This window comes from Plantibacter flavus (assembly GCF_900177615.1).
GTDB classification, from domain to species: domain Bacteria; phylum Actinomycetota; class Actinomycetes; order Actinomycetales; family Microbacteriaceae; genus Plantibacter; species Plantibacter flavus.
The window spans coordinates 1-217,912 of sequence record NZ_FXAP01000002.1 but is presented as its reverse complement, the minus strand read 5'-3'; the positions used below and the strand labels follow the sequence as shown (position 1 = coordinate 217,912).

The 217,912-nt window shown below is 69.0% G+C and carries 232 protein-coding genes and 1 pseudogene (1 of these 233 cut by a window edge); 113 read left to right on the top strand and 120 right to left on the bottom strand.

The genetic code is table 11. The features are described from left to right. From B9Y95_RS07465 to B9Y95_RS07435, 7 genes are all read right to left on the bottom strand, one after another. Nucleotides 1-219, bottom strand: the start of a protein-coding gene (locus B9Y95_RS07465; protein WP_085511289.1) for a cyclase family protein. Its footprint begins 762 nt before the window's first position; the window shows 219 of its 981 coding nt (coding positions 1-219); the start codon lies at nt 217-219; the stop codon falls past the left edge of the window. Continuing rightward, entirely contained in the window at nt 200-991 is a 792-nt protein-coding gene (locus tag B9Y95_RS07460) for an IclR family transcriptional regulator (protein WP_159453341.1), read from the bottom strand. Before B9Y95_RS07460 ends, B9Y95_RS07465 begins: the two co-directional genes overlap by 20 nt. Nucleotides 992-1,056: 65 nt before the next feature. Beyond that, the gene (locus tag B9Y95_RS07455; RefSeq protein WP_085511287.1) at nt 1,057-2,187 is read right to left on the bottom strand and encodes an extracellular solute-binding protein; all 1,131 of its coding nucleotides are present in this window, start codon (nt 2,185-2,187) and stop codon (nt 1,057-1,059) included. 99 nt (nt 2,188-2,286) lie between these two features. After that, nucleotides 2,287-3,423: an ABC transporter ATP-binding protein gene (locus B9Y95_RS07450; protein WP_200811367.1), complete on the bottom strand. Its 1,137-nt coding sequence runs from the start codon at nt 3,421-3,423 to the stop codon at nt 2,287-2,289. Nucleotides 3,424-3,431: 8 nt separating this feature from the next. Then, a complete protein-coding gene (locus tag B9Y95_RS07445; RefSeq protein ID WP_085511286.1) occupies nt 3,432-4,322 on the bottom strand; it encodes an ABC transporter permease in 891 nt (296 codons plus the stop codon). Next, nucleotides 4,319-5,197: an ABC transporter permease gene (locus tag B9Y95_RS07440; protein ID WP_085511285.1), complete on the bottom strand. Its 879-nt coding sequence runs from the start codon at nt 5,195-5,197 to the stop codon at nt 4,319-4,321. The genes B9Y95_RS07445 and B9Y95_RS07440 overlap by 4 nt, the downstream gene beginning before the upstream one ends. A 4-nt stretch (nt 5,198-5,201) precedes the next feature. Next, nucleotides 5,202-5,969, bottom strand: a complete 768-nt coding sequence (locus B9Y95_RS07435) for an IclR family transcriptional regulator (protein ID WP_085511284.1) — start codon at nt 5,967-5,969, stop codon at nt 5,202-5,204. A 205-nt stretch (nt 5,970-6,174) separates the two neighbouring features. Here B9Y95_RS07435 and B9Y95_RS07430 point away from each other — a divergent pair, with 205 nt between their 5' ends. The 8 genes from B9Y95_RS07430 (at nt 6,175) to B9Y95_RS07395 (ending at nt 14,748) form a co-directional block, all read left to right on the top strand. Beyond that, complete coding sequence (locus B9Y95_RS07430; RefSeq protein ID WP_085511283.1) at nt 6,175-7,095, top strand: DUF6282 family protein; 921 nt, start codon at nt 6,175-6,177, stop codon at nt 7,093-7,095. Next, complete coding sequence (locus B9Y95_RS07425) at nt 7,095-8,027, top strand: 3,5-dioxohexanoate:acetyl-CoA acetone transferase (RefSeq protein WP_085511282.1); 933 nt, start codon at nt 7,095-7,097, stop codon at nt 8,025-8,027. Before B9Y95_RS07430 ends, B9Y95_RS07425 begins: the two co-directional genes overlap by 1 nt. A gap of 48 nt (nt 8,028-8,075) precedes the next feature. Continuing rightward, nucleotides 8,076-8,993, top strand: a complete 918-nt coding sequence (locus B9Y95_RS07420) for a cupin domain-containing protein (protein ID WP_085511281.1) — start codon at nt 8,076-8,078, stop codon at nt 8,991-8,993. 2 nt (nt 8,994-8,995) lie between these two features. Beyond that, nucleotides 8,996-9,784, top strand: coding sequence for an HpcH/HpaI aldolase family protein (locus B9Y95_RS07415; RefSeq protein WP_085511280.1), 789 nt, complete (start codon nt 8,996-8,998; stop codon nt 9,782-9,784). A gap of 92 nt (nt 9,785-9,876) precedes the next feature. Further along, on the top strand, nt 9,877-10,659 hold the full coding sequence (locus tag B9Y95_RS07410) for an SDR family NAD(P)-dependent oxidoreductase (RefSeq protein WP_085511712.1): 783 nt from the start codon (nt 9,877-9,879) through the stop codon (nt 10,657-10,659). Nucleotides 10,660-10,716: 57 nt separating this feature from the next. After that, nucleotides 10,717-11,949 carry an iron-containing alcohol dehydrogenase gene (locus B9Y95_RS07405; protein ID WP_085511279.1) on the top strand — a complete coding sequence of 411 codons (1,233 nt, stop codon included), beginning with the start codon at nt 10,717-10,719 and terminating at the stop codon, nt 11,947-11,949. Continuing rightward, nucleotides 11,946-13,415 carry an NAD-dependent succinate-semialdehyde dehydrogenase gene (locus tag B9Y95_RS07400; protein ID WP_085511278.1) on the top strand — a complete coding sequence of 490 codons (1,470 nt, stop codon included), beginning with the start codon at nt 11,946-11,948 and terminating at the stop codon, nt 13,413-13,415. The genes B9Y95_RS07405 and B9Y95_RS07400 overlap by 4 nt, the downstream gene beginning before the upstream one ends. Before the next feature lie 145 nt (nt 13,416-13,560). Next, entirely contained in the window at nt 13,561-14,748 is a 1,188-nt protein-coding gene (locus B9Y95_RS07395; protein ID WP_085511277.1) for a uroporphyrinogen decarboxylase/cobalamine-independent methonine synthase family protein, read from the top strand. Nucleotides 14,749-14,769: 21 nt separating this feature from the next. Here the strand turns inward: B9Y95_RS07395 and B9Y95_RS07390 are convergent, their stop codons facing one another. Next, complete coding sequence (locus B9Y95_RS07390; protein ID WP_085511276.1) at nt 14,770-15,678, bottom strand: cation diffusion facilitator family transporter; 909 nt, start codon at nt 15,676-15,678, stop codon at nt 14,770-14,772. 76 nt (nt 15,679-15,754) lie between these two features. Beyond that, a complete protein-coding gene (locus tag B9Y95_RS07385; RefSeq protein ID WP_085511275.1) occupies nt 15,755-15,967 on the bottom strand; it encodes a hypervirulence associated TUDOR domain-containing protein in 213 nt (70 codons plus the stop codon). Nucleotides 15,968-16,112: 145 nt separating this feature from the next. On the opposite strand from B9Y95_RS07385, the gene B9Y95_RS07380 reads away from it, so the two are divergent. Together B9Y95_RS07380 and B9Y95_RS07375 are read left to right on the top strand one after the other, a co-directional pair. Continuing rightward, nucleotides 16,113-16,319 carry a hypothetical protein gene (locus B9Y95_RS07380; RefSeq protein ID WP_085511274.1) on the top strand — a complete coding sequence of 69 codons (207 nt, stop codon included), beginning with the start codon at nt 16,113-16,115 and terminating at the stop codon, nt 16,317-16,319. Between the two features lie 49 nt (nt 16,320-16,368). Then, on the top strand, nt 16,369-17,643 hold the full coding sequence (locus tag B9Y95_RS07375; RefSeq protein WP_085511273.1) for a threonine/serine exporter family protein: 1,275 nt from the start codon (nt 16,369-16,371) through the stop codon (nt 17,641-17,643). Between the two features lie 51 nt (nt 17,644-17,694). Here the strand turns inward: B9Y95_RS07375 and B9Y95_RS21140 are convergent, their stop codons facing one another. Then, entirely contained in the window at nt 17,695-18,774 is a 1,080-nt protein-coding gene (locus tag B9Y95_RS21140; RefSeq protein ID WP_085511272.1) for a GrpB family protein, read from the bottom strand. A 59-nt stretch (nt 18,775-18,833) separates the two neighbouring features. On the opposite strand from B9Y95_RS21140, the gene B9Y95_RS07365 reads away from it, so the two are divergent. Beyond that, on the top strand, nt 18,834-19,427 hold the full coding sequence (locus B9Y95_RS07365; RefSeq protein WP_085511271.1) for an NADPH-dependent FMN reductase: 594 nt from the start codon (nt 18,834-18,836) through the stop codon (nt 19,425-19,427). 25 nt (nt 19,428-19,452) lie between these two features. On the opposite strand, the gene B9Y95_RS07360 is transcribed toward B9Y95_RS07365, so the two are convergent. After that, nucleotides 19,453-20,622, bottom strand: coding sequence for a zinc-binding alcohol dehydrogenase family protein (locus B9Y95_RS07360; RefSeq protein WP_327083089.1), 1,170 nt, complete (start codon nt 20,620-20,622; stop codon nt 19,453-19,455). A 46-nt stretch (nt 20,623-20,668) separates the two neighbouring features. Between B9Y95_RS07360 and B9Y95_RS07355 the strand changes: the two genes are divergently transcribed. Continuing rightward, complete coding sequence (locus tag B9Y95_RS07355; RefSeq protein WP_159453340.1) at nt 20,669-21,235, top strand: TetR family transcriptional regulator; 567 nt, start codon at nt 20,669-20,671, stop codon at nt 21,233-21,235. 83 nt (nt 21,236-21,318) lie between these two features. Beyond that, on the top strand, nt 21,319-21,717 hold the full coding sequence (locus B9Y95_RS07350; RefSeq protein ID WP_085511268.1) for a VOC family protein: 399 nt from the start codon (nt 21,319-21,321) through the stop codon (nt 21,715-21,717). Here B9Y95_RS07350 and B9Y95_RS07345 read toward each other — a convergent pair. After that, nucleotides 21,693-22,376, bottom strand: coding sequence for a helix-turn-helix transcriptional regulator (locus B9Y95_RS07345; RefSeq protein WP_085511267.1), 684 nt, complete (start codon nt 22,374-22,376; stop codon nt 21,693-21,695). The genes B9Y95_RS07350 and B9Y95_RS07345 overlap by 25 nt on opposite strands. A gap of 199 nt (nt 22,377-22,575) precedes the next feature. Between B9Y95_RS07345 and B9Y95_RS07340 the strand changes: the two genes are divergently transcribed. Beyond that, nucleotides 22,576-22,965: a hypothetical protein gene (locus B9Y95_RS07340; protein ID WP_085511266.1), complete on the top strand. Its 390-nt coding sequence runs from the start codon at nt 22,576-22,578 to the stop codon at nt 22,963-22,965. A 17-nt stretch (nt 22,966-22,982) separates the two neighbouring features. Here B9Y95_RS07340 and B9Y95_RS07335 read toward each other — a convergent pair whose 3' ends face one another. Together B9Y95_RS07335 and B9Y95_RS07330 are read right to left on the bottom strand one after the other, a co-directional pair. Next, nucleotides 22,983-23,252 carry a hypothetical protein gene (locus tag B9Y95_RS07335; RefSeq protein ID WP_085511265.1) on the bottom strand — a complete coding sequence of 90 codons (270 nt, stop codon included), beginning with the start codon at nt 23,250-23,252 and terminating at the stop codon, nt 22,983-22,985. Nucleotides 23,253-23,322: 70 nt separating this feature from the next. Further along, nucleotides 23,323-24,369 carry a LacI family DNA-binding transcriptional regulator gene (locus B9Y95_RS07330; RefSeq protein WP_085511264.1) on the bottom strand — a complete coding sequence of 349 codons (1,047 nt, stop codon included), beginning with the start codon at nt 24,367-24,369 and terminating at the stop codon, nt 23,323-23,325. A 159-nt stretch (nt 24,370-24,528) separates the two neighbouring features. On the opposite strand from B9Y95_RS07330, the gene B9Y95_RS07325 reads away from it, so the two are divergent. The 5 genes from B9Y95_RS07325 to B9Y95_RS07305 all read left to right on the top strand — a co-directional run bounded on the left by B9Y95_RS07325 (nt 24,529) and on the right by B9Y95_RS07305 (nt 30,495). Beyond that, nucleotides 24,529-25,824, top strand: a complete 1,296-nt coding sequence (locus tag B9Y95_RS07325) for an ABC transporter substrate-binding protein (protein ID WP_085511263.1) — start codon at nt 24,529-24,531, stop codon at nt 25,822-25,824. Between the two features lie 76 nt (nt 25,825-25,900). Beyond that, nucleotides 25,901-26,818 (top strand): carbohydrate ABC transporter permease, encoded by a 918-nt coding sequence (locus B9Y95_RS07320; protein ID WP_085511262.1) that lies wholly within the window; start codon nt 25,901-25,903, stop codon nt 26,816-26,818. Nucleotides 26,819-26,820: 2 nt separating this feature from the next. Continuing rightward, complete coding sequence (locus B9Y95_RS07315) at nt 26,821-27,744, top strand: carbohydrate ABC transporter permease (protein ID WP_327083088.1); 924 nt, start codon at nt 26,821-26,823, stop codon at nt 27,742-27,744. Between the two features lie 2 nt (nt 27,745-27,746). Continuing rightward, nucleotides 27,747-29,720 carry a glycoside hydrolase family 127 protein gene (locus B9Y95_RS07310; RefSeq protein WP_085511261.1) on the top strand — a complete coding sequence of 658 codons (1,974 nt, stop codon included), beginning with the start codon at nt 27,747-27,749 and terminating at the stop codon, nt 29,718-29,720. 52 nt (nt 29,721-29,772) lie between these two features. Next, on the top strand, nt 29,773-30,495 hold the full coding sequence (locus B9Y95_RS07305) for a DUF805 domain-containing protein (RefSeq protein WP_085511260.1): 723 nt from the start codon (nt 29,773-29,775) through the stop codon (nt 30,493-30,495). Between the two features lie 8 nt (nt 30,496-30,503). Here B9Y95_RS07305 and B9Y95_RS07300 read toward each other — a convergent pair whose 3' ends face one another. Then, on the bottom strand, nt 30,504-31,778 hold the full coding sequence (locus B9Y95_RS07300) for an RNA polymerase sigma factor (RefSeq protein ID WP_085511259.1): 1,275 nt from the start codon (nt 31,776-31,778) through the stop codon (nt 30,504-30,506). A gap of 22 nt (nt 31,779-31,800) precedes the next feature. Further along, entirely contained in the window at nt 31,801-32,244 is a 444-nt protein-coding gene (locus B9Y95_RS07295; RefSeq protein ID WP_085511258.1) for a YciI family protein, read from the bottom strand. Between the two features lie 214 nt (nt 32,245-32,458). Between B9Y95_RS07295 and B9Y95_RS07290 the strand changes: the two genes are divergently transcribed. Next, a complete protein-coding gene (locus B9Y95_RS07290) occupies nt 32,459-32,662 on the top strand; it encodes a three-helix bundle dimerization domain-containing protein (RefSeq protein ID WP_085511257.1) in 204 nt (67 codons plus the stop codon). Between the two features lie 20 nt (nt 32,663-32,682). On the opposite strand, the gene B9Y95_RS07285 is transcribed toward B9Y95_RS07290, so the two are convergent. Further along, nucleotides 32,683-32,871, bottom strand: coding sequence for a hypothetical protein (locus B9Y95_RS07285; RefSeq protein ID WP_085511256.1), 189 nt, complete (start codon nt 32,869-32,871; stop codon nt 32,683-32,685). A 188-nt stretch (nt 32,872-33,059) separates the two neighbouring features. On the opposite strand from B9Y95_RS07285, the gene B9Y95_RS07280 reads away from it, so the two are divergent. Beyond that, nucleotides 33,060-33,860 carry a sugar phosphate isomerase/epimerase family protein gene (locus B9Y95_RS07280; RefSeq protein ID WP_079704551.1) on the top strand — a complete coding sequence of 267 codons (801 nt, stop codon included), beginning with the start codon at nt 33,060-33,062 and terminating at the stop codon, nt 33,858-33,860. A 1,106-nt stretch (nt 33,861-34,966) separates the two neighbouring features. Here B9Y95_RS07280 and B9Y95_RS07270 read toward each other — a convergent pair. Both B9Y95_RS07270 and B9Y95_RS07265 read right to left on the bottom strand, forming a co-directional pair. After that, nucleotides 34,967-36,256: an HNH endonuclease signature motif containing protein gene (locus B9Y95_RS07270; RefSeq protein ID WP_085511255.1), complete on the bottom strand. Its 1,290-nt coding sequence runs from the start codon at nt 36,254-36,256 to the stop codon at nt 34,967-34,969. A 313-nt stretch (nt 36,257-36,569) separates the two neighbouring features. After that, a complete protein-coding gene (locus tag B9Y95_RS07265) occupies nt 36,570-38,606 on the bottom strand; it encodes a beta-galactosidase (protein ID WP_085511254.1) in 2,037 nt (678 codons plus the stop codon). 228 nt (nt 38,607-38,834) lie between these two features. On the opposite strand from B9Y95_RS07265, the gene B9Y95_RS07260 reads away from it, so the two are divergent. The 5 genes from B9Y95_RS07260 to B9Y95_RS07240 all read left to right on the top strand — a co-directional run bounded on the left by B9Y95_RS07260 (nt 38,835) and on the right by B9Y95_RS07240 (nt 44,718). Next, nucleotides 38,835-40,136: an ABC transporter substrate-binding protein gene (locus tag B9Y95_RS07260; RefSeq protein ID WP_085511253.1), complete on the top strand. Its 1,302-nt coding sequence runs from the start codon at nt 38,835-38,837 to the stop codon at nt 40,134-40,136. Nucleotides 40,137-40,201: 65 nt separating this feature from the next. Then, nucleotides 40,202-41,188 carry a carbohydrate ABC transporter permease gene (locus tag B9Y95_RS07255; protein ID WP_085511252.1) on the top strand — a complete coding sequence of 329 codons (987 nt, stop codon included), beginning with the start codon at nt 40,202-40,204 and terminating at the stop codon, nt 41,186-41,188. Between the two features lie 4 nt (nt 41,189-41,192). Then, nucleotides 41,193-42,095, top strand: coding sequence for a carbohydrate ABC transporter permease (locus B9Y95_RS07250; protein WP_079000706.1), 903 nt, complete (start codon nt 41,193-41,195; stop codon nt 42,093-42,095). A 73-nt stretch (nt 42,096-42,168) separates the two neighbouring features. After that, complete coding sequence (locus tag B9Y95_RS07245) at nt 42,169-43,182, top strand: LacI family DNA-binding transcriptional regulator (protein ID WP_085511251.1); 1,014 nt, start codon at nt 42,169-42,171, stop codon at nt 43,180-43,182. Between the two features lie 99 nt (nt 43,183-43,281). After that, on the top strand, nt 43,282-44,718 hold the full coding sequence (locus B9Y95_RS07240) for a glucose-6-phosphate dehydrogenase (RefSeq protein WP_085511250.1): 1,437 nt from the start codon (nt 43,282-43,284) through the stop codon (nt 44,716-44,718). Nucleotides 44,719-44,873: 155 nt separating this feature from the next. Here B9Y95_RS07240 and B9Y95_RS07235 read toward each other — a convergent pair whose 3' ends face one another. Together B9Y95_RS07235 and B9Y95_RS07230 are read right to left on the bottom strand one after the other, a co-directional pair. Continuing rightward, a complete protein-coding gene (locus B9Y95_RS07235; protein WP_085511249.1) occupies nt 44,874-46,055 on the bottom strand; it encodes an alcohol dehydrogenase catalytic domain-containing protein in 1,182 nt (393 codons plus the stop codon). A gap of 90 nt (nt 46,056-46,145) precedes the next feature. Further along, nucleotides 46,146-47,069: a LysR family transcriptional regulator gene (locus B9Y95_RS07230; protein ID WP_085511248.1), complete on the bottom strand. Its 924-nt coding sequence runs from the start codon at nt 47,067-47,069 to the stop codon at nt 46,146-46,148. A 72-nt stretch (nt 47,070-47,141) separates the two neighbouring features. Here B9Y95_RS07230 and B9Y95_RS07225 point away from each other — a divergent pair, with 72 nt between their 5' ends. Next, nucleotides 47,142-48,080 carry a DMT family transporter gene (locus B9Y95_RS07225; RefSeq protein ID WP_085511247.1) on the top strand — a complete coding sequence of 313 codons (939 nt, stop codon included), beginning with the start codon at nt 47,142-47,144 and terminating at the stop codon, nt 48,078-48,080. 21 nt (nt 48,081-48,101) lie between these two features. On the opposite strand, the gene B9Y95_RS07220 is transcribed toward B9Y95_RS07225, so the two are convergent. From B9Y95_RS07220 to B9Y95_RS07205, 4 genes are read right to left on the bottom strand one after another with little or no spacing between them, the layout of a single operon-like run. Then, nucleotides 48,102-48,458 carry a hypothetical protein gene (locus B9Y95_RS07220; protein ID WP_085511246.1) on the bottom strand — a complete coding sequence of 119 codons (357 nt, stop codon included), beginning with the start codon at nt 48,456-48,458 and terminating at the stop codon, nt 48,102-48,104. Continuing rightward, nucleotides 48,458-49,075, bottom strand: a complete 618-nt coding sequence (locus B9Y95_RS07215; RefSeq protein WP_143736361.1) for an Asp23/Gls24 family envelope stress response protein — start codon at nt 49,073-49,075, stop codon at nt 48,458-48,460. The genes B9Y95_RS07220 and B9Y95_RS07215 overlap by 1 nt, the downstream gene beginning before the upstream one ends. Then, a complete protein-coding gene (locus B9Y95_RS07210; RefSeq protein WP_085511244.1) occupies nt 49,072-49,623 on the bottom strand; it encodes an RNA polymerase sigma factor in 552 nt (183 codons plus the stop codon). Before B9Y95_RS07210 ends, B9Y95_RS07215 begins: the two co-directional genes overlap by 4 nt. A 7-nt stretch (nt 49,624-49,630) precedes the next feature. Continuing rightward, entirely contained in the window at nt 49,631-49,933 is a 303-nt protein-coding gene (locus B9Y95_RS07205) for a hypothetical protein (protein ID WP_085511243.1), read from the bottom strand. Between the two features lie 131 nt (nt 49,934-50,064). Here B9Y95_RS07205 and B9Y95_RS07200 point away from each other — a divergent pair, with 131 nt between their 5' ends. After that, complete coding sequence (locus tag B9Y95_RS07200; RefSeq protein WP_085511242.1) at nt 50,065-50,586, top strand: MarR family winged helix-turn-helix transcriptional regulator; 522 nt, start codon at nt 50,065-50,067, stop codon at nt 50,584-50,586. A gap of 236 nt (nt 50,587-50,822) precedes the next feature. On the opposite strand, the gene B9Y95_RS07195 is transcribed toward B9Y95_RS07200, so the two are convergent. Both B9Y95_RS07195 and B9Y95_RS07190 read right to left on the bottom strand, forming a co-directional pair. Continuing rightward, nucleotides 50,823-51,140, bottom strand: coding sequence for a DUF7882 family protein (locus B9Y95_RS07195; RefSeq protein ID WP_085511241.1), 318 nt, complete (start codon nt 51,138-51,140; stop codon nt 50,823-50,825). A 101-nt stretch (nt 51,141-51,241) separates the two neighbouring features. Beyond that, nucleotides 51,242-51,556, bottom strand: a complete 315-nt coding sequence (locus tag B9Y95_RS07190; protein WP_064295809.1) for an ArsR/SmtB family transcription factor — start codon at nt 51,554-51,556, stop codon at nt 51,242-51,244. Nucleotides 51,557-51,639: 83 nt separating this feature from the next. Between B9Y95_RS07190 and B9Y95_RS07185 the strand changes: the two genes are divergently transcribed. Beyond that, nucleotides 51,640-52,875, top strand: coding sequence for an MFS transporter (locus B9Y95_RS07185; RefSeq protein ID WP_200811365.1), 1,236 nt, complete (start codon nt 51,640-51,642; stop codon nt 52,873-52,875). Between the two features lie 5 nt (nt 52,876-52,880). Here B9Y95_RS07185 and B9Y95_RS07180 read toward each other — a convergent pair whose 3' ends face one another. Beyond that, nucleotides 52,881-53,372, bottom strand: coding sequence for an Lrp/AsnC family transcriptional regulator (locus B9Y95_RS07180; RefSeq protein WP_085511240.1), 492 nt, complete (start codon nt 53,370-53,372; stop codon nt 52,881-52,883). Nucleotides 53,373-53,463: 91 nt separating this feature from the next. Here B9Y95_RS07180 and B9Y95_RS07175 point away from each other — a divergent pair, with 91 nt between their 5' ends. Continuing rightward, the gene (locus B9Y95_RS07175; protein ID WP_085511239.1) at nt 53,464-54,132 is read left to right on the top strand and encodes a YitT family protein; all 669 of its coding nucleotides are present in this window, start codon (nt 53,464-53,466) and stop codon (nt 54,130-54,132) included. Between the two features lie 93 nt (nt 54,133-54,225). Here B9Y95_RS07175 and B9Y95_RS07170 read toward each other — a convergent pair whose 3' ends face one another. Further along, nucleotides 54,226-55,452, bottom strand: coding sequence for a pyridoxal phosphate-dependent aminotransferase (locus B9Y95_RS07170; protein WP_085511238.1), 1,227 nt, complete (start codon nt 55,450-55,452; stop codon nt 54,226-54,228). A gap of 82 nt (nt 55,453-55,534) precedes the next feature. Beyond that, nucleotides 55,535-56,152 (bottom strand): Abi family protein, encoded by a 618-nt coding sequence (locus B9Y95_RS07165; RefSeq protein WP_170169567.1) that lies wholly within the window; start codon nt 56,150-56,152, stop codon nt 55,535-55,537. Nucleotides 56,153-56,513: 361 nt separating this feature from the next. On the opposite strand from B9Y95_RS07165, the gene B9Y95_RS07160 reads away from it, so the two are divergent. From B9Y95_RS07160 to B9Y95_RS07140, 5 genes are all read left to right on the top strand, one after another. Then, a complete protein-coding gene (locus B9Y95_RS07160) occupies nt 56,514-57,500 on the top strand; it encodes a 3-oxoacyl-ACP synthase III (protein WP_234994020.1) in 987 nt (328 codons plus the stop codon). Next, on the top strand, nt 57,494-60,172 hold the full coding sequence (locus B9Y95_RS07155) for an alpha/beta fold hydrolase (RefSeq protein ID WP_327083087.1): 2,679 nt from the start codon (nt 57,494-57,496) through the stop codon (nt 60,170-60,172). The genes B9Y95_RS07160 and B9Y95_RS07155 overlap by 7 nt, the downstream gene beginning before the upstream one ends. Beyond that, on the top strand, nt 60,169-61,137 hold the full coding sequence (locus B9Y95_RS07150; protein WP_085511235.1) for an NAD-dependent epimerase/dehydratase family protein: 969 nt from the start codon (nt 60,169-60,171) through the stop codon (nt 61,135-61,137). The genes B9Y95_RS07155 and B9Y95_RS07150 overlap by 4 nt, the downstream gene beginning before the upstream one ends. A 398-nt stretch (nt 61,138-61,535) precedes the next feature. Then, complete coding sequence (locus B9Y95_RS07145) at nt 61,536-62,813, top strand: alpha/beta fold hydrolase (RefSeq protein WP_085511234.1); 1,278 nt, start codon at nt 61,536-61,538, stop codon at nt 62,811-62,813. Nucleotides 62,814-62,870: 57 nt separating this feature from the next. After that, nucleotides 62,871-64,001: an epoxide hydrolase gene (locus B9Y95_RS07140; protein ID WP_085511233.1), complete on the top strand. Its 1,131-nt coding sequence runs from the start codon at nt 62,871-62,873 to the stop codon at nt 63,999-64,001. A gap of 8 nt (nt 64,002-64,009) precedes the next feature. On the opposite strand, the gene B9Y95_RS07135 is transcribed toward B9Y95_RS07140, so the two are convergent. Then, a complete protein-coding gene (locus B9Y95_RS07135; protein ID WP_085511232.1) occupies nt 64,010-64,456 on the bottom strand; it encodes a MarR family winged helix-turn-helix transcriptional regulator in 447 nt (148 codons plus the stop codon). Nucleotides 64,457-64,519: 63 nt separating this feature from the next. Between B9Y95_RS07135 and B9Y95_RS07130 the strand changes: the two genes are divergently transcribed. The 8 genes from B9Y95_RS07130 (at nt 64,520) to B9Y95_RS07095 (ending at nt 71,265) form a co-directional block, all read left to right on the top strand. Next, the gene (locus B9Y95_RS07130; protein ID WP_071261520.1) at nt 64,520-64,888 is read left to right on the top strand and encodes a VOC family protein; all 369 of its coding nucleotides are present in this window, start codon (nt 64,520-64,522) and stop codon (nt 64,886-64,888) included. A gap of 33 nt (nt 64,889-64,921) precedes the next feature. Then, complete coding sequence (locus B9Y95_RS07125) at nt 64,922-65,455, top strand: P-loop NTPase family protein (protein ID WP_085511231.1); 534 nt, start codon at nt 64,922-64,924, stop codon at nt 65,453-65,455. A 141-nt stretch (nt 65,456-65,596) separates the two neighbouring features. Further along, nucleotides 65,597-66,643 (top strand): NAD(P)-dependent alcohol dehydrogenase, encoded by a 1,047-nt coding sequence (locus B9Y95_RS07120; protein ID WP_085511230.1) that lies wholly within the window; start codon nt 65,597-65,599, stop codon nt 66,641-66,643. A gap of 191 nt (nt 66,644-66,834) precedes the next feature. Beyond that, nucleotides 66,835-68,196 (top strand): type III glutamate--ammonia ligase, encoded by a 1,362-nt coding sequence (glnT, locus tag B9Y95_RS07115; protein ID WP_085511229.1) that lies wholly within the window; start codon nt 66,835-66,837, stop codon nt 68,194-68,196. Nucleotides 68,197-68,201: 5 nt separating this feature from the next. Further along, entirely contained in the window at nt 68,202-69,200 is a 999-nt protein-coding gene (locus B9Y95_RS07110) for an alpha/beta fold hydrolase (protein ID WP_085511228.1), read from the top strand. 102 nt (nt 69,201-69,302) lie between these two features. Beyond that, the gene (locus B9Y95_RS07105) at nt 69,303-69,692 is read left to right on the top strand and encodes a hypothetical protein (protein WP_085511227.1); all 390 of its coding nucleotides are present in this window, start codon (nt 69,303-69,305) and stop codon (nt 69,690-69,692) included. Continuing rightward, entirely contained in the window at nt 69,692-70,423 is a 732-nt protein-coding gene (locus B9Y95_RS07100) for an RES domain-containing protein (protein ID WP_159453339.1), read from the top strand. The genes B9Y95_RS07105 and B9Y95_RS07100 overlap by 1 nt, the downstream gene beginning before the upstream one ends. 104 nt (nt 70,424-70,527) lie before the next feature. Beyond that, nucleotides 70,528-71,265 (top strand): TetR/AcrR family transcriptional regulator, encoded by a 738-nt coding sequence (locus B9Y95_RS07095; protein WP_085511225.1) that lies wholly within the window; start codon nt 70,528-70,530, stop codon nt 71,263-71,265. Here B9Y95_RS07095 and B9Y95_RS07090 read toward each other — a convergent pair. Then, nucleotides 71,262-71,498, bottom strand: a complete 237-nt coding sequence (locus B9Y95_RS07090) for a hypothetical protein (RefSeq protein WP_085511224.1) — start codon at nt 71,496-71,498, stop codon at nt 71,262-71,264. The genes B9Y95_RS07095 and B9Y95_RS07090 overlap by 4 nt on opposite strands. Continuing rightward, nucleotides 71,495-71,743, bottom strand: coding sequence for a hypothetical protein (locus B9Y95_RS07085; RefSeq protein ID WP_085511223.1), 249 nt, complete (start codon nt 71,741-71,743; stop codon nt 71,495-71,497). The genes B9Y95_RS07090 and B9Y95_RS07085 overlap by 4 nt, the downstream gene beginning before the upstream one ends. A gap of 211 nt (nt 71,744-71,954) precedes the next feature. On the opposite strand from B9Y95_RS07085, the gene B9Y95_RS07080 reads away from it, so the two are divergent. From B9Y95_RS07080 to B9Y95_RS07070, 3 genes are all read left to right on the top strand, one after another. Further along, nucleotides 71,955-73,274, top strand: coding sequence for an ammonium transporter (locus B9Y95_RS07080; RefSeq protein ID WP_085511222.1), 1,320 nt, complete (start codon nt 71,955-71,957; stop codon nt 73,272-73,274). A 97-nt stretch (nt 73,275-73,371) separates the two neighbouring features. Further along, on the top strand, nt 73,372-74,049 hold the full coding sequence (locus tag B9Y95_RS07075) for a DedA family protein (RefSeq protein ID WP_085511221.1): 678 nt from the start codon (nt 73,372-73,374) through the stop codon (nt 74,047-74,049). A 77-nt stretch (nt 74,050-74,126) separates the two neighbouring features. Next, entirely contained in the window at nt 74,127-74,351 is a 225-nt protein-coding gene (locus B9Y95_RS07070) for a hypothetical protein (RefSeq protein WP_143736359.1), read from the top strand. Nucleotides 74,352-74,367: 16 nt separating this feature from the next. Here the strand turns inward: B9Y95_RS07070 and B9Y95_RS07065 are convergent, their stop codons facing one another. Next, a complete protein-coding gene (locus B9Y95_RS07065) occupies nt 74,368-74,940 on the bottom strand; it encodes a TetR/AcrR family transcriptional regulator (RefSeq protein WP_085511219.1) in 573 nt (190 codons plus the stop codon). A gap of 46 nt (nt 74,941-74,986) precedes the next feature. Between B9Y95_RS07065 and B9Y95_RS07060 the strand changes: the two genes are divergently transcribed. Continuing rightward, nucleotides 74,987-76,057: an NAD(P)-dependent alcohol dehydrogenase gene (locus tag B9Y95_RS07060; protein WP_085511218.1), complete on the top strand. Its 1,071-nt coding sequence runs from the start codon at nt 74,987-74,989 to the stop codon at nt 76,055-76,057. Nucleotides 76,058-76,151: 94 nt separating this feature from the next. Here B9Y95_RS07060 and B9Y95_RS07055 read toward each other — a convergent pair whose 3' ends face one another. The 5 genes from B9Y95_RS07055 to B9Y95_RS07035 form a co-directional block, all read right to left on the bottom strand. Then, complete coding sequence (locus tag B9Y95_RS07055) at nt 76,152-76,709, bottom strand: PIN domain-containing protein (RefSeq protein WP_085511217.1); 558 nt, start codon at nt 76,707-76,709, stop codon at nt 76,152-76,154. Further along, nucleotides 76,706-77,818: a helix-turn-helix domain-containing protein gene (locus B9Y95_RS07050; protein ID WP_085511216.1), complete on the bottom strand. Its 1,113-nt coding sequence runs from the start codon at nt 77,816-77,818 to the stop codon at nt 76,706-76,708. Before B9Y95_RS07050 ends, B9Y95_RS07055 begins: the two co-directional genes overlap by 4 nt. Nucleotides 77,819-77,881: 63 nt before the next feature. After that, nucleotides 77,882-79,771 carry an FAD-binding monooxygenase gene (locus B9Y95_RS07045; RefSeq protein WP_085511215.1) on the bottom strand — a complete coding sequence of 630 codons (1,890 nt, stop codon included), beginning with the start codon at nt 79,769-79,771 and terminating at the stop codon, nt 77,882-77,884. A gap of 133 nt (nt 79,772-79,904) precedes the next feature. Next, nucleotides 79,905-80,438, bottom strand: coding sequence for a hypothetical protein (locus B9Y95_RS07040; RefSeq protein WP_085511214.1), 534 nt, complete (start codon nt 80,436-80,438; stop codon nt 79,905-79,907). A 34-nt stretch (nt 80,439-80,472) separates the two neighbouring features. Continuing rightward, complete coding sequence (locus B9Y95_RS07035) at nt 80,473-81,372, bottom strand: pentapeptide repeat-containing protein (RefSeq protein WP_085511213.1); 900 nt, start codon at nt 81,370-81,372, stop codon at nt 80,473-80,475. Between the two features lie 296 nt (nt 81,373-81,668). Here B9Y95_RS07035 and B9Y95_RS07030 point away from each other — a divergent pair, with 296 nt between their 5' ends. Further along, nucleotides 81,669-82,172 (top strand): nucleoside/nucleotide kinase family protein, encoded by a 504-nt coding sequence (locus B9Y95_RS07030; protein WP_085511212.1) that lies wholly within the window; start codon nt 81,669-81,671, stop codon nt 82,170-82,172. Between the two features lie 13 nt (nt 82,173-82,185). On the opposite strand, the gene B9Y95_RS07025 is transcribed toward B9Y95_RS07030, so the two are convergent. Both B9Y95_RS07025 and B9Y95_RS07020 read right to left on the bottom strand, forming a co-directional pair. Next, complete coding sequence (locus B9Y95_RS07025) at nt 82,186-82,998, bottom strand: isocitrate lyase/PEP mutase family protein (RefSeq protein WP_085511211.1); 813 nt, start codon at nt 82,996-82,998, stop codon at nt 82,186-82,188. A gap of 62 nt (nt 82,999-83,060) precedes the next feature. Then, nucleotides 83,061-83,630 (bottom strand): hypothetical protein, encoded by a 570-nt coding sequence (locus B9Y95_RS07020; RefSeq protein WP_085511210.1) that lies wholly within the window; start codon nt 83,628-83,630, stop codon nt 83,061-83,063. Between the two features lie 88 nt (nt 83,631-83,718). Here B9Y95_RS07020 and B9Y95_RS07015 point away from each other — a divergent pair, with 88 nt between their 5' ends. Further along, nucleotides 83,719-84,111 (top strand): hypothetical protein, encoded by a 393-nt coding sequence (locus B9Y95_RS07015; protein WP_085511209.1) that lies wholly within the window; start codon nt 83,719-83,721, stop codon nt 84,109-84,111. A 43-nt stretch (nt 84,112-84,154) separates the two neighbouring features. Further along, complete coding sequence (locus tag B9Y95_RS07010) at nt 84,155-84,571, top strand: hypothetical protein (RefSeq protein ID WP_085511208.1); 417 nt, start codon at nt 84,155-84,157, stop codon at nt 84,569-84,571. Nucleotides 84,572-84,592: 21 nt separating this feature from the next. On the opposite strand, the gene B9Y95_RS07005 is transcribed toward B9Y95_RS07010, so the two are convergent. Continuing rightward, nucleotides 84,593-85,438, bottom strand: coding sequence for a helix-turn-helix transcriptional regulator (locus B9Y95_RS07005; RefSeq protein ID WP_085511207.1), 846 nt, complete (start codon nt 85,436-85,438; stop codon nt 84,593-84,595). Nucleotides 85,439-85,538: 100 nt separating this feature from the next. Between B9Y95_RS07005 and B9Y95_RS07000 the strand changes: the two genes are divergently transcribed. Beyond that, entirely contained in the window at nt 85,539-86,294 is a 756-nt protein-coding gene (locus B9Y95_RS07000; RefSeq protein ID WP_085511206.1) for an SDR family oxidoreductase, read from the top strand. A 60-nt stretch (nt 86,295-86,354) separates the two neighbouring features. On the opposite strand, the gene B9Y95_RS06995 is transcribed toward B9Y95_RS07000, so the two are convergent. Continuing rightward, nucleotides 86,355-88,793 carry a glycoside hydrolase family 2 TIM barrel-domain containing protein gene (locus tag B9Y95_RS06995; RefSeq protein ID WP_085511205.1) on the bottom strand — a complete coding sequence of 813 codons (2,439 nt, stop codon included), beginning with the start codon at nt 88,791-88,793 and terminating at the stop codon, nt 86,355-86,357. A 167-nt stretch (nt 88,794-88,960) separates the two neighbouring features. On the opposite strand from B9Y95_RS06995, the gene B9Y95_RS06990 reads away from it, so the two are divergent. Then, nucleotides 88,961-90,028, top strand: coding sequence for a LacI family DNA-binding transcriptional regulator (locus B9Y95_RS06990; RefSeq protein WP_085511204.1), 1,068 nt, complete (start codon nt 88,961-88,963; stop codon nt 90,026-90,028). Nucleotides 90,029-90,079: 51 nt separating this feature from the next. On the opposite strand, the gene B9Y95_RS06985 is transcribed toward B9Y95_RS06990, so the two are convergent. Further along, nucleotides 90,080-90,979 carry an NAD-dependent epimerase/dehydratase family protein gene (locus B9Y95_RS06985; protein WP_085511203.1) on the bottom strand — a complete coding sequence of 300 codons (900 nt, stop codon included), beginning with the start codon at nt 90,977-90,979 and terminating at the stop codon, nt 90,080-90,082. A gap of 65 nt (nt 90,980-91,044) precedes the next feature. On the opposite strand from B9Y95_RS06985, the gene B9Y95_RS06980 reads away from it, so the two are divergent. Next, the gene (locus tag B9Y95_RS06980; protein WP_085511202.1) at nt 91,045-91,359 is read left to right on the top strand and encodes a metalloregulator ArsR/SmtB family transcription factor; all 315 of its coding nucleotides are present in this window, start codon (nt 91,045-91,047) and stop codon (nt 91,357-91,359) included. 51 nt (nt 91,360-91,410) lie between these two features. Here the strand turns inward: B9Y95_RS06980 and B9Y95_RS06975 are convergent, their stop codons facing one another. Next, complete coding sequence (locus tag B9Y95_RS06975; RefSeq protein ID WP_123539764.1) at nt 91,411-92,307, bottom strand: alpha/beta hydrolase fold domain-containing protein; 897 nt, start codon at nt 92,305-92,307, stop codon at nt 91,411-91,413. Between the two features lie 104 nt (nt 92,308-92,411). Between B9Y95_RS06975 and B9Y95_RS06970 the strand changes: the two genes are divergently transcribed. Both B9Y95_RS06970 and B9Y95_RS06965 read left to right on the top strand, forming a co-directional pair. After that, nucleotides 92,412-92,744, top strand: a complete 333-nt coding sequence (locus B9Y95_RS06970; RefSeq protein ID WP_085511201.1) for a DUF4333 domain-containing protein — start codon at nt 92,412-92,414, stop codon at nt 92,742-92,744. 120 nt (nt 92,745-92,864) lie between these two features. Continuing rightward, on the top strand, nt 92,865-93,341 hold the full coding sequence (locus tag B9Y95_RS06965) for a GNAT family N-acetyltransferase (RefSeq protein ID WP_085511200.1): 477 nt from the start codon (nt 92,865-92,867) through the stop codon (nt 93,339-93,341). A 43-nt stretch (nt 93,342-93,384) separates the two neighbouring features. Here B9Y95_RS06965 and B9Y95_RS06960 read toward each other — a convergent pair whose 3' ends face one another. Continuing rightward, complete coding sequence (locus B9Y95_RS06960; RefSeq protein WP_085511199.1) at nt 93,385-94,278, bottom strand: DUF808 domain-containing protein; 894 nt, start codon at nt 94,276-94,278, stop codon at nt 93,385-93,387. Nucleotides 94,279-94,410: 132 nt separating this feature from the next. Here B9Y95_RS06960 and B9Y95_RS06955 point away from each other — a divergent pair, with 132 nt between their 5' ends. The 4 genes from B9Y95_RS06955 to B9Y95_RS06940 all read left to right on the top strand — a co-directional run bounded on the left by B9Y95_RS06955 (nt 94,411) and on the right by B9Y95_RS06940 (nt 97,649). Further along, entirely contained in the window at nt 94,411-94,812 is a 402-nt protein-coding gene (locus B9Y95_RS06955; RefSeq protein ID WP_085511198.1) for a (R)-mandelonitrile lyase, read from the top strand. 132 nt (nt 94,813-94,944) lie between these two features. Beyond that, nucleotides 94,945-96,144 carry a hypothetical protein gene (locus B9Y95_RS06950; RefSeq protein ID WP_085511197.1) on the top strand — a complete coding sequence of 400 codons (1,200 nt, stop codon included), beginning with the start codon at nt 94,945-94,947 and terminating at the stop codon, nt 96,142-96,144. A 209-nt stretch (nt 96,145-96,353) separates the two neighbouring features. Next, nucleotides 96,354-97,298 carry an alpha/beta fold hydrolase gene (locus tag B9Y95_RS06945; RefSeq protein WP_085511707.1) on the top strand — a complete coding sequence of 315 codons (945 nt, stop codon included), beginning with the start codon at nt 96,354-96,356 and terminating at the stop codon, nt 97,296-97,298. Nucleotides 97,299-97,388: 90 nt separating this feature from the next. Then, nucleotides 97,389-97,649 (top strand): hypothetical protein, encoded by a 261-nt coding sequence (locus tag B9Y95_RS06940; RefSeq protein ID WP_064295852.1) that lies wholly within the window; start codon nt 97,389-97,391, stop codon nt 97,647-97,649. Between the two features lie 40 nt (nt 97,650-97,689). Here B9Y95_RS06940 and B9Y95_RS06935 read toward each other — a convergent pair whose 3' ends face one another. Further along, on the bottom strand, nt 97,690-99,981 hold the full coding sequence (locus B9Y95_RS06935) for an FdhF/YdeP family oxidoreductase (protein ID WP_085511196.1): 2,292 nt from the start codon (nt 99,979-99,981) through the stop codon (nt 97,690-97,692). Then, the gene (gene fdhD / locus B9Y95_RS06930; RefSeq protein ID WP_085511195.1) at nt 99,978-100,886 is read right to left on the bottom strand and encodes a formate dehydrogenase accessory sulfurtransferase FdhD; all 909 of its coding nucleotides are present in this window, start codon (nt 100,884-100,886) and stop codon (nt 99,978-99,980) included. Before fdhD ends, B9Y95_RS06935 begins: the two co-directional genes overlap by 4 nt. 93 nt (nt 100,887-100,979) lie before the next feature. On the opposite strand from fdhD, the gene mobA reads away from it, so the two are divergent. Genes mobA through B9Y95_RS06915 form a run of 3 tightly spaced genes read left to right on the top strand, consistent with a single transcriptional unit; the run spans nt 100,980 to nt 103,185 of the window. Continuing rightward, complete coding sequence (gene mobA / locus B9Y95_RS06925; protein ID WP_085511194.1) at nt 100,980-101,681, top strand: molybdenum cofactor guanylyltransferase; 702 nt, start codon at nt 100,980-100,982, stop codon at nt 101,679-101,681. Continuing rightward, on the top strand, nt 101,678-101,950 hold the full coding sequence (locus B9Y95_RS06920; RefSeq protein WP_085511193.1) for a DUF6457 domain-containing protein: 273 nt from the start codon (nt 101,678-101,680) through the stop codon (nt 101,948-101,950). The genes mobA and B9Y95_RS06920 overlap by 4 nt, the downstream gene beginning before the upstream one ends. Then, on the top strand, nt 101,947-103,185 hold the full coding sequence (locus tag B9Y95_RS06915) for a molybdopterin molybdotransferase MoeA (RefSeq protein ID WP_085511192.1): 1,239 nt from the start codon (nt 101,947-101,949) through the stop codon (nt 103,183-103,185). Before B9Y95_RS06920 ends, B9Y95_RS06915 begins: the two co-directional genes overlap by 4 nt. Before the next feature lie 12 nt (nt 103,186-103,197). On the opposite strand, the gene B9Y95_RS06910 is transcribed toward B9Y95_RS06915, so the two are convergent. The 11 genes from B9Y95_RS06910 to B9Y95_RS06860 form a co-directional block, all read right to left on the bottom strand. Continuing rightward, nucleotides 103,198-104,010 carry an HAD family hydrolase gene (locus B9Y95_RS06910; protein ID WP_200811364.1) on the bottom strand — a complete coding sequence of 271 codons (813 nt, stop codon included), beginning with the start codon at nt 104,008-104,010 and terminating at the stop codon, nt 103,198-103,200. Next, complete coding sequence (locus B9Y95_RS06905; protein WP_159453338.1) at nt 104,007-105,161, bottom strand: cysteine protease StiP family protein; 1,155 nt, start codon at nt 105,159-105,161, stop codon at nt 104,007-104,009. The genes B9Y95_RS06910 and B9Y95_RS06905 overlap by 4 nt, the downstream gene beginning before the upstream one ends. After that, nucleotides 105,158-106,528, bottom strand: a complete 1,371-nt coding sequence (locus tag B9Y95_RS06900; protein ID WP_159453337.1) for a phosphoribosyltransferase domain-containing protein — start codon at nt 106,526-106,528, stop codon at nt 105,158-105,160. Before B9Y95_RS06900 ends, B9Y95_RS06905 begins: the two co-directional genes overlap by 4 nt. A gap of 109 nt (nt 106,529-106,637) precedes the next feature. Beyond that, the gene (locus B9Y95_RS06895; protein WP_085511189.1) at nt 106,638-107,846 is read right to left on the bottom strand and encodes an HpcH/HpaI aldolase/citrate lyase family protein; all 1,209 of its coding nucleotides are present in this window, start codon (nt 107,844-107,846) and stop codon (nt 106,638-106,640) included. Between the two features lie 2 nt (nt 107,847-107,848). Further along, nucleotides 107,849-108,691 (bottom strand): hypothetical protein, encoded by an 843-nt coding sequence (locus B9Y95_RS06890; RefSeq protein ID WP_085511188.1) that lies wholly within the window; start codon nt 108,689-108,691, stop codon nt 107,849-107,851. Between the two features lie 3 nt (nt 108,692-108,694). After that, nucleotides 108,695-109,246, bottom strand: a complete 552-nt coding sequence (locus tag B9Y95_RS06885) for a TerD family protein (protein WP_085511187.1) — start codon at nt 109,244-109,246, stop codon at nt 108,695-108,697. Then, nucleotides 109,246-109,761, bottom strand: coding sequence for a hypothetical protein (locus tag B9Y95_RS06880; protein ID WP_085511186.1), 516 nt, complete (start codon nt 109,759-109,761; stop codon nt 109,246-109,248). The genes B9Y95_RS06885 and B9Y95_RS06880 overlap by 1 nt, the downstream gene beginning before the upstream one ends. Nucleotides 109,762-109,815: 54 nt before the next feature. Continuing rightward, a complete protein-coding gene (locus tag B9Y95_RS06875) occupies nt 109,816-111,027 on the bottom strand; it encodes a toxic anion resistance protein (protein ID WP_079704610.1) in 1,212 nt (403 codons plus the stop codon). A 52-nt stretch (nt 111,028-111,079) separates the two neighbouring features. Further along, nucleotides 111,080-111,658 (bottom strand): TerD family protein, encoded by a 579-nt coding sequence (locus B9Y95_RS06870; protein WP_085511185.1) that lies wholly within the window; start codon nt 111,656-111,658, stop codon nt 111,080-111,082. Between the two features lie 76 nt (nt 111,659-111,734). After that, nucleotides 111,735-112,325: a TerD family protein gene (locus B9Y95_RS06865; protein WP_085511184.1), complete on the bottom strand. Its 591-nt coding sequence runs from the start codon at nt 112,323-112,325 to the stop codon at nt 111,735-111,737. A gap of 129 nt (nt 112,326-112,454) precedes the next feature. Then, nucleotides 112,455-113,681, bottom strand: coding sequence for a TerC family protein (locus B9Y95_RS06860; RefSeq protein WP_085511183.1), 1,227 nt, complete (start codon nt 113,679-113,681; stop codon nt 112,455-112,457). Nucleotides 113,682-113,803: 122 nt separating this feature from the next. Here B9Y95_RS06860 and B9Y95_RS21090 point away from each other — a divergent pair, with 122 nt between their 5' ends. Then, entirely contained in the window at nt 113,804-114,295 is a 492-nt protein-coding gene (locus B9Y95_RS21090) for a MarR family winged helix-turn-helix transcriptional regulator (protein ID WP_085511182.1), read from the top strand. Nucleotides 114,296-114,305: 10 nt separating this feature from the next. Here the strand turns inward: B9Y95_RS21090 and B9Y95_RS06850 are convergent, their stop codons facing one another. Both B9Y95_RS06850 and B9Y95_RS06845 read right to left on the bottom strand, forming a co-directional pair. Then, the gene (locus tag B9Y95_RS06850) at nt 114,306-114,803 is read right to left on the bottom strand and encodes a GtrA family protein (RefSeq protein WP_234994018.1); all 498 of its coding nucleotides are present in this window, start codon (nt 114,801-114,803) and stop codon (nt 114,306-114,308) included. A gap of 4 nt (nt 114,804-114,807) precedes the next feature. After that, nucleotides 114,808-116,328, bottom strand: a complete 1,521-nt coding sequence (locus tag B9Y95_RS06845; RefSeq protein ID WP_085511181.1) for a glycosyltransferase family 39 protein — start codon at nt 116,326-116,328, stop codon at nt 114,808-114,810. A gap of 207 nt (nt 116,329-116,535) precedes the next feature. Here B9Y95_RS06845 and B9Y95_RS06840 point away from each other — a divergent pair, with 207 nt between their 5' ends. Then, complete coding sequence (locus B9Y95_RS06840; protein ID WP_064295872.1) at nt 116,536-117,189, top strand: hypothetical protein; 654 nt, start codon at nt 116,536-116,538, stop codon at nt 117,187-117,189. A gap of 811 nt (nt 117,190-118,000) precedes the next feature. Here the strand turns inward: B9Y95_RS06840 and B9Y95_RS06835 are convergent. The 8 genes from B9Y95_RS06835 to B9Y95_RS06800 form a co-directional block, all read right to left on the bottom strand. Continuing rightward, a complete protein-coding gene (locus tag B9Y95_RS06835) occupies nt 118,001-119,272 on the bottom strand; it encodes an HNH endonuclease signature motif containing protein (RefSeq protein WP_085511180.1) in 1,272 nt (423 codons plus the stop codon). Nucleotides 119,273-119,719: 447 nt separating this feature from the next. Next, complete coding sequence (locus tag B9Y95_RS06830; protein ID WP_079704619.1) at nt 119,720-119,893, bottom strand: CsbD family protein; 174 nt, start codon at nt 119,891-119,893, stop codon at nt 119,720-119,722. Continuing rightward, entirely contained in the window at nt 119,890-120,810 is a 921-nt protein-coding gene (locus B9Y95_RS06825; RefSeq protein WP_234994017.1) for an FAD:protein FMN transferase, read from the bottom strand. The genes B9Y95_RS06830 and B9Y95_RS06825 overlap by 4 nt, the downstream gene beginning before the upstream one ends. Beyond that, the gene (locus B9Y95_RS06820; protein WP_085511179.1) at nt 120,810-121,322 is read right to left on the bottom strand and encodes an FMN-binding protein; all 513 of its coding nucleotides are present in this window, start codon (nt 121,320-121,322) and stop codon (nt 120,810-120,812) included. The genes B9Y95_RS06825 and B9Y95_RS06820 overlap by 1 nt, the downstream gene beginning before the upstream one ends. After that, the gene (locus B9Y95_RS06815; protein ID WP_085511178.1) at nt 121,319-122,734 is read right to left on the bottom strand and encodes a ferredoxin reductase family protein; all 1,416 of its coding nucleotides are present in this window, start codon (nt 122,732-122,734) and stop codon (nt 121,319-121,321) included. The genes B9Y95_RS06820 and B9Y95_RS06815 overlap by 4 nt, the downstream gene beginning before the upstream one ends. A 110-nt stretch (nt 122,735-122,844) precedes the next feature. Continuing rightward, nucleotides 122,845-124,287, bottom strand: coding sequence for a sensor histidine kinase (locus B9Y95_RS06810; RefSeq protein WP_085511177.1), 1,443 nt, complete (start codon nt 124,285-124,287; stop codon nt 122,845-122,847). Continuing rightward, on the bottom strand, nt 124,284-124,982 hold the full coding sequence (locus tag B9Y95_RS06805; protein WP_085511176.1) for a response regulator transcription factor: 699 nt from the start codon (nt 124,980-124,982) through the stop codon (nt 124,284-124,286). The genes B9Y95_RS06810 and B9Y95_RS06805 overlap by 4 nt, the downstream gene beginning before the upstream one ends. Nucleotides 124,983-125,082: 100 nt before the next feature. Continuing rightward, nucleotides 125,083-125,811: a VIT1/CCC1 transporter family protein gene (locus tag B9Y95_RS06800; RefSeq protein WP_085511175.1), complete on the bottom strand. Its 729-nt coding sequence runs from the start codon at nt 125,809-125,811 to the stop codon at nt 125,083-125,085. Between the two features lie 160 nt (nt 125,812-125,971). Here B9Y95_RS06800 and nhaA point away from each other — a divergent pair, with 160 nt between their 5' ends. Then, on the top strand, nt 125,972-127,288 hold the full coding sequence (gene nhaA, locus B9Y95_RS06795) for a Na+/H+ antiporter NhaA (protein ID WP_085511703.1): 1,317 nt from the start codon (nt 125,972-125,974) through the stop codon (nt 127,286-127,288). Here the strand turns inward: nhaA and B9Y95_RS06790 are convergent. Genes B9Y95_RS06790 through B9Y95_RS06765 form a run of 6 tightly spaced genes read right to left on the bottom strand, consistent with a single transcriptional unit; the run spans nt 127,242 to nt 131,803 of the window. After that, nucleotides 127,242-127,571: a CHY zinc finger protein gene (locus tag B9Y95_RS06790; protein ID WP_085511174.1), complete on the bottom strand. Its 330-nt coding sequence runs from the start codon at nt 127,569-127,571 to the stop codon at nt 127,242-127,244. The genes nhaA and B9Y95_RS06790 overlap by 47 nt on opposite strands. Next, nucleotides 127,568-128,164 carry an energy-coupling factor transporter transmembrane component T family protein gene (locus B9Y95_RS06785; protein ID WP_085511173.1) on the bottom strand — a complete coding sequence of 199 codons (597 nt, stop codon included), beginning with the start codon at nt 128,162-128,164 and terminating at the stop codon, nt 127,568-127,570. The genes B9Y95_RS06790 and B9Y95_RS06785 overlap by 4 nt, the downstream gene beginning before the upstream one ends. Nucleotides 128,165-128,168: 4 nt before the next feature. After that, entirely contained in the window at nt 128,169-128,879 is a 711-nt protein-coding gene (locus B9Y95_RS06780) for an energy-coupling factor ABC transporter ATP-binding protein (protein WP_085511172.1), read from the bottom strand. Next, nucleotides 128,876-130,051 carry a thiolase family protein gene (locus tag B9Y95_RS06775; protein ID WP_085511171.1) on the bottom strand — a complete coding sequence of 392 codons (1,176 nt, stop codon included), beginning with the start codon at nt 130,049-130,051 and terminating at the stop codon, nt 128,876-128,878. Before B9Y95_RS06775 ends, B9Y95_RS06780 begins: the two co-directional genes overlap by 4 nt. Continuing rightward, nucleotides 130,044-131,201 (bottom strand): class I adenylate-forming enzyme family protein, encoded by a 1,158-nt coding sequence (locus B9Y95_RS06770; RefSeq protein ID WP_085511170.1) that lies wholly within the window; start codon nt 131,199-131,201, stop codon nt 130,044-130,046. Before B9Y95_RS06770 ends, B9Y95_RS06775 begins: the two co-directional genes overlap by 8 nt. Continuing rightward, nucleotides 131,198-131,803: a biotin transporter BioY gene (locus B9Y95_RS06765; RefSeq protein ID WP_085511169.1), complete on the bottom strand. Its 606-nt coding sequence runs from the start codon at nt 131,801-131,803 to the stop codon at nt 131,198-131,200. Before B9Y95_RS06765 ends, B9Y95_RS06770 begins: the two co-directional genes overlap by 4 nt. 94 nt (nt 131,804-131,897) lie before the next feature. Between B9Y95_RS06765 and B9Y95_RS06760 the strand changes: the two genes are divergently transcribed. Beyond that, nucleotides 131,898-132,509, top strand: coding sequence for a TetR/AcrR family transcriptional regulator C-terminal domain-containing protein (locus B9Y95_RS06760; protein WP_085511702.1), 612 nt, complete (start codon nt 131,898-131,900; stop codon nt 132,507-132,509). A gap of 125 nt (nt 132,510-132,634) precedes the next feature. After that, complete coding sequence (locus B9Y95_RS06755; RefSeq protein ID WP_064295883.1) at nt 132,635-133,135, top strand: MarR family winged helix-turn-helix transcriptional regulator; 501 nt, start codon at nt 132,635-132,637, stop codon at nt 133,133-133,135. A gap of 120 nt (nt 133,136-133,255) precedes the next feature. On the opposite strand, the gene B9Y95_RS06750 is transcribed toward B9Y95_RS06755, so the two are convergent. Next, a complete protein-coding gene (locus B9Y95_RS06750; RefSeq protein WP_085511701.1) occupies nt 133,256-134,104 on the bottom strand; it encodes a DNA/RNA non-specific endonuclease in 849 nt (282 codons plus the stop codon). 124 nt (nt 134,105-134,228) lie between these two features. Between B9Y95_RS06750 and B9Y95_RS06745 the strand changes: the two genes are divergently transcribed. Further along, entirely contained in the window at nt 134,229-134,471 is a 243-nt protein-coding gene (locus B9Y95_RS06745; protein ID WP_085511168.1) for a hypothetical protein, read from the top strand. Between the two features lie 39 nt (nt 134,472-134,510). Here B9Y95_RS06745 and B9Y95_RS06740 read toward each other — a convergent pair whose 3' ends face one another. From B9Y95_RS06740 to B9Y95_RS06730, 3 genes are all read right to left on the bottom strand, one after another. Further along, a complete protein-coding gene (locus B9Y95_RS06740; RefSeq protein WP_085511167.1) occupies nt 134,511-135,515 on the bottom strand; it encodes a zinc-dependent alcohol dehydrogenase in 1,005 nt (334 codons plus the stop codon). A 493-nt stretch (nt 135,516-136,008) separates the two neighbouring features. Next, entirely contained in the window at nt 136,009-137,481 is a 1,473-nt protein-coding gene (locus B9Y95_RS06735; protein ID WP_085511166.1) for a serine hydrolase domain-containing protein, read from the bottom strand. A gap of 43 nt (nt 137,482-137,524) precedes the next feature. Beyond that, complete coding sequence (locus B9Y95_RS06730) at nt 137,525-137,809, bottom strand: MerR family transcriptional regulator (protein WP_079704638.1); 285 nt, start codon at nt 137,807-137,809, stop codon at nt 137,525-137,527. A gap of 160 nt (nt 137,810-137,969) precedes the next feature. Between B9Y95_RS06730 and B9Y95_RS06725 the strand changes: the two genes are divergently transcribed. Together B9Y95_RS06725 and B9Y95_RS06720 are read left to right on the top strand one after the other, a co-directional pair. Next, on the top strand, nt 137,970-138,395 hold the full coding sequence (locus tag B9Y95_RS06725) for an Hsp20/alpha crystallin family protein (protein ID WP_071261327.1): 426 nt from the start codon (nt 137,970-137,972) through the stop codon (nt 138,393-138,395). A 121-nt stretch (nt 138,396-138,516) separates the two neighbouring features. Next, on the top strand, nt 138,517-138,843 hold the full coding sequence (locus B9Y95_RS06720; RefSeq protein WP_085511165.1) for a hypothetical protein: 327 nt from the start codon (nt 138,517-138,519) through the stop codon (nt 138,841-138,843). 15 nt (nt 138,844-138,858) lie between these two features. On the opposite strand, the gene B9Y95_RS06715 is transcribed toward B9Y95_RS06720, so the two are convergent. From B9Y95_RS06715 to B9Y95_RS06700, 4 genes are read right to left on the bottom strand one after another with little or no spacing between them, the layout of a single operon-like run. Continuing rightward, nucleotides 138,859-139,821 carry a DUF3558 domain-containing protein gene (locus tag B9Y95_RS06715; RefSeq protein ID WP_085511164.1) on the bottom strand — a complete coding sequence of 321 codons (963 nt, stop codon included), beginning with the start codon at nt 139,819-139,821 and terminating at the stop codon, nt 138,859-138,861. A gap of 20 nt (nt 139,822-139,841) precedes the next feature. Next, nucleotides 139,842-140,597, bottom strand: coding sequence for an enhanced serine sensitivity protein SseB C-terminal domain-containing protein (locus B9Y95_RS06710; protein WP_085511163.1), 756 nt, complete (start codon nt 140,595-140,597; stop codon nt 139,842-139,844). Nucleotides 140,598-140,637: 40 nt separating this feature from the next. Further along, nucleotides 140,638-141,330: a cation diffusion facilitator family transporter gene (locus B9Y95_RS06705; protein WP_085511162.1), complete on the bottom strand. Its 693-nt coding sequence runs from the start codon at nt 141,328-141,330 to the stop codon at nt 140,638-140,640. Continuing rightward, nucleotides 141,327-141,674 (bottom strand): ArsR/SmtB family transcription factor, encoded by a 348-nt coding sequence (locus tag B9Y95_RS06700; protein WP_234994015.1) that lies wholly within the window; start codon nt 141,672-141,674, stop codon nt 141,327-141,329. The genes B9Y95_RS06705 and B9Y95_RS06700 overlap by 4 nt, the downstream gene beginning before the upstream one ends. A 200-nt stretch (nt 141,675-141,874) precedes the next feature. Here B9Y95_RS06700 and B9Y95_RS06695 point away from each other — a divergent pair, with 200 nt between their 5' ends. After that, nucleotides 141,875-142,438: a manganese efflux pump MntP gene (locus B9Y95_RS06695; protein ID WP_085511161.1), complete on the top strand. Its 564-nt coding sequence runs from the start codon at nt 141,875-141,877 to the stop codon at nt 142,436-142,438. 7 nt (nt 142,439-142,445) lie between these two features. On the opposite strand, the gene B9Y95_RS06690 is transcribed toward B9Y95_RS06695, so the two are convergent. The 3 genes from B9Y95_RS06690 to B9Y95_RS06680 all read right to left on the bottom strand — a co-directional run bounded on the left by B9Y95_RS06690 (nt 142,446) and on the right by B9Y95_RS06680 (nt 145,856). Further along, nucleotides 142,446-143,888 (bottom strand): sugar porter family MFS transporter, encoded by a 1,443-nt coding sequence (locus B9Y95_RS06690; protein WP_085511160.1) that lies wholly within the window; start codon nt 143,886-143,888, stop codon nt 142,446-142,448. A 64-nt stretch (nt 143,889-143,952) separates the two neighbouring features. Continuing rightward, nucleotides 143,953-144,630 (bottom strand): response regulator, encoded by a 678-nt coding sequence (locus B9Y95_RS06685; RefSeq protein WP_085511159.1) that lies wholly within the window; start codon nt 144,628-144,630, stop codon nt 143,953-143,955. After that, nucleotides 144,627-145,856 carry a sensor histidine kinase gene (locus B9Y95_RS06680; RefSeq protein WP_085511158.1) on the bottom strand — a complete coding sequence of 410 codons (1,230 nt, stop codon included), beginning with the start codon at nt 145,854-145,856 and terminating at the stop codon, nt 144,627-144,629. The genes B9Y95_RS06685 and B9Y95_RS06680 overlap by 4 nt, the downstream gene beginning before the upstream one ends. 166 nt (nt 145,857-146,022) lie before the next feature. Between B9Y95_RS06680 and B9Y95_RS06675 the strand changes: the two genes are divergently transcribed. After that, on the top strand, nt 146,023-146,730 hold the full coding sequence (locus B9Y95_RS06675; protein ID WP_085511157.1) for an ABC transporter ATP-binding protein: 708 nt from the start codon (nt 146,023-146,025) through the stop codon (nt 146,728-146,730). Continuing rightward, a complete protein-coding gene (locus tag B9Y95_RS06670) occupies nt 146,727-148,037 on the top strand; it encodes an ABC transporter permease (protein ID WP_085511156.1) in 1,311 nt (436 codons plus the stop codon). The genes B9Y95_RS06675 and B9Y95_RS06670 overlap by 4 nt, the downstream gene beginning before the upstream one ends. A 183-nt stretch (nt 148,038-148,220) precedes the next feature. Here B9Y95_RS06670 and B9Y95_RS06665 read toward each other — a convergent pair whose 3' ends face one another. Next, the gene (locus B9Y95_RS06665; RefSeq protein ID WP_085511155.1) at nt 148,221-149,537 is read right to left on the bottom strand and encodes an FAD-dependent oxidoreductase; all 1,317 of its coding nucleotides are present in this window, start codon (nt 149,535-149,537) and stop codon (nt 148,221-148,223) included. Between the two features lie 669 nt (nt 149,538-150,206). On the opposite strand from B9Y95_RS06665, the gene B9Y95_RS06655 reads away from it, so the two are divergent. Then, nucleotides 150,207-151,478: an HNH endonuclease signature motif containing protein gene (locus B9Y95_RS06655; RefSeq protein ID WP_085511153.1), complete on the top strand. Its 1,272-nt coding sequence runs from the start codon at nt 150,207-150,209 to the stop codon at nt 151,476-151,478. Between the two features lie 600 nt (nt 151,479-152,078). Beyond that, the gene (locus B9Y95_RS06650) at nt 152,079-152,522 is read left to right on the top strand and encodes a BLUF domain-containing protein (RefSeq protein ID WP_234994013.1); all 444 of its coding nucleotides are present in this window, start codon (nt 152,079-152,081) and stop codon (nt 152,520-152,522) included. Nucleotides 152,523-152,565: 43 nt separating this feature from the next. On the opposite strand, the gene B9Y95_RS06645 is transcribed toward B9Y95_RS06650, so the two are convergent. After that, nucleotides 152,566-153,279 (bottom strand): HAD family hydrolase, encoded by a 714-nt coding sequence (locus B9Y95_RS06645; RefSeq protein ID WP_085511151.1) that lies wholly within the window; start codon nt 153,277-153,279, stop codon nt 152,566-152,568. 89 nt (nt 153,280-153,368) lie between these two features. Continuing rightward, nucleotides 153,369-153,923, bottom strand: a complete 555-nt coding sequence (locus tag B9Y95_RS06640; RefSeq protein WP_234994011.1) for a hypothetical protein — start codon at nt 153,921-153,923, stop codon at nt 153,369-153,371. Between the two features lie 99 nt (nt 153,924-154,022). On the opposite strand from B9Y95_RS06640, the gene B9Y95_RS06635 reads away from it, so the two are divergent. The 10 genes from B9Y95_RS06635 (at nt 154,023) to B9Y95_RS06585 (ending at nt 161,944) form a co-directional block, all read left to right on the top strand. Continuing rightward, nucleotides 154,023-154,769, top strand: coding sequence for an ABC transporter ATP-binding protein (locus tag B9Y95_RS06635; protein ID WP_085511150.1), 747 nt, complete (start codon nt 154,023-154,025; stop codon nt 154,767-154,769). Further along, complete coding sequence (locus B9Y95_RS06630; protein WP_085511149.1) at nt 154,769-155,593, top strand: hypothetical protein; 825 nt, start codon at nt 154,769-154,771, stop codon at nt 155,591-155,593. The genes B9Y95_RS06635 and B9Y95_RS06630 overlap by 1 nt, the downstream gene beginning before the upstream one ends. A gap of 14 nt (nt 155,594-155,607) precedes the next feature. Beyond that, nucleotides 155,608-156,834, top strand: coding sequence for a serine hydrolase domain-containing protein (locus B9Y95_RS06625; protein ID WP_085511148.1), 1,227 nt, complete (start codon nt 155,608-155,610; stop codon nt 156,832-156,834). A gap of 68 nt (nt 156,835-156,902) precedes the next feature. Beyond that, nucleotides 156,903-158,189 (top strand): sensor histidine kinase, encoded by a 1,287-nt coding sequence (locus B9Y95_RS06615; RefSeq protein WP_123539761.1) that lies wholly within the window; start codon nt 156,903-156,905, stop codon nt 158,187-158,189. Then, nucleotides 158,186-158,845: a response regulator gene (locus tag B9Y95_RS06610; RefSeq protein WP_085511145.1), complete on the top strand. Its 660-nt coding sequence runs from the start codon at nt 158,186-158,188 to the stop codon at nt 158,843-158,845. Before B9Y95_RS06615 ends, B9Y95_RS06610 begins: the two co-directional genes overlap by 4 nt. 134 nt (nt 158,846-158,979) lie before the next feature. Beyond that, on the top strand, nt 158,980-159,387 hold the full coding sequence (locus tag B9Y95_RS06605) for a hypothetical protein (RefSeq protein ID WP_085511144.1): 408 nt from the start codon (nt 158,980-158,982) through the stop codon (nt 159,385-159,387). A 355-nt stretch (nt 159,388-159,742) separates the two neighbouring features. Next, nucleotides 159,743-160,015 (top strand): hypothetical protein, encoded by a 273-nt coding sequence (locus tag B9Y95_RS06600; protein WP_085511143.1) that lies wholly within the window; start codon nt 159,743-159,745, stop codon nt 160,013-160,015. Nucleotides 160,016-160,131: 116 nt separating this feature from the next. Then, nucleotides 160,132-160,431: a histone-like nucleoid-structuring protein Lsr2 gene (locus B9Y95_RS06595; protein WP_085511142.1), complete on the top strand. Its 300-nt coding sequence runs from the start codon at nt 160,132-160,134 to the stop codon at nt 160,429-160,431. Then, a complete protein-coding gene (locus B9Y95_RS06590; RefSeq protein WP_085511141.1) occupies nt 160,412-160,951 on the top strand; it encodes a hypothetical protein in 540 nt (179 codons plus the stop codon). Before B9Y95_RS06595 ends, B9Y95_RS06590 begins: the two co-directional genes overlap by 20 nt. Before the next feature lie 294 nt (nt 160,952-161,245). Continuing rightward, nucleotides 161,246-161,944 carry a hypothetical protein gene (locus B9Y95_RS06585; RefSeq protein WP_143736357.1) on the top strand — a complete coding sequence of 233 codons (699 nt, stop codon included), beginning with the start codon at nt 161,246-161,248 and terminating at the stop codon, nt 161,942-161,944. 38 nt (nt 161,945-161,982) lie between these two features. Here B9Y95_RS06585 and B9Y95_RS06580 read toward each other — a convergent pair whose 3' ends face one another. Both B9Y95_RS06580 and B9Y95_RS06575 read right to left on the bottom strand, forming a co-directional pair. Beyond that, a complete protein-coding gene (locus B9Y95_RS06580; protein ID WP_143736355.1) occupies nt 161,983-162,924 on the bottom strand; it encodes a hypothetical protein in 942 nt (313 codons plus the stop codon). A 261-nt stretch (nt 162,925-163,185) separates the two neighbouring features. Further along, complete coding sequence (locus B9Y95_RS06575) at nt 163,186-163,968, bottom strand: hypothetical protein (protein ID WP_143736353.1); 783 nt, start codon at nt 163,966-163,968, stop codon at nt 163,186-163,188. A gap of 356 nt (nt 163,969-164,324) precedes the next feature. On the opposite strand from B9Y95_RS06575, the gene B9Y95_RS06570 reads away from it, so the two are divergent. Further along, nucleotides 164,325-165,839, top strand: a complete 1,515-nt coding sequence (locus B9Y95_RS06570; protein WP_085511137.1) for a hypothetical protein — start codon at nt 164,325-164,327, stop codon at nt 165,837-165,839. Between the two features lie 46 nt (nt 165,840-165,885). Here B9Y95_RS06570 and B9Y95_RS06565 read toward each other — a convergent pair whose 3' ends face one another. The 3 genes from B9Y95_RS06565 to B9Y95_RS06560 form a co-directional block, all read right to left on the bottom strand. After that, nucleotides 165,886-166,479 (bottom strand): recombinase family protein, encoded by a 594-nt coding sequence (locus B9Y95_RS06565; protein WP_085511136.1) that lies wholly within the window; start codon nt 166,477-166,479, stop codon nt 165,886-165,888. A gap of 123 nt (nt 166,480-166,602) precedes the next feature. Beyond that, nucleotides 166,603-167,199 carry a hypothetical protein gene (locus tag B9Y95_RS20300; protein ID WP_143736351.1) on the bottom strand — a complete coding sequence of 199 codons (597 nt, stop codon included), beginning with the start codon at nt 167,197-167,199 and terminating at the stop codon, nt 166,603-166,605. Further along, nucleotides 167,165-167,416, bottom strand: coding sequence for a hypothetical protein (locus B9Y95_RS06560; RefSeq protein ID WP_085511135.1), 252 nt, complete (start codon nt 167,414-167,416; stop codon nt 167,165-167,167). The genes B9Y95_RS20300 and B9Y95_RS06560 overlap by 35 nt, the downstream gene beginning before the upstream one ends. Nucleotides 167,417-167,595: 179 nt before the next feature. Here B9Y95_RS06560 and B9Y95_RS06555 point away from each other — a divergent pair, with 179 nt between their 5' ends. From B9Y95_RS06555 to B9Y95_RS06545, 3 genes are read left to right on the top strand one after another with little or no spacing between them, the layout of a single operon-like run. Further along, on the top strand, nt 167,596-168,639 hold the full coding sequence (locus B9Y95_RS06555) for an ABC transporter substrate-binding protein (protein WP_085511134.1): 1,044 nt from the start codon (nt 167,596-167,598) through the stop codon (nt 168,637-168,639). Nucleotides 168,640-168,686: 47 nt separating this feature from the next. Further along, nucleotides 168,687-169,763 carry a FecCD family ABC transporter permease gene (locus B9Y95_RS06550; protein WP_085511698.1) on the top strand — a complete coding sequence of 359 codons (1,077 nt, stop codon included), beginning with the start codon at nt 168,687-168,689 and terminating at the stop codon, nt 169,761-169,763. A gap of 55 nt (nt 169,764-169,818) precedes the next feature. Continuing rightward, the gene (locus B9Y95_RS06545; protein WP_085511133.1) at nt 169,819-170,580 is read left to right on the top strand and encodes an ABC transporter ATP-binding protein; all 762 of its coding nucleotides are present in this window, start codon (nt 169,819-169,821) and stop codon (nt 170,578-170,580) included. Between the two features lie 45 nt (nt 170,581-170,625). Here the strand turns inward: B9Y95_RS06545 and B9Y95_RS06540 are convergent, their stop codons facing one another. Continuing rightward, a complete protein-coding gene (locus B9Y95_RS06540; protein ID WP_085511697.1) occupies nt 170,626-171,069 on the bottom strand; it encodes an META domain-containing protein in 444 nt (147 codons plus the stop codon). Nucleotides 171,070-171,116: 47 nt separating this feature from the next. Further along, complete coding sequence (locus B9Y95_RS06535) at nt 171,117-172,046, bottom strand: PhzF family phenazine biosynthesis protein (protein WP_085511132.1); 930 nt, start codon at nt 172,044-172,046, stop codon at nt 171,117-171,119. 64 nt (nt 172,047-172,110) lie between these two features. Here B9Y95_RS06535 and B9Y95_RS06530 point away from each other — a divergent pair, with 64 nt between their 5' ends. Further along, nucleotides 172,111-172,455, top strand: coding sequence for a cupin domain-containing protein (locus B9Y95_RS06530; protein WP_085511696.1), 345 nt, complete (start codon nt 172,111-172,113; stop codon nt 172,453-172,455). Between the two features lie 62 nt (nt 172,456-172,517). Here B9Y95_RS06530 and B9Y95_RS06525 read toward each other — a convergent pair whose 3' ends face one another. Both B9Y95_RS06525 and B9Y95_RS06520 read right to left on the bottom strand, forming a co-directional pair. Then, nucleotides 172,518-175,385, bottom strand: coding sequence for a hypothetical protein (locus tag B9Y95_RS06525; protein WP_085511131.1), 2,868 nt, complete (start codon nt 175,383-175,385; stop codon nt 172,518-172,520). A gap of 169 nt (nt 175,386-175,554) precedes the next feature. Further along, on the bottom strand, nt 175,555-177,048 hold the full coding sequence (locus B9Y95_RS06520) for a purine-cytosine permease family protein (protein WP_085511130.1): 1,494 nt from the start codon (nt 177,046-177,048) through the stop codon (nt 175,555-175,557). Between the two features lie 186 nt (nt 177,049-177,234). Between B9Y95_RS06520 and B9Y95_RS06515 the strand changes: the two genes are divergently transcribed. The 3 genes from B9Y95_RS06515 to hisD all read left to right on the top strand — a co-directional run bounded on the left by B9Y95_RS06515 (nt 177,235) and on the right by hisD (nt 180,461). Continuing rightward, nucleotides 177,235-178,113 (top strand): nitrilase-related carbon-nitrogen hydrolase, encoded by an 879-nt coding sequence (locus B9Y95_RS06515; protein ID WP_085511129.1) that lies wholly within the window; start codon nt 177,235-177,237, stop codon nt 178,111-178,113. A gap of 4 nt (nt 178,114-178,117) precedes the next feature. Beyond that, nucleotides 178,118-179,050: a LysR family transcriptional regulator gene (locus B9Y95_RS06510; RefSeq protein WP_085511128.1), complete on the top strand. Its 933-nt coding sequence runs from the start codon at nt 178,118-178,120 to the stop codon at nt 179,048-179,050. 94 nt (nt 179,051-179,144) lie between these two features. Continuing rightward, entirely contained in the window at nt 179,145-180,461 is a 1,317-nt protein-coding gene (gene hisD, locus B9Y95_RS06505; protein ID WP_085511127.1) for a histidinol dehydrogenase, read from the top strand. A gap of 39 nt (nt 180,462-180,500) precedes the next feature. Here the strand turns inward: hisD and B9Y95_RS06500 are convergent, their stop codons facing one another. After that, nucleotides 180,501-181,160 (bottom strand): HEAT repeat domain-containing protein, encoded by a 660-nt coding sequence (locus B9Y95_RS06500; protein WP_085511695.1) that lies wholly within the window; start codon nt 181,158-181,160, stop codon nt 180,501-180,503. Nucleotides 181,161-181,266: 106 nt separating this feature from the next. Between B9Y95_RS06500 and B9Y95_RS06495 the strand changes: the two genes are divergently transcribed. Next, complete coding sequence (locus B9Y95_RS06495; protein WP_085511126.1) at nt 181,267-181,593, top strand: NIPSNAP family protein; 327 nt, start codon at nt 181,267-181,269, stop codon at nt 181,591-181,593. Between the two features lie 35 nt (nt 181,594-181,628). On the opposite strand, the gene B9Y95_RS06490 is transcribed toward B9Y95_RS06495, so the two are convergent. Then, nucleotides 181,629-182,711, bottom strand: coding sequence for a sensor histidine kinase (locus tag B9Y95_RS06490; RefSeq protein ID WP_085511125.1), 1,083 nt, complete (start codon nt 182,709-182,711; stop codon nt 181,629-181,631). Beyond that, nucleotides 182,708-183,364, bottom strand: a complete 657-nt coding sequence (locus tag B9Y95_RS06485) for a response regulator (RefSeq protein WP_085511124.1) — start codon at nt 183,362-183,364, stop codon at nt 182,708-182,710. Before B9Y95_RS06485 ends, B9Y95_RS06490 begins: the two co-directional genes overlap by 4 nt. A 225-nt stretch (nt 183,365-183,589) precedes the next feature. Between B9Y95_RS06485 and B9Y95_RS20625 the strand changes: the two genes are divergently transcribed. After that, a complete protein-coding gene (locus B9Y95_RS20625; RefSeq protein WP_159453336.1) occupies nt 183,590-183,742 on the top strand; it encodes a hypothetical protein in 153 nt (50 codons plus the stop codon). A 101-nt stretch (nt 183,743-183,843) separates the two neighbouring features. Here the strand turns inward: B9Y95_RS20625 and B9Y95_RS06480 are convergent, their stop codons facing one another. Both B9Y95_RS06480 and B9Y95_RS06475 read right to left on the bottom strand, forming a co-directional pair. Next, the gene (locus tag B9Y95_RS06480) at nt 183,844-184,350 is read right to left on the bottom strand and encodes a hypothetical protein (protein ID WP_085511123.1); all 507 of its coding nucleotides are present in this window, start codon (nt 184,348-184,350) and stop codon (nt 183,844-183,846) included. 250 nt (nt 184,351-184,600) lie between these two features. Continuing rightward, nucleotides 184,601-184,897, bottom strand: a complete 297-nt coding sequence (locus tag B9Y95_RS06475) for a hypothetical protein (RefSeq protein ID WP_079704698.1) — start codon at nt 184,895-184,897, stop codon at nt 184,601-184,603. A 321-nt stretch (nt 184,898-185,218) separates the two neighbouring features. Here B9Y95_RS06475 and B9Y95_RS06470 point away from each other — a divergent pair, with 321 nt between their 5' ends. Continuing rightward, nucleotides 185,219-186,490, top strand: a complete 1,272-nt coding sequence (locus B9Y95_RS06470; protein ID WP_085511122.1) for an HNH endonuclease signature motif containing protein — start codon at nt 185,219-185,221, stop codon at nt 186,488-186,490. Nucleotides 186,491-186,714: 224 nt separating this feature from the next. After that, a complete protein-coding gene (locus B9Y95_RS06465) occupies nt 186,715-187,314 on the top strand; it encodes a hypothetical protein (RefSeq protein WP_085511121.1) in 600 nt (199 codons plus the stop codon). On the opposite strand, the gene B9Y95_RS06460 is transcribed toward B9Y95_RS06465, so the two are convergent. Genes B9Y95_RS06460 through B9Y95_RS06450 form a run of 3 tightly spaced genes read right to left on the bottom strand, consistent with a single transcriptional unit; the run spans nt 187,302 to nt 190,317 of the window. Beyond that, entirely contained in the window at nt 187,302-187,838 is a 537-nt protein-coding gene (locus B9Y95_RS06460) for a hypothetical protein (RefSeq protein WP_085511120.1), read from the bottom strand. The genes B9Y95_RS06465 and B9Y95_RS06460 overlap by 13 nt on opposite strands. Further along, nucleotides 187,835-189,133, bottom strand: a complete 1,299-nt coding sequence (locus tag B9Y95_RS06455; protein WP_085511119.1) for a tetratricopeptide repeat protein — start codon at nt 189,131-189,133, stop codon at nt 187,835-187,837. The genes B9Y95_RS06460 and B9Y95_RS06455 overlap by 4 nt, the downstream gene beginning before the upstream one ends. Continuing rightward, entirely contained in the window at nt 189,130-190,317 is a 1,188-nt protein-coding gene (locus B9Y95_RS06450; RefSeq protein WP_085511118.1) for an ATP-binding protein, read from the bottom strand. The genes B9Y95_RS06455 and B9Y95_RS06450 overlap by 4 nt, the downstream gene beginning before the upstream one ends. 198 nt (nt 190,318-190,515) lie before the next feature. Here B9Y95_RS06450 and soxR point away from each other — a divergent pair, with 198 nt between their 5' ends. Continuing rightward, entirely contained in the window at nt 190,516-190,959 is a 444-nt protein-coding gene (gene soxR / locus B9Y95_RS06445; protein WP_255377972.1) for a redox-sensitive transcriptional activator SoxR, read from the top strand. Between the two features lie 20 nt (nt 190,960-190,979). Here the strand turns inward: soxR and B9Y95_RS06440 are convergent, their stop codons facing one another. The 4 genes from B9Y95_RS06440 to B9Y95_RS06425 form a co-directional block, all read right to left on the bottom strand. Continuing rightward, on the bottom strand, nt 190,980-191,369 hold the full coding sequence (locus B9Y95_RS06440) for an MmcQ/YjbR family DNA-binding protein (protein WP_085511117.1): 390 nt from the start codon (nt 191,367-191,369) through the stop codon (nt 190,980-190,982). 23 nt (nt 191,370-191,392) lie between these two features. Beyond that, on the bottom strand, nt 191,393-191,914 hold the full coding sequence (locus tag B9Y95_RS06435) for a hypothetical protein (protein ID WP_200811363.1): 522 nt from the start codon (nt 191,912-191,914) through the stop codon (nt 191,393-191,395). A gap of 80 nt (nt 191,915-191,994) precedes the next feature. After that, the gene (locus tag B9Y95_RS06430; RefSeq protein WP_085511116.1) at nt 191,995-192,795 is read right to left on the bottom strand and encodes an MBL fold metallo-hydrolase; all 801 of its coding nucleotides are present in this window, start codon (nt 192,793-192,795) and stop codon (nt 191,995-191,997) included. 58 nt (nt 192,796-192,853) lie between these two features. Then, entirely contained in the window at nt 192,854-193,504 is a 651-nt protein-coding gene (locus B9Y95_RS06425) for a TetR/AcrR family transcriptional regulator (protein WP_085511115.1), read from the bottom strand. 201 nt (nt 193,505-193,705) lie between these two features. On the opposite strand from B9Y95_RS06425, the gene B9Y95_RS06420 reads away from it, so the two are divergent. Further along, nucleotides 193,706-194,074: an antitoxin HicB gene (locus B9Y95_RS06420; RefSeq protein ID WP_085511693.1), complete on the top strand. Its 369-nt coding sequence runs from the start codon at nt 193,706-193,708 to the stop codon at nt 194,072-194,074. Between the two features lie 100 nt (nt 194,075-194,174). Continuing rightward, nucleotides 194,175-194,954, top strand: a complete 780-nt coding sequence (locus tag B9Y95_RS06415) for a CPBP family intramembrane glutamic endopeptidase (protein ID WP_234994010.1) — start codon at nt 194,175-194,177, stop codon at nt 194,952-194,954. 3 nt (nt 194,955-194,957) lie between these two features. On the opposite strand, the gene B9Y95_RS21085 is transcribed toward B9Y95_RS06415, so the two are convergent. Continuing rightward, nucleotides 194,958-195,359 carry an SOS response-associated peptidase family protein gene (locus B9Y95_RS21085; RefSeq protein WP_268808543.1) on the bottom strand — a complete coding sequence of 134 codons (402 nt, stop codon included), beginning with the start codon at nt 195,357-195,359 and terminating at the stop codon, nt 194,958-194,960. Nucleotides 195,360-195,531: 172 nt separating this feature from the next. Between B9Y95_RS21085 and B9Y95_RS20285 the strand changes: the two genes are divergently transcribed. Together B9Y95_RS20285 and B9Y95_RS06405 are read left to right on the top strand one after the other, a co-directional pair. Then, nucleotides 195,532-196,242 (top strand): hypothetical protein, encoded by a 711-nt coding sequence (locus B9Y95_RS20285; RefSeq protein ID WP_143736349.1) that lies wholly within the window; start codon nt 195,532-195,534, stop codon nt 196,240-196,242. 71 nt (nt 196,243-196,313) lie between these two features. Next, entirely contained in the window at nt 196,314-197,381 is a 1,068-nt protein-coding gene (locus B9Y95_RS06405) for a reverse transcriptase family protein (RefSeq protein WP_085511113.1), read from the top strand. Between the two features lie 528 nt (nt 197,382-197,909). Here B9Y95_RS06405 and B9Y95_RS06400 read toward each other — a convergent pair. Next, nucleotides 197,910-198,296: pseudogene (locus B9Y95_RS06400) on the bottom strand (SOS response-associated peptidase family protein); the annotation flags it as partial. Nucleotides 198,297-198,445: 149 nt separating this feature from the next. Here B9Y95_RS06400 and B9Y95_RS06395 point away from each other — a divergent pair. The 3 genes from B9Y95_RS06395 to B9Y95_RS20280 are packed head-to-tail and all read left to right on the top strand — an operon-like array spanning nt 198,446 to nt 202,212. Beyond that, complete coding sequence (locus tag B9Y95_RS06395; protein ID WP_200811362.1) at nt 198,446-199,660, top strand: tyrosine-type recombinase/integrase; 1,215 nt, start codon at nt 198,446-198,448, stop codon at nt 199,658-199,660. After that, nucleotides 199,596-201,794 (top strand): tyrosine-type recombinase/integrase, encoded by a 2,199-nt coding sequence (locus B9Y95_RS06390; protein ID WP_085511110.1) that lies wholly within the window; start codon nt 199,596-199,598, stop codon nt 201,792-201,794. The genes B9Y95_RS06395 and B9Y95_RS06390 overlap by 65 nt, the downstream gene beginning before the upstream one ends. Then, a complete protein-coding gene (locus B9Y95_RS20280; RefSeq protein WP_143736346.1) occupies nt 201,754-202,212 on the top strand; it encodes a DUF6262 family protein in 459 nt (152 codons plus the stop codon). The genes B9Y95_RS06390 and B9Y95_RS20280 overlap by 41 nt, the downstream gene beginning before the upstream one ends. A 169-nt stretch (nt 202,213-202,381) precedes the next feature. Here B9Y95_RS20280 and B9Y95_RS06385 read toward each other — a convergent pair whose 3' ends face one another. Beyond that, on the bottom strand, nt 202,382-202,645 hold the full coding sequence (locus tag B9Y95_RS06385) for a helix-turn-helix domain-containing protein (RefSeq protein ID WP_123539824.1): 264 nt from the start codon (nt 202,643-202,645) through the stop codon (nt 202,382-202,384). Nucleotides 202,646-202,815: 170 nt separating this feature from the next. Between B9Y95_RS06385 and B9Y95_RS20275 the strand changes: the two genes are divergently transcribed. The 4 genes from B9Y95_RS20275 (at nt 202,816) to B9Y95_RS06365 (ending at nt 207,333) form a co-directional block, all read left to right on the top strand. After that, nucleotides 202,816-203,805: a hypothetical protein gene (locus B9Y95_RS20275; RefSeq protein ID WP_143736344.1), complete on the top strand. Its 990-nt coding sequence runs from the start codon at nt 202,816-202,818 to the stop codon at nt 203,803-203,805. 1,061 nt (nt 203,806-204,866) lie between these two features. Next, complete coding sequence (locus B9Y95_RS06375) at nt 204,867-206,027, top strand: hypothetical protein (protein WP_143736342.1); 1,161 nt, start codon at nt 204,867-204,869, stop codon at nt 206,025-206,027. Beyond that, complete coding sequence (locus B9Y95_RS06370) at nt 206,024-206,494, top strand: hypothetical protein (protein WP_085511106.1); 471 nt, start codon at nt 206,024-206,026, stop codon at nt 206,492-206,494. The genes B9Y95_RS06375 and B9Y95_RS06370 overlap by 4 nt, the downstream gene beginning before the upstream one ends. Nucleotides 206,495-206,640: 146 nt before the next feature. Then, nucleotides 206,641-207,333 (top strand): TIGR02391 family protein, encoded by a 693-nt coding sequence (locus B9Y95_RS06365; protein ID WP_085511105.1) that lies wholly within the window; start codon nt 206,641-206,643, stop codon nt 207,331-207,333. Between the two features lie 65 nt (nt 207,334-207,398). Here the strand turns inward: B9Y95_RS06365 and B9Y95_RS06360 are convergent, their stop codons facing one another. Both B9Y95_RS06360 and B9Y95_RS06355 read right to left on the bottom strand, forming a co-directional pair. Further along, on the bottom strand, nt 207,399-207,917 hold the full coding sequence (locus B9Y95_RS06360) for a GNAT family N-acetyltransferase (RefSeq protein ID WP_085511104.1): 519 nt from the start codon (nt 207,915-207,917) through the stop codon (nt 207,399-207,401). Then, nucleotides 207,914-208,261 (bottom strand): ArsR/SmtB family transcription factor, encoded by a 348-nt coding sequence (locus tag B9Y95_RS06355; RefSeq protein ID WP_200811361.1) that lies wholly within the window; start codon nt 208,259-208,261, stop codon nt 207,914-207,916. Before B9Y95_RS06355 ends, B9Y95_RS06360 begins: the two co-directional genes overlap by 4 nt. 84 nt (nt 208,262-208,345) lie before the next feature. Here B9Y95_RS06355 and B9Y95_RS06350 point away from each other — a divergent pair, with 84 nt between their 5' ends. Beyond that, entirely contained in the window at nt 208,346-209,668 is a 1,323-nt protein-coding gene (locus B9Y95_RS06350) for an NAD(P)-binding domain-containing protein (RefSeq protein WP_085511103.1), read from the top strand. Nucleotides 209,669-209,684: 16 nt separating this feature from the next. Here the strand turns inward: B9Y95_RS06350 and B9Y95_RS06345 are convergent, their stop codons facing one another. Both B9Y95_RS06345 and B9Y95_RS06340 read right to left on the bottom strand, forming a co-directional pair. Beyond that, entirely contained in the window at nt 209,685-210,083 is a 399-nt protein-coding gene (locus B9Y95_RS06345; RefSeq protein ID WP_085511102.1) for an arsenate-mycothiol transferase ArsC, read from the bottom strand. Between the two features lie 22 nt (nt 210,084-210,105). Continuing rightward, nucleotides 210,106-210,780, bottom strand: a complete 675-nt coding sequence (locus B9Y95_RS06340; protein ID WP_085511101.1) for an arsenate reductase/protein-tyrosine-phosphatase family protein — start codon at nt 210,778-210,780, stop codon at nt 210,106-210,108. A gap of 48 nt (nt 210,781-210,828) precedes the next feature. On the opposite strand from B9Y95_RS06340, the gene B9Y95_RS06335 reads away from it, so the two are divergent. Together B9Y95_RS06335 and B9Y95_RS06330 are read left to right on the top strand one after the other, a co-directional pair. After that, complete coding sequence (locus tag B9Y95_RS06335) at nt 210,829-211,584, top strand: aquaporin (RefSeq protein WP_412458819.1); 756 nt, start codon at nt 210,829-210,831, stop codon at nt 211,582-211,584. Nucleotides 211,585-211,595: 11 nt separating this feature from the next. Next, nucleotides 211,596-212,975, top strand: a complete 1,380-nt coding sequence (locus B9Y95_RS06330; RefSeq protein ID WP_085511099.1) for an FAD-dependent oxidoreductase — start codon at nt 211,596-211,598, stop codon at nt 212,973-212,975. Here B9Y95_RS06330 and B9Y95_RS06325 read toward each other — a convergent pair. After that, nucleotides 212,972-213,394: a MerR family transcriptional regulator gene (locus B9Y95_RS06325; RefSeq protein ID WP_085511098.1), complete on the bottom strand. Its 423-nt coding sequence runs from the start codon at nt 213,392-213,394 to the stop codon at nt 212,972-212,974. The two genes, B9Y95_RS06330 and B9Y95_RS06325, sit on opposite strands and share 4 nt — an antisense overlap. Nucleotides 213,395-213,485: 91 nt before the next feature. On the opposite strand from B9Y95_RS06325, the gene B9Y95_RS06320 reads away from it, so the two are divergent. Next, nucleotides 213,486-214,469 carry an arsenic resistance protein gene (locus B9Y95_RS06320; RefSeq protein WP_085511097.1) on the top strand — a complete coding sequence of 328 codons (984 nt, stop codon included), beginning with the start codon at nt 213,486-213,488 and terminating at the stop codon, nt 214,467-214,469. A 302-nt stretch (nt 214,470-214,771) separates the two neighbouring features. On the opposite strand, the gene B9Y95_RS06315 is transcribed toward B9Y95_RS06320, so the two are convergent. Continuing rightward, nucleotides 214,772-215,536: a hypothetical protein gene (locus B9Y95_RS06315; RefSeq protein ID WP_143736340.1), complete on the bottom strand. Its 765-nt coding sequence runs from the start codon at nt 215,534-215,536 to the stop codon at nt 214,772-214,774. 38 nt (nt 215,537-215,574) lie between these two features. Further along, nucleotides 215,575-217,557 carry an AAA family ATPase gene (locus B9Y95_RS06310; RefSeq protein ID WP_085511095.1) on the bottom strand — a complete coding sequence of 661 codons (1,983 nt, stop codon included), beginning with the start codon at nt 217,555-217,557 and terminating at the stop codon, nt 215,575-215,577. Between the last annotated feature and the right edge of the window lie 355 nt (nt 217,558-217,912).

Genomic DNA, 217,912 nt, shown 5'->3' with positions numbered 1-217,912 from the left:
CTCGAGCGCGCGCCTGGTGCCGGTCGGGTACGGCTCGAACGCGGTGACCGGATGGTCGAGCCCGAATCGCCGACCGGTCCTGATGAGGCCTGCGGCGTGCGCGACGCGTTCGGGCGTCAGGAAGTTGACGGTTCCGAGCTCGTCGTCCGGTCCGAAGGCCGACCAGCTCGATCCGGGTGGGGTGGCTCTGGTGAGCTCGTCATAGTTCGGAATGGTCATCGGTGGATCCGTCCGGTCTGCCGCGGAGCTCGTTGCTCAACGCGGTCGTCGTGCGCAGGAGCGCGGTGATGATGGGGGAGTCGGCACTGAGGTCGGCGTCGGGGTCGGCGCCGAGCAGCCCGACCGTCGCGGCGATGCCGTACTCGTCGAACACCGGTGCTGCAGCGGTGAACACGCCGCCCGACTGGGAGGCGATGCAGTAACCGGAGCGACGCGCGGTGTAGACCGCCGCCTCCAGCTCGGCTCGCTGCGCCGAGGTCGACCCCTCGGTCATCCAGCCGAACGCGCGCTCGTCCGTCAGATGCGCCAGGAACACTCTGGTCTGGGCGGCGGTCGCATCGAGGCCGGTGCCGGCCCGGACCGTCACGACGGCGGAGCGGGTGCGGTCCTCCTCGACGAGCGTGACGACCGGCCCGCGTGCGCCCCAGAGGCTGAGCACCGCCGTCATGCGGACGGCGGCGCTCAGCTCGGCGAGGTGCGGTGGTGCGACCTCGGTGACCCGGCGGCGGCTCAGCGCGTGGATGCCGAGCTGGAGCATGAGCCCGCCGAGGACGAAGGTGCTCCGCCGTGGGCCGCGGTCGAGGATGCCGGCGGTCACCATCGATGCGCAGTAGCGGTAGGCGGTGGTGCGATTGAGTCCCAACCGCTCGGCCACTTCCGCCGCCGTCAGCTCCGTGGTGTGTGGGCCGAACAGTGAGCAGATCTGTCCGACCCGGTCCACCGCCTGGATGTCCGACCCGGATGCTTCGCCCGTTCCGTCGTTGTTCGCCATGACTGAAGCGTAGTTCAGCTGGAGAACACGCCCGGGTGGTCGGAGCATCGGTCCGGGTCACGGGATCACCCGGCGAGCCAGGTGGTCAGCTTGGTCGTCGTGTCGTTGAAGTTGTCCGTGTACCAGTCGATGTCCTGCAGGACGGTCTCGCCCGTGTTGGTCGGACCGTACACCTCGACCTGCTCGGTGAACTCGTCGAGCTTCGGCTTCGCCGCCGTGTTGACGGGTGCGACGCCGAGCAGCTCCGAGATCTTGGCGACCTGCTCGGGTTCGACGACGCTCGAGATGAAGTCGACGGCGGCCTGCTTGTTCGGCGCGCCCTTCGGGATGGCGAAGGCGTTCAGCGAGGCGACGGTCACGTCCCACACGATCGTCATGTCGAAACCGTTCTGGAGCAGCGGGACCAGTCGCGAGTCGGGCAGGAGGAACATGTCCACCTGGTTCGCCTCCACCGCCTGCTGCAGGGCGCCGACGTTCGGTGCGAACGTGGTGACGTCGCGGATCTCGTCGAGCTTGTCGAGGGCGCGGTCGACGTCGAGCGGGTAGAGGTCGTCGGGCTTGACCCCGTCGGCGAGGAGTGGGTACTCGAGGATGCCGTTCTGCAGGTTGGTGACGATGCCGCGCTGGCCCGGGAACTGCTCGGTGTCGAAGAAGTCCGCTACGGACTCCGGGCCCTTGCCCTTCGGGAAGGCGTCGGTGCGGTACGCGATCGGGGTGGCGTTGATCCAGTTCCCGAGGTAGCACTCACCGACGGTGCCCTCGACGAGGTCGGTCTGGTCGACGTCGCTGAGGTCGAGCTTCTCGAAGAGCGTGCCGCAGTTCTGCTGCGCCGCGTAGGGTGCCGTCGCCATGACGTCCCACTGCACGGAGCCGCTCTCGACCTGCGCCTTCACCTGCGCGACGTCCGGCGGGGAGGTGTTGACGAAGGTGACGTTCGGGTGCGCCGTCGTGTACGGCTCCTGCCAGGCTTCGACCTGGGCGTCCTGCCCGCCGCCCCCGTAACCGACGAAGGTGATCGTGGCGGCCGCGTCGTCGCCGGCCGCAGCCGAGCCGCTCGGGGCGGCGTCTCCGCCGCTCGCGCAGCCGGACAGCAGCGCCGTGATCGCGACGGTGCTCACCCCGATGGCGAAACGGGTGCGTCGGGTGCGAGCGTTGTTGTTCGTGATGGTGGATCTGGAGGTGGAGCTGGGCGCCATTGTCGTCTCCTCTGGATGGGCGCTCCGACGGGCGTCGGGCGCAGGGTTGGTGTTCGGGTGTTCGGGTGTTCGGGTGTTCGGGTGTTCGGGTGCTTCGGCTCAGGCGGCGACGATGCGCTGCCGCTCCGGCTTCCACCAGGCGGTGACGGTGTCGCCGATCGCGTGGGCGGCGTCGAGCGCGTCGATCCGGGCTCGGCCGAGCTGGCCCGATCGACCGAGGTCGAGCATCGCCGTGCGGTAGGAACCCATGTACTCGAGGTCACGGACGACCGCCTGAACGGTGTTGCTGCCAGCGGGGACGGCGGTCGCATCGTGGGTGATGCGCACGTCCTCAGGTCGCACGACGACCGCCCCGTGGACGCCGACACCGGGGTGGTCGGCGACGGTGGTCGGATCGATGGACCAGGTGTTGCCCTCCCAGCCGGCCTGCGGGCCGAACGCCGAACCGCCGAGGTCGAAGACGTTCGAATCGCCCAGGAACGTCGCGGTGAAGAGGGTGTCCGGCTCGTGGTAGAGCTCCTCAGGGGAGCCGACCTGCTCGATGCGTCCGCTGTTGAAGAGGGCGATGCGGTCGGAGAGGTTCATCGCCTCCTCCTGGTCGTGGGTGACGAAGACGAACGTGGAGCCGACCTCCCGGTGGATGCGCCGGATCTCCATCTGCAGTGCGCCGCGGAGGTTGCGGTCGAGGGCTCCGAGGGGTTCGTCGAGCAACAGGGCCGCCGGGTTGAAGACGATCGCCCGTGCGAGGGCGACGCGCTGCTGCTGTCCGCCGGAGAGCTGGGACGGGTAGTTGCCGTCACGGCCGGGCAGCTGCACGAGCTCGAGCACCTCGGCGACGCGACGGGTGATCTCCGCCTTCGGCAGCTTCCGTTCCCGGAGGGGGTAGCCCACGTTCTGCGCGACCGTCATGTGCGGGAAGAGCGCGTAGTTCTGGAAGAGCATGCCGAGGTTGCGCTTGTGCGGCGGCAGGGAACCGACGTCGGTCCCGTTCAGGTCGATGGTTCCAGCGGTGAGCGTCTCGAACCCCGCGATGAGGTTGAGCGTCGTGGTCTTCCCCGATCCGCTCGGGCCGAGCAGGGTCATGAACTCGCCCGGCTGGATCGTGAGCGAGATGTCGTCCACGGCCGGGATGGCGAGGCCGTAGTCCTTCGTCACGCCCGAGAGGCGGATCTGGGTGCCCTGCCGGGCAGCGGTCTCTTGCGAGGGGGCGGTGGTGTCTGATCGCGAGATGGTCACGACGGCTCCTAACGGTTCTTGGTGCGGCTGCCGATGAGCATGGGCACCAGGAAGATGATGGTGACCGCGACGACGACGAGGCTCGACGACGCGGAGATGGTGGGGTCGAGCTCGAAGGTGACGCTGTTGTACATCTGCACGGGCAGCGTCTGGAAGGTGGGCGAGCGGAGGAAGAGGGCGATGACGACCTCGTCGAAGGAGGTGACGAAGGCGAAGATCGCTCCGGTCAGGACGCCGCGACTGATGAGCGGCATCGTCACGGTGATGAAGGAACGCAGCGGGGAGGCGCCGAGCGATGCGGAGGCCCGGAGCAGCTTCGGGTCGAACCCGCCGAGCGCCGTGGTGACGGACACGAGCACGAACGGGACTCCGAGAGCCGCGTGGGCCAGGACGTAGCCCAGCAGGCTGCCCGTCAGGTGCCACTGGAGGAACGACACGTAGACGGCCACGGCCACGACGATGGCCGGGGTGACCATCGAGATCATGAGCAGCGTGCGGAGGAAGCCGGCGAGCCGACCCGTCAGACGGTTCAGCCCGACCGCTGCGGCGGTGCCGACGAGGGTCGCGATGACCGCCGCCAGGATCGCCACGAGGAAGGAGTTGCCGAGCGAGGAGAGCCATTTCGGGTCGGTGAAGAAGTTCTCGTACCAGCGCAGGGAGAACTCCGTGGGCGGGAACTGGAACGCCGATGCGGCACTGAAGCTCAACGGGATCACGATGAGCGTCGGCAGGATGAAGTACAGCGCCACGAGCGTCCCGATGACCGTGAGCCACCACGGCACCGGGTCGATGCCCCGGTCCTTGCGCCGTACCCGGCGCGCGTCGGGGGAGGCGGACGGCCCGCGTGCGGTGAGGACGCTGCGGGTGTCGAGGTCGTCGACGTCGCTCAGCGCGGTCATGACTGCTCCTTGCTTCGGGCGGTGCTGGTGACGCCGATGGCCGAGATGGTCCCGCCGAAGCGGTTGGCCCAGGCGACCAGCGTCAGGGTGATGACGAGGACGAGGATGCCGAGCGCCCCGGCTCCGGCGAAGTCGAGCAGCTGCGTGGTCCGCTGAGCGAGCAGCTGGGCGATGAGCGACTGCTGGGGAGAGCCGAGGAGGGCCGGTGTGACGTAGAAACCGAGGCTCAGTGTGAAGACGAGGATGAGGCCGGACACGACGCCTCCCCGTGAGAGCGGCCAGTAGACCTTCCAGAACGCCACGAGCGGTGAGGACCCGAGGCCTCGGGCGGCGAGAAGGAGTTTCCGGTCGATGCCGCCGAGCGAGCTGTAGAGCGGGAGCACCATGAAGGGGAGGAGCACCTGACTCATCGCGATCGTGACGCCGACGACACTCCCCTGGAAGGTGACGTTGCCGAATCCGAAGAACTCGAAGACGCTCTGGACGGGTCCGCCACGCTGCAGCAGCACGATCCACGCGTAGTTGCGGGCCATGACGGACGTCCAGAACGGGACGAGCACGATGACCAGCAGAATCCCCCGCAGCCGCGGGCCGACCCGCGTCATCAGGTACGCGTAGGGGTAGCCGAGCAGGAATGCGACGACGGTGACGATGATCGCGGTCGACGCGGTCCGGCCGAGCACCGTGAGGGTGACCCCGTCGGTGAACAGGGAGGCGTAGTGGTCGAGCGTCACGTCCGGGGCGCCGAGACTGCGCACGAGGCTCTGTCCGAGCGGCGCCAGCAGGACCACGGCGAGCAGACCGAGCGCGGGCACCAGCATGAGCCAGGCCGGGCGCGGGAGCCGCCTGGTGGAGGGAGGGGAGGTGGTCGTCATGTGGTCATCCGTTCAGCATGGCGCTCAGCTGCTCGGCAGCCTCGCGCAGCATCGTCACGCGCTCCTCGGATTCCGTCGAGGAAGGGAGCATGGTCGTGGTACCCAGGACGGCCATGGCCGCCTGGACGTCGTCGGCGCCGAACACGGGTGCGGCCACCGAGGCCAGCCCGACCCGGCCGAGGTCCGCCCAGGCGATGCGATCGCGTCGGGCGAGGGCGAGTTCCGCGTGCTCGCGTTGCGCCTCCGCCGGCGCGAGACCGGCGTGCAGGCGCGACACGACCGCGGGGTCGGACTGGAAGGCGAGGAGTACGCGCGACTGCGCGGCCTTGATCTCCAACACCGTCCCGACCCGCACGGTGAGCACGATGGTGCCCTCGTTCGCCTCCTCCACGTGGCCGACGACGGCGCCGGAGCGGCCGAGGAAGCTCACGACGGCGGTGAGGCCGGTCCGGTCGGAGAGTTGACGGAGGAGCGACGGGGCGAGCGTCATGATCTGCTGACGCGTCGAGACGAGCCCCGAGAGCTGGTCGACGAGTGGGCCGGGGCCGTAGGAGGCACTCAGGAAGCCGGACGCCTGCATCGAGAGCAGGTATCGGTGTGCCGTCGTGCGGTTCAGGCCGAGTCGCTCCGAGACGAGTGCCGGTGAGAGGGTGCGGGTGTGCTGGTCGAACAGCGCCAGGACCATCGCCGCCCGTTCGATCGACTGGATGGAGCCGCGGTCGGTCTCGGGCAGCGGAATCGGTCGGGCGATGCCGGCGGTCGCGTCACTCATGTCACTCACCTCCTCGTCGAGGGTCGAAGCTGCTGATGTCGATCAGTACAGCAGGACTTTGTTCATAATGCAATCTATATTTCCGCATCATGAACAAGCGACCTGGCTTTTGTGGTGCTGATTTGCCTGATTTCGCTGGACAGTCAGGATCAGTGTGCGTAATCTGAACCAAAAGTACGCAATCCGAACACAAGGAGGTTCTCGGATGCTCGCCACCGAAGACGCACCGATCCCATCGCCCGCGCTGTTGAAGGTCCTGGACGGAGCCGTCGATCTGCACGTGCACTCCGGCCCCAGCCCGTTCCCGCGACGGCTCAACCACGTGGAGGCGTCCTACGACGCCGCCCGCATCAACCTGCGGGCGATCCTCATCAAGTCGCACCACCACAACACCGTCATGGACCTCCTCGCCATGCAGGACCTCCTGAAGGACGCCCCCACGCCGGCCTACGGCGGTGTCGCGCTCAACTCCGAGGTCGGCGGGGTCAACCCCTCCGCCGTAGCCGTCGCGATCCAGATGGGTGGCCGCGCCGTGTGGGGCCCGACGGTCTCCGCCGGTCAGCACATCCGTGCGCACAGCCACGACGACGGCTTCCCCACCGCCGGCTCCAACCTCGAGGAACGTGAGGAGTCCATCTGGGCGGCGGACGGCAACGTCTCGGCCGAGACCGTCCGCGTCACCCAGCTCGTCGGTGAGGCCGGCATCATGCTCTCCGGTGGCCACCTCGACGCCGAGTCGATGAAGGCGCTGTTCTCCACCGCGAAGGACAACGGCGTCACCCGACTCCTCCTGCACCACCCCGACTTCATCATCAACGCCTCCGACGGCGACGTGGAGGAGATGCTGGGGTACGGCGCCTTCGTCGAGCACGAGATGTCGATGTACCACCCGGACGTCCCCGCGCCCGGCTTCCCGATCAGCCGACTCGTCGACTGGATCGAGAAGGTCGGTCCTGAACGGACCGTCATCGACTCCGACCTCGGGCAGCTCACGAACCCCCTCCCGGTGGACGGCTACATCTACGTCATCCAGCAGTTGCTCGATCACGGGGTCGCGGAACGCGACATCCGCCAGATGATCTGCCGGAACACGGCCTTCCTCCTCGGCCTCGAGGAGACCATCTGATGCGCGCCGCCGAGCAGGTCATCATCAGTACCGCCGTCACGGGCTCGGTCAACGTCCCGTCTCAGAGCGACCACCTGCCGCTGAGCGCCGACCAGGTCGTCGCGTCGGCGCTCGAGGCGGTGGCGGCGGGCTCGGCGATCATCCACCTGCACGCCCGCCACCCCGACGGCCGCCCCGCCTGGGAAGCCGAGATCTACGAGGAGATCGTCCCACGCATCCTCGACGAGACCGACGTCGTCATCAACATCACGACGGGTGGCTCGTCGGCCATGACGATGGAGCAGCGGTTGGCCGGGGCGATGCGCTTCGCCCCGGAGCTGGCCTCGCTGAACATGGGGTCGATGAACTTCGTCTACTCGGGGATCGCCGACAAGGTCACGGAGTGGAAGCACGACTGGGAGCGCGAGTACGTGCTGAACACCTACTCGCAGCCCTTCATCAACTCGTTCGACCGCATCGAGCACACGCTGCGGGAGCTGGGCGACGGCCTCGGTACCCGTTTCGAGTACGAGTGCTACGACATCGGGCACCTGTACTCGCTCGCCCACTTCGCCGACCGGGGGCTCGCGAAGGCGCCGTTCCTCATCCAGGGGGTCTTCGGCATCCTCGGCGGGATCGGGGCCGACCACGAGAACCTCACACACATGGTCGCGATCGCGGACAAGCTTTTCGGAGACGACTACTCCTTCTCCGCCTTCGCGGCCGGCCGAGGCCAGATGCAGTTCGGCACGCACAGCGCCTGGCTCGGCGGACACGTCCGTGTCGGTCTCGAGGACAGCCTCTGGATCGGTAAGGGCGAACTCGCGACGAGCAACGCCCAGCAGGTCCGGAAGATCCGCGCCGTCGTCGAAGACCTGGGCAAGACGATCGCCACGCCCGCCGACGCCCGCCGCATGCTCCACCTCAAGGGTCTCGACCGCGTCACCCGCTGACCCGGTCCTCGCACCCACGACGTCCTCCCTCTCACGCAAGGAACCCCTATGACGATGTATGCCAAAGACGACATCCGCTCACGACTGGCCACGACGACACCCCCGTCCGCGTCGGCGGTCGATCCGGGCACACCGGTGAAACCGTCGCAGTGGATCGCGTTCCACGACGTCGAACCCACGGAGACCAGTCCGGCCGGCGGCCGCACCTGGATCGCCAGAGCGGCCAACCTCGTGATCGCCTACTCCGACGCTCGCGCCGGGGATCGGTTCGCCCGCACCGGGCAGCCCGACGAGTACGCCGTCCTCCTGTACTCGGACAGTGCCGCGCTCCGGATCACGGCGGGCGGGGAGGAGGCCTCGGTCGACGAGGAGGCGTTCGTCGTCGTCCCGCCCGGCGACAGCGAGATCGAGGTCCTGACCGACGGCCCGGTCATCCGCCTGTTCTCCACCCGCGCGGAGGACCTCCTGCAGCAGGCCTCGAACGCCGACGCGTACGCCGAACCGGACCGACGGGCCGCACCACTCGTCCCGTGGCCAGACCCGGTCGGCGGCTTCGCGCTCCGGGTGTACCGTCTGGCCGACACCCCGATCGCCGAGGGACGGTTCGGCCGCATCTTCCGGACGACGAACCTGATGGTCAACTTCCTCGCCGAGGAACCCGCGCCGCGCGACGCCCACAAGCTCTCGCCCCACTTCCACGACGACTTCGAGCAGATCTCCTTCGGGGTGAAGGGGCGCTTCCGGCACCACATCCGCTATCCCTGGGGACCCGACTCGGCCACCTGGCGCGAGGACGAGCACGCGGAGATCGGCACGCCGTCGATCTGCATCATCCCGCCGCCCACGGTCCACACGACGCAGGGGATCGGCGAGCACCAGCAGTTGCTCGACATCTTCGCCCCGCCACGGGTCGACTTCTCGGCCTCCGGCTGGGTGTTGAACGCCGACGACTACCCGTCCGCGTGACCATGGCGACCAAGCGCACGAGCCGGTTCCGCGCCGCGCTCACCGACCCCTCCGGGCCGGCCCTCGGCACCTGGGTGAAGCTCCCCGCCATGGAGAGCATGGAACTCGTGGCGCTCGCCGGCTTCGACTTCGCGGTCATCGACCTCGAACACTCGCCGATGAGTCTCGAGACGGCTGCACAGCACATCGGGGTGGCGTTGCTCGCCGGCGTCTCACCGATCGTGCGCATCCCGGCGCTCGACGGCGGGATCGTCCAGCGGGTGCTCGACGCCGGCGCGGAGGGGATCATGCTCCCGCACGTGGACTCGGTCGAGCAGGCCGAGGCCGCAGCAGCCGCCGTCCGCTTCGCGCCGCTCGGCACGAGGGGCGTCGGCAGCACGAGTCGAGCCGGGGCCTGGGGTGCGACCTCTCGGGAGGAGTACCTGCGCTTCGGCCAGGAGGAGGTCGTCCTGATCGCTCAGATCGAGAGCGCCGCCGCCGCGCGGGCAGCCGGTGCGATCGCCGCGGTCGCGGGCGTCGACGCGCTCCTGATCGGCGCGGCCGACCTCTCGACGAGCGAGGGTCGTAGCGAGTCCGACCCGGTCGTCACCGCGCTCATCGCCGACGCCGTCCGCGACACCGTCGCGGCCGGGAAGCCCATCGGCAACGCCGGGGGCGCCACCGCGGCCTCCGTCCAGACCTCGGTCGACGTCGGCTACCGCTTCACGCTGATGAGCAACGATGCCAGTCTGCTCGGAGGGGCTGCGGCCGCGGCCGTGCAGGCGGGACGTTCGGTGCGGTACGGCCGATGACCGCCGGACACCTCGACCCCCGATCCGCCCGACCCCCGATCCGCCCGACCCACCGAGCACCGCTCGCAACCGACCCGCTGGAAGGACCCCTCATGACCACAGCAGCCAACACGCCCCCGCAGCAGCCCCTCCTCGCGGGCAAGGTCGTCCTCGTGATCGGTGCGAGCGCCGGGATCGGTGCCGACGCGGCGCGCGTCTTCGCCGAGCACGGTGCCGCCGTCATGCTCGTGGCGCGCACCGAAGGACCGCTCCGGGCGGTGACCGACGAGCTGGTCGCGAACGGCTTCGACGCCGCGTCGACCACCGGGGACATCAGCGTCGGTGCCGACGTCGCGCGGATCGTCGACGCCACGGTCGAACGCTTCGGCAGGCTCGACGGCGCGTTCAACAACGCGGCCCTCACCCAGGCCGGACGCCTGGACGAGGTGACCGAGGACGACTTCGACCGCATCCTCGCCGTCAACGTGAAAGGTGTGTGGCTCTGCATGCGTGAGGAGCTCCGGATCATGCGTGCGGCCGGAGCCGGGTCGATCGTCAACGTCAGCAGCATCGGCGGTCTCCGCGGGAGCTCGGGCATGGGCGCGTACCAGGCCACGAAGCACGCGGTGATCGGCCTCACCCGCACGGCCGCACACGACAACGGCCCGCTCGGCATCCGCGTGAACGCCCTGGCCCCCGGACCGACCGAGACACCGATGCTCGACCAGACGCGAGCCGCCATCCCCGGCGGGGTGGAGGCGCGGATCGCCGCGACTCCGCTCCGCAAGGCCGGGACGGGCGCCGAAGTCGGCGAAGCGGCCGCCTGGCTCCTCAGCGACCTCGCGAGCCACACGAGCGGCGTCGTCCTCCCGGTGGACGGTGGTTTCAGTGCCTGACGCCGAGCGCCGACCGACCATCACCCCCGCACCCTTCGACAGGACAGGAACCCCAGCATGACCGAGACCGGAACCCTCCGGCTGCCACCCCGCATCCACGTGGGCTTCGGCGTCCGCCACCAGCTCCCCGTGATCGTCGGCGAGCACGGGACGCGGGTGTTCGCCGTCGTCGACCCCTTCCTTGCCCGATCACCCGACTTCGTGACCATCGTCGACGCGTTGCGCGCCGGCGGGTCCGAGGTCGCCGTGTACACCGACGTCCTCCCGGAGCTGCCGGTCGACTCGCTCACCGAGGCCGGAGGCGTCGCCACCGCCTTCGCGCCTGACGTCGTCCTGGCCTACGGCGGCGGCAGCGCTCTCGATGCGGCGAAACTCATCGCCGTGCTCGTCGCGCACGGAGGAGTGCTCTCCGACTATTACGGCGAGAACAACGTGCCGGGGCCGATCCTGCCCATCGTGGCCGTGCCGACGACCGCCGGGACGGGGTCCGAGGTGACGCCGGTCGCGGTGATCTCAGACCCGGACCGGGAGATGAAGATCGGCGTGTCCAGCCATCACCTCATCCCGGTCGCGGCCGTCGTCGACCCGGAGCTGACGATCGGGGCTCCGCCGTCGGTCACCGCCTACGCCGGTGTCGACGCCCTCGTGCACGCCCTCGAGTCCTTCACCGCAGCGGATCTGCCGCTGGACTGGGAGACGCAGCTGCCCGTCTTCACCGGACAGAACCTCTTCGTGCAGCACCTGGCGCTCGAGGCGATCCGAAGGATCGCACCGAACCTGCCGAGGGCCGTCGCCGACGGGACGGACCGCGAGGCCCGTGCCGAGGTCGCCTACGGCAGCCTGCTCGCAGGGATGTGCTTCGGCCCCTCCGGGACGCACCTCTCGCACGCGGTGCAGTACCCGGTCGGTGCGATCACGAAGACGCCGCACGGGCTCGGCACCGGACTCATGATCCCCTACGTCCTCCAGGCGTGCGTACCCCTCATACCTGAGCGGCTGGCGGCTATCGGTGCCGCCCTCGGCGGTACGGAGACGGACATCCGCAGTGCAGCCCAGGACGCCGTGGACCGGGTCGCCGAGCTCTGCCGCACCATCGGCATCCCGACGAGCCTCGCCGAGATCGGCGTCCGAGCCGACCAGCTGCCGCGTATCGCGGAGCTGACGCTCCAGTCGAAGCGACTCGTCGACATCTCACCGATCGGCTCCGACCCGGAGCTCATCGACACCATCCTCCAGGCCGCCCACGCCGGCGACCGATCCGCCCTCCGAGCAGACACGGACGCACGATGACCACCACCACACCAGCCACGACCCTCAGCACCACGCGCACCGAGCCGATCGCGCAACTCTTCATCGACGGTGCCTGGCGGGCCGGTTCCGACGGAGGGACCTTCCCCGTCGTCGATCCCGCCGACGGCAGCACCATCGCCGACTTCGCCATTGCGAGTCGCGAGGACTGCCTCGCGGCCGTCGAGTCCGCCGCGCTCGCCCAGACCTCGTGGGCGGCGACCTCCCCGCGGGAGCGCAGCGAGCTCCTCCGGGCGGCCTACGAGGTCCTCACCGAGGAGGTGGAGACGCTCGCCGAGATCATGATCCGGGAGAACGGCAAGTCGTACCGCGACGCGATCGGTGAGGCGAACTACGCCAAGGAGTTCTTCCGGTGGTTCGCCGAGGAGGCCGTGCGGATCCCCGGCGAGTACCGCCTGTCCCCGAGCGGCGACAAGCGGATCGTCGTCGACCGGCAGCCCATCGGCGTCTCCCTCCTCATCACCCCGTGGAACTTCCCCGCCGCGATGGCCACCCGCAAGCTCGCACCGGCGCTCGCCGCCGGGTGCACGGTGATCCTCAAGCCCGCCCGGGAGACGCCGCTGGCCGCCGCGTTCGTCGTCGACGTGCTCCGCCGGGTCGGCTTCCCACCCGGCGTCGTCAGCCTCGTCACGCCTGTGCCGACCGGCCCCATCGTCGCCGAGATGCTCTCGCATCCTGCGGTGCGCAAGTTGTCGTTCACCGGCTCGACCGAGGTGGGGCGGGAGCTCCTGCACGCCTGCGCCGATACGGTCGTGAGCGCGTCCATGGAGCTCGGCGGCAACGCCCCGGTCGTCGTCCTCCCAGGGGCGGATCTGGAGCTCACGGTTCGCGAGTCGCTGCTCGCCAAGATGCGGAACGGCGGCTCGGCCTGCACGGCGGCGAACCGGTTCTACGTGCACTCGAGCATCCATGACGCCTTCGTGGCGCGCATGGCTGAGGAACTCGCGGCCGTCCGAGTCGGCTCCGGGCTCGACCACGACAACGACCTCGGCGCACTCGTCTCGGTGCGCGAACGCGACAAAGTGGCGGGACTCGTCGACGGTGCGGTGCGTGACGGTGCGACCGTCGTGCACGGCGGGCGCAGCTGGGAGGACGGCGCGTTCTACGACGCGACGCTCGTGACCGGTGTCCGCCACGGATCGGCGATCACGACCACCGAGATCTTCGGACCGGTCACCGCCGTGGTCCGCTACGACGACGTCGATGAGGCGGTCCGCATGGCGAACGACACCGTGTTCGGGCTCATGGCCTACGTGTTCGGTGAGGAGCGCGAGGCCGTCGCGGTCGCACGCCGGCTCGAGGCGGGCATGGTCGCGATCAACCGCGGTGTCGTGAGCGACCCGGCTGCACCCTTCGGCGGGGTCAAGCAGAGCGGTCTGGGACGCGAAGGGTCGAGCGAGGGGATCCTCGAGTTCCTGGAGGAGCAGTACATCGCCCTGACGTCGTGAGCGGGGTGAGCGGAACTGCGGCGGACTCGGCCCGACCGGCCGATGAGCTGGCAGGTCGGGGAGCGATACGGCATCGTGGGACCGTGGGCAGGGTCGCGCCGCCGCCGCTGTCCTCCACCCGCACCACGCACCGAGGAGCTCACGCATGACCGACCGCATCCTGACCACGCACGCCGGCAGCCTGCCGCGGACGCCCGAGCTGACCCGGTTGCTCGTAGCCCGCGACCAGCGGCGGGCGTTCGACGTCGCCGAGCTGGAGGAGGTCACGGCGGACGCGGTGGCCGCGACGGTCGCCGCACAGCTCGCCACCGGTCTCGATCTCATCAACGACGGCGAGGTCCCGCGCGTCGGGTTCTCCACCTATGTGCTGGAACGCATCGAGGGGTTCGGTGGAGCCGGACACCGCAAGCCGACGCTCGACTCCGTGCGATTCCCGGACTATGCGGCCTTCCAGGCGAAGCAGATCGTCGAGGGTGCGGACGTCGCACGGGTGTGGGATCCGCCGATGGCCCAGGGGCAGCTCCTGTACGACCCCACGCTGTCCGGCATCACCGCCGATCTCGACGGCTTCGAACGGGAACTCGCCGTGCAGGCGGGCCATGCGCGCACGCCCGCCGGCACCTTCTTCTCCGCGGCGACGCCCGGGATCGTGTCGACGACGCTGCTGCTCGACGCCGCGAACCCGTTCTACGGCGACGACCGCGCCTATGTGTTCGCGCTCGCCGAGCAGCTGCGGATCGAATACGAGGCCATCGTCGCCCGGGGTCACGTCCTGCAGCTCGACGCCCCGGACCTCGCCATGGAGCGGGTCATCCACTTCGGTGACGCGACGCTCGAGGAGTTCCTGGCGGCTGTGGACCTGCACGTCGACGCGCTCAACCACGCCATCCGGAACATCCCCCGTGAGCAGGTCCGGCTGCACGTCTGCTGGGGCAACTGGCAGGGGCCGCACCAGGACGACGTCCCGGTCGACGTGCTCCTCCCGCACCTCTACCGGGCGCGGGTCGGTGCGTTCAGCATCCCGCTCGGCAACCCGCGGCACCAGCACGAGGCGCCGGCGTTCCGCGAGCACCCGCTCCCCGAGGGCGCGCTCCTCATCCCGGGGGTCGTCGACGTGACCACCAACTACCTGGAGCACCCGCAGGTCATCGCGAACCGCATCGTCGAGGTCGCCGAGGCGGTCGGCGATCCGACCCGCGTCATCGCCGGCACCGACTGCGGGCTCTCGACCTTCGCGAGTTACGAGTTCGTCGCGACCGACGTCGCGTGGGCGAAGCTCGGTGCGCTCGTCGAGGGCGCTGCGATCGCGTCGAAGCGGCTGTTCGGGTCCTGAAGCTCCGGCTCGACGCCGCGCTCAGGCGGTGATCGACGGCTCGTCGCTCACCGAGAGCGTGAGCACGGCCTTGCCGATGAGGTCGTCCTGCTCGAGGTCGCCCTCGAGTCGGCGGAGTTGACGCGCGACGTCGTTCTCGCGGTCGTCGCCGACGAGGTCGACCGACGCGACGAGGAAGAGGCGTTCCGGTCCGCTGAACTCGAGGTACAGCGCCGTGACCCGCTCGATCTCCGGGTGGGACAGGAGCGCGGTGATGGTCTGAGCGCGGTACGCGGGGCTCGGCGAGGCTCCGAGGAGGTAGCGCCGGTTGCGGTTGATGAGCAGCAGCGCGACGCCGCCGAGCAGGACGCCGATCGCGATCGAGCCGATCGCATCCCAGACCGGGTCGCCGGTCACCTGGTGGAGGCCGATGCCGGCACCCGCGATGATGAGGCCGAGCAGTGCTGCGGAGTCCTCGAAGAACACCGAGCGGAGCGTCGTGTTGGAGCCGTTCACGATGTAGTCGAAGAAGCCACGGCCGTACTTCTTCGCCGTGCGCCGCCCCTCGAGGATCGACTGGGTGAAGGAGAAGCCCTCCAGGAGGAAGGCGACGCCGAGCACGAGGTAGCTGAGGGCGTAGTCCTCCATCGCCTCCGGTGCGGTGAGGCTCTGGATGCCGTGCTGGATTGAGACGACCGCACCGACGGTGAAGATCCCGAAGGCGGCGAACAGCGAGAAGATGTACGCGTCACGGCCGTAGCCGAGCGGATGTGCGGCATCGCGCTGCTTGTCGGCCCGTTTGTCGGCGATGAGGAGGAAGATCTCGTTCCCCGCGTCGGCCCACGAGTGCGCGGCCTCGGCCAGCATCGACGCCGACCCGGTGAGCGCGGCGACGATGGACTTGGCGATGGCGACGACGATGTTGGCCAGGAAGGCGATCACGACGGTCATGCGCCAACGCTACGCCCAGCCGGGGTCCGTCGTGGACGTCCGGGCGTCGGTGCAACGCGCCACCAGGGGGAGAGCGTCAGGACTTCAGGACACGCAGCGCCGAGCCCTTGTGTGCGGCCCTCGCGCCGGTCTTCTCCGACTCCACGATGAACGCGGGCTCGTCCGTCGAGGCCGTGAAGTGCTGGCCGTCGAACTGGAAGTCCGCGGTCTTCCGCTCGACGACCTTCCCCTGCGTCCGTCCCTGCGAGGTGCCCCAGGACACGCGGTCGCCCACTCGTACGTCTGCCATGCTGCCTCCTCGGCGCTCGACGCCGCGCGCGAGCGGCGTGTGAGCGACGATGCCAGCGTGTCGTCGGCCGGACAAGCGCTTGCGCCACGTGAGCGCAGGGGATATCCCCCGAGGTCCGCGGGCTCCTCGGCGTTAGCGTGTCCCCATGGCCTCGTTCACTCCGGGAAGACCCCGACTCGCGCTCGGCATCGGCATCGTGGCCGTCGTGCTCGGGGTGGCGCTCATCCCCGTCGCCATCGCGAACGCCCACGGCGAGTACGGCTTCCATTTCTGGTGGATCGTCATCGTCCCGATCCTCGCCGGCCTGTACTTTGGTGTGGCCGGAGCCGTCGGGCTCCGCAACCGCCGCTGAGGCCTGCAGCGGCCGCAGGCGTCCCTGGATCTCGCGTACCGTTGGCGGGATGAGTGACGACGCGGCTACCGAGGAGCACCGCAGGACCGCTGCGCACGCCTACAGTGCGCTCGGCTGCCTGCTCCTCGACGCCGGCACCTCCGTCACCGACGTCCGCGACTCCCTGGAGCGCGCCACGGTCGCATCAGGCGACGAGGGCCTCGCCTTCTCGGTGCTGCCGCAGCTCATCATCGTGAACGACGTGCGCACCGGCGCCGTGCTCGCGGCCGGCAACACGCATGGCGAGCTGTCGTTCCGCGGCGCGGCCCGGGCGAACCGGCTCATGCGCGAACTCGAGCTCGGACACTGGCCGGTCGGTGACCTGCCGGCCCGCATCCAGTCGATCCGGGAGACGCCGCGTCCGCACGCGTCGATGCACTGGGTGGTCGGGAACCTGCTGCTCGCGGGTGGGCTCGCGCTGCTGTTCCGCTGCCCATGGTGGGCGATCCTCGCATCCATGCTCGTCGGTGCCTTCGTCGGCCTCGTCATCACCCTGCTGGCGCGGTGGCGGGGAGCGGTCGCGATCGCCCCGTTCGTGACGGCGTTCGTGTCGACGACGCTCGTCGGGACGCTCGCATCGGCGATGGACCTCGGCCCCGTGCCGCTGTTCGCCGTCTGTGCGCCGATCGCGATCCTCGTGCCCGGCGCGCTCATCACCAACGCCCTGCTGGAGCTGACGGCGACCGACATCGTGACGGGCTCGGCACGCCTGATGTACGGGCTCATCGTGCTCGCCTTCATGGCGGCCGGGATCTCGGCCGGGGCGCTGCTCACCGGCCTGTCGATCGACCCCGACTCGACGGCGCTCGTCGGTCAGGTGGGGCGCGGAAGTTCGGACCTCGTCGGGTGGGAGTCGGTCCCGCCGCTGTGGTTCACGTGGATCGGCGTCGTGATGCTTGCGGCGGGGATCGGGATCGCGTTCGGCTCGGGCCGCTCCCTGACGCTGCTGACGATCTGCGTGATGGCGCTGACCTATGCGGGCATCGTCCTGTTCGCCCCGCTCGTGGGGAACGCGGTCGCGACGGGGCTCACCGCCGGGCTCGTGTTCGTCGTCGCTCGCATCGTCGAGCGATACTCGGCGGCGGTGCCGTCCAATGTCACGTTCCAGCCGGCCCTGCTCATGCTCGTGCCGGGCACCGTGGGCCTGGTCTCCCTCGCGACGCTCGAGGGCTCAGCGGTCACGGCAGCGCTGACGGTCTTCATCAGCCTCTGTGTCGGCGTCAAGACGGCTGCGGTCCTCACCGGTGTCGTCATCCCGCCGGTGCGTGCGACCGCCCGTCCCTGAGTCGCCCGGAATCGTCCGAAACCGAGCCGAATTCGTGCAGATTCGGGCGACTCAGCGGCTCAGGGCAGCCCGCGCCCGCGCCTTGATCGCGAGGATGACCTCGGTCTTCGCGTCGGCGTAGTCGTTCATGTCGTCCCAGGGCCTCCCGAGCAGCTCCCGCTTGGTGCGCTCGTACAGCGCGCGGTCGTCGGTGTCGGAACGCAGATGGTCGCGGAGGAGGAGGTACTCGCCGATCTCCGGGGCGCCCTGCTCGTAGAGGTGCACGTGGACGTCGCGCTCCGGCGTCCGGACCATACGGTGACGAGGTTCACGGACGCGCAGCACGTAGCCGGCGGCCAGCAGTGGGTCGAGGTAGTCCTCCTCCGCCGTGATGTCCGCGACGGCGACCACGATGTCGACGATCGGCTTCGCCGCGAGTCCGGGCACCGAGGTCGAGCCGATGTGCTCGATCGCGATGGTGCTGGATCCGCCCGCGCTCGTTCCGAGGGCCTCGATGATCCGCTGCCGGTGGTCGAGATACCGTTCGGGCCACCGGGGATCGGCATCGTGCAATTCGACCCGGACCGGCTCGGGGCCGCCGACCAGCTCGAGCGCAGTGACCTCCGGGCGGCGTCGCAGCCCGTCCTGCAAGGCGCGGATGTTGGCTCCGAGCACACCCGAGGCCAGCAGCCCGGAACCGAGCGGCCCCGACAGATCGGTGCCGAGTGCCGGCAGGAGGCGCAGTGCCGTGCGGGCCGGGTCGCTCAGCTGCTCGAGCTGCCAGGCGATCTCGGCTGCGCCGGCTCCGGCCTGATGCAGCTCGGCGGCCTTCGCCGCGTAGGCGGCGGAGCCGAGCGCGTGGGCGCCCATGTGCGCGACACCCGCTGCCTGTCCGGCCGACCACGCGGCGGCCTTGGCGGCGGGTGAGGACACCACCTGGGAGGCCCGATTGGCGACGAAGCGTCGTCGGATCTCACCGGCGGTGTCGAGCTCGCCACTCGCGTACGCCCGGGCGCGGGCGATCGCGTCGCGCGGACGGTCGTCATCCGGCGCCTCCGCTTCGAACAGCGGCAGCACCCGCTCGGCGCAATCGGCGGCCCACGAGGCGACGAGACGGCGGTCGGCTTCACTGAGGGACTGCGGCGAGGGCATGTTCCACCCTCGCACACCCGCCGGGGTCGAAGCATAGGCAGGAGGGTTAGCGTAGAGGGATGGCCGCCTTGAACCTGCCCGTGATCTCCTGCAGCCTCGATCCGGCGAGTCGGAGCCGGACCCTTGCTTCGGCGAGCAGCGGGTTGCTGCGCGAGCAGGGCCATGACTCGTCCGTCATCGATCTGGCCGAGATGGAACTGCCGCCGTTCGACAACGACCGGGTCTTCGCGAGCCCCGCGTTCCGTCGCCTGCACGAGCTGATCACGGCTGCCGACGGCGTCGTCCTCGCCTTCCCGGTCTACAACTGGGCACCGGCCGCGACGGTGAAGTCGCTCATCGAGGCGACCGGCGCGACCGGCGCGACCGGTGAGGACGGCAGGGTCGCCGCCTGGTTCGACAAGGTGGTGACCTTCGTCTGCGCAGCGGGCCTGCCGCACAGCTACATGGCGACGGCCACGCTCGGGCAGTCGCTCATGCTGGACTTCAAGTGCGTCATCAACCCGTACACGGCCTACCTGTCGGAGCGGGACTGGGAGCGCCCCGAGGTGCTGAAGACGGACCGCGCCGAGCGGCTCGCCAAGACGATGAGCGTGCATGCGGAGCTGTCGGCGCTCCTCGCCGAGCGGAGCTACCGCTCGACCTGGGAGGTCTGAGGGCGGAGCGTCACGGCCCCGAGCCTCACAACCGCACGACGAGCTTGCGGGCTGAGACGCCGCTGTGGAGTCGGTCGAGGGCCGGCTGGATCGCCTCGAGGCCGTCGCCGACCACCTCGGGGGCTGGCGCGCAGACGTGTCGTCCGTCGGCGAGCGCGCCCGGCAGGTAGCCCTCCCACAGCATCGGCCCGACCTCGTTGGTCATGAGCGAGCTGCCCCACACGTACCGCGCCGAGATCCCCGCCCGACGGGCACGGACCTGGAGCGCGACGTTGGCCGCCACGAGTCGGGTCATGGTGCGGACGAACGTCAGACTCGGCCCGGCCCGACGCGGCAGCGACCCGAACGACACCGACGGGCTCGCGAGTGCGACGCGGCGCGCCCCGGTGGCGGCGGCGACGGCGACGGCTGGTTCTGCGGAGCCGGTCCCGACGGCGAGGACGCCGACGACCGAGGAGCCGCGGAGGGCGCTGACCAGATCCGCCACGACGGTCGGGCTGCGGTAGTCGAACACGAGGTCGGCACCGAGCTCGCGCATCCGGTCGTGGTTGTGCGGCGAGGCGGTGGTCGCGACCCGGTGGCCGGAGGCGACCGCGAGCTGGATGGCGTTGCTGCCGACGCTCGTGGCGCCGCCCCAGACGACGACGGTCGTCCCGGTGGGGATGGGGTGCTCCGAGGGGTGGGGGAGCGCGAGGTGGTCGCGTTGGAAGAGGGCGGTCGCGGCCGTGGAGATCCCGAGCGGCAGGACGACCGCGTCCTCGTCTCGCAGGCCCTCCGGGATCGGGGCAGCGAGGTCCGCCCGCACGACGGTGAACTGCTGGAACCCGCCCTCGGCGATATGGCGCCGATCGCGCTCCATGCCGACCGCGTACGCCACGACGCGGTCGCCGACGGCGAAGCGACGGACACCCGACCCGACGGCCACGACCTCGCCCGCGACGTCCTCACCGAGCACGGCGGGCGAGGGCAGCCACCGGTACATGAGGTTCCCGGTCCGCTGCTTGACGTCGTCGAGTGGGTTCACCGCGACCGCACGGTTCCGGAGGAGGAGTTCACCCGGGCCGGGTTCGTGCATCGCGGCCGGACCGACGACGAGGTCCGCGCGGGGTGCTGGCAGCCAGGCTGCGGTGTTCGTCGGCATGAGGTCTCCAAGGGTGTTGCGGATTGGTGTGGCGATGATGACACGGTGTGCCATCACTGTACACCTGACGACACGACGTGTCATCGACTATCCTGATCGCATGGCACGCTGGGCACCCGACGCCGCTCTCCGACTCGAGAGCGCTGCGATGGCGCTCTTCGCCGAGCGGGGCTTCACGGCGACGACGGTCCCGGAGATCGCCGAAGCCGCCGGGCTCACCACCCGAACGTTCTTCCGTCACTTCGCCGACAAGCGTGACGTGCTCTTCCTCCGCGAGCGCGAGCTCCCGACCGTGGTCGGGCGGCTGGTCTCTGCTGCGCCACCAGGACTCGACCCGCTCGCGCTGGTGATGTCCGGCCTCGAGACCGTGGCCGCCGGTGAGCTGCAGCGCTGGCGGGACGACATCGCAGCCCGCCGCGCAGTCATCCGGTCCGAACCGCAGCTGCGCGAGCGGGAACGGCTGAAGTCGGCGGTCCTCACCGACGCGATGCGCGATGGCCTCATGGAGAGTGGTGTCACATCAGCCGACGCGGCGCTCGCCGCGTCCATCGGTTCGGCACTCTTCGACGCCTCCCTCGAGCAGTGGCTCGCCGGACCGGACGACGTGCTCCTCGTCGACGTGCTTCGCGCGATGCGCGCCCGACTCGGCGACCTGGCGGGTCGCTGACCGAGCAGACCGGGAACCGGTCGCGCGCGCAGCGTGGCCGTTCTGTTCACGACCCCGTCGGCGCCCGGTCGTACGGTGAGACCATGACACTGAGACTCGGCTTCATCGGCATCGTGACGAACGACATGGCGGCCTCACTCGCCTTCTACCGGGCCCTGGGCGTGCCCATCGAGCCCGGTCAGGACGACGCTCCCCACGTGGATGCACTCCTGGACGGAGGGGTGGCGCTCGCATGGGACACGGTCGAGACGATCCGCGGTTTCGACCCGACCTTCGTTCCGGCGTCCGGCGGCCACCGGATCGCCCTCGCCTTCGACCAGGGGAGTCCGGCTGCCGTCGACGCCACCTTCGCCACGCTCGTCGATGCCGGATACGCCGGGCACGTCGAGCCCTGGGATGCCGTGTGGGGACAGCGGTACGCGACCCTCCTCGACCCGGACGGGAACTCGGTCGACCTCTACGCCGCGCTCGCCGCGAACTGAGCGGGGCTCGAGCCGACGAGACGCCTGAACTCGCGGGAGAGGTGGGGTTGGTCGGCATAGCCCGCCGATGCGGCGACGTCGGCGATCGATGAGCCCGAGCGGAGTGATGATCGAGCACGGTGCGCGCGATCGAGGCGCACGAGCGTGGCGTAGCCGTATCCGAAGGTGGCGAGCATCCGCCGCCGGAAGGACCGTTCGGAGCCGCTCAGCGTCGCGGCGACGTCACGCGCCGACGTCGCCTCGGACGCCGATCGGCGGACGGCGTCCGACCAGGGACTCGCTTCGGCCAGCTGGGCCGAGAACGCCGCGAGCGTGCCGATCGGGGCGGGTCCGGCTTCGAGCGGGGTCATCGCCTCGCGCAGCCGTGCCGCGGTCCGCCGATCGGCGACGTCGTCGAGCGGTACGAGCTGGTCCGCGATCGCTGCGAGATCGAGGCCGAGCAGGAGACCGGCCCGCCCCGGCTGCATCCTGAATCCGAACGACCCGGCGGCCCCGTCGGGACCGGTGGCGAGCCACCGTGTCGACGGTCCGGCAACCTCGACCCGGCCGTCGCGGAGGATCAGGTCGACACAGCCGTCGGCCGGGACGACCGCCCCGCCCACGCTGCCTTCCGAGCGCCACAGGGCCTCGCCGGAGAGGAGGACGCGCTCGGAGTACACCTGCCCAGTGTCTCAATCGGCGCGTGATGGTGTCGACACGTCAGCTGCTCCGAGAAGGGGGCTTGGGAGAACGTGGTGCAACGGCCAGACTGCTCCTGGGAGGAATCATGATGACCAGGCAACAGTCGGATCGGCGGCGCCGGATCGGCGGCGCCGGATCGGTCGGCGACAGGTGACCCCGCGGGTGGCCGGATGGTGCGTGATCGTCGCCGCCGTCGCGGTCGCCGTGTTCGGCGGGGTACTCATCGCCTCCCCGCCGTGGAGCATCCTTGGAGCGCTGGTCCTTGTGGCCGCGTCCATCGTCTTCGCAACCGGCGTCGTCGCGACGTATCGTCGATCCTGGGCGGAGACGTGGCCTCCTGATGCCACACCGACCCGGCGGCAACAGCTCCGTCGCCTTGCCGTGGGTCGGGTGCTCGGCAGCGTCCTGGTCGTCGGCACGATCGGGCTCGCGGCGTTCGCGATCCTGCGTCAGGACTGGACTGGGCTGGTCTTCGCCGTCATCCTCTGTGCCAGCGGTGTCGGCAACCTCGTCCTCAATCGCCGAGTGCTCCAGCAGCTGCGGGAGGGTGAGCGCGCCGAGACGTGACGCAGGGCGTCGGGCGCTCAGTCGCCGCCGCCCCCGCCGCCCCCGTCTCCTCCGCCGCCGGAGTCGCCGCTGCTGCCACCGTCCCAACCGCCGGAGTCGCTTCCGCCGGAGTCGCTTCCGCCGTGGTGGCTGTCGCCATCGACGATGAACGGCATTCCGGAGTCCGAAGTCGTACCCCCGCGATGCTTCGACCCGCCGGCACGTCGTCTGGCCTGCACGGTGATCGTGAAGACGATGACCACGACGGCGGCGAGGACCACGATCATGATGACGGTTGAGCTGTCCATGGCTCGACCGTAGCGATGTCCGACGGCTGTCGCATCACCCGCGCGGTGAGTATCGGCGTCCGACCGGACCTCAGCGCCTCGGGATCGTGGAACCGCGGAGGACGAGGCGGCCCGGCAGGTACTCGACGCCCGGTGCGACGTCCGTGCCCTCGATCGCCTCGAAGATGCGGGTGGCGGCGAGTCGCCCGAGCTGTTGCAGGTTGGCGTCGATGGACGACAGTTCAGGGCGCGAGTTGGTGGCCAGGATCTCCCAGTTGTCGAAGCTGACGACCGCGACGTCGCTCGGGACGTCGCGCCCGAGGTCGCGGACGGTGTCGAGCACGCCGCGGGCGATCTGGTCGGAGCCGGCGACGATGCCGTCGATCTCCGGGTGTTGTGCGAGCAGCATCGCCGCCGCATCGCGACCCCAGTGCTCAGTCCACTCCGAGAACATCGGCGTGCCGACGAGGTCCAGACCCGCCGCGGCGAGGGCGTTCTGCACCCCCGTCACGCGGTCCCTGGCCGCCGCGTACTGCGGTTCACCCGTGATCATCGCGATGCGGGAACGCCCGCACGCGATCAGGTGCTCGACGGCGAGGCGCCCGCCGTCGCGGTTGTCGGGGGTGATCGACACGTCGGTCGGGTCGTCGGACGGCGCGTAGGCGTAGACGACCGGGACGGGCAGTTTGTGGCCGAGCGAGGGGCGCGGGTCCGTCGTGCGGCCCACGACGATGATGCCGTCGACGCGCCGGGTGAGGAGCGCGTTGAGATGGTGCTGTTCACGGATCGCGTCCCCGCGGGCGTCGCAGAGGAACACGTTGACCTGCCCGGCGCCGAACGCGTCCTCGGCGCCCATGAGGATGGGGATGACGAAGCGGCCCTCGAGGTCGCTCGTCAGGAGACCGACGGTGCCGGTGCGCCCGTTGATGAGGCTCCGGGCGAGTTCGTTGGGCGTGAAGGCGACCTCCTTCGCGGCGTCGAGCACCCGCTGCCGGGTCTTCGGGGCGACCTCGCTCCGTCCGTTGATGGCTTTCGAGGCGGTGGCCATCGAGACGCCTGCGATCCGGGCGACGTCGCCCAGGGTGGCCGCTCGGCCGGGGGTACCGGTCACCGAAGCACCGACATCACTGTCTGGCATTGCTCCCCCTCTTCGTTTCCGAAACGTTACCGGACTTCGCTCTTGACGCTACACCGATCCCAGGCTAGCTTTACCGAAAGGCGTTTCGATAGTTTCGAAAACCTCCCATGCACCGCCGGACCCGACCGGTCCGCTCAACGATGAGTCAGAGGAGTCACCATGCGCAGCACGCACACCAGACGGATGCAGCGGGTCGGAGGGGTGTTGGCCGCCAGCGCCCTCCTCGTCGGCCTCGCCGCCTGTTCCTCCGGGGGCGGTGGCAGTTCCCCACTCGCCAGTGCCGGGCCCGAGGGCGTCGACGACGGCTCCGAGCTCACGCTCTGGACCCGCGCCCCACTCGAGAAGCAGGCGAAGCTCCTCGTGGAGGCCTACAACGCCTCGCACGAGAACCAGGTGAAGCTCACCGTGGTCCCGAACGACGACTACGTCGCGAAGGTCGGTGCGGCAGCCGGCTCCGACAGCCTCCCCGACCTGTTCGCCGCCGACATCGTGTACGTCCCGAACTGGGTCGAACAGGGCCTCTTCCAGGACCTCACCGCGAACATCGACGGACTCGACTTCAAGGACGAGATCAACCAGGGGCACCTCGCCGCCGGCACCTCCGACGGCAAGGAGCACGTCCTCCCGTTCGTCCTCGACCTCTCGATGCTGTTCTGGAACAAGGAGCTCTACAAGGAAGCCGGGCTCGACCCCGAGCAGGGCCCGACCACGCTGGCCGAGTTCGCCGAGGACGCGAAAGCCGTCCAGGCCCTGAACAAGCCCGACACCTACGGCACCGCGACCGGCCTCAACTGCGGCGGTTGCCTCGTCTTCACCTGGTTCCCCAGCGTGTGGGCCGACGGCGAGCAGGTCATGAACACGGAGGGCACCGAGTCGCTCCTCGCCGAGGACGGCGCCAAGGAGGTCTACAGCACGTGGGCCGACCTGTGGAAGTCGGGCGCCGTGCTCCCGTCCTCGAAGGACGAGGCCGGACCCACCTGGACCGCCGGCTTCACCGAAGGCAAGGTCGGCGTCATGCCGTACCCGGCGACGCTGCTCTCCTCCACCCCCTTCGACGTTGGTGTGTCCGGCATCCCCGGCCCGAAGGGCGGCGACTCGACCTTCGTCGGTGGCGACGGGATCGGCGTCTCGAAGGACAGCAAGAAGGCCGCGCAGTCGTGGAACTTCCTCAGCTGGCTGATGTCCGAGGACGCACAGGTCGGTGTCCTCGCGAAGGACAACGACGTCGTCTCCCGCTCCGACCTCGCCGAGAACGAGTACTCGAGCAAGGACCCGCGCCTCGTCACGATCAACGAGGTCGCCTCGAAGGGCGACACCCCGTACTCGCTGAACTTCCAGGAGGCCTTCAACTCGCCGACCAGCCCGTGGCTGACCCTCGTGCGGAACGCGGTCCTCGAGGGTACCGACACGGTCGACGCCGACAGCGACGCGATCACGGACGTGCTCTCGCAGTAGCCAGATCCGCCGGTGCGCCGCCGCATCCCTCACTGCGACGGCGCACCGGCATCCACCCGCTTCGAAAGGTCCACCCATGAGTACCACCCTCGCCAGACGAGGCCCGACGGACTCGGTCGGTGCCAGGAAGCGTCGCGCCGTGCACGCCCGCACCGGCTGGCTGTTCGCGCTCCCCACCGCAGTGTTCGTCATCCTCCTGTTCCTTGTCCCGCTGGGGCTCGTGTTCCAGATGGCGGCCTCCGACTGGCCGCTCCTCGGTGGCAACCAGGGTGTGAACTTCCCCGAGAACTTCCCGAAGGCCATCGACAACCGCTTCTTCCTCGACTCGGTGGTCTTCACGCTCAAGTACACGGCCATCGCGACCGTCCTGCTCATCGGCCTGGGGCTCGGCCTCGCACTCCTCGTGCAGGAGTCCAGTCGGTGGAAGGGCTTCCTCCGTACCGCGTTCCTCATCCCGAGCGCCCTCGGCCTCGCCTCGGCGTCGCTCCTCTTCTACGTGCTGTACTCGCCGATCGCGGGTCCGTTCGCCGACCTCACGAAGGCCATGGGCTTCACCTTCCTCGGAACCCCGGACGCGGCGCTCTGGTCGACGGTGTTCCTCATCGTCTGGCGCTTCGCCGGCTTCTACATGCTGCTCATGCTGGTGGGCCTCCAGGGCATCCCGGAAGAGGTCTACGAGGCGGCGCGCATCGACGGTGCATCACGCTGGCAGACCTTCCGCGACATCACCGTCCCGCTGCTCAAGCCGACGCTCGCGCTCACGACGGTGATGTGCGTCACCGGTTCGCTGCTCGCGTTCGAGCAGTTCTACATCCTCACCAAGGGCGGCCCGGACAACAGCACGATCACCATCGTCCAGCTCATCTACAACGTGGCGTTCCAGGGCCCCAACAACCTCGGCGTCGCCGGGGCGCTGTCGGTCATCGTGCTCGCCGCGCTCATCGTCATCAACATCGTGCAGATCCGCGCGTTCAGCAAGAAGGTCGAGGACTGAGCATGACCATCACCCGAAAGGAACCGGCCACCGTCACCTCGACGATGCCCGACGTCCGTGGTCACGGACGCAATCGCGGCCGCGGACGCGACGGGAAGCCGACGAACTTCTTCGGTATCGCCATCCGGATGCCGTTCTGGATCTTCACGGCGGCGCTCGCCGTGATCTTCCTCTATCCGCTCGTCTGGACCGCCGTCCGCTCGGTGTCGCCGCTCGCCGGTACGAACCAGACCGAGGGGTGGGGGCTCGGCAACTACATCACCCTCGCCGGGTATCAGGACGGCATCCTGCAGTACATCGGCAACTCGGTGTTCGTCTCGCTGCTGACCGTGATCCTCACGCTCGTCATCTCGCTGTTCGGCGGCTACGCGTTCGCGAGGTTCCAGTTCCGCGGCAAGAACGCCCTGTTCCTCGCCACCATCGCGATCCTCATGGTCCCGTACGCGACGCTGCTCATCCCGCTGTACGTGCTCCTCAACCTGGTCGGGCTGTCGAACTCGCTCGTCGGGGTGGCGCTCGTGCTCACCATGTTCCAGTTGCCGTTCTCGACCTTCATGATGCGCATCGCGTTCGAGTCGATCCCGAAGGAGCTCGACGAGGCCGCGATGGTCGACGGCTGCACGTCCTGGAGCGTGCTGTGGAAGGTCCTCGTGCCGGCCGTGAAGCCGGGGCTGATCACGGTCGGCCTGTTCGCCTTCCTCGCGGCGTGGAACGACTTCATGGCGCCACTCATCCTCATCAACGACTCGGCGAAGATGACCCTGCCCCTCGCGGTCTCCAACCTGCGCGGCCAGGTCCAGGGCGTCGTCGACTACGGCGCGACCGAAGCCGGCGTCGTGGTCCTGGCGCTGCCGTGCATCCTCCTCTTCCTCATCCTCCAACGTCACTACGTGCGCGGCTTCATGTCCGGCGCCTTCAAGGGGTAACCATGAGCACCACCACCAGCACCAGCACCACGCCCACCACGTCGGCGACCGTCGCAGCCCCGGTCGTCCCCACCACCGGCGCGCTCACACCGCTCGGCCTCGACGAGGTGCGCATCACCGACGGCTTCTGGGCCGACCGTCAGCGGGTCAACGGCACGGCGACGCTGCCGCACGTCGAGCACTGGCTCGAGCGGGAGGGCTGGCTCCGCAACTTCGACCTCGCCGCCGCCGGCACGCTTCCCGAGGGCCGCCGTGGACGCGAGTTCGCCGACTCCGAGGTCTACAAGTACCTCGAGGCCGTCGCGTGGGAGCTCGGACGGCTCGGCGGTGACGACGCGCTCGAGTCGCGGTTCCGCGCGATCGTCGACCGGGTCGCCGCCGCGCAGGAGGCCGACGGCTACCTGAACACCCGCTTCGGTCGCCCGGGGCAGGGTGAGCGCTGGTCGGATCTCGAGTGGGGGCACGAGCTGTACTGCCTCGGCCACCTCTTCCAGGCGGCCGTCGCCCGGGAGCGGACCAGCCCGGGGTCCGACGACGGGCTCCTCGGGATCGCGACGCGGGCCGCGGACCGCATCTGCGAGGTCTTCGGCACCGACGGCATCCAGTCCGTGTGCGGGCATGCCGAGGTCGAGGTGGGGCTCGCGGAGCTGTCACGGGTGACCGGCGAGCCACGCTATCTCGAACTCGCGTCGCTGTTCGTCGAGCGTCGCGGCACCGGCGTGCTCCAGGACATCGAGTGGGGCCGCGCGTACTTCCAGGACGACGTGCCGATCCGCGAGGCGGAGGCGTTGCGGGGCCACGCGGTCCGCGCGAACTACCTCGCGGCCGGCGCCACCGACATCGCGGTCGAGCACGGCGACGACGGCCTGCTCGACGCGCTCCGCGGCCAGTGGGACCGGACGATCGCCCGCCGCACCTACCTGACCGGCGGTCAAGGCTCGCACCACCAGGACGAGGCGTTCGGCGAAGACTTCGAGCTGCCGTCCGACCGCGCCTACTCCGAGACCTGTGCCGGCATCGCGTCGATCATGTTCAGCTGGCGGCTGCTGCTCGAAGACCGCGACGTCCGGTACGCCGACCACATCGAGCGCATCCTCTACAACGTCGTCGCGACCTCGCCGTCGGCCGCCGGCACCGCGTTCTTCTACGCCAACACCCTGCACCAGCGTACGCCGGGGGAGTCGAGCCCAGACGACGAGGTGTCACCGCGCGCGTCGTCCTCCGAGCGTGCGCCCTGGTTCGACGTGTCGTGCTGTCCACCGAACGTGGCCCGGACACTCGCGAGCCTGGCGGCGTTCGTCGCCACGAGCGACGACCACGGCGTGCAGATCCATCAGTTCGCATCGGCGACGATCGACACGGTCATCGGCGGCGAGCAGGGCGGGCGGTTCCGGGCCGAGCTCGTGACCGACTACCCGCGGTCCGGCGTCGTCACCGTGCGCATCGTGGAGGCGCCGAGCGGACCGGTGGCCGTCTCGCTCCGGGTGCCGTCGTGGGCTGATGACGCGGTGGTGGCCGTCCGGCCCGTGGACGGTGCATCCGTGGATCGTGCCGTCGCCCCCGGTTACGCCGACGTCGAGCGGTCCTTCGTCCCCGGTGACGTCGTGGAGCTCAGGTTCAGCGTCCGTCCGCGGGTCACCCTGCCGGATCCCCGCGTGGACGCCATCCGTGGCAGCGTCGCGATCGAGCGCGGACCCGAGGTCTACTGCGTCGAGTCGGTGGACCTCCCGGGCGGTGACGAGGCGATCGCGCGCATCGAGGTGGCGGAGGGTGTCGTCCCCGTCGAGGACGCGGACGGTCGGCTGTCGATCGAGCTGCGTGCGCGGAGTCTCGTCGACAGCACTTGGCCGTATGGTGACACCTTCGTCGCGGCGGCTGCCGACGAGACGTTCACCGCGAGCATCGCGCCGTACCATTCCTGGGCCGAGCGCGGGCCGTCCACGATGCGTGTCTGGATCCCGATCACCCGGGCGTGAGGGTCGGGCGCGTCATACTGGTGTCCCGTCGACCAGCGATCCGGAAGCAGCCATGACGTATCCTCCGAACCCTCAGGGCCCCTCCGGCCAGCCGCAGGGCGGTCAGCCGCAGTACGGCCAGGCACCCTACGGTCAGCCGCAGTACGGCCAGGCACCCTACGGCCAGCCGCAGTACGGCCAGGCACCCTACGGCCAGCCGCAGTACGGCCAGGCACCGTACGGTCAGCCGCAGTACGTCGCGCCCCCGCCCCGGGGTGCCAGCTCGCCGGACGACCTGACCCTGCCGCTCTACGGGGCGACGTTCCGCCAGGCCACCAAGCGGTTCTTCAAGCAGTACGCGAACTTCTCCGGGCGCGCGTCGCTCAGCGAGTACTGGTGGAGTTCGCTGCTCACGACGATCCTGATCCTCATCCCGACGCTGCTCGTCATGGTCGGTGCCATCATGACCGGTGTCGCCGCGGCGACGGCTGCCCAGGAGCAGGACCTCTCTGGTGGCAGCTACGACTTCGCGGAGCCTGGACCGATGGAGTTCGGCATGCGCGCGCTTCTCATCCTCGGGGTGATCCTGCTGCTCGTCGTGTGGTTCGCCATCCTCGTGCCGAGCCTGGCGATCACCTGGCGGCGCCTGCACGACGCGAACTTCCCCGGCCCGTACTACTTCTTCACGCTCGTCCCCTCGATCGGGAGCGTCATCATCCTGGTCCTCGTGCTGCTTCCGTCGAAGCCCGAAGGGCAGCGCTTCGATCGTCCCGCGCAGGTGTCGTCCGGGCGCTGACGCGCTGTTCACTGCGGAAGGTCGGCGACCTTCCGCAGCAGGACCTCGCGCTCGCGGTCGTTCGCGGCGAGGTGCGCGGCGGTCCGGAGTTCCGAGCGCGCCTCCTCGACGCGACCCAGTCGTGCAAGCAGTTCGCCGCGGACGCTCGGGATGAGGTGCGACCCCCGGAGCGACGCATCGTCGGTGAGACCGTCGACGATGCGGAGCGCCGTCGCCGGGCCGGTCGCCATCGACACCGCGATCGCGCGGTTGAGTTCGACGACCGGATTGGGCGCGATCCGTCCGAGTGCCTCGTAGAGGATCACGATCTGCTCCCAGTCCGTCGCCGCCACGCTCGGAGCGACCGAGTGGCACTGCGCGATGGCCGCCTGCAGCGCGTAGGCGCCGCGACCCCGGCCGAGGGCGTCGGCGCGGCTGAGCGCCGCCGTCCCACGGACGATCTGCGCCCGGTCCCAGCGCTCGCGGTGTTGGTCGGCGAGCAGGATCGCGGAGCCGTCGGGTGCGACGCGGGCGGCGAAGCGTGAGGCCTGGAACTCCATGAGGGCGACGAGCGCGTGCGCCTCCGGCTCGCGGGGGACGAGCGCGACGAGGCGTCGGCCCAGCCGCAGGGCCTCGTTCGCGAGGTCGGCGCGGATCCAGTTCGGTCCGCTCGTCGCCGCGTACCCCTCGGTGAAGAGCAGGTAGACGACGCCGAGGACGGCCGACAGGCGCCGGGGCCACTCGGCCGGGTCCGGCGCCTCGAAGTGCACATTCGCCGCGGCGAGCGTCTTCTTGGCACGGGTGATCCTCGCCTGCACCGTCGGCACCGGGACGAGGAGCATCCGGGCGATCTCCGGGGTGGTGAGGCCGCTGACGACCCGCAGGGTCAGTGCCACCTGCGACTCCCGCGACAGCACCGGGTGGCAGGCGGTGAAGACGAGCCGCAGGACGTCGTCCCCGATCGGCTCCCAGTCGAGGTCGCTCGCCTGCTCCAGGTCACGGGCGAGCGAGCGGTACCGCTCGTCGAGTGCCGCTCGGCGTCGCCAGCCGTCGATCGCGCGACGCTTCGCCACCATCGTCAGCCACGCACCCGGGTTGCGCGGCACGCCGTCGCGAGGCCACTGCTCGAGGGCCTCCAGCAGTGCCTCCTGAGCGAGGTCCTCCGCCAGGCCGAGGTCGCCGGTCAGTTTCGTGAGGGTGGCGACGATCTGCGCGCTCTCGATCCGCCAGACGCTGTCGACCACGCGGCGGGCGGCCGCGTCGCCGTCCGCCGCGCCGGTGCCGGTCAGGTCGGCGTCGGTCATGTCCGTCTCGCGTCGGTCGTGCTCAGGCCGGGTCGGCCGCCGGCTTCGCCGCGCCCTCCTGCGCCCGCCACTCCTGCTCCTTCTGGAGGTACTCGTTGTCGGCGTGGTCGGCGAAGTCCGTCTCGTCGGTCATGCGACGCACCTCGATCTTGTTGCCGGGGCCGAGTGGGGCACGGCCGGCCCATTCGATTGCTTCCTCGCGCGTCGCGACCTCGATGGTCCAGAACCCGTTGAAGAGTTCGTGGAGTTCGCCGTAGGGGCCGTCGGTGACGATCGGGGCCTCGGTCGTGAACTCGACGACGGCTCCCTGCGCGGCGTCGGTGAGGCCGTCGCCGCCCACCATCACGCCGGCGTTGATCATCGACTCGTTGTAGGCGCCCATCGCGTTGATGACCGCTTCGAAGTCCATGTCCTCGAGCTTCTCGACGGACCCGCTGTTGCGCATGATGAGCATGTATTTCGACATCGTCTTCTCCTGTCGTCAGGGGCGCTGATCGCCCGCCTCACTCTGACGTCGAACGGCGAACACGGAAATCGACATCGCGGTCAGAATATCCTCGGCGGGTGCCCGATGGGGAGGGTGAACGGCTCGCGGCGGCCAGGTGTCCGGCGGGAGAACAGCGGCGGACGGAAGTTGTGGTTCACAGCCCAGGCAACAACTGTGGGTTGATACTGGGTCCATGGCAACTGAGATCGACCACGAAGAGATCATCCGTCAGCTCACCGAGAAGCTGAGCGACAAGTACTCGGGAGTCGATTCGGCTCGGATCGGCGCGCTCGTGCGCGAAGAGGTCAGCGCCCTCGCCGAGCGTCCCGTCCAGGATTACGTGACCGTCCTCGCCGAGCGTGCGGTCAAGAAGTCGCTGAAGCGCTCCGAGAAGTAACGGTCCCGCCACCGGCCGGACTACGGCCGGTCGGGTCTGCTCGTCAGCGCCTCGATCGAGACCACGATGACGATGCAGATGACGAGCAGGGTGAACACGTTCGGGTTCAGGGTCAGTCCGTAGACGACCACGGCGATCAGGATCAGGACGCCGATGATGACGATCGCGCGCAGCGGTGGTCTCCGCTTCGTCCGGTTCGGGTCTGACATGGTGCCCCCTCGCTGGTGGTCGGTCGAATCTCCAGACTATGAGTGCCCGGCCACCCGCGCGTCCAGGCTCAGTCGGTAGACTCACCCCGGGTACTTTTGTCGAGGAGTCGACAGAAGCGGTTCCGTGCCGTGTGAGACACGCGGGGAAGCGCCCGTCGGTGCCCGCCCGAAGCTACGAAGGAGTACCCATGAGCGCACCGTCCGTGCAGCTGTACACCGTCCGCGACGCCATCGCCGAGGACCTGCAGGGCGCCGTCGCCCGCATCGCCGAGATCGGTTTCACCAAGGTCGAGCCGTACGCGTTCGTCGAGCGCGCGGCCGAGTTCGAGACCGCCTTCGCTGCTGCTGGTGTCACGGCACCGTCCGGTCACGCGCCCGTCATCGACGCCGCCGACCCGGCGGTCGCGTTCGACGCGGCGTCGCGGCTCGGCATCGGGACGGTCATCGACCCGTTCATCCCCACCGATCGCTGGCAGACCGCCGACGACGCGGCGCGTCTCGCCGAGCGCGTCAACGAGCTCGCCGTCCAGGCGGCGGCGTCCGGCCTGAAGTTCGGGTACCACAACCACAACTGGGAGTTCTCGACCCACGTCGACGGGCGCCCGATCTTCGAGCTCTTCGTCGAGCAGCTGTCGCCCGAGGTCGTCCTCGAGATCGACACCTTCTGGTCGACGGTCGGCGGAGCTGACACCCCGGCGTTCCTCCGTTCGCTCGGTGACCGCGTGCAGTTCCTGCACATCAAGGACGGGATCATCTCCGGCGACATCGCCACCGCACTGCCGAGCAGCGAGAGCGCGCTCGTCGTGCCCGACGCGCTCGCCCAGGCGTTCGCGAACCAGCAGCCCGCGGGTCAGGGTCAGGTCGACATCCCGGCGATCCTCGCTGCCGCACCGCATGCGACCCGCGTCGTGGAGTTCGACGGCTACAGCAAGGAGATCTTCGGCGGCGTCGCCGAGTCTTACGCCTGGCTCGCCGAGAACGACAAGTAGGCGCGCACCTCGACAGGGTCGGTGACCGGGGTGGCTCGGTGACCGGGACGCCCGTTCCCTGAGCTGCGCGGCACTGAGCCTGTCGAAGTGTCGAAGGCCTCCCCGTGAACACCTGTTCTGGCCGTGGACGTGTGCTCGGGGCACTTCGACAAGCTCAGTGACCGGGGTTGGCTCGGTGACCGGGGTTGGTTCGGTGAGCGGGAGGCCCGTTCCCTGAGCCTGTCGAAGGGCCCGCGGGGAGTCGTTCTGTGGCTTTGGGCGTGTGCTCGGGGCACTTCGACAAGCTCAGTGACCGGGGTTGGTTCGGTGAGCGGGAGGCCCGTTCCCTGAGCCTGTCGAAGGGATCGCGGGGAGTCGTTCTGTGGCTTTGGGCGTGTGCTCGGGGCACTTCGACAAGCTCAGTGACCGGGGTTGGCTCGGTGACCGGGGTCGGCTCGGTGACCGGGGTCGGCTCGGTGACCGGGGCGCCCGTTCCCTGAGCCTGTCGAAGGGCCCGCGGGGAGTCGTTCTGTGGCCGTGGGCGTGTGCTCGGGGCACTTCGACAAGCTCAGTGACCGGGGCTGGCTCGGTGACCGGGGTCGGCTCAGTGACCGAGGTTGGCTCAGTAACCGAGGTTGGCTCAGTAACCGAGGTTGGTTCGGTGACCGAGGTTGGCTCGGTGACCGGGGCGCCCGTTCCCTGAGTCTGTCGAAGGGCCCGCGGGGAGTCGTTCTGTGGCCGTGGGCGTGTGCTCGGGGCACTTCGACAAGCTCAGTGACCGGGGTTGGCTCGGTGACCGGGGTCGGCTCGGTGACCGGGGCGCCCGTTCCCTGAGCCTGTCGAAGGGCCCGCGGGGAGTCGTGCTGTGGCCGTGGGCGTGTGCTCGGGGCGCTTCGACAAGCTCAGTGACCGAGGTCGGCTCGGTGAGCGGGAGGCCCGTTCCCTGAGCCTGTCGAAGGGCCCGCGGGGAGTCGTGCTGTGGCCGTGGGCGTGTGCTCTGGGCACTTCGACAAGCTCAGTGACCGAGGTTGGCTCAGTGAGCGGGGTTGGCTCGGTGAGCGAGGTTGGCTCGGTGAGCGGATTCCGCGCGGCTCGGGATCGACCATGATCGACGGATGCGCACGCACTCAGAACGGCGGGACCGCGTCCGGTTCCGTACGGTGTCGCTTGCCGTCGGGTGTGGTCCAGTCGAGGACGCCATCGGGTCGATGGTCGAGTGACCACCCGGGCAGATGCTTCAGCCGGTGGTGATGTCGGCAGACGCACGCCAGATTACCGACACTCGTCGTGCCGCCGTCGGCCCAGGCGACGGAATGGTCGAGATCGCAGGCCCGAGCCCGTCTCCCGCAACCCGGTGCGCGACACGTGACGTCGCGGAGGCGGACCGCTCGCTGCAGATCCGCCGGCACGCGGTACTGCTGCCTCCCGACCGAGACGACCGCACTCGTCTCCGGGTGGGTGAGCACCCTCGTCATCGAGGGCGCGTTGACCGCGAGCCGCGCCGCGGTCTCGGGGTCGATCGGGCCGTAGCCGTCGAGGATCGCCGGTGCCTCGCTGACTCCCAGGAGGCTGAGCACGGGCACGGTGAGGTTCACCGTGGGATGGATGTCGTCGAGTACCTCCACCGGCCGGGCGATCGGCGACCGCCGGCCCTGGTGGTCGGTCTGGTCGGCCGTGGTGACGCCGCTGATGCAGAGCGAGCCGAGTGCATCAGCGCGCAGCTGCTGACAGGTGCGGTCGTCGTCCGTCAGGTGGGCTGCACCGACGAGTGCGTCGAGTCGTTCTCCGATCGCGACGGCGACGGGTGCCGTGGTGAACAGGTGCACCCAGGCCATGCCGTCCGCCGCGGGTTCGATCTCCAAGCGTCGGTCGGCCTCCGACCGCGCCGCCCGCACGGTGATGGACTCCGGGTGCAGGCGCTCGCGGAGGGTGCGGGCCTGGTGCTGCAGCCGTGCGACGGTCGACTGTTCCGCGATGGGGAGGACCGTCTCGAGGAACACGGCCTGCCCCTGCACCGGGATGTCTTGGAGCTGATCGGTGATGGTCCGTGCGTGCCGGCTCGAGATGCGGCCGTCCTCCAGCGCGCGGAGGACATCCGGGGCATCGGCGACGAGCCGTTCGGCATCGCCGGTGGCTCGTTGCACGGTCAGCTCGGAGGCACGCGTCGCCATGGCGAGCGTGGCGCACGTGGAACGACGGATGAGCGCCTTCCGCTGAGCGGGCGTCTCGTCGTGCGACACGAGGCTGTCCGCCATGGCGTCGGCCAGGGTTGCTGACCTGGCGAGGAGACGAGCCTCCCGGGCGTCGAGCGCGGCACGCTCGCGCGCGATGGCAGTGAACTCGTCCGACAGTTCCGCGAGACGCGCTTCGAAGACGTCCACCGCGCGCAGCGGGAGCGTGGTGGAGGTCTCGGTCATGACTTCAGTCCACCACGGACCACTGACATTCGAGATGCTCAGTCGCTGCGCATGGACAGGCTCGGCGACCGAGAGGCGTGTGGAGCGGGGTCGCACTTCGACAAGCTCAGTGACCGGGTGTGTGGCTCAGTGACCGGGAACCTGGTCCCTGAGCTTGTCGAAGGGCGCGACTGGTGAGCGGAACCTGGTCCCTGAGCTTGTCGAAGGGCGCGATTGGCGAGCGGGCCCTGGTCCCTGAGCTTGTCGAAGGGTGCGACTGGTGAGCGGGCCCTGGTCCCTGAGTCTGTCGAAGGGCGCCCGAGCTCGGCCCCGCTCAGCCGCCGAGCGGGGTCCGGATCACGCGGAACGCACCCGCCGGGATGTCCACCGCACCCGAGACCACCGGCTCGCCCGTGAGCAACTCGACCGCACCGGTCGTCGTGAGTTGCGCATCCGCGTCGCCGTGGTTGATCGCGATCGTGAACGACGCCTCCTCACCCCAGCGGGTGACGACCTCCAGCCCGAGCGGCGGTACCGGCGGCGCGTCGACGCCTGCCTGCTCCAAAGCTCCGGACAGCAGCTCCGACAGCCCGGCCTCGTCGAGCTTCGTGGAGACGTACCAGGCGGTCCCGGCGCCGAACCGGTTGCGGGTCACCGCGGGCTGACCGGCGGCGGGGCCGGTGACGTAGCTCGACACGGCCTCGGCGCCCTCGAGCACGATGTCGTCGCTCCAGCTCGAACCGGTCCGTCCGTCGTCCAGCTGGACGGTCTCGCCCTCGTGCAAGGGCAGGAACTCGGGGACCGAGAGGCCCAGCACGCGACGGAACGCTCCCGGTGCGCCACCCTCCCAGACGGCGTCGTGCTCGTCGACGACGCCCGAGAAGTACGACACGACGAACGCACCGCCGCCCTCGACGTAGGCGGTGACGTTCTCGGAGGTCTCGCGATCCGCCAGGTAGAGCGACGGGGCGAGGACGAGGCGGTAGCCGCTCAGGTCGTCGTGCGGGTGCACGAAGTCGACGGTGACGCCAGCGCGCCAGAGGGCGGCGTAGTAGGCCTCGACACGCTCGCGATGGTCGAGCTCGACCGACGGGCGCCATTCGAGGTCCTGGGCCCAGAACGACTGCACGTCCCAGAGGATCGCGACCTCACTCCGCACCCGCGAGCCCACCAGTTCGTCCAATTTGCCGAGGTCGTGACCGAGCGCCGTGACCTCACGCCAGATGCGGCTCTCCGTGCCGGCGTGGGGGAGCATCGCCGAGTGGAACTTCTCCGCGCCGTACCGCGAGGCGCGGAACTGGAAGTAGAGGATCGCGTCGGCCCCGCGCGCCAGGTGGCTGGCACTGTTGCGGGCGAGCTCGCCGGCGCGCTTCGCGATGTTGCGCGGCTGCCAGTTCACCGCCGAGGTGGAGTGCTCCATGAGGATCCACGGGTCGCCGCCGGCGAGCGAGCGGGTGAGGTCCGAGTCGAGCGCGAGCAGGATGTGGTTGTCCTCCCGCTCGGCGACGAGGTAGTAGTCGTTCGCGACGATGTCGACCTCGCGGCTCCAAGCCCAGTAGTCGATCGATCGGCAGTTGGTGGCCATGAAGTTCGTCGTCACCGGGGTCTCCGGTGCGTACCGCTTGATGATGTCGCGCTCGGCGACGTAGCACTCGAGCAGGGTGTCCGAGGTGTAGTGGGCGAAGTCGAGTCGCTGCGTCTGGTTGACGACGGAGGCCGAGACGCGCGGTGCGTCGATCTCGTCCCACTCGCCGTAGTCCTGGCCCCAGAATCGGGTGCCCCAGGCGGCGTTGAGCGCTTCGATCGAGCCGTAGCGCCGCTGCAACCACGCCCGGAAGGCGAGCACCGAGCCGTCGGAGTAGTCCTCGCTGATCGGTGCGCCGTACTCGTTGTGCACGTGCCAGAGGACGACGGCCGGGTGCGATGCGTAACGGGCGGCGAGCTGCTCGGTGATCGCGGCTGCAGCGCGACGGTAGGCGGGGGAGCTGGGGCTCGCGATGCCGCGTGAGCCGTGGCCGAGTCGTAGTCCCTCGCGGGTGACCGGGTGGGCCTCGGGGTGGCGCTTCCAGAACCAGGCCGGTGGCACCGTCGTCGGCGTCGCGAGGTCGACCGAGATGCCGGCCTCGTGCAGGAGCCCGATGATGTCGTCGAGGAAGCTGAAGTCGTACTCGCCCTCCCGCGGTTCGAGGACCGCCCAGGAGAAGATCCCGACGCTCACGAGGTCGACGCCGGCCGACTGCATGAGGGCGATGTCCTCGAGCCAGGTCTCCCGCGGCCACTGCTCGGGGTTGTAGTCGCCGCCGTAGCGGAGGCCGGTGGTGCCAGGGATCCAGGTGGCCCGTGCGGTGAGCGGGTTGAGCTCGATGGTCATGCTGCGTCTCCTGTGACTCAGTGGGCCGAGAGCGGATCCATACGATCGCCTGGCTGTGTGCGCTCCCAGTTCTATCACAGACCCGAGAGACATGTTTCGCTCGATTTTCGATGTTGACAACGCGAATCGGTTGTGAATAACTGTAACCGCTCACAGGTACAACGACGTTCTCCATCGAAGCGTCGCTGCCCCGCACCAGAGCGCCCCAGCTTTCGACAAGGAGGACGAATGCGCAGCACGCTTCGCCACATCGGCATCGCCACGGTCGCCACGACGGCCCTACTGCTCTCCGGATGCTCGGCATCCTCGGGCGGCACGGAGTCCGGCCCCGTCAAACTCACCTACTGGGCCTGGGCGCCCAACCTCGAGCAGGTCGTCGAGCTGTGGAACGAGGACCACCCCGACATCCAGGTGGTCGTGCAGAAGCAGGACGGTGGCGACCCCGCCATCACCAAGCTGCTCACGGCGATCAAGGCCGGCAGCGGCGCTCCCGACCTCATCCAGGCCGAGTACCAGAAGATCCCGACGCTCGTCGCGTCCGATGCGCTCGCCGACATCTCGAAGCAGGGCGCCGCCGATCTCAAGGACGACTTCTCCGACGGCGTGTGGAACTCGGTCACGCTCGGTGGCGACGCGGTCTACGCCGTCCCGCAGGACTCCGGCCCGATGATGGCCTACTACCGCACCGACATCCTCGACAGCCTCGGCCTCAGTGTGCCGACGACGTGGGACGAGTACGCCGAGGTCGCCCGCGCCGTGCACCAGGCCGACCCGACGAAGTACCTCGGCACCTTCTCCGCGAACGACGCCGGCTGGTTCGCCGGACTCGCGCAGCAGGCGGGTGCATCGTGGTGGTCGATCGACGGCGACAGCTGGGGGGTCGACATCGACGCCGGCCCGACCGAGCAGGTCGCTTCCTACTGGGGCCAGCTCGTCGAGGAGGGCGCGATCGACAACAAGCCGATGTACACGCCCGAGTGGAACGCCGGCCTGAACGACGGTTCGCAGGTCGGTTGGATCTCCTCCGTCTGGGCGCCCGGCGTCCTCGGCGGGAACGCCCCCGACACGGCCGGCAAGTGGACCGCGGCCGAGCTGCCGCAGTGGGACGCATCCAAGCCCTCCAACGGCAACTGGGGTGGGTCGTCCACCGCGGTGACCACGCAGTCGAAGCACGCCGAGGCCGCCGTCGAGTTCGCCACCTGGTTGAACACCGACCCGAAGGCCGTCGCCGCGCTCGCCGACGTGTCCGGGGTCTACCCGGCTGCGACGAAGGTCGCCGCCGACGCCCTCACCACGTCGCCCGAGTTCTTCAGCCAGCAGAGCGACTTCTACGACATCGCGTCGAAGGCCTCCGAGACCGTCGCGCCGTTCACCTACGGCCCGAACGTCAACGTCGCCTTCAGCGCCTACAACGACGAGTTCGCGAAGGCGGCCGAGGCTAAGACCGCGCAGGCGTTCTCCGACGCCGTCGCCGCGATGCAGTCCATCACCATCGACGACCTGAAGAAGAGCGGCTTCTCGGTCGAGTAGTCCCACGGGGCCGGCTCGCCGAGCCGGCCCCGACCGCGTTCCCGCCCTCGACCCAAGGAATCGGCATGGCTGCACCATCCGCGCTGGACACGATCCGGCCCACCCAGGATCCGCCGACAGGCTCGCGCCCGCCGGCCCGACCGCGCAAGAACCTGAAGAGTCGGGTGCTCATCCCGTACGCGATGCTCGCCCCCGGCATCATCCTGTTCCTCGTGTTCATGGCGGCGCCCATCGTCTACACGCTGTTCCTGAGCTTCCAGAAGAAGCAGGTCTCCGGTCTCGGCCTCGGCTCCGGGGCGCGCACGACCGCCTTCGCCGGCCTCGAGAACTACCTCGGTGCCTTCAACGACCCCGAGTTCGCGGCGAGTGTCGGACGAGTGCTGCTCTACGGCCTCATCCTCATCCCGTGCATGCTCGGACTGGCCCTGCTCTTCGCGCTGCTGCTCGACTCCCGTCGCACCCGGGCGGTCTCGTTCTCGCGCATCTCGATCTTCCTGCCCTACGCGGTGCCCGCGGTGATCAGCTCACTGCTCTGGGGCTTCCTCTACCTCCCGGCCGTGAGCCCTTTCTACGCGATCTTCGACAGCCTCGGCTGGGACGCCCCGGAGATCCTGTCCTCGGGGACCATCATCTTCGGCATCGCGAACATCGCCCTCTGGGGTGGCGTCGGCTTCAACATGATCGTCATCTACACCTCGCTCAAGGCCGTGCCGAGTGAGATCTACGAGGCCGCCCGCATCGACGGCGCGAGCGAGATCCAGATCGCACTGCGGATCAAGATCCCGATCGTCGCCCCCGCACTCGTCATGACGGCTCTGTTCTCGATGGTCGCCACCCTGCAGGTGTTCGCCGAGCCGACGACGTTGCGGCCGCTCACGAACAGTCTCTCCACGAGCTGGTCACCGCTCATGCTCGTCTACCGCGACGCGTTCACCCGCGACGACATCTACTCGGCCGCCGCGACCTCGATCATCATCGCCGTCGCCACCTTCATCGTCTCCTTCCTCTTCCTCCGGGTCGTGCAGAAGCGAGCCTTCGGTCAGGAGGACTGACACCATGACCACGCTTCGACTCGACCGACCCGCCGGTGCGCGACGCCGCGAACGCGCCGGCAGCACGACCATGCGCTCCGACCGGCCCAGCGGTATCTCGACGGGCATCCTCATCCTCGGCGCGATCTACTGCCTCTTCCCCGTCTTCTGGGTGCTCATGGCGTCCACGAAGAGCAGCGGCGAACTGTTCTCCACCTTCACCCTCGTGCCGAGCACCCATCTGTTCGACAACATCGTCGAGCTCACCCAGTACCGCGACGGACTCTTCTGGCGATGGATGGTCAACACGGCGCTCTACGCGGGCATCGGCGCGATCGCCTCCACCTGGGTCTCCGCGATCTCGGGCTACGTGCTCGCCAAGTTCGACTTTCCGGGTAAGCGCACCGTCTTCAGCATCCTGCTGATGGGCGTGCTCGTGCCGGGGGTCATCCTCGCGATCCCGCAGTACTTCCTGCTCGCGAACGTCGGGCTGACGAACACCTTCTGGGGTGTGCTCCTGCCGCAGATCATCAGCCCCTACGGCATCTACCTCGCCCGCATCTACGCGGCCGCAGCGGTGCCGACCGACGTCATCGAGGCGGCCCGGACAGAGGGCGCGGGCGAGTTCCGCATCTTCGGACGCATCGCGATGCCGATGATGCTGCCCGGACTCGTGACGATCTTCCTGTTCCAGTTCGTCGCCATCTGGAACAACTTCATGCTGCCGTACATCATGCTCGGCGACGACTCGCTGTTCCCGATCACCGTCGGCCTCAACGGACTGCTCAACCAGGGTGCCTCCGCGCCCGCGTTGTACACCCTCGTGATCACGGGTGCCCTGCTCGCCATCGTGCCGCTCATCCTGATCTTCCTCATCCTGCAGCGCTTCTGGCGGGTGGACCTCGCGGCCGGTGCCGTGAAGGCATGACCCGCTGTGGCCCGCGCGGCGGCAGCAGGAGCCGCCGCCGTCGCGTGCGAAGCCTCAGCACTAGGCTGACGGGATGACCACCGTCCCGTCCCGTCGGCGCCCGACGATCGACGACGTCGCGGAGGCCGCCGGTGTCTCCCGCGGCACGGTCTCACGGGTGCTGAACGGCGGGCGTTGGGTCAGCCAGGACGCGAAGGCGGCCGTCGACGCGGCCATCCGGAAGACCGGGTACCGCGTCAACCCGCACGCGCGGAGCCTGGCGACGAACCGCACCGGATCGGTCGCGTTCCTCCTCACCGAGGACCACCAGCTGCTCTTCGAGGACCCGAACTTCTCGATGCTGCTGACGGGTGCCGCGCAGGCGCTCGCCGAACGGCAGCTGTCGCTCGTGCTCATCATGGCGGGCAGTGCTGCCGAGCAGGAGCGCGCCCTCGCCTACATCGAGGCGGGTCACGTCGACGGCGTGCTGCTCGTCTCGGCGCACAGCGGGCAGCGGTTGATCAGCGACATCGTGGACTCGAAGGTCCCGGCCATCGCGTGCGGCATCCCGCTCGGGTTCCAGAAGCGCCTCGGGTATGTGGCCGCCGACGACCTCGAGGGCGCCCGGGAGATGGTGGCGCACCTGCGCGGCCTCGGTCGGGAGCGGATCGCGACGATCGCCGGACCCGAGGACACCCCGGGCGGTGTCACCCGGCTCGAGGGCTACCGGCTCGAACTCGGCGAGGCGTTCGACGAGCGGCTCGTCCGGCACGGCGACTACGGCCGCGCGAGCGGTGAGGCGGCGATGCGCGAGCTGCTCGAGGCCGACCCGACGATCGACGCCGTCTTCGTGGCCAACGACCGCATGGCCGCCGGCGCCATCGACGCTCTGCGAACCGCCGGCCGGCGCGTGCCGGAGGACGTCGCCGTCGGCGGCTTCGACGACTCGAGCATCGCGGTCGGCACCGATCCCGCCCTCACGACGATGCGCCAGCCGTTCGAGCGGATCAGCGCCGAGATGGTGCGCCTCCTCCTGCAGGTCATCGAGGGCGAGCGTCCCGCGGCGATCACGCTCCCGACGGAACTCGTGGTCCGCGACTCGGCGTAGGGCGGGCTTGTCCGGGACCTCCCCATTCCGGTCCCTGAGCCTGTCGAAGGGCGTGCGCAACCCCACGACGATCGGCGGTCGCTCGGTCAGGATGGAACCATGAGTGACCAGTCCGACACCACCACCCAGCCCGATCCCGACACCGTACCCGGCATCCCGGACGCGGAGTCGCTGGAACCGACGAAGCGCACCATCGCCATCCTCGGCGCCAACGGCGACCTGGCCAAGCGGCTCCTGATCCCCGGCCTCGGCGAGGTCGTCGACGCCGCCCGCGACATCTCGCTGCAGATCATCGGTGCCGCCCGCACGCCGCAGCCGAACGAGGAGTGGCGTGCGACCGTCCGCGCCAGCCTCGAGGGCGCCGGCATCGGCGCCCGGACCGTGGACGCGCTGGTGTCGACGACGGAGTTCATCCCGACCGACGCCTCCGACCCCGACGAACTGCGTGCACTGCTCGACGCCTGCACCGGCTCGCCGATCCTCTACATCGCGCTCCCACCGTCCGCCGGGCGCAAGGTCGCCGAGGCGCTCGCGCAGATCGACCTGCCGGACGACCTCCTCATCGCCATCGAGAAGCCCTTCGGCGACGACCTCGCCGACGCCCAGGCGCTCAACGCGGCGCTCGCCGACGTCGTGCCGGAGGAGCGTCTGTGGCGCATCGACCACTTCCTCGGCAACGCGACCGTCCTCGGGATGCTCGGCCTCCGCTTCGGCAACCGACTCCTCGAGGCGGGCTGGAACGCGGAACAGATCGAGAAGGTGGAGATCCTCTACGACGAGGAGCTGGGGCTCGAGGGGCGTGCAGCGTTCTACGACCAGACCGGCGCGCTCCGCGACATGCTGCAGAGCCACTTGCTCATGGTCCTCGCCCTCACCGCGATGGAGCGGCCGGACGCGGTGACGCCGACCGACGTCCACGACCGCATGGCCGAGGTCCTCGGCTCGGTGCGCCTGTGGAAGGACGATCCGTCGACCGCCCGTCGCGCCCGCTACACCGAGGGCCGGGTCGGCGACCGGCTCTTCCCCTCCTACGTGGACGAGCCCGACGTCGACGCCTCCCGCGAGACGGAGACGCTCGCACAGCTCCTGCTCCAGGTCGACACCCCGCGCTGGCAGGGGGTGCCGTTCGTCCTGCGCTCCGGCAAGGGCATCGGCGACCCGCGCCGCGAGGTCGCCGTGCACTTCCGCCGCTCGGCGGCGCCGACCGGACTGGACGCTCCCGACGGACACGCCGACACCGTCCTCCGGATGTCACTCAAGGGCGGCGCGGTGCACCTCGACCTCATCGTGACCGGTGCCGACGACGTCGACGGCCTGCGCCGGGTCGAGCTCGAAGCGGACCCCGGAGCCGCGACCCTGAGCGCCTACGCGCAGGTGCTCGCCGGGCTCCTCCAGGAGAACACGCTGCTGTCGGTGCGCGGCGACATCGCCGAGCAGTGCTGGCGCATCGTCACCCCGGTCGTCACCGCGTGGGCCGCTGGCGAGACGCCCCTCGAGGAGTACGAGGCGGGGAGCGCTGGTCCGACGGACTGGTGACCGGGTCCTGACGCACTGCTGACCGCCTGACACGAGACGACCCGCGCCGAATGATCGGCGCGGGTCGTTTCGTACCGTGGGCGGTTACGCCGACGGCTTCAGGACGACCTTGATGCAGCCGTCCCGGTGCCGTCAGGTCACGCCGAGAAATGCAGCTACGCCGACGGCTTCAGGACGACCTTGATGCAGCCGTCCTCCTTCTTCTGGAACGTCTCGTACATCGCCGGAGCTTCGGCGAGCGGCACCCGGTGGGTCGCGAGGTCGAGCACGCCGAGCGGGTCGGTGCTGTCCTCGACGAGGGGGAGCAGCGTCGGGATCCAGCGGGCGACGTTGCACTGACCCATCCGGAGTGACACCTGCTTGTCGAACATCGACTTCATCGGCATGATGTCCGCCTCACCGGCGTAGACGCCGCTCAGGGACACGACGCCGCCACGGCGGACGAGCTCGAGTGCGGTGTGCAGGGCGGCGAGCCGGTCGATGCCGGCGTGCTCCATGGCCGGTCGCGCGATCGCGTCGGGCAGCACGCCGACGGCCGTCTGCGCCGCAGCCGCGATCGGTGAGCCGTGGGCCTCCATGCCGACGGCGTCGACGACCCCGTCCGGGCCGCGCCCGCCGGTGGCGTCGCGGAGCTCAGCGACCACGTCGTCGGAGAGGTCGAGTGCACGGATGCCGTGGCGCTCGGCGAGGGCGCGGCGCTCCGGCACCGGGTCCACGGCGAAGACCTCGAGACCGCGGTGCTTGGCGATGCGAGCCGCGAGCTGGCCGACCGGGCCCAGGCCGAGCACGGTGATCGAGCCGCCGTCCGGCACCTCGGCGTACTCGACGCCCTGCCAGGCGGTCGGGAGGATGTCGCTCAGGTAGAGGTAGGACTCGTCGGGCAGGTCGCGACCGACGACGATGCAGTTCGCGTCGGCGAGCCGCACCTGCAGGAACTCGGCCTGTCCGCCCGGGACCTGACCGTAGAGTTTCGTGTAGCCGTACAGGGAGGCGCCGCTGCCGTGCTCCTTCACCTGTGTCGTCTCGCACTGCGACTGCAGCCCGTTGCGACACATGAAGCACTCGCCGCACGCGATGGTGAACGGGATGACGACCCGGTCGCCGACCGCGACGCGGGTGACCTCGGAGCCGACGGCTTCGACGACGCCCATCGTCTCGTGGCCGAGCACGTCGCCGCGGTCGAGGAACGGGCCGAACAGTTCGTAGAGGTGGAGGTCGGAGCCGCAGATGGCTGCCGAGGTGACACGGATGATCGCATCGGTGGGGGCGGTGATCGCGGGGTCCGGGACGGTCTCGACCGACACCGACCGGCGACCCTGGTACGTGAGTGCGCGCATGGATGCTCCTTCGTCGTTGTCCTTCCACCCTGCGCCTCCCGGGCGTCGAACGGTCGGGGGTGGACCTTCCGGCGGAGGGCTGGTACGCGCTCAGTGTGCCGCGTCGGTGGCCACGCGCTGGAGGCTGGTGAGCACCGACCGGACCGCGGACCGTGCCATCGCCTCCGGTCTCGCCAGGACGTCGACGTGTCGGACGAGGACCGCGCCGGCGACCGGTCGGAGGACCATGCCGTCGACGGCCAACGGGGCCGCCGTGGTGCGCGGCATGACGGCGATCGCAGCCCCCGTGCGGACGACCTGGGCGGCGACCGAGAACTCGTTGATGCGGTGGTCGATCCGCGGTGCCCGGCCGCTCAATGCGCCCAGATGATGGAGGACGCCGGCGAGCGGGAAGCCCTCGTGCGTGGAGATCCAGCGTTCGTCGCGCAGATCCTCCGGTCGCAGCTCCGACCGCGCCGCGAGCGGATGCGCCTCGTGCATCGCGATGTCGAGGGGTTCGACGAGCAGCGGCGTCACGACGAGGCGGTCGAGCGGCCAGGCCGGCTCGTGCGGGAGCCGGTGGGCGATGACGAGGTCGTAGTCCGCCGTGAGACCGGCGAACCGGTCCTGCGCGACGTCGGCGTCGGCGAGGATGAGCCGCGGAACCGGACCGGTCGCATCGACTCCGGGGATCGGGCCGCTCGCGAGCAGCGGTCCGAAGAACGCCAGCCCCGCGCTGTGGAACGCGGAGACGCTCACGGGGCGCTGCTCGTGTTGGAGGAAGGAGTCCACGGCGTCCCTGGCCTCGGCGAGAGCCTCCTCGACGCGCGCGGCGGCGACCGCGAGGGCTTCGCCGGCCTCCGTGAGGACGAGGCGACGCCCGTGCTTCTCGGTGAGCGGCACCGGCATGGTGGCCTGCAGTGCGGCGAGCTGCTGCGACACGGCTGAGGCACTGACATGCATGGCTGCAGCGACCGCGGCGACGCTGCCACGGTCACCGAGTTCGCGGAGGAGGCGGAGGCGCGCGGGTTCCATAAGCGTTTCCTTCATCGTCGATCCAGACACTGGCTGTTGTTCTATCGTGTCCGTCTCCTGGAGAGTAGCGGCATGGCCCGCCGCGCACCCTCCGAACTCATCGTCGACGTGCTGCTCGTCGGGGTCGCAGCGGTGTGGGGCGCCAGCTTCCTCGCGGCGAAGGACCTCGCGGCCGTCACCGGTGTGCCGGCCGCGGTCGCCCTGCGCTTCCTGGTGGCGGTGATCGCCATCGGGCTCATCTGCCTCGTGCGACGGGAGCGGCTCCCGCGCGGACGGGGCCTGCTGATCGCGGCGGCGCTCGGCTGCTCGCAGGCCGCGATCATCGGCCTCGAGACGTGGGGCGTGCACCTGACCTCGGCGACGAACGCCGGTTTGCTCATCAGCCTCGCGCTCGTCATGACACCGGTGCTCGACGGTGTTGCATCGCGGTCCTGGCTCCCGCGGTCCTACTTCGTCGCCGCGGTCGCAGCCGTGGTCGGTGTCGCGCTGCTCGTGTCGGACGGCGGTCTCCGCGCCCCCACGGCGGGCGACGCGCTCGTGATCGCCGCCGCAGTCGTCCGCGCGGTGCACGTGACGTCGAGTGCGCACCTGACGAGAGGTCGCAGCGACAGCACGCTCGGCGTGGTGTTCGTCCAGATGCTCGTGTGCGCCGGGGCGTTCAGCCTCATCGCCGGTGACGGGCTCGCGGCAGCTGTCACGCTGCTCGATCTGCGTGGCTGGTTGGACGTGCTGTTCCTCGGTCTGCTGTGTTCCGTGTTCGCGTTCGTCGTCCAGCTGTGGGCGGTGCGGCGGACCTCGGCCTCGCGCGCCAGCATCCTCATGGGGACGGAACCCGTCTGGGCGCTCCTCGTCGGCGTGCTCATCGCGGGGGAGGTGATCGGACCGCTGGGTGCGCTCGGTGCGGCGCTGATCATCGTGGCGAGCTATGTCGGCCAGGCGATCGAACGCCGCCACCGCGCGCGGACGACCGGGAACGCGCCGACCGTGCAGCAGGAGCCGGCGCCCGTCTGACGCCTCGCCGCTGGAACCCGGTCACCGTGTGGCTGCGGCGCCCTCTTCGATCCGGCACACGCGGACGTCGATCTCGTGGATCGCCGTCCCCTCCATCGACGTCGCGAGCACTCCGCGGATCGCATCGCCGACGAGACGGAGGGTCGCCGGGACCGGAGCCCCATCGGTCACGCCGATCGTCGCGCCGATCGTCAGCGCGCCGTCGGCTCCACGACCGACGGCCACCTTCGTCGGCTCCTCGTCGTCACGACCGACCGCATCGGCGACGGACCTCAGGACCGCACGGATCGGCGACCCGGACGCGTAGACCGTCGTGACCCCCGGTGTCGCGGCGACGACGGCGGTGAGCTGCTGCGAGAGTGCGGCATCGGTGTCCATCAGGAGTCCTCCGGCCGGGCGACGCGCTGCGTGTGGATGTCGATGATCGTGACGTCGACGGCGACCACGTTGAGCTCGGTGTGCGTGGCCAGTTCCGCGACGACGCGATCCCGGATGAGCTGCGACAGCCGTTCGAGGTTGTTGCCGAACGCGGCCGAGGCGGTGATCGCCACCGTGACGGGCGCGTCCAGGGTCGTCACATCGCCGTCGAGGCGGACCCGACCGACGATGACCCCGCCGACGCTGTCGCCCACCCCGCGGATCAGGGTGCGGACGGAGCCCTCCGTGATGCGCAGGTGCACCTCGGGGTCCGGATGCCTGAGCGGGATGTCCCGACCGGCGTGCGCCTCGAGCGAGATGTTCTGGAGGACCGCGTGCATCCAGGAGCGGTCCTGCTCGGAGTGCGTCGCCGCCTCCGACTTGAGCAGCGCCCAAGTCTGGGTGCGCAGCCGGAGCAGGGCGTCGAGCGCGAGTTGGCAGCCTGGGGAGGCTTCGATGTCGGGGTCGAGGGGCTCGCGGCCGCTGTCGAGGTAGTCGGAGAGCTCGTCGATGGTGTGCCCGTCGAGGTCGGCACCGGCCAGGCCGTCGAGCATGGACTCGTGGTCGTCGTCGCTCATCGCCACACCTCCATCTCCCGCAGCACGGTCTGTCTGGCTCGCGCGAGTTGGCCGCGCACCGTCGACGCCGGGACTCCGAGCGACTCGGCGATCTCGACGTAGGACAGCCCGCCCGTCTCCTTGAGCATCCAGCACTCGCGCTGCATGGCGGGCAGTCGGTCGAGGACCGATGCGAGTGCGCTCATCTGCATGCGCACCTCGACGACCCGTTCCGGGGACTGATGGGACGGGGCGGGGGCATTCCAATCCTCGATCTCGCTGTGTTCGCGGCGGCGTCTGATGCGGTCGATCGCCCGGTTCGAGACCATGCGCATCAGCCAGGACTTCACCGCGTTCGGGTCGTTCAGTCGGTCCAGCTGGCCCCACGCCTGGATGAGGACGTCCTGCACGACGTCCTCCGCCTCCGACTGGTTGCCCAGCACGCGGACGGCGTAGGCGCGCATGAGGGAACCGTGCCGGAAGACGAGGACCTCGAAGGCGGTGGCGTCTCCGTCGGCTGCACGCTCGGCGAGGATGCCGTCCGGGAGGACCTCGAGCGAGCGCTTCACGGTGTGGTTAGAGGACGGCGAACGCGGTGAAGGCGACGGCGGTCGCGGACACGATCGCGGACGCGGCGACCGCGGCGACGTACGGAAACTGGAGCGTCTTCGCCGGGCCGTTCTCCACCGCCTCCTTGGCGCGGAGCAGGGAGACGAAGACCCCGAGGTCCTTACCGGTGCTCGAGGCGGCGACGAAGCGGCCGTCCCGGAACTCGACCATGCCGGCGTACTCGCCGTCGACCGAGGCGACCCAGAGGGTCGCGTCCGGCTCAGCCCAGGCGACCGTGGTCGTCGTGCCTCGCTCCAACACCGTGCTCATGACTGCTCCTTGCTCAACGTTCGTGTTGTTAGAGAATCTAGTTATTCATGCGTCTGCATGTACCCCACTTGACATCGGGATCCGGACTCCGCTAGACAACCTCGTTACGAGAACGACTACTGTTGGATTTCATGACCGCCCAAGCCGTTGACGCCCAGCACTACTGGTACGAACAGGACGAGCATGAGCGAGGCCGCCGCATGCTCGAGGCCATGCGTCTCTACCGTGCCGCTGAGGCAGCCATGCGTCGTCGGACGCGCGACGAGATGCACATGGGGGAGAACGACCTCCTCGCGCTGCGGTTCATGCTGCGCGCCAAGCAGGAGCACCGCCTGGTCAGCCCCACGGATCTCGGTGCCTACCTCGGCATCAAGACCTCATCGGTCACGGTCATGCTCGACCGCCTGGAGGCGGCGGGTCACGTCGTCCGTCGGCCGAGCGAGACCGACCGTCGCCGCGTCACCGTCTCGACCACCGACTTCGCCGACTCGGAGGTCCGCAAGACGCTCAGTCACATGCACCACCGCATGATGGGGGCGACCACCGGGATCGAACCGGAGGTCGCTGCGGGCATCGTCGACTTCCTCGACCGCATGCGCGAGGCTGTCGACTCGATCGACCGCACCGAGCCCGAGGGGCAGCCGCAGCACTGAGCCGTGGCTCGAGGTGGAACAGCGAGGCGGGCCGCACGGTCTGATCCGTGTGACCCGCCTCCGAATGTCTTCGACGATTTCGACCGCGCGCTGCGGGCCCTCCAGGCACCGCTCGAGCCGACTCTCAGAAGTCCCCGACCTTCGATGATCCGATGGTAATCGAGCACGTGTCGGACGGCCGATGCTTGAACGGTCGGATCGCTTGTGCTACTCGGGATCGTGCCGGTTGCCGTGCCTCAGTTGTCGGCGGCCAGCTCCGGGTGGTCGGTCTCCGGCATGAGCTCGAGCCCCGCCGGCGTGTAGGTGCGGTCGAGCATGGCCTGCAACCAGGCGCGGTTGAGCGCGACCGGGCGGGAGCCGGTGAACCGGAAGACGATGGGGACACCGGTCTCGATCCAGATCGCGTAGCGGCCCGAGCCGTGCGCGGGGTCGATCGTCCACGAGAGGAGGAACGCCTCACCCTTGCGGAGTTTGGAGACGACGACCATCTGCACATGGGCGAGGGTCCGGTCCTCGAGTTCGAGTGCTTCGTTCCCGTACCGCAGCGTTCCCATGTTCCCCAGCCCCCTGTCGTCGTGTGAGCGGTGGATCACCGCGCTGACGATTCTGGCAGTTCCCGTCCGTGAGCTGCGAACCCGAGGGGTGGGAGCGCCGGTCAGTCGGCGTCGAGGACGGCGTCGAGGAGGCCCGGGAACCGGGTGTCGAGGTCGTCACGCCGCAGGGTGAGCGTGCGGTGGCGACCGTTCGGCTCGTTCCGGATGACGCCGGCCTCGCGGAGCACCTTCATGAGGTGGGACTTCGTCGACTTCGGGATCGTGGGGTCGAGGGCGGTGCAGTTCGCGGCGTCCATCGGGCCGTCCCGGAGTTGCCGAACCATCTCGAGTCGGTCGGGATCGCTGAGCGCGAAGAGCACGGCCGGCAGCTCGATCGCCTCGCGGTCGGGGTGCGTGAGATCGGCTGGTGCAGGCATGGTTCGATAATAGTTGAACAATCAGCGGAAAGCGCGTATCGTCCAATCGTTCGACATTTTTGGAACCAAAGGATGCCCGCCCCGTGCAGACGACGACCCCGTCACCCCAGACCCGACCCGTGCCCACCGCGGCCGCCGGCGCGCCCGTGCTGCCGCGTCGTCGCTTCGGCTTCGTCCTCGCGGGGCTCGGCAGCACGCTCATGCTCGCCGGCGCCAGCGCTCCGTCACCGTTCTACCCGGAGCTCCAGGAGCGGCTCGGCATCGGCCCGATCGGTGTCACCATCGCCTTCTCGGCCTACGCGCTCGCCCTGCTCGTCGCGCTCCTCACGATCGGCTCGGTCTCGGACCACCTCGGACGCCGCCCGGTGATCACCGCAGGGTTCGTCGTGCTCGCCGCGAGCATGCTGCTCCTCTGGCACGTCGACTCCGGAGCACTGCTGTACCTCGCCCGCGTGCTCCAAGGTCTCGCCAGTGGGGCACTGCTCTCCACACTGTCGGCGACCATCATCGATCTGGCCCCGCCCGAGCGCCCACGTGCGGCGACCCTGCTGAACGCCATCGCACCGATGATCGGTCTCGCCTCCGGCACGATCCTCGCGGGCGTCCTGCTGCAGACGGTCGCCGACCCGTCGAGCTGGACGTTCCTGCCGCTGGCGATCTCCTACCTGCTCATCGCGGCGTCCATCTGGATCGTGCCGGAGACCTCCGCCCGCGCTCCCGGATGGGCCCGCGCCATCCGACCTCGCGCAGCCGTCCCCGTCGACGCCCGACGGTTGTTCGTCGTGAGCATCCCGATCGTCCTCGGTGGGTGGGCGACCGGCGGGCTGTTCCTCTCCCTCGGGCCGAGCATCATGCACACGGAGCTCGGCGTGGACGGCCAGCTCGGAGGGGCGCTCCTCATCGGGCTGCTGCCGGCCGCGGGAGCCGTCGCCGCCGCGGTGCTCCACCGTCGCCGACCCGTCGTCGCGGCCGTCTACGGGGCGTCCGCACTGTCCGCCGGGACCGTCCTCCTGCTCGTCGCGCTGATCCTCGGGTCGCTCCCGATCGCGGTGGTCGCCGTCGTGATCGCCGGCACCGGCTTCGGCACGGCGTTCATGGGCACGATCGCCTCGCTCGTCCCGCTCGCGCCGGCCGACGAACGCGCTGAGCTCTTCGCCGCGCTGTACATCGTCGCCTACCTGTCCTTCGGGGTCCCGGCCGTCATCGCGGGTCTCCTCGCCTCGGCCATCGGGCTCCACGCCACGGTCCTCGGCTACGGCACGGTCGTCGCGATCGCCGCGGGCACGGCCGCCGTGGTGCGCGCCCGATCAGCGCGCTGACGGCTTCAGCGCGCTGACGGCCCCTCGGCGAGGCGATCGAGGAGGGTCGACGCGCGGTAGGGGATGACCTCGATGAGTGAGACCTTCGTGTTCGTCCGGACCACGCCCGGAGCCGCGAGCAGCACGCCGGCGATGCGGTGCAGGTCCTCCGTGTCGTGCGCGACGACCTTCGCGAAGAGGTCGGCGTCTCCGGTGGTCGCGTGCACCTCGACGATCTCCGGGATCGACTCGAGGGCCGCATAGGCCTCCATCGCGAGGTCCTGGCGGATGGAGATCTCGATGAACGCGGTGAGCGGGTAGCCCAGCGCCGACAGTCGCACCCGGCGACTCGGGGCGGCCAGTGCACCGCTCGTCTCGAGTCGGCGCAGACGGGCGTGGACGGTGTTCCTTGCGACGCCGAGGGTGCGTGCAAGGGCGAGCGCCGTCATGGACGGGTCGTCGTCGAGCGCGGTCAGGATGCGCGCGTCGAGGTGGTCGATGGTCGCAGGATGAGGCATGTTGCTCACTCTCGGGCTGGGAATCGAGCACGATGACCACTGCACTCTACTCGTGTTGCGCAAGACGATGAGCTGACGCATCGTTGGCGGAATGAGCACCCAGCAGCCGAGCACCGCGCCGTCGAGCGCGCAGCAGGCTCCCTCCACACCTGCCCCGGCGCCGTCTCCGGTTCGACACGGGGTGGTCGAGGACATCCTCGGGCTGCTCGTCGGCGTCACCGTGGTGTCGTTCGGGCTGTTCATCCTGAAGGCGGGATCGGCGGTGACCGGTGGGACGGCCGGCCTGTCGCTCCTCGTCAGCTACCTCGCACCGGTGCCGTTCCCGGTGCTCTTCATCGCGATCAACCTGCCGTTCTTCCTGCTCGCGATCCGCGGCAAGGGCTGGTTGTTCACGCTGCGGAGCGGTGGCGCGATCGTGCTCGTGTCCGTCCTGTCCGGGGTGCACCCGCTGTTCCTGCCGGTCGGGCACATCGACCCGTTCTACGCGGCCGTCGTCGGCAACGTGCTCTGCGGCGTCGGCATCCTCATCCTGTTCCGACACCGAGCCAGTCTCGGTGGGTTCAACATCGTCGCGCTGATCCTCCAGGACCGGTTCGGCATCCGCGCGGGTTACGTCCTCATGGCCGTCGACACCGTGGTCGTCCTCGTGTCGCTCGTGGCCGTGCCGCCGCTCAACGTGCTCGTCTCGGCGCTCGGTGCGGTCCTGCTGAACCTCATCCTCGCGCTGAACCACCGGCCGGGTCGCTACCTCGGGGTGTAGCGCAGGAGATCCGCCCGGCAGCAGGACGCGCTGCTCGCGAACGTCCTGCTACCGCGCTGATGTCCTGCTGCCGCGCCTCCTGCTTGTCGACGCCTACTGCTTGTAGGAGGACAGGAAGTTGCCGAGCCGCTCGATCGCGTCGGTGAGGACGCGCTCCTCCGGCAGGGTGACGACCCGCAGGTGGTCAGGGTCCGGCCAGTTGAAGCCCGTGCCCTGGACCAGCAGGATGTGCTCCGCCACGAGCAGATCGTGGACGAGCAGCTCGTCGTCGTGGATCTCGTGGACCTCCGGGTCGAGGCGCGGGAAGGCGTAGAGCGCACCCATCGGCTTGGTGCACGAGACACCGGGGATCGAGTTGAGGCCGGCCCAGGTGGCGTCGCGCTGTTCGAGGAGGCGGCCGCTCGGTGCGATGAGGGCGTCGATCGACTGCACGCCGGAGAGCGCCGCCTGCACGGCGTGCTGCGCCGGCACGTTGGGGCACAGACGCGTGGACGCCAGGAGGTTGATGCCCTCGAGGAAGCCGCGCGCGTGGTCACGTGGTCCCGTGATCACGAGCCAGCCGGACCGGTAGCCGGCGACCCGGTAGGTCTTCGACAGGCCGTTGAACGTGAGGCAGAGGAGATCGGGGGCGACGGTCGCCATCGGGATGTGGACGGCGTCGTCGTACAGGATGCGGTCGTAGATCTCGTCGGCGAGCAGCAGCAGCCCGTGCTCGCGTGCGACCCCCGCGATCTGCTCCAGCACCTCGCGGGAGTACACAGCACCCGTGGGGTTGTTCGGGTTGATGATGACGATCGCCTTGGTGTTCGGCGTGATCTTGGAGCGGATGTCCTCGATGTCGGGCGCCCAGTCCGCCTCCTCGTCGCAGCGGTAGTGCACCGGCGTGCCACCCGCGAGGCTCGTCATCGCCGTCCACAGCGGGTAGTCGGGTGCGGGGATGAGCACCTCGTCGCCGTCGTCGAGGAGGGCCTGCATCGTCATCGTGATCAGCTCGGAGACGCCGTTGCCGAGGAACACCCACTCCGGGTCGACCCGGGGGAACCCCTCCATCTCCTCGTAGCGGTAGGAGACGGCCTGGCGCGCGGAGAGGATGCCACGGCTGTCGCTGTACCCGTGGGAGTGGGGGAGCGCGGCGATCATGTCGCGCACGATCTGGTGCGGAGCCTCGAAGTCGAAGATGGCGGGGTTGCCGGTGTTGAGCTTGAGGATGCGATGCCCGTCGGCCTCGAGACGCACGGCCTCGACGAGGGCCTTCCCCCGGATCTCATAGAGGACGCTTTTCAGCTTGGAGGACTGGTCGAGGGTGCGGCGGGTGGTCATCCCCACAGGCTACTGCGGCGACCTGCGCGCGTGGCAGTGCCACTGCTAACCGCATGGCTCGTGAGGCATTCGCGCGGGATGGTCACGCGTCGCTGGGATCCGAGACCCCCTGCCAGTACAAGGAGTTGCTCGTCACCAAGCGGTGAACCGCGTCCGCGAACGTGGTGTCGTTGCGGACCTGCATGACCATGTGCCCGAGGACGGAGATGACGCCCCACGGTGCGCCGACGAAGTCGCGAGGCCCGACTCCAGGCGGAAACGCTCCGGAGAACAATCGTGGCTGATCCTGTTGGACAGGCCGGTTCCAGATGCGGCTGTGGTGCGCGCACACGTCGCGAATGTCTGAGAGCAGTTTCGCTCGGTGGCTTCTCCCGCTGGCATCGACTCTGTCCGAGTAGGTCGTCTCCTGGAGATACTCGGTCCCCAGGCCGCCCGGTGTGCACAGATTTGCGATCAACGACGCACGGAGCGCCACTTCGACCTCGGAGATGCCTTCGAGCAGGAGGTTCCGAAGCTCAGCGTCGAGGCGGTAGATGTCGAGGACCTCCAAGAACTCCGTGCCATGAAGGAATGCGTTCCTCCCTGCACTCGGATCGATCTGGAAATACCGCCAGTACCCAGAGAGCCGGAAGTAGCCGTGTGTCATGCGAGCGCGGGGGAGATGGCCCGCCTCGTCGACGAGTCCCCGGGCTTCGAGCAACCCGACTTGCTCAGAGATCGAAAGTGAGCGTTTGCCCCCGCCCGCCGCGTGCGTCGACAATGGCCCCCCGACCGATACAAAAAGGCCCCCCGACCGATCCCGGCATCCGCTGAAGGACACTGCAGGATCCCCGGGGGGAACTGTTAGGACAATCGTAACAGGCCCATCCCGTGGCGAACATGCTTGTGGACAGTTCGCGGTCGCGCTGTCCGGCTGGGCGCCCGCTGTCAACAACGGGGACACGATTCGTCCACGTTCAGGGTGGAGGAGTACCGTCAGACGCTGGCGGTCAAGACTGCCTGGTCAGAGGCACGGAGGAATCGTGACCGGAAACGCAACTACCCGATTCGACAATGTGGCCATGTTGTCGGTGGCGAGCACGCTGCCGTCCGCAGTGGTGACCTCGGTCGAGATCGAAGAGGGCCTCGCGGCCGCGATGAAACGCGCCCGCCTCCCGAAGGGCATCCTGCGACGCGTCGCCGGTGTGGTCGAGCGACGACACTGGGGACCGGGCGAGAATTCGGACGACGCCACGGTGTCGGCCGGTCGCCGCGCGCTCGCCGAGGCCGGTATCTCGCCCTCACAGATCGGGCTCATGATCAACACCTCGGTCACGAGGCAGCACCTGGAGCCCTCCGTCGCCGTCCGTATCCACGACGGCCTCGGCCTCCCGAGCTCGGCCATCAACTTCGACATCGCCAACGCCTGCCTCGGGTTCGTGACCGGCATGACGATGGCGGCCGCGATGATCCAGTCCGGCCAGATCGAGTACGCGCTCATCGTCAACGGCGAGGACGCGAGCGAGGTGCACGCCAACACCATCGAGCGCCTCAGCGGCAGCACCATCGACCGCGACGACTTCATGAGCGAGTTCGCCTCCCTCACCCTCGGCTCCGGGGCCGCCGCCGCCGTCATCGGGCCGGCCGACCGCCACCCCGAGGGGCACCGCATCCTCGGCGGCGTGACCCGCGCCGCGACGGAGTTCAACCACCTCTGCGTCGGCAGCGTCGACGGCATGTTCACCGATGCCCGAGCACTCCTCAAGGGCGGGCTCGACCTCGTCGTCTCCGCCTGGAAGGAAGCCGCCGGCGACTCATGGCGGTGGTCGAAGATGGACCGCTACATCACCCACCAGGTGTCGTCCATCCATACGGACTCCATGGTGAAGGCCGCATCCCTCGACCGCAGTCGCGTGCCCGTCACCTACCCCTATCTCGGCAACGTCGGACCGGCCTCCATCCCGATCACCCTCGCCGACCAGCAGTCGACCCTGAACAAGGGCGACCGCGTCCTCCTCATGGGCGTCGGCTCGGGGTTGAACACCGGCCTCATGGAACTCGCGTGGTAGCGGGCACGGTCGCCGCGAACGTCGGACTGCGGACGATGGGCGTGCGCGCCGCCGGTCTGCCCGGCCTGCCCGCGCGGTACTCGCGACGCATCGAAGTCCCCGGTCGCCTGGCGGACGACGGCGTGACGAGGAACTGGCACTACCTCGACACCGCCGACGCGCTCAGCGAAGCCGGTGTCGAACCGGTCGGCACCGTCCTCGCCGTCCACGGTAACCCGACCTGGTCGTACCTCTGGCGCTCGCTCGTCACCCGGTCCGTCGAGCAGGCCCAGGCCGGCGGGACCGCCTGGCGCGTCGTCGCCGTCGACCAGCTCGAGATGGGCTGGTCCGAGCGCACCGAGGTCACCCGCACGCTCGAACAGCGGATCGCCGACCTCGCAGCCTTCTCCGAAGCGCTCGGACTCATCGGTCCCGTCGTCACCCTCGGTCACGACTGGGGCGGCGTCATCTCACTCGGCTGGGCCACCGAGCACCCTGAGCTCCTCGTCGGGTCGATGCTGCTCAACACGGCCGTGCACCACCCGGAGGGCACCCCGATCCCCGCACCCCTGCGGCTCGCAGGTGCTCGCGGCATGCTCGGTGCCGGTTCGGTGCAGACCACCGCCTTCCTCGACACGACGCTGTCGCTCGCGTCCCCGCCGCTCGACCGCGACGTCCGCGACGCGTACCGCAGCCCGTACTCCGCGCCCGCGCGCCGTCGCGGCATCGGCGCGTTCGTCGCCGACATCCCGGCGGCCCCGGAGCATGTCAGCTTCCCGCGTCTCGAGCGCCTCGCCGACGACGTCGCCCAGCTCCGCGTCCCGGCGCTCATGCTGTGGGGTCCGCGCGACCCGATCTTCAGCGACCGCTACCTCGACGACCTCGCCGACCGCCTCCCGCACGCCGAGGTGCACCGGTTCGCCGGTGCCGGGCACCTCGTCATCGAGGACGCCCCGGTAGCCGAGTCGCTGCTCACGTGGCTCGACGACCGGCTGCCGGAGGGTGCGCCGGTCGCAGCGGCGCCGGTGGACTCCGCCGCCGGTGCGGCCGAGCAGCCCGACTTCGAACCACTCTGGCGACGACTGGACGAGCGACGCACCGACGACAGCGATGCGATCGTCGAACAGCGGGGTTCGGGTGCGGCACGTCGCGTCAGCTGGCGGCAGCTCGACGACCGCGTGGCACGCCTGGCCGCCGGCCTGCACCGCATCGGTGTCCGGCGCGGCGACCGCGTCTCGCTGCTCGTCACGCCCGGTGCCACGCTCACCGCCGTGATCTACGCCTGCCTGCGCATCGGCGCGGTCGTGGTCGTCGCCGACGCCGGTCTCGGCGTCAAGGGCCTCCACCGTGCGGTCCGAGGCGCGTGGCCCGCGTACGTCATCGGCGAGACCAAGGGGCTCGCCGCCGCGCGTGCGCTCGGTTGGCCGGGTGTGAAGATCTCCGCGGCCCGCCTCCCCGGCGCGACCGCAACGGCCCTCGGCGTCTCGCACAGCCTCAAGGACCTGCTCGACACCCGCACGACGCCTGAGCTGCCCAGCGAACCCGGCCCGACCGACCTCGCGGCGATCCTCTACACCTCCGGGTCGACCGGCCCGGCGAAGGGCGTGACGTACACCCACGCCCAGCTGTCGTCGTTGCGCGACGTCCTCTCGGAGCACTTCGCGATCACCGCGGAGTCGGGTCTCGTCACCGGATTCGCGCCGTTCGCGCTGCTCGGCCCGGCGCTCGGAGCCCGTTCCTCGACGCCGGAGATGGACATCTCGGCACCCCGGACGCTCACCGCTCGAGCGGTCGCCGCCGCCGTGGCGGAGACGGACGCCGACATCGTCTTCCTCTCGCCCGCCGCCATCCTGAACGTGGTCGCGACCGCCGACGCGCTCGACAGTACGGACCGACAGGCGCTCCAGGGCGTCAGGACCGTGCTTTCGACGGGCGCACCCGTCAGTCGCCAGCTCCTCACGGCACTCGTGGGTGTCCTGCCCAATGCGTCCGCGCACGCGGTGTACGGCATGACCGAGTGCCTGCTCGTCTCGGACATCACCCTCGACACGCTGCCCGACGAGGACACCGGGCACACGGGTGTGTGCGTCGGGACTCCCATCGGCGGCGTCGACGTGCGCATCAGCCCGCTCGACGAGGCCGGACGTGCGACGGGTGCGCCGACGCAGGACGCGGACCGCCTGGGCGAGGTCATCATCTCGGCGGAGCACCTCAAGTCGCAGTACGACCGGCTCTGGCTGACCGACCGGGCCGCCGTCCGCGACGTCGCCGATGACGGACGCTGGCACCGCACCGGCGATGTCGGGCGTCTCGATGACGATGGTCGCCTCTGGATCGAGGGCCGTCTGCCGCACGTGATCTCCACCCAGGACGGACCGATCGCTCCGGTCGGACCGGAGCAGGCGATCGAGACGGTGCCGCTCGTCCGCCGCGCCGCCGTCGTGGGCGTCGGTCCCGAGGGCCTCCGCCAGTGCGTCGCGATCGTCGAGACGAACCCGGGAACGAAGCGGGTCCAGCTCGCCGAGGCCCAGCTCGCAGCACAGGTGCGGGACGCCTCACCGCAGCCGCTCGTCGCCGTCTTCGTGGTCCCCGAGCTGCCGACCGACATCCGCCACAACTCCAAGATCGATCGCACCCGCTTGTCGGTGTGGGCGGAAGGCATCCTGGCCGGTGAACGGCTGAGCGCCCCGTGACCGTCCTCGTCACCGGCGCGAGCGGCATGCTCGGCCGCGAGGTCGCCCTCGAGCTGCTCCGCGGCGGACATCGGGTCCGGGTGTTGCAGCGTGGACCGTCGGCACTCACCGACGTCGAGGAGGTGCGCGGATCCATCACCGACGCAGCCGTCGTCGAGTCGGCGATGGACGGTGTCGACGCGGTCGTGCATCTGGCCGCGAAGGTCTCGTTGGCTGGTGATCCGGCGGAGTTCGAACGCGTCAACGTCGCCGGGGCCGAGGTCGTCCTCGACGCGGCCGAGACCGCGGGCGTCTCACGGTTCGTCCACATCTCCTCGCCGTCCGTCGCGCACGGTGGCTCGGCGCTCGTGGGTGTCGGTGCGGAGCCGGCCGACCCGGACGCGGCACGCGGGGAGTACGCGCGGACGAAGGCGCAGGGCGAACTGCACGCCCTCGCGCGGGACCGTCGCGGCTTCGCAGTCGTCGTCGTGCGGCCGCACCTCGTCTGGGGTCCGGGCGACCCGCAGCTCGTCGAGCGCATCGTGGACCGCGCGCGCCGCGGCCGCCTGCCGCTGCTCGACGACGGCACCGCCCTCATTGACAGCACGTACGTCGCGAACGCGTCGTCGGCCATCGCCGCGGCACTCGAGCATGCGGACACGGCACACGGTCGCGCGTTCGTGGTGACGAACGGTGAGCCGCGTCCGGTCGGCGAGCTGCTCGTGGGCATCTGCCGTGCCGCCGGCGTGAAGCCGCCCGCTTTCAGCATCCCCGCCGGCGTCGCCCGAGCTGCCGGTGGGCTCGTCGAGCGCCTGTGGAGCATCCGCCCCGGCGCCGATGAGCCGCCGATGACGCGCTTCCTCGCGGAACAGCTGTCGACCGCTCACTGGTTCGACCAGCGTCAGACCCGCGCGGCCTTGCACTGGACGCCGGCGGTCTCGATCGACGAGGGCCTCGAGCGCCTGGCGGCGCACTACCGCGCCTGAACCAGGCACCGGGCTGTGCGTTTTGCGGGCCGTCGCCGACGCAGAGTCCCAGCCCCGCCGCCGCGTTCCAGACACCCGAGTGCCGGCTCAAGCGGCGGCGGGGTCTGGGCCACAACCGGGCGAGGGAGCCCGGCAAGGATGATGCTACGCGCCTCGCCCGCCTGGTTCGGCTGCAAGCCCGGTTCGTGCGGAAGATGGATAGCCGGTGCGCCGATGCATGAACCCAGCCCCCGCCGCTGCGATCCAGACATTCGGGTGCCGGCTCAAGCGGCGGCGGGGTCTGGGCCACGACCGGGCGAGGGAGCCCGGTACCGAAGATGGTACGCGTCGCGTCGGGCGGTGTCATCAGTGAAAGATCGGCGTCGCGCCCGCCCGATCCACGGTCTACCGTGTGAGTCATGGCGGCGCAACGCGACTCCGAGACCGATACCGCGGGCGACGGTGCAGCGCCGGGCGAGCACACGCCTCCGCGCCGTCATCGGTTGGCTGGCCGCATCATCGGCGTCGCAGCCCTGGTCGCGTTCATCGTGGCGGTACCAGCCGTCGCGCGTCTGCTCGACTTCGGCGTCCGCGTGGGGGAGGGGGCGGCGGTCGAGTCCTCGGTGGAGGGCTTCTACGGCTCGGCCACGCCCACACCGGCGTCGACCGCAGCGGCTCCGGGGACGATCGTGCGGAGTGAGCCAGTCGTCGGCGCGCCGGACGGTGCCACGGCGCTGCGGGTCGTCTACCACTCGACCGATGTCGACGGCGCCGACATCCTCGTCTCCGGCCTGATCGTCGCACCGAGTGAACCGGCGGCGGCCGGGACTCGGACGGTCGTGTCCTGGGCGCATCCGACGACCGGGACGGCACCGCACTGTGCTCCATCGAGTGGTATCGCACCGTTCGCGCTCATCGAGGGACTCACCGACCTCCTCGCGGACGGCGACGTCGTCGTCGCCACCGACTACGCGGGGATGGGGGTCCCCGGCCCGGCGTCGTTCCTCATCGGCGCGACCGAGGCGGCGAACGTCCTCGACATCGCCCGCGCCGCGCAGCACGTCGAGGGCATCGGCGCGAGCGACCGCGTCGTGCTGTGGGGGCACTCGCAGGGCGGACACGCGGCCTTGTTCGCGGCACAGCGTGCCGCCACCTACGCGCCCGAGCTCGACGTTCGGGGCGTCGCGGTCGCGGCTCCGGCGAGCGATCTGGCAGCCCTCCTCCAGGACGACATCCGCGACGTCTCCGGCGTCACGATCGGGGCCTACGCCTTCAACGCCTACGCGGAGGCCTACGCCGATCGGCTGCCGACGGACCCGCTGAGCACGATCCTCTCCCCGGCCGGAGTGGCGGCCGTGCCCGCGATGGCGAAGCTGTGTCTCCTCGGCGAGAACAAGCAGTTGCACGACATCGCCGACCCGATGATCGGCTCGTTCCTGACGGCGGACCCGGCGACGGCTCCCGTGTGGAGCGACCTCCTGCAGGAGAACACGCCGACCGAGCGGATCACCGTGCCGCTGTTCGTCGCACAGGGGTCGAAGGACACGCTCATCCGGCCTACCGTGACCGCCGCGTACGTCGCCGCGCAGGAGCAGGCCGGCGCGACGGTCAGCTCACACGTCTACCCCGACGCCGATCACGCCACCGTCGCCCTCACGGCCCTCGCCGACCTCCGGGCCTGGATGCGCACACTGTGATGCGCTAGCGGATCCGGTTCGCCTCCCCTGTCGGACGTCTGCTCTAGCGTCGAGCGCATGCGTTCGTTCCGGATCCAGGTGCCCGATGCCGACCTCGAGGACCTGCGGCGGCGACTCGACACGGTTCGCCTCCCCGCCGCGATCGGTGACGCCGGCGAGGAGAGCGCCCTCGCGCTCGACCGGTTGCGGGCGCTCGTCGACCACTGGCGGGACGGCTTCGACTGGCGGCGCATCGAACGCGAGCTGCAGGAGGTGCCGCAGTTCGAGGCGGAGGTCGACGGGCAGCGGCTGCATGTCGCGCGGCTGCCGGCGCCGGACGGCGTCACGGTGACCGTCCCGGTGATCGCGTTCCACGGTTGGCCCTACTCCTTCATCGAGATGCTGCCGCTGGCGAGGGAACTCGCAGGACGCACGGTCGACCTCGGCGACGGCCGGACGCTCGGCTTCGAGGTCGTCGTCCCCTCCCTGCCCGGGTACGGGTTCTCAGCGCCCCTCGCAGGCCGGCCGTTCACCGGCCCGGTGGTCGCCGAGCTCATGCACGCGCTCATGACCGAGACGCTGGGGCACGCGAGCTACCTCACCTACGGCGAGGACGTCGGGTCGACGACGAGCGACTGGCTCGCGGCGCTGTATCCCGAATCGGTCATCGGCCAGTTCGCGACGCACGCCGCCTTCCCGTCAGCGTCCCGAGCGCGCGACCGCACCGCCGAGGAGCAGGACTGGATCGATCGACACGACCAGGAGTGGGCTCGCGGTCTCGCCTATGCCCGGGTGCAGGCCACCAGGCCCGAGATCCTCGCGACGGCCCTGAACGACTCGCCGGTGGGCCTCGCCGCATGGATCGCTGAGAAGCTCCTCGCGTGGGCGGGAGCGGGCGACTGGTGGACCGACGACGAGCTGCTGACCACGGTCTCGCTGTACTGGTTCACGCAGAGCATCGGATCATCGTTCCGGCCGTATCGCGACCACCCGAAGCAGCCCGAACTCCCGCTGATCGAGGTGCCCGTGGCCGTCGCCGTGCAGACGGGCGAACGCGGACTCCCGCGCTCCTACGCGGCGAGGGCGTACAGCGACATCCGGAGCTGGACGGAGTTGGATCGCGGGGCGCACTTCACGGCCTGGCAGGTGCCGGTCGCTGTGGCGGACCGGATCCAGGCCTTCGTCGAGACGCTTCCCATCACCGACTGACGGGTGCCTCAGCGCTCGTCGTCGCGGAGTGATCTGATCATGCTGCGCAGGACGACGAGTGCCTCCCGCTGCTGATCGGCGGTCAGGCCGCTCAGCATCCTGACCTCGACCGATCGCACGGCAGCGGTCGCCTGCGCGAGGTGCTCACGACCGCGCGGCGTGAGCCGGGTCGGCAGTGCCTTGCCGACGGGGGCCTGTTCGGGACGACTGACGAACCCGTCGCGCTCGAGGGCCTGCAGGAGCACGTTCATCGACTGGCGGGTGACGAAGGCGCCGCGGGCCAGGTCGGAGTTCGACAGCCCGGGTCGCTGGGCGAGGAGTTCGAGGCAGGAGTAGTGCGTGATCGTCATGCCGAGTGGTCGCAGCACCGCCTCCATCGCCGAGCGGAGCGCGCTCGACGCCTCCTTCAGGAGATACCCCAACGAGGTGTCCAGTTCGATCCCGTCTTGACTCATGTCAGTATTCTGACATAGGCTGAGCGTGTCAGATAACTGACACAAGAGAAATGGACGCACATCATGCCCGTCACCGGACCGGACTTCATCTCCCTTCAGGTCACCGACCTCGACGCCTCGCAGGCCTTCTACGAGCAGTACCTCGGGCTCGTCCGCTCGCAGGCCGGCCCGCCGCACGCGGTCGTCTTCGAGACGACGCCGACCGCCTTCGCGCTGCGCGACATCGTCCCCGGAACCGACCTCGCTTCGGTGTCCCAGCCCGGGATCGGCGCGGCGATCTGGCTGCACGCCACCGACGTCCAGGAGATCCACGACGCCCTCGTCGCCGATGGGCACACGATCGTCTCGGCGCCGATCGACGGCCCGTTCGGTCGGACCTTCACCTTCGCCGACCCCGACGGCTACCAGCTGACCCTCCACGACCGCGCCTGAGCTGTTCGGCGCCCGACGCGTCAGAATGGACGGATGCGACGATCGAGAGTGCACGTGCTGGGGGCGAGCGGGAGTGGCGTGACGACGCTCGGGCGGGCGCTCGCCGACCACTGGTCCGTCCCGCACGCCGACGCCGACGACTACTTCTGGGTCCCGACGGACCCGCCCTACGTCACCAAGCGTTCGGACGCGGACCGGGTGCGGCTCATGCGCGAGCTGTTCATGCCGCGCGAGGCGTGGGTCCTGTCGGGCTCGATGCCCGGCTGGGGCGACGACATCGTCGCCGAGTGCGACGCCATCGTCTTCGTGACCCTCGATCCGGCGGAGCGGCTGCGGCGTCTGGAGGCCCGAGAGATCGAGCGGCGGGCGGGCGAGCCGCACGACGACCGTGCGTGGCGGGAGTTCCGTGAGTGGGCGAGCGGCTATGACGATCCCGCGTTCGACGGCCGGAGTCGGGTGTCGCACGAGGCCTGGCTCGCGACCCTGCCGCAACCGGTCCTCCAGGTCGACAGTGGGCTGTCGCGAGCTGCGCTCCTCGAGGTCGTGCTGGCCTGGGAGCCGCGCTGACGGGTGCCGGTGCCAGAGCTGTCAACGGGGTGCCGGACGCCGGATCGAGGCGCATACTGGAATGGTCAGACTTATCTGACACACGTCGCTTAGTGAGCGACTGCGGCGTGCGGTTCCGACGCTCGAGGAGGATGTCTCGCCATGAAGGCACTGCGGTACACGAAGATCGGCTCGGCCCCCGAGGTCGTCGAGATCGAGAAGCCGACGCCGGGGCCGGGTGAGATCCTCCTGAAGGTCACCGCCGCCGGCGTCTGCCACTCCGACGACTACGTCATGAGCCTCCCCGAGGAGGACTACCTCGCGCAGCAGTACCCACTCCCGCTCACCCTCGGGCACGAGGGTGCCGGCGTCATCGAGTCGTTCGGCGAGGGGGTCGAGACCGGCCTGCAGATCGGAGACGCGGTCGCCGTCTACGGGCCGTGGGGCTGCGGTCACTGCCTGAACTGCTCGCAGGGCAAGGAGAACTACTGCACGAACGCCGTCGCCGAGGGGATCCGTCCTCCCGGACTCGGCAGCCAGGGCTCGATGGCCGAGTACATGATCGTCGACGACGTGCGTCACCTGGTGCCGATCGGCGACCTCGACCCCGTGAAGAACGTGTCCCTCACCGATGCCGGGCTCACGCCGTACCACGCGATCAAGCGCAGCCTGCCGAAGCTCGGCGCCGGCACCGTCGCCGTCGTCATCGGATCCGGTGGCCTCGGTCACGTCGGCATCCAGATGCTCAAGGCGCTCTCCGGAGCGACGGTCATCGTCCTCGACGTGAGCGACGAGAAGCTCGAGCTGGCGAAGCACGTCGGTGCCGACGTCACGCTCATCAGCGACGAGTCGGCCGCGGGCAAGATCCGTGAGCTGACCGGCGGTGTCGGGGTCGACGCGGTGTTCGACTTCGTCGGCGCCAACCCGACGATCGCCACGGCCACCGCGGTCGCGGCCATGGAGGCCGACGTGACGATCGTGGGCATCGGTGGCGGATCGGCGACCATCGGCTTCGGATCGATCGCCTACGACGCCGCCGTGCGCGTGCCGTACTGGGGTTCGCGGAGCGAGCTCATCGAGGTCTTCGAGCTCGCGAAGGCGGGCAAGGTCGACGTCGAGGTGCAGCCGTACTCGCTCGACGACGCCCCGAAGGCCTACGAGGACCTGCACGCGGGCGCGATCCGCGGGCGTGCGGTCATCGTCCCGTAACCACGACTCCCGGAACCGGCGCCCCTCGCACTCGCGGCGGGCGCCGGTTCTGCGTTTCACCGCACCTCGGCGCAGGGTTCACACCCCGGAAACACTTTCGACACTGCATCGAAACTCCACCCACGCATACTTTCAATACAGTATCGAAATGAGTCGCGGCGAGGGCAGCGACGCAACCGGAGGAGCAACCCATGACCGTCGTCGAGACCGTTACCACCGTGGAATCCGTCCGCGCCCGACTGCAGGAGGCCGGCGTCAAGTACGCGATGGCGAGCTTCGTGGACATGCACGGCAGCATCAAGACCAAGTTCGTCCCGCTGTCGCACCTCGAGCGCATGGCCGGGGGATCGGAGCTCTTCACCGGGGCTGCGCTCGATGGACTCCCGCAGGCGATCAGCGACGAGGAGCTCTCCGCCCGTCCCGACCTCGACAGCGCCGTGCAGTTGCCATGGCGGAAGGATGTCGCCTTCTTCGCGAGCGACCTCTACACGAAGGGCGAGCCGTTCGAGGCGGCGTCGCGCAACATCCTCAAGCGCCAGCTCGATGCGGCGGCCGAGATGGGCTTCACCTTCAACCTCGGGATCGAGACCGAGTTCTTCGTCCTGAAGGACACCCCGGAGGGTGTGACCGAGGTCAGCGACCGCGACGACCTCGCGAAGCCCTGCTACACGGCGACCGCCGCGCTCGACAACCTCGACTGGCTCACCGAGCTGGTCGAAGCGATGACCGAGATGGGCTGGGGCGTGTACTCGTTCGACCACGAGGACGCCCCGGGGCAGTTCGAGATCGACTTCAACTACTCCGACGCGCTCACCATGGCGGACCGCGCCGTCTTCTTCCGCCTCATGGCCAACGAGATCGTCCGCAAGCACGGCTACTTCGCGACCTTCATGCCGAAGCCGTTCGCCGACCGCAGTGGGTCGGGTGCGCACTTCAACATGTCGCTCGCCGACATCGAAACCGGCGAGAACCTCTTCGAGACCGACGACGACCCGCGTGGTTGCGGCATCTCGGAGCTCGGGTACAAGTTCATCGCCGGTGTCCTCAAGCACGCGCCGGCACTCTCGGCGGTCATCGCGCCGACGGTCAACAGCTACAAGCGGCTCGTGCGTCAGGGCAGCATGTCGGGCTCCACCTGGGCTCCGGTCTTCGTGAGCTATGGCGACAACAACCGGACGAACATGCTGCGCGTACCGCTCCAGGGCGGGCGCGTGGAGTGCCGGGCGGCCGATATCAGCTGCAACCCGTACCTCGGGGCGGCGCTGATCCTCGCCGCGGGCCTCGAGGGCATCCGTGAGGACCTCGACCCGGGAGCGCCGCACACCGAGAACATGTACGACTACACCGAGGCGCAGGTCGCGCAGCTCGGCATCGGCATGCTGCCGCGCAGCCTCGGTGAGGCGGTCGACGAGTTCGCCACCGACTCGCTGTCGCGTGCCGTGTTCGGCGAGGCGATGTACGACGCGTTCATCGACTACAAGCGCCAGGAGTGGAACGAGTACCAGGCGCACGTGTCGGACTGGGAGACCGCCCGCTACCTGAAGTTCTTCTGATCCCCATGCACCAGGTCCTCGACCTCGGGAGGTTCGCGCTGGAGTCCGGCGCGGACCTCCCGGAGGCGCGGCTCGTGTACACGACGCAGGGCGCGCTGAACGCCGACGGCGACAACGCCGTCCTGCTCCCGAGCTACTACACCGGGACGCACGCGAGCTACGAGCCGTGGATCGGGCCGGGCCGGGCGCTCGACCCGGCCCGCTGGTTCATCGTCTCGGTGAACCTGTTCGGCAACGGCGTCTCGACGTCACCGTCGAACGCGGCTGAGGAGGTGCGCGGTGCCGCGTTCCCCGAGGTCTCGATCGTCGACGACGTCCGTGCGCAACGGCAGCTCGCCGAACACCTCGGTGTCCGCCGCTGGCGGCTGATCGCCGGCTGGTCTATGGGCGCGCTGCAGGCGTACGAATGGGCGGTGCGGTACCCGGAGTACGTCGACGCGTTCCTCCCCGTCGCCGGTGCCGCGCGGTGTTCGCCCCACAACGCCGTCTTCCTGGCTGGCGTCGAGGCGGCGCTCCGGGCGGATCGGGCCTTCGACGGCGGCCGCTACACGACACCGCCGCGGGCCGGACTCCGCGCATTCGGGGCGGTGTACGCGGGGTGGGCCTACTCGCAGTCGTTCTTCCGGGACGGCACCTACCGCGAGCTCGGGTACGCCGGCGTCGCCGACCTCCTCGAGGACTGGGCGGCCGACCACGAGCGGTGGGACGCGAACGACCTGCTCGCGATGCTGCACACCTGGCAGCGGGCGGATCCCGGGCGAGGGGTCGAGGGCGGGTTGGCCGCGGTGCTCGGGGGCGTGCGTGCGCGGAGCATCGTCATGCCGTCGTCGACCGACCTCTACTTCACCGTCGAGGACAACGTCCTGGAGTCGGCGATGATGCGTCGGAGCGTGGTGCGCGTGATCGAGTCCGACCTCGGCCATGTGGCGGGGCGGCCTGGCGTGCGTGCAGCCGAGACGGCCGTGATCGAGGCGGCCATGCGGGAGCTGCTGGCCGAGAGGTGAGGTGCTGATGGATCTGCGTCGTCACTCTCAGAGAGAACAGCCAACGTGCGAGGTATGTGATTGTGGGTGTGATTCAAGCTGGTCAAGCGCTAAACTCGGAGCATGACGATCACGAACTCGACTCCTGGTCTGGGCGCGTTCCAGCGATCGATCCGTGCGGAAGTACCTGAACTCGTTGAGGACCTCCGTGGAATCCTCGGAGCCCAGCTGCTCGCCTACCTCGGCAATGTGCGCGAGACCCGTGCCGTTCGGCAGTGGGCGGAGGGAACACGTGTTCCGTCTGCCGCTACCGAGTTGCGCCTCCGGACCGCGCTCCAGGTTGCCGGCATCCTCATTGAACGTGACCACCCGCGTATCGCGCAGTCTTGGTTTCAAGGGCTGAATCCTCAGCTCGATGACGAGTCGCCGGCTCGCCTGATCCGCGAAGGCGACATCGAAGAGGTCGGCCCGCGGGTGATTGCAGCCGCACGAGCATTCACCGCGGTGGGCTAGTGCCAGCTGAGTCTGAGTCAGGATTTCGATTCGTATTCCGCGACAGCCCAGGAACGGTTTTCAGAGTCGGGTACGGACCCGACCCATGGGCTTGGACCGATTGGAGCCTCGCCAACGGAGGTCGATTCACGGGGAGATGGGACTCAGAGGATGGCTCCTATCGAACGCTCTATGCGGGGGACTCCCTGTATGGCTGCCTCGTCGAGATCCTGGCCAGATTTCGGCCGGACCCGGCAGTTGTCGCGGCCATGGCCGCGATAGAGGTGAGTGACAGTGACGACGAGCTCTATCCCACTGTCGATGCAGGAACGGTCGACGCCTCCTGGTTCAGTAACCGCAGGGTGGGTCGCGCAGACCTCGCCGGTCGCTACTGCGACGTGGCGAACTCGCGAACGATCGCAGCTCTGCGTGACTCGTTCGCCGCAATGGCCATCCAGGAGTTCGGCCTGAGCGACTTCGACAGCTCAGCGCTGCAGAACAGCCAGCCTCGTGCGCTCACCCAACGCGTGGGCCGTTTCGTTCTCGGGCGAGACGCCAGCGATGGCGGACCGTTCGACGGCATCCAATTCGGATCCCGCCATGGAGCGGACATCGTGCTCTGGGCCATCTTCGAACAGGCGGATGATGGCATGACGAGCGCAAGGCTGGACAACATCGACATCGATGTCCTTCACCTGCAGTCCCCAGACCTTCTGAGAGTGTTGCGCCTCCACAACCTGACCATCGCCTAGTGTCACCACGTCCCATCCGATGGGACGATCGTGAGTGTTCAAGGCCGTCGAGCCGCCCGCCCGTAGGATTGGCGGAGGTGTCCGCGAGCAGGGAGTGGTGATCGATGGCCGGCCGCACAGGAGCATCGCCCGGTCGTCCTCGCGCGAGCGGGATCGCCACCGAGGATCCTCGTGAGGAGATCATCCAGGTCGCGACCAGGCTGTTCGCGGAGCGCGGGTACGAGCGCACGAGTATGACGATGCTGGCCGAGGCGTGCGGGATGAAGCAGTCCTCGCTCTACTACTGGTTCGCGAACAAGCGCGAGGTGCTGCGGGCGACCGCCGCCTCGAACCGCCAGTCGGTCGGCGCTGCGGAGGCTCTCGGATCGATCGAGGCTGATGTTCCCGCGAAGCTCTACCGCGTCCTCTACGAGGATGGCGTCGCGATCTGCGAGGCGCCCTTCGACTACAACGAGATCGAGCGGCTCGCGGCGGAGCATCCCGACGACCTCGCGTCGTTCTGGGACGACTACCGCACGCTGTTCACGTTCATCGCCGGACTCATCCGCGACGGAGTGGAGCAGGGGTCCCTCGTCCTCGGCGGCAGCGAGACGCCGGAGTGGGCGGCCGCGGCCGCGCTCCACGCCAACGAGGGCATGCAGAAGGCCTACCGCTATGGCTCCGGCGACATCGCCGCCCAGTACCCGCCGGTCGAGGCCGCCGAGGGCGCGAGCGGGACCGACCGCATCAGGGCCTTCGCGCGGCGCACCGCTTCCGCCACCCTGCACAGCCTCCTCGTCGACCGCGCTGCGCTCGCCGACGTCGAGCGGGCTGCGCTCCAACTCGACCTCGCGGCCGGCTAACCCGCCGGAGACTCGTCCTCAGCTGGGGCGTCCGTCGAGTGGGTCCGACGTCCCGACCGCAGGCTCGACGTGATGACGGTCAGCGCGAGCGAGACCTGCATCAGTGCGAGCACGAGCTGGAACCAGTCTCGACTCGTCCCCGACCAGTTCGAGACGATGACCCACAGCTGCACGGCCACGAGCGCCAAGAAGAGGACGGCCACCACGAGCCACAGCTTGCTGGAGCGGGTCATCGCCCGTCTCCGGCGTCGGTCCGGGCTGCGTCGATGGGCGGGCGTTTCGGGAGCCGCCACGCCTGGATCAGCACGACCGTGCCGAGGACGATCTGCGCAGCACCCAGGATGACCCCGAGCAGATAGCCCTGACTGTCAGCGCCGGCGGGCAACCTGAATGCGAGTTGCACGACACCGAGGGCCGCCCACGTCCATCCCAGAATCAGCCGTGGTGTCCGGTACTGGGGATCGTTCGCCTTGACCATGCGAGCAGCCTATGGCGCGCCGTCGAATCACGATGGCTGCTGCCTCGCGAGTGCCGCTCACGACTGCGTCCGACGCCTGGGGCTCGACCGAACCCGTAACGAACACGAAACGGATTCGATACTGCATTGAAACCGGTCGTGACGACAATTGGATGACCTATTGAAAATGCGGTCGTCCGTTTCGGATCCCGCGCGAACCCTGGAGGTCCGGATGGACACGGCTGCAATCGCGGGCAACACGGCATGGCTCCTGACGGCGGTGGTGGCCGTGGCGCTGATGCTGCCCGGCCTGGCGATGTTCTACGGCGGGATGGTCAGCCGTCGCGTCACCATGAACATGATGATGATGATCTTCGCGTCGTTCTGTCTCGTCGGGATCCTCTGGGTGGCCTTCGGCTACTCGATGGTCTTCGGCGACAGCCTCGGTGGCCTCGGGCTCGTCGGCGACCCCACCGAGTACCCCGGCCTCGGCCAGTTGCTCGTCGCCCCTGAAGGGAGCACGCTACCCCCGCTGGCGCTCGCCGCACTCCACCTGATGTTCGCCGGTCTCACGATCGGGATCGTCGCCGGAGCGGCCGCCGGTCGGATGAAGTTCAGCGCATGGATGGTCTTCGCCGGCGTCTGGTCGACGCTCGTCTACTTCCCGGTCGCGCACTGGGTCTTCGCCTTCGACGCAGCCGACGGCAGCGTGCAAGGCGGGTGGCTCGCCAACACGATCGGCTCGATCGACTATGCCGGCAGCACCGCGATCCACGTCAACTCCGGGGTCGCCGCCCTCGCCCTCGCCATCGTCCTCGGCAAGCGCAACGGCTTCCCGTCGCAGCCCAAGGCGCACAGCCTCCCGCTCACGCTCCTCGGCGCCGGCCTGCTCTTCGTCGGCTGGATCGGCTTCGACGGCAGTGCCCTCGGTGCCGCCGACAACAACGCCGCCGTCGCCGTCTTCAACACCGTCGCCGCGACCTGCGCGGGCGTCATCGTCTGGCTCATCGTCGAGAAGCTGCGCGACGGTCACCCCACCACCCTCGGTGCCTGCTCGGGCGCGATCGCCGCACTCGTCGCCATCACCCCGTCCTGCGGTGCGGTCACCCCGCTCGGCTCCCTCGCGATCGGTGCCGCCGCGGCGGTCGTCTGCTACTTCGCGGTGAGCCTCAAGGTCCGCCTCGGCTTCGACGACGCCCTCGACGTCACCGCCCTGCACTTCGTCGGCGGTGTCGTCGGTGGCCTCCTCATCGGTGTCCTCGCGGTGCCGCTCGCGCCGAGCGGCGGAGAGGGGCTCCTCGCGGGTGGCGGCTTCCTGCTCCTGGGCAAGCAGGCGCTCGCGATCGTCGCCGTCTTCGTCTACACCTTCTCCATCACCTGGGTGCTCGCGAAGGTGCTCGACAAGACGATGGGCATCCGCGTCTCGGCCGAGACGGAGGCGCAGGGTCTCGACGTCGTCCTCCACGCCGAGAACGCCTACGAGATCAGTACGCACGAAGCGCTCGCCCCGCGCGGGCACGCCGAACCGAAGGTCCCGGCCGTCGTCGACTAGGACCGGCACCGGCGGCGCCGCAGAACACCACCGGGGTAGGGGGTCCGCGGTACCTCAGGGTGATGCTGCGGCGCCGTCCGCTTCGTAGCGTCGGAGCATGGACGTCATCAACGAGCTCATCCTCAATGCAGTGACATCACCGTGGCTGTACGTGGTCATGTTCGCGACCGCGGTCATCGACGGGTTCTTCCCGCCGATCCCGAGCGAGACGGTGCTCGTCGCCGCAGCAGCCGTCGCGGTCTCGACCGGCGGATCGAACCTCCTGCTCCTCTGCGCCGTCGCGGCCGTGGGTGCGGCGATCGGCGACAACATCGCCTACCTCATCGGCCGCGGGGTCGGCACGACGCGCTTCGCGTGGATGCGCCGTCCCCGGATCGCGGCGGCCTTCGACCGGGCGGGGCGAACGCTCGGGCGTCGCGGCGCCCCGCTGATCCTCGGGGCGCGGTACATCCCGGTCGGCCGCGTCGTGGTCAACATGTCCGCCGGTGCGCTCCGATACCCGTGGCGACGGTTCCTGCCGCTCAGTGTCATCGGGGGAGTGACCTGGGCCGCTTACAGCGCGATCATCGGCGTCGTCGCCGGCAAGCTCTTCGAGGACCAGCCGTTCCTCAGCTCCGTGCTCGGTGTGGGCGTCGCGCTCGTCCTCGGTCTGGTCGTCGACCGGGTCGCAGCCGTCCGCCGTCGTCGCCGTGAGCGGTCCGATGCAGCCGGCGACGGGACGCCGGCGGCATCAGGCACGGAGGAGCACCCGCCGGCCCTGGCGCTGATGGGATGATGACCCGATCATGGATCGGACGGCGCGCGGCACCTCCCGCCGCACCGGCTGGCTCGTCCTGTGCCTAGGGTGAGTACATGGAGTCCTTGACCGTGGTGCTCGTCGTCGTCGGTGTCGCATTCGTGGTGCTGTCCGTCCTCGTGCTCGCGCTGAATCATCGGCGCCAGCAGCGCGACGCCCGGCGCCGACAGGAGCAGCACGGTGACGAGGCAGCGCGGCACGCCGGCGGGTACCGGTCGCAGCGCGGTCGCGTCTACCGCTCGGGGTCGACGAACCACCAGCAGACACCCGACAGCTGGTGACGTCGGCGGCGTCGCGTCACTGCGTGCAGAGGCCGTCGCGGATCGTCGCAGCCAGCGCCGAGCGCCGACGGTCGTGGACCTCCGGTGCGTCTGCGGACGTGGCGACGACGGTCATCGACGCTTGCGCCCACGTCGCCGCGGTCGAGATGAGCAGCGCCCAGACGTCGGTCGGGTCGAGGTCGCGACGGATCGATCCTGCCCGCTGCTCAGACTCGATGTCCCGGAGGTGGCGGAGGTCGTGGTCCTCGAGGCCGCTGTAGAGGTACCCGGTGCTCTCGCGTTCGAGCCGCTTCCACATGACGAGGCGGGCGAGCGCAGGATCGGCGAGGTAGTCGTCGTACAGCCGGGCCGCGTACTCGGGGAGGTCTGCCGCCGTGAAGGGCACGCGATCGCCGTTGGCGATGACATGCGCGTCGAAGACGGCATCGAACAGCTGGTCCTTGGCGCCGTAATAGGCGTAGATCATCGGCTTGCTCATGCCCGAGCGCTGGGCGATCCTGTCCACCCGTGCGCCGGCGATGCCGTGGGTGGCGAACTCCTCGGTCGCGGCGTCGAGGATGCGCTGACGAGTCTGTTCTGCGGTGTTCATCGCTCGAGTGTATCGACACTACCAACTAGTAGGTAGTATCGACCGCATGCGCACAACCGCCCTCATGTCCACGGCCGCACCTCGGTCGCTCCAGCAGACCGTCATCGAACGCCGCGAGCTCCGACCGGACGACGTCGACGTCCGCGTCACGCACTGCGGCGTCTGTCACAGCGACCTGCACGCGCTCGCCTCCGCGGGCCCGGACACGGGGCTCGTGCCCGGTCACGAGTTCGTCGGCGAAGTCGTCGCCGTCGGCTCGGACGTGACGTCCTTCGCCCCCGGCGACGCCGTCGCCGTCGGCAACATCGTGGACTCGTGCGGAACCTGCACGATGTGTCTGCGCGACCAGGAGAACTTCTGCGTGGAGTTCCCGACGCTCACCTACGCCGGCCGCGACCGCGTCGACGGCAGTACGACGCTCGGCGGGTACTCCGGGCGCTACGTCGTGCGCGACACCTTCGTCTACCACCGCCCGACCTCCCTCGACCCGGCCGGTGTCGCACCCCTGATGTGTGCGGGCATCACCGTCTGGGAGCCACTCCGCACCAACGGCGTGAGGGAGGGAACACGACTCGGCGTCGTCGGCCTCGGCGGTCTCGGGCACCTCGCCGTCCGCCTCGGTCACGCGCTCGGTGCCGAGGTCACCGTCTTCACCACGTCCGAGGGCAAGGCGACCGACGCGCTGCGGCTCGGGGCGTCCCGGGTGGTCGTGTCCACCGACGCCGACGCCATGGCTGCGGCGGCCGGCAGCCTCGACCTCGTCATCGACACGGTCTCGGCGGAGCACGACCTCGCACCGTACCTCCGCGTCCTCGACCTCGACGGGACGCTCTGCTCGCTCGGCTACCTCGGCCCGATCGACATCCAGACCATGGACCTGCTCCTCGGCCGGAAGCGTCTGACGTCGGCCGGGAGCGGTGGTCGCCGGTGGACGCAGGACCTCCTCGACTTCTGCGGCACCCACGGCGTGACGGCGGACGTCGAGGTGGTGCCGGCTGCGGACGTGGACGTCGCGCTCGATAGGCTGGCCCGCAACGACGTCCGGTACCGCTTCGTGTTGGACCTCGCCGACATCGACGCCGAGCTCGATGCGGAGCGGGACGCCCTCCATGCCTGACGATCAGGTTTGGTCCCCGAGGTGCTCGCCGCGTCTCTGATCTGCCTCACGCTCGGCCGAGCCGGTCCAAGCAGCTGCTGAGACGAATCGGGGGTCATTCGTAGGGATCGATGAGGCCATTTTCGCTGACGAATTGCCTGAACCCGCCCGCTGCGAACGGCAATCGGTACTCGGTCCTCAGGAGATTGTCGGCGACGCGTTCCGCTGCGGCGAAGCCGAGGTGTTTGTTGGTGACGAGGTCACAAAGGATGGAGATGGTGCTCGTCATCTGAACACCTCGCTCCTTCGCAAGCGCACGTGCGTCCCCGTCGTCGATCACGGCGATCGCCTCATGGAACTCGGCCAGCGCCAACACCCCGCATTCGCCCACGTTCGTCGGAGGCGTCTCGACCAAGCGCCCGAAATAGAAGCCGTAGGCGACCGTCTCTGCAGGTCCGACGGGAGTAACTTTCAACCAGGTTGCGTCCAAGACCTGGCGCAGGTGCGGATGTGCGTCGACCCCCGCACCGAGTTCGTGCTGCACTGTATCGGGAAGCCATGCTTCACCGTCCGCCACGAACAACTCCAGGAGGCCCAGCCAGCCAGCTTCCGTGAAGTGGCTCAGTGGGCCGTCGTCGAAAACGAAGGTACTTCTTGGTCGCTGTTCCGTCACAGCAGAGACCAAATCTCATCCTTGTGCCGTGTCGGGAGCGTGGGCAGATCCTCATGGTCGAACGTCCCGAGGAGGAGGCCAATTGCGCGGTCAGCGGAGAGCTTCTGCTTCTCGAACAGGCTCAGCACCGCCTGCGCGTACACGGTGGGGACAGTCGTGCCCTCGAGGTCCGTCGGGGCGAGGAGTCCGTGTTCGAGAATGTCTGCTTTCTTGGTGCGAACGCCTCTGACTTCACTGATCTCATCGCCATTGGCGAGACTGAGTTCATGGAGACGCCGCGCGATCGTCGCCATGTCGATCTGAAACTCGCTACCGATCAGAATCGCGCTGGTGCGAACACTCCAAACCCGGCGGGCATCTCGCCAGAACCTACTGAAGGCCTCGGGCGGTGCCAGGAAAGCCCGCGCGAACCTGTCGAGGAGGATCTCGGTACGGTCTGAATCGTTGTGGTCTGCAATGCGCCAGTCCACGGTGTAGTCATCGCGAACGAGGTAATGCCCCAACTCGTGGGCGAGCGCGAGACGTCGTCGGCCGACGGCATGGCTTGAGTTGACAATGGCGACTGCGCCTTGGTTCAGGAGCGTGGAAGCAGCATCGGCTGTGTCAGGACCGAGGGGCGCGCTGAACGCAATCAGTCCAACGCGCCCGACGACGTCTGCGATACCGCGCACTGCATCGACGTCGGTCAAGCCGCATGCGACACGCGCCGTGGCGGCGAGTGCTTCGGATTCTTTGCCGGAACGGGGTACTTCACCCTGTTCGATTCCGTTTCCGGTGAGGGCTGGGACGATTTCGGCAACGAACTCTGTGTGACGCGCGAGCGTTTCGAGCAGGGTATCGATCGCCGCGACGTCCAGGTCAGGGTCCAAGCGCGTCCGGTGGGCGATGACCGCGTCCGGCGCGTCCCGCAGAAGCCACTCGAGGCGCTGGCCGACTGCTTCGGCTATGCGCAACAGCTCCAGTGCGCCGACACCCCGACGTCCACTCTCGATCTTCGCGATCGCGCTCCGTTCCATCGAGACGCGGCTACCCAGCTCCTGCTGTGTCATCCGCGCTCGTTCGCGTGCCTGTGCGATGCGGCGCCCGACGTCTGACATCTCGCTTACCATGTGTGCGATTCTAGAACACTGAGGCGACGATGCCGATTGCTGACCGGCGTCGGGTGGACATCATCAATTCGTCTCGCGTCCCATGACCCCGTCGAAAAACTCGGCGAGCTCCGCCGTGGCCGTCAGCGGCAGGACGTGGGCGACGTACTGGTCGGGGCGCACGACGACGATCGCGCCGTCGCGGTCGATCCCGCGCTCCTCGAAGATGTCGATGTCGGGATGGCGGGCGTAGACCTTCTCGTAGTCGATGAGGTCGAAGGGGCCGACGCGTGGCCGGAACACCGGCGGAACGGCGCCGATGTCGATGTCGGTGTGGCGCTGCTGGTAGACGATCTTCACGTCGAACCAGTCGTCGGACCGCACGCCCTCAGGCACCACGCGGAGCGGCGACTCCGGTGCGTCCTGCAGCCAGGCGGCGAGCTCTGCCGCTCGGCCCGACGACGGCGAGGCGTCATCCGCGAAGACGTAGATCCGCCAGCGCCCGTCGGCTGTGGCGTGGTGTCCGAGATGGATGTGGTTCGCGTCCGCGATGCGCGAGGTGAGGGCGGACTTGAACCGCTTGCCGATCGGGAAGCCGCTCGCGAGGTGCTGGTGGGTCGCCTCGCCGACGATCGCCGACGGGCTGTACTCCGTCATGAAGCCGGCCGGGAACTCCGCCGTCCGCACGTAGAAGTCGGCGAGCTCGGAGGGGTCCTCGAACTCCTCCGGCCGCTTGGCCATGAGGCTCGACCACTCGCGGTCGAAGTCGATGAGCTCCCGGGCGACGACCTGACGCTCGGCCGAGTACGTCGCCAGCAGGCTCTCGGGGCTCCGGCCCTCGAGCACGTGGCCGAGCTTCCACGCCAGGTTGAAGCCGTCCTGCATCGACACGTTCATCCCCTGGCCGGCCTTCGCGCTGTGGGTGTGGCAGGCGTCACCGGTGATGAAGACGCGCGGCGTGCGCGTGCCGAGTTCGTCGAGTGGGACGTCGTCGAAGCGGTCCGTCAGACGATGGCCGACCTCGTAGACGCTGTGCCAGGCGACGTGCTTCACGTCGAGCCGGTAAGGGCTCAGGATGGTGTTCGCGTGGTCGATGATCTGCTCGATCGAGGTCGACCGCACGGCATCGCTGCCACCCGACGGCACCTCGCCGAGATCGACGTACATCCGGAAGAGGTGCCCGCCCTCGCGGGGGATGAGCAGGATGCTGCCGCCGGAACCCGACTGGATGGCGCACTTCGTGCGGATGTCGGGGAAGTCGGTGACGGCGAGGGCGTCCATGACGCCCCACGCGTGGTTCGCCTGGTCGCCGGCCAAGGTGCAGCCGATCGCCTGGCGGACGGCACTCCGGGCACCGTCGGCCCCGATGACGTACTTCGCGCGGACGGTCCTGGTCTCGCCGGAGGACTCGTCACTCGTGTCCAGCAGCGTGACCGCGACCGGGTACTCCGCGTCGTCGTCGATCTCGAGTCCCTGGAACGCCCACCCGTAGTCCGGCCGCATCCGGGTCGGGGCGTTCGCCATGTACTCGGCGAAATAGTCGAGCACGCGGGCTTGGTTCACGATGAGGTGCGGGTACTCGCTGACGCCGGTGGTGTCGTCGAGTGGTCGGGCGCCGCGGACGATCCGACCCGGGTCCTCGGCGTCGGGCTGCCAGAACGCCATCTCGGTGATGCGATACGCCTCGGCGGTGATGCGCTCGGCGAAGCCGAAGGCGTCGAAGGTCTCGACACTGCGGGCTTGGATGCCGTCCGCCTGGCCGATCGCGAGGCGTCCCGGTCGGCGCTCGACGATCCGCGTGGTGATGGACGGGAAGCGTGACAACTGGGCGGCTGCGATCATGCCAGCCGGTCCGCTGCCGACGATGAGGACGTCCATCTCGTCCGGGAGATCGTCGGGTCGATCGACCCCGACTCCCGCTGCGGGCAGGACCCGCGGATCACCGGAGACATAACCGTGGTGGTGGAACTGCATCGATTCCTCACTTCATCGTCAAGAATTCGATAATGGAACACACTGTTCGCTTATCGCACGGCAGACACTACCCTGCACCGGCGCACGGTGGAAGACCGTTCGCTGGTGCAGGTGCAGCTCGAGTCGCGGGAGATCAGCCCTTCGTCGCCCAGGTGCCGAGGTCCTCGACCTCGACGACCGTGGGCAGAGCGTCCTTGTCGCCGAGGAAGGCCTGGCAGGCGACCAGCGGGGCGTCGGGGGACACTCCGGCCGTCGCGTTGCCGTCCGGAGTGCAGTCGAACTGACCCAGGACCTTGATGGGCTGGTAGCTGCCTGTGCCGCTGAGCTTCCATTCGTCCGTCGTCGGCACGGGGAGCGCGGAGCGGTCGGCGTCCTTGATGTCGCCGTCCGTCAGCGTGACCGAGTAGGTGACGAAGTACGGGGTCTTCCCCTCGTCCGACGGCGTCGACTGCACGCCCATCTCGGCGAGGTCGCTGAGCTTCCCCTCCCGGACGTCGTCGATGGCGAACGACATCTCGACGCCCGTCCCGACCTCGACGGCCACACCCGTACCGAGTGCCAGGGCGTCGTCGGGTGCCTCCTGTGGGCTCGAGCACCCGGTGAGGGCGATCCCGGCGGTCGCTGCGACGAGGGCGGTCAGGGCGAGGGTGCGGTGCATGCGGATCATGTCACCGACCGTATCGGGGACGGTCGCCCGAGGCCTACGGGGACAACTCCCCATCTGTCGGGGAGGAAGCGTGACTCGCCGTCGTCCAGTGCCCCGGCCGGGCGAGGACGGTCGGCAGGAGCGTCGCCTCGTCACCCCGTGCCGCGTTGAGCTGCATCTGCGTGAGGAACAGGGTGTCCGAGAGGTCGGCTCCGTCGAGTCGTGCGCCGCGGAGGTCGGCACCGAGTAGGTCGACGCCCGTCAGGTCCGCTCCGCGGAGGTCCGCGCCGATCAGGACCGCACCGCGCAGGTCGGCTCCGCATAGTCGACGAGTGCGCAGCTCGCGTCCGGCGAGGTCTGCCGAGGGGTGGAGGTCGTCGTCCGGCTCGGCGTCGGCGCCGGCCAGATAGCCGCCCCGCGCCTCCTCGCTGACGTCGATCAGCAGGTGCCGGACCTCGTCGCGGAGGGACTCGACGTCGCACGCGAGGATCTCGGAGGTGCCGCCGTCGAGGATCCGCTGGACGACGATGCGGAGCCGGCTGATGTTCGCTGCCAGGTCCGACGCGGCGGCGCGCTCGGCGGCTTCGACGAGGTACCAGCGCATCTCCTGCAGCTGGCGCACCACGGAGAACGTGGCGAACATCTCGGCGCTCGTGTCGGGGCGTTCCCGCCAGCTCGCGCCGCCGAAGAGCTCCTGTGAGACGAGCTGGCCGGCACCGAAGCAGTCGAAGACGGTGCATCCGCGGAACCCTCGCGGGCGCAGGGATTCGTGGATGCTGCAGGAGAAGTCGTCCGCCAGATTGCGGCAGGGCGTTCCCGCTGGTTTGTCGATCGGGAAGTCGATTGATCGTTGGAACCCGAAGGCGGTGCAGCAGAGCGCGAAGCAGTCAGCGCAGTTCGCGCGAAGTGCCGAGCGGTCGTCGGAGGGGGCGGAGGAAGCGTCGATGGACGTCATGCGTGGGTGGTCTTTCCGGAGTGGTTTCGCGTGGGGGCCGGGTTGCAGGGGAACTCCGCAGGGAGCTCCCGTTCCGGGCGCACGAAATCACCGCCCCTCGTGGGAGGAGCGAACGGGTGTCGCTGAAAGGCCTCTGGGTCACAGAGCGAAAGAACGGTTCACTGCTCTCAGAGTATCGCGCGGTGTCGTGCACGAGGTCGTCGCTGGGCTCATCGACCTCTGAAGCGGCGGGCCATGCCGAATCAGCCCGACGAGCCATGGATTGCTAGCCTGACAGCTCAGGGAAGGCGGGGCTCATGCGTCCACTGGTGCTCTCGGGTGGTCCTGCGGTCGGGAAGTCGACCTGCGGCAGGCGCCTCGCCGGAGAGCGTGAACGAGCGGCGTTCATCGATGCCGACGACGTTCGGCAGCTGATCGTCGTCGGTGACGCGACACTGTGGAGCGGTCCCGAGGGGCGAGCGCAGCACCTGCTCGCCGTCCGGAACGCCGCGGCGCTCGCTCGCAATCTCGGCGACGCCGGCTTCGACGTGGTCATCGCGGACGTCGTGACGGTCGACGCGCTCGCGGCCTACCGCGCGGAACTCCCCGACTGCCTCGTGGTCCATCTCGCGCTCCCGGTGGATGAGGCGCGAGCGCGTGCGGCAACGCGCCCCGCGTATCTGACAGACGCCGAGTTCGATCTGCTACACGACCTGCTCGCGTCGCCGCCGGAGGTCGACGTCGTCCTGGACGTCTCCGGCTTCACGATCGACCGACAGGTCGAGGCGATCCGCGACGTGTGGTCGTCGGCGTCCCGCTGATCCCGCCTGGGGTTCAGTCCCGGATGAGCTGGTTCAGTGCGGCCCAGCCGAGTGTGGGCGGTGATGCGGGAGCTGCATCGGGCGTCTCGAGCATCGCCGTCGCCCACTGCTGCGCGAGGCTGTAGGCGGCCTCGGCGATCGACGAACCCGCGCTGATGCGACTCGCGCCGGCTCTCGCGAGCTCGCTGATCGACAGCGTTCCCGGGCCGAAGGCGACGTTGAGCGGAATGGTCGTCGCATCGGTGAGCCGCTCGATCGTGTCGGCTCGGAGGGCACCGAGCACGAAGATCCCGCTCGCGCCGGCCCGCGCATACGCAGCGGCACGCGTCACCGTCTCGTCGAACCAACGGTCGTCTCCGATGTCGCCGAGTCGATGCGTGTCGATCCGGGCGTTGATGAAGAGGGGGGTCCCGGCCTGGTCAGCGGCAGACCGTGCTGCCTCGATCCGTCGTTCCTGTTCCGTGATCGGGCGGAGCGAGTCCTCGAGGTTCACGCCGGAGGCGCCCGCGTCGATGCAGGAGGCGATCGTGCCGGCGACCTCGTCCGGTGTCTCTCCGTAGCCGCCCTCGATGTCCGCGGTGACCGGGACGGACACCGACGATGCGATCCGTCGCACGGCATCGAGGGCGACGTCGCGGGTCAGCTCGTTCCCATCGCGGTGCCCGAGTGACCAGGCGACGCCGGCACTCGTCGTCGCGATCGCGCGGGCGCCGGACGCCAGGACGGCGCGGGCGGAGGCGACGTCCCAGGCGTTCGGCAGGATCAGCGGGTCTCCGGGGACGTGCATCGCCTGCAGGGCGAGCGCGCGTTCGAGCGGTGTGGTCATCAGGCAAGTCCAGCACATCTCGCCTGGCCGTTCGACCGCGTGGGTGGCTGAGACCCAGGGGGTCAGCGGACGGAAGGCGTGAGGGCTGAGCTCAAGCGGGACATCGGGATCGCGCCGGGGAACGGCTCGCGCTTCGGCTCCCAGCCCGGTTCGGTGAGACTCCGCTCGGTGACGTTCTTCGTCTGCCCGTCCCAGATCCTTGTGAGGACATTGCCGGTGCGCCGGCTCAACATCGTGATGATCAGGTTGAGCGGCGAGATCGGGACGGGCATCTCGACGTCGAGCAGGATGCAGAGCCGACCCGAGTACAAAAACTTCGGATCGTGGTTCACGAACCACCCGCCCCCGGCGATCCGCAGGTAGGTCTCGCCGATGTATCGCGTGGCACCGTCGGTGAAATCGGTGTCCTGCTCCTGCGCGAAGGCGTGGCGGTCCGGCCAACGGTGGAGGATGAGCCGCTCGAGGGAGACGAGCGAGTCCCGCGAGTAATCGGTGACGACCTCGCGCGGTGTGAGGAAGTCCTCGAATCGTGCGAGGCGCGGGTGCATGATCTCCAACCACTCGATCAGCAGCTTGTCCTGCTCCGGTGCGTGTGGTTGCTCGCCGGTCTCGGTGCGTCCGTCGTCGTCCATCCCTCGAACGTACGCGGTGGGCGACGGGCGGGGAAGGGGGGAGGCGTCTGCGGGAACTCGTCCGCGACGCACCGCGATACGGTTGGGCATGTCCCGGATCTTCGTGGTGTTCGGCTCTGTGTACGCGGCGATCGCCGTCGTCACGGCGGTCCTCATCGCGGCAGCGACCTGGTTCCTCGTGAAGGTGGACGCGTACCCAGGCGACAGCGCCCTGTGTCAGAACGCTCCGGCAGGCGCTCTGGTCGCGGAGAACCCGGCGCCGGCGTTGGAACTCTCCTGGTTCCCGTTCGGGTACCAGTGCGTGTACCCGATGGTCGGAGGCGGCACGGTCGCGACGCCTCCGACGGACTGGTCGGCGACCCAGGGAATGGCTGTGGCGATCGCCTTCCTGGTGACGGGTCTGGTCGCAGCGATCGTTGCCGGGTCGATTCAGCGCCGGGGCGTTCGACCCGTCGGCACGTCGCCGTGCCCGTATGGTTGATCCGTCCGCGGGTGCGCGGTCGTCGTCCCCCAAGGAGGTAGCCGTGCGTGTCTTCGGTGTCTTTGCCCTCGTGCTCGCCGCCCTCGGCCTCGTGGTCGCCTCGCTGGTGGTGATCGGCAACCCGGATCTGGCCGCACCCGGTCCGCAACTCCTGCCGTACCAGGCGTACGACTCCTGGCGCTTCGTCCTCGGCCTCCTGCTGTGGGGTGCGGGTGTCTGGCTCGCGGTCGGCATCCTCGCGGTGTCGCGTCAGCCGGGGCTCGCCTGGCTCGTGCTGCTGGCCTTCATCCCGCTACTCGTGGTCGACCTCATCGGCGGCGGCCTGATGCCGACCTTCGTGCTGGCGCTCCTCGCGGTCGTCGTCCTCGGGCTGGTCGTCCCGGTGATCATCGGGGTCGTCGGCGTCGCGATCGGCGGGGCTGTCCGGCGTCGGAAGCTGCGGACAGCACCGACGGCCTGAACCGCCCGGCCCGCGCTTCCGCTACCGCGCACCCTCGAAGGTCTGGGTGCCGAGGACGGCGAGGAGCTTGAGCTTGCCTGCGGCCTCGGCGTGCGGCGCGGCCGTGAGGACGAGGAGTGCCTGCGACTGGTCCTCGGTGAACAAGGCCTGACAGTCCAGCTCGATGGGGCCGATCTCGGGGTGGATGAGCACCTTGTGGTCCTCGAAGCGCCGCCCGACCTCGTGCGTCGCCCACAGTCGCCGGAACTCCTCACTGTGCCCGGAGAGCGCATCGACGATCTCGCCCGCCGGCGACTGCGCCCCCAGCGAGCCGTAGGCCGCACGGAGCGACGCGACCTGCGCTCGACTCTGCCGGTCCCGGTCTTCGGCGGGGTATCGCTCGCGTTCCTCCTGGTGCAGGAACCAGCGGTAGATCGCGCTGCGCTCCAGGCCCCGGTACCGGCTCGCATCACCGAAGAGCGCCCGGGCAGGGTCGTTCTGGACGAGCGTCTCACCGAGCGCCGACAGGATGAGCGCGGGTGCGTCGGTGAGCCGGTCGAGGACGCGCAGGAGCGCTGGTGCGACGTAGTCGGTCGCTGCGAGGCGGGTCGGCGCGTTGTGTCCGGCGATCCGATACAGGTAGTCGCGTTCCTCGGCGCTCAGCCGGAGCGCCCGCGCGAGTGAACCCAGCATCTGCGTGCTCGGCTGCGGTCCCCGTTGCTGCTCGAGCCGCGCGTAGTAGTCGGTCGACATCGCTGCGAGCTGCGCGACCTCCTCGCGTCGGAGCCCTGCCGTCCGTCGCCGAGGTCCGCTGCTCAGGCCGACGTCCGCGGGCTGCAACGTCGATCGGTGTCGGAGGAGGAAGTCGGCGAGCGCTGGGCGATCCATCCCGCCAGTATCCGCCTCCGCGGCCAGGCGATCCAGGGACCGCGGATCCATGGATCGCCGGAACCTGGTGCGGCCGTCGTCACCGACGGAGACTCGTTGCATGCAGATCACCGGAAACACCGTCTTCATTCCCGGCGCGACGAGCGGCATCGGCCTCGCTCTCGCACGACGCCTCCACGCAGCCGGCAACACCGTCATCATCGGCGGGCGACGCACCGAACTCCTCGAGTCGATCGCCGCCGACGAGCCCGGCCTCCACACCGTGCGGATCGACACGGCCGATCCTGGGAGCATCGAAGCCGCGGCGAAGCAGGTCATCGCGGAGCACCCCGAGCTGAACGTGCTCGTCACGATGGCCGGCGTCATGCGCGGGGAGGACTGGACCGGTTCCGACTTCGTCGCGACCGCCGAGGAGATCATCACGACGAACGTCCTCGGGCCCATCCGGCTCATCGGCGCGTTCATCGAGCAGCTCCGCAGCCGACCGGACGCGACGATCATGACCGTCTCCTCCGGGCTCGCATTCACCCCGCTGCGGGTGACGCCGACCTACAACGCGAGCAAGGCGGCCATCCACATGCTGAGCGAGTCGATCCGCCTCCAGCTGGCGGTCACGGGCGTCCGTGTCGTCGAGCTCGTCCCGCCGGCCGTCCGCACCTCGCTCATGCCCGGCCAGGAGGAGAGCGACTTCGCGATGCCCCTCGACGCCTTCGCCGACGAGGTCATGGGCCTCATCGAGTCGCAGCCCGACGCCACGGAGATCCAGGTCGAGAACGTCAAGTTCCTGCGCTACGCCGAGGTCCGCGGCGAGTACGACCAGACGGTCGCGATGCTCAACCGCCTCGACCCGCACTAGGCGGACTCAGTCGCCCGGATCTGCACGAAATCAGGCTGATTCCGTGCAGATTTGGGCGACTCAGCGACCCGCTGCCTCCAGGTCCAGGACGACGTCGTCGAGGCCGGCACCGCTCACCGTCACCGTGATGGCGCCGGGCCCGCTCGGACGGACGATCGCCAGCGCCCGTCCGTCGAACGTGGTGCGCGTAGTCGCGTCGAATCGCTCGGTCGTCTTCGGGGTACCGGTTCCGAAGCCCGCGAGCCGACCCGCGCCCGCGACGCTGACCGAGACCTCGCGGTCGGCGCCGGTGACCAGGACGCCGGCCGCGTCACGCAGCTCGGTCGCGATGAAGGCGAGATCGGTGTCGTCGGCGCGGAGTGTCGTCCGGTCGGCGGTCGCCACGAGCCTGGTCGGGCCCGTGGCGGAGACGAGCGCAGTGCGGCCGACCTCCGCGCCCGAGCGGAACGCGACCGCCTCGAGCGTGCCCGGCCGGTAGACGGTCTCGAACTCGGCGAGCTTCGGCCGGCGTCCACCCACCGGCCCACGCGCCACCTCCACTCCGTCGAGCAGCAGGGCCACCTCGTCGGCGTCGGCGGCGACCTCGACGGTCACCGGCGCGCCCTCGAAACCGGGCCAGGTCCACGAGTCGACCGAGTCGCTCCACGCCCACGGGGACTGCATCGTGATCGTCTGCCCGTGCCGTTCCGGGCGGAGCACCGCGATCGCCGGCTCGGACCGCAGACCGAAGACGATCTCCCGGTAGTACGACACCGGCCGCCGCCAGCCGGTGATGTCGAAGTCACCGCACCACGCGGTGAGGTAGGGGAACTCGCGCTCGAGTGCGCCGTTCGCCTCGGGGTCCTCGGCATAGGAGGTCGCACCGATGCCGACCTCGCCGAGGTAGTCCCAGCCGGTCCAGGTGAAGTCGCCGATCACGTTCGGGTTCGCCTCGACGAGCGGCCAGAGGTCGCCGATCCGGGTCGGGAAGGTCTCCGAGCCGACGATCACGCGGTGCGGGAACCGCTCGGCATCGCTCGCGTAGCGGCCGTCCGCGTAGTTGAGGCCGAGGACGTCGAGGGCTGCACTGGACTCCTCGGTGCGCGTCGTGACGGCGTCGGAGGAACCGATGAGACTCATCATGTTCGCGCCCGCTTCGCCCATCAGCTCGTTCAACCCCTGGTCCGACGCCATGATGTCGTCCAGATCGTCGAGCACGGCCAGGGTCGCGTTCACGCCGTTCGTCACGAGTCGTGTCGGATCCAACGCCCGCACGTGCTCGGCGAGTTCCCGCGCCTGGATCGCGCCGTGCGGGGTGCCGACCTCGACGATCTCGTTGCCGATCGAGTACATGATCACGCTCGGATGGTTCATGTCCTTCGCCACCATCGACTCCAGATCGGCCCGCCACCACTGCGCGAAGTCGAGGGAGTAGTCGTTGTCCGTCTTGCCCCGACCCCACATGTCGAAGGTCTCGTCCATGACGAGCATGCCGATGCGGTCGCAGGCGTCGAGCATGGCGGGCGACGCCGGATTGTGGGCCGCGCGGATCGCGTTGAATCCGGCGTCCTTGAGGAGCTGGATACGCCGTTCCTCGGCGCGCGCGATCGATGCTGCACCGAGCGGACCGTTGTCGCTGTGGATACAGGCCCCGCGGAGCAGCACCGGTTCGCCGTTGATGCGGAGCCCCTTCCGCGGGTCGACGGTGACCGTGCGGACACCGTGGACCGTGTGGACGACGGCTGCCTCGTCGGCGGGTCGACCATCGACCTCGAGCGAGGTCCTCGCCGAGTACAGCGCGGGCGAGTCGACGCTCCACAGGGCCGGGTCCGGCACGTACAGCCGCTGGCGGATGAGCGCGCTACCGCCTGGCGCGACGGTGACCGGCGTGCGCTCGCCCTCGACCACGCTCCCGTCGGGGTCGGCGAGTTCCGTCGCGAGGACGTGCGTACTCCTGGTGAGTCCGCGGTTGACGATGGTCGTCGCCACCTCGAGCACCGCTTGGGCGTCCTCGATCCGGATCGTCGTGATGCGGACTCCGTCGGGCTCGATGTGCGTGGGTTCGTCGACATGGAGGAGCACCGGGCGGTGCAGGCCGGCTCCGGCGTACCAGCGGGAGTCCTGACCTGCGCGGGTCTCGATGCGCAGCGTGTTCGTCTCGCCGAAGCGGAGGAACGGGGTGAGTTCGACGAAGAAGCGCGCGAAGCCGTCGGCCCGATTGCCGGCGAACTCGTCGTTCAGATACACCATCACGTGTCGGAACGCACCCTGGATCTCGAGCCGGACGATGCGACCGGACCACTCGGCGGGGACCTCGAAGGTCCTCACCTGGCTGAAGGCACCGGCGGGGAAGTAGGCGGCCCCACCCTTCGCGAGTGCGTCCGGCGAACGCTCGGCATCGCGCAGGGCGTCGTGCGGGAGGGTCACGGCCAGCGAGTCGTCCGCACCGCCCTGGACGGCGGCGAAGGGGCCTCGGGGTGCGCGGACGATCCAGTCGCCGGTGAACGGGATGACGGTCATGACATGCTCCAGTGCAGATCGAGGTGACGAAAGTCTTTCGGCGTCATGCGCCGTGATCCCGAAGGTAAGCGAGCCAGCACGGCGTCGTCAACGTCTCGATTCGAAACAGTTTCGCTAGGCTGGCTGTGACCGGCGACCACTCGCCGCGGGACGAGGGAGGGCTCTCCATGGCACGCACACCCATGACGGGTCCGACGCTGGCGTCGATCGCCGAGCGCGCCGGTGTCTCGATCGCGACCGTCTCGAAGGTGATCAACGGTCGGTCGGGTATGTCCGAGGCGACCCGTGCGCGGGTCGAGGAGGCCGTGCGCGAGCTCGGGTACCGCCCGACACCCCGGTCGATCCCCGGTGCTCCCCGAAGCATCCACGTCGTGTTCGACACCCTGCACAGCGTCTACTCCCTCCGCGTCCTCGACGGCATGGTCGCCGCAGCACAGCGGTCGGACATCGATCTCGTGACGCGGGTGCTGTCGCCGGGTTCCGAGTTCGGCGGGGATGCCATCGCCGGTGCGGCTGCAGGAGGAGCGGCACTCGACCGCGCGTTCGTCGACCGCGTCGCGGCCCGCGGCGCGCTCGGCATGATTGTGGTCACGACCTCGATCGCCTCGGACGTCGTCGACGCCTGTCTCGATGCGGGGATCGCGCTCGTCGCCGTGGACTCGCCCGACCCGCTCAATCGTTCGGTGGCGAGTATCGGGTCCAGCCATGCGACCGGCGGGCAGCAGGCGGTCGATCATCTCGTCGCTCTGGGGCATCGGCGGATCGGCTTCGTGGGCGGACATCCAGCGAACCCCGGCCTGCGCGCGCGAGCGGTCGGCTATCGGGAGGCGCTCCTGTCGGCCGGCATCCCGCTCGATCCCCGTCTGGTGTCCGAGGAGGGGATGGGGACCTCAGCGACGGCGGTCCGGCGCATGCTCGCTCTCGACGAGCCGCCCACCGCCGTGTTCGCGACCAACGACGCCGACGCGTTCGCGGTCATCCGCACGGTCGTCCAAGCCGGGCTGCGGGTGCCGGAGGACGTGAGTGTCGTCGGCTACGACGACACCTACTCAGCCATGCTGACCTTCCCGCTCCTCACCACAGTCCACACGTCCATGCACGACATCGGCCGGGCCGCCGTCGACACCCTGCTCCGCCTGCACGCGGGGGAGAAGCCGTTCTCCCACCACCTCGAGCTCGCGACTACGCTCATCGAACGCGAGTCGACGGCGCCCGCCCCGACCTCAACGCCCTGAGCTGCCCGAATCTGCGCGATTCCGCACGGATTCCGAGCAGTTTCGGGCGACTCAGTGGGATGAGCGCGACAGGCGGAGGTCGCCGAGGGTGAATCGACCGACGGGGAGCGCCGCACGGATCCGGGACTCGTCGAAGCGGCGTGAGGGACGGAGGTCGGCAGGGAGTTCCGGTGCCGGTGGGGCCGCCTCGCTCACTCCTTCCGCCAGCATCTGCGCCTGCGCCTTCGCCACCAGCGGCGTCTTCATGAGACGTTCCGTCGCGCGCGCGAGCAGGCGGATCGTCCACACGGGGACCGGGACGTACAGCGGGCGGCGTCCGGCCACGTGCGCGATCCTGCGGACGGCCGCACCCAGCTCGAGTTCCTCGGCGCCCATGACCGCCACGGTCGGCTCCGACACCCGGCCCTCGAGTGCTGCGACGAGGACGTCGACGGCGTCCGCGACCGGCACCGGTCGCACGAGACGCTCGCGGTAGCCGACGGTCGCGAACACCGGGAAGGTGCGGACGGCCTTCGTGACGTGATCGACCATGTGGTCGCCGGCGCCGTAGATCATGCCGAACTTGAGGACGGTGTGCGCGATGCCCGAGCCCCGCACGATCTCCTCGGCCGCCCACTTCGTCTCGTGGTACCCGGAGCCGCAGTCGGGGCGCGCGCGGAGGAAGCTCACCAGCACGATGCGACCGACGCCGGCGCGGCGGGCCGCGTCCACGACCGCCCGGGTGCCGTCGACGTGCACGCGCTGGAAGGTCTGCTCGCCGAGCTCGCGGTTGATCCCGGCGCAGTGCGCGACCACGTCGCAGTCGGCGAACGCGGCGGTCAACGCCTCGACGTCGTCGATCTCCACGCCGGTGCGTCGGGAGACGACGACGATCTCGTGCCCGTCGTGCTGCAGTCGCTCGGCCAGGTGTTGTCCGACGAAACCGGTCCCACCGGTGATGGCCACTCGCATGCTGTCTCCTTCGCTTATTAGCAATATAGCGAAACTGTATATTGCAATTGTGCTAGATTGCAAACATGGCAGATACGGCGTCGGACATCTTCGCCGCGCTCGCTCACCCGACGCGGCGGCAGATCCTGCAGGACCTCAAAGACGGCGAGCTCGCCGCGGGGGAGATCGCCGCACGCTTCGACGCCACCGGTCCGACCATCTCGCGGCACCTGAGCGTCCTGCGCCAGGCCGGCCTCGTCTCCGAGCGCCGCGACGCGAACCGCATCCTCTACTCACTCGTCGGTGAGCGCCTCGCGCTGTCGGTGGGCGACTTCCTGTCCACCGTCTGCCCGGAGCAGATGGTCCTGCGCGAGGTCCGGAAGCGCCGGATCCAGCCCTGAGTCGCCCAAAAGTGTTCGATTCCGCGCGGATTCTGAACAGTTTCGGGCGACTCAGCGCAGCCCGCGCGTGACGCTGCGGACGATCGTCTGCGTGGCGGCCTGTCCGGCGCGGGTCGGCAGCAGTGCCCAGACGTGGAACTGTCCGGCGCCCTCGTGGTAGTCGACCTCGACGCCGGCCGCTTCGGCTCGTTCGACGAGCAACTCGGCGTCGGGGTTGAGGACGTCGCGGGTCCCGCTCAGGACCGTGAGTGGCCCGAGCCCGGTGAGGTCGCCGAAGAGGGGGCTCACGGTCGGATCGGTGATGTCCAGATCGCCGCGCCAGTGCTCCGCGAACACGCGCCCACCGGGCGTCGCCAGCCAGGGGTCGCTCGGCTGCACGAGCGGGATCCGAGGGTTGCTCCAGGTGAGGTCGAGCGCTGGTGACAACAGGGTGGTCATCGGCAGGACGACGCCCTCGTCCCGGAGTCGGAGTGCGGCCGACAGGGCGATCTGACCCCCGGCCGAATCGCCGGCGAGGATGGTCGGCCCGTGCCGCTCGATGCTGCGCCGGACCAGCTCGACGACGCCGTTCTGTACCTCGGCCGCGGTGCCGTAGGGCACGAGCGGGTAGATCGGCAGCGTGACCACCGCGCCGGTCTCCGCGGCGACGGTGGCGGCGAGCGTCCAGTGCTGCGGTGCGATCTCGCCGACCCACCCGCCGCCGTGCGCGTACACGACCCCGCCGATCGCCGGTCGTCGCGTGGGGGACACGGTGTACACCGGCCAGTCTCCGAAACGTTCGACGTCGACCCGGACGTCGCTGCGGAGGGTGCTGGGAGGACCGTAGGGCGCCGGCCGGAGGGTGCGCTCCCGGATCCGGCGGCGCGCGCCCGCCTCACTCACGAAGGCGCGGTTCGCGCGGATGAGTCGGAGTGCGGGGCCGACGACGACGCCTGGGATGGTGAGCACGGTGCCTCCGCGGTTGACGGGTTCCTGGGGCTCGCCACGCTAGCAGCGCAGGCTGGGCAGGAGTCCCCATCGCCCGGTCCCCTCCGCACCGCCATACTGACGGCATGACCCGTCGCCGCCTCCTGACCCTCGGTGCCTTCGTGGCGCTCCCCGCTTCGTTCCTGCTCGCCGGCTGTAGTTTCAGCGCCAGCGCGAGCCTCACGGTTCCGGCCTCGGACATCGAGGACACGGCCGCCGGCGCGCTGGAGGAGCAGGTCGGTACCCGTCCCGACCTCGACTGCGGCGACGAGCGCGTGAAGCTCATCGACGACACCACCGTCGACTGCACGCTGACCGATCCGTCGAGCGGCTCCGAGTACGACGCCGTCGTCACGATCAGCGACGTCGACGGCACGAAGTACCACGTGGCGGTCCAGGTCGCCGACACCGCGAACTGATCCCCGTCGCTGCGGGCTCCGACCCGTCCTTGACGGGTCTGACGGGTCTTCGTCGTGGGACACTGGCAGACGGCGTCGACGTGCCGATCGCGCCGCAGCAGCCCGTCCCGAAGGAACCGCATGCCCGAGCTGAACCCTGTCGTCATCGAGCGAGTCGCCTGGGACGACGAGCGGGCCGTGCGGCTCCGCGCCGCGATGGACGAGGAGATGGACGCCCGGTACGCGTCGGCCTGGGAGGACTGGGACCCGGCGGCCGCCGAGCGGGCGCTGACCGCGTTCGCCGTCGATCCTGCCGACATCAGCGCGACCTTCCTGGCCCTCGTGGACGGCGAGCCGGTCGGCCACGCCGCCCTGCGTCGACTGCGCGGCGAATGGGAGCTCAAGCGCGTCGTCACCCTCCCGAATCACCGCGGGCGGGGCGTCTCGAAGCGCCTGATCGCCGCCGTCGAGGACACCGCCCGTGCCGAGGGGGCGTCCCGCCTCATCCTGCAGACCGGCGACCGCCAGCCCGAGGCCGTGCGGCTCTACGAGTGGCTCGGCTACGAGCCCATCCCGATCTACTCGCCGTACGAGGTCATCCCGATGTCGCTCCGCTGACGCCCGCCCGCTCCGCTGACGCTCGGCAGCGTGGCTGTCGCCGTTAGTGCGCAGCCTTCGCGGGCTGGTTCCGCGAGCGCAACCGCGAGATCCCGGTCACGATCGCGACGACGATCAGACCGAGGACGAGTCCGAACACGGCGGACATCGCGGTGTCGGCGATCCAGACGACGACCGGTCCGGCGGCCTCGATCGCGTGGGTGACGACGTGCAGGAGGTCGTACGGGCCGTGCCAGAGGGTCTCGGCGAGGTTCGCGATCACGAGGTGGCCGCCGACCCAGAGCATAGCGACCGTGCCGACGACGCTGATGACGCGGAAGACCGCGGGCATCGACGCGACGATCCGTGCACCGGTGCGGCGGACGCCGCGCGACGGGTTCTTCATGAGCCGGAGTCCGATGTCGTCGATCTTCACGAGCAGGGCGACCGCGCCGTAGACGACCGCGGTCATGACGAGGCCGATGACCAGGAGGGCGCCTAGCGTCATCCAGATGCCGAGCCCCGAGTCGAGGCTGGCGAGGGAGATGAGCATGATCTCCGTGCTGAGGATGAGGTCGGTGCGGACGGCCCCGGAGACGAGCTTCTTCTCGTCGCGGACGTCCTCCTCCGCCTCCGCGTGGTGCATGCCGAACCACTCCATGACCTTCTCGGCGCCCTCGAAGCAGAGGTAGGTGCCTCCGATGATGAGGAGGAACGGCAGCACCCAGGGGGCGAACGCCGTGAGCAGCAGGGCGATCGGGATGATGATGACGAACTTGTTGATGAGGCTGCCGCGGGCGATCCGCCACACGACCGGCAGCTCCCGCGCGGGGGTGAGCCCCTGCACGTACTGCGGGGTGACGGCGGCGTCGTCGATCACGACGCCTGCGGTCTTCGCACTCGCCTTGAGGGCTGCGCTGAGGATGTCATCGACAACGGCGAGCAGGCCGACCGACATGTGCTTCTCCTTGGCTCGGGGTCACGCCGCCGCGGGCTCGGCAGGGACGGAGTCCACAGTACTGTCGCGATCGCCGAAGGGTGTACTGCTGGACACTCCCTCGCCGACGTGCACGGCCGTAGCGTCGTCCGTATGCAGATCCAACCGAAACCCGCGACGATCAAGAACCCCGCCGAGCAGTTCACCGGCGACGTCTACCTCGACCTGCTGGCCGCGCCGCAGCAGGACGGCCAGCACATGATGGTCGCGAAGGTGCGGTTCATCCCCGGCGCCCGCACCGCATGGCACTCCCATGCCAACGGGCAGACCCTCCACGTCACCGAGGGCGTCGCCCTCATGGGTACGCGCGACGGTGCCGTTCTCGTCGTCCAGCCGGGCCAGACGGTCTACACCCCACCCGGCGAGGAGCACTGGCACGGAGCCACGCCCGACGACTACATGGAGCACCTCGCGATGTTCGAACAGGCGGACGACCCGGCGATGAGCACGACCTGGCTCGAGCACGTGGCCGAAGCCGACTACCACCGCCCCTGACCGACCGCCCGACCTCGACCCCGCTTCTCCGCTGTGGAGAAGCGGGCGTCCTCCCCAGAGGTAGGGACCGCTCCCTTCCGTGCGGATGCCACCCCGGTACTGTTGGCACTCACGACAGATTGGGGATTTCGAATGGTCGAGACCACACCGCGCCGCTCACGGTCGGCCGTGCTCGCGCTGACCTTGACGATCGGAACGCTCGTCGCGGCGGCGATCATCGGCGGATACTTCATCATCGTCGGCGATCAGGCCGACATCGCCGGGCGGGTCTGGCTCACGCTGCTGCTGCTCGCGGCCTTCGTCGGTGCCGTGTCGCTCGACGCCGCAGCCGGTCACGGGCCCAACAAGTGGTACCTCGCGGTGTCGACGTTGGTGAACATCTTCCTCGTCACCGTCGGCCTCCTGAAGCTGTGGAACGGGTGGCTCCAGCCGCCGAACACCTCCGACGGCTTCGTCTGGTCCACCCAGATCATGCTGTTCCTCGGCATCCTCATCATCGTGCGGGTCGCGCTCATCATCATCCAGGTGTACTTCCTCCACTTCGTCACCCGCGCGACGTCCACCGTGGTCCGGGCCACCGGCATCGTGACGATCGCGCTCATCATCGCCACGGTCCTCGTGCTCGTGCTGCCCATGGCGTTCCCCGAGGGCACCTGGGCGGACTGGTGGTGGCGCATCGCCGCGGCCACGACGCTCGCTGCGGCGATCTCCGCCGTGATCCCCGTGATCGTGCGGGCGTTCTCCCAGAAGCCGGAGGGCGAGCGGGTGGCCTCCGGGCAGCAGCCGTACCGTCCGGAGGTGTACCAGCAGGCCGCACCCGGCTACCCGGTTCAGAGCTACCCGGTTCAGAGCTACCCGGGTCAGCAGGGATACCAGGGCCAGCAGGGCTACCCGGGACAGCAACCGCAGCAGCCCTACCAGGGGCAGCACCCGCAGCAGCCGTACCCGGGGCAGCAGCAGTCGTACGGCGATCAGCCGAACCCCGGCCAGTATGGCCAGGGGTACCCTGGGCAGGGCTACCAGGGGCAGCCGTATCAGGGGCAGCCTGCCCCGCAGCAGCCCACCCCGCAGCAGCCGGGCCAGCAGTGGCCCACGCCGTCCTGGCAGGGCTCCGCGCCCGGGCAGCCTGCTCCGGCACAGCCCGCGCCGCAGCAGTGGGGGCCTCCGCAGCCGCAGGTTCCGTCGTCGCCGGCACAGCCCGCGCCTCCGCAGCAGGACCAGCAGCGTCCGCAGGAGTCCCGTCCTCCGCAGGAGGCGAAGCAGCCGCCGGTGGCGCCGCAGCCCACGGAGCCGCAGCCGACGGAGCCGCAGAGCCCGCCGCCCGCCGAGTAGACGAACCGACCACGAGCCGGCCGGAAGCCGACCACTTCCAGCCGGCTCCGTCGTCGGTCGCACTCGTAGCCGGGCTCCGCTTGCGCACAACTGCGTAGCCGCGCCGGGCACGTCTTCGTCCAGCGGCGGATGTGGCGATGCGCTCGCTCCGTGAGTATGGAATCGGCGCGGTGCGACCGCCCGCCGCCGACTCCTCACGATGGGTGACGATGCGCAAGCTCCTGAAGGTTCCACTGATCTCGATCGCCACGATCGCCGGCCTCGTCGCAGCAGGCCTCGCGACGACGAGCATCGTGAACGCCGTCGCGAGTTCGTCGGAAGCGGGCGACCTGCAGCCCTACGGGCAGTTGGTCGACGTCGACGGCAAGGACATGAACGTCGTCATCAGTGGTTCCGGCGCCGAGACGATCGTCCTGCTGCCCGGCCAGGGTACCGCGGCACCCGGCCTCGACTTCGAGCCGCTCGTCGATGAGCTCCGCGACCAGTACCGAGTGGTGGTCGTCGAGCCGTTCGGCTACGGCCTCAGCGATCAGACGGACGTGCCCCGGACCTCGGCCAACATCGCCGGCGAGGTGCACGCCGCCCTGCAGCACCTCGGCATCGACCGGTACGTCCTCGCCGGACACTCGATCGCCGGCATCTACGCCCTCGAGTATCTGGAGCGGTTCCGCGCCGAGGTGACGGCGTTCATCGGGATCGACACGAGCGTCCCGACCCAGCCCGGAAGCGACGAGCCGACGCCGACCGACGGCGTCGACACACTGCAGGCGCTCGGCATCCTGCGCCTCCTCACCGCCATCGCGCCCGACCCGTACGAGGGCCTCCCGTACGACGCCGCCACGAAGCGCCAACTCGCGATCCTGACGAACCGCAACGCGATGTCGCCGACGCTGCTCGACGAGATCGCCCACACGCCCGGCAACTTCAAGGCTGCTCGATCCCAAGCGTTCCCGGCCGACCTGCCGATCCTCATGTTCGTCGTCGGCGACGACCCGGAACTCTCCGACTGGGTGCCCCTTCACGAGGAGCAGCTCGCCGGAGTCGACCGGGGGGAACTCGTCCGACTCGACGGCGGACACTACCTGCACCACACCGAGGCGACGGTGATGGGCGAGGACATCAAGCGGTTCCTCGCCGACACGCCGGGAGACTGAATCCCCGGCCGATCCGGGCTGGCGTGTCGTCGGATGTCGGGTTAGGCTCACTCTCTATCGAACGTATGTTCGAACAACGGGAGGCCATGCATGTTGATTACGAGCACCGAGATCGCGGTCTGGACGACGCCGGCAGGCGTGCCGGAGCGCTTGTTCTGGGACGGAGCCCGGTACCTCGTCACCGACACCCCGACCCCGCTCGAGCCGAACGTCTCGTTCGTCACCCATCCGCCCGCGGCGACCCCCGCCTGGCGGTTCCAGGCGACCGCTGCCGACGGCCGGTCCTTCGTCTTCGACATCCGACTCGACGCCGCGCGCGGACGCTGGCAGCTCCTCCGAGCGTACGAATGAACCGCTCAGACCGTCGCCCGGGTCGACGTCGCTCCGGCTGTCAGGCGGCCGGCTGCAACCGCACGACGATCGCCTTCGAGACCGGGGTGTTGCTGCGGTCGGCCGTCGAGTCGAGCGGGACGAGGACGTTCGCCTCGGGGAAGTACGCCGCGGCACATCCACGAGCGGTCGGGTAGGAGACGACGCGGAAGCCGCGGAGCTCCCGATCCGGCTGTCCGGCCCACTCGCTGAAGACGTCCACCGTCTGCCCGTCCTCCAGGCCGAGGTCGCGGAGGTCGTCCGGGTTGACGAACACGACGTTCCGGCCCTTCTTGATGCCGCGGTACCGGTCGTTCAGGCTGTAGATCGTCGTGTTGAACTGGTCGTGCGAGCGCAGGGTCTGCAGGAGCAGCCGACCGGGCGGGCAGTGGATCGGTTCGAGCTCGTTGACCGTCAGCAGGGCGCGACCCTCGGGGTTCGTGAACGTGCGGGAGTCTCGCGGTCCGTTCGGCAGGACGAAGCCGTCCTCGCGGCGGATCTGCTCGTTGTACCCCTCGCAGCCCGGCACGACCCGTCCGATGTGTTCGCGGATCGTGTCGTAGTCGTCCTCGAACGCCTGCCAGGCGATGCCCGAGTCCTCACCGAGCGTCGCACGCGCGAGCCGCGTGATGATGGCGACCTCGGAGAGCAGACCGGGCGCTGCCGGCGGGATGCGGCCGTGCGAGGCGTGGACAGCGCACACCGAGTCCTCCACGCTGACCATCTGCGGTCCGCTCGCCTGCAGGTCGATCTCGGTGCGCCCGAGGGTCGGCAGGATGATCGCCGCCTCGCCGGTGACCGCGTGCGACCGGTTGAGCTTCGTCGAGATCTGCACCGACAACTGCGTTCCGCGGATCGCGGCCTCGGCGGCGGCGGTGTCGGAGATCGCCGCGACGAAGTTGCCGCCGAGCGAGATCCAGGTGCGGACCTCGCCCCGCTGCATCGCCCGGATCGCGTTCACCGCGTCGACCCCGTGCTCCCGCGGCATCGGGACCGCGAACTCGCGCTCCATGGCAGCGAGGAAGGATTCGGGCATCTGCTCCCAGATACCCATCGTCCGGTCGCCCTGCACGTTGCTGTGCCCGCGGATCGGCGACGCACCGGCGCCCGGCTTGCCGATGTTCCCGCGGAGGAGGAGCAGGTTGATGATCTCCTTGATCCCGTTGACCGCCGCCTTGTGCTGGGTCAGACCCATCGCCCAGGTGACGATCGTCGCGTTCGACGCGATGTAGCGCTCGGCGAGTTCGTCGATCTGCTCGCTCGTGAGGCCGGTCGCCTCGAGCACCGCCGTCTCGTCGAGGTCGGCCAGGTGGGCCGTCAGCTCCTCGAGTCCGAGGCAGTGCTCGGCGAGGAACGCGTGGTCGAGGATCGTCCCCGGAGCTGCCGCCTCGGCCTCCAGGACCCGCTTCGAGACCGCCTGCAGCAGTGCCATGTCGCCGCCGAGCCGGATCTGCAGGAACTGGTCGGAGATGACCGTGCCGCGCCCGACCATGCCGCGGACCGTCTGCGGGTTCTTGTACCGCTCGAGCGCCGCCTCGGGGAGCGGGTTCACCGAGACGATCGTCGCGCCCGCCTGCTTCGCGTCCTCGAGCGCCGTGAGCATGCGCGGATGGTTCGTGCCCGGGTTCTGGCCCATCACGATGATGAGGTCGGCCTGCTCGAAGTCCTCGTACCGGATGGTCGACTTCCCGACCCCGATGACCTCTCCGAGCGCCGTGCCGGTGGACTCGTGGCACATGTTCGAACAGTCGGGGAGGTTGTTGGTCCCGAAGGCGCGGACGAAGAGCTGGTAGACGAAGGCCGCCTCGTTCGACGCGCGGCCGCTCGTGTAGAAGACGGCTTCGTCGGGGGACTCCTGCCCACGCAGCTGATCGCCGACGATGGCGAACGCCTCGTCCCAGCTCACCGGCCGGTAGTGGTCCGAACCGGCCGGCTTGTAGACGGGCTCCGACAGTCGACCCTGCATGCCGAGCCAGTACTCCGTCTTGTCGGCGAGATCGCTGAGCGAGTGTTCGGCCCAGAACGCGCTCGGGATGACGACCGGCGTCGCCTCCCAGATGACGGCCTTCGCGCCGTTCTCGCAGAACTCGAGCTTCTTGCGGTCGTCCGGGTCGGGCCAGGCGCAGCTCATGCAGTCGAAGCCGCCGCGCTGGTTGATCGAGGTGAACAGCTCCGCGGTCCGCTTCGGCCCGAGCTGTCGGAGGGCTGGCTCCATCGAGTGCAGGATGCCGGGCAGGCCGACGGCGACGTGCTTCGGGTGGGTGACCTCGATGTCGGCGTCGGTGACGTCCTCGACGGGCGGTTCGGCGCTCATGCGTTCGCTCCGGTCTGGAGTGCGGCCGGTGCCGAGTCGTCGGAACGTGCCGATCCGTCGGCGTCGGCTGCGTCGGGGTCGCCGAGGCGGTGGGCTCCGCTGTAGACGACCATCGAGTCGCCGCGGAGGAAGCCGACGAGCGTCATCCCGAGTTCGGTGGCCAGTTCGGCGGCGAGCGAGGACGGAGCGGAGACGGCGGCGAGCATCGGGATGCCGGCCATCGAGGCCTTCTGCGTGAGCTCGAAACTCGCGCGCCCCGACACCATCAGGACCATGGAGCGGAGCGGGAGCAACCCCTCCTTCGCCGCCCATCCGACGACCTTGTCGACGGCGTTGTGTCGGCCGACGTCCTCGCGGAGTACGAGCATCTCGCCGGTGCGCGCGTCGAACAGGCCGGCCGCGTGCAGACCGCCGGTGCGTTCGAAGACCGCCTGCTGTGCCCGGAGGCGGTCGGGGAAGGTCACGAGGAGCGCCGGGTCGAGGCGGAAGTCGTCGTCCGCGACGGAGTAGCGAGAGCTCGTCCGGACGGCGTCGATGCTCGCCTTGCCGCAGAGGCCGCACGAGCTGGTGGTGAAGAAGTTCCGTTCCAGGCTCGGATCGGGGGCGGGGACGCCGGGGGACAGGGCGACGTCGAGCACGTTGTACGTGTTGACGCCCTCGTCCGTCGCGCCGGCGCAGTACCGTGCTGTCCGGACGTCGTCACCCCGACCGATGACTCCCTCCGAGACGAGGAAGCCGATCGCGAGGTCGACGTCGTGGCCGGGCGTCCGCATCGTGATGGCGAGCGAACGACCACCGACGCGGATCTCGAGCGGCTCTTCGACGGCGAGGACGTCCTCGCGGGTGCGCGCGGGCTGTCCCACCGTGATGCGGGTGACGCGTCTGCGCGCCGTGATGCGAGTCATGGCTCATGGCTATCACCACCATCGGACGAGGGCAAGGTGCCTCACCGGATCCGCAGCCGCCTCGCGGGCTGGATCGCGGCTTAGGCTGGTGCCATGTCCGTCGACGCGATCATCCTCGCGGGAGGGCGGTCCTCCCGTCTCGGCGGCGTCGCGAAGGCGTCGTTGCTCCGCGACGGCCGGACGCTCCTCCAGCTCGCGATCGATGCTGCGCGGCCGGCCGGCGGCCGTGTCATCGTGGTCGGCCCCGAGGTCGAGACGGCTGATCCAGTCCGCTTCGTCCGCGAGCATCCCGTCTTCGGCGGCCCCGCCGCGGCCGTCGCCGCCGGCCTGGACGCCTTGCGTGATGGCGTCGCGGCCGAGGGTCCCGTGCAGGTCGCCGTCCTCGCCTGCGACATGCCGGACGCCGCGCCGGCGCTCGCCGCGGTGCTCGACGCAGCCACAGCCACAGCCACAGCCACAGCCACAGCCGCGACCCGGACCGACGCCGACGGCTGGGTCGCGGTGGACGACTCCGGTCGTGAGCAGCCGCTGCTCGCGGTCTACCGCCGGGAGGCCCTGGAACGCCGGGTCGCCGCACTTCGGGCGTCACAACCGAGCGGTGACCTCGCGGGTGTCTCCGTCCGCCAGCTGCTCGCCGGACTCGTCCTCCGCCAGGTGCCCATTCCCGACGGCGGTTCCGCCGACGTCGACACCTGGGCCGACGCCACCGGACTCGGGGTCGTCACCGCCGTCGAGTCGCCGGCGCCGACCGCTTCCACCACGCCGAACGCCGACCCTGAGGAGCGTCTCCCATGACCGATGACCTGCAAGCCGTCCTCGCAGACTGGACCGACCGGGTGTCCGCCGAGCTGGAGCTCGGCGACGTCGCGGTCGACATCGACGCCGTCCTCGGACTCGCGGGCACGGCCGCGCACGCCGTGCTGCGTCCGGCCGCCCCGCTCACCACCTACCTCGTCGGCATAGCCGTCGGGAAGGCGCTCGCGAGCGGGGCGGATCCGGTCGCCGCCGCCGGGGCTGCGACCGCTGCCGTCGAACGGCTGGTCGCCTCGGACACGACCGCATGACGAGGTCCTCCTGGTCGGACGCCCGCAGTATCGCGCACGCGGCGGGTGCCGCACAGCGGTCCGACGTCGTCGACACGCTCGCGCTCACCGAGGCCCTCGGACACGTCCTCGCGGCGTCGCTCGTCTCGCCCATCGCGATCCCGCACTACGCCTCCTCGGCGATGGACGGCTGGGCGGTGGCCGGGAGCGGCCCCTGGACCCTGCTGATCGGCGGAGACGCCGAGCGCGCGCGATCGGTCGGACTCGGCGACGGTGTCGCGGTCGACGTCCTGACCGGTGGGCTGATCCCGACAGGCGCCGAGGCGGTCCTCCCGCTCGAGCACGGCGTGGTCGAGCAGGTTTCGGGTGCTGCCAGCCTCCACCTCGCACCGTCCGCACCGAGCGGGGAGCCGCGTCCGGGGCGGCACATCCGGCCTGCCGGAACCGAGTCGCCCGCGGGGTCGACCGTCCTCGACGCCGGCACGCGTCTGGGGCCCGTCCACCTCGCGCTCGCCGCCGGTGCCGGCTTCGACCGCGTGCCCGTCGTACCGGCCATGCGCGTCCGCCTGGTCCTCACGGGCGACGAGGTCGTCACGAGTGGCGTGCCCGCACCCGGGTTCGTGCGCGACAGCTTCGGCCCATCCCTCCCGGGAGTGATCGCCTCGCTCGGCGGCGTCGTCACGTCCAGCGTCCGTGTCGGCGACGACGCGTCCACCACGGCCGAAGCCCTCGGGCTGACGAGTGCGGCCGGCGTCCATGCCCGCCACCAGCGGGACCTCGTCGTGACCACCGGTGGCACCGGCGACTCCCGCGCCGACCATGTCCGAGCGCTGCTCCGCGACGCCGGAGCGGACTTCCTCGTGGATGGCGTCGACGTCCGCCCGGGTGGCCCTGCGCTGCTCGCGCGGCTGCCGGACGGTCGCCTGTTCGTCGGGCTCCCCGGCAACCCGCTCGCCGCACTGCTCAGCGTCCTCACGCTCGTGCACCCGGTGCTCGCCGGCCTCCAGGGACTCGAGCTCCCGGCCCTGCGACCGGCAGTGCTCGCCTCGCCCATCGACGGGGTCCGTTCCGGGACGGTCCTGCGTCCGTACCGCTCGGTGCACGATCCCGACTCGGCCACGCCGCATGCGGAGCCGACGCCGTGGCACGGGGCAGCCATGCTCCGCGGGCTCGCCGACGCCGACGGCGTGCTCGTGTGCCCGGGCTCCGGCGCGGCCGCGGGGGGCCTGGTACCGAGTCTCGACCTGCCCTGGTGACCGGGCCTCGGGTCAGCGGCCCCGGACGACTGCCGCCGTCATCAGCTGCAGCAGTTCCTCGCCGGCGAGGATGCCGCGCCGCTTGGTGACCGTCAGCGTGTCGATCGTGAAGCCCTCGTCGTCGAGCTCGCCGTGCGCCGGCCGGAACGCGAGGTCGGCGGTCTCCAGCATCGACTGGTCGAGGAGCGAGTCACCGGCCGCGAGGACGAGTGGTCCGTCGAGGCGGCGGGCGACCTCGCTGACGGCGTCGTGCTTCGTGAGCGTCCGGGGTACGCAGTAGAGCTTGCGTCCCTGCAGTGACACCGTCCACCCGAGCCGTTCGCACTCCTGCTCGACCTGTTCGAGCCAGCCCGCCGGTATCGCGTCGCGTTCGACGATCGAGTAGAAGAACAGCGCGTCCGCGACGTTCGTCTTGAGGATCCAGGTCGGCGAGGCAAGCTCCTCGAAGCGCGCGAGCGCCTCGTCGAGCGGAGCGGTGTGGTCGGTGAGGTGCGCTCGCACCCGGTCGCGCCAGTCGGCGTCCGGGACGCCGTCGACGAGGATCTCGCCGCCGTTGCTCGTGATCGCGTAAGCGGGTGCGCCGCCCGGCAGCTGCACCCGCTGATACTGCGCCACCGTCCGCGTCGTGACGGGCATGAACACGGCCTGCGAGCGCAGCTCGATCAGCAGTCGCTCCGACTCGCGCGTCATGAAGGAGATCGGCACGCCGTTCCAGAGCTCCGAGACGACGATCGACGGCGCCTCGGGGTCCGGCGTCTCGAGCCAGAACGCCTTCGGCGAGTAGATGAGGGTTCGATCCAGGTCGCAGGCGACGAGGGCGCTCACTGGGCGTCTCCCGCAGCGGCGTCGCTCAATGGGTTGATGAGTCCGACACAGCTGTAGGGCAACCCGGGCACGACCTCGACCGGCACACCCCGCTGCTCGGCGAGCAGGAGCACGTGTGCGACGTCGTCGAGGGCGTCCGGCGACACGAGCACCTTCCACGGCACCCGGCGGAGCAGGACGCGGGTGGTCTCGCCGACACCGGGCTTCACGAGGTTCACGGTCGGGATGTCGTACTGTTCCCGGATCCGCTCGACGGCCTCCCAGCCGATCCAGCTCGGTTCCCGATCGGCCGCCGAGGCTTCCTCCACACCAGCGGCGACGTCGTCGACCACCTCGGCGAAGCGGCTGGAGACCGCGTCGAGGAACGCGCCGGAGACGTCGTGACTGCTGAGCTCGCGGTAGAACTTGGCGCCGTGGAACTGGTCGTCGGAGAGCAGTTCGCGGTTGTACACCGTGCGGGACACGAGGCCGGAGACGGTGGAGTTCAGGCACGCGGAGGGGATGAGGTAGTCGTCACGGGTGCCGTACACGGGCACGCAGTGGCCGGGGTCGGCGAGGACGGCCAGTTCGTCGGAGAAGCGGATGCCGTCGGTCTCGGCGAAGAGTTCCAGCGCTGCCGTCAGTTCGCGCGCGATGGCGCCCTTGCCGGTCCAGCCGTCGACGAACGCGATCTGCTCCGGGTCGTGGTGCGCCGCGAGGTAGCGCAGCGCGGTCCCGTCGACGCCGACCCCGCGCACGATGCTCATCGTGTAATGCGGCACGTCGATCCCACGGACCTCCTTCGCCCAGCGACGCATGAGGATCCCGATGGGCGTTCCGGCGCGGGCGAGGGAGACCAGCACGGGGCGGTTCGCGCGGGAGGCCAGGACGAGGTCGGTGACGACGCCGACGGCCACCGCGAGACGTCGGCTCGACCGCGCGAGGGCGTCTCGGTAGAGCTCCTCGTACTCGGGGGAGGGCAGGTACTCGATGGGCAGCGACTCGGCGTAGTGCGCGCGACCGCTCTGGATCGCGGCCTCGCGCTCGGAGGCATCGGCCTCGAGGCGGGTGTCGCCGAGGTCGGTCAGCAGCCAGCGCACCTCCGAGGCGTCGTAGGACCCGAAGTCCGGTCCGGTGAGCGGCTCGGGGAGGGCGGCGGCGTCGATGGTCACGGTGCGGGGTTCCATTCGGCTGGGGTCGGGACGGATTCGGTGAGGAGGACGACGATGACGTGGTCGGTGACGGTCCGCAGCGCCTCGACGACGCCGTCGGGCCGGAGCAGGAGCTCGCGGTCGGCGCCCGGCTCCGGGAACAGGACCACCGCGGCGAACCGTGAGCCGCCGCGCGAGAGGTTGTAGGCGAAGCGGGGTCCGAAGCCGTCGATCGTGTGGTCGTGGCTGGTGAAGGACACTGCGCTCGCGATGGCGTAGTCGTCACGGTCGATGACGGCGATGGGGGACCGCGTGGTGGTGGAGAAGCGCGTCGCTCCGCGGGTGCGGTCGAGGTGGTCGGCGACGGCCAGCGGTACCGCGATGAACTCCTCGGAGCCGAGCACCACGACCTCGCCGTCCGACAGCTCCGGAAGGACCCGGCCGGCGATCGCGGCCGTCACCGCGTCGTCCAGGCGTCCTGGCGCACCGAAGCGCGCGCTCCGTACGGGCGGCAGGTCGGAGGCGTCCACGACGACGACGTCGCCGGTTGCGGCCGATCCGGCGGCCGATGCCGCGGGTGCGGCGTCGATGACCGCTCGCGCGCGGGCGAGGACGTCCTCCGGAAGGTCGACGGCACCCACGCCGAGCGCCACGACGGTGATCCGGGTACCGAGGCGGTCGGCGAGTTCGTCGAAGCGCTGCCGGTCCGCATCCGAACGGAGGTCGATGAGGCCCGCGACCACCCAGTGCGCCTGCGGCGTGGTGGCGTGCAGCGCGGTGATCGTGTTGCGGACGGTGCGTCCGGTGCTCAACTCGTCGTCGACGAGCACCGTGGTGCCGCCGACCGTGGCCCACGCGGGGTCGCTCGGATACAGGCGGTGGTCGCTCGCGTGCGAGTGCTCCTCCTCGAACGGCGTGAAGGGCACGTCCGCCTCGTGTCTCGTGGAATGGAGGTACGGCGAGCCGAGTGCGTCGGCGACGATGTGGCCGAGCCCGGTCGCCGTCTCCGCGTAGCCGACGGTGACGAGCTCCGGTCCGGCCGCTGGGGCCGCATCGCGGAGCTGAGCGAGGTGCTCGCGGACGGCGGCGAGTGCGGCGAGACCGTCAGCATCCGGCCGTTCCCGACGGGCAAGGAGCTGCGCCACCGTGTCGAACGGAGCCGTCTCCGGATCGCTGCCGTCGAGCGCGCTCCGCACCAGGAGGCCGAGCAGTTCTCCGGCGGCGAGTGCCAGGCCGGGCACGGTCGGCACGTGTTTGGCGAGGACCGTCGACACGAGCAGCTGCGCGCGTTTGGGGTTGTCGCGGAGCGCGAGACCGACGAGGTCCTCCACCGGGATCAGGCTTCGGGACGCGTCCGAGCGCAGGGCGATGCCGACGGCGTCGCGCACGAAACCGCCTGTCCATGCGCCCGTCCATACGGTCACCGCATGCTCGTCTCGAGGAGGTCGACGAAGGTCGTGTTCTCTGCCACGGCCCAGTAGCCGCCCATCGATACGGTCACCGCATGCTCGTCTCGAGGAGGTCGACGAAGGTCGTCTCCTCCGCCGCCACCCCGAAGGCCTCCGCACGGAGCAGGGTCTTGCGCGCCCACGCCTGGTGCGGCTTCATCTCGTTCATCTTGTTCCGGTAGGGGGAGGCGTTGGCGCCGCCGCCCACGTCGCCGACGACGGAGAGGGCGTCGACGTACTCCTCGTGGCTCACGACCGACATCGCGTGGACGACCGGCACGTGGCTCGGGTGGATCACCGTCTTGCCGAGCAGCCCGTTCGCCTGGTCGAGCGCGATCTCGCGGATGAGGCCGTCGAGTCCTTTGAGGAGGAGCTTCTGACGCAGCTGCGCCTCGTTCGCGTCCTGGAACGGCGTCATGCGCAACTGCGGGCGCATGAGCCGCTCCGCGTTGTGGAAGTGCTCCCAGACCGTGCCGGTGATGACGAAGTCGTCGCCCGGCCGACCGAAGACGTTGACGACGTCGGCGATGACCGAGGAGACGAGTTTCACGTCGTACACGGTGAGGTCACGCGAGCGCCGGAGCGAGAAGGCGCTCGAGAGGTCGGTGGCGCCGATCCGGACCGCGAGGACGTCCTCGCGGTGGGCCTTGGTGACGTCGACGATCCCGGAGAGGGTGTCGTCGCGGGTCTCGCGGTGGATCATCCGTGGCGACTCGAGGATCGGCATGACCCGAAGCCGACGCGCGCCGTTCGACCCGTCCTGCCCGTAGTCGCGCTGCACGCGACCGAGCGCCTCGAAGAAGCGGTCCGCCACACCGTCGCTGTTCTCGTACTTGGGGATGACGAAGCCGCTCAGGAGGTCGAGTCCCGGACCGAGGAGCCCGGCGACCCGCTCGAGCTGCTCGGGCGTGCGGACGCGGATGAACAGCAGCGGCAGCACCGGGCGCTTGGACCCCGAGCTCTTGGACCCCGAGCTCTTGGCGGCGAGCTGCTGCATCGCCTCCGCGACGTTCGTCTCGGCGAACTCGACCGCGTCGTCGGGGACCGAGTCCTCGAGGCACAGCACCATGCTCAGGCACCCGTGCTTCGCCTGCTTCACGACGTCCTTCGCGAGCGTCGTGCGCGTGCCTGGGCTGTAGAGCGTGGCGCCGAGTGCCGCCGCCACGTGTTCCGGCGGGGAGTCGATGCTGATGGGGCTCGGAAGCTTGTGGAACAGCCGCGACGCGCGCTTGTCGTCGACGTAGCTGAAGTGGCGCATGGTCATCGTCTCCGTGGTTCGCGGGCGACGACGTACGGCGTCGGCTCGAAGCCGAACTGCTGCAGGAGCGTCTGGAGGGGGATCTCGGCGGGAAGGGGTTCGAGGCGGAGTTCGAGTCTCGACCCGATGCGCAGCAGCGAGACGACCGGAGCGGCGCCGGTCTCGTCGGCGGCCGCGAAGCTTTCGCCGTCGAAGAGCTGCACGGTCAGCGGATGGCCGGGGGTGCCGACGAACAACGCCCGCCGGAGGAGGTGCACGTGCCGGAGCGCGAGGATCGCGTCGCCGCCGTCGAAGCCGAGCAGCGGCCGGTTGCCGGGCGTCGTCACGGGCGTGCCGTCGACACCGTCGGCCGTCGCGACCCCCGTGACGAGCTCGACGGTCTCCCAGACGATCGCCGTCGCTCCGCCGACGATGAGGCTGCCGATCGCGGACTGACGCGGGTCGAGCCGGACCAGCGGGGTCTCGTCGTCGAGGACGCGGACCTCCTCGGCCGTCGGGGCGGGGAAGGGCTGTGGGGTGCTGGGCGCTGCTGCGGGACGCGTGGTGGGCGGGGTCGACGGCGAAGCGGGCGCGGCCGACGGCGAAGCGGGCGCGGCCGATGGGGATCCGCCGAGCGTGAGTCCGGTCGATGGTGCAGCGGGCGGGGCTGACGGCGAAGCGGGAGCGGCCGATTGGGATCCGCCGAGCGTGAGTCCGGTCGACGACGCAGCGGGTGCCGTCGGCGCAGCAGGCGCGGCCGCCGCGGGCGCGTTCATCTCCGCCTGCGCGACCGGCGCAGGCCTCGGCTTCACCCGACGACGGAGGTAGTCGATGTCCCGTCGCACCGGGGAGGTGTTGAGCGGCACGGCTCAGAGGTCGATTCTGAAGTCGCGCGCCACGCCGGCGAGCCCGCCGGCGTACCCCTGCCCGAGGGCGCGGAACTTCCAGTCCGACCGGTGCCGGTACAGCTCGGCGAGGAGCAGCGCCTGGCTGCTGCGGACCTCGTCGATCGGCACGTCGAAGCGCACGAGCTCGCGACCGTCGGGGGTGGCGACGCGGACGAACGTCGAGCGCACGGGCGAGAAGTCGCCGGGGCCGCGGACGTCGGGGTCGATGTAGAGCAGGAAGGCGATCTTCGACACGGCGTCCGGCACGCGCGACAGCTCGACGTCGATCTCCTCGTCGTCGGCCTCGGACGAGAAGGTGACCGCGCCGTCCTGGCTCTCGACCTGGTTGAAGAACACGAGGTGGTCGTCGGACAGGGCCTTGCCGTCGTCGCCGCACATGATCGCCAGCGGCACGGGTTCGCTCTGCGGCCCGCGGCTCGCGATGACGTCCCAGCCGAACCCGATGAGCACGGCGTCGAGACCGGGGTTCTCAGCGGTGAGCGCGGCGTTCGCGCCCGCGATCAGCGACGCCATCAGTGCGCACCCAGCACGAGACCGGCGTCGGGCTCCTGGAACTTGTCGGAGAGGAACCGACCGTGCGTCGAGAGTTCGGCGATCGCTCCGATACGGATCTGGTTGAGGAGGTCGCGGATGGTCTCCTCGATGAGCTCCAGCTGACGGGCGAAGACGATCGTGCTGCGGGAGTCGTCGGTGCGGTCCGCGGCCGGCAGCGCGAGGAAGGAGCGCAGCGGGGATGGGATGTAGTCCGTCACCATCGCGGCGAGGAGCACGCGCTGCTCGGTCGACGCACCCTGGTCGGCGATCGTCGCCACGACGAGGCGCAACTGGTCGTCGATCTGTCGGAGCTGCGAGGTGAGCAGCGTGGGGAGGTCGCGCCCCACGGAGCGCACCGAGTCGCGGAGTTCGTCGAGGTGTCGGGCCGTCTGCTCGTCCTCGGTCTCACCGACGGGCGCCGGCGTGGCGTCGACGACGCCGAGCGGCTCGGCCCCGCTGGTCCGCAGTGCGTTCAGCAGTCGTCCGAATGCCATCCCTCGTCCCCTTCGTCCTCAGCGACCCGTGCGCCCGGTCACCCGAGCGTGAGGCTACCGCAGTTCGCGCTGCTCGGCCTGACGGCTGCGCTCGAGGTACGGCTTCGCCTTCTCGAGGCCCGACTCGAGCGCGTTGACGGTGCCCTCCATGTTCTTGGCGGCTTCGGCACGGAAGGTGTCGATCGCGTCCATGGTCTGGAAGACGTTGTCGAACGCGCGCTGCAGGGTCTCGACGCTGACACCAGCGGTGGAGGCCTGCTGGTGGATGCGCGTGGTCTGGTCCTTCAGCATCTCGCTCGTCTGCAGGATCATGTTGTTCGTCGTGGTGTTGATCGCGTCGATCTGGTCGAGGACCATCTTCTGGTTCGCGAGGGCCTGAGCGACGACGACGGCGGTCCGCAGGGCGGCGATCGTCGTGGTGCGAGCGCGGTCGACACCCTTGATGAGCTCGAGGTTGTTCTTGCGGATGAGGTCCATCGCGAGGTAGCCCTGCACCGAGACGGCGAGCTGCGTGAGGATGTCCTGGTGGCGCTGGCGCACGGGGAAGAGGACGTCGGCCTCGAGCTTCTGCGCCTCCTCGATGCGTCCGGAGGAGCGGGCTTCGTCGATCTTGGCGACGCACGCGGCGTCGAGCGCCTTCGCGAAGACGGCGTACTCGCTGAGCGCCTGCATCGTCTCCCAGAGCTGGACCTTCTCGCCGGCGAGGGCGGCGTTGTCCTTCAGGAGCTCGTCCTGGCCGGCCATGAGCGACTTGATGATCTTGTCGAGCTGGGTCTGCGCGGACTCGTACTTCTGGAAGTACTTGGCGAGCTTGTTGCCGCCCGGGATGAACCCGAGGATCTTGCGGCCGACGCCGAGGTCCGCCTGGTTCGGCGTGAGGTCCTCGACGGTGCTGCGGAGGTCGCCGAGCGTGGTCGCGACCTTGATCTGCGCGCTGTCACCCGAACGCTTCGCACCGGCGACCGAGGTCGACGAGCGGTCGAGCATACGGGAGGAGTACCCGCTCGACTGCACCATCTCCTTGCCGCCGATCTGGGAGATGCCCTCGATCTTCTGCGTGAACTCGGGCGAGCGCGGGTCGAGCGTCGCCACCTCGGTCACGAAGGAGCGCGCCTGCTGCTGGATCTCCGTCTGGCGCTCTGCCGGGACCGGGACCATGCCCGGTGCCTCTTCGGCCTGCACGACGTCCGGTGCATCCGGAGCGTGCAGCACGAGGGAGGCTGCTGCCTGTTCGTTGGCGTCTGGCGGAGTGAGTGGCGTGCTCATGCGGTCGACCTTGCTCTCGTGTGTGGCTTGCTCGTGGTGGAGGTGTCGGTGCTCAGCCGAGCGGGACGCCGAAGTCGCCGGCGATGCCGGCGAGACCGGTGGTGTAGCCCTGGCCGACGGCCTTGAACTTCCACTCGGATCCGTTGCGGTAGAGCTCCGAGAACAGCATGGCGGTCTCGGGAGCGGCGTCCTCGCTGAGGTCGAAGCGGACGATCTCGGTACCGTCCTGGTCGACGATGCGGCAGTAGGCGCCGCGGACCTGGCCGAAGTTCTGGCGGCGCTCGTCGGCCTTGTCGATCGACACGGCGATCACCACGCGCTCGACGTCTGCGCCGACCGCGTTCAGGTCGACCGAGATCTGCTCGTCGTCGCCCTCACCGTCGCCGGTGCGGTTGTCACCGAGGTGCTTGACCGAGCCATCCGCCGACGCGGGCTGGTTGTAGAAGATGAAGTCGGCGGAGGAGCGCACCTTGCCGTTCGCGCCGATCAGCAGCGCCGAGGCGTCGAGGTCGAAGGCCTCACCGCTCGTGGTGCGCGGGTCCCACCCGAGGCCGACCGTCGCGACCGTCAGGCCGGGGCTGGTCTTGGTGAGCGAGAGGTTGCTGCCCTTTTCGAGGGTGAGTCCTGCCATGGTGATCGGTGCTCCTTCGACGTTGTCGGCGTGGTCCGCCGATTGGGACTGGTTGGTGCTGAAGCTGATGTCGGGCCTAGAGGGCCTGGGCGGCCGGGCCGAGCAGGTCCATGACGGAACGCCCGTTGGCGCGCTCGCCGATCGCCTTGAAGGTCCAGCCGTTGCCCTCACGCGAGACCTTCGACATGATCATCGCGGTGTGCGGACCGGAGTCGGTGAGCTGGTAGCGGGCGACCTCGGGCGAGCCGGGGGTCGAGTCGTCGATGATCCGGCTGAAGGCGTTCTGCACGGTGTCGAAGGTCTGGCGGCTGTAGCTGCTGATCACGAACACGATCTGCTGGACGGACGGGGCGACCTTCGAGAGGTCGACGAGGATCGTCTCGTCGTCGCCGTCGCCGGCGCCCGTGAGGTTGTCGCCGGTGTGCGTGGCGGAGCCGTCCTTGCTCGCGAGCTGCTGGAACCAGATGGTGTCGAGCACCTTGCCGGTGGCGTCGAAGAAGATCGCTGAGGCGTCCAGGTCGATGTCGGGTGCGGACGAGCGTCCGAAGAAGCCGCGCTTCACCGGTGCGACGCCGTCCCAGCCGAGGCCGAGGCGGATCCGCGTGAGCGAACCGCCGTCCTGCTTCGTCAGTGAGAGCGACTGGCCCTTTTCCAGACTCAGACCCATGGTTCCGTCTCCTAGATGCTTCATCGTGTTGCTGGTGGTGAGGTGTGGGACGTGCGCCCCCGGCCGAAGCTGGGAGCGCACGTCCACGTTATCGGTTCGGCCGGGCGAGCGCCCGGATTCCCGGTCCGTTCAGAGCAGGCCGCGCGAATCGGAGTTCTTGGCCTGGAGCTCGTGCGCTCGGGAGAGCAGCCGCTGGAGCTCTTCGTCCTCGGCCGCCTTCGCCTGGTGCTTGGGCTTCAGGTTCGCGAACGACTTCTGGCGCTCGACCATCCGGGTGTAGCTCGTCTCGAGTTCGACCTCGTCGACGTGGTGGCCGTCCGGGATGCCCTCGGGTGAGTCGGCGTGGAGGACGATCTTCTTCGCCTGGCTGCGGGCGTCGCTGATGATCGTGTGCGCGCGGCCGGCCGGGCTGAGGAGCGACAGCAGGACCGTCACGATGAGGATGCCGACGATGACGGCGAGCGAGAGGCCGGTCTCGATCTCGAAGACCGGGATGTGCTCTCCGCCGTTGAGGAACGGCAGGGTGTTCTCGTGCAGCGCGTGCAGGACGAGCTTCACGCCGATGAAGCCGAGGATCGCCGCCAGGCCGTAGCTCAGGAAGATGAGGCGGTCGAGCAGGCCGTCGATGAGGAAGTAGAGCTGACGGAGGCCGAGGAGTGAGAACGCCGTCGCGGTGAACACGATGTACGGGTTCTGCGTGAGGCCGAAGATCGCGGGGATCGAGTCGAGCGCGAAGAGCAGGTCGGTGCCGCCGATGGCGACCATGACGAGCAGCATCGGGGTGAGGACCTTCTTGCCGTTCTCGATGGTGACGAGCTTGTCGCCGTCGTAGCGGTCGGTCGTCTTGAACAGGCGCTTGGCGAGTCGGATGACGAAGTTGTTCGCCTCATCGTCGCTCTCCTCCTCCGGGCGGAGCAGCTTGATGGCCGTGAAGATGAGGAAGCCGCCGAAGATGTAGAACAGCCAGGACCAGGCGTTGACCGCGGCCGCGCCGAGGAAGATGAAGCCGGTGCGGGCGATCAGCGCGAAGACGATGCCGAAGAGCAGCACCTTCTGCTGGTCGGCACGCGGCACGCGGAAGCTCGACATGATGATGAGGAAGACGAAGAGGTTGTCGACCGACAGGGCCTTCTCCGTGATGTAGCCGGCGAAGTACTCGGACCCGAGCGTCCCGCCGCCGAAGATGAGGACACCGACGCCGAAGAGGAGGGCGAAACCGACGTAGAGGGCCGACCACTTCGCGGCTTCCGGCAGCGTCGGCTCGTGGGCCTTGCGCACGTGGAAGATGAAGTCGAAGGCGAGGAGGGCCAGAATGCCGACGATCGTCAGCAGCCAGACGTATCCGGGGATTTCCATGGGCTGTATTCTCCGCAGCGCTCGAGGTGGGGGACGGGTGACGTTTAGTTGGTGCTGTCCCACTATATAGTTGGTATGGTCGAACCAACACCCGAACGCAGGTATTCAGGAAGAATTCAGCTATGAGCGATGAGGTCGACCCAGCCGACGCCGGCGCCGTCATCCAGGCGTCGCTCGCGTCCGTGCTCCGGTGGTCCACCCGGGCGGACAACCGGCGTTCCCTGCACGACGCCGAAGGCGCAGCACTGACCGGGACGGACGCGTGGCTCCTCGAGTACGTCATCACCGCCGGACCGATCCGCATGTCCACGGTCGCGGGCTGGATGGACGTCGACAAGTCGACCGCGACGGCCGAGGTGCGCCGCCTCGAGGAGGGTGGTCTCGTCGTCCGGGAGACGGATCCGAGTGATCGCCGCGCGGTGCTCGTGAGCGCGACGGAGGAGGGGCGGACCGCCCTCGAACGACACCGGCAGGCGGCACAGGAGGTCTACAACACCCTCGTCGGCAAGTGGAGCGAGCGCGATCGAGCGGAACTCGCCCGGTTGCTCTCGCGGTTCGTCGACGAGTTCTCCTGGGTCAGTGACGCCGTCTCGCAGCACAACGCGAGTCGGTGACCGGACGGCTTCACGGGTCGATGCGCACCGGGATCGGTCCCGTCCGCTCCGCCCGCGGTCCGTACACCCAGAAGCGGTAGAGCACGAAGCGGAACGCGGAACCGAGGGCCAGCCCGACGATGTTCGCCGACACGTTGTCCGCCAGCGGCGTCGTCAGGTGCATCGCGTCGTGGGAGACCCAGAGGCAGGCCAGGGCGATCGCGCCGCCAGCGAGGCTCACGATGCCGAACTCGAGCGCTTCGCGGCCGACGTCCGAGCGTCGATGCGCGCGGAAGGTGATGAGCCGGTTGCCCACCCAGTTGGCCACGATGGCGAGCGTGGTGGAGACACCCTTCGCCACGAGCAGCCCGGAGGTGCCGGTGTGGAGGAACACGGTGTACGCGAGGAGGTTGAAGACCCCGACGTCGACGAGGAAGCCGGCGCCGCCGACGAGGCCGAAGGCGGCGACCTCGCGGACGATCGGTCGCCGGAGCAGTGCGCGCGGATGCTTGAGGGGTCGGATCACCACCGCGTCACGACCTGACCAGCTCGAAGACGATGCTGCGGTGGACGGGGATGCGCTGCTCGACGTGGTAGCCGAGCGCCTCCAGATCCGCCACGTTCGGAGAGGTGCTCGAGCCCTCGACGACCCAGACGGTGTCGTGGCCGATGAGCCGGTCGTGGATCTCGGACAGCGGCGCGGCCAGGTCCCAGAGCTCGGGGCGGTCGCGGTAGCTCGTCTCGAGTGCCACGTCGTCGAGGCCGGCGAACGCCTGCGGGTAGAGGTCGATCGCGAGCCGCGACTTGCGCGAGGGCTTCACCGACTGGTCGAAGACGACCGCGTCGCCCGGCGAGGCATGGGCCTGGACGACCTCCGCGGTCTGCCGGAGGTCGCTGCCGTCGTCCTTCGCGTAGGGGCCACGCTGTTCCGCGAGGACCGGGATCGCGAGCGCCAGCACGAGCGCGACACCGACCGCGGTCGCCACCGCGCGGTCCACCTGCTTCGGGAGGAGGTCGACGATCGTCCGGAGTCCGAGCGCCATCATGATGGCGACGGCCGGGACGCAGAAGGTGACGTAGCGGAGGTTGTACATCGGCGTCACGAGGGTGTTGCCGATGATGAGCAGCGCAGTCGGCGCGAGCGCCCACACGGCGATCATCGCCAGGGCGCGACGCTGTCGGGAGGATCGGCGGACCACGAGGACCCCGATGGGGGCGAGCGCGATGAGCAGCCAAGCGAGCACGGCGAAGGCCGGCGTCTGGAACCACTGGCCGACGAGCACCGATTCCGGCGTCGCGTAGTCCCGCCTGCCGAGGAACGCGATCTGCTCACGTTGCGCGATGCCGGCGATCACGATCGGAGCGCCGAGGACCAGTGCACCGACGAGGGACCAGCCCCACGCTCGCATCACCCGCCGCCCGGGGCGCTGGAGCACCATCCACGTGGCGTGCACGATGAGGAGCATCGCGAGGTACAGGAACAGGTACATCGAGGCGGCGCTCGCGATGGCGAACAGCGCCCAGCTGCGGCGTGACGTGGACCGACGACGCACGAGCGACACGAACCAGACCGTCAGCCACACGACCGCGGCCATGCCCAGTGCATAGGAGCGCGTCTCGGCGCCCATCCTCGTGACCTGGGGGATGACGGCGAACACGAGGCCCGCCGTGATGCCGATCGCCGGGGTGAAGATGGACCGCGCGAGCACGACCGTGCCGGCCGCGGCCAGACCGACGCCGATCGCGCTCGGGAACCGTGTGACAGCCTCGGCGGTCCCGAAGGCGCCGGTCCAGACGTGCAGGAACACGTAGTACAGGCCGTGGACGGCGTCGATGTGGCCGATCATCCCGAACAGGACGGGGAGGGGGCGTTCGGCGGCGAGGACGCTCGCCGCCTCGTCGCCCCAGTACGACGGCGTTCCGATGCCGATGAGCGAGACGAGGGTGGCGAACAGGCCGACGACCCAGGGTGTGGCGCGGCCGCCGAGGAGGGTGTGGAGAGCGTCCCACCGACGGCGCGAGGGCGCGGTCGGGACGGTGATCGTCGCAGTCATGGGTTCCCCTCGGACGCGACAACCTGGCGCGTCGTCTCATCGTCCGCCGCTCGGATGAACGCCAGCAGAGAGGTTCCTGAGAGGGCGCGGGGGATCCCGCCCGGACCCGACGGCACGTGGACGGACGCCCCAGTGGGGAGTTGTCCCCATCGCGCGGCAACGGCGCGCGGGACAGACTGCTGGAGTCCGCCGCCGAAAGGAATCCCGATGCAGCTCTCCCGCGTCACCGCCCTGATCACCCTCCCCGTCGCAGCCATGCTCGTGCTGGCCGGATGCTCCACGCCGTCGGCCCCCGACGCGAAGCCGACGGAGAAGGCCTCGTCGTCCGCGACGTCGAAGCCGACCTCGACCGGATCGGCGGACGGTGAGGTCACCGAGCCTGGAGCGCAGGTCGGGATCGATGAGCCGATCGTCTACGAGTCGCAGGGCACGGACGGCGTCACCGCGCTCATCAGCGCGAAGCTGACCGAGGTCACCCCCGCGACGGCCGACCAGGTCGCGTTCCTCAAGACGCAGTTCGACGGCGGGGAACTCGACGGCTACGACATCACGCTCATCCGGCTCGAGATGACCAAGGTGTCGGGCGACCCGGTGGCGTTCAACAGCGACGCGACCTCGTTCGCGCCCGTCGACGCCGATGGCGAGAAGGTCCAGGAGGCCACGCTCATCGGGTGGGACGAGTGCGGATCCGAGTCGTTCACCGAAGAGTTCGACGGTGGCGAGCCGATCACGCAGTGCTACGTCGCGGCGGCTCCCGCCGGTGGCAAGGCTCCGGCCGGCCTCATGTACGACGGCGGCTTCACCGACCCGAATCCGTACGACTCCTTCGACGGCGACCCGATCCTGCTCATCAAGGACTAGCGGTACTGCAGGCCTGAGTGCCCTTCGACAGGCTCAGGGGCCGAAACGTTGCGGGTTGACTTTTCCCGGTCACTGAGCTTGTCGAAGTGCCCACGAGGACCCCTCCTCGTTCCGGGCACACCTCTCCCGGTCACTGAGCTTGTCGAAGTGCCCACGAGGCCCCTTCCTCGTTCCGGGCACACTTTTCCCGGTCACTGAGCCTGTCGAAGTGCCCACGAGGACCCCTCCTCGTTCCGGGCACACTTTTCCCGGTCACTGAGCTTGTCGAAGTGCCCACGAGGATGCCTCCTCGTTCCGGGCACACTTCTCCCGGTCACTGAGCTTGTCGAAGTGCCCACGAGGATGCCTCGTCGTTCCGGGCACACTTCTCCCGGTCACTGAGCTTGTCGAAGTGCCCACGAGGACCCCTCCTCGTTCCGGGCACACTTCTCCCGGTCACTGAGCTTGTCGGAGTGCGGCACAGCTCGGGGACCGAAGCGGTCCGGGCACGCTTCTCCCGGTCACTGAGCTTGTCGAAGTGCCCACGAGGATGCCTCCTCGTTCCGGGCACACCTCTTCCGCTCACTGAGCCTGTCGGAGTGCCCACGAGGAACCCTCCTCGTTCCAGGCACACCTCTCCCGGTCACTGAGCTTGTCGGAGTGCGGCACAGCTCGGGGACCGAAGCGATCCGGGCACACTTCTCCCGGTCACTGAGCCTGTCGAAGTGCCCACGAGGAACCCTCCTCGTTCCAAGCACACCTCTCCCGCTCACTGAGCTTGTCGAAGTGCCCACGAGGACCCCTCCGACAGGCTCAGGGACCGCGGCGGGGGTCAGAACGGTGCGGGGTCCGGTTCGGTCCGATGATGCTTTCCGTCGGGTGTCGTCCACCCGAGCACACCACCGGGACCGTGGTCGAGGTTCCACCCGGGGAGGTGCTTCATCCGGTGGTGATGTCGACACAGGCACGCGAGATTGCCGACATCCGTCGTGCCGCCGTCTTCCCAGGCAACCGAATGGTCCAGGTCGCACGCTCTGGCGCGCCTGCCGCAGCCCGGTGCCCGACAGGTGCCGTCTCGCAGGCGGACCGCGCGCTGCAGGTCGGCTGGAACCCGGTACTGCTTCCGCCCGACGGAGAGCACCGCACCCGTCTCGGGCTGGACGAGGATGCGGGTGAAGCTTGGTGCGTTCACCGCGATGCGTGCCGCTGTCTCCGGGTCGATGGGGCCGTAGCCGTCGAGGATGGCCGGAGCGTCAGAGACGCCGGCCATGGTGAGCGCGGGGACGGTGATCTGCACGGTCGGCTTGATGTGCTCCTGGACCTCGATCGGGTGCGGGAGCACCGGGCTGGTCATGATGTCGTCGGGTGTGACGCCGGTGAGCGCGAGGGCAGCGAGGGCGTCCGCCTGGAGTTTTGCGCAGGTGCGGGTGTCGCCTGCGGCGCGTGACTCCGCCGCGGCCGCTTCGACGCGCTCGATGATGCCCTGGGCGATCGGTGCCGTGATGAAGAGGTGCACCCAGGCCATGCCGTCGGCTGCGGGTTCGAACTCGACGCGGCGGTCGGCTTCCGACCGGACCGCTCGGGCGGTGATCGATTCAGGGTGGAGGCGCTCGCGCAGGACGCGGGCGCGCCTGCGGAGGTTCGCGTTGGTGGACTCCTCCGCGACCGGCAGGACCTCAGCGAGGAACACCGCCCGCCCCGCGGTCGGCACGTCACTGAGTTGATCGATGATCGTCTGCGCGTGCCGCGCTGAGATGCGGCCGGCTTCAAGGGACTCAAGTACCGCGGGCGCTTCGTTCACCAGGCGCTCGGCGTCGTTCGTCGCCCGCTGAACTGTCTGCTCAGGCGTTCGGGTCGCCATCGCGAGGGCTGCGCAGGTGGAGCGGCGGGAGAGCGCCAAGCGCTCCGCCGGCGGGAACACGGCCGGAACGACCGAGTCGGCGAGCGCGTCCGCATATGCGGCGGAGCGAGCCAGCAAGCGCGCCTCTCGTGCGTCGAGAGCCGCCCGCAGCCGCTGGATCTCCGCGTACTCGTCCGAGAACTCCGCGAGCTGCGCGGCGTACTCGTCGCTCGCGCGGATCGCGGTGGTGGTGGTCTCGGTCATGGAACCAGTCCACCATGGACCACTGACATTCCAGATGACGAGTCGGCGCGGTTGTGGAAGTATCCTCGTGTGCCCTTCGACAAGCTCAGGGACCGGAGGAAGGGTGCCGGAGCGAGATGTTCCTCGTGGCCCTTCGACAGGCTCAGGGACCGGGGGAGGTCGGTCGGATCGGCGGGTGTTCCGTGTGCCCTTCGACGGGCTCAGGGACCGGGGGAGGTCGGTCGGATCGGCGGGTGTTCCGTGTGCCCTTCGACAGGCTCAGGGACCGGGGAGGGGACCCAGGGACCGGGGGAGGTCGGTCGGATCGGCGGGTTTTCCGTGTGCCCTTCGACAGGCTCAGGGACCGGGGAGGGGACTCAGGGACGGGGGAGGGGACTCAGGGACCGGGGGAGGACAGACGAACGCCGGTGACCCGTGAGGGCCACCGGCGTCCGTGTGATCGGGAGGTCAGTTCTTGAACGCGTCCTTCACGTTCTCACCGGCCTGCTTCACGTCGGACTTGGCCTGGTCGGCCTTGCCCTCCGCGACGAGCTTGTCGTTGTCTGTCGCCTTGCCGACGGCCTCTTTGGCCTTGCCCGCGAGGTCTTCGGCGGCGTTCTTGATCTTGTCTCCTGCGCTCATATGGTGCTCCTCACATGTTCTTCGGGCTGTCGATCCGCACTGATCGAATCCGACAGGGCGACCTGGTGGACGCCCTTCACTTCTACACCCGGGAGCTCCACGTCCGGGCGGGGCTCCAGCAGACTCCCAGAGAACTCCCCGGACCGCAGACCCGGGGTGGCGAGCAGCACGCCGTCATGCGTGGCGGCCAGCACGTCGATGTCGAAGCGGTCCGCGAGGTCGTCGAGCGTCGCCGGGCCACCCGCCAGGATCGCGGTGGCGAGCACGTCTGCGGTCACGATGTCGGCGGCCGCGACCGTGACCTGCACCAGGTCCTGACCGCCCGGCACTGCTCGACGCCAGATGTGCTCGCCGCGCTCGCCGATGCCCGACGTCGCCACGGCCCGCCGCGGTGCCGGGAGCGCGAGCGCGGTCAGGAGCGCGGACCGGTCGGCCGGGTCGACGATACCGGCCTGCCACGGCACACCGCCCTCTGAACCGCGGACGAGGACGTCGCCTCCCACGTTGAGCAACCAGTCCTCGATGCCGGCTGCGTCGAGGACGGCTCCCGCCGCGGCGATGGCGACGGCCTTGACGACGCCGGAGAGATCGACGACCCCGTCCGGCCGGTGCGGGGTGAACGCGCCGCCGGTCGCGTCCCGCCAGGCTAGGGCTTCGGCATAGCGATTGCGCATCGCGGCACTCGACGCCGTCAGGCTCAGTTCCCCTCGGGCGATGCGGCTCGCCTCGGAGTCGGACCGGTACAGGCTGAACCGTTCGTCCACCGCCGCGAAGACCGCCTGCACTGACGGGAGCACGGCGTCGAGTCGCGCGTCGCCAGAGGGGAGGCGGACGCTCGCGACCGTGCCCATCGTCGCGAAGGTGCGGATCATCGGAGCGTCACCGGCCCGGTGGTCGTCCGAGCGGGTCCCGCCCATCACAGCCCCGCCTGGTCGATCGCGGACTGCACCGAGGACAGGTAGCCGTCGGTCGTGTAGGTGGCGCCGCTCACGGTCTGGACCTGTGACGACTGCGCGGCGAGGACCTCCTGCCGGAGGATCGGGGCAGCCCGGTTCGAGATCGACACCGAGCGACCGTCCTGATCGGTGAGGTGCAGGGCGGTCACGTCGGTGATGGCTCCACCGCTGACGGTGATCTGCACCTGGACGTCTCCGTAGCGGGTGCGCTCGGAGGTGCCGGTGTAGGTGCCGTCGGCGGCACCAGCCGGAGCTGCGGACGCGGGAGCCGCAGCCGACGGTGCCGCGGCGGGCGCCGTGCCGGAGGTGGTCCCGGTGCCGGAGCCCGCGCTCGTCCCCGAGCCGGTCGTCGTCCCGGAGGCTCCGGTCGTCGTCGTGGGTGCCGTCGTCAGGCCGGCGCTGCCGAGTTGCCATCCGCCGAGGAGGACGGCTCCGGACGCGAGGATGCTCGCGATGGTCGCTCGAGTCCTCACCAGTCGAACCTCTCCACGTGGATCTGCTGTTCGGGGAGCCCGGCGGCCCGCGCGTCCCGGACGACGAGGTCAGTCCAGACCGACGGCCCGCAGACATAGAGGTCGGATTCCAGCAGCTGGGGGAAGACCGACTCGATCGTCACGCCGCGACTGATCGACTCCGCAGACATCCAGGTGTCGATCCCGTTCGGACGTCGGCCGAGCATCGTGTAGAGCCTGCTGCCGTTCCGATGCGCGAGCGTCTCCATCTCGTCCCACAGGTACGCCTGCGAGTGGTCCGTCCCGCGGAGCAGGACCGTCGCCTCGCCGGGGGCGACGTCCGAGTGCTCGAGCAGCGCCCTCGCGGGGGTGATCCCGATGCCGGCGGTGATGATCGCGAGTCGAGGAGCGGTGCGGGCGAAGGAGGTGAAGATGCCGTAGGGGCCCTCGATCGAGACCGGCGTCCCCGGCTGCAGGCGGGCCAGTCTGCCCGTCCCGGCACCGAGCTCACGGACGGTGATCCGTGCGCCCTCATCGGAGGGCACGGCCGAGAACGAGATCGGGTGGGCGTGCCACCAGGTTCCCGCGCTCCAGAACCGCCAGATCGCGTACTGACCGCCGTGCGCACCGAGGCGTCGGAGATCCCGTCCGCGCAGGTGGATCGAGGACACCCCGGGGGCGATCGGTTCGACCGCCACCACCCGGATGCGGTGGCGGAGCGTCCTGACGAGCGGGACGAGGAAACGGAACCAGGCGATCGATCCGAAGGCGAGGACGTAGAGCGCGATCCAGTACCCGCGCTCGAAGCCGCCCTCGGCGAGCACCTGACCGGTGGAGAGCTGGTGGGGAACCGCCACCAGGACGGCGACGTAGCTGAGCAGGTGGATCGCGTGCCATGCCTCGTAGGGGAAGCGTCGACGGACGGCGACGACCGAGGTCACGACCACGAGCACGAGCAGCACGGTTCCCAGCAGCGCGAGCAGCAGGTCGCCTCCGCTCATGAGCGAGACGGTCTCGGCGATGACCGAGGAGCCGTCGGTGATCGCGTACCCGACGATGAGGAGGACGCCGTGACCGAGGAGCAGGTACAGCGCGGGCTTGCCCAGGCGTCGATGCAGGGCCATCGCGACGTCTTGACCGACTGTCCGATCGATGAACGGGATGCGGGCGGCGAGCACCAGCATGATGAGGATGAGGTCGGTGCCGACGAGCCCGGCGACGATGCCCAGCGCGGTGACCATGGCTCCGGGCGAGCTGAGGTCACGGACGCCACCGCTTGCGAGCAGGAGCGCGATCGCGGCCGCCACGGACGTCCAGCAGAGGATGGCGAGGAGATCGGTGCGTCGGAGTCGACGGCGGTGTGCGCGACGGCGATCAGGGTCGTCCAGGCGCGCGGCGCGCGGTGCCTGGCGTTCGATGCGTTCCGTGGTCACGTCGGCATCCTCTCGATCGGGGTGACCAACTGGTGCCGGTCATCTCGCTCCAGCGTGTCCGGTGCTCCTCGACGGACCCCGGGAGATCGGGGCCTCCCGTGTTCGAGGTCTCACATGTTCGGGGCGTGGACCACCGGGAGTGCCACGACGACGGCCGCGCCTTGAGTGGTCTCCGGGTCTATGCGCGCCGTTCCGCCGGCACTGCGGGCGATCGCCGCCACCAGGGCGAGTCCGAGTCCGCTGCCGCCCGACGCCGCGTCCCGGGCCTCGTCTGGGCGGCTGAACCGCTCGAACGCGTGCGGGACGAACGCGTCCGGGAATCCCCGACCGGTGTCCGTGACCGTGAGCACGAGATCGTGGTCGGTCTGTCGGAGACCGAGCCGGACGCTGCCCGCGGGTGGCGTCGCCGAGATCGCGTTGGCCAGGAGGTTGTCGAGGACCCGTGAGAACGCGGTCGACGACAGCCCGACCGTCGCTGCGTCGTCCACGAGGTCGACCGAGAACTCGATCGCCGGTCCGTCCGGACCGGTGAGCAGGCGACCGCGATCCACGGCCTCCATGACCTCCGACTCCAGCGCCCGAGCCGTCGTCGCCCGCTCGTCGATCGGGTGCGCGTCGAGTCGCGAGAGTTCGAGCAGGTTGGCGGCGAGCTGCGCGAGTCGGTGGAGTGACCCCTGGGCTTCCCGGACGACCTGCTCGAGCGCGTCGGCGTCACCGAAGGAGCGGTGCGCGAGCTCCAGCTGGGTCGTCAGCACGGCGATCGGGGTGCGGAGTTCGTGACTCGCGGCCGAGACCATCTCGCGTTCCCGGGCGGCACCGGCTCGCGTCCGGCTGATGAACGCGTTGAGCGTCCGGGCGAGCTGTGCCAGCTCGTCCTCGGCCGGCCCGACCGGCAGGAGGTCTTCCGAGACGTCGGGGCCTGCGGCGGACGAGGTTCCGAGGGATTCGGCCGTGCGCCGCATGCGGTTCACGGGGCGGAGCGCGGCCGTCGCGAGGGCCCAGGCTGCGACGCCGAACACGACGACGAGGACGGCGGCGCCGATGAGGAGCGCGCGATCGAGCGCCTCGACCGTCAGATCGCTGCCGGCACCGCTGCGGGCCGCCCAGAGCTGCCACTCGCCGTCGGGCGTGCTCACGCGTTCGCCGACGACGGTGAACCGGACGCGTTCGTCCGTCACCACGGTGGAGACGCCGTCGGATGCGACCGTCGTCCCCTCCCGCCCGGCGTCGTCAGGGCCGCCTCGGCCGTCGGTTCCCTGGAGCACCTCGCGGATGTCGTGCGGCATCGTGTCGACCGGGACGGAGCCGTCGGGTGCGCGCACGGACACGAGGATCCCGGCCGCCGGATCGTCTGGAGCCTCGGACGGGTTCGCCCGGATGTCGGCCGCGAACGAGGCGAGGTCGCCCTCGGCGAGCGTGACCTCGGAGTCGTGCACGATCTGCTCGAGCTGCTGATGCATGGCGAACGCCGCGGCTGAGACCAGCACGGCGGCGACGAGGACACTGCCGAGCGTGATCCTCGCCCGGATGGACAACGCACGGAGCCGCCTCATGACGTGGCTCCGGCGACGTCGTCGATCGGGTCCAGGCGGTAGCCCGCGCCGCGGATGGTCGTGATCCGGAGCCCGGCGTCCGCCCCCTCCAGCTTCCGCCGCAGGTAGCTGATGTACTGATCGACGATCGTCGCCTCGAAATGCTCCGCCGACCCCCAGACCTCTTCCAGGATCTCGGCACGCGAGCGGATCAGACCCAGGTGCGTCGCGAGGTCGCGGAGGAGCGTGAACTCCTTGACACTCAGGGCGAACGGCGCGCCGCGGACCGTCGCCCGCACGGCCAGCGCATCCAAACGCAGCTCGCCCACCTGCACCACGGGCTGCGGGCTCCCCGTCTGCCGACGGAGTTGTGCGCGGATCCGGGCGCTCAGCTCGCCGAAGTGGAACGGCTTGGTGAGGTAGTCGTCGGCGCCGGCGTCGAGCCCGAAGATCCGGTCCTCGACCGCATCACGCGCCGTGATGACGATGATCGGCAGCATGCCGCCCGACTCGCGGATACGGCGGCACACCTCGAAGCCGCTCATCTGCGGCAGCATGACGTCGACGACCGCCACGTCGAGCGGTTCGTTCGCGAAGGCGATGAGGGCGTCGACGCCGTTGTCCACGAGCGTGACACTGTGGCCCTCCTCGCTGAGACCCCGCTGCACCAGTGCACCCATCGTCGGATCGTCCTCGACGACCAGCACCCTGGCCATCAGACCACCGGTCCCAGCGGTGCCGGACCGCGCTGTGTCGGACCGCCCAGCACCAGTGCACCCGTCGTCGGATCGTCCTCGACGACCAGCACCCTGGCCATCAGACCACGCCGCTCGTGCCGAGCAGGGTGCCGATCGCGAAGGTGACGGCGAGGGCGAGCGCTCCACCGACCACAACCCGGACGGTCGGGCGGAGCGCCGGGTTGCCGCCGATCCTCGCGCTCGTGAAGCCGGTGAGCGCCAGCGCGACGAGCACGACGACGAAGGTGATCGGGACGCGCACCTCGGGCGGCGGCAGCAGGATCGCGAGCAGGGGGAGCAGCGCCCCGATCGTGAAGGCGAGCGCCGACGCGCCGGCGGCGGCCCACGGGCTGACGACGGCGTCCTCGGTGATGCCGAGTTCGGCCTCGAGGTGTGCCGTGAGCGGGTCGTGTGCGGTCAGCTCCTCGGCGACCCGCCTCGCGGTCGTCGGCTGGAGCCCCTTCGCCTCGTAGATCCCGGCGAGTTCCGCGAGCTCCGCGTCGGGGTCGTCGGCGAGCTCCCGCCGCTCCTTCGCGATGAGGGCCCGTTGACTGTCCCGCTGGCTGCTCACCGACACGTACTCGCCGAGGGCCATGGAGATCGCGCCACCGACGAGCCCCGCGACACCCGCTGCGAGGAGTGGCGCGCTGTCGGTCGTGGCACCGGCGACACCGACGACGAGGGACGCGACGGAGACGATGCCGTCGTTCGCGCCGAGCACACCCGCACGGAGCCAGTTCAGGCGGCCCGCGAGGTCACCGCGGTGCGGTTCGTCCGGGTGGGCGCCGGTCGGTGGTGAGGTGCTCATGGATGCATCCAAGCACTCCGCGGGTCGCCTGCGCAGGGTTCCCGGCCGATCCCTTGCCCGATCGCCTAGAATGGAGGCTGGTGCGCCGGGAAGTCTGGTCGGCGGGCGATCGATCGAGATCGCTCTGCTGCTCGACCGAACCCTCACCCGAAGGATCCGTATGCCCGACGCTCACCGCTCCCACGACCTGCCGGCCGACCAGGCCCCGCACTCGATCTGGCGTGGCATCCACCAGACGCTCCAACAGGACACCGTCGGTGGCGCCCTCCTCGTCGTCGCCACCGCGCTCGCGCTCGTGCTCGCCAACACCGGCGCCTCCGAGTTCTACCTGAGCGTCCGCGACGTCACCTTCGGTCCGGAGGCGCTCCACCTGAACCTCTCCGTCGGTGCCTGGGCGGCCGACGGGCTGCTCGCGATCTTCTTCTTCGTCGTCGGCCTGGAGCTCAAGGAGGAGTTCGTCGCCGGGAAGCTCCGGAACCCCAAGACCGCGGCACTCCCCATCGCCGCTGCGGTCGGCGGAGTGGCCGTGCCCGCCGTCATCTACGTCCTCGTGAACCTGAGCACCGGGCCCGACGCGCTGCAGGGCTGGGCGATCCCGGCCGCCACGGACATCGCGTTCGCCGTCGCCGTGATCGCGGTGGTGGGCAGGTTCCTGCCGCCGGCACTGCGGACCTTCCTGCTCACGCTCGCCGTGGTGGACGACCTCATCGCCATCAGCATCATCGCGATCTTCTACACCGACCACATCGAGTTCCTACCGCTGGCGCTCGCCGCCGTGCCGCTCGCCATCTTCGCCGTGCTCGTCCAGCGTGGCGTCCGCGCATGGTGGGTCCTCATCCCGCTCGGCCTGTGCACCTGGGCGCTCATCCACGCGTCCGGTATCCACGCGACCGTCGCCGGCGTGCTGCTCGGCTTCATGGTGCCGGTCATCGCGACGAAGCGCGCGCGCGTCCAGGTGGGGACCACCGCTGAGGGACGACCGGTCTACGACGGGCTCGCCGCGCACTTCGCCGACCGCTGGAGCGTCGTGTCCACGGCTGTCGCGGTGCCGATCTTCGCGTTCTTCTCGGCGGGCGTGGTCATCGGCGGGATCTCGGGGCTCGTCGAGTCCTTCCAGGACACCATCGCGCTCGGGATCATCGCCGGGCTCGTCCTCGGCAAGCCGATCGGCATCACGGTGACGACGTTCCTCGTCACGCGCCTGCCCGGGCTCAGGCTCGACCCCTCGATCCGCTGGGTCGACCTCGTCGGCATGGCGTTCGTCGCGGGCATCGGATTCACGGTGTCGCTGCTCGTCGGGGAGCTGTCCTTCGGGGTCGGCAGCGCGTCCGACGACCACGTGAAGGTCGGCGTGCTCGCCGGCTCGCTCATCGCCGCCACCATCGGTGCCGCGATCCTCGCCGCCCGCAACCGCGTCTACCGGCGGGCGGTCACGGCTGGAAGTAGTACGCCGAGTGCAGGCGGCAGCCCGGATTGAACCGGGCGTCGCAGTTCGGGCAGGCGTCGACCTCCAGGTAGCGGTCGATCGTCAGCTCCGTCGAGCACACGCCGCACAGGATCGCCTCGTGGTCGCCTTGCTCGCGCGGCCATTGCTCGGCGGGGTGGTCGGCGCACTCCGCGTGGCACAGGTGGCACGGGTAGTACTCGCCGCAGCAGGCGAAGCGGATCGCGATGACGTCGAGCGGGGTCGCGTAGTGGACGCAGCGCGTCTCGTCGTCGACCGTCTTGCCGAGGACGCGCACGGTGTCGCCGCCGCTCACCGGACGCCCCGGGCGGTGAGGGCCTCACCGAGCTCGTCGGCATGCTTCAGCGACACCACGAGGAACGGCACGACGAAGGTCACGAGGTTCGACCCGGCCCCACGCGCCCGCTGCGCTTCCCGAACGCTCGTGGCCAGGCGGGCGAGGACCGGCACCGTGTTGATCGCGACGGCGAGCATCAGGGCGATGCGCGAGGGGTCGACACCGAAGCGACCCAGGGGCCGGAGGACGCGCTCGAAGGCGTCGAGCAGGTCGGCGACCCGAGTGCTCAACACGAGGAGGGCCGCGAGCAGGATGGCCGCGACGATGCGGGAGGTGTTCGACACCGCGGACTCGACGTCGAGGAACAGCAGTTGGCCGGCCACCGTGATCGTGATGATCCAGCGGATGAGTAGGAGCTGCCGTCCCAGCTCGCCGAGGCCGAGGCCCAAGGCGAGGTAGGCGAGGACGGTCACGGTGGTGGCGATGCCCGCGGTCCACCAACTCGTCGGCAGGAGCGAGATCGCGAGCACCACGACGAGGATGCCGAGCGCCTTCGGGCCGGCCGGCGCGCGATGGAGCCAGCCCGAGCCGGGACGGTAGAGGGTGATCACGCGGTCACGCTCGCAAACTCGCGCGGTAGGCCGCGATCACGTCGTCCGGTGCGCCCTGCGCGACGACCCGGCCACCGTCGAAGAGCAGCGCGGTGTCGCAGCGGGCGGCGAGCTCCAGGTCGTGGGTGACGAGGAGGAGCTGATGGCCTGCCTCGGGGTGCAGGAGGTGGTCGGCGACGGCGGCGCTGTTGCGGGCGTCGAGGTAGGCGGTGGGTTCATCGGCGATGAGCAGGGCCGGCCGACGGATCACGGCCCCGCAGAGCGCCAACAGCTGTTTCTGGCCACCGGAGAGTTCGTAGGCGGACCGGTCGGCGAGCGCCGTCAGACCGAACTCGTCGAGCGCGTCGGCGACCTGCGCGGCGATGTCGGCCTTCGACGCCTTCGTGCCGCGGAGGGAGAACGCGACGTCCTCCGCCACCGTCGGCATGACGATCTGCGCGTCCGGGTTGCTGAACACGATGCTGACGAGTCGTCGCAGGGTCGCCGTGTCTTTCGCGGCGTCGACGCCGTGGACCCGGACGCTGCCGGCGGTCGCTCGGGTGAGGCCACCGACGAGTCGGGCGAAGGTGGACTTGCCAGAGCCGTTCGCGCCGATGACCGCGATGCGCGCGTCGTCGAGGTGGAGCGTCACGTCGTCGAGTGCGACGGTGTCGCCGAGACGAGCGGTGACGCCGTCGAGACGGATGGCGGATGACTGGTCGATGTCCCCGATCATCGCACGACCTCGAACACCGCGGCGACGCCGAGACCGCCGCCGACCGAGGCCGCCGCCACCCCGATCGTGCCCGCCGGAGCCCCACCGCGGACGAGCCGCGAGAACAGGCGGACCACGGCGACCGCACCGCTCGCGCCCCACGGGTGACCGAGCGCGAGGGCGCCACCGTCGGCGCAGAGTCGCTCATCGTCCTCGGCGACACCGAGCCGGTCGAGCACGGCGAGCGTCTGGGCCGCGAACGCCTCCACGATCTCGAACGCGGCGACCTGCGCGAGGTCCACGCTGGCCCGATCGAGGGCGTCGAGGATCGCCGGCGCGGCCCCGATCCCAGGCAGGGCCGGGTCGCAGCCGACGACGGCGTGCGCCCGGACGGCGAGACCGGGCGTCGTGCTCCCGGAGCCGGGTCCGTCGGGTCCGTCGGGTCCGTCGGGTCCGCCGGGCACGACCAGCACGGCGGCCGCACCGTCGCTCACCCGGCAGGTGTTGCCTGCGGTGAGGGAGCCGTCGGAGAAGAGCGGGGTGAACCGGGGGAGGAGCCGCTCGATCCCGCTGCGCGGCGCCTCGTCGTGCTCCGCCGCCCCGACCAGCGCGACGAGCTCGTCGGTGAACCGCCCGGCGGCGACGGCGCTCGCCGCACGGTGCGTGCTCCGCGCCGCGTAGGCGTCCTGGCGTTCGCGGGAGACCCCGTCGTGCTCGGCGAGGTCCTCGGCGGCGCGGGTCATGTCGGGGTCGTGCCATCCCGCCGGTGCGAACGGTGCACGCGTGTAGGCGACGCCGTCGACGGAACGGGTCGGCGCGGTCGAAGCGCTCTCGACCCCGCCGGCGATCCGTGGCCGAGTGTCGCCGGCGCTGATCGCCGTGGACGCCTCGATGATCGCCGCGAGGCCGCTGCCGCACTGCCGGTCGACGGTGAGTCCTGGAACGTCGAAGCCGAGGCCGGCACCGAGTGCGGCGACGCGGGCCGGGTTGCCGCCGGGCCCCATGCAGTTGCCGAGGACGACGTCCGCCACCACCGGCGGCAGGCCCAGCACGTGCGTCGCGTCGTCGTGCACGGCGCGGACGACGGGGACCGCCAGCTGCTCGACCGTGAGCGCGGCGAGGGTGCGCCCGCGCGTCGCGATCGGCGTCCGTCGGGCCGCGACGATGCGCGGGAGGGTATGCGACTCAGTCAAGGGACGCCACCGTCCCGGCCGCGAGTCGGTCGGCGAGCTCCGCGCGGGCGGCCTTGCCGGTGACGGTCCGGGGCAGCTCGTCGATGACGAACCAGCGTCGGGGCCGATGGGTCGGCGGCAACAGCGGTGCGAGGGCGTCGCGGAGCATCGCGCGGGTCGGACGCGCGCCAGGGCGCAGTTCCAGCACGGCCGTCACGAGCGATCCGACCCCGGCGTTCGGCAGACCGAGCACGACGGCGTCGTCCACCTCGTCGAGTCGGCGCAGAGCCTCCTCGACGTCGGCGGGGATGACGGTCGCCGCGGCCGTGAGGATCGCGTCGTCGGATCGGCCGAGGAGCGTGACGATCCCGTCGTCGATCTGCGCGCGGTCGCCGACGGTGGACCACTCACCGTCGCGTCGAAGGGGTCCCGAGCCCCCGAGGTACCCGGTCGCGACGAACGGCGATCGGACCCAGAGGACGTCGTCGTCGCGGACCTCGAGCTCGACGCCGGGGAAGGCACGGAGGCCCGGTCGATCCGGATCGGCGCCGTCGTCGACCGCCACGAAGGAGAGCTCGGCGGCACCGTAGTAGGACACGACACGGATGCCGAGGCCCTCCGCCCTGGCGCGGAGTGCGGGGTCGAGTGAGGCGCCTCCGATCAACGCCACCCGCAGGCGGGGCGGCACCTCGCCGTCGAGCAGTGCCCGGAGACCGTTCGGGGTCCCGTGGAACCTGGTCGCGTCACGGGCGTCGTCGGGGGTGAGTGCATGGGCGGTCGGGAGGGCGAGTGGGCAACCGGCGGCGGCCGCATGGGCGATCGAGAACAGCGACAGCGACGACGCGGGCGGCGACGACAGCGCCAGGACGTCGTCCGGCCCGAGGTCGAGCAGCGCGCCGACGGCCGGGAAGGAGTCTGCCCATGACTCGGCGCTCCTGATCACGATCCGCGGCTCGCCCGTCGTGCCGGAGGTCAGGGTCGCCCACCCCTGGCCAGGCCGTGGACCGGCCGCGGTGCTGCGGTCGCGGACGGAACGCCAGTACGACTCGCTCCACCGGTCGTCGCCGATCAGTGGCACGCCGCCGGCCGCCCGCACCTCGAGCGCCCGGCGGACGAGGTCGGTCGGCGCCCCGCCGCGCAGCGGGACGAGGTGCCCTGGACGCACGGTCATCCGATCCGGGCTGGCTCGCCGGGACGCGTGGAGCCGGCGCCGGCCGCGTTGCGGAACGCCCGCGGGTAGGCGCGGGCGAGGGTCATCGTGATGACCGTCGCGAGCACGACCTTCACGAGGTCGCCGGGTACGAAGACGAGGCTCTGCAGGGCGGTCTCGCCGAGCGGCAGGCGGGTGACGAGCGACTGCACCGGGATGCCGAACGCGTAGATGACGCCGATGCCGCCGACGAAGACGCCGAGCGCGGTGCGCCACCAGCGCAGCCGACGCCCGCCGGCGTGCACGATGAGGCCGATCACGAAGACGCCGACGATCCAGCCGAGGAGGTACCCCGCGCTCGGCCCGACGAAGACGCCGATCCCGCCGCGACCGCCGGACAGGAGAGGCAGGCCGATGGCGACGAGGGCCAGCAGCACGAGCATGGAGAGCATGCCGCGCCACGGGCCGAGGATCGCGCCGGCGAGCATGACGCCGAGGGTCTGCGCTGTGATGGGCACCGCGCCGAGCACCGAGAACGCGCCGGGTAGGCCGAGGGCGGCCACGATGGCGGCGAACACGGCGATGCGCGCGATGTCGGTCGCGTCGATCCGGAGTCTGCTCATGCTGGGTCCTTCGTCGGGATGGTCGGGTCGCCTGGGGCGGGTGGATCGCACCTGAACAGTGTTCACCTGAACAGCGTTCACTATAGTGGTGCTCATGTCCGGTCCCGAAACAGTGCGTCGCCATCGGCGCGACGACGTGGCTCAGGTGGCGCTCCGCATCCTCGACGATCACGGCTTGGCCGACCTCACGATGCGCCGCCTCGCCGCGTCTCTCGACGTCCAGCCGAGCGCGCTGTACTGGCACTTCGAGAACAAGCAGACCCTCATCGCCGAGCTCGCCGACCGGATCGTCGACGCCCACCCGGCACCGGTCGACGCCGTGTCCGATGCCGGCTCCGACTGGCGCGAGCGGACGCGCGTCGAGGCGGAGGCGCTGCGTGACGCCCTCCTCGCCTATCGCGACGGGGCCGAGGTGGTGTCGAGCACCTACGCGCTCGGGCTCGGTTCCGGGCGGGCACTCACCCGGCTGACGGACGCGGTGTCGGTGGCCGGGTTCGACGAGGCGACGAGTCGACGTGCGGGCACGGTGCTGCTCCACTTCATCCTCGGGCACGTGTCGCACGAGCAGCAACGGATGCAGTACGACAGCGTCGGTGTGCTGGCCGACGGTGCGACGGATCCATTCGGCCGGGAGGACCAGGCCCAGGCGTTCGCCTTCGGGGTCGGTCTCCTCGTCGACGGCCTGGCGGCGCTCTCCGTCCGCTGACGGCTCTGGTTCCGCTGATCGCTCTGGGTCCGCCGATAGCACAGCGTGGATGGAAGCGCCCACCGTCTGGATCGGTGGCTGCCCACGGTAGCGTTGGTGCAGGCAGGACGTGAGGGAGGCCGGCGATGGCGAAGGGTGATGACGACGACGTCGACATCGTCATCGACGCCTGGGCGAACGCACTGCCCGACGTGGACTTCGCACCCCTCGACGTGGTGTCCCGCCTCCGCCGGCTCGTGCCGCACCTGCAGGAGGTCCGACGCCTGTCGTTCGCCGCGAGCAACCTGCGGCCGTGGGAGTTCGAGTTCCTCTCCATCCTCCGCCAGCACGGTGCGGACGGGCTGACGCCGTCCATGCTCGCAACGCGATTGGGCATCACGAGTGGCAACCTCGCCAGTCAGCTCGATCGTCTGGCCGCACGCTCGCTCGTCGCCCGACAGAAGAACGAGGCCGACGGTCGGAGCAAGATCGTCGTCCTGACGACCCTCGGTCAGCAGCGGGTCGACGAGGCGATGCGCAGGCTGGTCGATGACGAGAACGCGATGCTCGCCGGGCTCAGCCATGAGCAGGTGGCCGTGCTCATCGAGAGCCTCCGGGTCATCGGCGCGGCGCTGGAGCGTCGGTAGGGGACTGTTCGGCTGCCCTTCGACGGGCTCAGGGACCGGAGATGGGTTCGTCGGGTTGTTCGGGTACCTTTCGGCAAGCTCGGGTCAGCGCCTGTCGACAGGCTCAGGACCGGAGCTGCCTCAGAACCGCAGGTCGGACGGGCCGCTCAGCTCGATCCAGGTGTCGGTGTCCGGGCGCACCGTCGCGGGAGCCGGCTCGAGGACGTCGGCGGAGGCGAGGGCACCGAAGTCGAGACCGGTGAGGCTCGCGAGGTCGAGGATCGGCAGCTGGAAGGTCCGGAACGGGCCGAGCGGCGGCACGGCGGTGGCGTCTTGCGTGTCGTCGATCGCACTGGATCGGCCGAGGTCGATGTCGTCGAGCTGCGCCGACTGGTCGAGGAGGTAGCCGCTCGCCGCGAGCGCTCCGCCGTTCGACCACGCCGCCACCTTCCAGAACCGGCGCGGGACCTGCACGCCCCGGTAGAGCGGGTCAGTGTCGGCGAACACCGGCCCGGTGAAGACCGACAGTCGCCGGCGCCCGGCCGAGGCGTACTCGAGGACGAGGTCTTCCAGGCCGTTCCAGAGTTCGAGTGACTGGTTGAAGTCCGCAGCCTGCGGGGCGGCGTTCGTGTAGCAGAAGGTGTCGACGTTGGCCTGCCGGGCGATCTCGACGGGGCCCCAGACCGGGTCCCTCCGCCGCACGAGGTGGCCGCGGTCGAGGTCGTTGCGCGCGTAGAGCTCCGGGCCGGCCTGCTCCTCGACCGGCACGCGGTCGTCGAGGTGCCAGTCGTCCCCGCGCCCGAGGTCGAGGAGGGCGGCACCGTCGATGTCGACCCCGGTCGCGGCTGCCAGGCGGCGGTCGGGGTCGAGGAGCACGGTGAAGTGCATGTAGTCGAGACGGCGGAGGCGCGCGTTGGCCGTCGGGTCGGCTGGAGCGGGGACGGCGAGCGGTTCGGCGAGGTCGAGGAAGCCTGAATCGAAGCCGGTCATGAACATGAGTCGATCATGGTTTTGGGGTGAACGGAAGCGCGCAGCGGTGGAGCTTTCGTCAACAACGCGGCAGCTACCATTCTCATACTTCTGTTTCACTATGAAGTTTGATATATTATATATCATGACCACGATCTACCCGAACCCGCATCGAACCAGCGACGCCCGCATCCTCGCGGCGCTCGTGTCGGCGACGTTCCTCCTCGACGCCCTGATCGTGTTCGGTATCGCATTCCTCCCCGGCGTCTCAGGGATGGACGGCGGAGCCACCGTGGCGACGGCGACGATCCTGACCGCGGTCCTCTTCGCGGTGCAGTTCGTGGTCGTCGTCATGCTCGCGCGCCTCGCACGAGCATCCATCGCCTGACCCGACCGGCTGAGCTGAGCCGGTCCCGGCCCGCGCGACTCAGAAGCGGATCTGCGTCTTCGGTCCGGCGCCGGTCGCGCGGGGGAGCCCCTCGGCGAGCAGCCGTGGCACGTCGTCGAGGGTGATCACGGAGCCGATCAGCCGGCGGACCGTGTCACCCAGGGTGGCGAACCGTCGCGCCGCCTCGTCGATGTCGGCCGAGCCGCCGAGCACCGCGTGGACGGTGGCGTCGAGGGCGATGAGTCTGCCGGACGGGAGGCCGACGTCGCCGCCGGGCACGCCGAGCAGTGCGATGCGGGCGCCGGCGGTGGCGTCGTCGAGCAGGCGCTGAGTGACCTCGGCCGATCCCGTCGCCTCGATGATCACGTCGAAGCGCTCGTCGCCGAGGTCGGCCGGGTCACGGGTCGCCAGGCCGAAGTCCGAGGCGAACCGCCGATCGGACTCACGGCGGGCCACGACGGTGACGGACGCCCCGGAATCCGCGGCGAAGAGCGCGGCGAACATGCCGAGGGTTCCGGCGCCCCAGACGAGCACGCGGTCGCCCGGCCCCACTGCCGTGAGTCGGACGCCACGGAGTGAGCAGGAGGCGGGTTCGACCATTGCGCCGAGGTCCGCGTCGACGCCGGCCGGGAGGCGATGGACGGCGCGTTCGGGGACGACGAGGAGCTCCGCGAGGGCTCCGTCCAGCTGCCCGAGGACGCCGAGTTCGAGGTGGTCGGGACAGAGGTGGTGGCGGCCCGAGGTGCAGAGCGCGCAGGTGCCGCACCCGATGAAGGTGTCGCCGGTGACGAGGTCGCCCGGTGCGATCGCGGTGACACGCTCGCCCACCGAGACCACCCGACCGGCCCACTCGTGGCCGGGTTGCAGGGGCAGGGTCGTGCGTCCGTCGGCGAGGTACGGCATGGTGCCCCGGAACAGTGCGACATCGGTGCCGCAGAGCCCGGCGCGTTCGATGCGGATGAGGACCTCGCCCGGTCCGGCCTGTGGATCCGGTCGTTCGAGGACGGTGGCCTCGTTCGGTGCGGTGATGCGTACGGCTCGCATGCGGTCTCCTCGTCGTGACAGCGCTGGTCAGAGCGTAGTGGGAGGCGCGTCTGGGTTGCGGCGCGACAGCCCCCGTCGATCTGCATCCGGAAGGACCAGGCGTCCTCGGGGGCACTTCGACAGGCTCAGTGACCGGGGGAGGTCGGCTCAGTGACCGGGGGAGGTCGGCTCGGTTGCCGGGGGAGGTCTGTCTGAAGCACTCCGGTCCCTGAGCTTGTCGAAGGGCGGCTCGGCACTTCGACAGGCTCAGTGACCGGGGGAGGTCGGCTCTGTGACCGGGGGAGGTCGGCTCGGTGGCCGGGGGAAGTCTGTCTGAAGCACTCCGGTCCCTGAGCTTGTCGAAGGGCGGCTCGGCACTTCGACAGGCTCAGTGACCGGGGGAGGTCGGCTCGGTTGCCGGGGGAGGTCGGCTCGGTGACCGGGGGAGGTCGGCTCGGTTGCCGGGGGAGGTCGGCTCAGTGACCGGGGGCGGATTCGGTCCCTGAGCCTCAGCTCACCAGGACGACTTGCCGCCGCCAGCGACGACCGCGCTGGGCCGCTGCACCTCGGCGAGACGGGAGGTCCGGAGCGGCGTCGTCTCCCACCAGGCGTCGAAGGTGCCGGCCGCCGGGTCGATCTCGACGTGCATGCGGTGGGGTGTCTCGATGAAGATCGCGTCGACGCGGAGGACCCGCGCTCCGCCCTCGCCGCCGGTGCCCCAGGCGGCACTCGCCGTGATCGGTCCATGCGTCCGCCAGGCGCCGACGCCGGGGACGAGCTCCACCCGGTCGTCACCCTCGTGCACGACCAGCACGACGTCGTCACCGTCGCCCGCCGTCACCTCGAGCGCGGTCAGCTGCGCCAGGCCGGTATCGGCTGCAGCAGCGAACGTCCGTCCGACGAGCTCGCCCAGTGATGCAGTCGAGCCGGTCTCGTCCGACGCACCGAGCGGCGGCAGGGCGAGCCCCGCCAGGCAATCGAGCAACGCCTGATCGGCGGTTGCGCTCGACCCGTGCTCCGCGTCGGAGGCCTCGCCGGTCCCGAACGCCGGCAGCAGGTGCTCCCACGCGGCGTTCAGCACGGCCTGCATGTCGAGACTCTGCCCGGTGATCGCCAGGACGACGTCGTGCTCCGGCAGGACGACGCAGTACTGACCGTAAGCGCCGTCGCCACGGAACCCGTGCCGGGCCATCCAGAACTGGAACCCGTACCCCTGCGCCCAGTCCGACTCCGGGTCGTCGCCGTTCGCGATGTGGGATCGTGTCGCCTCGGCGACCCAGGCGGCCGGCAGCAGCTGCCGACCTTCCCACTCGCCACCCTGCAGGTAGAGCTGGCCGAGCGCGGCGATCGCCTCCGTCGTCGCGTGCAGACCGCTGTACCCGAGCTCGAAGCCCTCGTCGTCCTGCTGCCAGTCGAACTCGCCGATACCCAGCGGCTCGAGCAACCGCGGTCGCAGGTAGTCGGTGAGCGTCCCGCCCGTGACGCGCTGGACGATCGCCGCGGCCGTGTAGGTGCAGGGCTGGTTGTACGCGAAGACGGTTCCCGGGTCCTCGTCGGGCGGGAGCAGCAGGAAGCCGCGGACGAGGTTCGTCGGGTCGATCGCAGCAGCGCGCATGATCGTCTCCTCGCGGTGGCCGCTCGCCATCGCGAGCACGTGGCGCACGAGCATGGCGCGGCTGCGGGGGTCGGTGATCTCGGCGTCGAGCTCCGGGAAGTGGCTGATGATCGTGTCGTCGAGTCCGATGAGGCCCTCTTCGACGGCGAGGCCGACGGCGGTCGAGGTGAAGCTCTTGCTCAGCGAGTACAGCAGGTGCACCCGATCAGCCGAGTACGGCGCCCACCAGCCCTCGGCGACGACGTTCCCGTCGCGCAGGAGCATCAGGCTGTGTGGTTCGACGTTCGGCGTGCGCTCGAGGGCGGTGATGAACGCCTCGATCCCGGCGGCGTCGACGTGCTGTGCGGACGGAGTGCTTCGCTGCAGGCTCATCCCTCCATGCTGCCACCTGCTGCCGGTCGGATCGACCCGACGCTCAGTCCTGGTCGGCGTCGAGCTGGTCTCGGAGTCCCTGGTTGATGTCCTCGAGATCGAGCACGCGAGCGATGCCGGCGAGGTTGACGCCGTCGTCGCGGAGGTCGGTGACGCGCTTGAGCCGCTCGATGTCGTCCTCGCTGTAGCGACGGGTGCCGCCCTCGGTCCGGGACGGGGTGAGGAGGCCTTTGCTCTCGAAGAGCCGCAGGGACGCCTCCGGGACGCCGGCGAGCTGGGCTGCGACGGCGATGCCGTACACGGGTGTCGCGCCGTCACGATCGGCCATGCTTGAGATTTCCTTTGAACGGGTTGCACTGGATCAGGTTTCGGATGTATAAAAAATCTACACCACGAAGTGCAGATCTGAACCCCTGGATCTGTGACTTCCGGGCACCGACAATCGATGAGCCCGATCCGTCATCGGGCGACAGGGAAGGAGAACACCCATGGCAATGACCCTCGATCCCATCAGCCAGCTCGACCGCTTCGCGGCCTCCGTACTGGACTCCGTGCGCGCACCCCGGCCCATGCCGGTGGACCTCTTCCGTGACGGCGACCGGTACATGATGGTCGCCGACCTCCCCGGCATCGACCCCGGATCCATCGACGTCGACGTCGACGGTGGTCAGCTCACCATCCGTGCCCAGCGCACGGCCGACAGCCGCGAGGGTGTCCGCTGGCTCGCACGCGAGCGCGGTGGCGGCCACTTCCTGCGGCAGTTCACCCTCGGCGAGGGAGTCGACCTCGACGGCATCACCGCGTCCTACGACAGCGGTGTGCTCTCCGTGATCATCCCGGTGAGCGAGCGTGCGAAGCCGCGGAAGATCACCGTCGACTCCACGACCGACCACCCGCAGTCGATCAACGCCTGACCCGGGATCGACACTGACCCGGTATCCACACCCGTCTGCATCGAACGAACCGAACGCCCCGCCCGCGATCCGTGGGTGGGGCGATCGCCCATGTGTGCCCGGCGGTCGGCATACTGGGGGCATGTCCCGCGTCCAACGCATCCTCGGAGCGTCTGCCCTGCTCGTGATCGCCGCGCTCGGCCTGTTGGTCGCGGCGACGCAGACCACGATGACCTGGTACCAGGCGCCGGGCGCCGACGGTATGGCGACGAAACAGATCGCCGTGTTCGAACCGGCGGTGGTCGGCACGGTGATCGCCGCCGTGGCGGTGCTGGCGCTGCTGGTCCACCTGGTCCTCGTGATCCGCCGCGCGGTGCCTCGGTTGCAGTGGGTCGTCGCCGTCGCGCTCACCGTCGCCACCGTGATCGCCGCGGTCCTCGTATCCATCGCGGACCGGCCGACGTTCTAGCGCACGGCGCCTGCTTCAGCCGAGCAGCTCGACCAGCAAGGCCTGAGTCGTCTCCTCGCTCGCCCCGGGAGCCTGCAGACGCACCCAGTCGTCGCCACGTCGAGCGTGCGCCGAGTGCTCGCTCCCGGCCGCATCCACGGCGCCGACCGGACTGTCCTCGCGAAGCACCCACGCGCCTCCGGGGAGCACCGTGAACCGGACGAGCTCGCGGGAGTCCGCGGACAGCAGTCGGCAGTCGAGCCCACCGACGCGCTGGAGCGAGTCCTGCGCGAGGTGGTAGCTCGGTGTCGCGGTGCTCACGTAGCTCGCGCCGGTGGCGGCCGCGCCGAGGTGTGCCGCCGCGGTGTCCACCGGCAACGCCGTGGCGCAGGAGCGCGAGGTGGGTGCCGACGACGACGGGGGCGCGGCGGGCGTCGGAACCGGTGCTGCCGCAAGCGCTGTCCGAGCCAGTTCCTCCGAGCGCGTCCCAGCCGGGTCGTCGACCCCTGCCGCATCGACCTCGATGAACCGCTCGCCGTCGAGGGCGTGGACGGAGCAGGTGCCGTCCGAGCACATCGTCCCGTTGATCTCGCCGACGCTGTCGCTCCAGTCGGTGTGCTCGTACCAGTGGTTGAAGGTGGCCCAGTGGTCGACGCCGTCTCCGACGAGTCGGACGGTGAGTGAGGTGCCGTCCGCCTCGTCGGCCCAGGCGCAGACGGTCCCGCCGTCCTGCAGGACCGGGGCGTCGTCGACGGTGAGCGGTTGCGGCGCGGCTGCGGCGCCCAGGAAGGATGCGACCTCCGTGTCGGGGACGAGCGCGTCGCACGTGAGCCCCGGGAAGGCGGACGTCGGCGGGGGCGGGAGCGCCGCCGACGACGTCGGGGTGGATCCGGGCGGAGCCTCGGTGGGTGCTTGCGACGGCGGCGCGCTACACGCTGTGAGGACGCCCAGCAGCGCGGCGATCGTGAGGACGCGTGCGCCACGTGCGATCGCGGGCACCGTTCGACTCAGCCCACTGCTCATCGTCGCCGGAACAACCCTCGCTTGCGGCGATGGAACGGCGGCACACCGCTCAGGAGATGCTTCGCGCCCGGCGCCACGTACATGACGTCGATCGGCACGCTCGCCGAGTACGTCGCGAGGGCTCGTGCGAGGGGGCCGCTGATCGTCTCGCGGGCGGTCGGGGCGCCGACGACGACGAGGAGGTAGCACTCGTCGAACGTGCCGCCCTCCTGCGGGGTGACCTTCCAGCCCAGCACCGCTTCGTCGACCTCGCTGTACTCGGCGAGGACCGCGGTCAGGGTCTCGGTCATCCCTGGTGGGATGCGAGCCGGCTCTCCCACCATGACCTCGGTCTCGCGCTCGACCACGCGTGGTGTGAGGACCGCCTCGCCGTCGAGCAGCTGGGCGATCTCGCCCGGGAGGAACTCCTTGCCATGCGTGGAATGCGGGTTCAGGACCAGCCTCGCGCCTCGGGTCATCTGCCACAGGACGCGGCAGGGGAGGGCGAGGAGGTGCTGTTCGAACGACGGGACGACCTGGAGTGTCTCCTGGAAGCGCGCCTTCGAGGTGTAGAACGGCTGCACCGAGCTGCCGTCCGAGTCGAGGAGGTCCGCCAGGGTCGCCAGGCCGTCGTCGGTCACGGTCCCCGCCACGATCACGGTGCTCTCGAGGAGCGCCGTCAGGAACGCGGGTGCGTTCGAGCGGTCGTTCGCGGCTGCGGCGAGGAGGGCTTCGATCTCGGGAGCGTCTGGTGCGTCGTCGGCGGCAGGCATGCCAGCAGCGTATCCCGGCCATGTGGGAGGGTGCGCGTGCTCAGCAGCAGTCGCAGGTGTCCGTGTTCTCCGAGGTGAGCGATGAGACCGGCCGCTTGCACGCGTCTCCACGCCAGGCTTCGACGCCCTCTCGGACCGCGAAGCCGGCGATGACGAGGGCGGCGACCGCGTCCGCCCAGGCCCAGCCGAGGGTGCTGTTGAGGACCAGCCCGATGAGGACCGCGGCCGACAGGTAGGAGCAGATGAGCGTCTGCTTCGAGTCCGCGACGGCGGAGGCGGATCCGAGTTCCTTGCCGGTTCGGCGTTCGAAGAGCGAGAACGCCGGCATGATCAGGACGCTGACCGCCGCGAGGACGATGCCGACGGTCGAGTGCTGGACCTCGGCGAACCCGAGCAGCGAGCGGGCGGCGTCGACGCTCACGAACGCGGCGAGGCCGAAGAACGACAGGGCGATCACCCGGAGGGCGACCCGTTCCCGGCGATGGGGATCGGGGCTCGAGAACTGCCAGGCGACCGCGGCGGCGGACAGGACCTCGACGATCGAGTCGAGACCGAAGCCGACGAGGGCCGCTGATGAGGCGACGGTCCCGGCCGACAGGGCGACGATGGCCTCGACGACGTTGTAGGCGATGGTCGCCGCGACGATCCAGCGGATCCGGCGCTGCAGCGTCGCGCGTCTGGCGGGGCTCAGCTGGGCGCGGAGACGGGGGCTCGGCAGGCCGACGGTGCTCATGCGCAGGTGCAGCTCTCACCCGAGCAGCAGGCGGGATCGACGACCAGGACGAGCCGGAGGAGGTCGTCGAGCGCCGGCGCCAGGTGGCTGTCCGCCAGGCGGTACCAGGTGTTGCGTCCTTCCTTGACGCCTTCGACGAGGCCGCAGCCGCGGAGACAGGCGAGCTGGTTCGACATGACCTGTCGGGATACTCCGAGTGCGTCCGCGAGGTCGGAGGGGAAGGCCGGTGCCTCGCGCAGGGTCAGGAGGATGCGGGCCCGGGTCTCGTCCGACAGGGCGTGCCCCAGCCTCGCGAGCGCGGCGGTGTGCGTCAGGGTCGCTGTCGGTGTCAGAGTGTCGGTCACGTGAAAAACAGTACACGAAATGCTGTATCGATCCAGCCTCGCGGTCGCCCGAACAGCCGCGTTAGGCGAGGCGAAACGCTGGCAATCGGGCGTCTCGGCTTGCCGCCGCGGCACCGCGCTGGCAACGTTGACGGGTCCTCGCGGCACGGCGCCCGAACGCATCCCCGCGTCCAGGACGCATCACAGGAAGACCTCGCGACATGACGTTCTGGCCACTGCTCCTCATCGCGCTCGGCGTCTCCGCCGACGCCTTCGCCGTCGCCCTCACCAAGGGTCTGCACATGCGGCGGTTCAACGTGCGTCACGCGCTCGTGATCGCCGGCACCTTCGGACTGTTCCAAGCGGTCATGCCGCTCATCGGCTGGTTCCTCGGCACGCAGTTCGCGCGGTACATCACCGAGGTCGACCACTGGGTCGCCTTCGGCCTACTCGCCCTCGTCGGCGGCAAGATGCTCTGGGAGGCGTTCTCGAGCCACGAGGACACCGAGGTCGACTCCGACCGCATCGACGTCCGGCGACTCCTCATCCTCGCGCTCGCCACGAGCATCGATGCGCTCGCCATCGGCATCACGCTCGCGTTCCTACCCGGCTCGATCCTCGAAGCCGTCGTCCTCATCGGATTGACGACGTTCGTGCTCGCCTTCCTGGGCGTCTTCATCGGCCGTCGCGTCGGTCAGCGCTTCGGCAAGCCGGCGGAGATCGCCGGTGGCGTCATCCTGATCCTCATCGGCGTCAAGATCCTGATCGACCACCTCGCGGGCTAATCGGAGGTCAGCGCTTCCGGGTGAAGATGGCGCCGGTCGACACGTCCTCGCCGAGCGCCTCGAGGCTCCGCCCACGCGTCTCGGGTACCTGAGTGGCGACGAACAGGAGCGCGAGGGCGCCGACACCCGCGAACAGGAAGAAGGTTCCGGTGATGCCGAGGCCGTCGACCAGGGACGGGAAGTACAGCGCCAGGAACCCGTTGGCGACCCAGAGCATGAAGATCGAGACGCCCATGCCGAGGCCGCGCATCTGGAGCGGGAAGACCTCGGCGAGGTAGACCCAGACCGCCACGTTGAGGAACGTCTGCATGGAGCCGACGAACACGACCACGAGGAACAGGATGACCCAGGGACGCATCGGGTCGCCCGGCTCGAGCACCATCGACGAGAAGCCGATGAGCAGATGGCACGCGGTCGTGAGCGAGAAGCCGATGACGAACGTCTTCCGTCGGTCGAGTCGGTCCATGTAGGTGAGGGCGATGAAGCCGCCGACGACGGCGATGACCCCGGGCGCGATGTTGGCGATGAGCGCGGCGCTCTCGTCGAAGCCCGACTCCACGAGCACGGTCTGCCCGTAGTACATGATCGAGTTGATCCCCGTGAGCTGCTGGGCGATCCCGACGCCGACACCGACGAGCAGGATGCGCACGAGCCACGGGTTGCGGAGGACGGCCCCGAGCCCGATCCGGTGTTCGTCGCGCTGCGCGGTGATGGACGCCTCCACCTCCGAGAGTTCGGCGACCGCGCGGTCGTCGGAGCGGACGGTCCGCAGGACGTCCAGTGCATCGTCGCGGCGACCGTGGTCGACGAGCCACCGCGGTGACTCGGGCATCCGCAGCATGCCGACGAACAGGGCGACCGCGGGGAGGGCGCAGACGGCGAACATGATGCGCCACACGCTCGTGTGCTCGCTGAACACGGTGCCGATGACCGCGTTGATCACGAACGCCGACAACTGCCCGAGGACGATCGCGACCTCGTTCCGGCCGGTGATCGACCCTCGGATCTCGTACGGAGCGAGCTCCGCCAGGTAGACCGGGACGACGGCGGAGGCACCGCCGACGGCCAGTCCGAGCAGCACGCGACCGGCCACGAGCAGCTCGACGTTCGGCGAGCAGACGACCACGAGCGTCCCGACGAAGAAGAGCACCGCCAGAACGATGATGCTCCGCCGCCGGCCCCATGCATCCGACACCCGACCGCCGAGCAGCGCACCGACAGCGGCCGCGAAGACGAGCGAACTCGTGACGATGCCCTCGGTGATGGGCGTGAGCCCGAGCTCCGCGGTCATCGGCCGCAGCGCCCCGTTGATCACGCCGGTGTCGTAGCCGAAGAGCAATCCGCCGAAACAGGCGACGATCGAGATCAGGCCGAGGTGGCGGCGGTGCGGCCCGGGCGTGAGGGCAGGCAGCGCGCTCGCCGTCTGTCGGGCTGTGGGGGATCCGGCCATCGCACTTCCTCGTCTGCTGGGCCCGTGCGCCGAACGGCGTCGTGGACAGGACGACAGTACCGGTTCAGTCGTCGGCACCCGGCCGCAGCAGGCCGCTCTCGTACGCGAGGATGACGAGCTGGGCGCGGTCATGGGCGGCGACCTTCGTCATGATGCGGTTCACGTGGGTCTTCGAGGTGTGCGGTGAGATGACGAGGTCGTCGGCGATCTGCTGGTTCGACCGTCCGCGGGCCACGAGGAGCAGCACCTCGAGCTCCCGCTCGGTGAGCAGCGCCAGCTCGGTGGGGACCTGGCGCGAACTCGTCGCTTCGTCCGCAGCGACGACGTACTTGGTGATGAGACTCTGGGTCGCCGCGGGGGAGAGGAGCGCGTCGCCGGCGTGCACCGCGCGCACGGCGCGGACGATCTCCTCGGGCTCCGAGCCCTTGCCGATGAAACCGCTCGCGCCCGCCCGGAGGGTGGCGATGAGGTTCTCGTCCTCCTCGAACGTGGTGAGGATGAGGACCCGGGTGTCCGCGAGGTCGGGGTCCGCGCAGATCGCCGAGGTCGCACCGATGCCGTCGAGCACGGGCATGCGGATGTCCATGAGCACGACGTCCGGTCGCAACTCGCGGGCGAGCGACACCGCCTGCGCGCCGTCGACGGCTTCGCCCACGACCTCGAGGTCGGCCTCGGACGAGAGGATGTCGGCGACGGCCTGGCGGATGAGCGACTGGTCGTCGACGACGAGCACGGTGGTCATGCGGGGGACTCCTCGGGGTGTGTCGGACCGGGGTGCGTCGGCTCGCCGGTCGGGAGGCCCGCGGACAGCCGCCAGCCGCCCGGAGTCGCGCCGACGTCGACGGTCCCGCGGACGGCCGCTACGCGTTCGCGGATACCGAGGAGTCCGTGCCCGGTGGTCGGTGGCGCGTCGGCCTGCTCACGCAGGACGCCGGGGGCCGTCGGATTGCTCACGCTGACGACGATCCTCCCGTCGCCGCCCTCCACGAGCACGTGTGCACGACGCTCAGGACCGTGCTTCAACGCGTTCGTCAGTCCCTCCTGGACGACGCGGTACGCGACCACGTCCGTGGCGGTCGACAGCTTCGGCGCGTCGGGGTCGATCCGAGTGGTGATGTCGAGGCCTGCGGCGGTGAACTCGGCGATCAATGCGTCGAGTCGGTCGAGTCCCGGCTGCGGCAGCGTTCCACGGGAGCCTGCGCCAGCGCCGTCGCTGCGCAGGACCTCGAGCAGATCACCGATCTCGCCGAGCACCGTCCGCGACGCCCGGCGGATCGAGACGAGCGCCTCCTTCGCCTTCTCCGGCCGCGACTCCAGGGAGCTCGACGCCACCCCGGCGTTCAGGCTGATCACCGAGATCTGATGGGCGACGGTGTCATGGAGGTCGCGCGCGATCCGGAGCCGCTCCTCGGTCACCCGACGCCTCGCCTCGGCCTCGCGGGTCTGTTCGGCCCGCTCCGCGCGTTCGGTGATCGCCAGGATGTACGCGCGGCGCGAGCGCGTCCCGTCGCCGGCCGCGGCGGCGAACGCGATCATCACCGCGAACTGCACCGTCCGCGGATCGAAGCTGCCGATCGACGCGAGCAGGCTGAGGAGGGCGACGGCGACCATCGTCGCGACGGCCGTGATGAGGGTCGTCTTGCGCGCGGAGCGCACGGCCACCCCGAACATCGCGATCGCGGCCGCGATCACGACGCCGGGAGCGAGGGTCCCCGTGATCGCCGCAGCGCCGTAACAGGCGATGACGGCAGCGAGCACCGCGATGGGCCAGCGTCGGCGGAGCGGGAGCAGGAGCGCGGGCGCGACGACCAGGGCGACGACGAGCGGGCTGCCCGGCCGGAACTCCGCGTTGGGGAACGGGATGAACGCCGAGGCGATGATGAGGACCGCGGCGACCACATCGCCCACCCACACCGGGGGTCTCGGATGCGGATCGCGCACCCGGTGATCCTGCGTCGCGGAGGTCATGGGCCCAGTCTGCCGGGAACCGGCGTCCGGCGACTCCTCCGCACGTGGCATTCCGCGGTACCACGGACGCGGTACACGGGTGTCCGCCGGTGGGGGACGCGTCGGACGGACGTCACCGCGAGTCTGGAGTGGTGCCGGAGCACCCGGCCCCAGACGAGGAGACACCATGCAGAGCACCACAGCGCCGCCGATCATCTCGGTCCGGGACGTCCGGCGTTCCTACGGTCGCGGTCAGAACCGGTTCGACGCGCTGAAGGGGGTGAGCTTCGACATCCACGCCGGCGAGAGCGTCGCGATCGTCGGGAAGAGCGGCTCCGGGAAGTCCACGCTCATGCACGTGCTCGCGCTCCTCGACGCACCGAGTTCCGGCACCGTCGAGCTCGAAGGGGTCGACACGAGCACCCTCCGCGGTCGCCGCCTCAACACGACCAGGAACAAGACCTTCGGGTTCGTGTTCCAGCAGTTCTTCCTCACCGCCAACGCGACAGTGCTGGAGAACGTCCTGCTCCCCATGAAGATCGCCGGCGTCCGCCGCGGTGACCGACGTCGCCGGGCGCTCGCCGCACTCGCGCAGCTCCAGCTCGAGGACAAGGCGCGGAACCGCGCGGTGAACCTCTCCGGCGGGCAGAAGCAGCGTACGGTGATCGCCCGCGCGCTCGTCAACAACCCGCGGATCATCTTCGCCGACGAACCGACCGGCAACCTCGACACGGCGACCGGCGCCGTCGTGGAGGACATCCTGTTCTCCCTCAACCGGGAGAGCGGCATCACCCTGATCGTCGTCACGCACGACGAGGAGCTGGCGGCACGCTGCGATCGGCGGATCCTCATCCGCGACGGACTGCTCGTCGAGGACGAGGCGGTGGCCGCATGAGAACCGTCGACCTCATCGGGACCGCCGTCGCGAACACGTTCCGGTCCAAGACCCGCACCATCCTGACCATCCTGGCGATCTTCGTCGGAGCGTTCACCCTCACCCTGACGAACGGCCTCGGCACCGGCATCAACGCCTACATCGACGACACGGTGTCGAGCGTCGGCACGTCCGACACGATGACCGTCACCAAGACGGCCGACACCGCAGGCGGGTTTGGTGCTGCGACGAGCGGGCCGAAGGAGTACGACCCGGACGCGGTCGCCGCCACCGGTGCCGGCGCGCCGGGATCGACCGTCGTCGCCCTGACACCGACCGACCTCGACGAGCTCGGCGGGATCGACGGCGTCCTCGACGTGCAGGCCGTGAAGTCGATCTCGACCGACTACATCGAGGCGGGCGGCGGCACGAAGTACGTCGTCGGGGTCGGGGGACTCATCTCCGGGCAGAGCGTCACGCTGTTGGACGGTGCACAGCCGGACGACGACACCGACACGCTCCAGCTCGTGCTCCCCACGTCCTATGTGGAACCGCTCGGCTTCGGAAGCGACGCCGACGCGGTCGGGCAGACGGTCACGGTCGCGATCACCGATGCGCAGCGCACGCAGCACACCGTGGACGCGACCGTCGTCGGAGTCGCCGAGGAGAGCCTCGCCTCGCCCACCGGCGCCTCGATCGTGCCGAACGCCGCGCTCACCGACCTCCTCTACGAGACGCAGAACATCGGCGTCCCGTCCGACCAGGTCGAGCGGTACGCGCAGGCGTCCATCCGGTTCGGCGCGGACGCCACCGACGAGCAGATCACGGCGTTGAAGGACCGACTGGCCGATGCGGGCTACACCGGCACGACCGTCGCGGACCAGCTCGGCACCATCAAGACGGTGATCGACGGGATCGTCCTCGTCCTCAACGCCTTCGCGATCATCGCGCTCCTCGCGGCCAGCTTCGGGATCGTGAACACGCTGCTCATGTCCGTGCAGGAGCGCACCCGCGAGATCGGTCTGATGAAGGCCATGGGGATGGGGAGCGGGAAGGTCTTCGGGTTGTTCAGCCTCGAGGCCGCGTTCATCGGCTTCCTCGGCAGTGCGATCGGCGTCGGTGTCGCGGTGCTCGCCGGCACCGGCATCAGTGCCGCGCTGTCCGGATCGCTCCTCGCCGACCTGCCGGGCCTCGACCTCATCGCGTTCGACCCGGTGTCGCTCGGGATCATCGTCCTGGTCGTCATGGTGATCGCGTTCCTCGCGGGCACCCTGCCCGCTGCCCGTGCCGCCAAGGCCGATCCGGTGGAGTCGCTCCGCTACGAGTGAGGTGCAGCGGTCGGGTGTGCCGGGTGGCGGCTGTGGGGCGTGCCGGAAGCGGCGCCCCACAGCCGCGCCGGCGCCAGGTTGAGGAGCAGCGCCGGCGCAGACGCTCAGGTCGCGTCTGCAGCGTCCACGTTACGACCAGCGGCCGTCCCGTCGTCGGAGGTTGAGGCTCCGTGCCCGCTTCTTCTACGCTTCGCGCTGTGGGGTGGTGACGTGCTCGGGTCTGAGCCCGATCCCGATGAACCTCGCCGCAAGCGGTCGGACGACGGGTCCGGCGAGACGCATCAGCCGGATCACCCACCGCGGTGCGATGCGGTCGCCCGTGGTCGTGCGGGAGATCACCCGATGCCCTGCCCGCTGGATGCGCTGCATGATCCTGACCGGCTGCTCGCGTCGACGTTGGACGGCCGCGAGGGCCTCGGACGGTGCGTCTCCTGCGGCGAGGTCGCCGGCGATCGCATTGGACAGGGCGACCGCATCCTGGATCGCATAGTTGACCCCGACGCCGAACATCGGAGACATCGCGTGCGCGGCGTCGCCGATGGCGACGAACCCCGGGCGGTACCAGCGGTCGAGGCGGTTGAGCTGGACCGAGAGGAGCTTGACCTGGTCCCAGTGGGTCAGGGTGTCGACGACCGGACGCAGGATGGGCGCGGCATCCACGATCCGGCTGCGGAGTGCCGGCAGGCCCTCGGCTCTGAGTTGCTCCGCGCCGCCCTTCCGGATGACCATGCCGGACTGGTACCGGTCACCCCGGTCGATCGTGAGGACCATGCCGCGCGGCGAGAGGTAGGCGAGGGTCGGGGGCGGCGGGTCGGCCGGCTTCGGCAGGCTGAACCACAGGACGTCGATCGGGACGCCGCTCTCGTCGGGGATGAGTCCGGCCGCGTCGCGGAGTGCCGAGGTGCGTCCGTCCGCCGCGACCGTGAGGGTGGCTCGGATCTCAATGTCGGAGGAGGTGCTGGTGCTGGTCGCTGGGTCGGTTTCGGTCGCTGGGGCGTCCGCGGTCGTCGTGGTCGCGCGCAGGCCGCGGACCCGGCCCTGCTCCACGACCAGGCCGGTCGCCTCGGTGCGGAGGCGGAGCTCGAAGTTCGGCAGTGTGGCGGCCTCCTCGGCGAGGAAGTTCAGGAAGTCCCACTGCGGCGCGAGGACGAGGAAACGGTCGGGTGCTGGCAGGGTGCGGAAGTCGACCATCGTCATCCGCAGGCCGTCGATCACGGCGTCCATCCTCTGCAACCGGTTGAGCGGCAGCCGCAGGAACCGCTCGCGCAGGCCGAGCTCGCCGAGCAGCGTGATGGTCGACGGGTGGATCGTGTCGCCGCGGAAGTCGCGGATGAAGTCGGCGTGTTTCTCGAGCACGGTCACGCGGAGGCCGGACCGGGCGAGGAGGTAGCCGAGCACCATGCCGGCGGGGCCGCCACCCGCGATGACGCAGTCGCGGTCGGTGGTGTTGTCGCCGGCGTGGTCGCCGTGATCGCTGTCGGTGCGGGTCGTCGGTTTCATCGCGCTGCTCCCGTCGGTCTCTTCCGGACACTACTCCGGAACCCATATCGTCGACATCATGCGTCTGTTGCACCGGGCAGGACTGCCGCTTCTCGTGTCCGGAACGGGCCGGCCGTCGCGCTCGTGAAGGCGCTCATGGGCCGGTGAAAGGCCCGGGCGCCGCGGAGCCGCTCCGGTCCCTGAGCAACCCGCTCCGGTCCCTGAGCAGCTCTCGTCGGTCCCTGAGCAACTCTCGCCCGTCCCTGAGCAACCCTCGCCGGTCCCTGAGCAACCCTCGCCGGTCCCTGAGCAACCCTCGCCGGTCCCTGAGCCTGTCGAAGGGGGCGGGTAGGCACTTCGACAAGCTCAGTGACCGGAGGGAGTGCACCCGCATTCACTCCGGTCCCCGAGCACCCACCTCCGGTCCGTGAGCCTGTCGAAGGGCGCACGAGGGACCTCCTGCTCCGGTGATCCTGTCCCGGCCCCTGAGCCTGTCGAAGGGCGCACGAGGGACCTCCTGCTCCGGTGATCCTGTCCCGGTCCCTGAGCCTGTCGAAGGGCGCACGAGGGACCTCCTGCTCCGGCGATCCTGTCCCGGTCCCTGAGCTTGTCGAAGGGCACGCGAGGAGACTTCCACAACCGAGACCACTCAGCATCTGGAATGTCAGTGGTTCATGGTGGACTGGAGTCATGACCGAGACCACCACCTCCGCAGTTCGCGCCGGCGACGAGCACGCCGCGCGCCTCGCGGAGTTCTCGGACCATTACGCGGACATCCAGCGGCGTCGCGCCAACCTGGACGCCGAGGAGGCCCGCCTGCTCGCCCGCTCTGCCGCCTACGCCGACGCCTTCGCAGACGCCACGGTCCCGGCCGTCTTCCCGCCGGCGGAACGCCTGGCGCTCTCCCGCCGCTCCACCTGTGCGGCGCTCGCGATGGCGACCCGAACACCTGAACAGACCGTCCAGCGGGCGACGAACGACGCGGAAAGGCTCGTGAACGAAGCACCGGCCGTGCTCGAGTCCCTCGAGGCCGGCCGCATCTCAGCCCGGCACGCGCAGACGATCATCGACCAACTCAGCGACGTACCGACCGCAGGGCGGGCGGCGTTCCTGGAGGCGGTGTTGCCGGCCGCGGAGCAGCTGACCAACGCGAACCTCCGGAGACGCGCCCGTGTCCTGCGGGAGCGCCTCCACCCGGAATCCATCACCGCCCGCGCGGTCCGCTCGGAGGCGGACCGCCGGGTCGAGTTCGAGCCCGCAGCCGACGGCATGGCGTGGGTGCACTTGTTCACCACGGCACCGATCGCCCAGGGCCTCGTCGAGCGCGTCGAGGCGGCGGCGGCGGAGTCACGTGGTGCGGGCGACACTCGCACGTGCGGGCAGCTGAAGGCGGACGCCCTCGCGGCCCTCGCGCTCACCGGCGTCACACCCGACGACATCATGACCAGCCCGGTGCTCCCGCACCCGATCGAGGTCCAGGACCACATCAAGCCCACGGTCCAGATCACCGTGCCGGCGCTCAGCATGGCCGGCGTGAGCGATGCCCCGGCCATCCTCGACGGCTACGGCCCGATCGACCCGGAGACCGCCGCACGCATCGCGGTGAACGCACCCAGCTTCACCCGGATCCTCGTCCAACCGGAAACCGGCGCGATCCTCTCCGTCGGCCGCAACCAGTACCGCGTCCCGGCCGACCTGCAACGCGCGGTCCGCTTGCGGGACGGCACCTGTCGGGCACCCGGGTGCGGCAGACGCGCCAGAGCGTGTGACCTCGATCATTCGGTCGCGTGGGACGACGGCGGCACAACAGATGTCAGCAACCTCGCCTGCCTCTGCCGACATCACCACCGGATGAAACACCTCCCCGGGTGGAACCTCGACCACGGACCCGGCGGGGTCCTCGACTGGACGACACCCGACGGGAAACACCACCGGACCGAACCCGATCCCGCGCCGTTCTGACCAGCTCCGGTCCCTGAGCTGCGCCGCACTGAGCCTGTCGAAGTGTAGGAGGGTTCCTCGTGGGCACTTCGACAAGCTCAGTGACCGGGTGAGGTGTGCCCGGAACGCTGAGGGGTTCTCGTGGGCACTTCGACAAGCTCAGTGACCGGGTGAGGTGTGCCCGGTTCGTTTCGGTCCCTGAGCCTGTCGAAGGGTTCCTCGTGGGCACTTGGACAGGCTCAGTGACCGGGAGAGGTGGGCCCGGAACGATGAGGGGTTCTCGTGGGCACTTCGACAAGCTCAGTGACCGGGAGGGGTGTGCCCGGAACGATGAGGGGTTCTCGTGGGCACTTCGACAGGCTCAGTGACCGGGTGAGGTGTGCCCGGAACGTTTCGGTCCCTGAGCCTGTCGAAGGGTTCTTCGTGGGCACTTCGACAGGCTCAGTGACCGGGAGGGGTGTGCCCGGAACGATGAGGGGTTCTTCGTGGGCACTTCGACAGGCTCAGCGACCGGGCTGGACGGTGCTCGGATGGGTTTTCGGTCCCTGAGCCTGTCGAAGGGCAGACAGCCCCGGAGTGCTTCCGGGACCGCGTCCGCACCCCGCCGGGTAGGCTCCAGAGGTGGCCACCGACGAAGACCAGATGCTGTCACTCGTGTACGCGAGCACGGCGACGCAGCCGTTCAGCGACGACGACCTCACCGCCCTGCTCGCCGTCTGCCGCGAGAACAACGCCCGCGCACAGCTCACCGGTATGCTCGTCCACCGCGACGGACGGTTCCTCCAGGTCCTCGAAGGACCGGAGCCCGCCGTCCGCGAGCTGATGGACACCCTCGCCGCCGATCCCCGTCACACCGGCATCCGCGTGATGTTCGAGGAGCCCATCCGCGAACGTCAGTTCGCCGCCTGGACCATGGGCTTCGAACGCGCCGACACCGGCTCCGCCGCAGACCTCGACGGCTACCGCGACACCTTCGACGACCTCGATCGCGACGACCCGACCGCCACCATGCGCGCCCTGCAGGAACTCGCCCGCTGGTTCCGCAGCCGCGCCACGCGGAGCTGAGCCGCGCCGAAGCCCGCGCCCAAGCCCGCGCTCAGACCCGAAGTCAGCCTGCGAGCTTGCCGATCGGGCTGTCGTCGAGGTTCGCGAGCAGCTCGGCGACGTCGCCGTAGACCGCGACCGCACCCGCGTCACGGAGCTCCTGCTCGCCGAAGCCACCACTGCGCACCCCGATGCACTCCACACCGGCTCGCGCAGCCGCCTCGATGTCCCAGACGGCGTCGCCGACCATGACCGCCCGCGACGCCGGCACGCCCGCACGATCGAGGGCGACCTCCACGATGTCGGGCTCCGGCTTGGCGGTCTCGACGTCGCCGGACGAGGTCGCGGCGAAGATCGCATCGTCGACGTCGAGCAGGTCCCGCAGGATCTCGAGCTCGTTCTCCGGAGCCGACGTCGCCAGGACGACCGCGATCCCGCGGCCTGCCAACTCGCCGAGCAGCTCGCGCGCACCGCCGATCACCCGCAGCCGGGAGGTGTTGTGGAGGTAGTACTCGCTGTGCAGCTCCTTCGCCCGCTCGCCGTACTGCTCGACCTCGTCGGCCCCGTCCAGGAGCGATTCGAGCAGTTCGCCGCCGTCCTTCCCGATCGAACGGTGGATGCGCCATGCGTCGACCGGCCTGCCGGCATCGGCGAACGCGCGATCCCACGCGTCGACGTGCAGGTAGTTCGAGTCGACGAGCGTCCCGTCGATGTCGAAGAGCACCGCGATGCGGTCGTCGGAGTTCTTGGGGACGGTGGTGTCAGCTGGTTCGGACATGCGTCCAGTCAAACCCGCGAGCCCGCGATTGTGAAGCGGTGGTCATTCTCCGCAGAACGTGCGAGCCCGCGGACGCGGCAGCGCGCCCGCTACTGGAACCGGCTGGAGAGGATCACCGAGCTGGTCGCGTCGTCGAGGAACACCTGCGTCGAGCGGCCGTCCTGCGAGAAGGCGTCGTCGAGCGCGGACGAACGCACGAACGGTCCGGGCGGCAGCGCGTCGTCGAGTCCGTTGTCGAGGTCCGGGAGCTCCGCCTTCGCGTCCGAGCCCGCCTCACCGGGTGCGAGCGCCCGCAGTTCCGCGTACCCGGCCTCGTCCAGGACCACGACCGCGTCGATCCAGTACGTACTCGGGCCCGGAACCCGCTCGTCGCCTAGGGTCCCCGACATCCAGGTCGCCGAGAGTGCTGTTGCGAGCTGCGGGAAGCGGTCGGTGAGCGGGCCGAGCTCGTGCCGGATCTCACCGGTGCCCGATCGGGTGGCGGAGTCCGATGCCGATGTGGATGCCGCCGTCGTCCGGTCCGGCGAGGGTGAGGACGCGCAGCCGGCGAGCAGCCCGGCGACCACGACGACCACCGTGGCCACGACGGTCGGGCGCGGCGCGAGACGGTGACGTCGATCATGCATCCGAGCAGTCGTGTCCATGCCTGCAGCCTAGAGGTCGTCGATCACTGTCCGTTCGGCCAGCCGGGGACTGTGCGGCAGGCGGGGGTGCCCGGAACGCCTTGCGTCGAGGCTGGAGCCATGAACCTCTCCACTCATCCCATCGAGGCTCGCGGGCTCCGCAAGACCTTCCATGGTCGCCCGCGCGTCGATGACGTGTCCTTCACCGTCGACCCCGGCCGGGTTGTCGGACTCCTCGGCCCCAACGGTGCCGGGAAGACCACCACCATCCGCCTGCTGCTGGGACTCGCCCGTCCCGACGCGGGGGACGGCCTCATCCTCGGTCGCCCGTACCGCGAGCTCGAGCAGCCGGCGCGCACCGTCGGCGCCGTCCTCGACGCGGGCGGACTCCACCCGGCTCGTACGGGGCGGCAGCACCTCCGCATCGCCGCCGCGCGGATCGGGGTCGACGCCTCCCGCATCGACGCGGTCCTCACCGAGGTCGGGATGGCCCGCGACGCCGACCGCCCCGCCGGCGGGTATTCGCTCGGGATGCGTCAGCGCATCGCGATCGCCGCAGCCCTCCTCGGCGAGCCGGCCGTGCTCATCCTCGACGAGCCGTCGAACGGCCTGGACCCGGCGGGCATGCAGTGGCTGCGACTCCGGCTGCGTGCGTTCGCCGACGCGGGTGGGACGGTCCTGCTCTCGTCCCATCTGCTCTCCGACGTCCAGGACATCGCAGACGACGTGGTCGTCATCACCGACGGTCGCGTGCTGGCGCAGTCGTCGATGGTCGACATCCTCGCCGCATCGGGCGGTGACCTCGAGGCGTACTACCTCCAGGTCACCGGAACGGCCCAGCTCACCGAGAACGGGCAGGTGCGCTGATGTTCCGCGCTGAACTCATCGGGCTCGTCACCACGACCGCGACGAAGGTCACCGCGGCGGTCGCCGTCGTGGGACTCATCGTCACGCAACTCGCCTTCGTCACGCTCATGCCCGCCCTCGCCGACGGCGAGATCGGCCCTGGACTCGACGCCCTCGGGAGCGATTTCCCCGTCCTGGACCTCGCCTCCCGCGCCGTCCAACTCGACGCGCTGAACCCCCTCGGTGCGTCGATGGGCAGCGGCTCCATCGGCGTCGCACTCCTGGCGATCACCCTGCTCGGTGTGCTCGCCGGCACGAGTGACGACCGCTACGGCGGCATCGTCGGCGCTGTCCTCGCCTCGCCGAAGCGGTTCCGCATCGTCGTCGCCAAGGCGGGCGCGGTCGCACTCGTCGGCGCCGCCCTCGGTGTCGTGCTCGCCCTCGTCAGCCTGGTCACGCTCGTGATCACCCTGGCAGCCACCGGGACGCCGTTCGTCCTCGGTCTCCCAGACCTCGCAGCACGGTTCGGGCTCGGTGTCCTCGCCGTCATCGCCCTGTCGGTCCTCGGTCTCGCGGTCGGACTCATCGTCCGCACCCAGCTCGCCGGCGTCCTGACGATGATCGCGATCCTCATCCTCGAACCGGTCGTCGTCTCCTCGATCCAGCTGATCAGCGGCGGCATCGTGCCGGTCTGGACCCAGTTCCTGCCCGTCGCCCTCGCCCAGGGCGTCATCCACGGCGGAACGGACGGACTCGGACCGATCGTCGTCATCCTCGCCCTCGTGGCCCTCACCGCCGCCCTCACTGCGGCCGCATCCGCTGCGCTCTCGCGCCGCGACATCTGAAAGGAACCACCCACATGAACGACCAGACCCAGACCCACACTCAGACCAAGACGCAGCACCAGACCCGTCACCGCACGATCATCGCCGTCTCGGCCGCCGCCGCGCTGCTCGCCGGAACCGTCTCCCTCAGCGCCTGTTCCAGCGCCACGGAGCAGACCGCCGGCACCGGCTCCGAATCCGGCCCGCTGCAGGACCGGATGCAGTCGCTCGTCGACGCCGGCTACCCCGCGGCGCTCGCCTCGGTGATCGGACCGGACGGTGAGGCGATCGACGTCGCGGCCGGCATCGGCGACCTCGCGACCGATGAGCCGGCCCCGGTCGACGGCGAGGTGCGGATCGCGAGCAACACGAAGATGTTCGTCTCGACCGTCGTCCTCCAGCTCGTCCAGGAGGGGAAGGTCGCGCTCGACGCCCCGATCGACACCTACCTCCCGGGGCTCATCACCGGCGACGGCATCGACGGCACCCGCATCACGGTCCGTCAGCTGCTCCAGCACACGGCGGGGCTCCCCGAGTACGCCGACCAGATCGCCGCAGACGCGTTCGCGGCACAGGAGCGCTACACCTCGCCCCGCGACATGCTCGACATCGCCCTCGCCAAGCCGGCCGTGTTCGCGCCGGGGGAGCAGTGGGCGTACAGCAACACGAACTACCTCGTGCTGGGGCTCATGGTCGAGAGCGTCACCGATCGGGCGCTCGCCCAGCAGATCGACGAGCGCATCGTCAAGCCGCTCGACCTCGAGCACACCTACTTCCCGGCGCCAGGCGAACGCGAGCTGCGCGGCGAGCACCCGCACGGGTACCACGCGAAGACCGTCGGTGACCTCCTGGACATCACGGCCCTCGACACCTCGTTCGCCTGGTCCGCGGGTGCGCTCGTCTCGACGCCGCACGAGCTCAACGTCTTCATGAAGGCCCTGCTCGACGGCGAACTCCTGAACGAGGAGACCCTCGCCGAGATGCAGACCACGGTCCCGGCAGGCGACGAGCTGTGGCCGGGAGCGGGCTATGGATTGGGCCTGCAGAGCTACCCGCTGAGCTGCGGCGGTGTGGCGTGGGGCCATGGCGGCGACATCCCCGGAACCCAGACACGCAACGCGGTCGGTCCCGACGGCACGGCCGTCACCATCGCCGTCACCTCGCTGCCGTGGGCGGTCGTGTCACCGGACGACAACGAGCGGTTGATGAAGCAGTACCGGATCGTCGTCGACGCCCTCGACGCGACCCTCTGCGAGCGATGATCGGTTCCCACCGATCGCCGAGCGCCGGCCCCGATCGGGGTCGGCGCTCGGCGTGGTTGACTCGACCCATGACCTCTCCCGCACGGCCCGCCCCGCTCGCGGCCCGTCTGCGCTCGGCGCTCCCGCCGGTTCTGGTCCTCGCCGGTGCGGTGGGGTATCTCGGGGTCGTCCCGTTGGTCGACGAACTGCACGCCGTACCGGGTCAGGTCCCGCCGTGGGTGCACGCGGCCCTGGTCGTCCTCCAGGCCGTCGCGTTGCTGCTGCGGGTCCGGTACCCGGTGGTCGTGTTCGGGGCCGTGGTCACGCTCGACCTCGTGATCCTCGGCAGCACCGGCGGTGAGCTCGGGATCGGCTCGTTCGGCGTGATCCTCGCCACCTATGCGCTCGCTCGGCACGAGGAGCGGCGGACGGTCATCCGCACGCTGGTGGCCGGCGCGGTCGCGACGACGGTCATCGGCGGCATCGCGATGGCCTTCGGGTCGTCCGAGGAGCCGCTCATCCTCGTGTTCGCGGCCGTCGCGCGCATCGTGTTGCAGTACGTGCTGCCGGCCGGCGTGGCCGAGTACGCCAGAGGTCGCGAGCGCTTGCTGTCGGCGATCGAGGACCAGGCGCGCATGGCCGAGAACGAGCGTCGGATCAGCGTGCAGAACGACCTCCGCGCGGAACGCACCGCCCTCGCGCGGGAGCTGCACGACATCGCCGGGCACCACCTGTCGGGGATCATCGTCAGTGCGCAAGCGGCCAGCGCTCTGGTGGAGCGCGACCCGGAACGCGCGCGGGAGATGCTCCGGACGGTGCAGTCGGACGCACGGACGACGCTCGTGGACCTGCGGCGGACGGTCGGCCTACTGCGCAGCGACGACGCGGACGCCCAGGGCGGCGGAGACGGATCGACGCTCGGGCCGGCGACCACTCCGACCATCGCGGCGATCCCGGAACTCGTCGAGGCGGCGCGGTCGCGGGGGCAGCACGTCGCGTACACCGTGACCGGCGAGCCTCGTGTGCTGGGGCCGCTCGCGGAGACGGCCGCGTACCGGACCGTCCAGGAGTCGCTGGCGAACGCCGCCCGCCATGCGCCCGGAGCCGTCTGCCGTGTGGCGGTGCGGTTCGAGGCGGACGCGATCGAGCTCACCGTGACGAACGCCGCGTCGTCGCAGCGTCCTGCTTCGCCGTCGCGCGACGGCTACGGTCTCTGGGGCATGCGCGAGCGTGCCGAGCTCATCGGAGCGCGATTGACCTCGGCACCGACGGACGAGGGTGGGTGGCGAAACCGCCTGACCATCCCCGACGAGCATCGTGCCGACCAGCAGGGTCTCGACCAGCACCTTCCCGATCAGCATCGGAGTGATTCATGATCCGCCTCCTCATCGCCGACGACCAGGCGGTCGTCCGCGCCGGCCTCTCGGTGATCCTCGGTGCCGAGCCTGACATCGAGGTGGTGGGCGAGGCGATCGACGGCGCCGACGCGGTGCGGTTGGCGAAGGAGCTGCGTCCGGACCTGATCTGCATGGACATCCGGATGCCGGGCACGGACGGGATCGCGGCGACCCGCACGATCACGGCGGACCCGGAACTCGACGCCGACGTCCTCATCCTCACGACCTTCGACGTCGACGCGGACGTGTTCGCCGCCCTCGAGGCCGGTGCGGCCGGCTTCCTGCTGAAGGGCGCGGACGAGGCGACGCTGCTCGCCGCGATCCGTTCCGTTGCAGCGGGGGAAGGGACGCTCGACCAACGCCTCACCCGTCGCATCCTCCGCGAGTTCTCGGAGCGCCGGCGCGAGGCTCCGGTCGCGACCGCACCGGCGGAGTCGCCGCTCACCGACCGCGAGTTCGAGGTCCTTGACCTCCTGGCGCAGGGACTCTCCAACGCGGAGATCGCCGACCGCCTGTTCGTCGAACCCACCACGGTGAAGTACCACCTGGCCGGTCTGCTGCAGAAGACGGGAGCGCGTGACCGCCTCCAGGCCGTGCTCTGGGGGATCCGTGCGGGGCTCGTCGACCCGCGGTGAGCTGTAGGCGTCGAATGCGAACGACATAATAAATATTATCGGCCGTATTCCGGGGGAGTTATCCACAGGTAGACGACCCTCGAAAACTCGCCTGCCGCGCCGCGAACCTGGCCTCCAACATCTACGCTCACGATGTGAATGAATTTCCATGGGAAGCGGTCGTTACCGGTCTGGCCGGGCTGGGCGTGGCACTCGTGCCGTTCCTTCTCGCCATGCCGCTCGACGCACGAATCAAAGCAACCATCTCGCATCTTGAACGTGTCAACGAGACGAGCACAGCTGGAAAAAACCTCACGAGCACCCTGAATCTGCTGACGGCCAGGAAGTATGCGCTCAGCGAGCACGGAGCTTTTCGTTGGTTGTATCTCGCGGTGGTCTTCCTCGGCGTGCTCCTGCTCATGCACTTACAAGGAGCTGCGCCCCTCACCGCGTTCCAGATCATCGAGTACTTCGTGGCCCTAGCGATCGCTTTAGGCATGATGTGTTACAGCTACTGGCAATACCTGCAGTTGGTCAAGAAGCGGGCCGGCGAAGGGGCATGACCGTGGGGCCAGAGTTCGCGATCTGCAAACAGTGTGGCGAGTCCCACGCGCTCCAAGCCAACGGGCGGCAGTCGATCCATACAACGGCCTCGGGAGAGCGCTGCGCGCCGCCGGAGCCGACACCGCAGAGCCGTCCCGCACCAGCCACTCAGCGCGAGGGCGACGATGAGCTGCAGGCAGCATCCGAGGTTGGCGGGACGCAACCGCGCAAGAGCGGCACCGACGCGCCCGATCGACTCGACCGACGTATCTATGCGACCGAGGGAGCTGAAGTCTTACGCGGCGGACTACCGACGCTCGGCCGTCGCACCCGCTAGTCGGGCGCCTGCAGGAGACTGGTGGCGGGGGTAATGGCATGGAACCAACGGCAGACACGTTCGACCGCTGGGCGGGCCGCATCAGCCGGTTCAACACGTCCCGGATCGAGCTGCTGACGGCGCTCGGCGGCGCGGTCGGACTCGGCTTCTCGATCCTCGACGGCACGGTGCTGCAACGCCTGGCCGAGCTCCGCCGGCTGAGCTTCCCAACCGCACCCGGCACCCAGCGAAATGCTGCGCCCACCCCGCCCACCACTGCCCCCGGAGGCCGAGCCCCGGAGCAGAACCTCGACAACGGCCGAAACCGGTAGGAGGAACGTTCACGGCCGTTGCGTCGCTGGGCGACGACAGGGCCTCTATTGACGCTGGCGCCTGACTCGCCACAATCCCGCTGCGCTGGCATTCAGGGTTGCTGGCACACTGGGCCATGGCACAGCGGACGACTATTACGCTCGTCGATGATCTTGACGGTACAGAGCTCGAGCGGGGGGGGGGGGGGGGGGGGGGGGGTGAGACGATCCAGTTCGGCGTCGACGGGCGTAACTTCGAGGTTGATCTCAGCGACGACAACGCGGAGAGGCTGCGGGAGGTGCTGCGCCCGTTCATTGAAGCGGGGCGTCGTCTTGTTCCACCCGGCAAGCGTCGGCGCCGCAAACAAAAGCACGAGGACGGGCCGGGGGTCGGCTCGACAATGATGGGGGAATCAAATGACACACGACAACCATGAGTTGCTACCGGCCGACAGAAACTCGGCAGGCTTGACGGCAGCGCAGGCTCAGATGGGTGGTGACATCCTCTTGGAGGCTGCGGCAGGCACCCTGTCGCCAGAGTTGCAGGCCGCGGCCGAACAATTCATGACGGCCGTCGAGTTGGACACGAACCAGAGGCAGTCGATGGCAACCGCTCCGCCGGCGACGCCGGCTAGGGAAAGCTCCATCGTGCTGAAGCTGATCCGAAACCCAGTCACGGTCACCGTGATCGTCGTGGGTGTCGCTGCCTCTCTATGGTTCGTGGCCGTTACGAGCGAGAACCCGGTGCCTGCGGTGACGTTCATTGTGATCGGCGGAGTACTGGGTATCGTGAAAGAGCTGATGGCGGCATTCGCTGAAAACGTCACTGACGCGGATGAAAGCGCTGCCGCGAGCAAGCGGAAGTTTCAGGGTGCAGCGGTCGTTTTCTCGACCTATGCCGCCGTATTCGGGTTCCCGGGCATTGTGGCTGGCGCCGCGCAACTTCTCTTGGGATAGAACGCATCCGCGCCCGCCTACACCGCCGATCGGGCGCAGCGTGTCCTCCCCAGGCTCTGCTCACTTTCAGGAGGGCTGCCTCTGACAACGAGATGGGTGATCCGCGGACGGTTGTTTGCGGCACCGCGGCACGCTCAACAGCACTCCTACGAGGCGGTGCAGAACTTCGCCGATCACGGCAATTCGAACTGGATCGAGGTGCCGCCTCCCTGAAACTGATCGAGCAAGAACAGCGGCACCATGAGTAGCCGGACAGGGTCGGCGCCGCCGGTTCCGTCCTTTAGGCTGCAAGGCATGGCGACCGACAGTGAGATTGAGCGCGTTCCGGGGATACGAGACGTGAGCGGTTTTTTTGAGAACTTCGAGGGCGAGGAAGTCGTTGTCCGACCGAAGGACTCGCGTCGGCCACCATTCAAGATCGAGGTGTTGTTCACTGACCGCGTTGCGGTGTTTTCGCCTAAGGCACCTGCTCAAGAAGGAGACCTCGTCGAGCGAGATGACCCCCGTGGTGGTGTGATCGAGTACCTCATTGATCGTTACGAGTTCAATAAGGACCCCTTCGGCGACGGCGACGACCATTGGAGTGCGCACCTGGTCGAGAAACGTCACGTAGATCGGCGTTTCGCGCAGCCGAGCATCGTTGTGAACGGCGGTGTCAACCAGTTCGCGGTAGGAGACAGGAACTCCCTGCGCCTCACGAATCAGATGGCGGCATTCCCTGACGTTGTGGCTTCGATTGAGGAGATTCGCGGAGGCATTCCTCGTGACGTGCTTGCTCCCGCCCAGCTTGCAGAAGTCGATGACGCACTCGAAGATGCGGCACGAGTCGCCACAGAATCCGACAAGCCGCATGCGGTTAAACGAGCCCTTCACGGTGTTAATGGCGTCCTCGGTGAAGTCGTGGATTCAGCCCGTGGCGGAGCGATGAGCGGCGTCAAGACCTGGGCGGCCGCGGCGACGGCGCTCATCATCAACCAAATTTCCGGACTGTAACAAGCGATCGTTCTCGAAAAGGTGCGACGGTCTGATCGCTAGCGGTCCTTCTGGGAAGTAGCGGATTTGGTTTCGGTGGCCGGGTATCCCGGAACATCCTCTAGTCGCTCGGGTGCTCCCTCTACCTTTGGAATGCGCGCGTACAAGCGGAGAGAGGCCGCTCGGAGAAGTTCCGCAAGTTGCGGCTCGTGGCCCGCGTAGTCGATGAACCGGAGTACGCCGTATTGCGTGACTCTGTTCGCGAGCACGAGGATGGAGGACATCGCGTCTGCGTCTGGGAACGAGAATGACTGTCCGTCAATCTCAACGGAGACTCGCAGCGCGAGCGATGGCCACATCTTTCCGTGCGCTGAGCCAGCGGCTGTGCGCCACAAGCGCTCGACTTGCGCCGGGTCGCCCAGGTCGCCGTCAGAGAGATTGGTCCGCACCTCGTGCGCTGCCGTCGTGACAAGCGTCAGGTAGGACGGTTCATCGACTTTGACGCCATGGCTCTCAAGAACGTCAAGCAGATCGAGCCGCTGCTTCTTGAGGTCCGCTTTCCGCTCCAGGTCGACCTCGGCTTTCCGCTGCTCCGCCCAATCCGCGAGAACGAGCGACAGATGCCGCCGCAGCACCTCGCTAGGATCGCGCGACGCCATAATCCAAACAGCCTGAGACGCGGACTCGAGCGCCGCACGCGCAAGCGTCTGAACCGGGCGTGCATCGTGACGCACGGCCGAGTCAGGGTGTAAATTCATCGGCGCGACATAGTCCGCCCACATGCCGAGGTGTTCGAGTGCTGAGGACAGATAAGAACGGCACCATTTTTCACATGACTGTGGCAGTTCCTCATCGATCACGCTGAACGGCGAGCCATCGATAGCCGGTGGCGTCTCGTCCAGTAGATCGCGCAGAATTCGGGCAGACTGTGCCACCTCCACCCATGGGCGCGACTGCTCTCGATCGACTGCCACACGGCGGGAAACGTGCTCAGCATTCACAGCGTGAGCGTAGCGTGACTCCGTCAACTAGCGCCAAGCTCTTTTGAGCCCGAGGCCGCTGTGTCGTAAGCGATCGTTCTTGGCGGCCGTCGACGATCAGCCGCAGTGCAGGGGGGGGGGGGGGGGGGGGGGGGGGGGGGGGGGGGGGGGGGGGGGGGGGGGGGGGGGGGGGGGGCTACCCCAGCTGAGAGCGCGCCGTAGAGCATGAAACCGTCGTCATGCCCCCTCGGTGTGGATGGCCGGATCTCGATGCTCCACAGATCATGGTGCCGGCGGCGCGTAGATCGGGGTCAGCGTGTAGACGTTGCGTCCGCGGAGACGCGTTGCGGTCGCGCCGGTTTCCTTGCTGGTTCCTTCGTGGACGAGTACTCCTATCTCGACAAGGTTGCGGAGGCCGGCCTTCCGTGTGGAATCGCTGATGCCGTACTCCGTGGCGATGTAGTTGCGCGGGAAGGTCATTTCACCGCCGCTGGCCTGCCCGTGAGTTCGGAGAGAGATGAGGTACATCACGAGCCCTGGGCCGCTGAGCTCGGAGGAGTGGAAGAGCATCCGCCATGCCAGTTCTGGGATGCGTCGGTAGGTGTCGCCGGACTGGCCTGTGGGGATCGTGTACTTCGCACCGGAGTGATCTTCGCGGAGCGCGCGAATGGTCCGCACGTCCCCGGACGCAACGCCGGGTTCACTGGCGACGAAGTTGCGCTTTTCGAGTTCCTGCCAGCTGCTGCGGATGACGCGACTGCCCGCACCGTCCGGATCCTCGAGGCCAAGGAGTGCAGCCCAGAACGATGCGGGTCTGTGCGATGTGTGATCTCCGCCCGCGGCGACCCACAGCAGGCTCACGTAGAGCAGGAGGCGCGTCTTTCCACCGCGACCGCCGCCGCCTGTCCCGCTGCTGTTGCTCAAGAGGCTTGCCAGAGGATGCGTGACGATCCCAGCAGCATCGCGTGACTTGAAGAACGCGTCGCGAAACGGCCCCCCCATGCCTTCTCGTCGCTGCTGGGCAAGCTTGGCCGCTTCGAACGCTCTCTTCTGCGCGTGAGACATCGGGACTCCTATTTCTCGAAACGAAGGCGTAGACTGTGAACTACGAGGATATCATTAATGGGTTGCGCTAGCGTAGGGTGACGGGTTGCATACATCGCGATTTAGAACCATTTTCGATGTTCGCTCCTGTACGGTAGGTACTACCTCGAGCGGTACTACTACTGAATCGCACGCGAGCGCTTGGAGTGAGTCACCCTCTTACGGTGGAGCTCCCGCGTGAGCATCGAGGCGCGGTACAAGAAACCCCTCCGCCCGGGCGGAGGGGTTTCTTGCTGTCCGGCGGAACGCGTCGGCCACCGCCGTAGAGGTTCGACCCGCGGCCGCGTCCTGCTCCAAGATGGGGAGGTGGGGAATCGATGAAGTTTCAGAGTGCAGGGGACATCGCCGCGCTGAGGGCTGCGCAGGTCCGCGTGCAGATTCCCTCATGGGCGTACGGCGGGAATCCAGCCGGCCTTGCTGGCATGGCCGGTTGGGCGCTCGAGCGCGATGAGTCTGGGTGGCTCGTGCAGAACGCGGAATCCGTTAAGGGTCGCCCACCCCGTCTCATACGCATATTGGACGCCGGTTCTGAGTCATCTCCAGACGACGAGTCCACGTACGCCTCGCTTCGCGAGCTCAGCGACTTCGACGGGATTCTGACGACTAACCTCTGGGAGCGAGCTGTCGCGTTCCGCGCCGAACTTGTCGAAAAGTACCCCCATGACGCGGCCGCGATGCTCACCGGAGCAATGGCTCTGATCGGCGCCACGCCAACTGCGGGAGAGCTGCCGGCAGTTGCTGCGGCAGTGATGCCGGAGCTCCACCGAAATGCGCTCCCGAACGCGCGCATGTTTCTGGTTCGCGGTTCCACCGAGCTCGCGGGGCGTCTCCAGATGCCGGGAGTATTCCTGCGAGTCTCTGATGATGCCCCGAAGCCGAGCAGTGGTGACCTGCACTTCCAAAGCGCGCACCATCTCATGCCGGACAACATGGTCGGCCTCGGTCCCTTCTTGGCTCCGGTATTCAGCAGTCTCTCGCCACACGTCTGGGGAATCAACATCCCTCGCATCGGGGGCTCGATCGCGATCGTGTTCGGAGAGTCGCTGCCGGGTAGGCGAAGCTTCGCAGTCGACCTTCTCGACACGGCCTCGCCCATGGGAAACGAAACCCGAGCCGACCCGGTCGGTGCAATTGAGAGATCGGCATTTCGCGAGGCCCTGCGGTGGTGGGCCAGCCGACTCGACCTGCTCCTGTCGCACGCAACCGAACCTGCGGTGAATTCAAGGGACGGGCAGTGGGAACCAGGTCGTGCGCAGCAGAGGATTATCACCCTGACGCAGGTATTTCGAAGTTGCCAGGCCCTCGCGACGTCGAGCGACGACCACACACGTCGAGTACTCATGTTCAATGTGCTCGATCAGCTACCCGGGCTGAACCCACAGTGGAACTGGAGCGCGCTGACGAAGCCGAAGGCTGCCGTCGAACGGCTCGACAAGATAAGACTTCGGATGCCAGCCTCCGTGCAGACGGTGCTGCTGCCTCGAGCCGAACGTGCCATTGAGGGTCTGCGCGCTGTGGCAGAAGGCTTCTTTGCGGCCGAGCTCCTCGATGGCGACGGTATCCGGCTCCCCGACAAGGCAGGCGGCAACGTGACTGTCCCGCGAGTAGATGCTGCGTCTGAATGGCTGCGGGTGCTTCGGAACTCTACCCACGGCTTCGATCAAGGCCTCACCCCTCGCCAGGGGCTACTGCTTGAAGCGCACAACGGGCGGGTGCCTGCGACAGTTGCAGACCTGGCCTGGTTGCATCTCGTCTATCTGATGGCCTACCCGGAGCTTCTGGGCGGCACCGCGGCAGTATTGGCTCGGCGCCGAGCTGACACATCCGCGTGACGTCGAGCGTTCACAACTTGTCGGCAACGCCGATGTGCTCAGGCCATCAGAATGAGGAAGCTTTGCTCTTAGCATCGGCCTGGTGGCGGTAGAGCGTTGCTCTGCTCCAGCCAACGAGTGCCGCTGCCTCCGCGGCGGTTCGGCCGCGGCTGCGGGCTTCGGCGACGAGGGCGAGCTTCTCGGCGATGATGGCGGGGTTCACCCGCGGACGCCCGAATCGCGTGCCCGACTCACGTGCCGCGGCGATGCCGGCGTTGACGCGTTCGACGATGAGCTCGCGCTCGTATTCGGCCAGGGTGGCGAGCATGTGCAGCATCAACCGGCCCGTCGACGTCGCAGGGTCGATCCCATCCGAGAGCGATCGCACATGGACCCCGCGGCCGCGTAGGAGCTCAACAGTGTTGAGGACATCGATGAGGGAACGCCCTAGTCGGTCGATGCGCCACACGATCACGGTGTCTCCGGTCTCGGCGTACTCGAGCAGCTTCGTCATCCCAGGCCGCTCGATCGCGGTTTTGCTGCCAGAGGTCACATCAGCGAATACATCGCGTTTCTGGACGCCGGCGTCGATGAGTGCGTCGAGCTGCAACTGCGCGTCCTGGCTCGCGGTGCTCACTCTGGTGTACCCGATCTGCCTCATCGCACCAGCATGTCTCAGAAAACCGCGTGAAGCCCATTGAGACACGCAACCGCGTGAGACGAGTTTACGAGACAGGTTTCCGGTTGTGAGATCCGCAGACTTTCGCGCCCGAGTCGGCCTGGATCACCGAGGAGCCATGTGTCTCCTAAACCTGTTACTTCTTGAGGTGCTCTCAGATGTGCTCGATGACTCACGCCGCTGGGCCGGATGCTGGTATTCCTCTTCTGAGGAAATGGATTGTCCAAGAATCAAGGCCCAGACTGTCCCGAGGAGCGGGCCGCCGGCATGAACGCCGTGCTCGTACAAGGTAGCGAGTTTGCGTCGATCAGTGAGCGAGGCGTTGCGTTGCTCGAGGTACCGTTCGATCGAGTTCCGACTGAACGAACCGATGGGGGCTTGGTCTTTGAGTTCGGGCCGAGCGTTCGGGTTCGTGGCAGCGATCTCGTGGAGGCCTTCACGTGTGGACAACTCGTCGAGCACCCATGCGGGAGCGGTGTAGTTGTGGGCCACATCTGACGCAACCATGAAGTCATCGTCCGCGGTGTCGACGGCCTCCACCCACGTGAACCCTTTCGTGACTCCAGGACGTTCGACCACGGTCTTGCCTCCGGAGGTCTCGTCCGCGCACACATCGCCCTTCAGGACTTCGGCACGACAGGCACATCTCGTTCCAGTCGAGCGAATCTCAGCTCCGGACGCCAGCGTGTTTCCCGTGCTCACGCTCGAACACTTCCCGCGTCCTGCCGGATCGTCGAATGCGCTGTACGCCGAGCACGATCCCTACGGCGCACGCCGCAGCGCCGAACAAGTACGTCGGAGTTCCACTCCAGGCCATCCACGCACCCCACGCGAAGAACAACGCCCCGAAGACGACGGCGAGCCACCCGAACGTGCGATCACGCTCGAACGCGAGCCGTTGCTGGATCAGAGAGTCCATCGCGTCAGGCTACCGGGTGCTCGGGCCGTGTCCGAAAGCGGGAGCCCAAGCCCATGCTTGACCTCACGTACGTGTTGGACCGACCATGACGCGCGAGAGCCGTGCTCGCCCGATTCGCATCATCTAGTCAGGTAAGGCTATCCTTCCTAGGTCCCACCCCCTCGAATGAAGGAGACGACGTGCACCAGCGCGCCGCCATCAGCCTCGTCCTCGCCGCGGCGGTCGCCGTCGGACTGTCCGCCTGCGGCGCGTCCGAAGCGGTGGAGCCCGCATCGACCGCCGCCGCCGGGCAGGGCGCGACCGACTACCCGCTCACGCTCGACAACTGCGGCACCGAGGTCACGATCGACGCCGTGCCACAGCGGGTCGTCTCCCTCGACCAGAACTCGACCGAGATCCTGCTGTCGCTCGGTCTCGAGGACCGCATCGTCGGCACCGCCTCCTGGACGGACCCCGTCCTCGACTCCCTGGCCGACGCGAACGCCGACGTCCCGCGCCTGGCCGACAACGCCCCCACCTACGAGGTCGTCCTCGGAGCCGACCCCGACTTCGTCACCGCGTCCTTCGGCCGCCACTTCAACGAGGGCGGCGTCGCACCACGCGAGCGCTTCGCCGAGACCGGTGTCGCCAGCTACCTCTCGCCCACCGACTGCGACGACGGAACGAGCATCAACGGCGGCGGGACGCGCACGACGCCGCTCACCATCGACGCGCTCTACCAGGAGATCACCGAGATGGGCGAGGTCTTCGACGTCTCCGACCGTGCTGCCGCGCTCATCGCCGAGCTGCAGGGTCGTGCTGCGAAGGCGACCGAGGGTGTCGACTTCGACGGCACGACCGTCGCGTTCTGGTTCGCCGACACGAAGACGCCGTACATCGGCGGTGGGCTCGGATCCGCCGCGCTGCTCGCCTCGACCACCGGGCTCGACAACGTCTTCGGCGAGCTCGAGGACGACTGGCCGGCCACCACCTGGGAGGACCTCGTCGACCGCGACCCACAGGTCCTCGTCCTCGGCGACCTGCAGCGCGACCGGTTCCCCGGCGACCGCCTCGACGACAAGGTCGCGTTCCTGGAGTCCGATCCGCTGACGAAGACCATGGACGCCGTGCGCAACCAGCGCTACATCGCCCTGCACGGCGCCGAGCTGAACCCCTCCATCCGCTTCGTCGACGGTCTCGAGAAGATCAAGGCGTGGTGGGTCGAGCACGAGGACGAGCTCTGAACCCGGAGACAGTGACGAGCGGCGACACGGTGACGAGCGGCGAACCGGTGACGAGCGGCGACACGGTGACGGCCAGCGAAACGACGCGGCGACCCGCCTCACGCGCACGCCGCGCGACGATCACCGGCCTGCTCGTCGTCGCCGGCGTGGTCCTCCTCCTCGTCTCGGTCGGCGTGGCGATCACGCTCGGGCCTGCGGACATCCTGCTCGTGAACGTGCGGGACATCGTCGCGAACCACCTCGGCTTCACCGACATCCCGGTGAAGCTGTCGAAGGACGCGATCGTGTGGGAGGAACGCCTGCCACGGGCTTTCGTCGCTGCAGCCTGCGGTGCCGGGCTCGGGCTCTGCGGCGTCATCATGCAGTCGCTCCTCCGCAACCCGCTGGCCGACCCCTTCATCCTCGGCATCTCCTCCGGGGCGTCGACCGGGGCCGTCGCGATCGGGATCCTCGGACTCGGCGGGGCGTCGATCGGCCTCTCCGGCGGCGCGTTCATCGGCGCGCTCGTCGCCTTCGGACTCGTGCTCCTGCTCTCCCGCCTGTCGGGCGGCGGGACCGACCGGGTCGTGCTGGCGGGCGTCGCCAGCACACAACTCTTCTCCGCACTGACCTCGCTGATCATCTTCGCGTTCGCTGACTCGGACGAGACGCGCGGCGTGATGTTCTGGCTGCTCGGCTCACTCGAGGGCGTGCGCTGGGACGATGTCGCGCTCTGTGCGATCGTCGTCGTCGCCGGTTCGATCCTGTGCCTCCGGTACGCCCATGCGCTCGACGCCTTCGCCTTCGGTGAGGACGTCGCGGCATCGCTCGGGATCCACGTCGCGAGGACGCGGGCGATCCTGCTCATCGCGACGGCACTCATCACGGCGACGCTGGTGAGCGTCGCGGGGGCGATCGGCTTCGTCGGACTCGTGCTGCCCCACGCCGCCCGCCTGCTCGTCGGACCCCGTCACGGTCGCCTCATCCCGGCCACGGCGATCATCGGTGCGATCTTCATGGTCTGGGTCGATGCCGGCTCGCGCGTCGCGTTCTCGCCGACGCCGCTACCGGTCGGCGTCGGGACCGCGCTCGTCGGGGTGCCGGTCTTCATCGGCCTGCTGGCGCGGAGACGGAGGCGCGCATGAGGTGTTGTGGTGCGGCGGCGCGACAGAAGCAGGTCATGACGGGCGGGAGGCAGGCATGACACTCCACGCCGAGCACGTGTCCTGGAACCGCGGCGGTGCGCTCGTCGTCGACGGCGTGACGCTGCACCCCGAACCGGGACAGACCGTCGGTCTCCTCGGTCCGAACGGGTCGGGGAAGTCGTCGCTCCTGCGGGTGCTCCACGGACTCGTGAAGCCGACCGCCGGACTCGTGACGCTCGACGGCGTCGACCTGGCGTCGGTCGGTCGGCGGCTCATCGCGCGTTCGGTCGCCTCGGTGACCCAGCATGCCGACACCGACGTCGACATCACGGTGCGCGACATCGTGCGACTCGGCCGGATCCCGCACCGCTCGGGGCTCGCCGGTGACACCGCGGCCGACGAGACCGCCGTCGACCGCGCGCTCGCCCACGTGGGCCTGCTCGACCAGGCCGCCCGCCTCTGGCACACCCTCTCCGGAGGCGAACGCCAGCGGGCACAGATCGCGCGCGCGCTCGCGCAGGAGCCACGTGAGCTCCTCCTTGACGAACCGACCAACCACCTCGACATCCGACACCAGCTGGAACTGCTCGACCTCGTCTGCGCGCTCCCGGTCACGACCGTGATCGCCATCCACGACCTCAACCTCGCCGCGATGTACTGCGACACGGTCGTCGTGCTGCGGGCCGGTCGGGTTGTCGCTGCGGGGGCACCGAGCGAGGTACTGACTGCTGCGCTGATCGCGGACGTCTACGGCGTGGTGGCCGAGGTGATGCTGGACCCCCGCCGAGGGCACCCGATCGTCACGTTCACGCGATGATCCACCCGCTCTGGACGCCACCTGGCCCGAGCACCGGGGGCTCGCTCACTCCGAGCGCTCGAGCGTGCCGATCTCCGTGCCGCTCTCGTCGAGGACGACGAGGCTCGTGTCGGTCCAGGTGCCGGACGCTCCGCCCGACAACCAGGTGTCGACACCCTCACAGGCCATCCGTGTGGACACCAGCGGCGCGAACTCGACCGTGTCGCCGTCGGCAGTCCACGAGCCCATGAGGCGGTTGCAGCCGTCGGTCCCCGTCACCTTGCCGTCCTCCGCGAACACCAGCGATGGGGTGTTCTGCGCGTCGGGGTCTCCCCAGACGCCGACGACACCGACAGCGTCGCCCGACTCGGCGGCAGGCGCTGTGGTCGAGGCGTCGGCGCCGCCCTCGGCTCCAGATGCGCATCCCGCGAGGGCGAACCCGAGCACTGCTGCGCCGATGACACCGAGGACTGCGGTGCGCCCCCGGTTCGACCCGTTGCCTGTGGACATGTCCATCCCCTCCAGTGGGTGGCCGCCCGACCGCGACCGGCTCGATGCTAGCGCGTCGACTCGTCGCAGCTCGCGATCGGCTGCGCCGTCCCCGTCACGGTGATGCCGCCGGTGACCGGGACGTCGACCGTCAGCAGACTGGGTGCGCCGACGTGGTGACCCTGGCGGATGAGGATCCGAGCCGGAGGGGTGAGGAGGCCGAGCGCCCGCAGGTAGCCGCCGAGGGAGGCGGCTGCGGAGCCGGTCGCGGGATCCTCGGTGATGGCTCCGACCGGGAAGAGGTTGCGAGCCTCGACGTGCAGGTGGCCGGCGTCGTCGAAGCCGTGATCGTGCACGACCGTCGCGGTCCCAGCCCAGCCCTGCTCGTCCATCAGCGTGCGCAGGGCGGTCGGGTCGAAGGTGAAGGCGTCGACCACAGCCTGCTCCCGGACCGCGACGACCGGGTGCCGGTTGCCGGCGAACGACTCACGGAGCGGCCACCGGTCGTCGAGGTCGGAACGCTCGAGCCCGAGCAGTGACAGCAGGCGGTCGGCCACCCCGGCGTCGAGATCGCGCACGGTGGGTTCGACGCTCGTGAACGACGCGGTGATCGAGCCGGTGCCGCCGTTCGTGCCGGCGTCGGCGTCTGCGTCGGACGCGGTCTCGACGACGAGGGGTCCGACGTTCGTCTCCAGCGTGAAGCGTCCGACGCCACGGCGCTCAGCCAGGGCGACGGCGGTGGCGATGGTCGCGTGCCCACAGAACGGCACCTCGGCACCGGGGGAGAAGTAGCGCAGGCGCACGTGGCGGTCGTCGCCATCGACACCCGGGTCGACGACGAACGCCGTCTCGGGATACGCGACCTCGGTGGCGATCGCCTGCATCTCGGCGTCCGACAGCGCCGAGGCGTCGAGCACGACACCTGCAGGATTACCGCCGCTAGGCTCGGCGGCGAAGGCCGTGAGGCGGAGGATCTCGGGTGGTGCGGCGTTCGACATCCGACGATGCTACCCGCTCGAAAAACCGGTGTCGCAGCGCGCCGGAGCGGCGTACCGTTCAGCCATGATCAACGACGATCCGACGGTGAGCAATCCCGACAACTACACGACCCTGTGGGAGAACGACTTCGTGCGTGTCCTGGACTACCAGGACACGCCGGGCACGCAGACCGTGCCCCACCGGCATCCGAACAGCGTGATGATCACGCTGACTGACTTCCAGCGCCGACTGCACTCGGGCGAGCGGGTGTTCGACACGGGACTCCACGCCGGCAACGCGGTCTGGTTGCCCGCGCAACGGCACTCCGGCGAGAACACCGGCACGACCCCGACGCACGTCATCCTGGTCGAGCTGAAGGGCGCATCGGCCGGGGAGGAGTCGGCGGCGGCGCTCGGGCCTGCGCGATGAGCGGGCGCGACGCTACCTGACCCGACAGGGCCTGATCCGCCGTGTCGCGCGGGTCGTGGTGGTCAGGCGCGCGGCCTGGCCCACATGACGACGCCGTACCAGGCGATGACCGCCACGACGCCGGCGATCAGCCCGCCGAGGACGAGGTCGCCGAACGGGTCGTCACCCGCGACGCCGTTCAGGGTCCAGATGCCCAGGATCACTGCGGCGGCGAGGGCCGACGGGGTCAGCCAGCGCACCGCATCGCGGAGCAGACCCGGCTTCGGGGCCCGGCGCCGGGCCGACCCGAGGGCGCCGATCACGGAACCGAGGACGGCGATGCCGGCGAGGACCACCGTGAAGAGCCCCGGCGCCAGGGCGGCCGTCCGAGCCCAGCTGGCGGCACCGGCGTCGGCCCCGGCGACCGTCCCGGCCGGGAGGTCGAGGACGACACCGAGGTCGTCGCCACGGACGTCGAGTGACCACCGGCCGTCGTCGTCCGGCGCGAGGTCGAGCGTCGCCGTCGAGCGACCGGCACCACCTTCGGTCGCCGCCGGTCGCCAAGCCCCTGCCTCGGCGGGAGTCCACCCGGCGTCGACGGCGTCGTCGAGGAGCTCGTCGTCGGCGGTGAAGCTGAGCCGGAACGGTTCGGGTGGGGAGTCGTCGTCCCACGGCACGCTGTTCGACCAGCCGTCGAGGAGTGCGACCCAGCTGACCCGGTCGACGTCCCGACCGCCGACGGACGTGGCGACGGCCGGCCTCGTGGCGGTCGTCTGGATCACGACGTCGTGCAGACCCGTCCGCACGTCGTCGAAGGTCGTCCGGAGCAGCAGCCGACCGTCCTCGTGTTCCGTCGTGAAGGGCGCGTCCTCGCCGTCGACCGTCACGCGGTCGACGCTGAGACCCAGGTCCTGGCCGTCGACGACGGCGGGCCACTCGCGGACCACCTGACCGGGCACCGCCCCCTCATTCGAGAAGTCGACGCCGAGGCGTTCGGTCACGCGCAGTCGCGCACCGTCGCCGCCGGACCGGGTCAGCTGTGCGTCGAACTCGGCTGCAGCGATCGTGACGAGGGTCGATCCGGGGATGTCGCCCGTGTAGGAGCGGGGTGTCTCGGGCTCCAGCGACGATGCCGGGAGGACGTTCACGGCGACGATCGCGCCGACGACGAGCAGCACGGCGAGCACCCGGACGGCGATGCGCGGTCCGGTCAGGAAGCCCGCTCTCGACCCGTCGGCGCGCGAGGCGCGATCGGCCGCGGCCGCCGGCATCGTGATCTCCGGCGCGAGCAGGGCCGCCACCCGCCGGCCGGTCGCCCGAGGTGGAGCGCCGAGCACGGCGTAGGGCAGGAGGCGGTCGCGCAGGGTGGCGCGATCAAGCAGCTGCGTCCGCTCGGCGAACACCCGGATGCCGAGCAGGTGCTGCTTCACGAGCGCACCCTTGCGGGTCAGCGGCCGGGCGGTCAGGGCGATCGCGAGCACGATGGCGGCGAAGACGGTCGAGAGGGCGACGAAGGCGAGCGGCCACCACACCACCGCGAGCACGGCCTGGTGGGAGAGCTGCCGGACGATGCCCCACTGGAGGATGGTCAGCGCGATCGGTGCGGCGATGAACCAGTCGCGGACGAATCCCTTCGGCACCCGGCGCAGGCCCTCGCGCACCTGACCGGCACGCTCCGGCCCGGTCAGGTACCGACGCAGGGCGCGGTGTCGGTCGCCCAGACGGCCGGCCCGCTTGGCGGCACCCGCCGCCGCGAGCAGGCGCGCCTGTCGCTTGGCCTGCTGCTTCGTGCCGCTGATCGCGGCGTCCTTCAGGCGTTCGGCGAGCTCCATCGTGGCGGGCGACCGCAGGAGGTGCGCCGCGGTGCGGGGCGTGACGCCCTCAGGCGGTTCCGACTGGGCGAGGTACCACGGCCGTCCCCGGGCGTCACCCCACGCGACCGCACGGGCCGCGAACGACAGCAGGAGCGTCGCAGCGAGGACGAGCATCGGCAGGACGGGTCCGAAGGTCTGGACCCAGAAGATCCAGGACTGCGGCGGCATCGTGATCGAGCCGGCCTCGAACGGCATGGTGAACCGCGCCTGCGCGTGCGGTGGGGCCGCATCGTCGCTCGTGAACGCGTAGGCCACCTCGCCCGGTGGGGCGTCCGGCTCCGGGGTCAGCCACTGCCCGGCACCCACGAGGGTCCAGGCGAGGGAACCGCGCGGTTGCCGGACGAGACGGTCGTCGAGCTCCTGTGGGATGGTCACCCGGACGTCGAGTTTCGCCACGGCCTGCTGCAGGTCGGGCCCGAAGACGTCCCAGCGGAGGAGGTCGACGGGTCGCCCGGTCGCCGCGTCGGCGTCGACGTAGGCGAGATCGGAGAGTCGGTACCGGATGACGAGTTCGTGGTCGCCCGTGAGCTGCTCGCCGGGGTCGACGACGAGCCTGAGGAAGACCGCCGCGCGCTCCCGGTCGACGTCCTGCTTCACGCCGTCCAACGTCACCGTGATCCCCGACGGGTCGAGGGCGTGCCCCTGGTACTCGGTCGCGAGCACGCGTTCGATCGTGCGGTCGTCGAGGTCCTTCGGGAAGAACGCGTCGATGCGCTCCTCGACGTCGGTGACGAGTCGGCCGTCCTCATCGGTGGTCACGCCGTAGTCGGCGCTGAAGGAGCGGGCGATCCACGTGTCGGTGACGTCGGATGCCTCGTCGGTGAGGTCGTCGAGGGTCAGTGGCGGGTTGATGACCGGACCGACGAGGAGGAGGATCCCGCCGACGGCGACGAGCCCCCAGAGCTGCCACAGGTTCCTGCGCAGGCGTGGACCGCCACGCGACTGCAACCATCGCTCGACACGCAGGAGCCAGGCGGAGAGGACGGTCCACAGCGGCGTGTGCCGGGGCGCGGGATCCGGGATGCGGACGTCGGGGTCGACGGCGGCTGTTCCGCTCGCCCCGTCCGATCCGCTCACGTCGTCGAGTGTAATCGCGTGGCGTCCTGCGACCGGACGGCGGCCGACGTTCAGCGACGCCGGGACGTCAGCGACGCCGGGACGTCAGCGACGCCGGGACGTGAGCGACGCCGGGACGTCAGCGACGCCGGGACGTGAGCGACGCCGGGACGTCAGCGACGCCGGGACGTCAGCGACGCCGGGACGTGAAGGCGACCGCCTGGTGACCCGTCTCGGTGACGTCGCGTTCGGCCGCGGCCCGCTCCCGACCCAGGTCGAGCGACCGGGAGAGGAGGACGTACGCGATCGCGGACGCGGCGAGACCGATGAACAGGGCGAGATCGGCGCCGCCGAGCGCCTGCGCGATCGGGCCGGTGAACCACACCGTGACGACGAACGGGATCATCGCGACGATGCCGATCGCGTAGGCGAGGAGGCCACGCCAGCCCCAGGCGCTGTAGACGCCGTTCGGGGTGAAGATGTCGCGGACCACGTAGTGGCCCTTCCGCACGAGGTAGTAGTCGACGAGGTTGATCGACGTCCACGGCACGAGGACGTAGAGGAGGACGACGAGGAAGCTGCTGAAGTTCGCGAGGAACTCGCCGGTGCTGAGCAAGGAGCCGATGACGGCGGCCGTGGCGATCGCGAGACACGTGACGACCCGCAGCGTGCGTGTCGGCCGGACCGGTCGGATGGAGTCGATGATCGTGATCGTCTCGATCGACGCCGCGTAGATGTTGACCGTGATGACGCTGATGAGTCCGGGCAGCGCTGCCACGAGCAGCCAGGTGCCGGAGCCGGGCAGGATGGCGTCCGCGGCGTCACGCACCCCTTCGAGCGGGTCGGCGCCCTGGAACGCACTGGCGACGAACGCGCCGAGCCCCATCAACCAGACCGCACCGACGAACACGCCGCCGTAGGTGTAGAAGAGGGCCCGCCCGGGGTTCGTCTGCGGCGGGAGGTAGCGCGAGTAGTCGGAGACGTACGGTGCCCAACCGAGCGCGTAGGCCGCGGCGCCACCGAACTGCACCAGGAACGCCACCCAGCTGAAGTTCGCGAGCGACAGCGCATCGGCCGGGAGCGGGACGACGAAGGGGACGACGACGGTGAACAGCCCGAAGGTGATGAGGAACAGCGCGGTGAGCCAGGACTGCGTCCGGTGGATCCAGGAGTACCCGAAGATCGCGAGGAGGACGGCGACACCGCTGATGAGCACGTACCAACCCGCACCGGCGTCGACACCGGTCGTCATGGTGAGGACGTCCGCACCGAGCATCTGGTTGAACATGTTGAAGCCCACGAGGCTGAAGACGACGATCGCGCAGATGAGGACGACGCCGCGATAGCCGAACTGGGCGCGCGACTGGATCATCTGCGGGAGTCCCAGCTGCGGCCCCTGCGCCGAGTGGAAGGCAGTGAACACGGTGCCGACGGCCACGCCGAGGACGATCGCGAGGAGGGACGTCGCGAGGTTCGCACCGAGCGCCGCGCCGAGCATGCCGGTCGCGAGGGTCGTGACCTGCGCGTTCGACATGAACCAGAGCGAGAACAGCGAGCGCGGGCGACCGTGACGCTCATTGAGCGGCACCCAGTCGATGGAGCGGGATTCGACGAGGGACGGCTGGGCGTCACCCGCTCCGGGAGCGGAACCGGGCGTGGACGAGGGGGCGGCGGGTGTCGCCATGGCTGGCCTCCAGGGCTCGGGCGGTCGAGGAGCGCGGCGGGCAGCGGGGGTCTGCCTCGGGTCGGGGACTCGCTCGTGCCGACGACGGTATCCGCAGGCCACGGACCGGCACAATCGGCCATGCCCCGATCCCAGCCATCGGGGAACACGATGGTCCCGTCCGCGAGGGCTTCGTATGATCGCTGGATGACCAGCACCGACCCCACGGGGGCCACCGACCACAGCGACCCCGACGAGCGCAGCATCCAGGTCCGCGCCCAGGAACTCGCCCCCGTCCTGGGCGACCTCGACGGCAACCTGCGCACGATCGAGGCGGCCATCCGGGACGCCGTAGCCGACGGGGTGCAGCTGCTCGTGCTGCCCGAACTCGCGACGAGCGGCTACTACCTGGGTAACCCTGAGGCGGCTCGCGCCGTCGCGCTCCCGAGCGACGCGTCGGTGTTCACCGAGTGGGCGTCGCTGCTCCCCGAGGACGCCGTGGTGGTCGTCGGGTTCTGCGAGCTGGACGGCGATGAGATCCGCAACAGCGCCCTGGTCCTCGGCACCTCGGGTGTGCTCGGTGTCTACCGGAAGGTGCACCTGTGGGACGAGGAGCAGTCCGTCTTCGTGGCGGGTCGCGAGACGCAGCCGGTGGTCGAGACGCCGCTCGGCAGGCTCGGCGTCCTCGTCTGCTACGACCTCGAGTTCCCGGAGGTGCCGCGGGGGCTGGCGCTCCGGGGCGCGGACCTCCTCGTCGTCCCGACGAACTGGCCGCTGGTCGAGCGGCCCGATGGCGAGCGAGCGCCCGAGGTCGTCCAGGCGATGGCGGCGGCGCGCGCGTCCGCGATCCCGATCGTGTGCTGCGACCGCTCCGGCACCGAGGCCGGCAACCCCTGGACCGAGGGCACCACGATCATCCCGGCCGACGGGTGGCCCGTCGGTGGGAAGGACGCGCGGGGACGGGTGGACGCGACCGTCCGGATCGACCGGGGAGCGACCCGGATCGGTCCGCGCAACGATGTGCTCGCCGACCGGCGGCCCGAGCTGTACGGCGCAGTGACGGGAGAGCGCTCCTCGCTAGGCTGACCGCATGACCCTCGCGCAACTCCGCGCCTTCCTCGCCGCCTACGAGAGCGGCTCCTTCACCGCCGCAGCCGCCGAGCTCGACAGCAGCCAGGCCTCCGTGTCGGAGCTCGTCAGCCGCCTCGAACGCGAGATCGGCCTGCAGCTGTTCGCCCGCGGTGCGCGCCGGCTCGTCCCGACGGCGGCCGCCGAGGAGCTGCGCGAGCATGCCAGACGCGCGGTCGCCGCCATCGACGGCGGACTCGACGCGCTGTCCGCGATCACCTCCCTCGACGGCGGCGTGTGCACCTTCGGCGTCCTGCGCAACGCCGCCTACTACGAGCTGTCCGACCTCGTGCAGCGCTTCCACCAGCGCTACCCCAACGTGCGCGTACGACTCGTGGGGCTGAACTCGGCACTCGTCGCGGACTCCGTGGCGAGCGGCGAGATCGAGGCCGGGCTCGTCGTCCTCCCGGTGCCCGTGGCCGGCCTCGCCATCCGGCCCCTCTTCCGCGACGAGGTCTTCTTCGCCTCCACCACCAGGGATCCCGCCGCGGGCCCGGTCGGGATCGACGAGTTCGCGGACGCCAAGCTCGTGCTCTACGACGCCTACGCCGGGTGGCGGGACCCCACGCGGCTCCAACTGCTGGAGCGCGCCCGCCTGCAGGGACGGTCGATCGAACCGGCCGTCGAGGTCGAGCACGTGGAGACCGCCCTGAGCCTCGCGGCGACCGGGGCCGCGGACACCATCGTGTCCGGCACGGTCGCCCGGACCGGCGGGTTCCCGGAGCAGCTGACGCTCACCCCCTTCGCCGAGCCGCTCTACGACACGATCGCGCTCGTGCAGCGCGAGGGCGCCTACCTGTCGCCGGCCACCGCGCGGATCGCCGAGCTCGCCGAGCACACCCTGCTCGCCGCGGCCGAACCCGACCAGGTGATCGCGACCACCCCGAGGCGCTGAGCGTCGCCCGCGGACCGGCGTATCGGGTGACCCGATGGCTCGCGCAGGTACGTCCCCCGTTGTCGCCCCCGCGCCGCGTTCGTACGCTCGCAGCATGCGATTCAGCCCTCCCGTGCTCCAGTCCCTCGACGGCTCCTTCCGTCACCTCAAGACCCCGCTCGTCGACGCCCCTCCGGCGCAGCGCGACCCGGCCGTCATCGAGACCGTCTCCGCGATGCTCCTCGACATCGAACGACGCGGCATGGACGCCGTGCTCGACGCCGCGCGACGCCTCGACCGGTACGAGGGCGGCGACGTCGAACTGACCGCCGAGCAGATCGCGACCAGTGGCGACCGCCTCCCCGCCGACCTCCGCGCCGCCATCGACCTCGGCGGCGAGCGCACCCGGGCCTTCGCCCAGGAACAGCGCTCCCACCTGCAGGACTTCGAGACCGAGCTCGTCCCCGGACTCGTCACGGGCGTGAAGTACGTGCCCGTCTCCCGCGTGGGTGCCTACCTCCCGGCCGGTCGCTTCCCGCTCACCGCGAGCGCATTCATGACGGTCGGTGTCGCCAAGCAGGCCGGTGTGCCGACGGTCATCGCCTGCACCCCGCCGCAGCCGAACGGCGGCGCCAACGACGCCGTCGTCTACGCCGCGCACGTATCCGGCGTCGACCGCGTCTTCGTCCTCGGCGGTGTCCAGGCGCTCGCCGCCATGGCCTACGGTCTGCTCGGCGAGCTGCCGATCGACATGCTCGTCGGTGCGGGCAACGCCTTCGTCGCCGAGGCCAAGCGGCAGCTGTTCGGCACGGTCGCGATCGACCTCCTCGCCGGTCCGTCCGAGGTGGCCGTCCTCGCGGACGAGACCGCGGACCCGATCCTGGTGGCCGCGGACCTGCTCGGCCAGGCCGAGCACGGACCGAACTCGCCGGCCGCGCTCGTGACGACGTCGGAGCAGCTCGGCCGCGCGGTCATCGCCGAGGTCGAACGCCAGCTCCCGACGCTCTCGACCGAGTCGATCTGCGGGCCGGCCTGGCGCGACTACGGCTCCGTCACCGTGGCCGACGACCGCGAGACCGCCGCGGCGCTCATGGACGACCTCGCCCCGGAGCACCTCGAGGTCATCACGGCGGACGACGCCTGGTACCACGAGCGGTTGCTCAACTACGGGTCGATCTTCCTCGGCGCGTGGAGCACCGTGGCGTACTCGGACAAGGGCATGGCCGGCACGAACCACGTGCTCCCGACCGCCGGCGGCGCCAAGCACAGTGCCGGGCTGTCGGTGTCGAGGTTCCTGAAGCCGCTCACCTACCAGCGGATCGCCGAGGCGGCGACGCCCGAGCTCGCCGACGCGGTGCAGGTCATCTCCGATTCGGAGGGGATGGCGGCGCACAGCGCGACGGCGACGCTCCGCACGGCCCGGCTCAGCTGAGGCGGTCGGCGCGGAGGCGTCCGGCGCGCACCCGTTTCGTCAGTCACCCTGGCGGAGCGCGTGCTGGGCCTCCTGCATCGCCTCGTCGAAGTCCAGTTCGGGGTCGTGGAGGATCCGGGCGGTCGCGCGAGCGTGCGCGCGGGCCTCGCGCTCGAACACCTCGGATGCGGCCGCTTCTTCGACGGGTTCGATCGAGGGCTCGCCGATCGTGGCGAACGCGCGGGTGAGGCTGAGCTGCACCTCGCGGTCGCCGCGGCCGAACTGCCTCGCGAGCAGCTCGGCGAGCGCCGACGCCTCCCGCTCCGGGACGACCCCTGCGGCGGTGCGCCAGGCGGCACGGGCGACCTGATCCTCCTCGTCCTCCAGCAGTGCCAGGGTGATGGCCGACCAGGTGCGGGGGTCTCCGGTCTTCGAGAGGGTGTGCAGCGCCTGACTGCGTGCCTGCGGGAAGACCGACCCGAGTTCCTCCATCAGGCGAGGGACGGTCACTTCGGGGTCGTGCCGCACGAGTGCCCAGGTGAGCATGTCGCGCACGAAGAAGTCGGGCTCCACGGTGCAGCGGTCGACGAGGACCTCGATGTAGGCGGTCTTCGGGGTGGTGCCCGCGGCGAGCGCGGCCTGGAGCCGGTCTGAAGAGGCCGGCACGCGGAGGGCGCGGGCGAGCCCGTTCGCGGCGGCGTCGTCGTATTCGGAGGACATCTCGACCACCTTCCGGGGTGTGGGGACGGGTTTCCAGCGTAAGTGGCCGGTGACGCCCGCGGCCCCCTATGACGGCGCTCGTCGTGCGGACGGCCAGACTGGACCCATGATCACCATCCACCTCCGCTACCAGATCGACCCCGAGCAGCTCGACACCTTCACCGAGTACGGGCGGCGCTGGATCCGCCTCGTGAACCGGCTCGGCGGCGACCACCACGGCTACTTCCTCCCCGCGGAGGGCGACAACGACGAGGCGTTCGCGCTGTTCAGCTTCCCGTCGCTCGCCGCGTACGAGCAGTACCGCATCGCCGCGGCGACGGACCCGGAGTGCATCGAGGCCTACGAGCTCGTGCGGGGTACCGGCTGCATCGTGCGCTTCGAGCGTCGGTTCCAGACACCGCTCTTCGGAGACGAGGCGGAACTGCGACCCTGAGCCTCAGTGACCCTGAGCCTCAGTGACCCTGAGCCTCAGTAGGGCACGCGGAACGTCAGGGTGAACCGGGTCGGCGCGTCCTCGGTGAGGAGGGACCCGTTCAGGAGTTCGGCGCGTTCGCTCAAGCCGACGAGGCCGTGGCCCGCGGACAACCACGAGCTGTCCGACGACCGCGCGGGGCGGGCGTTCCGGATGACCACGGTGACCTCGTCGGCGGAGGCTTCGGCGCGGACGTCGACCGCGGCCCCCGGCGCATGCTTGCGCGCGTTCGTCAGCCCCTCCTGCACCGTCCGGTAGATCGCACGCTGCACGGGTGCGGGGAGTCCGTCCGGCAACTCGATGGCGGAGGTGACGGCGATGCCGCTGTCCGCGATCAACCGATCGAGGTCGTCGACCGTCGGTTGGGGGGCCAGCGGCGCATGACCGGTCTCCGCGCGCAGCAGCGTCACCATGTCCCGCAGCTCGTCGAGTGTGCGCGACGCGAGCGACCGGATCGTCACCGCCATCCGCTTCGTCCCGGGTTCCTCGGTCTGCACCTGGATCGCGCCGGCCTGGACGGCGATCAGACTGACCTGGTGGGAGACGACGTCGTGCATCTCCCGGGCGATGCGCGTGCGCTCCTCGACGAGGACGTCGGAGGCGATGCGCGCCCGCTCGCTGCGTCGGATCTGTTCAAGGTCGCGGACGCGGTCGAACAGTTCGCGGCGGGTGCGGACGAGCAGCCCGAAGGTGATCGGTGCCGCCGCGTAGAGCGCGGCGTACACGATGGACAGGATCGTGTAATTGGGCGACGTCCACCCCCACCACGGCACCGCGGCGAGGACGAACACCACGGCGCCCGTCGTGACGAGCCGCCACCGTCGCCGTTCCCGCACCGCGACGGAGAACAATGCCGCCAACCCGGCCAGGGTGGCGAGGTTGAGGGTGAAGGCCGGCACGGCGAGGAGGAGCGACAGCCACGGCCAGCGTCGCCGGAAGACGAGGCCGACGGCAGCGGCGATCGCCAGGCCGGACTCCCAGGGCGTCGCCCACTCGAGCGTCGTCAGGCTCTCGACGGCCGCCGCCGCGATGAGGGCGAGTTCGAGGAGGACCGACCAGAGCCGGGAGCGCGGCTTCACCGCGGGGCCGCCTCGTCGCCACGGACCCCGGCACGCTCGGCGATGATGGCGGCTTCGAGTCGGGTCGTCACCTCGAGCTTGCCGAGGATCGCACTCACGTGGTCCTTCACGGTCGCGCGACTGAGGTGCAGCGTCTCACCGATCTCGGTGTTGGACGCGCCGGTCCGGAGCGCCGCGAGCACGTCCTGTTCGCGGCCGGTCAGCCCGGACAGTCGCTTCGCCGCCTCGCGGTCGGCGGTGCGGGCGAATCCGCCGACGAGCGTCCGGGACACCTGCGGGGAGAGCACGATGCCGCCTGCGGAGAGGGACCGGAGCAGCATGGGGAGCTGCTCCGGGTCCGTGTCCTTCACGAGGAACCCCGCGGCGCCGCTGCGGAGGGCGCGGGCGATGTAGTCGTCGGAGTCGAAGGTGGTCAGGATCGCGACGACGGGCGGGTCGTCCCAGGTCTGCAGTTCGTCGAGGATGTCGAGCCCGTTGCGCCCGGGCATGCGGACGTCCAAGAGGACCACGTCGGGACGGCTCGCGCGGATCGCCTCCACGGCGTCGATCCCGTCGACCGAGGCGACGACCTCGATGTCCTCGACGGCACCCAGGATGAGTTCGAATCCGGACCGTACCAACGCCTCGTCGTCGACGATGGCCACTCCGATCACGGTGTCCTCCTCAGCTCGCCTCTCACCCTACGAGTCCCGGGAACCGGGCGGCGACGGCCGGGAGACTGAACCCGCCAGGTGGCGGGGGTGGAACAGCCCGCAGCAGGATGTGGACGGATCGCCGCGCCGTCGATACTGGGTCGACCGGGGCGGTTGACGCTGCCCGGCGCGTCGGGGTCCAGGATGCCGACGCAGAGCCAAGGGAATCAGCATGGGGGACCGCACGTGAGACCACGACGAGACAGCGGTGCGCGTCGTCGCTCGTCCGCCGACCAGCTCCCCACGGTCGGCATCGGGATCATCGCGACCGTCATCCTCGTCGCGGCCGTCGTCCTCGTCGTGGGCTTCATCGTCGTCCTCGTGCTCGGCGGCCGTTGACGGCGATCGCATCACCACGCCTCACGTGGAGTCGACTGGCTCGAGTCGCGATGCGCACGTCGATCTGACGAGCTTGCGCTGGGTCAGCCTGCCAGGACCGGTCAGCCCGCCCGCACCTGTCGGCCACGCGAGTCGATGTCGGGCACGGTGGCGGCGGTGGCCGCTTCGCGCGAGCCGAGGGCGGTGAGTGCGAGCTCGACCGCCTCCCGTACGCTCAAGCCGGTCGCCGTGAGGGCGTTCAGCTGCTCGAGGGCCTCTGGGTCGACGATGACGACCGAGACGGGCGACTCGGGCCCCGCCGCGCCCACGGTGGACCCGGCGCGAGCCCGACGGGTGGCGAGCCCGCGAGCGATCCACGCCCGGTTCCGCTCGACGTCGATCTTCAACAACCGTTTGTTGTTCCGGACCCGTTCGGCGATGAGTCTGCCCTCGTGGATGTCGGAGTAGACCTGCCAGCGCGGGTAGAGGAGCCGGGTTGCGAGGTCGGTCGGTCGCAGAGGAACCGGGAGATCGTCGAGGAAGTCCTGCAGCACGGCGTCCGCGAGCGCCGCGCGGAGCGGTCGCCGCTGCGGCACGTCATCTGGCGAGGTCGGGAAGGGCAGGGTCATGGGGATCCGGTGGTCAAGGGTCGGGTGTGCTCCAGTGTCGCCCCGGGTCCTGGGTCCGAGATGGATCCCGCCGGGAAACCACCCCGGAACCAACCCTGCAAGCCGTTGACGGCGCCGATGCGCGTCGCCGATCTGCGGCCCGACGATCAGGGCGAACCCGGCCGAGACACTGGCGGCGACCGCAACACGCGCCCGGCTCCGCACCGGGATCTGATCGGCGAGCAGCGAGGGGGCGCCCTGCCGTCGCGTCCTACTGGTCCACGGCGTGGACGGAGAGCACGACCTGCTCTTCCGGCACGAGCGCCTCGAGGGCTTTGCGTGCGCTCGGGTAGTCGCGCCCCTCGGCCTCGATGGTGCGGGTGGCCGTCGGCCGGAAGACCGCGGTGCCGACGAGGTCGCCGTTCACTCGACCGCCGCCGTGCAGCCCGGCGAGGGCGTGCCCGGGTGGGGTGGAGGCGAGGACGGCGGCACGCAGAGCGGCGACGTCGGGTGCGGAGGCTTCTGTGGTGATGGTCGCGCGGTCGCGGACGGTGGCGATGAGCTTCACCGTTCAAGCCTACGGAACGTCGGGTTCCGGGACGAACCCCTTCCGGTCCCTGCCGAGAGACCTCCCGAATCCGGTGATCCTCTCCCGGTCCTTGAGCTTGTCGAAGGGCACACGAGAGACCTCCTGCTCCGGTGATCCTCTCCCGGTCCCTGAGCACCCTCCTCCGGTCCCTGAGTAACCTTCTCCGGTCCCTGAGTAACCTTCTCCGGTCCCTGAGTAACCTTCTCCGGTCCCTGAGCTTGTCGAAGGGCACACGAGCAACTTCCACAACCAGGCTGACTCAGCATCTGGAATGTCAGTGGTCCATGGTGGACTGGTTCCATGACCGAGACCACCCTCACCGCAGTCCGCGCAGGCGATGAATACGCCGCGCAGCTGGCGGCGTTCTCGGACGAGTACGCGGAGATCAAGCGGCTGCGCGCTGTGCTCGATGGGCGAGAGGCTCGCCTCCTCGCCCGTTCCGCCGCCTACGCCGACGCGCTCGCGGACGCGACAATCCCAGCGATCTTCCCGCCGGCGGAGCGTCGGGCACTGTCTCGCCGCTCCACCTGCGCGGCCCTCGCGATGGCGACCCACACGACCGAACAGTCGGTTCAGCGCGCGACGAACGACGCCGAGGCGCTCGTCAATCACGCCCCGTCCGTCCTCGCATCGCTCGAGGCGGGTCGTATCTCGGCTCGGCATGCGAAGACGATCACCGACCAACTCCGCGACGTCCCCACCGAAGGTCGCGCGGTGTTCCTGGCGAAGGTGCTCCCGGTTGCCGAGCAGACCACCGACGCAGAACTCCGGCACCGCGCCCGCGTCCTGCGCGAACGGCTCCACCCGGAATCGATCACCGCACGCGCCAAGCGTTCAGAGGCCGACCGCCGCGTCGAGTTCGAACCCGCAGCCGACGGCATGGCCTGGGTGCACCTCTTCACCACAGCGCCGATCGCGCAAGGCATCATCGAGCGCGTCGAAGCAGCGGCCTCGGAATCTCGCGCAGCTGGCGACACCCGGACGTGCGCTCAGCTGCAGGCGGACGCCCTCGCAGCGCTCGCACTCACTGGAGTCACGCCGGACGATGTCATGTCGAGCCCGGTGCTTCCGCACCCGATCGAAGTGCAGGAGCACATCAAGCCCACGGTACAGATCACCGTCCCTGCTTTGAGCATGGCCGGTGTGAGCGACGCTCCGGCCATGCTGGACGGGTACGGGCCGATCGACCCGGAGACCGCCGCGCGTATCGCGGTGAACGCCCCCAGCTTCACCCGGATCCTCGTCCAGCCAGAGACGGGTGCGGTGCTCTCCGTCGGGCGGGGCCAGTACCGCGTTCCCGCCGATCTGCAGCGCGCGGTGCGGCTGCGGGACGGCACCTGTCGGGCACCCGGCTGCGGGAGACGCGCCCGGGCGTGCGATCTCGATCATTCGGTCGCCTGGGAGGACGGCGGGACGACAGATGTCGGGAACCTCGCCTGTCTCTGTCGACATCACCACCGGATGAAGCACCTCCCTGGATGGAACCTCGAACACGGGCCCGGTGGGGTGCTCGAGTGGACGACGCCCGACGGAAAGCAGTATCGGACTGAACCGGACCCTGCGCCGTTCTGACCCTCGCCGGTCCCTGAGCCTGTCGAAGGGTCGGCGGGTTCCTCGTGGGCACTTCGACAAGCTCAGTGACCGGGAGGGGTGTGCCCGGAACGGCGCGGTGTCCTCGTGGGCACTTCGACGAGCTCAGTGATCGGGAAGGGTGTGCCCGCGGAGCCGCTGGTGCGCTCGGGGTCGGACCGTCCTGCGTCCACCCCTCACCGCCGACTGCTCGGTAGCCTGGGCGGATGACCGGACCGACCGACGCATCCCCGGAGTTCGAACGCATCTCGGACGGCCTGCGGATCCTCGATGCGATCGTCGGCCTCACGCCCCGTGAAGCCGCGACCCACCCGTCGCTGTGGCCGCTGCTCGGCGTCCCGGCCATCGACAGAGGCGCGCTCGTGATCTTCCCCCTGGCCGTGGCCGCCTGCAGCCCGACGGACCGATCAGGGCTCGAGCGGCTCCGCGAAGTCCGTGCGGCACTGCAGCAGGACTGCATCCACCTCTTCGGCGGAGACCACATCCACCGGGAGACCGTGCTCGACCCGGACGAGGACCCGTACGGGCGGCGTCTCGCCGAAGTCGGAGCGCACACGGCGACGGCGCGCGGGGTGGTGGTGTGGCGTGTCCGCGATCGTGGCGCGGCACTCGTCCTCGCGGTCGACGAGGAGCGCGGGCAGGCGACGCTGGCCTTCCACCTGGTGCCGAAGGACTGGATCTGGAACTGGCCTCCGACGCCCACGACGAAGCGCGAAGCGTCCCGTCGTCGGACCGCGGTGAAGGAACAGGCGGCCGTCGACGTCGTCTGGTCCTGGCCTGCGGCCGACCTGGCTCAGGTTCGCTGAACGGAGGGCCCGCCGGATTCGTCCGAGGGTGTCGACCCGTTGAGCGCCGCAGCACGTTCGGTGTCCGCGGTGCGCGCGGCGAAGAGCGCGAGTGCCGCGACGAGACCGGCCACCAGTGCGAGGATCGGTGGGAACCAGAACAGCAGGTCCTCGACCTCGCCGGCGCGGATCATCATGCAGACGAGCGCCACCGTCGCGAAGAACGCGGTCCCGCCCGAGACCTGCATGGCGCGGGTGCGCGCTGCACCGTGGTCGCGTCGCCCGATCGACCACTGCATGAGGACGTTGAGGAACGCCAGGCTGTAGCAGACCGCCACGACGGGGAGCCCCGTCTCAGCCGGGAAGATGAACGCGCCCCGGTCACCCGAGTCGCCGGTACCGCGCGTCTCCGCACGCGAGAAGGTGAAGGGCGACATCCAGAGCCAGCCTGCTCCGGTCACGAGCCACATGACGCCGGTCACCGTGCCGACGACGCCGATGCGCCGATAGCTCTCGCCCAGGGTCCGCAGCTCCTCCCGCTTCACGACTGGTCCGCCGTCTGCGCGTCCGTCGCGACCGCTGATCGACCCGGGCGCGGGTCGTCGCCTCCGAAGGCGACGACGCGGTCCCACAACCAGTCGGTGAGGCTCGCGGCCACCTCTTCGTCGTCACGTCCGGCGGCACGACGGACGAGCCGTCCACCGGAACCCTCGATGAGGTAGGCGCCCGCGTCGTCGGTGAAGAGCTGCGTGTAATAGTCGCGCTCGGCATCCCACTGCGGCCACGCCGACGGGTCCTGCTCGATCGCCTCGTCCATCTCGCCGATCTCGGCGCCGCTCATGAGACGGAAGGGGCTGCCGTCGCCCCAGCGCCCGCCGGTGCCGGGGAGCTGCCCGTCGTGCCAGGCGAGCACCTTGTCGTCACCGCCGCTCGCGCTCGCGGCATCGGGGTCGAGTGGTGGGCGCAGCGAGGCCGCCAGCTCCTCCGGGAGCAGCGGGTCCAGAGCGGCCAACGCCTCACGGAGCCCGGCTTCGAACACCTTGTCGCGGAGGATCCGCCAGGCGATCTCGCCCATGCCGGCCCGGCGCAGGTCGTCCATCGTCCCGACACCACGCTCGATGGGATCGAGGAACGCTCGCGCGACGATCATCCCGCCCTGGGCGACCTCGTCCGTCGGGTCCTCACGCAGGACCCGGGCCAGGAGTTCCAGGGCCTCCTGCGGACGGTAGTCGTAGAGGTAGGCGAAGGCCAGTGCCGTCGAGAGCGTCGTCTCGCTCGGATCCGCCTCGATCGCCTGCTGCGCGGCGACGAGGAACCGGCCAGGTGGGGTGCCCGTCGACAGGAAGTGCACGGCTCGGAGTCCGAGCGCGCCGGCGTGGGCCTCCGGGGCGGTCCGGCCAGCCAGCTCGACCGCGTCGTCGATGAGTGCCCACCCTCGCTGGGGATCGGCCGCCATCGCGACGGCGGCCGCGTGGTCCATGTGGTCGAACCAGTCCGCCTCCGGGTCCTCGCGGAGGACGAGCTCGCCGAGTCGCATCGCCTCCGCGAAGTCGCCCTCGGACCCTTCGAGATCGCGCAGGCGACGCAGCGCACCGAGGAACTGTCGGTCGCGTCGACCGAGCAACTCCTGGAGGAGGCGTCTGGCCTCATCGACGTCGCCGCACGCCTGCCGGTGCATGGAGAGCAGGATGATCATCCCGGTGAACTGCGGCGCCCGGGCGAGGACACTCATCGCCAGCTCGGGGATCCGCGGGTGTTCGGGCTGGAAGTCGTAGAGCTCCCAGGCGAGGTCGCGGTCGTGTTCGATGGCCTCGCGTTCGGCGCCGACAGGGTCGCTCATCGGAGCCCGTGCTGCACGCGGTACGCCCGGAGCTGGGCGAAGGTGCCGTCGTCGACGCCGTATTCGAGCACCGGTGCGACCTGGTCGAACCATGATGCCGTCGAGGGGATGAGCCCGGCGGCGGCATCGAGCAAGGCCTGCGTCGTGACCGGCACGATCGCCCCCGCCTGCATCGACGCCGTGAGCGACTGCTGCAGTGCGACCCGCGACACCTGTGCGATGTCGGCCCCGGAGAAGCCCTCGGTCGCTGCGGCCACGGCGATGACGTCGACACCGTCGGCCGGCTTGCCTTCGAGGTCACCCTGCAGGATCGCAGCGCGCGCGACCGCGTCCGGAGGCAGGACGAGGACCGTCTTGTCGATGCGGCCCGGACGCCGCAACGCCGGATCGATGTCCCACGGGCGGTTGGTCGCGGCGAGGAAGTAGACGCCGTCGTTCTCGTCCGCCACCCCGTCGAGCTCCTCGAGGAGCTGCGTCACGATCGTGCGCATCGACTGCGATCCGCCCCCGGACGTGCGGCGGCCACCGAGTGCGTCGAACTCGTCGAAGAAGATGACGCACGGAGCGGCGGCCCGAGCATCGTGGAAGACGCTCTGGATCGCCTTCTCGCTGTCGCCCAGCCACTTGCTCAGCAGGTCGGCGAGGGTGACGTGGATGAAGGACGCCCCGAGGTCGCCCGCGATCGCTTTGGCGATGAACGTCTTCCCGCAGCCGGGAGGGCCGTACATGAGCAGTGAACCGCCGGGCTTCTGCCCGAACGCGGCGGCGAGCTCCGGGTTGCGGAGTGGTGCGAGGAACGTCGAGTCGAGGTGCTGCTTCACATCGGCGAGTCCCGCCACGTCCGCGAGCGTGACGGCTGGTCGTTCCGCGTCCCAGAGACTGGGCTGGTCGATCGGCATGGTGGCGGTTTCGGCTACCGACGGGGCGGGGACCGCTGAGCGGTCGGGCTCGGTCGAGGTGTCCGCCGCCGGCCCCCGGAGTCGCGCCGCCATCACGCGGGCGCGCAGCAGCCGGACCCGCGCCGGGTCGCCGCCGAGTCGCTCGAAGGTCGTCACCTCCTGCGCCGCGCGATCGACGTCGTGCTGCAGCAGCAGGGTGACGAAGTCCTCGCGGAGCGCTGCGTTCTGCGGATCCTGCGCGACCTCCGCCGCGATCACCTCGAGGAAGTCCTCGTCCTGCGTCATGTCGTCCCCCCCGGTCGATGTGCGATTCCGACCATCCTGCCAGCGCCAGAGCGATGGGTGACAGGTGTCCGCCAGCATTGGTCGCGCGCCGGGATGGGCAGTGCTCCCCATCCCCCTGACCGGCTGGTGTAGCGTCGAACGCGGGGCTGAACCTGAAGGTCGCTTGAGGTCGGATCCCGGAAGGGCAGGTGAGGCGGCGTGCACAGTCCGGACGAGTTGCTCAGTGTCGGTGAGATGAGTCGTCGCACCGGCGTCGCGGTGTCGGCGCTGCACTACTACGAGCGGCTCGGCCTCATCGGGTCGGAGCGGACCGCCGGCAACCAGCGGCGATACCCCCGGCACATGCTGCGCCGCGTCGCGCTCATCTCGGTCGCGAAGCGCCTCGGCATCCCGCTCGAAGACGTGGCGGAGGCGTTCGCCGACGTGCCACTCTCCAGCACCCCGAGTCACGAGGACTGGCAGCGTGCCTCCCGCCGCTGGCAGAAGGTCCTCGAGCAGCGTCGGCGCGGGATCGAGCAACTCGAACGCGAGCTCACCGGCTGCATCGGCTGTGGCTGCCTCTCGATGAAGGCGTGCACGCTCCTCAACCCCGACGACGAGCTCGGCGACACCGGCACCGGCGCCAGGCGCATCCCGGTCTGAGCGCACTGCCTGCCCGGTGTTCAGCCGTCGCGGCGTTGTCCGAAGACGGCGGGATCGACCGGGCGCAGCCGTTTCGGCAGCCCCTCGACGACGAGCAGGTACGACTCCGTGACGAGGTCGTCGACGAACGCCGGTTCGAGCTCGCCGTCCGGCTTGAGTGAGATCCAGTGCCGTTTGTTCATGTGATAGCCGGGGATGATGTCGGGGAAGGCCTCGCGCAGGCTCTGGCTGTCCTCGGGCCTCGCCTTCAGGGTGACGATGGGTTCGCCCGTCGCCCCCGTCTGCAGCATGAAGACCTTGCCGCGCACCTTGTAGACGTCCCACTCCTCGCCGAACGGATGCGTCAGCTCCGCACCGGGGAGTTCGTCGGCGCGGCGTGCCGCGCGGTCCTGCAACTCCGAGCCGTGCATCGTGGTCCTCCTCGGAGTCGGCGTCAGCCCTGGTCGCTCGTGGGCCGGAGCCCCGCCAGGTTCTGCAGTGGGCACCAGGCGCCGAGGCGCGGGTAGTCGATGGTCACGCCGACGACCCCGTGCTCGCCGAACGACCGGACCCAGTCGATCGCCGCAGGCATCGGGACCGCGAGCAGCGACACCGTGGCGTCCGGCGGAACCAGGCCGTTCGCGTACGCGGCCTCCTGCGCTCGCGTCCCGCTGCTGTAGATGCCGACCAGGTTCCCCGGTTGCGCTGCGAGCGCGTACGGCCGCGGGTTGTCCTCCGGACCACGGTTGATGAAGACCCACCGGTCGAGTGCGGCGACCGCCCGCCAGAGTCGGATCTGTGCGTCGATGTCGTCCGGCGCCGCCCGGCAGGCCTCGTTCAGTGCGTCGAGTTCGGCCAGGACCTCGGGAGCGGGTTCGAGGGTGCGGCCCTGGTTCGGCTGCTCCGGGGCGTCGGTCTGCTCATCGACCGGGCTGTCGTCGTTCGGGCTGCCGTCGCGGCGGAACGGGTTCTTCATGGTCACTTCCTCGTGGCTCGGGATCCGGGTTCGGGGACGTGACCAACGCTATCGCAGGGGTCCGACGGGGAGCCGGAGGTTCAGAACGCACTCCCGAAGGCGAGGGCCTCCGCCGCTGCCTGCGCCGGCGAGCCGAAGAACGCCGGGCCGTGCCCGGGCAGCACGATGGAGGCCGGGAGCCCGGCCAGCGTGGTCAACGACTGGCGGGCACGCTGCAGGTCGCCGTGGAACATCTCGGGGAGCAACTGCGGGCCGTCGTGGGGGCTGGTGGGGTGGGCGGTGACGAGTGCGTCGCCCGCGACGAGGACACCGTGCTCGACGAGGAGGAATCCGAGGTGCCCGCGCGTGTGGCCGGGGAGGGGGAGCGGGCGGACCGCGACCCCGAGGGTCGCCCGGAGCTCGGGCACGTCCTCGATCGCGGTGACCGACGTCGGCGGCACGACCTCGAGCCCGCCGGCCTCGACGGCGTGGCTGACCCAGGTGGCGACCCCGGGACGTTCCAGATGGGGCTGGACGTCGGCGAGCCCGACCTGCTCGAGCACCTCCCGGCGGACGTTGGGGATCTCGTCGCGGGACGCGAGGATGTCACACTCCGCCAACCCGGCGATGAAGGTCGCGTTCCCGATGTGGTCGCTGTGTCCGTGGGTGAGGAGGATCGCCTGCACGTCCTCGACCGCGTAGCCGAGCGCGCCGAGGGTCGCGGTGACGGCCGCGCCATCGCCGGGGTAGCCGGTGTCGATGAGGACCGGCCCGAGGTCACCCTCGACGATGATCCAGTTGACGGACGGGCCCTGCACGAGGTGTACCCGATCCGCGACCGTGGTGCTGCGGGTGGTGCCGTTCGGCACGGCGTCGAGGTGCGCGGGGTCGCTCTGGGACATGGGCGTCCTTCCGATTGCGGAGACGGGGTTCGGGGTGGGTCAGTACTCGGGGGAGTGGTCAGTGCTCGGCCGGCTCGGCGACGAGCTCATGAGCGGCCGCTGCGGCGGTCGTCGTGGCTGCAGCGCCGGCGGGATCGACGGTCGCGAGGATCGGCCGGATCAGGGTGATCAGTCGCTCGCTGAGCTCGGCCGCATCGTCGTCGCCCACCGTCGTGGTGACGAGTCCGAAGCAGGCGTCGAGCAGGACGTCTGCGACGCCGTCGAGGTCTGGGAGGTCGAGATCGTGCGCTGCGGCCTCCATGCGGAGGTTCGTGCGGGTGTAGGCGCGCCAGTCGAACACCGTGTAGACCGGGTCGTCCATCCGGGGCAGTTCGTGCAGGAGCCGGATGGCGCCCATCGCGATGGGGGATCGCTGCGCTTCCTGCGCGGAGGCGAGGATCATCGTCACCCAGCGGAGCGCGCCGTAGGGCACGCCGATCCGTGCGTCCGCCGCCTGCCACCGTTCGTCCTGCTCCGCGATCACCGCGTGCGCGAGGCTTCGCTTCGACGGGAACAGGTGGTACCCGATGACCGACTTCGGCTTACCCATGACGGACGCGATGCCGGAGAACGAGGTCCCGGCGTAGCCGTTCCGGCCGAACTCGAGTCCGGCGGCGTCGATGATCTCATCGCGGACCTGGTTCATCGCGTACTGGCGCAGACCGCTCACGAGCGCTCCTTCGAGGTGGAGGGCCCGTCGATCGGGCCGCTAGACGATCGTCTGAGTCAGACGCTCGTCTAGCTTAGACGAGCGTCTGTGAGGAAGCTGGGACCTGGGCAACGGCCCTGATCCAACCTCTCCGACACGTGTTGTCTAGGGGGCCTAGACATTGACGACATAGCCCCCTAAACTACCGCGATGGTCAGCCCGATGAACATCACAGCGACGGCGCACAAGTGGGAACACGGTTGGGAACTCCACCTCGATGGTGAGCCGGTCAGCCAGGTCGCAACGCTCGACAAGGCCGAGCGGCAGGTCCGCGACTATCTCGACACCGACGACCCCGACGTCGATCACAGCGGGTGGTTGGTGACCGTGATTCCTGAAATCGGTGCCCTCTATGACGAGGTCGTCGCTGCGCGTTCCGCTACCGAAGAGGCGACGGCAGCGTCCGCCGCGGCGGCAGCCCGCGCACGTGCAGCGGCTCGGCATCTTCGCGAAGCGGGATTCTCCGTGACGGACTCCGCCGCGATCCTCGGCGTCTCGCGAGGCCGCGTGTCTCAGCTCGTCGCACGCTGATCGGCCCGCTATCGGAAGCGCTGAGACGATCATCGATTCGAGCACTTGCGCCCGATACATTGGAGCATCGATTCCCCCGCCGACTGGAAGGCAACAGCGTATGCGCGTCACCCCTCGTGTCTGGATCGGCCTGGCGATCTACGTCGGCTACGTCGCCGTCATCTTCGTCGTGTCGAAGCTCAGCGGGGTGGCGTACACCGAGATCGGGACGTCCGCGGAGTTCACCTGGCGAGGTGCGGTCCTCGACCTCGCGGTCGGAGCGGTGCTGCTGGCCATCACCACCTGGCTGTTGGGATGGTGGAGGCCTGCTCTGTTCGAGCGGAGACGCTCCCACCACAAGTGGCCGATCTTCGTTCCCGCGCTCATGCTGGTCGTCGCCGTCGCGAACCTGGTCAACACCGACTGGTCGAAGTTCGACCCGTCGTTCCTCCTCTCCCTGCTCGCGCTGGGCCTGGCGGTCGGGTTCTGCGAGGAGCTGATGTCACGCGGCCTGCTGCTGACGGCGTTCCGCTCACGCCTCTCCGAAGTCTGGGTGTGGTTGCTGACCTCCCTGCTCTTCGGAGCCATGCATCTCGTCAATGCAGCGCTCGGCGCTCCGTTCCTCAACACGCTCGGACAAGTGGTCCTCGCCGCGATGTCGGGCACCTGCTTCTACATCGTGCGGCGGGTGACCGGCTCCCTCGTCTGGGCGATGGCATTGCACGGCATCTGGGACGTCGCCGCGTTCTCGGTGGGCTTCGCCCCGCTCGGCACGCCCTGGGCGGCCTACCTGACGCCGGTCATCGGTATCCTCGCCGTCGCGGTCGTGTACTGGGTGATCACGGGGACAGACGAGCGGCAGGTCGGATCCCGAACGGGCGCGACACCCGCCCTGAGCTGACACTCAGGCCGGGAGTGGCTCGATGAGGTGCGGGCCCGTGTTGCGGACGTTGTTCACATCGCGCGTGACCTCGTAGTGGGTGAGATCGTGAGCGACAGCGAAGGACTCCCGGTCGAGCAGCTGCAACAGCTGGTCGGTGTCGAGGTGGTCTCCGAGCCAGTCGTCGTAGCCGTCGGGGGTGAGGCAGGCCGGCATGCGGTCGTGGACAGGGATGCGACGCTCGCGCGTGCCATGGGCTGGAAGGCGAGGCCCAACCTCGAGTTGGAGGTGATTGATGCTGCGAGTTCCTGCGACAGAACCGCCGGTCTTCGGTATGCGTAAATGAGCGAGCCGTGACCCCGCTCGAGTTCGTGGTCTGCCGCCTTCTCCATTGCGGCGCGCATGCGAACAGCACTGGCAGAACATCCGTCGGCGGAACTCGCGGCAAAGTAACAAGCACTCAAGGAGGGCCGAGAGGCGCTTTTCCCCTATGAATTGGGATGCGCTCTTGCGTAAGGTGACCATTAGCGGCGGCGAACGGTGTAGGCCTGACCGAATCGATCCGCTCAGTTCCGCGCGTTAGAAAGTTGAGTATCTCATGAACGACGAGTCGCCGAGACGCACGGAGGGAATTAGTGTCTTCCTTGACGAATCCGGAACTCACCATGGGGCAGAAGTGGTGCTCGCCGGAGCGGTAGTGACTCCACACGCAGCGCTGATGGAGGCGCAAGTAGTCGCTGCGGCTCACGATGCAATCGCGGATCCGGCACTGTGGCCGACCTTCGAGAAAATGACGGCATTTGAACGCTCGGGATTTCACTACTCTGCGGATCAGCCATCCACCAGGGATCAGTTTCTTCTCGCAATGCGACGCATGGACTATCGCGCGCACGTTGCGTTCTCACGACATGCCAGTGGCGTCGAGGGAGTTGAGCTCTTAGTGAATATGTACTACACCCTAGTACGAAATATACTACTCCGATATCGTACGGAGGTGATCGTGTTCGCCTTTGAAGAGGAGTCGCGGATGAACAGTCTGTACTCTCGAATCGTTGGAGCAGCCCGAGACGATGTGGCCAATACGCTGGGTTTACGCGTGGATGCGACGGCAGTCCGAGCGAACAAGCGGGCGCCTATCCTCGGCGTTGTTGACTACGTTCTGGCGGTAGCTGGTCACGCTCTGGCAACTCAACCTAAAGCGTATGAGGTCGGGCGCTTCAATCGAGGCCTTCCCGCTCACCTGGCCCACTTGATCGATTTCGACAGAGCTGTGCATCGTTCTTCTCGGAAGGGGATAGAGTTGCTCTGAAGTCCGGGGGGTCGATATTTGGGGCGCGAGTCGCGTTCGAGATCTTGCGATCTTCTACTAGTTAGGCATAGATGACTCCCCGGACCTCTCCAGCATCCACATTGCGATCGCCGCGACACCTCGAGTTGTATCTGGGCGCACCGCTCTCGGCCCTAGAGGCAATCGCAGCAGATCTTGCCGCGGGGGTGGGTGTGGAAGTGGTAACACTCAGGTCCAAGGGCAAGGCGCGTGAGATCACCTGTCCCACAGATGAGACAGTGCGCAATGTTCATCGTCGGATTCTCTCTATGATGACGCCGGTTCAGATGGATCTACCGGACATGGTCACGGGCTATGTGAGGGGCCGATCGTCGGTATCGAACGCTCAGGCGCACGCTGGCGGAGCATTTCTCCAGAAGTTCGACTTGCGCGATTTCTTTCATCACATTAGTTCTGATGCAGTGGCCACGGGCCTGCGCGACGTGGGCTTTCAAGCTGAAGTTGCCGCGCTGTTGGCGGGACTCACTACATGCCGAGGCCTGTTGCCAGCTGGCTTCTCAACCTCCCCGGCGATGGCGAACCTGGCTTGCCGGGCGCTCGACGAAGATATCGCGGCGTTGGCCGATTCGTTGGGGCTCATCGTAACCCGGTATGCCGATGACCTGACTTTCTCTGGCGCCCAGTTCTTCGACGTCAGAAGTGATATCGGTGTGATGGTCAAAGCGCACAGTCACGTCCTGAATGAAGAAAAGACCCGCACGCTGAAGCGGGGTCAGCCAATGTATGTCACGGGGTTGTCGGTCTCGGAGAACGACCGCCCACGACTTCCTCGCCCGTTCAAACGTAAGCTCCGTCAGGAGCTCCACTACATCTCGGTCTTCGGGCTCGCCGAGCATGCAGACCGGCACGGGGTCAAGGTCGAGGGGTTGCGATTTCGCCTGGGTGGACAACTTGCGTACGCAAGTGCGGTGGAGCCTGATCTTGTCAAGTACTTCGAGGCGCACTTTCCTGCCGCCTACAGGGATGTTGCCCGCGCTCGGTCACCAATAAGTGACGATAAGCGGCGCACCCGTCTGGCTCAGCTCGCTGCTCGCGTCGCAGCTCGGTCAGACCCTCTCGCGGAGATGTACGAGCCCACTGTCACGATTGCCGCGCTCTAATGGTTGGCTGATCGGATTCGAGGTGGGCTGTGTGTGCGTGTGCACAACGTCAACGAGTATTGACTAATTTCGCCGATCGTCAACGACTCGGCTCTTGAGCGTCGTTCGCTTGCCGATGTTGCGTTACGGGGCACCTGGTCCTGTCGACCCGGAAGCAAGCTTGGATCTCGACCCCGGCGTCGCGGGTGACCGTGTGTGATTCGTTTTGAAGTCCAACGGGGATGTCGTTGTTTGGCGGCGCCACTTGCGACGTATCAACCGCCCTGCAGAGGGTGGGCCAACCTTTCATCTGCGTGGCGCCTTTGGATTGATCGAAGGCTGCGAATTTGCGCTCAACAAGAACACTGACAACGATCTCGGCGCAGTCCTTGCCTTCGCGTTCTCCGTGCCGTCCTGTTCCAGGCTCAAGGATTGGACAATCCAAGTCAGTCGGCTGCCTGGCGTTGTGCCGTAGACAGGCGTCCCGCCCCCGAGCCCCTGAATTGAATAGTGCTTGGCCAGCGAGCTTCGGGGGTATCCTCGCTCAACCTATCGGAGTGGCTCGATGAGGTGCGGGCCCGTGTTGCGGACGTTGTTCACATCGCGCGTGACCTCGTAGTGGGTGAGATCGTGAGCGACAGCGAAGGACTCCCGGTCGAGCAGCTGCAACAGCTGGTCGGTGTCGAGGTGGTCTCCGAGCCAGTCGTCGTAGCCGTCGGGGGTGAGGCAGGCCGGCATGCGGTCGTGGACCTCGCCCGGTGAGACGTGCGCGTCCCGTGTGATGATCGCCATCGACAGACGCCACTTGTCCGGATCGTCCTCCGGCTTGCCCGGGTCGGGCCAGGCGCTGATGATGCCCGCCATCGCGAGCTCGGCCTCGGGGTCGTGGATGAAGTGGGGTTGCTTGCCGGTCTCGGTGACCACCCACTCGTAATAGCCGGTCGCCGGCTTATCCGGTGTTCACGAAGGCTCGTCTTCAACGGCTTCAACAGAGGCACGTGCGGGTTGCTCGCTCTTGAAGACAAAACTATCTGGTAGTTGGCGACGAACAAAGACGTGGCGTTGGGTTCGAACGCTCATGTAGTTTGGCGATCAAAATCAGCCGGGCGATCGAAGGAGACCGCGTGATTCGGGTGCAAACGGTCCGTGTCGACGGCGAAGAGACGACTTGGACGGTTCTCGGCGAGGACCACCTACCGTTCGAGCCTGCGGAGCTGTATCTGGAGCACCTACGGCAGACCCAGAGCTCACCCAACACGATTCGCTCATACGCGCGGGCTCTGCAGCTCTGGCTCGTCTATCTCCATGGCCGGGATCGCGAATGGGACGCGTACCAGCTCGAGGACCTGACCGGATTCGTGGCTTGGATGCGCTCGGGCCTCCCTCCAGGAGTCGCCCCTCTCCATGGCACCCCGTCCCGGGTTTCTGATTCGACGGCCGCGCTGAGGCTGCAGGGCGTGCGTTCGTTCTACGTTTTTCACGAGTGGCGCGGCATGCGATTCGACCCGCAACTGTTCTCGTTCCGAGATGCGCGCAGTCCGTATGCTCCAATGCTGGCTCACCTTCGGTCGAGGCGCGCCGGCGGTGCCGTGACGGTGAAGGTCACACGACGCCGCGTGAACGCCCCGGTACTGACTCCCGCGCAGATCGACGCGATAAAGAACGCGTGCGGTCGATTCAACGCAGAGACCGGAACCTGGACCGGTTCAGTTAGAGATCGGTTCTTTTTCGCACTGTTGGAAGAGACTGGTCTGCGCATGGGCGAAGCGCTGTCGCTGCAGCACCGGGACTGGCATAGCGGAAGCGGCGCCAGTCCCTTCATCGAGGTGGTGCCCCGGGCCCATCCGCATGGCGCGAGGGTGAAGGGTGGGCACTACCGAAAGATATACATCTCGGATGATCTGGACTCCCTGTACGCCGAGTACCTCTGGCAGGTGTGTGATCTAGGAATCGACCTCATCGTCGACGACCTGGACTCCAGCTACGTGTTCGTCAACCTCCGCGGGGGTGAGCGGTTCGCGCCCATTCGCCCGGAAACGATTTACAAGTTGGTGGAGCGAATACGCCGACATCTCGGAGATCAGGTGCCTGCCCGCTGGTCTCCGCACTGGTTTCGCCACAGTCACGCCACAGCGATGCTCCTCGCGGGGCGCCCGATCCATGTGGTGAGTCGACGTCTCGGTCACTCCGACATTCAAACAACCCTGAACACCTACGCCTGGGTGACTGAGGACGATGAGCTTCGAGCTCTGGCGGACTGGCGAGGCAGCACAAGTGGATGGAGAGACGATGAAAAATAGGGACGCCGAGCTCTTCGATTTGCTTCATGCGCAGCAAGCCGCCGTTCATTCGCCGGAACGGACCCTTGAGCTGCTGGAGTCAGTGCCACCAGAGCTTCGCATGTTGAGTTTCACCAGGCGCTCAATCCCGGAGGAGTACCTGCCATCCTTCGGTTATTACCACGACAAGATTGGAGATCTTCACCTGGGCAACCTCCCGGAGGGTCTGCAGACGGAGTTCATCTACGTAATTTGGCGGATCATCGAGGAGGGTGGGCGTGTCCCGATCGGGCCAATGGGATCGATGATCCGGGAGCTTGCCTGTGCGATCGAGCTGCTGAGAGAAAGTGGGCGAGATGCCAACAGCCTGATGGACCACTCGCCAGAGACGTGGTGCAAAGCTATGTCATCCACATGGATTCGACGCAACAACAGACTGCCCAGCCCGACCACGTTTCGCACGATATTCGCACCGATGTCTCGCGCCTGGAAGATCCTCTGGTTCGCATATGACACCTCTAGCTGGTGGGAGCGCGAAGTCTGGAGCATGGACATGGACCCACGCATCCCCAGGCGGGCTCAGGAATCGCTCAAGCAGGTGAGCATGCACTGGCACACCGTCAGCACACCGTGGCTGCGCAAAGCGGCCATGTTCTACATGAAGACCGAACTTGAAGCGCAGCGCGTTGCGTGGAGCACGGCTCTCACTCGGCTCGCCTCGTTCGTCACGTTCGACCGTTTCGTCGTGACGCAGGGGCTTCGGTCACCGCGGCTTACGGACGACCCGGGTGAGGTCCGCGCGCTCATGCTCACGTTCCTCACTGAACTGCGGATTGAGGAGAAAGTCAGCTCGACCCGCGGCCCGGGTCAACGGAAACACTCAACGATCACCTCGATCACGAGCACCATACGGAACTTCTATGTGTTCGCGCACGACCACGGCGATACTCTGGCTCGCGCGGTCGATGATCCGAGATGGCGAGACTTGAGCCCAGAGTTCTTGCGTTTCTGGCGTCCAGGCGACCTGCCTCGCAAGCGTAAGACCAGGTTCGATGAACGCCATCTCATCAGCGATGCGACTATGGCTGAGATAGCTGCGAAGTGTCATGAGCTGGGTGATGCTCGAGAAGACGGTGGACTCGCCGACCCACAAGCCATGCGGATCCTGCTCCTGATGATGGCCACCGGCCGAAGGATCAGTGAAATCTGCATGCTCGACGCGGAACCCTTGATCAACATCGAAAGAGGCTCAGACGGCAAGACGGAGGTAGCCAAGCTGCGTTACCAGCAGACGAAGATCGAAGGGGCTCCAGACACGATATTCGTGGACCACGAAGTGATCGGCGTCATTCGGGAACAGCAGGCCTGGCTCGCGGCTCGACGGCAAGCCAACGGAACCACGGGCGGTGCACCGTACTTGTTCGTGAGTCGCCACAACAACCGGCACGGCATGAAGCCCTATCTCAGTGGAGTGTTCCGCCACCAGGTCAGCAAACTTGCCAGCCGGGCCGGGCTCCTCGGAGAAGACGGCGAGCTCCTCCGAATCGCGGCAACTCACCGCTTTCGTCATACGAAGGCGACAAGCCTCATCAACGCAGGTGTTCCACTGCATGTCGTGCAGCGCTACCTAGGGCACACCACACCAGCGATGACAATGGTGTACGCACACACCCTGGATTCGACAGCGAAGGCGGAGTTCCTTCGTTACCAAAAAATCACGACGAGTGGGCGACACCCCGAGGTGTCCCCTGACGATCTGTACGACCTGATGGCGCTTGATGCCAGAACGGACCGAATCCTGCCGAACGGATGGTGCACGCTGCCACCAGCGAAGACCTGTGACAAAGGGAACGCGTGCCTCACCTGCAACATGTTCGTCACGGATGAACGATTTCTCGGCGTTCACGAGGGCGAAATTGTGGCTCTCGATGGGCTCATCGAGAGCCGGCAGCAAGCGCACAAGGAGCGCACCGGCGAGCGTATGACAGAGAATCACGTCTGGTTGACCCTTCGTCGTCGGGAGCAACAAGCGCTGACCACGATCGTCGAGACCATCAATGAGTCGAAAGCCGCGCGGTCTCTTGTAGTAGGACCGGGTGTCGAGGCTCGCCAGGATGCAGATCGTGCAGGGGCACCCAAGGCTCAGGAGGGTTGATGTGGGACGAGGCAATCCAGAGAACCTACGTCGGGCCGCACAAGCGAAACGCGAGGCAGCCCTTGCTCGTGCAGAGAACGGTCTGCGAGCGTCGATAAAGAGGGGCGAGCCGATCACCTTCGAAGGGGTGGCTGCGGCCGGCGGCGTCTCGAAGGACTTCCTTTATCGAACGACTGACCTTCGTTGTCGCATTGTCGAGCTTCGTGAGCAGCAGTCGAAGCGCGCGAGAACTCCCGACCGGCCCGTTCCAGAGGCACAGCGCGACACAAGCAGCGTGATTCGAACGCTCACGACGAAGCTGACTGAGGAACGTGCGCGGCACAGGGCTGAGGTCTCTGAGCTCAAGGCTGCCCTGGCTGCGGCGCACGGCAGGCTCCTCGAATTGAGCCGCGCACCCTCTGATCGGAACACGACGTAGCCGTCCTCCGATTCGAGTGGGTCTGCAACCTCGATCGTGTTTCACACGGTGAGAAAATCGAGCCGAACGTTGCACTGACACGGCCAAGTCGAGAAGCCGCTGCGAAGGTGTCGGCACCACCGGCAAGCGGAATCAAAAACCCGGCGAAAGGCCGCCAACCCGCGGTCGGTTATCGCGTGCCGAGATCAGGTACGTCGGCAGGGAGTAGAGCGCTAAGTTCCACGCCCAGAACCTGTGCGATCGCAAGGAGAGACCGCAAGGTTGGGTTGATCGGAGACCCAGGCCGCGACTCACCCTTCTCGTACTTCTGGTACGTGTAGCGAGTCAGACCCGCACGGTAGGCGACGGCTTCCTGGCTCAGCCCCGCGTCCCGACGTTGTCGGCGAAGGGCTGTGGCGACCCGCTGCGCATACGAGGCCCACTCCGCATCCACTTGTTCGCTCTGGGCCACGCCTCAAGCGTCGCGATTAGGTCTAGTGCGAGTGGCCTAGTCTGTATGGCATAATTTTCGACAGCCACACGAAACAATCGACCATCACCGGATCCCTCCACTCTGCACGTCGGCTGCCACCCTGCGGACGACGGTCGCACCACGGGGCGGGCTTGACGCGTGCGACCACGATTGTGATGTTCGCCGTGTCGCACAACTTCTCCTCGGTCTGGTGGCAGAGCGCGTCGTGCCCGCCGCCCGCTGCTTGGGCGTACGCATTCGAGCTGTTCACTGGGGATGACACCGCAGAGGAGTGGGCTCTCGCTGCAGCGATCTTCGTGGCCCAATATCGTCGGCGACATTCATGTGGACCAACCTTTCGTGAACTCTTTCTCCATCTCCTTCCAGATGAGTGCGGCGTTCCAGCCCCACTCCCGCTGGCATGGGACGAGGCCGATCGTCGGCGCGCTCTCGATGGATTTCGCAGACACGTCACGATCGACTGGCGCAGGCGCGGCTACATTGGCTTCGACAGGCACGTCACGCGAAGTCTTCGCGTCGGTCCTGAATTCCGTCAGCGTTCCAAGTTTCTGCGGCAAGCCCGAGTGGCCGACGCAACTCGTCAAGGCGACCTGGGTGCCTCGAGCCCGCTCCAGCCGGGGATCTGCGAGGAGTACGGACTCTCACACGACGTCGCAAGGCCGGCCCTGCAGGCGCCACTCAACGCCGGACAGGTGATGGCGCGATTGAACATCGGCTCCGCAATGCTGCAGCGCCTTCGAAAGAGCGGATACTTGCTCGGCTTCGAGGCCGACGGAGGCGTCTTCTACCCGATCTGGCAGTTTTCGGACGTGCCAGGACGCCCCGTCATACCCGGCATCAGTGCTGTCGTGGCGGCGATGCCGCCGAGTTGGACTCTGGCCAGCAGCTACGCGTTCATGAGCGCACGCCAGGGTGCTCTAGAAATGCACGGCGACAAGCTGGCGCCAGTGCAGTGGCTTGTTCGCGGCGGGGACCCCGAACGAGTGGCGAGCCTGCTGGCTGATCCAGCGTCCGAGATGATCGGTAGCCGACGCCCGTTCCGTGCAGAACATGCGACCAGTGTCCACTACAAGTCCGGCCGGTTCGGTGTGGAACAGGCCGACCATGCCGGAGAGCAATGAGCAAGATCGGACCCCGGACAGGCGTTGTATATGCGGTCGTGCACCTCATCGAGACCGCGCAGTCTCACGGCCGCGATTGGAAACTGGTTGCGGCTGTTCTCGCCGTACTCACAACATTTGTTGCGGAAACAACGCCCGAAGAGCTCGCTGTCCGACTGCCGCCCAAGCTGACGGGCGGCCATCCCGGGGCGGACGGCGCTCCCTCCGCCCGTAGCCGTCGAACCAGGAGTTTTCCGTTGTCGAAGCAGCAGAAAGATCGGCTCCGGGCGGTCATCGACTCCTTGAGTGACGACGAAGCAGCCCACTTCCTCGGCGTGGGCGTGCAGCAAGTTCGTCGCCGAGCATCCGCTGGACAGCTGTACGCCTTCACCGTGGGTGGCAAGAAGAGATACCCACTCTGGCAATTTGCGGATCGCTCTCGGACGCTGCCTGGGCTCCGCGAGACCATCCGAGCCATTCCCTCTTCTTGGTCTCCCGAGCGCGTACAGCGATTCATGACCCTCAAACAAGGCCCAAAGCTTGACGGTAAACGCGTCTCCCCCGTGACCTGGCTCCTACGCGGAGGCGACCCTGAACGACTCGCGAATATCCTCGCATCCAGCTCCGTCGGCTAGATCCACCGGCCGGTGCACGAACGCTGGTGAGCGCATGGGCACCGCGGTGCTGGAGCGCAACTCCACCGACCGCCCGTGGGGCTCTCGGTACTAGGGGGACGATCGCCACGACAACCAAGCACGTCAAGCGGTAGGTGCCTTCGTAGACCGCAGCGAGGAACGTTGCCTAGCGCAATCCGCCTCACTCCCAGAAACGCTCCCGGAGCGGGCTTCCGTCGGCGAACCTTGACATCGTCGCCGAGAAGCTCGCCATCCTCGCCGAAGTGATAACTGAGGCGGCACCGTCGGAGGAGCAACTGCGTTCCCCGATTGCAGTCGCGCAACGCCTTCGTGGCTCCTGGCCGGCATACCTGAAACGCCCTGAACTGACGTCTCGAGCACATGTTGCGTCTGAATAACGGTTGATCACGCCGAGCCCGTCGAAGGCGGCGTCGATAGCATGTCCTCGTGGAAGATGACCAGGAGCGCGGCCTCAAGCGAGTGCGGTTGAACGGAGCTCGCTTCGAAGGCGGTCGCTTACCCGTGGATTCTCTGGTGGAGCTTCAGAAGTACCAAGAGGTCGTGCGCATCGCAGCAGCGGCCGAGTGGCGACATGAACACCCCAACGAAGACCTACCGTTGGATTTCGAAAAGTCCGTCAGCCTGACGATCGAGGAGATCAGAGAGGGCAGCGCCGACGTCTTCCTGATATTTGAGCAGCACGAGACGTACGCTCGGTATCAGACCGAGGCACAGAACGCTGCTGACAGCATGATTGCCGCCGCTTACCGGGGGGAGGAAGTCTCGCCGATTCCGGCGTTGTCACCGCGACAGGACTTCGAGTTCCGGTCGGCGCTGGCGCAGTTTGGCCAAACGCTCGGGCCTGCCCAGTCCATCGAGTTCTTCTCAGACGGCCCAAAATCCGCTCCTGTGAGGATCACAGTCGAAACTCGCAAGGACGCTGTCGATCGACTTCTGACGGTCGACCGCTTCCTTCTTCCCCCGAATGAGGCTCCGCCGACACAGGATTTGAAGAAGGAAGAGCAGAGCCTTGTCGGTCACGTCACGGAGCTCAACGCTGACAACACGACGTACGTGCTTGTGTTGCCGGATGGGCGCCAGCTGAAAGGTTTCTATCGCGACCGGCCAGGCTTGCTCGAGGACCTCAAACTCGTACTTAATTCCGCGGCAGAGGGACCTCTGACTCGAATCACCGGTGAGCTGACATCACGCGAAGGCCAGCCCTGGCGCTTTTGGCACACTAGTTCGCTGGAGCAGATCCAGTTCGATGGTGCTGTCTGGGGGGCGCGGCTTGCAGAGCTTGCAGCCCTCGCTCCGCACTGGAACGGTGCCGCGGCGGCCCAGGTTTCGTCGGTCGCTCTGGAGGGCGCACAGATGGTCCTCCGGGAGGTGGACAAAGCCAACATCGCGCGGCCCGGCATCTTCCCAACAGAGGAGGGTGGTGTGCTGATCGAATGGTCGAGCCCGGCAGCTGTCCGTAGTGTCGAGGTTCTGCAGGACGGGACTTTTGAGACCTTCGAACTGGCCTCTCGTCAGAGCCACGGGGTGCATTCCACAACTTCGGATCTCAAAGAAGCCATTGCCTTCCTGAGGGCAGCCGAAGCATGATGGGACCGGACGTAGAGCTGCTCGAAGGCGAGCAGCTCATGGTCGATGCTCACGAACTCGCGTATCGACAAATCACTCCAAAGATGTACACCGACGACGGCAAGATCGCCAGCCACGTATTCGGTCCCAGTTCCTCGGACCAGGACAAGCCCTCCTATTCGCGTGCAAGTGTCGTGACCGCGCAGGAATCCAGAGACTGGCACAGCGCGAACGCATCAACACCCTCCGCAGGCGTGTGGGCAGTCTCTGTTGGCGAGGTGGTTGAGGCTAAGCGTCACGTGGTCGACGACTCCAAGACGCCGCTGGAAGTGTATGGAATTCGCGCCCCAGGCCACTGCTTTGTCGACTTCCGTGGACTGAACCGAGGCCAGAAAAAGGAGCTGCGAGCCTCGCTCCTCATGTGTGCACTCCGTCGTGGCGAGATCCCGACTGAAGAGCCTCTCGCCGATGGCCAGCTGTTCCTGTGACTGCGAGCGGCCTCGGTGTACTCAGCTCCTCAATGACGATCGACCTGGAGTGACCCAGGGGGATGCAAGACGCGTACGGATCGGGTCTCAGTAGGCTCTTGGGCAATACAAGCGACCTAATAGGCGGGTGAAGGGCGGGGAGCAACATGAGCGATGCTGCGACACAGTGGATGGTGGATCACCTGCAAAATCATCTCAACATCCTTGAGAACAGTGGATTCGACTACGCAACGCAAGTCGAGGGCATGGACGTCAGCCGCCGGATCATTGAACGAGTACTACCAGATGAGCCGTTCAATGTTGATGTGTACGACGAGGGATGGAAGTGGCAAGCTCGTACCTTTATCTCGAAGGCGCTTGGAGTACTGCGGAACCAGGCGGAATTGCTCGAATTCCTCGGCCCGGGCGGGCCTTCGATGCAAGCTGATCGGCTTCACCCGGTTGTCTGGGGGGCGGCCGCCGAACTGTGGAAGATTGAGCACTTCCGAGCGGCGGTCGCCCGCGCCGCGACATTCCTGAACGCACACATACAGGACAAGTCCACGCGAACCGACGTGTCGGACAAAGAACTCATGACACAGGTTTTCTCGGATCACGCTCCGAAGGCTGATCAACCTCGCTTGCGTTGGAGCGGCGCCGGGTCCCTCCAGACGCGGAAGGCGATGGGTTCAGGACTGCTGGCGTATGCCCAGGGCATCTCGCTCGCCATTCGGAATCCTGCAACACACGAGACCCAAGAAATGCCACGGCAAATGGCCTTCGAGCAGCTCACGGCGCTCAGCCTCTTGGCTCGCTGGGTCGATGAGTGCCAGCTCGCCCAAGCCGAGGATGGAGCGTAGCGCAAACTCATCTGCTCATGCGGAGTTCGGATTCGACACGGACACCGACAACAGTGCGAGGCCCGTCAATCGAGCCACACGGGCGCACGGCGTTCAAGGAGTACCGTGTCACGCCAACGTCCGGCGTAAGGTCCGTAACTCATGCGGGCGATCCGCTCGCGATGCCCGATAGTGCGAAAGCCGGCTCGTTCGTGCAGCACCAGGCTCGGGATGTTCTCGGGGAAGATGCTCGATTGGATTGTCCAGATCCCGGCGTCATCAGCGGCCGCGATGAATGCCGAGAGCAGCCGTGTTCCGACGCCGCGTCCTGCCGCAGCCGCGGCGACGTAGACCGAGTGCTCAATCACTCCACGGTAGACCTCGCGGGTCGAGACCGGCGATGCGGCGACCCATCCGATGACCGAGCCCAGCTCGTCGACGGCAACGAGTCGGCCGATGGTCAGCTTGCCTGCGTCGAACTGTTCCCAGCTCGGTGGTTCGGCCTCGAACGTGGCATTGCCGGTGGCGATGCCCTCGCGATAGATGGTCTCGACCGCAGCCCAGTCAGCGGCCTCGAGCGGACGGATAGTGGCGGCGCCGGTCACGGGCGGATGGCCTGGGAGGCGCGTTCGAGCCCGTCGGTGATGACGCGGAAGTACGCCCAGCGACCGCGCTGTTCGCGGGTGGCGAGTCCCGCGTCGACGAGGATCTTCATGTGGTGCGACACCGTGGGCTGCGAGAGTCCGACAGGCTCGGTGAGGTCGCAGATGCACGCCTCCCCGCCCTCGCTCGCCGCGATCAGAGACAGCAGCCGGACACGGGTCGGGTCGCCGAGCGCTTTGAAGGTGTGCGCGATCCGCTCGGCTTCGTCGAGCGCGAGCACCCCGCCGGTCACGGGGGTGCAGCACGCTGTGGCGTCGGCTTCCAGGAGGGGCAGTTCGATCGGCATGGACACATTCTGACACGTCGTATTGACATCTGTCGATGTATCGATCAGTCTCGTCGTATTGATTGTTGTCGATTGGAGTTGACGATGGCGAACGAGCTGCCCGTGATCGTGATCGGTGCAGGCCCGCAAGGTCTGGCTGCTGCAGCGCACCTGGTGGAGCGGGACGTTCCGGTGCTGGTGCTCGAGGCCGGGTCTTCGGCTGCTGCGGCGGTGTCGGAGTGGGGTCATGTGCGGTTGTTCTCCGATTGGTCCGAGCTGGTCGACGCGGCGTCCGCTCGGTTGCTCGCGCCGACCGGCTGGACCGCGCCGACGACGGGATACCCGACCGGCGCGCAGTGGATCAGTTCCTACCTCGCACCGCTCGCGGACGTCCTGGGGGAGCGGGTGCGGTTCGACGCTCGTGTGGTCGGAGTGTCTCGTCGTGGTCGCGATCGGCTCGTGGACGCGGGGCGTGCGGAGCAGCCGTTCACGGTGCACGTGGAGTCCGCGGACGGGACGGAATACCGCCTCGACGCGCGGGCGGTCATCGATGCCTCGGGCACCTGGTCGACGCCGAACCCAGCCGGGGCGGACGGTCTGCCGGCGCTCGGGGAGCGGGCCGCGTCCGAGACGCTCGGCTACCAGATCCCGGACTTCCGGAACCGGGCCGGCTTCGAGGGCAAGCACACCGTCGTCGTGGGATCCGGGCACTCCGCGGTCACCGCGGTCATCGCCCTCGCGCGGATCGTGCGCCGCAATCCCGACACCACGGTCACCTGGGTGCTGCGCCGCGGCACAGTTGGGAACACCTTCGGTGGCGGCGACGCTGACGAGCTGCCCGCCCGCGGCGCGCTCGGGTTGAAGGCGAAGGAACTCGTCGACGGTGGCCTCATCAGCCTCGTCACGGGCTTCCGGGTCGAGCGGGTGGCGCGTGACGGTGACCAGACCGTGTTGGTTTCGGAGGATGGCCGTGAGCTGCCCGCCGCGGATCGGGTGATCGTGCTGACCGGGTTCCGGCCTGATCTGTCGTTCCTGTCGGAGCTGCGGATCGAGCTGGATCCGACGCTCCAGGCTCCGGTGCGTATCGCGGCCGAGGTCGACCCAAACCTGCACTCCTGCGGATCAGTCGCCGCAACCGGCGCCAAGGATCTCGCGCAGCCGGAACCGGACTTCTACATCGTCGGCGCGAAGTCCTACGGGCGTGCGCCGACGTTCCTCGCGATGACCGGATACGAGCAGGTCCGCTCCGTCGTCGCAGCCCTGGCGGGCGACCAGGCTGCGGCCGAGCGGGTGGAGCTGGTCCTCCCGGACACCGGCGTGTGTGGCGGGGCCGGCCTGTTCGATGCCGCTGGTGCGTCGCTGGGTGGTTCGTGCTGCGCAGTGCCGGAACAGGCGCTGCAGATCGGTCGCGCACCAGCAAGCGTCTGACTGCTCGCTGCGGGAGCTACCGGGTGAGCAGCTCAGTGCGGATCTGCTCGGCCACGGCTTCCCGCAGTGGGCGCACGGCTTGGACGTCCCAGGCCTCGGGGTTTGGGAACGACCAGGCCAAGACCTCGCCGCGCGGGGTGGCCGGCAGGGTCAGGCCGGGCTTCATGAGCACCACGACGTCGGCCTGATCCAGGTCGGCGGCAGTGACCGCCCGTGGCACTCGGTCGGTGATGTCGAGGCCGAGCTCAGCGACGGTCGCGGCGACCGCAGGGTTCACGGCATCCGATGGGGCGAGGCCTGCTGAGGTGGCGGTGAAGCGGTCTCCGGCGAAGTGTTCGAGGAGGGCCGCGCCGAGTTGGGAGCGGCCGGCGTTGTGCTGGCAGATGAACAGGATGACGGGCTTGGTCGTGGTCATGAGGGTGCTGGGTGCTTTCTGGTCAGGAGGCGAGCAGGCGGGGAGCGAGGTCCGCGATGCGACGCTCCAATTCGGTGTAGGCGGCGTCGAACGCGGCATCGGTCCCGACGCGCACCGGGTCGGGGATCGACCAGTGCAGATCCCCCGTGACGCCAATCTCCTCATGCGCGTTGTCACACACGGTGATGACGAAGTCCCCATCACTCAGCACCGCATCCAGTGCGCTCGGCGCACTCGACGGGAGGGCGAGCTGGTGCCGTTCGGCAGCAGCGATCGCGCCGGGTGCAATCTGCTCGGCCGGGCGGGTGCCACCTGAGGCGACGGGGATGCTGCTCTGCCGCGCCCAGAGGGCGGCGGCGAGTTGCGAGCGGGCAGAGTTCGCTGAGCACACGAACACGACCCGGCTGGCCGCGCCTGCAATGCTCGGCACGAGACCGTCGAACGCGCCGCCGCTCAGGTGGACGTAGCTGCGGCGCTTGTCACCCTCGGACGTCGTGCGGGTGATCATGCCGACCTGTTCCAACACGTTCAAATGGTGCGTGAGCAAGTTGCCCGGCGTGCCGAGTGCGACCCGGATCTCCGTCGGGGACAGGTCACCCAAGGTGAGGAGGTCAATCATCCGCAGGCGCGTGGGATCGCTCAGTGCGGCGTGCTTCGCCGCCCGCGCGTCGACCGCTTCAGTTCGTTCGATGTTCATTGGTTCAATATTGACTGAAGTAACTTTGTGAGTCAAGATGATGCCGCCATGAACCCATCGAATCCCGCGCCTATCCCGGTCCGACCGCATCTGCTGCGTCGGATGCTTGCCGAGTCCGTCGGCACCGGACTCCTGGTGACGATCGTCGTCGGCTCCGGGATCATGGCGCAACGGCTATCCCCGGATGACGTCGGGCTGCAGCTGCTGCAGAACAGCCTGACGACCGCGCTCGGGCTCGCCGTGCTGATCCTGGCGCTCGGGCCCGTGTCCGGGGCCCACTTCAACCCGGTGGTGTCACTCGTGGACTGGTGGGTGAGCCGCGGCACCCCGCACGGTCTGCCGGTGCGCGACGTCGCGCCGTATCTGGCCGCGCAGGTTGTCGGCGGAATCGCTGGCACCGTACTGGCTGGGGCGATGTTCGACACGGCATCAGCGCTCTCCACGACGGACCGGGCGAGCGCCGGGGCGCTGCTCGGTGAGGTCGTCGCAACCGCCGGACTCATCCTGGTGATCTTCGCCCTGGCCCGCTCCGGGAGGGGCGCGGTGACGGCGGCTGCGGTCGGTGGCTACATCGGGGCGGCGTACTGGTTCACCAGCTCGACGTCGTTCGCGAACCCTGCCGTGACGATCGCCCGCATGTTCACCGACACCTTCGCCGGGATCGCCCCAGCCTCCGTGGGGCCGTTCCTCCTCGCGCAACTCCTCGGCGCGATCCTCGGGCTCGGCCTGGTCCTCGTGCTCTATCCGACTCCCGCGCGAAGCACCGCTGCGGCCGTGGCTCCACAACCTGCAGCTCAGCTCTGAAAGGCACCCTCATGCATCTCGCAGTCATCGGCGGCAGTGACGCCGGTATCTCCACCGCCCTCCGCGCCCGGGAACTCGACCCCTCCATGGACGTGACGGTGATCGTCGCTGACGCCTACCCGAACTTCTCCATCTGCGGCATCCCCTACTACTTCTCCCGAGAAGTCCAGCCCTGGCGGTCCCTCGCGCACCGCACCCACGCCGACCTCGAAGCCACCGGCATGTCCCTGCGCCTGAACACCCTCGCGACCGGGATCGACGTCGCCGGCCAGCGCCTCACCGTCCGCAACGAGCACGGCACGGAGTCGACCATCGCCTACGACGAACTCATGGTCGGCACCGGAGCCTCACCCTCCACCGCCGGCATCACCGGCCTCGACCAACTCGGCCCAAACGACGGTGTGCACCTGCTGCACTCGATGGGCGACACCTTCGCCCTCGAGCACTACCTCGACACCCACCAGCCGGAAACAGCGATCATCGTCGGCGCCGGGTACGTCGGTCTCGAGATGGCCGAAGCGCTCACCGTCCGCGGCCTGCAGGTCACCCAGCTGCAGCGCGGCCCCGAAGTGCTCTCCACTCTCGACTCGGAACTGGGTTCCCTCGTTCACGACGAACTCACCCGCCACGGGGTGAACGTCATCACTGACACCCACGTCGAGCACATCAGCAAGACGAACAGTGGTCTCACCGTGACCGGCCTGCAGGACGGCCGGCCGTTCGAGCGGAGCGCCGAGCTCGTGCTCGTCGTCGTCGGCGTCCGGCCGAACACGAGCCTGCTCACGGATGCCGGCGCTGCGACTGGGCCGGGTGATGCGGTGGTTGTCGACGAGCAGATGCGCACCGGCCTGCCGCATGTCTGGGCGGCCGGCGACGGCATCGTCACCCACCACCGTCTGCTGGGCGTCACGTATCTGCCGCTCGGCACGACAGCGCACAAGCAGGGCCGGGTCGCGGGCGAGAACGCGATCGGCGGCAACGCCCGCTTCGCCGGGTCGCTCGGCACCCAGGTGGTGAAGGTCTTCGACCTGGTTGCCGCGCGCACCGGGCTCCGTGACCAGGAAGCGGTCGCGGCAGGGTTCAGGCCGCACAGCTCGACGGCGATCGCGGACGACCACAAGGCCTACTACCCGGGAGCGACACCGATCAGCATCCGGATCACTGGAGCAACCGACAGCGGGCTGCTGCTCGGTGCGCAGCTGGTCGGCACCCGGGGTGCGGAGATCGCGAAGCGCGTCGACACCTACGCCACCGCCCTGCACCACGGCATGACGGTCGACGCGATGAGCGATCTCGACCTCTCCTACACGCCGCCGCTCGGCTCCCCGTGGGACGCCGTGCAGGTGGCCACGCAGGCCTGGACGCGGGATGCTCGGTCGCTGACGCGCTAGCTGACGTCGGCGGCAGGTGTCGTGCGGGTGCGGAACACGCACTCCGTCGAGCAATGGTCGTCGCGGTCTGGGCACGTTGCGAGCCCGTGTTCGGCTTGGTCGAGGCGGGCGCGCAGCTCGTCGAGGCGGGCGCGTTTCTGGTCGATCTGGCGGACCCGTTCCGCCAGGAGTGGGCGGAGTTGGTCGCGGACGTCGGTGCAGGAGTCATCTTCCATCGCCCGGAGGTGCTGGCCGATTTCGCTGAGTGGCAGGCCGAGTTCTTTGCTCGCTTCGATCAGGTCGAGCCGCCCAAGCACCGCGGCGTCATAGTCGCGGTAGCCGTTGCGGGTACGACCGGGAGTGATCAGGCCGATGCTCTCGTAGTACCGCAGCGCGGTCGATGCGACCCCGGTGCGTTGACTGACTTCTGAGATGCGCATGTCGTGAGCCTAGGGCCGGGAACTTGGCTTGACCTTCCAGCGGCTCCAACGTTTACGGTTGAGCCTCGTGCCCCTCAACTCTCGGTCCCTCATGACGGCGGTCGTCCCGTGGCTGGAACGTCACCAGATCGTCCTCTACCTCGCGGCGATCGCTGCTGGTGGCGTCCTCGGCCTGCTGCTGCCTGACGCGCATCATCTGGAAGTGGCGATCGAGCCAGTGCTCGCGCTGCTGCTGTTCGCGACCTTCCTCGGAGTCCCGTTCGCCGCGATCGGGCGCTCGCTCAGCGACGTCCGGTTCCTCGGCGCGGTCGGGGTGGTGAACTTCGTCATCGTGCCGGTCGTCGCCTATGGGCTGTCGCGGTTCGTCGCGGATCAGCCGCCGCTGCTGTTCGGGGTGCTGTTGGTGCTGCTGACGCCGTGCATTGACTACGTGATCGTGTTCGCCGGCCTCGCCGGAGGAGCCTCGGAGCGCCTGCTCGCGGCGGCTCCGCTGCTGATGCTCGCGCAGATCCTCTTGCTGCCGGTCTACCTGCTGCTGTTCATCGGTCCCAGCGGGGTGGCGGCCGTCGAGCTCGGCCCGTTCGTGCGGGCATTCCTGCTGCTCATCGTGCTGCCACTGGCCGCGGCCGCTGTGACGCAGTGGCTGGCCAAGCGGCACCGGGTCGGGCGCGGGATCGAGCGCACGATGTTGGCGCTGATGGTGCCGCTGATGGTCGCGACGCTGTTCACGGTCGTGGCCTCGCAGGCGGGGGCGGTGAGCACTGCGGCCCTGCAGTTGCTCGTGCTCGTGCCGCTGTACGCGGCGTTCCTCGTCATCATGGCGTTCGTCGGCACGGGTGCCGGGCGTCTGTTCCGCCTCGACGTCCCGGCGACCCGTGCGCTGGTGTTCAGTGGTGCGACGCGGAACAGTCTCGTCGTCTTACCGCTGGCGCTAGCGCTGCCAGCGTCACTGGCGCTTGCGCCGGTGGTGGTCGTCACGCAGACCCTCGTCGAGCTCTTAGGCATGGTTGTATTCGTGCGCCTGGTGCCCCGACTCATTCAGAACGTGACGAGATCGGTTCCAGATGCGACCTGACTCTCTCGTGACTGTGTTTGAAAGGTTTCGTTGCTCACCATGCTCCTTCGCCGAATCGACGCTCTCAAGGATCGCTCTAGCAGCTCGCCTCCGCGAACGGCGTAGCGTGCGCGCTCAGCCCGCGACGATTCTGGAAAAAGAGTCCGCGCGTGAATGCGCTGCCGCATCGGTCAAGACCGCTCTGCTCAAGCGGGTTTATGCCCGCACGGGGTGACCTTGAGCGACGCGTTCCAAAAGGCCCCCGTCAGCGGTGACTGTAGCAAAATGCGCGAGGCTATCAGCTGGTTCCGCCCGGGGCGTCGTCAGTGGAGATCACTGGGTCGAGTATCCCTCGCCCCCCCCCCCGGCGACGACTGTCCGCTCTCGTCCTCCACCGTGTCGCCCAAGAACCTCAGCAAATCGGCACCGTCCTCTGACGTGCGAGTCTCCAGAACGCTCGCGTACGTGGCACTCCTAGAGAGGTCCACATACCCCAGGCGTTCCGCGATGAGGTCCGCCACGGCAGCTGAAGCACTCATGGTGAGGGTCTCGTCGCCATCGAACAAGAACCGCTTCATCACTTCACGAAAGCTCCAGTTTGGTATCGCCGCGATCTCCGTTGTTGCGCCGGGACGATGCCGGTCGAGCCACTCTCGAGGCGTATCCAAGAATCGGAGGAGGCGAATGTGGGCTGGGGTGAGCGTGGAAATGAGGTCGAGGTAGCGTTCCCGCCGGCTGAGGTCAACGCTGGACCAGCTTCCAGCATTGACGACAGCTTCGGCAAGCATTCGGCGCTTGTCTTGATCGGCAGTCTCACGAGATGCACGTAGTGCACGGTGGACCGCGGCGAAGAACTCGTCGTCCCCCGGGTCAAAGAACGCCTCGCGGTCTCGCTCCAGCATCCGCACGCGAGCCGCGATCCAGCTCCAGAACTCCTCGTCGCGAGCTCGTTGCTTCGATGCCACCGCCGCCGCAATTGTGCTGCTCGCGATCGCGCCGACTACCGGCACGCCGCTTATGACTCCGAGGGCTGCGCCAGCGGCGACGCTACGGACAGGCGATGCCTCAGGAAGTTCAGGAAAGGACATGCCATCACTCAAGCAGACTCCAGCATGGGATTGCTTGTTCAGCCGAGGTCTGCCGTGCTTGGCTGCGATGGGCCCGCACTCGTCAGCGGGTCTGCTGTCAGAGCGTTCTGCATCTGTTCGTGAAGTTCGACAAGCGCTTCTTTCGCCCCTTCGGATAGCCGGAGTGTGTCCTGGTCTCCGATGAGAACCGACGCCACCGTAGTTTTCCCAGGGGCTTTGACGCCCGCAGCCTTGCACCAGTCCGCAACGGCCTTGCTGATTGGCTGCTCCCGATCGAGATCTTCGAGAGCAACTGGCCCGAGGTTGGCGTTCGAGGAGATGAGGGCGTTGATCACCTCGAGGTAGCGATCTGGGTGGACGTAGTCTTCGGTGGCCCATCCTGATCGCAGTTCGAAAATTCTGCCTTCTGGGATGCCGATTTCCTTCAACCAGTTGGCGTGTTTGGCCCCTCCCGTGTCGCCATCAACGAGGTAGACGACCCGCGCAGCTGTCTCTTCGAGCTCCAAACCAGAGCCGCGGTAGTTTGCCAAGCCGGGCGCTACTTGATACGAGAGGTCGCTCGCGCCAGTAGCCAGTCGGATGAGACTGGGGAGCAGGATCATGTCGGCAGGACCCTCTGCGAGGACGGCCCGTCGAAAGGCGGAGAAGGCCGCAGCGCCGGCTCCCATCGCGAAGAGTAGAGGCGTGAAACCTGGGCGTTCATTAGTCCAGAAGTCATTTCGCAGCTCGCTCGCGTCCCGACGTCCATTACGAGGCGAAACGAGCCGCACCCCAGTGCCCAGATCGCGAGGGAGGCACCCAGGTGAGTGTGTCGTGTAAAAAACCTGGGTCGCGTCTACGTCTGCGGCGAGCACCTCGAGCAGGTCGGCTTGGGCGTCATAATGCAGGTGCGTCTCTGCCTCATCGATGAGAAGGATCGGAGGGACCTCAAAGCTATGCCAAGCCAGAAACGCAACCAGAGCGACAAACATCCGCAGTCCGTCGCTCCGCTCGTTGATGGGCGTGTTCGCGCCGCCCTCGCCGGCCTCAACTATCAGGATCCGCAGCAGTGACCCATCGACCTTGAACTGCACATCGATGGACTCTTGTCGCCACTTCGGGCCAAGCGCAGCCTGCAGACGTTCATTTGCGCGACGCTCGGTGGTAAAAGCGGCACCACTATCCGCCTCCGTAATCTGCTCCCACAACCGGTTTAGATCAAGTCCGGCGACACCCAGTAAATTGGCGAGGGCCTGCGGAGGGGCGTCACGGATACCCGAGTCCGCGAGATCGTAGGAATCCTGCAGAGTCCGGTCAGCTTCTGTGAAAAGCGCGAAGTCTGGAGCACGCGTTTCAAGAATGCGGCTCGCACTCCGCGAAGGGTGTTCGACCTGGAGGATCCCCTTCATCCTGACAAGAAGTTCGGCCAGGCGGAGGTCATCTGGGTCGAGTCCTGATTCGCCAGGTTGCGGCTCGTCGTCGTCGACGTCATCAACCACCGGCTCGCGAAGCCAGTCGACCAGGGCATCAAAATTGCCGTCGTTCTCTTCCGACCAATCTCCGTCTGGATCCTCAACGAGTGAGGAAACCAGAGCGAGGCCTGCGGTTGCCGCCGGCGGGAGATCGTCATCGGACAGGTCTGGCCGCCGTTCAAGTTCATCGCGGACCTCGTCAAACGGGCCGCGTTCCCGAAGCAATTTTGGTCCGATGCCAGTGCGGAGCCCGCCGTCTGCATATCGGGCCACGATGAAGCGAAGGGCCTGATTCGTAAACGGGAGGTGTCCGATTGCCTCGCGATCCTCATCGGTGAGAGCGAAGGTGGCACGAACAATGGCATCGGTTGCGGCAGTGGCGCTCAACGAGCGGTTCCGGAGTCGGCTCGGCAACGCCAGCTCGGCGTTCGTCAACCAATCGAGTCCCTCGAGCACACTGCTCTTGCCGGCCTCATTTGGCCCGAGGAAAGCAATCAGTTTGCCGTCGGTGTTGCACGACGTGTCAGCTAGCCGCTTGAAGCCGTGGAATTCAATTCTGATACAACGCATGGCGACTGCCCTTCCCCGGTGACATCAGAATCGTATCCAGGATGAAAGCGGATCGACCACCACACACTGGTTCGGCTTCGAAAGTGGGCCCCTACGCCTCGGAAATCGACACTCGGTCTGTGCCGTAGCTGCCTATCTGGGGTATGGCGGCGCGAATATGGACCTAGCCGCCGATGAGTGTCGAATTGGGTAGACAACGGCGCGCTCCACACGCATCGGACACAGGTCAGGTCGATGTTGCCCGATACGGCCCGTCCGGGTGTGGGCAGCTTCGCTCCGTGTCGTCGGAATCGCTTCCTTCGGTGTCGGGACGTCGCGGGTGCGCGAGACGGCCCGCGTGACTTGGGGTTCGGGT

What these genes read in the sequence shown, in the direction of transcription:
- B9Y95_RS06830 (WP_079704619.1), bottom strand. Translation starts at nt 119,893, where the DNA reads ATGAGCGCAGGAGACAAGATCAAGAACGCCGCCGAAGACCTCGCGGGC.
- B9Y95_RS06710 (WP_085511163.1), bottom strand. Translation starts at nt 140,597, where the DNA reads ATGCCTGCCGCCGACGACGCACCAGACGCTCCCGAGATCGAAGCCCTC.
- B9Y95_RS06540 (WP_085511697.1), bottom strand. Translation starts at nt 171,069, where the DNA reads ATGTCCACAGGCAACGGGTCGAACCGGGGGCGCACCGCAGTCCTCGGT.
- B9Y95_RS06630 (WP_085511149.1), top strand. Translation starts at nt 154,769, where the DNA reads ATGTTCCGCGCTGAACTCATCGGGCTCGTCACCACGACCGCGACGAAG.
- B9Y95_RS07460 (WP_159453341.1), bottom strand. Translation starts at nt 991, where the DNA reads ATGGCGAACAACGACGGAACGGGCGAAGCATCCGGGTCGGACATCCAG.
- B9Y95_RS06570 (WP_085511137.1), top strand. Translation starts at nt 164,325, where the DNA reads ATGAAGTTTCAGAGTGCAGGGGACATCGCCGCGCTGAGGGCTGCGCAG.
- B9Y95_RS07410 (WP_085511712.1), top strand. Translation starts at nt 9,877, where the DNA reads ATGACCACAGCAGCCAACACGCCCCCGCAGCAGCCCCTCCTCGCGGGC.
- B9Y95_RS07390 (WP_085511276.1), bottom strand. Translation starts at nt 15,678, where the DNA reads ATGACCGTCGTGATCGCCTTCCTGGCCAACATCGTCGTCGCCATCGCC.
- B9Y95_RS07225 (WP_085511247.1), top strand. Translation starts at nt 47,142, where the DNA reads ATGGCCCGCCGCGCACCCTCCGAACTCATCGTCGACGTGCTGCTCGTC.
- B9Y95_RS06585 (WP_143736357.1), top strand. Translation starts at nt 161,246, where the DNA reads ATGGCGACCGACAGTGAGATTGAGCGCGTTCCGGGGATACGAGACGTG.
- B9Y95_RS07200 (WP_085511242.1), top strand. Translation starts at nt 50,065, where the DNA reads ATGACCGCCCAAGCCGTTGACGCCCAGCACTACTGGTACGAACAGGAC.
- B9Y95_RS06740 (WP_085511167.1), bottom strand. Translation starts at nt 135,515, where the DNA reads ATGCGAGCCGTACGCATCACCGCACCGAACGAGGCCACCGTCCTCGAA.
- B9Y95_RS06780 (WP_085511172.1), bottom strand. Translation starts at nt 128,879, where the DNA reads ATGATCGGGGACATCGACCAGTCATCCGCCATCCGTCTCGACGGCGTC.
- B9Y95_RS06330 (WP_085511099.1), top strand. Translation starts at nt 211,596, where the DNA reads ATGCATCTCGCAGTCATCGGCGGCAGTGACGCCGGTATCTCCACCGCC.
- B9Y95_RS07070 (WP_143736359.1), top strand. Translation starts at nt 74,127, where the DNA reads ATGGAGTCCTTGACCGTGGTGCTCGTCGTCGTCGGTGTCGCATTCGTG.
- B9Y95_RS07375 (WP_085511273.1), top strand. Translation starts at nt 16,369, where the DNA reads ATGAGTGACGACGCGGCTACCGAGGAGCACCGCAGGACCGCTGCGCAC.
- B9Y95_RS07120 (WP_085511230.1), top strand. Translation starts at nt 65,597, where the DNA reads ATGAAGGCACTGCGGTACACGAAGATCGGCTCGGCCCCCGAGGTCGTC.
- B9Y95_RS07040 (WP_085511214.1), bottom strand. Translation starts at nt 80,438, where the DNA reads ATGATCCGCATGCACCGCACCCTCGCCCTGACCGCCCTCGTCGCAGCG.
- B9Y95_RS07050 (WP_085511216.1), bottom strand. Translation starts at nt 77,818, where the DNA reads ATGGTAAGCGAGATGTCAGACGTCGGGCGCCGCATCGCACAGGCACGC.
- B9Y95_RS07000 (WP_085511206.1), top strand. Translation starts at nt 85,539, where the DNA reads ATGCAGATCACCGGAAACACCGTCTTCATTCCCGGCGCGACGAGCGGC.
- B9Y95_RS06895 (WP_085511189.1), bottom strand. Translation starts at nt 107,846, where the DNA reads ATGCGCCACTTCAGCTACGTCGACGACAAGCGCGCGTCGCGGCTGTTC.
- B9Y95_RS06510 (WP_085511128.1), top strand. Translation starts at nt 178,118, where the DNA reads ATGACCCTCGCGCAACTCCGCGCCTTCCTCGCCGCCTACGAGAGCGGC.
- B9Y95_RS07435 (WP_085511284.1), bottom strand. Translation starts at nt 5,969, where the DNA reads ATGAGTGACGCGACCGCCGGCATCGCCCGACCGATTCCGCTGCCCGAG.
- B9Y95_RS06310 (WP_085511095.1), bottom strand. Translation starts at nt 217,557, where the DNA reads ATGCGTTGTATCAGAATTGAATTCCACGGCTTCAAGCGGCTAGCTGAC.
- B9Y95_RS06845 (WP_085511181.1), bottom strand. Translation starts at nt 116,328, where the DNA reads ATGACTGCGACGATCACCGTCCCGACCGCGCCCTCGCGCCGTCGGTGG.
- B9Y95_RS07220 (WP_085511246.1), bottom strand. Translation starts at nt 48,458, where the DNA reads ATGGACACCGATGCCGCACTCTCGCAGCAGCTCACCGCCGTCGTCGCC.
- B9Y95_RS06980 (WP_085511202.1), top strand. Translation starts at nt 91,045, where the DNA reads ATGGCAGATACGGCGTCGGACATCTTCGCCGCGCTCGCTCACCCGACG.
- B9Y95_RS21140 (WP_085511272.1), bottom strand. Translation starts at nt 18,774, where the DNA reads ATGCCCTCGCCGCAGTCCCTCAGTGAAGCCGACCGCCGTCTCGTCGCC.
- nhaA (WP_085511703.1), top strand. Translation starts at nt 125,972, where the DNA reads ATGCCCGACGCTCACCGCTCCCACGACCTGCCGGCCGACCAGGCCCCG.
- B9Y95_RS07360 (WP_327083089.1), bottom strand. Translation starts at nt 20,622, where the DNA reads ATGGCACACCGTGTCATCATCGCCACACCAATCCGCAACACCCTTGGA.
- B9Y95_RS06545 (WP_085511133.1), top strand. Translation starts at nt 169,819, where the DNA reads ATGACACTCCACGCCGAGCACGTGTCCTGGAACCGCGGCGGTGCGCTC.
- B9Y95_RS06750 (WP_085511701.1), bottom strand. Translation starts at nt 134,104, where the DNA reads ATGACCGGCTTCGATTCAGGCTTCCTCGACCTCGCCGAACCGCTCGCC.
- B9Y95_RS06730 (WP_079704638.1), bottom strand. Translation starts at nt 137,809, where the DNA reads ATGGCCGATCGTGACGGCGCGACACCCGTGTACGGCATCGCCGTCGCA.
- B9Y95_RS06695 (WP_085511161.1), top strand. Translation starts at nt 141,875, where the DNA reads ATGACGTTCTGGCCACTGCTCCTCATCGCGCTCGGCGTCTCCGCCGAC.
- fdhD (WP_085511195.1), bottom strand. Translation starts at nt 100,886, where the DNA reads ATGACTCGCATCACGGCGCGCAGACGCGTCACCCGCATCACGGTGGGA.
- B9Y95_RS06870 (WP_085511185.1), bottom strand. Translation starts at nt 111,658, where the DNA reads ATGGCAGGACTCACCCTCGAAAAGGGCAGCAACCTCTCGCTCACCAAG.
- B9Y95_RS07085 (WP_085511223.1), bottom strand. Translation starts at nt 71,743, where the DNA reads ATGGTCAAGGCGAACGATCCCCAGTACCGGACACCACGGCTGATTCTG.
- B9Y95_RS07235 (WP_085511249.1), bottom strand. Translation starts at nt 46,055, where the DNA reads ATGCGCGCACTCACGTACCAGGGTCGCCGGTCGGTGTCGGTCGAGACC.
- B9Y95_RS07255 (WP_085511252.1), top strand. Translation starts at nt 40,202, where the DNA reads ATGGCTGCACCATCCGCGCTGGACACGATCCGGCCCACCCAGGATCCG.
- B9Y95_RS07310 (WP_085511261.1), top strand. Translation starts at nt 27,747, where the DNA reads ATGAGCACCACCACCAGCACCAGCACCACGCCCACCACGTCGGCGACC.
- B9Y95_RS21090 (WP_085511182.1), top strand. Translation starts at nt 113,804, where the DNA reads ATGAGCGATGAGGTCGACCCAGCCGACGCCGGCGCCGTCATCCAGGCG.
- B9Y95_RS07135 (WP_085511232.1), bottom strand. Translation starts at nt 64,456, where the DNA reads ATGAGTCAAGACGGGATCGAACTGGACACCTCGTTGGGGTATCTCCTG.
- B9Y95_RS06755 (WP_064295883.1), top strand. Translation starts at nt 132,635, where the DNA reads ATGGCGAAGGGTGATGACGACGACGTCGACATCGTCATCGACGCCTGG.
- B9Y95_RS06985 (WP_085511203.1), bottom strand. Translation starts at nt 90,979, where the DNA reads ATGCGAGTGGCCATCACCGGTGGGACCGGTTTCGTCGGACAACACCTG.
- B9Y95_RS07335 (WP_085511265.1), bottom strand. Translation starts at nt 23,252, where the DNA reads ATGGACAGCTCAACCGTCATCATGATCGTGGTCCTCGCCGCCGTCGTG.
- B9Y95_RS07065 (WP_085511219.1), bottom strand. Translation starts at nt 74,940, where the DNA reads ATGAACACCGCAGAACAGACTCGTCAGCGCATCCTCGACGCCGCGACC.
- B9Y95_RS06800 (WP_085511175.1), bottom strand. Translation starts at nt 125,811, where the DNA reads ATGAGCACCTCACCACCGACCGGCGCCCACCCGGACGAACCGCACCGC.
- B9Y95_RS07445 (WP_085511286.1), bottom strand. Translation starts at nt 4,322, where the DNA reads ATGACCGCGCTGAGCGACGTCGACGACCTCGACACCCGCAGCGTCCTC.
- B9Y95_RS06885 (WP_085511187.1), bottom strand. Translation starts at nt 109,246, where the DNA reads ATGGCGTCGCTGATCGCGGGCGCGAACGCCGCGCTCACCGCTGAGAAC.
- B9Y95_RS06915 (WP_085511192.1), top strand. Translation starts at nt 101,947, where the DNA reads ATGACGAGGTCCTCCTGGTCGGACGCCCGCAGTATCGCGCACGCGGCG.
- B9Y95_RS06765 (WP_085511169.1), bottom strand. Translation starts at nt 131,803, where the DNA reads ATGAGCAGACTCCGGATCGACGCGACCGACATCGCGCGCATCGCCGTG.
- B9Y95_RS07080 (WP_085511222.1), top strand. Translation starts at nt 71,955, where the DNA reads ATGGACACGGCTGCAATCGCGGGCAACACGGCATGGCTCCTGACGGCG.
- B9Y95_RS06520 (WP_085511130.1), bottom strand. Translation starts at nt 177,048, where the DNA reads ATGGCGACACCCGCCGCCCCCTCGTCCACGCCCGGTTCCGCTCCCGGA.
- B9Y95_RS06335 (WP_412458819.1), top strand. Translation starts at nt 210,829, where the DNA reads ATGAACCCATCGAATCCCGCGCCTATCCCGGTCCGACCGCATCTGCTG.
- B9Y95_RS06950 (WP_085511197.1), top strand. Translation starts at nt 94,945, where the DNA reads ATGGTCGAGACCACACCGCGCCGCTCACGGTCGGCCGTGCTCGCGCTG.
- B9Y95_RS06810 (WP_085511177.1), bottom strand. Translation starts at nt 124,287, where the DNA reads ATGAGGCGGCTCCGTGCGTTGTCCATCCGGGCGAGGATCACGCTCGGC.
- B9Y95_RS06480 (WP_085511123.1), bottom strand. Translation starts at nt 184,350, where the DNA reads ATGACCCTGCCCTTCCCGACCTCGCCAGATGACGTGCCGCAGCGGCGA.
- B9Y95_RS07045 (WP_085511215.1), bottom strand. Translation starts at nt 79,771, where the DNA reads ATGCAGTTCCACCACCACGGTTATGTCTCCGGTGATCCGCGGGTCCTG.
- B9Y95_RS06840 (WP_064295872.1), top strand. Translation starts at nt 116,536, where the DNA reads ATGCAGCTCTCCCGCGTCACCGCCCTGATCACCCTCCCCGTCGCAGCC.
- B9Y95_RS06940 (WP_064295852.1), top strand. Translation starts at nt 97,389, where the DNA reads ATGTTGATTACGAGCACCGAGATCGCGGTCTGGACGACGCCGGCAGGC.
- B9Y95_RS07095 (WP_085511225.1), top strand. Translation starts at nt 70,528, where the DNA reads ATGGCCGGCCGCACAGGAGCATCGCCCGGTCGTCCTCGCGCGAGCGGG.
- B9Y95_RS06340 (WP_085511101.1), bottom strand. Translation starts at nt 210,780, where the DNA reads ATGAACATCGAACGAACTGAAGCGGTCGACGCGCGGGCGGCGAAGCAC.
- B9Y95_RS07105 (WP_085511227.1), top strand. Translation starts at nt 69,303, where the DNA reads ATGACGATCACGAACTCGACTCCTGGTCTGGGCGCGTTCCAGCGATCG.
- B9Y95_RS06515 (WP_085511129.1), top strand. Translation starts at nt 177,235, where the DNA reads ATGACCAGCACCGACCCCACGGGGGCCACCGACCACAGCGACCCCGAC.
- B9Y95_RS06745 (WP_085511168.1), top strand. Translation starts at nt 134,229, where the DNA reads ATGACCACGATCTACCCGAACCCGCATCGAACCAGCGACGCCCGCATC.
- B9Y95_RS06970 (WP_085511201.1), top strand. Translation starts at nt 92,412, where the DNA reads ATGACCCGTCGCCGCCTCCTGACCCTCGGTGCCTTCGTGGCGCTCCCC.
- B9Y95_RS07320 (WP_085511262.1), top strand. Translation starts at nt 25,901, where the DNA reads ATGAGTACCACCCTCGCCAGACGAGGCCCGACGGACTCGGTCGGTGCC.
- B9Y95_RS06575 (WP_143736353.1), bottom strand. Translation starts at nt 163,968, where the DNA reads ATGTCTCACGCGCAGAAGAGAGCGTTCGAAGCGGCCAAGCTTGCCCAG.
- B9Y95_RS07425 (WP_085511282.1), top strand. Translation starts at nt 7,095, where the DNA reads ATGCGCGCCGCCGAGCAGGTCATCATCAGTACCGCCGTCACGGGCTCG.
- B9Y95_RS06995 (WP_085511205.1), bottom strand. Translation starts at nt 88,793, where the DNA reads ATGACCGTCATCCCGTTCACCGGCGACTGGATCGTCCGCGCACCCCGA.
- B9Y95_RS06955 (WP_085511198.1), top strand. Translation starts at nt 94,411, where the DNA reads ATGCAGATCCAACCGAAACCCGCGACGATCAAGAACCCCGCCGAGCAG.
- B9Y95_RS07015 (WP_085511209.1), top strand. Translation starts at nt 83,719, where the DNA reads ATGTCCCGGATCTTCGTGGTGTTCGGCTCTGTGTACGCGGCGATCGCC.
- B9Y95_RS06990 (WP_085511204.1), top strand. Translation starts at nt 88,961, where the DNA reads ATGGCACGCACACCCATGACGGGTCCGACGCTGGCGTCGATCGCCGAG.
- B9Y95_RS07240 (WP_085511250.1), top strand. Translation starts at nt 43,282, where the DNA reads ATGAGTGACCAGTCCGACACCACCACCCAGCCCGATCCCGACACCGTA.
- B9Y95_RS07190 (WP_064295809.1), bottom strand. Translation starts at nt 51,556, where the DNA reads ATGCCTGCACCAGCCGATCTCACGCACCCCGACCGCGAGGCGATCGAG.
- B9Y95_RS07405 (WP_085511279.1), top strand. Translation starts at nt 10,717, where the DNA reads ATGACCGAGACCGGAACCCTCCGGCTGCCACCCCGCATCCACGTGGGC.
- B9Y95_RS06420 (WP_085511693.1), top strand. Translation starts at nt 193,706, where the DNA reads ATGAACATCACAGCGACGGCGCACAAGTGGGAACACGGTTGGGAACTC.
- B9Y95_RS06530 (WP_085511696.1), top strand. Translation starts at nt 172,111, where the DNA reads ATGATCAACGACGATCCGACGGTGAGCAATCCCGACAACTACACGACC.
- B9Y95_RS06440 (WP_085511117.1), bottom strand. Translation starts at nt 191,369, where the DNA reads ATGCACGGCTCGGAGTTGCAGGACCGCGCGGCACGCCGCGCCGACGAA.
- B9Y95_RS07430 (WP_085511283.1), top strand. Translation starts at nt 6,175, where the DNA reads ATGCTCGCCACCGAAGACGCACCGATCCCATCGCCCGCGCTGTTGAAG.
- B9Y95_RS07315 (WP_327083088.1), top strand. Translation starts at nt 26,821, where the DNA reads ATGACCATCACCCGAAAGGAACCGGCCACCGTCACCTCGACGATGCCC.
- B9Y95_RS07260 (WP_085511253.1), top strand. Translation starts at nt 38,835, where the DNA reads ATGCGCAGCACGCTTCGCCACATCGGCATCGCCACGGTCGCCACGACG.
- B9Y95_RS07145 (WP_085511234.1), top strand. Translation starts at nt 61,536, where the DNA reads ATGGCGGCGCAACGCGACTCCGAGACCGATACCGCGGGCGACGGTGCA.
- B9Y95_RS06610 (WP_085511145.1), top strand. Translation starts at nt 158,186, where the DNA reads ATGATCCGCCTCCTCATCGCCGACGACCAGGCGGTCGTCCGCGCCGGC.
- B9Y95_RS07110 (WP_085511228.1), top strand. Translation starts at nt 68,202, where the DNA reads ATGCACCAGGTCCTCGACCTCGGGAGGTTCGCGCTGGAGTCCGGCGCG.
- B9Y95_RS07035 (WP_085511213.1), bottom strand. Translation starts at nt 81,372, where the DNA reads ATGACGTCCATCGACGCTTCCTCCGCCCCCTCCGACGACCGCTCGGCA.
- B9Y95_RS07180 (WP_085511240.1), bottom strand. Translation starts at nt 53,372, where the DNA reads ATGCCTCATCCTGCGACCATCGACCACCTCGACGCGCGCATCCTGACC.
- B9Y95_RS07195 (WP_085511241.1), bottom strand. Translation starts at nt 51,140, where the DNA reads ATGGGAACGCTGCGGTACGGGAACGAAGCACTCGAACTCGAGGACCGG.
- B9Y95_RS06645 (WP_085511151.1), bottom strand. Translation starts at nt 153,279, where the DNA reads ATGTCCGAACCAGCTGACACCACCGTCCCCAAGAACTCCGACGACCGC.
- B9Y95_RS07280 (WP_079704551.1), top strand. Translation starts at nt 33,060, where the DNA reads ATGAGCGCACCGTCCGTGCAGCTGTACACCGTCCGCGACGCCATCGCC.
- B9Y95_RS07365 (WP_085511271.1), top strand. Translation starts at nt 18,834, where the DNA reads ATGGCCGCCTTGAACCTGCCCGTGATCTCCTGCAGCCTCGATCCGGCG.
- B9Y95_RS06935 (WP_085511196.1), bottom strand. Translation starts at nt 99,981, where the DNA reads ATGAGCGCCGAACCGCCCGTCGAGGACGTCACCGACGCCGACATCGAG.
- B9Y95_RS07415 (WP_085511280.1), top strand. Translation starts at nt 8,996, where the DNA reads ATGGCGACCAAGCGCACGAGCCGGTTCCGCGCCGCGCTCACCGACCCC.
- B9Y95_RS06875 (WP_079704610.1), bottom strand. Translation starts at nt 111,027, where the DNA reads ATGAGCACGCCACTCACTCCGCCAGACGCCAACGAACAGGCAGCAGCC.
- B9Y95_RS06805 (WP_085511176.1), bottom strand. Translation starts at nt 124,982, where the DNA reads ATGGCCAGGGTGCTGGTCGTCGAGGACGATCCGACGATGGGTGCACTG.
- B9Y95_RS06315 (WP_143736340.1), bottom strand. Translation starts at nt 215,536, where the DNA reads ATGTCCTTTCCTGAACTTCCTGAGGCATCGCCTGTCCGTAGCGTCGCC.
- B9Y95_RS06590 (WP_085511141.1), top strand. Translation starts at nt 160,412, where the DNA reads ATGACACACGACAACCATGAGTTGCTACCGGCCGACAGAAACTCGGCA.
- B9Y95_RS07455 (WP_085511287.1), bottom strand. Translation starts at nt 2,187, where the DNA reads ATGGCGCCCAGCTCCACCTCCAGATCCACCATCACGAACAACAACGCT.
- B9Y95_RS06595 (WP_085511142.1), top strand. Translation starts at nt 160,132, where the DNA reads ATGGCACAGCGGACGACTATTACGCTCGTCGATGATCTTGACGGTACA.
- B9Y95_RS06670 (WP_085511156.1), top strand. Translation starts at nt 146,727, where the DNA reads ATGAGAACCGTCGACCTCATCGGGACCGCCGTCGCGAACACGTTCCGG.
- B9Y95_RS07250 (WP_079000706.1), top strand. Translation starts at nt 41,193, where the DNA reads ATGACCACGCTTCGACTCGACCGACCCGCCGGTGCGCGACGCCGCGAA.
- B9Y95_RS06370 (WP_085511106.1), top strand. Translation starts at nt 206,024, where the DNA reads ATGATGGGACCGGACGTAGAGCTGCTCGAAGGCGAGCAGCTCATGGTC.
- B9Y95_RS07355 (WP_159453340.1), top strand. Translation starts at nt 20,669, where the DNA reads ATGGCACGCTGGGCACCCGACGCCGCTCTCCGACTCGAGAGCGCTGCG.
- B9Y95_RS07030 (WP_085511212.1), top strand. Translation starts at nt 81,669, where the DNA reads ATGCGTCCACTGGTGCTCTCGGGTGGTCCTGCGGTCGGGAAGTCGACC.
- B9Y95_RS07395 (WP_085511277.1), top strand. Translation starts at nt 13,561, where the DNA reads ATGACCGACCGCATCCTGACCACGCACGCCGGCAGCCTGCCGCGGACG.
- B9Y95_RS06865 (WP_085511184.1), bottom strand. Translation starts at nt 112,325, where the DNA reads ATGGGTCTGAGTCTGGAAAAGGGCCAGTCGCTCTCACTGACGAAGCAG.
- B9Y95_RS06565 (WP_085511136.1), bottom strand. Translation starts at nt 166,479, where the DNA reads ATGAGGCAGATCGGGTACACCAGAGTGAGCACCGCGAGCCAGGACGCG.
- B9Y95_RS07205 (WP_085511243.1), bottom strand. Translation starts at nt 49,933, where the DNA reads ATGAGCACGGTGTTGGAGCGAGGCACGACGACCACGGTCGCCTGGGCT.
- B9Y95_RS06960 (WP_085511199.1), bottom strand. Translation starts at nt 94,278, where the DNA reads ATGTCGGTCGGCCTGCTCGCCGTTGTCGATGACATCCTCAGCGCAGCC.
- B9Y95_RS07175 (WP_085511239.1), top strand. Translation starts at nt 53,464, where the DNA reads ATGAGCACCCAGCAGCCGAGCACCGCGCCGTCGAGCGCGCAGCAGGCT.
- mobA (WP_085511194.1), top strand. Translation starts at nt 100,980, where the DNA reads ATGTCCGTCGACGCGATCATCCTCGCGGGAGGGCGGTCCTCCCGTCTC.
- B9Y95_RS06705 (WP_085511162.1), bottom strand. Translation starts at nt 141,330, where the DNA reads ATGAGCACCGTCGGCCTGCCGAGCCCCCGTCTCCGCGCCCAGCTGAGC.
- B9Y95_RS06685 (WP_085511159.1), bottom strand. Translation starts at nt 144,630, where the DNA reads ATGACCACCGTGCTCGTCGTCGACGACCAGTCGCTCATCCGCCAGGCC.
- B9Y95_RS06655 (WP_085511153.1), top strand. Translation starts at nt 150,207, where the DNA reads ATGACCGAGACCACCACCTCCGCAGTTCGCGCCGGCGACGAGCACGCC.
- B9Y95_RS06435 (WP_200811363.1), bottom strand. Translation starts at nt 191,914, where the DNA reads ATGAAGAACCCGTTCCGCCGCGACGGCAGCCCGAACGACGACAGCCCG.
- B9Y95_RS07295 (WP_085511258.1), bottom strand. Translation starts at nt 32,244, where the DNA reads ATGTCGAAATACATGCTCATCATGCGCAACAGCGGGTCCGTCGAGAAG.
- B9Y95_RS07060 (WP_085511218.1), top strand. Translation starts at nt 74,987, where the DNA reads ATGCGCACAACCGCCCTCATGTCCACGGCCGCACCTCGGTCGCTCCAG.
- B9Y95_RS07170 (WP_085511238.1), bottom strand. Translation starts at nt 55,452, where the DNA reads ATGACCACCCGCCGCACCCTCGACCAGTCCTCCAAGCTGAAAAGCGTC.
- B9Y95_RS06320 (WP_085511097.1), top strand. Translation starts at nt 213,486, where the DNA reads ATGACGGCGGTCGTCCCGTGGCTGGAACGTCACCAGATCGTCCTCTAC.
- B9Y95_RS07005 (WP_085511207.1), bottom strand. Translation starts at nt 85,438, where the DNA reads ATGGATCGCCCAGCGCTCGCCGACTTCCTCCTCCGACACCGATCGACG.
- B9Y95_RS07075 (WP_085511221.1), top strand. Translation starts at nt 73,372, where the DNA reads ATGGACGTCATCAACGAGCTCATCCTCAATGCAGTGACATCACCGTGG.
- B9Y95_RS07125 (WP_085511231.1), top strand. Translation starts at nt 64,922, where the DNA reads ATGCGACGATCGAGAGTGCACGTGCTGGGGGCGAGCGGGAGTGGCGTG.
- B9Y95_RS07350 (WP_085511268.1), top strand. Translation starts at nt 21,319, where the DNA reads ATGACACTGAGACTCGGCTTCATCGGCATCGTGACGAACGACATGGCG.
- B9Y95_RS06920 (WP_085511193.1), top strand. Translation starts at nt 101,678, where the DNA reads ATGACCGATGACCTGCAAGCCGTCCTCGCAGACTGGACCGACCGGGTG.
- B9Y95_RS06600 (WP_085511143.1), top strand. Translation starts at nt 159,743, where the DNA reads ATGGAACCAACGGCAGACACGTTCGACCGCTGGGCGGGCCGCATCAGC.
- B9Y95_RS07270 (WP_085511255.1), bottom strand. Translation starts at nt 36,256, where the DNA reads ATGACCGAGACCTCCACCACGCTCCCGCTGCGCGCGGTGGACGTCTTC.
- B9Y95_RS06690 (WP_085511160.1), bottom strand. Translation starts at nt 143,888, where the DNA reads ATGGCCGGATCCCCCACAGCCCGACAGACGGCGAGCGCGCTGCCTGCC.
- hisD (WP_085511127.1), top strand. Translation starts at nt 179,145, where the DNA reads ATGCGATTCAGCCCTCCCGTGCTCCAGTCCCTCGACGGCTCCTTCCGT.
- B9Y95_RS06390 (WP_085511110.1), top strand. Translation starts at nt 199,596, where the DNA reads ATGAGCTTCGAGCTCTGGCGGACTGGCGAGGCAGCACAAGTGGATGGA.
- B9Y95_RS07265 (WP_085511254.1), bottom strand. Translation starts at nt 38,606, where the DNA reads ATGACCATCGAGCTCAACCCGCTCACCGCACGGGCCACCTGGATCCCT.
- B9Y95_RS07385 (WP_085511275.1), bottom strand. Translation starts at nt 15,967, where the DNA reads ATGGCAGACGTACGAGTGGGCGACCGCGTGTCCTGGGGCACCTCGCAG.
- B9Y95_RS07090 (WP_085511224.1), bottom strand. Translation starts at nt 71,498, where the DNA reads ATGACCCGCTCCAGCAAGCTGTGGCTCGTGGTGGCCGTCCTCTTCTTG.
- B9Y95_RS06720 (WP_085511165.1), top strand. Translation starts at nt 138,517, where the DNA reads ATGTCCCGCGTCCAACGCATCCTCGGAGCGTCTGCCCTGCTCGTGATC.
- B9Y95_RS06735 (WP_085511166.1), bottom strand. Translation starts at nt 137,481, where the DNA reads ATGAGCCTGCAGCGAAGCACTCCGTCCGCACAGCACGTCGACGCCGCC.
- B9Y95_RS06325 (WP_085511098.1), bottom strand. Translation starts at nt 213,394, where the DNA reads ATGCGCATCTCAGAAGTCAGTCAACGCACCGGGGTCGCATCGACCGCG.
- B9Y95_RS06405 (WP_085511113.1), top strand. Translation starts at nt 196,314, where the DNA reads ATGACTCCCCGGACCTCTCCAGCATCCACATTGCGATCGCCGCGACAC.
- B9Y95_RS20285 (WP_143736349.1), top strand. Translation starts at nt 195,532, where the DNA reads ATGAACGACGAGTCGCCGAGACGCACGGAGGGAATTAGTGTCTTCCTT.
- B9Y95_RS06500 (WP_085511695.1), bottom strand. Translation starts at nt 181,160, where the DNA reads ATGTCCTCCGAATACGACGACGCCGCCGCGAACGGGCTCGCCCGCGCC.
- B9Y95_RS06455 (WP_085511119.1), bottom strand. Translation starts at nt 189,133, where the DNA reads ATGAGCGACCCTGTCGGCGCCGAACGCGAGGCCATCGAACACGACCGC.
- B9Y95_RS07380 (WP_085511274.1), top strand. Translation starts at nt 16,113, where the DNA reads ATGGCCTCGTTCACTCCGGGAAGACCCCGACTCGCGCTCGGCATCGGC.
- B9Y95_RS06760 (WP_085511702.1), top strand. Translation starts at nt 131,898, where the DNA reads ATGTCCGGTCCCGAAACAGTGCGTCGCCATCGGCGCGACGACGTGGCT.
- B9Y95_RS06675 (WP_085511157.1), top strand. Translation starts at nt 146,023, where the DNA reads ATGCAGAGCACCACAGCGCCGCCGATCATCTCGGTCCGGGACGTCCGG.
- B9Y95_RS06625 (WP_085511148.1), top strand. Translation starts at nt 155,608, where the DNA reads ATGAACGACCAGACCCAGACCCACACTCAGACCAAGACGCAGCACCAG.
- B9Y95_RS06350 (WP_085511103.1), top strand. Translation starts at nt 208,346, where the DNA reads ATGGCGAACGAGCTGCCCGTGATCGTGATCGGTGCAGGCCCGCAAGGT.
- B9Y95_RS06615 (WP_123539761.1), top strand. Translation starts at nt 156,903, where the DNA reads ATGACCTCTCCCGCACGGCCCGCCCCGCTCGCGGCCCGTCTGCGCTCG.
- B9Y95_RS06860 (WP_085511183.1), bottom strand. Translation starts at nt 113,681, where the DNA reads ATGGAAATCCCCGGATACGTCTGGCTGCTGACGATCGTCGGCATTCTG.
- B9Y95_RS07325 (WP_085511263.1), top strand. Translation starts at nt 24,529, where the DNA reads ATGCGCAGCACGCACACCAGACGGATGCAGCGGGTCGGAGGGGTGTTG.
- B9Y95_RS07290 (WP_085511257.1), top strand. Translation starts at nt 32,459, where the DNA reads ATGGCAACTGAGATCGACCACGAAGAGATCATCCGTCAGCTCACCGAG.
- B9Y95_RS06665 (WP_085511155.1), bottom strand. Translation starts at nt 149,537, where the DNA reads ATGAAACCGACGACCCGCACCGACAGCGATCACGGCGACCACGCCGGC.
- B9Y95_RS06835 (WP_085511180.1), bottom strand. Translation starts at nt 119,272, where the DNA reads ATGACCGAGACCACCACCACCGCGATCCGCGCGAGCGACGAGTACGCC.
- B9Y95_RS07400 (WP_085511278.1), top strand. Translation starts at nt 11,946, where the DNA reads ATGACCACCACCACACCAGCCACGACCCTCAGCACCACGCGCACCGAG.
- B9Y95_RS06560 (WP_085511135.1), bottom strand. Translation starts at nt 167,416, where the DNA reads ATGGACTCTCTGATCCAGCAACGGCTCGCGTTCGAGCGTGATCGCACG.
- B9Y95_RS07330 (WP_085511264.1), bottom strand. Translation starts at nt 24,369, where the DNA reads ATGCCAGACAGTGATGTCGGTGCTTCGGTGACCGGTACCCCCGGCCGA.
- B9Y95_RS07245 (WP_085511251.1), top strand. Translation starts at nt 42,169, where the DNA reads ATGACCACCGTCCCGTCCCGTCGGCGCCCGACGATCGACGACGTCGCG.
- B9Y95_RS06355 (WP_200811361.1), bottom strand. Translation starts at nt 208,261, where the DNA reads ATGCCGATCGAACTGCCCCTCCTGGAAGCCGACGCCACAGCGTGCTGC.
- B9Y95_RS06470 (WP_085511122.1), top strand. Translation starts at nt 185,219, where the DNA reads ATGACCGAGACCACCCTCACCGCAGTCCGCGCAGGCGATGAATACGCC.
- B9Y95_RS07215 (WP_143736361.1), bottom strand. Translation starts at nt 49,075, where the DNA reads ATGAGCGACGACGACCACGAGTCCATGCTCGACGGCCTGGCCGGTGCC.
- B9Y95_RS06965 (WP_085511200.1), top strand. Translation starts at nt 92,865, where the DNA reads ATGCCCGAGCTGAACCCTGTCGTCATCGAGCGAGTCGCCTGGGACGAC.
- B9Y95_RS07440 (WP_085511285.1), bottom strand. Translation starts at nt 5,197, where the DNA reads ATGACGACCACCTCCCCTCCCTCCACCAGGCGGCTCCCGCGCCCGGCC.
- B9Y95_RS06640 (WP_234994011.1), bottom strand. Translation starts at nt 153,923, where the DNA reads ATGGACACGACTGCTCGGATGCATGATCGACGTCACCGTCTCGCGCCG.
- B9Y95_RS07230 (WP_085511248.1), bottom strand. Translation starts at nt 47,069, where the DNA reads ATGGAACCCGCGCGCCTCCGCCTCCTCCGCGAACTCGGTGACCGTGGC.
- B9Y95_RS07420 (WP_085511281.1), top strand. Translation starts at nt 8,076, where the DNA reads ATGACGATGTATGCCAAAGACGACATCCGCTCACGACTGGCCACGACG.
- B9Y95_RS07285 (WP_085511256.1), bottom strand. Translation starts at nt 32,871, where the DNA reads ATGTCAGACCCGAACCGGACGAAGCGGAGACCACCGCTGCGCGCGATC.
- B9Y95_RS06415 (WP_234994010.1), top strand. Translation starts at nt 194,175, where the DNA reads ATGCGCGTCACCCCTCGTGTCTGGATCGGCCTGGCGATCTACGTCGGC.
- B9Y95_RS06465 (WP_085511121.1), top strand. Translation starts at nt 186,715, where the DNA reads ATGACCGGACCGACCGACGCATCCCCGGAGTTCGAACGCATCTCGGAC.
- B9Y95_RS07020 (WP_085511210.1), bottom strand. Translation starts at nt 83,630, where the DNA reads ATGGACGACGACGGACGCACCGAGACCGGCGAGCAACCACACGCACCG.
- B9Y95_RS06430 (WP_085511116.1), bottom strand. Translation starts at nt 192,795, where the DNA reads ATGTCCCAGAGCGACCCCGCGCACCTCGACGCCGTGCCGAACGGCACC.
- B9Y95_RS06635 (WP_085511150.1), top strand. Translation starts at nt 154,023, where the DNA reads ATGAACCTCTCCACTCATCCCATCGAGGCTCGCGGGCTCCGCAAGACC.
- B9Y95_RS06345 (WP_085511102.1), bottom strand. Translation starts at nt 210,083, where the DNA reads ATGACCACGACCAAGCCCGTCATCCTGTTCATCTGCCAGCACAACGCC.
- B9Y95_RS06825 (WP_234994017.1), bottom strand. Translation starts at nt 120,810, where the DNA reads ATGGGCGGGACCCGCTCGGACGACCACCGGGCCGGTGACGCTCCGATG.
- B9Y95_RS06535 (WP_085511132.1), bottom strand. Translation starts at nt 172,046, where the DNA reads ATGTCGAACGCCGCACCACCCGAGATCCTCCGCCTCACGGCCTTCGCC.
- B9Y95_RS06450 (WP_085511118.1), bottom strand. Translation starts at nt 190,317, where the DNA reads ATGACGCAGGACGAGGACTTCCTCGAGGTGATCGCGGCGGAGGTCGCG.
- B9Y95_RS07300 (WP_085511259.1), bottom strand. Translation starts at nt 31,778, where the DNA reads ATGACCGACGCCGACCTGACCGGCACCGGCGCGGCGGACGGCGACGCG.
- B9Y95_RS06725 (WP_071261327.1), top strand. Translation starts at nt 137,970, where the DNA reads ATGGCAATGACCCTCGATCCCATCAGCCAGCTCGACCGCTTCGCGGCC.
- glnT (WP_085511229.1), top strand. Translation starts at nt 66,835, where the DNA reads ATGACCGTCGTCGAGACCGTTACCACCGTGGAATCCGTCCGCGCCCGA.
- B9Y95_RS21085 (WP_268808543.1), bottom strand. Translation starts at nt 195,359, where the DNA reads ATGTTCTGCCAGTGCTGTTCGCATGCGCGCCGCAATGGAGAAGGCGGC.
- B9Y95_RS06880 (WP_085511186.1), bottom strand. Translation starts at nt 109,761, where the DNA reads ATGGCATTCGGACGACTGCTGAACGCACTGCGGACCAGCGGGGCCGAG.
- B9Y95_RS06365 (WP_085511105.1), top strand. Translation starts at nt 206,641, where the DNA reads ATGAGCGATGCTGCGACACAGTGGATGGTGGATCACCTGCAAAATCAT.
- B9Y95_RS06770 (WP_085511170.1), bottom strand. Translation starts at nt 131,201, where the DNA reads ATGACCGTGCGTCCAGGGCACCTCGTCCCGCTGCGCGGCGGGGCGCCG.
- B9Y95_RS07140 (WP_085511233.1), top strand. Translation starts at nt 62,871, where the DNA reads ATGCGTTCGTTCCGGATCCAGGTGCCCGATGCCGACCTCGAGGACCTG.
- B9Y95_RS06945 (WP_085511707.1), top strand. Translation starts at nt 96,354, where the DNA reads ATGCGCAAGCTCCTGAAGGTTCCACTGATCTCGATCGCCACGATCGCC.
- B9Y95_RS07305 (WP_085511260.1), top strand. Translation starts at nt 29,773, where the DNA reads ATGACGTATCCTCCGAACCCTCAGGGCCCCTCCGGCCAGCCGCAGGGC.
- B9Y95_RS20280 (WP_143736346.1), top strand. Translation starts at nt 201,754, where the DNA reads ATGCAGATCGTGCAGGGGCACCCAAGGCTCAGGAGGGTTGATGTGGGA.
- B9Y95_RS07160 (WP_234994020.1), top strand. Translation starts at nt 56,514, where the DNA reads ATGTTGTCGGTGGCGAGCACGCTGCCGTCCGCAGTGGTGACCTCGGTC.
- B9Y95_RS07130 (WP_071261520.1), top strand. Translation starts at nt 64,520, where the DNA reads ATGCCCGTCACCGGACCGGACTTCATCTCCCTTCAGGTCACCGACCTC.
- B9Y95_RS07025 (WP_085511211.1), bottom strand. Translation starts at nt 82,998, where the DNA reads ATGACCACACCGCTCGAACGCGCGCTCGCCCTGCAGGCGATGCACGTC.
- B9Y95_RS06680 (WP_085511158.1), bottom strand. Translation starts at nt 145,856, where the DNA reads ATGACCTCCGCGACGCAGGATCACCGGGTGCGCGATCCGCATCCGAGA.
- B9Y95_RS06495 (WP_085511126.1), top strand. Translation starts at nt 181,267, where the DNA reads ATGATCACCATCCACCTCCGCTACCAGATCGACCCCGAGCAGCTCGAC.